The 227,010-nt window shown below is 66.1% G+C and carries 194 protein-coding genes, 1 tRNA gene, 1 other RNA gene, 1 pseudogene and 1 riboswitch (1 of these 198 only partly in view); of the genes and pseudogenes, 61 read left to right on the top strand and 136 right to left on the bottom strand.

Annotated features, from left to right (window positions below; translation table 11 throughout):
- From ACQ7JA_RS00985 to ACQ7JA_RS00965, 5 genes are all read left to right on the top strand, one after another.
- Nucleotides 1-250: the 3' portion of a DUF2141 domain-containing protein gene (locus tag ACQ7JA_RS00985; RefSeq protein ID WP_430894045.1), read on the top strand. The gene continues 167 nt to the left of window position 1, outside the view; only the last 250 of its 417 coding nucleotides appear in the window; the start codon falls outside the window, past its left edge; the stop codon is at nt 248-250.
- Between the two features lie 204 nt (nt 251-454).
- Entirely contained in the window at nt 455-1,945 is a 1,491-nt protein-coding gene (locus tag ACQ7JA_RS00980) for an alanine/glycine:cation symporter family protein (protein ID WP_430894044.1), read from the top strand.
- Nucleotides 1,946-2,132: 187 nt separating this feature from the next.
- Nucleotides 2,133-3,353, top strand: a complete 1,221-nt coding sequence (gene nhaA / locus ACQ7JA_RS00975; RefSeq protein WP_430894042.1) for a Na+/H+ antiporter NhaA — start codon at nt 2,133-2,135, stop codon at nt 3,351-3,353.
- Nucleotides 3,354-3,368: 15 nt separating this feature from the next.
- Nucleotides 3,369-4,697: a TrkH family potassium uptake protein gene (locus ACQ7JA_RS00970; protein ID WP_430894040.1), complete on the top strand. Its 1,329-nt coding sequence runs from the start codon at nt 3,369-3,371 to the stop codon at nt 4,695-4,697.
- Nucleotides 4,690-5,394, top strand: a complete 705-nt coding sequence (locus ACQ7JA_RS00965) for a potassium channel family protein (protein WP_430894038.1) — start codon at nt 4,690-4,692, stop codon at nt 5,392-5,394. The genes ACQ7JA_RS00970 and ACQ7JA_RS00965 overlap by 8 nt, the downstream gene beginning before the upstream one ends.
- A 55-nt stretch (nt 5,395-5,449) precedes the next feature.
- On the opposite strand, the gene ACQ7JA_RS00960 is transcribed toward ACQ7JA_RS00965, so the two are convergent.
- Both ACQ7JA_RS00960 and ACQ7JA_RS00955 read right to left on the bottom strand, forming a co-directional pair.
- Nucleotides 5,450-6,580 (bottom strand): hypothetical protein, encoded by a 1,131-nt coding sequence (locus tag ACQ7JA_RS00960; protein ID WP_430894036.1) that lies wholly within the window; start codon nt 6,578-6,580, stop codon nt 5,450-5,452.
- Nucleotides 6,581-6,771: 191 nt separating this feature from the next.
- The gene (locus tag ACQ7JA_RS00955; protein WP_430894034.1) at nt 6,772-7,110 is read right to left on the bottom strand and encodes a bluetail domain-containing putative surface protein; all 339 of its coding nucleotides are present in this window, start codon (nt 7,108-7,110) and stop codon (nt 6,772-6,774) included.
- A 145-nt stretch (nt 7,111-7,255) separates the two neighbouring features.
- Between ACQ7JA_RS00955 and ACQ7JA_RS00950 the strand changes: the two genes are divergently transcribed.
- Nucleotides 7,256-7,837, top strand: coding sequence for a hypothetical protein (locus ACQ7JA_RS00950; RefSeq protein WP_430894032.1), 582 nt, complete (start codon nt 7,256-7,258; stop codon nt 7,835-7,837).
- A 268-nt stretch (nt 7,838-8,105) separates the two neighbouring features.
- Here the strand turns inward: ACQ7JA_RS00950 and ACQ7JA_RS00945 are convergent, their stop codons facing one another.
- A complete protein-coding gene (locus ACQ7JA_RS00945) occupies nt 8,106-8,777 on the bottom strand; it encodes a class I SAM-dependent methyltransferase (protein ID WP_430894030.1) in 672 nt (223 codons plus the stop codon).
- A gap of 12 nt (nt 8,778-8,789) precedes the next feature.
- Nucleotides 8,790-9,728, bottom strand: a complete 939-nt coding sequence (locus ACQ7JA_RS00940) for a CysB family HTH-type transcriptional regulator (RefSeq protein ID WP_430894028.1) — start codon at nt 9,726-9,728, stop codon at nt 8,790-8,792.
- A 181-nt stretch (nt 9,729-9,909) separates the two neighbouring features.
- Between ACQ7JA_RS00940 and ACQ7JA_RS00935 the strand changes: the two genes are divergently transcribed.
- From ACQ7JA_RS00935 to ACQ7JA_RS00905, 7 genes are all read left to right on the top strand, one after another.
- A complete protein-coding gene (locus tag ACQ7JA_RS00935) occupies nt 9,910-11,598 on the top strand; it encodes a nitrite/sulfite reductase (RefSeq protein ID WP_430894501.1) in 1,689 nt (562 codons plus the stop codon).
- Nucleotides 11,591-12,154, top strand: a complete 564-nt coding sequence (locus ACQ7JA_RS00930; protein WP_430894026.1) for a DUF934 domain-containing protein — start codon at nt 11,591-11,593, stop codon at nt 12,152-12,154. Before ACQ7JA_RS00935 ends, ACQ7JA_RS00930 begins: the two co-directional genes overlap by 8 nt.
- 10 nt (nt 12,155-12,164) lie before the next feature.
- Nucleotides 12,165-12,881, top strand: coding sequence for a phosphoadenylyl-sulfate reductase (locus ACQ7JA_RS00925; protein ID WP_430894024.1), 717 nt, complete (start codon nt 12,165-12,167; stop codon nt 12,879-12,881).
- 23 nt (nt 12,882-12,904) lie between these two features.
- Entirely contained in the window at nt 12,905-13,843 is a 939-nt protein-coding gene (cysD, locus tag ACQ7JA_RS00920; protein ID WP_430894022.1) for a sulfate adenylyltransferase subunit CysD, read from the top strand.
- Nucleotides 13,843-15,150 carry a sulfate adenylyltransferase subunit 1 gene (locus ACQ7JA_RS00915; RefSeq protein WP_430894020.1) on the top strand — a complete coding sequence of 436 codons (1,308 nt, stop codon included), beginning with the start codon at nt 13,843-13,845 and terminating at the stop codon, nt 15,148-15,150. Before cysD ends, ACQ7JA_RS00915 begins: the two co-directional genes overlap by 1 nt.
- 13 nt (nt 15,151-15,163) lie before the next feature.
- On the top strand, nt 15,164-15,895 hold the full coding sequence (gene cobA / locus ACQ7JA_RS00910; RefSeq protein WP_430894018.1) for a uroporphyrinogen-III C-methyltransferase: 732 nt from the start codon (nt 15,164-15,166) through the stop codon (nt 15,893-15,895).
- Between the two features lie 88 nt (nt 15,896-15,983).
- On the top strand, nt 15,984-16,388 hold the full coding sequence (locus ACQ7JA_RS00905) for a DUF4214 domain-containing protein (RefSeq protein WP_430894016.1): 405 nt from the start codon (nt 15,984-15,986) through the stop codon (nt 16,386-16,388).
- Nucleotides 16,389-16,403: 15 nt separating this feature from the next.
- On the opposite strand, the gene ACQ7JA_RS00900 is transcribed toward ACQ7JA_RS00905, so the two are convergent.
- From ACQ7JA_RS00900 to lptF, 6 genes are all read right to left on the bottom strand, one after another.
- The gene (locus ACQ7JA_RS00900) at nt 16,404-16,886 is read right to left on the bottom strand and encodes an RES family NAD+ phosphorylase (RefSeq protein WP_430894014.1); all 483 of its coding nucleotides are present in this window, start codon (nt 16,884-16,886) and stop codon (nt 16,404-16,406) included.
- Nucleotides 16,883-17,449, bottom strand: coding sequence for a type II RES/Xre toxin-antitoxin system antitoxin (gene parS, locus ACQ7JA_RS00895; RefSeq protein ID WP_430894012.1), 567 nt, complete (start codon nt 17,447-17,449; stop codon nt 16,883-16,885). Before parS ends, ACQ7JA_RS00900 begins: the two co-directional genes overlap by 4 nt.
- Nucleotides 17,450-17,540: 91 nt before the next feature.
- A complete protein-coding gene (locus ACQ7JA_RS00890; protein ID WP_430894010.1) occupies nt 17,541-19,613 on the bottom strand; it encodes a DUF4214 domain-containing protein in 2,073 nt (690 codons plus the stop codon).
- A 211-nt stretch (nt 19,614-19,824) separates the two neighbouring features.
- Nucleotides 19,825-20,199, bottom strand: coding sequence for a sirohydrochlorin chelatase (locus ACQ7JA_RS00885; protein WP_430894008.1), 375 nt, complete (start codon nt 20,197-20,199; stop codon nt 19,825-19,827).
- Nucleotides 20,199-21,383 carry an LPS export ABC transporter permease LptG gene (gene lptG / locus ACQ7JA_RS00880; RefSeq protein WP_430894006.1) on the bottom strand — a complete coding sequence of 395 codons (1,185 nt, stop codon included), beginning with the start codon at nt 21,381-21,383 and terminating at the stop codon, nt 20,199-20,201. The genes ACQ7JA_RS00885 and lptG overlap by 1 nt, the downstream gene beginning before the upstream one ends.
- On the bottom strand, nt 21,380-22,534 hold the full coding sequence (gene lptF / locus ACQ7JA_RS00875) for an LPS export ABC transporter permease LptF (protein ID WP_430894004.1): 1,155 nt from the start codon (nt 22,532-22,534) through the stop codon (nt 21,380-21,382). The genes lptG and lptF overlap by 4 nt, the downstream gene beginning before the upstream one ends.
- A gap of 84 nt (nt 22,535-22,618) precedes the next feature.
- Here lptF and ACQ7JA_RS00870 point away from each other — a divergent pair, with 84 nt between their 5' ends.
- Entirely contained in the window at nt 22,619-24,121 is a 1,503-nt protein-coding gene (locus tag ACQ7JA_RS00870) for a leucyl aminopeptidase (protein ID WP_430894002.1), read from the top strand.
- A gap of 91 nt (nt 24,122-24,212) precedes the next feature.
- Here ACQ7JA_RS00870 and ACQ7JA_RS00865 read toward each other — a convergent pair whose 3' ends face one another.
- From ACQ7JA_RS00865 to ACQ7JA_RS00855, 3 genes are all read right to left on the bottom strand, one after another.
- The gene (locus ACQ7JA_RS00865; protein WP_430894000.1) at nt 24,213-24,659 is read right to left on the bottom strand and encodes a hypothetical protein; all 447 of its coding nucleotides are present in this window, start codon (nt 24,657-24,659) and stop codon (nt 24,213-24,215) included.
- A 61-nt stretch (nt 24,660-24,720) separates the two neighbouring features.
- Nucleotides 24,721-24,927, bottom strand: a complete 207-nt coding sequence (locus ACQ7JA_RS00860; protein ID WP_430893998.1) for a DUF1653 domain-containing protein — start codon at nt 24,925-24,927, stop codon at nt 24,721-24,723.
- A 1-nt stretch (nt 24,928) separates the two neighbouring features.
- Nucleotides 24,929-25,276, bottom strand: coding sequence for a hypothetical protein (locus ACQ7JA_RS00855; protein ID WP_430893996.1), 348 nt, complete (start codon nt 25,274-25,276; stop codon nt 24,929-24,931).
- A 504-nt stretch (nt 25,277-25,780) separates the two neighbouring features.
- Here ACQ7JA_RS00855 and xth point away from each other — a divergent pair.
- Nucleotides 25,781-26,548 (top strand): exodeoxyribonuclease III, encoded by a 768-nt coding sequence (xth, locus tag ACQ7JA_RS00850; protein WP_430893994.1) that lies wholly within the window; start codon nt 25,781-25,783, stop codon nt 26,546-26,548.
- A gap of 43 nt (nt 26,549-26,591) precedes the next feature.
- On the opposite strand, the gene ACQ7JA_RS00845 is transcribed toward xth, so the two are convergent.
- The 7 genes from ACQ7JA_RS00845 to ACQ7JA_RS00815 all read right to left on the bottom strand — a co-directional run bounded on the left by ACQ7JA_RS00845 (nt 26,592) and on the right by ACQ7JA_RS00815 (nt 37,595).
- Nucleotides 26,592-29,225, bottom strand: a complete 2,634-nt coding sequence (locus ACQ7JA_RS00845) for a sensor domain-containing protein (protein ID WP_430893992.1) — start codon at nt 29,223-29,225, stop codon at nt 26,592-26,594.
- 125 nt (nt 29,226-29,350) lie between these two features.
- Nucleotides 29,351-30,553, bottom strand: coding sequence for a 2-methylaconitate cis-trans isomerase PrpF (prpF, locus tag ACQ7JA_RS00840; protein ID WP_430893990.1), 1,203 nt, complete (start codon nt 30,551-30,553; stop codon nt 29,351-29,353).
- 111 nt (nt 30,554-30,664) lie between these two features.
- On the bottom strand, nt 30,665-33,283 hold the full coding sequence (gene acnD / locus ACQ7JA_RS00835; protein WP_430893988.1) for a Fe/S-dependent 2-methylisocitrate dehydratase AcnD: 2,619 nt from the start codon (nt 33,281-33,283) through the stop codon (nt 30,665-30,667).
- 63 nt (nt 33,284-33,346) lie between these two features.
- Complete coding sequence (gene prpC / locus ACQ7JA_RS00830; protein WP_430893986.1) at nt 33,347-34,507, bottom strand: bifunctional 2-methylcitrate synthase/citrate synthase; 1,161 nt, start codon at nt 34,505-34,507, stop codon at nt 33,347-33,349.
- Between the two features lie 13 nt (nt 34,508-34,520).
- Nucleotides 34,521-35,411 (bottom strand): methylisocitrate lyase, encoded by an 891-nt coding sequence (prpB, locus tag ACQ7JA_RS00825; protein WP_430893984.1) that lies wholly within the window; start codon nt 35,409-35,411, stop codon nt 34,521-34,523.
- Nucleotides 35,412-35,616: 205 nt separating this feature from the next.
- Nucleotides 35,617-37,272, bottom strand: a complete 1,656-nt coding sequence (locus ACQ7JA_RS00820) for a cation acetate symporter (RefSeq protein WP_430893982.1) — start codon at nt 37,270-37,272, stop codon at nt 35,617-35,619.
- Nucleotides 37,269-37,595 carry a DUF485 domain-containing protein gene (locus tag ACQ7JA_RS00815; protein WP_430893980.1) on the bottom strand — a complete coding sequence of 109 codons (327 nt, stop codon included), beginning with the start codon at nt 37,593-37,595 and terminating at the stop codon, nt 37,269-37,271. Before ACQ7JA_RS00815 ends, ACQ7JA_RS00820 begins: the two co-directional genes overlap by 4 nt.
- 155 nt (nt 37,596-37,750) lie before the next feature.
- On the opposite strand from ACQ7JA_RS00815, the gene prpR reads away from it, so the two are divergent.
- The 7 genes and pseudogenes from prpR (at nt 37,751) to ACQ7JA_RS00780 (ending at nt 44,355) form a co-directional block, all read left to right on the top strand.
- Entirely contained in the window at nt 37,751-39,358 is a 1,608-nt protein-coding gene (gene prpR / locus ACQ7JA_RS00810) for a propionate catabolism operon regulatory protein PrpR (RefSeq protein WP_430893978.1), read from the top strand.
- A gap of 141 nt (nt 39,359-39,499) precedes the next feature.
- Entirely contained in the window at nt 39,500-40,891 is a 1,392-nt protein-coding gene (locus tag ACQ7JA_RS00805) for a pyridoxal-phosphate dependent enzyme (RefSeq protein ID WP_430893976.1), read from the top strand.
- Nucleotides 40,888-42,060: a trans-sulfuration enzyme family protein gene (locus ACQ7JA_RS00800; RefSeq protein WP_430893974.1), complete on the top strand. Its 1,173-nt coding sequence runs from the start codon at nt 40,888-40,890 to the stop codon at nt 42,058-42,060. The genes ACQ7JA_RS00805 and ACQ7JA_RS00800 overlap by 4 nt, the downstream gene beginning before the upstream one ends.
- 6 nt (nt 42,061-42,066) lie before the next feature.
- Nucleotides 42,067-42,189: pseudogene (locus ACQ7JA_RS00795) on the top strand (DUF4184 family protein); the annotation flags it as partial.
- Between the two features lie 28 nt (nt 42,190-42,217).
- Entirely contained in the window at nt 42,218-42,664 is a 447-nt protein-coding gene (locus tag ACQ7JA_RS00790) for a GFA family protein (protein WP_430893972.1), read from the top strand.
- 38 nt (nt 42,665-42,702) lie between these two features.
- Nucleotides 42,703-43,527 carry an alpha/beta hydrolase gene (locus ACQ7JA_RS00785; protein WP_430894499.1) on the top strand — a complete coding sequence of 275 codons (825 nt, stop codon included), beginning with the start codon at nt 42,703-42,705 and terminating at the stop codon, nt 43,525-43,527.
- A gap of 474 nt (nt 43,528-44,001) precedes the next feature.
- The gene (locus tag ACQ7JA_RS00780; protein ID WP_430893970.1) at nt 44,002-44,355 is read left to right on the top strand and encodes a nuclear transport factor 2 family protein; all 354 of its coding nucleotides are present in this window, start codon (nt 44,002-44,004) and stop codon (nt 44,353-44,355) included.
- Here ACQ7JA_RS00780 and ACQ7JA_RS00775 read toward each other — a convergent pair.
- From ACQ7JA_RS00775 to clpS, 9 genes are all read right to left on the bottom strand, one after another.
- Entirely contained in the window at nt 44,348-45,922 is a 1,575-nt protein-coding gene (locus tag ACQ7JA_RS00775; protein WP_430893968.1) for a methyl-accepting chemotaxis protein, read from the bottom strand. The two genes, ACQ7JA_RS00780 and ACQ7JA_RS00775, sit on opposite strands and share 8 nt — an antisense overlap.
- A 117-nt stretch (nt 45,923-46,039) precedes the next feature.
- Nucleotides 46,040-49,414, bottom strand: a complete 3,375-nt coding sequence (locus tag ACQ7JA_RS00770) for a S41 family peptidase (RefSeq protein ID WP_430893966.1) — start codon at nt 49,412-49,414, stop codon at nt 46,040-46,042.
- Between the two features lie 255 nt (nt 49,415-49,669).
- Nucleotides 49,670-49,933, bottom strand: a complete 264-nt coding sequence (locus ACQ7JA_RS00765) for a PAAR domain-containing protein (RefSeq protein ID WP_430893964.1) — start codon at nt 49,931-49,933, stop codon at nt 49,670-49,672.
- Nucleotides 49,934-50,024: 91 nt separating this feature from the next.
- Nucleotides 50,025-50,726: a hypothetical protein gene (locus ACQ7JA_RS00760; RefSeq protein WP_430893962.1), complete on the bottom strand. Its 702-nt coding sequence runs from the start codon at nt 50,724-50,726 to the stop codon at nt 50,025-50,027.
- A 460-nt stretch (nt 50,727-51,186) separates the two neighbouring features.
- Nucleotides 51,187-52,158, bottom strand: coding sequence for a hypothetical protein (locus ACQ7JA_RS00755; protein ID WP_430893960.1), 972 nt, complete (start codon nt 52,156-52,158; stop codon nt 51,187-51,189).
- A gap of 21 nt (nt 52,159-52,179) precedes the next feature.
- Nucleotides 52,180-53,727, bottom strand: a complete 1,548-nt coding sequence (locus ACQ7JA_RS00750) for a hypothetical protein (RefSeq protein WP_430893958.1) — start codon at nt 53,725-53,727, stop codon at nt 52,180-52,182.
- Complete coding sequence (locus ACQ7JA_RS00745; protein ID WP_430893956.1) at nt 53,724-56,579, bottom strand: type VI secretion system Vgr family protein; 2,856 nt, start codon at nt 56,577-56,579, stop codon at nt 53,724-53,726. Before ACQ7JA_RS00745 ends, ACQ7JA_RS00750 begins: the two co-directional genes overlap by 4 nt.
- Nucleotides 56,580-56,734: 155 nt before the next feature.
- The gene (clpA, locus tag ACQ7JA_RS00740) at nt 56,735-59,035 is read right to left on the bottom strand and encodes an ATP-dependent Clp protease ATP-binding subunit ClpA (RefSeq protein WP_430893954.1); all 2,301 of its coding nucleotides are present in this window, start codon (nt 59,033-59,035) and stop codon (nt 56,735-56,737) included.
- Nucleotides 59,032-59,334 carry an ATP-dependent Clp protease adapter ClpS gene (gene clpS, locus ACQ7JA_RS00735; protein ID WP_027864722.1) on the bottom strand — a complete coding sequence of 101 codons (303 nt, stop codon included), beginning with the start codon at nt 59,332-59,334 and terminating at the stop codon, nt 59,032-59,034. Before clpS ends, clpA begins: the two co-directional genes overlap by 4 nt.
- A 321-nt stretch (nt 59,335-59,655) precedes the next feature.
- On the opposite strand from clpS, the gene cspE reads away from it, so the two are divergent.
- Complete coding sequence (cspE, locus tag ACQ7JA_RS00730) at nt 59,656-59,859, top strand: transcription antiterminator/RNA stability regulator CspE (RefSeq protein WP_020653506.1); 204 nt, start codon at nt 59,656-59,658, stop codon at nt 59,857-59,859.
- A gap of 152 nt (nt 59,860-60,011) precedes the next feature.
- Here cspE and icd read toward each other — a convergent pair whose 3' ends face one another.
- Nucleotides 60,012-61,265 carry an NADP-dependent isocitrate dehydrogenase gene (gene icd / locus ACQ7JA_RS00725; RefSeq protein WP_430893952.1) on the bottom strand — a complete coding sequence of 418 codons (1,254 nt, stop codon included), beginning with the start codon at nt 61,263-61,265 and terminating at the stop codon, nt 60,012-60,014.
- A 194-nt stretch (nt 61,266-61,459) separates the two neighbouring features.
- Here icd and ACQ7JA_RS00720 point away from each other — a divergent pair, with 194 nt between their 5' ends.
- On the top strand, nt 61,460-62,017 hold the full coding sequence (locus tag ACQ7JA_RS00720; RefSeq protein WP_430893950.1) for a pseudouridine synthase: 558 nt from the start codon (nt 61,460-61,462) through the stop codon (nt 62,015-62,017).
- Nucleotides 62,018-62,124: 107 nt separating this feature from the next.
- Here ACQ7JA_RS00720 and ACQ7JA_RS00715 read toward each other — a convergent pair whose 3' ends face one another.
- The 3 genes from ACQ7JA_RS00715 to rpsT all read right to left on the bottom strand — a co-directional run bounded on the left by ACQ7JA_RS00715 (nt 62,125) and on the right by rpsT (nt 65,842).
- Nucleotides 62,125-62,892, bottom strand: coding sequence for a hypothetical protein (locus ACQ7JA_RS00715; protein ID WP_430893948.1), 768 nt, complete (start codon nt 62,890-62,892; stop codon nt 62,125-62,127).
- 161 nt (nt 62,893-63,053) lie between these two features.
- A complete protein-coding gene (locus ACQ7JA_RS00710; protein WP_430893946.1) occupies nt 63,054-65,288 on the bottom strand; it encodes an NADP-dependent isocitrate dehydrogenase in 2,235 nt (744 codons plus the stop codon).
- A gap of 287 nt (nt 65,289-65,575) precedes the next feature.
- Nucleotides 65,576-65,842, bottom strand: coding sequence for a 30S ribosomal protein S20 (gene rpsT / locus ACQ7JA_RS00705; RefSeq protein WP_036216299.1), 267 nt, complete (start codon nt 65,840-65,842; stop codon nt 65,576-65,578).
- Between the two features lie 210 nt (nt 65,843-66,052).
- On the opposite strand from rpsT, the gene murJ reads away from it, so the two are divergent.
- Nucleotides 66,053-67,603: a murein biosynthesis integral membrane protein MurJ gene (murJ, locus tag ACQ7JA_RS00700; RefSeq protein ID WP_430893943.1), complete on the top strand. Its 1,551-nt coding sequence runs from the start codon at nt 66,053-66,055 to the stop codon at nt 67,601-67,603.
- Between the two features lie 39 nt (nt 67,604-67,642).
- Here murJ and ACQ7JA_RS00695 read toward each other — a convergent pair whose 3' ends face one another.
- The 12 genes from ACQ7JA_RS00695 to ACQ7JA_RS00640 form a co-directional block, all read right to left on the bottom strand.
- Nucleotides 67,643-68,314, bottom strand: a complete 672-nt coding sequence (locus ACQ7JA_RS00695; RefSeq protein WP_430893941.1) for a type II secretion system protein — start codon at nt 68,312-68,314, stop codon at nt 67,643-67,645.
- A complete protein-coding gene (locus ACQ7JA_RS00690; protein ID WP_430894498.1) occupies nt 68,301-68,678 on the bottom strand; it encodes a type II secretion system protein in 378 nt (125 codons plus the stop codon). Before ACQ7JA_RS00690 ends, ACQ7JA_RS00695 begins: the two co-directional genes overlap by 14 nt.
- A gap of 8 nt (nt 68,679-68,686) precedes the next feature.
- Complete coding sequence (locus tag ACQ7JA_RS00685) at nt 68,687-69,157, bottom strand: type II secretion system protein (protein WP_430893939.1); 471 nt, start codon at nt 69,155-69,157, stop codon at nt 68,687-68,689.
- A gap of 2 nt (nt 69,158-69,159) precedes the next feature.
- Entirely contained in the window at nt 69,160-71,154 is a 1,995-nt protein-coding gene (locus ACQ7JA_RS00680; protein ID WP_430893937.1) for a secretin N-terminal domain-containing protein, read from the bottom strand.
- Nucleotides 71,154-71,687 carry a hypothetical protein gene (locus ACQ7JA_RS00675; protein WP_430893935.1) on the bottom strand — a complete coding sequence of 178 codons (534 nt, stop codon included), beginning with the start codon at nt 71,685-71,687 and terminating at the stop codon, nt 71,154-71,156. The genes ACQ7JA_RS00680 and ACQ7JA_RS00675 overlap by 1 nt, the downstream gene beginning before the upstream one ends.
- Nucleotides 71,684-72,259 carry a hypothetical protein gene (locus ACQ7JA_RS00670; protein WP_430893933.1) on the bottom strand — a complete coding sequence of 192 codons (576 nt, stop codon included), beginning with the start codon at nt 72,257-72,259 and terminating at the stop codon, nt 71,684-71,686. The genes ACQ7JA_RS00675 and ACQ7JA_RS00670 overlap by 4 nt, the downstream gene beginning before the upstream one ends.
- The gene (locus tag ACQ7JA_RS00665) at nt 72,256-72,804 is read right to left on the bottom strand and encodes a PilN domain-containing protein (RefSeq protein ID WP_430893931.1); all 549 of its coding nucleotides are present in this window, start codon (nt 72,802-72,804) and stop codon (nt 72,256-72,258) included. Before ACQ7JA_RS00665 ends, ACQ7JA_RS00670 begins: the two co-directional genes overlap by 4 nt.
- A gap of 2 nt (nt 72,805-72,806) precedes the next feature.
- Nucleotides 72,807-73,631 carry a hypothetical protein gene (locus ACQ7JA_RS00660; RefSeq protein WP_430893929.1) on the bottom strand — a complete coding sequence of 275 codons (825 nt, stop codon included), beginning with the start codon at nt 73,629-73,631 and terminating at the stop codon, nt 72,807-72,809.
- Nucleotides 73,624-75,321, bottom strand: a complete 1,698-nt coding sequence (locus ACQ7JA_RS00655) for a GspE/PulE family protein (RefSeq protein ID WP_430893927.1) — start codon at nt 75,319-75,321, stop codon at nt 73,624-73,626. The genes ACQ7JA_RS00660 and ACQ7JA_RS00655 overlap by 8 nt, the downstream gene beginning before the upstream one ends.
- Nucleotides 75,318-76,511 (bottom strand): type II secretion system F family protein, encoded by a 1,194-nt coding sequence (locus ACQ7JA_RS00650; protein ID WP_430893925.1) that lies wholly within the window; start codon nt 76,509-76,511, stop codon nt 75,318-75,320. The genes ACQ7JA_RS00655 and ACQ7JA_RS00650 overlap by 4 nt, the downstream gene beginning before the upstream one ends.
- Before the next feature lie 63 nt (nt 76,512-76,574).
- Nucleotides 76,575-77,006, bottom strand: coding sequence for a type II secretion system major pseudopilin GspG (gene gspG / locus ACQ7JA_RS00645; protein ID WP_430893923.1), 432 nt, complete (start codon nt 77,004-77,006; stop codon nt 76,575-76,577).
- 157 nt (nt 77,007-77,163) lie between these two features.
- Nucleotides 77,164-77,580 carry a hypothetical protein gene (locus ACQ7JA_RS00640; protein WP_430893921.1) on the bottom strand — a complete coding sequence of 139 codons (417 nt, stop codon included), beginning with the start codon at nt 77,578-77,580 and terminating at the stop codon, nt 77,164-77,166.
- Between the two features lie 317 nt (nt 77,581-77,897).
- On the opposite strand from ACQ7JA_RS00640, the gene ACQ7JA_RS00635 reads away from it, so the two are divergent.
- A complete protein-coding gene (locus ACQ7JA_RS00635; RefSeq protein WP_430893919.1) occupies nt 77,898-78,215 on the top strand; it encodes a hypothetical protein in 318 nt (105 codons plus the stop codon).
- Between the two features lie 34 nt (nt 78,216-78,249).
- Here ACQ7JA_RS00635 and ACQ7JA_RS00630 read toward each other — a convergent pair whose 3' ends face one another.
- The 14 genes from ACQ7JA_RS00630 to ACQ7JA_RS00565 all read right to left on the bottom strand — a co-directional run bounded on the left by ACQ7JA_RS00630 (nt 78,250) and on the right by ACQ7JA_RS00565 (nt 95,808).
- A complete protein-coding gene (locus tag ACQ7JA_RS00630; RefSeq protein WP_430893917.1) occupies nt 78,250-78,981 on the bottom strand; it encodes a LuxR C-terminal-related transcriptional regulator in 732 nt (243 codons plus the stop codon).
- 8 nt (nt 78,982-78,989) lie between these two features.
- Entirely contained in the window at nt 78,990-79,709 is a 720-nt protein-coding gene (locus tag ACQ7JA_RS00625) for a winged helix-turn-helix domain-containing protein (protein ID WP_430893915.1), read from the bottom strand.
- Between the two features lie 158 nt (nt 79,710-79,867).
- Nucleotides 79,868-80,446, bottom strand: a complete 579-nt coding sequence (locus ACQ7JA_RS00620) for an NF038129 family PEP-CTERM protein (protein ID WP_430893913.1) — start codon at nt 80,444-80,446, stop codon at nt 79,868-79,870.
- Nucleotides 80,447-80,467: 21 nt separating this feature from the next.
- The gene (locus ACQ7JA_RS00615) at nt 80,468-83,446 is read right to left on the bottom strand and encodes an ExeM/NucH family extracellular endonuclease (protein ID WP_430893911.1); all 2,979 of its coding nucleotides are present in this window, start codon (nt 83,444-83,446) and stop codon (nt 80,468-80,470) included.
- A 119-nt stretch (nt 83,447-83,565) separates the two neighbouring features.
- Nucleotides 83,566-84,609, bottom strand: a complete 1,044-nt coding sequence (locus ACQ7JA_RS00610; protein ID WP_430894497.1) for a TIGR03790 family protein — start codon at nt 84,607-84,609, stop codon at nt 83,566-83,568.
- Nucleotides 84,610-84,759: 150 nt separating this feature from the next.
- Nucleotides 84,760-85,506, bottom strand: a complete 747-nt coding sequence (locus ACQ7JA_RS00605) for a PEP_CTERM-anchored TLD domain-containing protein (RefSeq protein ID WP_430893909.1) — start codon at nt 85,504-85,506, stop codon at nt 84,760-84,762.
- A 123-nt stretch (nt 85,507-85,629) separates the two neighbouring features.
- Nucleotides 85,630-87,048 (bottom strand): mannose-1-phosphate guanylyltransferase/mannose-6-phosphate isomerase, encoded by a 1,419-nt coding sequence (locus tag ACQ7JA_RS00600; RefSeq protein WP_430893907.1) that lies wholly within the window; start codon nt 87,046-87,048, stop codon nt 85,630-85,632.
- Nucleotides 87,045-88,223, bottom strand: a complete 1,179-nt coding sequence (locus tag ACQ7JA_RS00595; protein WP_430893905.1) for a sugar phosphate nucleotidyltransferase — start codon at nt 88,221-88,223, stop codon at nt 87,045-87,047. The genes ACQ7JA_RS00600 and ACQ7JA_RS00595 overlap by 4 nt, the downstream gene beginning before the upstream one ends.
- Nucleotides 88,224-88,252: 29 nt before the next feature.
- On the bottom strand, nt 88,253-89,251 hold the full coding sequence (galE, locus tag ACQ7JA_RS00590; RefSeq protein WP_430893903.1) for a UDP-glucose 4-epimerase GalE: 999 nt from the start codon (nt 89,249-89,251) through the stop codon (nt 88,253-88,255).
- A 182-nt stretch (nt 89,252-89,433) separates the two neighbouring features.
- Nucleotides 89,434-90,192, bottom strand: coding sequence for a WecB/TagA/CpsF family glycosyltransferase (locus ACQ7JA_RS00585; protein WP_430893901.1), 759 nt, complete (start codon nt 90,190-90,192; stop codon nt 89,434-89,436).
- A gap of 11 nt (nt 90,193-90,203) precedes the next feature.
- Nucleotides 90,204-91,313, bottom strand: a complete 1,110-nt coding sequence (gene wecB / locus ACQ7JA_RS00580; RefSeq protein ID WP_430893899.1) for a non-hydrolyzing UDP-N-acetylglucosamine 2-epimerase — start codon at nt 91,311-91,313, stop codon at nt 90,204-90,206.
- Between the two features lie 76 nt (nt 91,314-91,389).
- Nucleotides 91,390-93,342: an alginate lyase family protein gene (locus ACQ7JA_RS00575; protein ID WP_430893897.1), complete on the bottom strand. Its 1,953-nt coding sequence runs from the start codon at nt 93,340-93,342 to the stop codon at nt 91,390-91,392.
- 25 nt (nt 93,343-93,367) lie between these two features.
- On the bottom strand, nt 93,368-94,471 hold the full coding sequence (locus tag ACQ7JA_RS00570; protein ID WP_430893895.1) for a glycosyltransferase family 4 protein: 1,104 nt from the start codon (nt 94,469-94,471) through the stop codon (nt 93,368-93,370).
- Between the two features lie 122 nt (nt 94,472-94,593).
- Complete coding sequence (locus ACQ7JA_RS00565) at nt 94,594-95,808, bottom strand: glycosyltransferase (protein ID WP_430893893.1); 1,215 nt, start codon at nt 95,806-95,808, stop codon at nt 94,594-94,596.
- A 174-nt stretch (nt 95,809-95,982) separates the two neighbouring features.
- Here ACQ7JA_RS00565 and ACQ7JA_RS00560 point away from each other — a divergent pair, with 174 nt between their 5' ends.
- From ACQ7JA_RS00560 to ACQ7JA_RS00550, 3 genes are all read left to right on the top strand, one after another.
- Complete coding sequence (locus tag ACQ7JA_RS00560; RefSeq protein WP_430893891.1) at nt 95,983-96,363, top strand: DUF2946 domain-containing protein; 381 nt, start codon at nt 95,983-95,985, stop codon at nt 96,361-96,363.
- A 91-nt stretch (nt 96,364-96,454) separates the two neighbouring features.
- Nucleotides 96,455-98,581: a TonB-dependent receptor gene (locus tag ACQ7JA_RS00555; RefSeq protein WP_430893889.1), complete on the top strand. Its 2,127-nt coding sequence runs from the start codon at nt 96,455-96,457 to the stop codon at nt 98,579-98,581.
- Nucleotides 98,582-98,595: 14 nt separating this feature from the next.
- The gene (locus ACQ7JA_RS00550) at nt 98,596-100,149 is read left to right on the top strand and encodes a PepSY domain-containing protein (RefSeq protein ID WP_430893887.1); all 1,554 of its coding nucleotides are present in this window, start codon (nt 98,596-98,598) and stop codon (nt 100,147-100,149) included.
- On the opposite strand, the gene ACQ7JA_RS00545 is transcribed toward ACQ7JA_RS00550, so the two are convergent.
- From ACQ7JA_RS00545 to ACQ7JA_RS00425, 25 genes are all read right to left on the bottom strand, one after another.
- Complete coding sequence (locus ACQ7JA_RS00545) at nt 100,105-100,962, bottom strand: beta-1,6-N-acetylglucosaminyltransferase (protein ID WP_430893885.1); 858 nt, start codon at nt 100,960-100,962, stop codon at nt 100,105-100,107. The genes ACQ7JA_RS00550 and ACQ7JA_RS00545 overlap by 45 nt on opposite strands.
- Nucleotides 100,963-101,070: 108 nt before the next feature.
- Nucleotides 101,071-103,305 (bottom strand): heparinase II/III domain-containing protein, encoded by a 2,235-nt coding sequence (locus ACQ7JA_RS00540; protein WP_430893883.1) that lies wholly within the window; start codon nt 103,303-103,305, stop codon nt 101,071-101,073.
- 335 nt (nt 103,306-103,640) lie between these two features.
- Nucleotides 103,641-104,432, bottom strand: coding sequence for a glycosyltransferase family 2 protein (locus tag ACQ7JA_RS00535; protein WP_430893881.1), 792 nt, complete (start codon nt 104,430-104,432; stop codon nt 103,641-103,643).
- Complete coding sequence (locus tag ACQ7JA_RS00530) at nt 104,368-105,642, bottom strand: glycosyltransferase family 4 protein (protein ID WP_430893879.1); 1,275 nt, start codon at nt 105,640-105,642, stop codon at nt 104,368-104,370. The genes ACQ7JA_RS00535 and ACQ7JA_RS00530 overlap by 65 nt, the downstream gene beginning before the upstream one ends.
- A gap of 59 nt (nt 105,643-105,701) precedes the next feature.
- Complete coding sequence (locus tag ACQ7JA_RS00525) at nt 105,702-107,213, bottom strand: oligosaccharide flippase family protein (protein ID WP_430893877.1); 1,512 nt, start codon at nt 107,211-107,213, stop codon at nt 105,702-105,704.
- On the bottom strand, nt 107,213-108,673 hold the full coding sequence (locus ACQ7JA_RS00520) for an O-antigen ligase family protein (RefSeq protein ID WP_430893875.1): 1,461 nt from the start codon (nt 108,671-108,673) through the stop codon (nt 107,213-107,215). Before ACQ7JA_RS00520 ends, ACQ7JA_RS00525 begins: the two co-directional genes overlap by 1 nt.
- Nucleotides 108,674-108,689: 16 nt before the next feature.
- Nucleotides 108,690-109,430, bottom strand: coding sequence for an exosortase-associated protein EpsI, B-type (gene epsI / locus ACQ7JA_RS00515; protein ID WP_430893873.1), 741 nt, complete (start codon nt 109,428-109,430; stop codon nt 108,690-108,692).
- Nucleotides 109,427-110,419, bottom strand: coding sequence for an exosortase B (gene xrtB / locus ACQ7JA_RS00510; RefSeq protein WP_430893871.1), 993 nt, complete (start codon nt 110,417-110,419; stop codon nt 109,427-109,429). The genes epsI and xrtB overlap by 4 nt, the downstream gene beginning before the upstream one ends.
- 1 nt (nt 110,420) lies before the next feature.
- Complete coding sequence (gene epsG, locus ACQ7JA_RS00505) at nt 110,421-111,290, bottom strand: chain length determinant protein tyrosine kinase EpsG (protein ID WP_430893869.1); 870 nt, start codon at nt 111,288-111,290, stop codon at nt 110,421-110,423.
- A 67-nt stretch (nt 111,291-111,357) separates the two neighbouring features.
- Nucleotides 111,358-112,764 (bottom strand): chain length determinant protein EpsF, encoded by a 1,407-nt coding sequence (gene epsF, locus ACQ7JA_RS00500; RefSeq protein ID WP_430893867.1) that lies wholly within the window; start codon nt 112,762-112,764, stop codon nt 111,358-111,360.
- 169 nt (nt 112,765-112,933) lie between these two features.
- A complete protein-coding gene (gene epsE / locus ACQ7JA_RS00495) occupies nt 112,934-113,722 on the bottom strand; it encodes a polysaccharide export protein EpsE (RefSeq protein ID WP_430893865.1) in 789 nt (262 codons plus the stop codon).
- A 57-nt stretch (nt 113,723-113,779) separates the two neighbouring features.
- On the bottom strand, nt 113,780-114,844 hold the full coding sequence (locus ACQ7JA_RS00490) for an EpsD family peptidyl-prolyl cis-trans isomerase (protein WP_430893863.1): 1,065 nt from the start codon (nt 114,842-114,844) through the stop codon (nt 113,780-113,782).
- A gap of 183 nt (nt 114,845-115,027) precedes the next feature.
- Entirely contained in the window at nt 115,028-116,047 is a 1,020-nt protein-coding gene (gene fcl, locus ACQ7JA_RS00485; RefSeq protein ID WP_430893861.1) for a GDP-L-fucose synthase, read from the bottom strand.
- A 2-nt stretch (nt 116,048-116,049) separates the two neighbouring features.
- The gene (gene gmd / locus ACQ7JA_RS00480; protein ID WP_430893859.1) at nt 116,050-117,165 is read right to left on the bottom strand and encodes a GDP-mannose 4,6-dehydratase; all 1,116 of its coding nucleotides are present in this window, start codon (nt 117,163-117,165) and stop codon (nt 116,050-116,052) included.
- Nucleotides 117,166-117,519: 354 nt separating this feature from the next.
- Nucleotides 117,520-118,902: an undecaprenyl-phosphate glucose phosphotransferase gene (locus tag ACQ7JA_RS00475; protein WP_430893857.1), complete on the bottom strand. Its 1,383-nt coding sequence runs from the start codon at nt 118,900-118,902 to the stop codon at nt 117,520-117,522.
- Between the two features lie 26 nt (nt 118,903-118,928).
- Nucleotides 118,929-120,152, bottom strand: coding sequence for an XrtB/PEP-CTERM-associated polysaccharide biosynthesis outer membrane protein EpsL (gene epsL / locus ACQ7JA_RS00470; RefSeq protein ID WP_430893855.1), 1,224 nt, complete (start codon nt 120,150-120,152; stop codon nt 118,929-118,931).
- A 37-nt stretch (nt 120,153-120,189) separates the two neighbouring features.
- On the bottom strand, nt 120,190-120,915 hold the full coding sequence (locus ACQ7JA_RS00465) for a CAAX prenyl protease-related protein (RefSeq protein ID WP_430893853.1): 726 nt from the start codon (nt 120,913-120,915) through the stop codon (nt 120,190-120,192).
- Between the two features lie 48 nt (nt 120,916-120,963).
- Nucleotides 120,964-122,883, bottom strand: coding sequence for an ATP-binding cassette domain-containing protein (locus tag ACQ7JA_RS00460; RefSeq protein ID WP_430893851.1), 1,920 nt, complete (start codon nt 122,881-122,883; stop codon nt 120,964-120,966).
- A gap of 202 nt (nt 122,884-123,085) precedes the next feature.
- Nucleotides 123,086-125,299 (bottom strand): PAS domain-containing hybrid sensor histidine kinase/response regulator, encoded by a 2,214-nt coding sequence (locus tag ACQ7JA_RS00455; protein ID WP_430893849.1) that lies wholly within the window; start codon nt 125,297-125,299, stop codon nt 123,086-123,088.
- 128 nt (nt 125,300-125,427) lie between these two features.
- Nucleotides 125,428-125,502: transfer RNA gene (locus tag ACQ7JA_RS00450), tRNA-Arg, on the bottom strand.
- Nucleotides 125,503-125,630: 128 nt separating this feature from the next.
- Nucleotides 125,631-126,155, bottom strand: a complete 525-nt coding sequence (locus ACQ7JA_RS00445; RefSeq protein ID WP_430893847.1) for a MarR family winged helix-turn-helix transcriptional regulator — start codon at nt 126,153-126,155, stop codon at nt 125,631-125,633.
- Between the two features lie 7 nt (nt 126,156-126,162).
- On the bottom strand, nt 126,163-127,803 hold the full coding sequence (locus tag ACQ7JA_RS00440; RefSeq protein WP_430893845.1) for an AMP-binding protein: 1,641 nt from the start codon (nt 127,801-127,803) through the stop codon (nt 126,163-126,165).
- A gap of 62 nt (nt 127,804-127,865) precedes the next feature.
- Nucleotides 127,866-128,513: a response regulator gene (locus tag ACQ7JA_RS00435; RefSeq protein WP_430893843.1), complete on the bottom strand. Its 648-nt coding sequence runs from the start codon at nt 128,511-128,513 to the stop codon at nt 127,866-127,868.
- 59 nt (nt 128,514-128,572) lie between these two features.
- On the bottom strand, nt 128,573-132,796 hold the full coding sequence (locus ACQ7JA_RS00430) for a two-component regulator propeller domain-containing protein (protein WP_430893841.1): 4,224 nt from the start codon (nt 132,794-132,796) through the stop codon (nt 128,573-128,575).
- Nucleotides 132,793-133,962, bottom strand: a complete 1,170-nt coding sequence (locus tag ACQ7JA_RS00425) for a patatin-like phospholipase family protein (protein WP_430893839.1) — start codon at nt 133,960-133,962, stop codon at nt 132,793-132,795. The genes ACQ7JA_RS00430 and ACQ7JA_RS00425 overlap by 4 nt, the downstream gene beginning before the upstream one ends.
- A 398-nt stretch (nt 133,963-134,360) precedes the next feature.
- Here ACQ7JA_RS00425 and ACQ7JA_RS00420 point away from each other — a divergent pair, with 398 nt between their 5' ends.
- A complete protein-coding gene (locus ACQ7JA_RS00420; protein ID WP_430893837.1) occupies nt 134,361-136,250 on the top strand; it encodes a CocE/NonD family hydrolase in 1,890 nt (629 codons plus the stop codon).
- Nucleotides 136,251-136,274: 24 nt separating this feature from the next.
- Here ACQ7JA_RS00420 and ACQ7JA_RS00415 read toward each other — a convergent pair whose 3' ends face one another.
- On the bottom strand, nt 136,275-136,967 hold the full coding sequence (locus tag ACQ7JA_RS00415) for a sigma-70 family RNA polymerase sigma factor (RefSeq protein ID WP_430893835.1): 693 nt from the start codon (nt 136,965-136,967) through the stop codon (nt 136,275-136,277).
- A 161-nt stretch (nt 136,968-137,128) separates the two neighbouring features.
- Between ACQ7JA_RS00415 and clpP the strand changes: the two genes are divergently transcribed.
- Nucleotides 137,129-137,737, top strand: coding sequence for an ATP-dependent Clp endopeptidase proteolytic subunit ClpP (gene clpP / locus ACQ7JA_RS00410; protein ID WP_430893833.1), 609 nt, complete (start codon nt 137,129-137,131; stop codon nt 137,735-137,737).
- Between the two features lie 12 nt (nt 137,738-137,749).
- Here the strand turns inward: clpP and ACQ7JA_RS00405 are convergent, their stop codons facing one another.
- The gene (locus ACQ7JA_RS00405; protein WP_430893831.1) at nt 137,750-138,664 is read right to left on the bottom strand and encodes a LysR family transcriptional regulator; all 915 of its coding nucleotides are present in this window, start codon (nt 138,662-138,664) and stop codon (nt 137,750-137,752) included.
- Between the two features lie 106 nt (nt 138,665-138,770).
- Between ACQ7JA_RS00405 and ACQ7JA_RS00400 the strand changes: the two genes are divergently transcribed.
- The 5 genes from ACQ7JA_RS00400 (at nt 138,771) to udk (ending at nt 142,689) form a co-directional block, all read left to right on the top strand.
- Nucleotides 138,771-139,217 carry an ester cyclase gene (locus ACQ7JA_RS00400; RefSeq protein WP_430893829.1) on the top strand — a complete coding sequence of 149 codons (447 nt, stop codon included), beginning with the start codon at nt 138,771-138,773 and terminating at the stop codon, nt 139,215-139,217.
- 18 nt (nt 139,218-139,235) lie between these two features.
- The gene (locus ACQ7JA_RS00395; RefSeq protein WP_430893827.1) at nt 139,236-140,156 is read left to right on the top strand and encodes an NADP-dependent oxidoreductase; all 921 of its coding nucleotides are present in this window, start codon (nt 139,236-139,238) and stop codon (nt 140,154-140,156) included.
- Nucleotides 140,157-140,167: 11 nt separating this feature from the next.
- Nucleotides 140,168-141,112 (top strand): SDR family NAD(P)-dependent oxidoreductase, encoded by a 945-nt coding sequence (locus ACQ7JA_RS00390; RefSeq protein ID WP_430893825.1) that lies wholly within the window; start codon nt 140,168-140,170, stop codon nt 141,110-141,112.
- Nucleotides 141,113-141,114: 2 nt separating this feature from the next.
- Nucleotides 141,115-141,855: an SDR family oxidoreductase gene (locus tag ACQ7JA_RS00385; protein WP_430894496.1), complete on the top strand. Its 741-nt coding sequence runs from the start codon at nt 141,115-141,117 to the stop codon at nt 141,853-141,855.
- A gap of 192 nt (nt 141,856-142,047) precedes the next feature.
- The gene (gene udk, locus ACQ7JA_RS00380) at nt 142,048-142,689 is read left to right on the top strand and encodes a uridine kinase (RefSeq protein WP_430893823.1); all 642 of its coding nucleotides are present in this window, start codon (nt 142,048-142,050) and stop codon (nt 142,687-142,689) included.
- Between the two features lie 24 nt (nt 142,690-142,713).
- On the opposite strand, the gene ggt is transcribed toward udk, so the two are convergent.
- From ggt to ACQ7JA_RS00365, 3 genes are all read right to left on the bottom strand, one after another.
- Complete coding sequence (gene ggt / locus ACQ7JA_RS00375) at nt 142,714-144,486, bottom strand: gamma-glutamyltransferase (protein ID WP_430893821.1); 1,773 nt, start codon at nt 144,484-144,486, stop codon at nt 142,714-142,716.
- Nucleotides 144,487-144,600: 114 nt separating this feature from the next.
- Entirely contained in the window at nt 144,601-145,359 is a 759-nt protein-coding gene (locus ACQ7JA_RS00370; protein WP_430893819.1) for a 3-hydroxyacyl-CoA dehydrogenase, read from the bottom strand.
- A 111-nt stretch (nt 145,360-145,470) separates the two neighbouring features.
- Nucleotides 145,471-146,070, bottom strand: coding sequence for a hypothetical protein (locus ACQ7JA_RS00365; protein ID WP_430893817.1), 600 nt, complete (start codon nt 146,068-146,070; stop codon nt 145,471-145,473).
- Nucleotides 146,071-146,234: 164 nt separating this feature from the next.
- Between ACQ7JA_RS00365 and ACQ7JA_RS00360 the strand changes: the two genes are divergently transcribed.
- Nucleotides 146,235-146,747, top strand: a complete 513-nt coding sequence (locus ACQ7JA_RS00360) for a DsbA family protein (protein WP_430893815.1) — start codon at nt 146,235-146,237, stop codon at nt 146,745-146,747.
- Between the two features lie 188 nt (nt 146,748-146,935).
- On the opposite strand, the gene adk is transcribed toward ACQ7JA_RS00360, so the two are convergent.
- The 6 genes from adk to ACQ7JA_RS00330 all read right to left on the bottom strand — a co-directional run bounded on the left by adk (nt 146,936) and on the right by ACQ7JA_RS00330 (nt 150,815).
- Complete coding sequence (gene adk, locus ACQ7JA_RS00355) at nt 146,936-147,592, bottom strand: adenylate kinase (protein WP_430893813.1); 657 nt, start codon at nt 147,590-147,592, stop codon at nt 146,936-146,938.
- A 194-nt stretch (nt 147,593-147,786) separates the two neighbouring features.
- The gene (gene kdsB, locus ACQ7JA_RS00350) at nt 147,787-148,554 is read right to left on the bottom strand and encodes a 3-deoxy-manno-octulosonate cytidylyltransferase (RefSeq protein ID WP_430893811.1); all 768 of its coding nucleotides are present in this window, start codon (nt 148,552-148,554) and stop codon (nt 147,787-147,789) included.
- A complete protein-coding gene (locus ACQ7JA_RS00345; protein WP_081926130.1) occupies nt 148,551-148,721 on the bottom strand; it encodes a Trm112 family protein in 171 nt (56 codons plus the stop codon). The genes kdsB and ACQ7JA_RS00345 overlap by 4 nt, the downstream gene beginning before the upstream one ends.
- Entirely contained in the window at nt 148,702-149,730 is a 1,029-nt protein-coding gene (lpxK, locus tag ACQ7JA_RS00340) for a tetraacyldisaccharide 4'-kinase (protein ID WP_430893810.1), read from the bottom strand. Before lpxK ends, ACQ7JA_RS00345 begins: the two co-directional genes overlap by 20 nt.
- Before the next feature lie 36 nt (nt 149,731-149,766).
- Nucleotides 149,767-150,207, bottom strand: coding sequence for an ExbD/TolR family protein (locus ACQ7JA_RS00335; protein ID WP_430894495.1), 441 nt, complete (start codon nt 150,205-150,207; stop codon nt 149,767-149,769).
- Nucleotides 150,207-150,815 (bottom strand): MotA/TolQ/ExbB proton channel family protein, encoded by a 609-nt coding sequence (locus ACQ7JA_RS00330; protein WP_258828606.1) that lies wholly within the window; start codon nt 150,813-150,815, stop codon nt 150,207-150,209. The genes ACQ7JA_RS00335 and ACQ7JA_RS00330 overlap by 1 nt, the downstream gene beginning before the upstream one ends.
- A gap of 1,284 nt (nt 150,816-152,099) precedes the next feature.
- Between ACQ7JA_RS00330 and xseA the strand changes: the two genes are divergently transcribed.
- From xseA to ACQ7JA_RS00315, 3 genes are all read left to right on the top strand, one after another.
- On the top strand, nt 152,100-153,473 hold the full coding sequence (gene xseA, locus ACQ7JA_RS00325) for an exodeoxyribonuclease VII large subunit (protein ID WP_430893807.1): 1,374 nt from the start codon (nt 152,100-152,102) through the stop codon (nt 153,471-153,473).
- Nucleotides 153,474-153,556: 83 nt separating this feature from the next.
- Nucleotides 153,557-154,135, top strand: coding sequence for a superoxide dismutase (locus ACQ7JA_RS00320; protein WP_430893805.1), 579 nt, complete (start codon nt 153,557-153,559; stop codon nt 154,133-154,135).
- Between the two features lie 362 nt (nt 154,136-154,497).
- Nucleotides 154,498-155,832 carry an alpha-amylase family glycosyl hydrolase gene (locus ACQ7JA_RS00315; protein WP_430893803.1) on the top strand — a complete coding sequence of 445 codons (1,335 nt, stop codon included), beginning with the start codon at nt 154,498-154,500 and terminating at the stop codon, nt 155,830-155,832.
- A gap of 127 nt (nt 155,833-155,959) precedes the next feature.
- Here ACQ7JA_RS00315 and ACQ7JA_RS00310 read toward each other — a convergent pair whose 3' ends face one another.
- From ACQ7JA_RS00310 to ACQ7JA_RS00300, 3 genes are read right to left on the bottom strand one after another with little or no spacing between them, the layout of a single operon-like run.
- A complete protein-coding gene (locus ACQ7JA_RS00310) occupies nt 155,960-156,316 on the bottom strand; it encodes a translation initiation factor Sui1 (protein ID WP_430893801.1) in 357 nt (118 codons plus the stop codon).
- 4 nt (nt 156,317-156,320) lie between these two features.
- Nucleotides 156,321-156,848, bottom strand: coding sequence for a dihydrofolate reductase family protein (locus tag ACQ7JA_RS00305; protein ID WP_430893799.1), 528 nt, complete (start codon nt 156,846-156,848; stop codon nt 156,321-156,323).
- Nucleotides 156,849-156,883: 35 nt separating this feature from the next.
- The gene (locus tag ACQ7JA_RS00300; protein ID WP_430893797.1) at nt 156,884-157,777 is read right to left on the bottom strand and encodes a LysR substrate-binding domain-containing protein; all 894 of its coding nucleotides are present in this window, start codon (nt 157,775-157,777) and stop codon (nt 156,884-156,886) included.
- 90 nt (nt 157,778-157,867) lie between these two features.
- Here ACQ7JA_RS00300 and ACQ7JA_RS00295 point away from each other — a divergent pair, with 90 nt between their 5' ends.
- Complete coding sequence (locus ACQ7JA_RS00295) at nt 157,868-158,935, top strand: tartrate dehydrogenase (RefSeq protein WP_430893795.1); 1,068 nt, start codon at nt 157,868-157,870, stop codon at nt 158,933-158,935.
- Between the two features lie 116 nt (nt 158,936-159,051).
- Here the strand turns inward: ACQ7JA_RS00295 and ACQ7JA_RS00290 are convergent, their stop codons facing one another.
- Nucleotides 159,052-161,031 carry a S9 family peptidase gene (locus ACQ7JA_RS00290; RefSeq protein WP_430893793.1) on the bottom strand — a complete coding sequence of 660 codons (1,980 nt, stop codon included), beginning with the start codon at nt 161,029-161,031 and terminating at the stop codon, nt 159,052-159,054.
- Nucleotides 161,032-161,344: 313 nt separating this feature from the next.
- Between ACQ7JA_RS00290 and ACQ7JA_RS00285 the strand changes: the two genes are divergently transcribed.
- Complete coding sequence (locus ACQ7JA_RS00285) at nt 161,345-162,031, top strand: response regulator (protein ID WP_430893791.1); 687 nt, start codon at nt 161,345-161,347, stop codon at nt 162,029-162,031.
- An 84-nt stretch (nt 162,032-162,115) separates the two neighbouring features.
- On the opposite strand, the gene ACQ7JA_RS00280 is transcribed toward ACQ7JA_RS00285, so the two are convergent.
- From ACQ7JA_RS00280 to ACQ7JA_RS00270, 3 genes are all read right to left on the bottom strand, one after another.
- A complete protein-coding gene (locus ACQ7JA_RS00280; protein ID WP_430893789.1) occupies nt 162,116-162,808 on the bottom strand; it encodes a hypothetical protein in 693 nt (230 codons plus the stop codon).
- Nucleotides 162,808-163,653, bottom strand: a complete 846-nt coding sequence (locus tag ACQ7JA_RS00275) for a MipA/OmpV family protein (RefSeq protein ID WP_430893787.1) — start codon at nt 163,651-163,653, stop codon at nt 162,808-162,810. The genes ACQ7JA_RS00280 and ACQ7JA_RS00275 overlap by 1 nt, the downstream gene beginning before the upstream one ends.
- A gap of 65 nt (nt 163,654-163,718) precedes the next feature.
- The gene (locus ACQ7JA_RS00270) at nt 163,719-164,942 is read right to left on the bottom strand and encodes a hypothetical protein (protein ID WP_430893785.1); all 1,224 of its coding nucleotides are present in this window, start codon (nt 164,940-164,942) and stop codon (nt 163,719-163,721) included.
- Nucleotides 164,943-165,250: 308 nt separating this feature from the next.
- Between ACQ7JA_RS00270 and ACQ7JA_RS00265 the strand changes: the two genes are divergently transcribed.
- Genes ACQ7JA_RS00265 through ACQ7JA_RS00255 form a run of 3 tightly spaced genes read left to right on the top strand, consistent with a single transcriptional unit; the run spans nt 165,251 to nt 167,497 of the window.
- A complete protein-coding gene (locus tag ACQ7JA_RS00265; RefSeq protein WP_430893783.1) occupies nt 165,251-166,552 on the top strand; it encodes an ATP-binding protein in 1,302 nt (433 codons plus the stop codon).
- Nucleotides 166,553-166,589: 37 nt separating this feature from the next.
- Nucleotides 166,590-166,898: an antibiotic biosynthesis monooxygenase family protein gene (locus ACQ7JA_RS00260; protein ID WP_430893781.1), complete on the top strand. Its 309-nt coding sequence runs from the start codon at nt 166,590-166,592 to the stop codon at nt 166,896-166,898.
- A complete protein-coding gene (locus ACQ7JA_RS00255) occupies nt 166,895-167,497 on the top strand; it encodes a DUF6151 family protein (RefSeq protein ID WP_430893779.1) in 603 nt (200 codons plus the stop codon). Before ACQ7JA_RS00260 ends, ACQ7JA_RS00255 begins: the two co-directional genes overlap by 4 nt.
- Nucleotides 167,498-167,514: 17 nt before the next feature.
- Here ACQ7JA_RS00255 and ACQ7JA_RS00250 read toward each other — a convergent pair whose 3' ends face one another.
- The 4 genes from ACQ7JA_RS00250 to ACQ7JA_RS00235 form a co-directional block, all read right to left on the bottom strand.
- Complete coding sequence (locus ACQ7JA_RS00250; RefSeq protein WP_430893777.1) at nt 167,515-167,844, bottom strand: hypothetical protein; 330 nt, start codon at nt 167,842-167,844, stop codon at nt 167,515-167,517.
- Complete coding sequence (locus ACQ7JA_RS00245) at nt 167,841-168,503, bottom strand: thiol:disulfide interchange protein DsbA/DsbL (RefSeq protein ID WP_430893775.1); 663 nt, start codon at nt 168,501-168,503, stop codon at nt 167,841-167,843. The genes ACQ7JA_RS00250 and ACQ7JA_RS00245 overlap by 4 nt, the downstream gene beginning before the upstream one ends.
- Nucleotides 168,504-168,647: 144 nt before the next feature.
- On the bottom strand, nt 168,648-169,541 hold the full coding sequence (locus ACQ7JA_RS00240; RefSeq protein WP_430893773.1) for a cobalamin-binding protein: 894 nt from the start codon (nt 169,539-169,541) through the stop codon (nt 168,648-168,650).
- Nucleotides 169,541-171,502 (bottom strand): TonB-dependent receptor family protein, encoded by a 1,962-nt coding sequence (locus ACQ7JA_RS00235; protein WP_430893771.1) that lies wholly within the window; start codon nt 171,500-171,502, stop codon nt 169,541-169,543. Before ACQ7JA_RS00235 ends, ACQ7JA_RS00240 begins: the two co-directional genes overlap by 1 nt.
- 84 nt (nt 171,503-171,586) lie before the next feature.
- Nucleotides 171,587-171,835, bottom strand: a riboswitch (cobalamin riboswitch).
- Nucleotides 171,836-171,967: 132 nt separating this feature from the next.
- On the opposite strand from ACQ7JA_RS00235, the gene ACQ7JA_RS00230 reads away from it, so the two are divergent.
- Genes ACQ7JA_RS00230 through ACQ7JA_RS00220 form a run of 3 tightly spaced genes read left to right on the top strand, consistent with a single transcriptional unit; the run spans nt 171,968 to nt 175,936 of the window.
- Nucleotides 171,968-174,172, top strand: coding sequence for a M1 family metallopeptidase (locus ACQ7JA_RS00230; RefSeq protein ID WP_430893769.1), 2,205 nt, complete (start codon nt 171,968-171,970; stop codon nt 174,170-174,172).
- 5 nt (nt 174,173-174,177) lie between these two features.
- Complete coding sequence (locus tag ACQ7JA_RS00225; protein ID WP_430893767.1) at nt 174,178-175,089, top strand: hypothetical protein; 912 nt, start codon at nt 174,178-174,180, stop codon at nt 175,087-175,089.
- A 52-nt stretch (nt 175,090-175,141) separates the two neighbouring features.
- Nucleotides 175,142-175,936: a DODA-type extradiol aromatic ring-opening family dioxygenase gene (locus ACQ7JA_RS00220; protein ID WP_430893765.1), complete on the top strand. Its 795-nt coding sequence runs from the start codon at nt 175,142-175,144 to the stop codon at nt 175,934-175,936.
- A gap of 110 nt (nt 175,937-176,046) precedes the next feature.
- Here the strand turns inward: ACQ7JA_RS00220 and ylqF are convergent, their stop codons facing one another.
- The 5 genes from ylqF to ACQ7JA_RS00195 form a co-directional block, all read right to left on the bottom strand.
- The gene (ylqF, locus tag ACQ7JA_RS00215; RefSeq protein WP_430893763.1) at nt 176,047-176,994 is read right to left on the bottom strand and encodes a ribosome biogenesis GTPase YlqF; all 948 of its coding nucleotides are present in this window, start codon (nt 176,992-176,994) and stop codon (nt 176,047-176,049) included.
- Nucleotides 176,995-177,306: 312 nt separating this feature from the next.
- On the bottom strand, nt 177,307-178,530 hold the full coding sequence (locus ACQ7JA_RS00210; protein WP_430893761.1) for a hypothetical protein: 1,224 nt from the start codon (nt 178,528-178,530) through the stop codon (nt 177,307-177,309).
- Nucleotides 178,520-179,395 carry a hypothetical protein gene (locus ACQ7JA_RS00205; protein ID WP_430893759.1) on the bottom strand — a complete coding sequence of 292 codons (876 nt, stop codon included), beginning with the start codon at nt 179,393-179,395 and terminating at the stop codon, nt 178,520-178,522. The genes ACQ7JA_RS00210 and ACQ7JA_RS00205 overlap by 11 nt, the downstream gene beginning before the upstream one ends.
- A 122-nt stretch (nt 179,396-179,517) precedes the next feature.
- On the bottom strand, nt 179,518-180,402 hold the full coding sequence (locus ACQ7JA_RS00200) for a hypothetical protein (protein ID WP_430893757.1): 885 nt from the start codon (nt 180,400-180,402) through the stop codon (nt 179,518-179,520).
- A 107-nt stretch (nt 180,403-180,509) separates the two neighbouring features.
- Nucleotides 180,510-181,439: a histone deacetylase family protein gene (locus ACQ7JA_RS00195; protein WP_430893755.1), complete on the bottom strand. Its 930-nt coding sequence runs from the start codon at nt 181,437-181,439 to the stop codon at nt 180,510-180,512.
- Nucleotides 181,440-181,617: 178 nt separating this feature from the next.
- Here ACQ7JA_RS00195 and ACQ7JA_RS00190 point away from each other — a divergent pair, with 178 nt between their 5' ends.
- From ACQ7JA_RS00190 to ACQ7JA_RS00170, 5 genes are all read left to right on the top strand, one after another.
- Nucleotides 181,618-182,538, top strand: a complete 921-nt coding sequence (locus tag ACQ7JA_RS00190) for an AAA family ATPase (RefSeq protein ID WP_430893753.1) — start codon at nt 181,618-181,620, stop codon at nt 182,536-182,538.
- A 6-nt stretch (nt 182,539-182,544) separates the two neighbouring features.
- Nucleotides 182,545-183,549 carry a DUF58 domain-containing protein gene (locus ACQ7JA_RS00185; RefSeq protein WP_430893751.1) on the top strand — a complete coding sequence of 335 codons (1,005 nt, stop codon included), beginning with the start codon at nt 182,545-182,547 and terminating at the stop codon, nt 183,547-183,549.
- Nucleotides 183,546-185,567 (top strand): transglutaminase TgpA family protein, encoded by a 2,022-nt coding sequence (locus ACQ7JA_RS00180; RefSeq protein WP_430893749.1) that lies wholly within the window; start codon nt 183,546-183,548, stop codon nt 185,565-185,567. Before ACQ7JA_RS00185 ends, ACQ7JA_RS00180 begins: the two co-directional genes overlap by 4 nt.
- On the top strand, nt 185,564-186,748 hold the full coding sequence (gene mltB, locus ACQ7JA_RS00175) for a lytic murein transglycosylase B (RefSeq protein WP_430893747.1): 1,185 nt from the start codon (nt 185,564-185,566) through the stop codon (nt 186,746-186,748). Before ACQ7JA_RS00180 ends, mltB begins: the two co-directional genes overlap by 4 nt.
- A gap of 449 nt (nt 186,749-187,197) precedes the next feature.
- Nucleotides 187,198-187,533, top strand: a complete 336-nt coding sequence (locus ACQ7JA_RS00170) for a hypothetical protein (protein WP_036216124.1) — start codon at nt 187,198-187,200, stop codon at nt 187,531-187,533.
- A 92-nt stretch (nt 187,534-187,625) separates the two neighbouring features.
- Here the strand turns inward: ACQ7JA_RS00170 and ACQ7JA_RS00165 are convergent, their stop codons facing one another.
- The 19 genes from ACQ7JA_RS00165 to gyrA all read right to left on the bottom strand — a co-directional run bounded on the left by ACQ7JA_RS00165 (nt 187,626) and on the right by gyrA (nt 212,243).
- Complete coding sequence (locus ACQ7JA_RS00165; RefSeq protein WP_430893744.1) at nt 187,626-191,651, bottom strand: response regulator; 4,026 nt, start codon at nt 191,649-191,651, stop codon at nt 187,626-187,628.
- Nucleotides 191,648-192,580, bottom strand: a complete 933-nt coding sequence (locus tag ACQ7JA_RS00160; RefSeq protein WP_430893742.1) for a diguanylate cyclase — start codon at nt 192,578-192,580, stop codon at nt 191,648-191,650. The genes ACQ7JA_RS00165 and ACQ7JA_RS00160 overlap by 4 nt, the downstream gene beginning before the upstream one ends.
- A 153-nt stretch (nt 192,581-192,733) precedes the next feature.
- A complete protein-coding gene (gene cysM / locus ACQ7JA_RS00155) occupies nt 192,734-193,636 on the bottom strand; it encodes a cysteine synthase CysM (RefSeq protein WP_430893740.1) in 903 nt (300 codons plus the stop codon).
- Nucleotides 193,637-193,740: 104 nt separating this feature from the next.
- Nucleotides 193,741-195,120, bottom strand: coding sequence for a M28 family peptidase (locus tag ACQ7JA_RS00150; RefSeq protein WP_430893738.1), 1,380 nt, complete (start codon nt 195,118-195,120; stop codon nt 193,741-193,743).
- 156 nt (nt 195,121-195,276) lie between these two features.
- Nucleotides 195,277-196,893, bottom strand: coding sequence for a methyl-accepting chemotaxis protein (locus ACQ7JA_RS00145; protein WP_430893736.1), 1,617 nt, complete (start codon nt 196,891-196,893; stop codon nt 195,277-195,279).
- Between the two features lie 199 nt (nt 196,894-197,092).
- Nucleotides 197,093-197,443 carry a ComEA family DNA-binding protein gene (locus ACQ7JA_RS00140; protein WP_430893734.1) on the bottom strand — a complete coding sequence of 117 codons (351 nt, stop codon included), beginning with the start codon at nt 197,441-197,443 and terminating at the stop codon, nt 197,093-197,095.
- A gap of 100 nt (nt 197,444-197,543) precedes the next feature.
- Complete coding sequence (gene rfaE1 / locus ACQ7JA_RS00135) at nt 197,544-198,521, bottom strand: D-glycero-beta-D-manno-heptose-7-phosphate kinase (RefSeq protein WP_430893731.1); 978 nt, start codon at nt 198,519-198,521, stop codon at nt 197,544-197,546.
- 5 nt (nt 198,522-198,526) lie between these two features.
- Nucleotides 198,527-199,702 carry a lipopolysaccharide assembly protein LapB gene (gene lapB / locus ACQ7JA_RS00130; RefSeq protein WP_430893729.1) on the bottom strand — a complete coding sequence of 392 codons (1,176 nt, stop codon included), beginning with the start codon at nt 199,700-199,702 and terminating at the stop codon, nt 198,527-198,529.
- A gap of 30 nt (nt 199,703-199,732) precedes the next feature.
- Nucleotides 199,733-200,044: a LapA family protein gene (locus ACQ7JA_RS00125; RefSeq protein WP_430893727.1), complete on the bottom strand. Its 312-nt coding sequence runs from the start codon at nt 200,042-200,044 to the stop codon at nt 199,733-199,735.
- A 179-nt stretch (nt 200,045-200,223) separates the two neighbouring features.
- Nucleotides 200,224-200,529 carry an integration host factor subunit beta gene (locus tag ACQ7JA_RS00120; protein ID WP_027864826.1) on the bottom strand — a complete coding sequence of 102 codons (306 nt, stop codon included), beginning with the start codon at nt 200,527-200,529 and terminating at the stop codon, nt 200,224-200,226.
- A gap of 21 nt (nt 200,530-200,550) precedes the next feature.
- Complete coding sequence (gene rpsA / locus ACQ7JA_RS00115; RefSeq protein WP_430893724.1) at nt 200,551-202,257, bottom strand: 30S ribosomal protein S1; 1,707 nt, start codon at nt 202,255-202,257, stop codon at nt 200,551-200,553.
- A gap of 383 nt (nt 202,258-202,640) precedes the next feature.
- Nucleotides 202,641-203,303, bottom strand: a complete 663-nt coding sequence (cmk, locus tag ACQ7JA_RS00110; RefSeq protein WP_430893722.1) for a (d)CMP kinase — start codon at nt 203,301-203,303, stop codon at nt 202,641-202,643.
- A gap of 3 nt (nt 203,304-203,306) precedes the next feature.
- Nucleotides 203,307-204,638: a 3-phosphoshikimate 1-carboxyvinyltransferase gene (aroA, locus tag ACQ7JA_RS00105; protein WP_430893720.1), complete on the bottom strand. Its 1,332-nt coding sequence runs from the start codon at nt 204,636-204,638 to the stop codon at nt 203,307-203,309.
- Nucleotides 204,635-205,537, bottom strand: coding sequence for a prephenate dehydrogenase (locus ACQ7JA_RS00100; protein ID WP_430894494.1), 903 nt, complete (start codon nt 205,535-205,537; stop codon nt 204,635-204,637). Before ACQ7JA_RS00100 ends, aroA begins: the two co-directional genes overlap by 4 nt.
- 2 nt (nt 205,538-205,539) lie before the next feature.
- Nucleotides 205,540-206,643 (bottom strand): histidinol-phosphate transaminase, encoded by a 1,104-nt coding sequence (hisC, locus tag ACQ7JA_RS00095; RefSeq protein ID WP_430893718.1) that lies wholly within the window; start codon nt 206,641-206,643, stop codon nt 205,540-205,542.
- Between the two features lie 26 nt (nt 206,644-206,669).
- Nucleotides 206,670-207,740 carry a prephenate dehydratase gene (pheA, locus tag ACQ7JA_RS00090; protein WP_258830346.1) on the bottom strand — a complete coding sequence of 357 codons (1,071 nt, stop codon included), beginning with the start codon at nt 207,738-207,740 and terminating at the stop codon, nt 206,670-206,672.
- A 167-nt stretch (nt 207,741-207,907) separates the two neighbouring features.
- A complete protein-coding gene (serC, locus tag ACQ7JA_RS00085) occupies nt 207,908-209,014 on the bottom strand; it encodes a 3-phosphoserine/phosphohydroxythreonine transaminase (RefSeq protein ID WP_430893715.1) in 1,107 nt (368 codons plus the stop codon).
- Between the two features lie 15 nt (nt 209,015-209,029).
- Entirely contained in the window at nt 209,030-209,569 is a 540-nt protein-coding gene (locus ACQ7JA_RS00080; protein ID WP_430893713.1) for a DUF2059 domain-containing protein, read from the bottom strand.
- A 58-nt stretch (nt 209,570-209,627) separates the two neighbouring features.
- Nucleotides 209,628-212,243 (bottom strand): DNA gyrase subunit A, encoded by a 2,616-nt coding sequence (gene gyrA / locus ACQ7JA_RS00075; protein ID WP_430893711.1) that lies wholly within the window; start codon nt 212,241-212,243, stop codon nt 209,628-209,630.
- A gap of 359 nt (nt 212,244-212,602) precedes the next feature.
- Here gyrA and ompA point away from each other — a divergent pair, with 359 nt between their 5' ends.
- The 4 genes from ompA (at nt 212,603) to ACQ7JA_RS00055 (ending at nt 215,684) form a co-directional block, all read left to right on the top strand.
- Complete coding sequence (gene ompA / locus ACQ7JA_RS00070; protein WP_430893709.1) at nt 212,603-213,319, top strand: outer membrane protein OmpA; 717 nt, start codon at nt 212,603-212,605, stop codon at nt 213,317-213,319.
- Between the two features lie 144 nt (nt 213,320-213,463).
- A complete protein-coding gene (ubiG, locus tag ACQ7JA_RS00065; RefSeq protein WP_430893707.1) occupies nt 213,464-214,171 on the top strand; it encodes a bifunctional 2-polyprenyl-6-hydroxyphenol methylase/3-demethylubiquinol 3-O-methyltransferase UbiG in 708 nt (235 codons plus the stop codon).
- 21 nt (nt 214,172-214,192) lie between these two features.
- Nucleotides 214,193-214,900: an HAD family hydrolase gene (locus ACQ7JA_RS00060; RefSeq protein WP_258830340.1), complete on the top strand. Its 708-nt coding sequence runs from the start codon at nt 214,193-214,195 to the stop codon at nt 214,898-214,900.
- 142 nt (nt 214,901-215,042) lie between these two features.
- A complete protein-coding gene (locus tag ACQ7JA_RS00055; RefSeq protein WP_430893705.1) occupies nt 215,043-215,684 on the top strand; it encodes a glycine zipper 2TM domain-containing protein in 642 nt (213 codons plus the stop codon).
- 35 nt (nt 215,685-215,719) lie between these two features.
- Here the strand turns inward: ACQ7JA_RS00055 and ACQ7JA_RS00050 are convergent, their stop codons facing one another.
- A complete protein-coding gene (locus tag ACQ7JA_RS00050) occupies nt 215,720-216,547 on the bottom strand; it encodes a class I SAM-dependent methyltransferase (RefSeq protein ID WP_430893703.1) in 828 nt (275 codons plus the stop codon).
- Nucleotides 216,548-216,743: 196 nt separating this feature from the next.
- On the opposite strand from ACQ7JA_RS00050, the gene ssrA reads away from it, so the two are divergent.
- Nucleotides 216,744-217,102: a transfer-messenger RNA gene (gene ssrA / locus ACQ7JA_RS00045) on the top strand.
- Between the two features lie 93 nt (nt 217,103-217,195).
- Here the strand turns inward: ssrA and ACQ7JA_RS00040 are convergent.
- The 5 genes from ACQ7JA_RS00040 to tssF all read right to left on the bottom strand — a co-directional run bounded on the left by ACQ7JA_RS00040 (nt 217,196) and on the right by tssF (nt 222,092).
- Complete coding sequence (locus ACQ7JA_RS00040) at nt 217,196-217,507, bottom strand: MerR family transcriptional regulator (RefSeq protein ID WP_430893701.1); 312 nt, start codon at nt 217,505-217,507, stop codon at nt 217,196-217,198.
- Between the two features lie 3 nt (nt 217,508-217,510).
- On the bottom strand, nt 217,511-218,449 hold the full coding sequence (locus ACQ7JA_RS00035) for a DnaJ C-terminal domain-containing protein (protein WP_430894493.1): 939 nt from the start codon (nt 218,447-218,449) through the stop codon (nt 217,511-217,513).
- A 129-nt stretch (nt 218,450-218,578) separates the two neighbouring features.
- Entirely contained in the window at nt 218,579-219,184 is a 606-nt protein-coding gene (locus tag ACQ7JA_RS00030; protein WP_430893699.1) for a type 1 glutamine amidotransferase domain-containing protein, read from the bottom strand.
- Between the two features lie 92 nt (nt 219,185-219,276).
- Entirely contained in the window at nt 219,277-220,245 is a 969-nt protein-coding gene (tssG, locus tag ACQ7JA_RS00025; protein WP_430893697.1) for a type VI secretion system baseplate subunit TssG, read from the bottom strand.
- Nucleotides 220,242-222,092, bottom strand: a complete 1,851-nt coding sequence (gene tssF, locus ACQ7JA_RS00020) for a type VI secretion system baseplate subunit TssF (RefSeq protein ID WP_430893695.1) — start codon at nt 222,090-222,092, stop codon at nt 220,242-220,244. Before tssF ends, tssG begins: the two co-directional genes overlap by 4 nt.
- An 80-nt stretch (nt 222,093-222,172) precedes the next feature.
- On the opposite strand from tssF, the gene ACQ7JA_RS00015 reads away from it, so the two are divergent.
- The 3 genes from ACQ7JA_RS00015 (at nt 222,173) to ACQ7JA_RS00005 (ending at nt 226,885) form a co-directional block, all read left to right on the top strand.
- Nucleotides 222,173-222,859 (top strand): hypothetical protein, encoded by a 687-nt coding sequence (locus ACQ7JA_RS00015; protein ID WP_430893693.1) that lies wholly within the window; start codon nt 222,173-222,175, stop codon nt 222,857-222,859.
- A gap of 300 nt (nt 222,860-223,159) precedes the next feature.
- Entirely contained in the window at nt 223,160-224,581 is a 1,422-nt protein-coding gene (locus ACQ7JA_RS00010; protein ID WP_430893691.1) for an MATE family efflux transporter, read from the top strand.
- Between the two features lie 72 nt (nt 224,582-224,653).
- The gene (locus ACQ7JA_RS00005; protein ID WP_430893689.1) at nt 224,654-226,885 is read left to right on the top strand and encodes a S9 family peptidase; all 2,232 of its coding nucleotides are present in this window, start codon (nt 224,654-224,656) and stop codon (nt 226,883-226,885) included.
- The last annotated feature ends 125 nt before the right edge of the window (nt 226,886-227,010 follow it).

The raw sequence follows: 227,010 nt of genomic DNA, 5'->3' as shown, positions 1-227,010 counted from the left end.
CGCCTCGGCGCCGGCCCAGGCGGGCGAGACCGTGGTCACCCTGAAGGACATCCCCGCCGGCACCTGGGCCGTACTGGCCTACCAGGACGAGAACGAAAACAGGGAACTGGACCGCAACTTCATCGGCATCCCGAAGGAAAACTACGGCTTCAGCCGCAACCCGGTCAGCCGCTTCGGCCCGCCCTCCTTCGAGGATGCCGCGATCGAGCTGCGCGAGGGCGCCAACCCGGTCGCAATCAAGCTCCATTGATGTAATCGCGCACCGAAACCGTGCCGTCATGCGCTACCGGATGGCGCATGCAAGGGCCGCCTGTATCGCCTTGGCGCACGCGGCAGTGCAGCAAAAAATAACAATAGGAATTAGATAATTCTTCGGGTATCGTTGCTCTCCATAACAGGCCGGGCAACGTTTCCGGCCGTCTATCGATGACATTTGTTGCTATGGGGAAGATGTATGAATGAGTTGGTGAACCTCATTAACGGCTGGGTCTGGAGCCCCGCCCTGATCGCGCTCTGCCTGGGCGCGGGATTGTATTTCTCGATCCGTTCGCGCTTCCTGCAGCTGCGCCACGTACGCGAAATGACCCGTCTCATGATGGACGGCAAAAGCTCCGACCAGGGCGTGTCTTCCTTCCAGGCGCTGACCATGACCCTGGCCGGCCGCGTCGGCACCGGCAACATCGCCGGCGTCGCCACGGCCATCACCTTCGGCGGCCCGGGCGCCGTGTTCTGGATGTGGGCCGTCGCCTTCCTCGGCGCCAGTTCGGCCTTCGTTGAATCGACCCTCGGCCAGGTATACAAGGAGTCGATCGACAAGCAGTTCCGCGGCGGCCCGGCCTTCTATATCGAGAAGGGCCTGGGCATCAAGTGGTACGCGGTGCTGTTCGCCCTGGTCACCATCCTCGCCACCGGCGTGCTGCTGCCGGGCGTGCAGGCCAACTCGATCGCCGAAAGCCTCAAGACCGCGGCCGGCGTCGACACCACGGTCACCGGCGTCGTGCTGGCCATCGCGCTGGCTTTCATCATCTTCGGCGGCGTCAAGCGCATCGCCACTTTCGCGGAATACGTCGTGCCCTTCATGGCGCTGGGCTACATCGTGGTGGCCTGCATCATCGTTGCCATGCACATCGACCAGCTGCCGCATGGGCTCTCGCTGATCTTCACCTCGGCATTCGGCTTCGACGCGGCGTTCGGCGCCATCATCGGCATGGCGATCCAGTGGGGCGTGAAGCGCGGCGTGTACTCGAACGAAGCCGGCCAGGGCACTGGCCCGCACGCCTCCTCGGCGGCCGAAGTGAGCCATCCGGCCAAGCAGGGCCTGGTGCAGGGTTTCTCGGTCTACGTCGACACCCTGTTCGTGTGCTCGGCCACCGCCTTCATGCTGCTCATCACCGGCCAGTACAACGTGCAGGCGCCGGACGGCACGGCGATGTTTACCGGCGTGCAGGGCGTGGCCGCCGGCCCGGGCTATGTGCAGACGGCGCTGGAGAACATCATGCCGGGCTTCGGTTCGCTGTTCGTGGCGATCGCCCTGCTGTTCTTCGCCTTCACGACGATCGTGGCCTACTACTACATCGCCGAGACCAATATCGCCTATCTGAACCGCGTTACCAAGCGTCCCTGGATGGCGTTCCTGCTGAAGGTAGCCATCATCGGCGCCACCTTCTACGGCACCATCAAGACCGCCGACGCCGCCTGGGCGCTGGGCGACCTCGGCGTGGGCCTGATGGCATGGCTGAACATTGCCGCCATCCTCCTGCTGCGCAATGTCGCCTTCAAGTGCCTGCGCGACTATGAGGCGCAGAAGGCCCAAGGCAAGGATCCGGTCTTCGATCCGGTGGCGCTCGGCATCGAGAACGCCGACTACTGGGTCAAGCGCGGCGCCTCCGCCCAGCCTGACCCGCTGGCCGGCAGCACGGCGCCGGCCCCGACCACCGGACGCTGAATCCCACCTGTTTCCGGCCCGAAAGGGCCGGAAATCATTTATACTGTCCACGGGTGTTCGTACCGGCGGTACGGCAGGATGCGCGATGGTCGGGCCGCCACGCGGGACTATCCTCGACCATCATGTACACCTTCCACTTCGCTCGCCCTTCCCTCTCCCCGCTTCGTCATGCCGCCCGGGAGGCCGCATGATCCGCATCGAACGCCCCCTTTCGCACACCTTCAGGGAATTCATCGAATCGAGCAAGTCCGGCGGCATCGTGCTGATCCTGTGCACGATCGTCTCCCTGTCGATCGCCAATTCCGCCCTCGGGCCCGCCTATCTGGGCTTCTGGCACCAGTACTTTGGCGGCCTGAGCATCGAGCACTGGGTCAACGATGCCCTGATGGCGATCTTCTTCCTGCTGATCGGGCTCGAGCTGGAGCGCGAGCTCCAGAACGGCGAACTGTCGGACCTGCGCAATGCGATGCTGCCCATGGTGGCGGCCGCGGGCGGCATCGCGGTGCCGGCCTTGATCCACTTCGGCCTGAATGCGGGCACCGCCACCCAGGCCGGTGTCGGCATCCCGATGGCGACCGACATCGCGTTCGCCCTCGGCGTGCTGGCCCTGCTCGGCAGCCGCGTGCCGGCCTCGCTGAAGATCTTCCTGACGGCCCTGGCCGTCATGGACGACCTCGGCGCCATCGTCGTCATCGCCCTGTTCTACACCAGCGACCTGTCCTTCCTCTATTTGCTCGGGGCCCTGGCGGTGTTCGCGGGACTGCTGGCCATGAACCGCCTGCTGCGCGTGATGGCCCTGCTGCCCTACCTGCTCGGCGGTGCGCTGATGTGGTTCCTGATGCTCAAGTCCGGCGTGCACGCGACCATCGCCGGCGTCCTGCTGGCCTTCGCTATTCCCTATTCGTCCAGGGAGGACGACGCGCAATCGCCGTCGCACTGCCTGGAACACGTCCTGCACAAGCCCGTCACCTTCCTGATCCTGCCGGTTTTCGCACTGGCCAATACCGGCATCGTGATCGGCGCGGGCTGGGCCGCCGACCTCCTGAGCGCGAACAGCATGGGCATCATGCTTGGCCTCATCGCCGGCAAGCCGGTCGGCATCTTCCTGTTCAGTTTCGCCGCGGTGGCGCTCGGACTGTGCCGGCTGCCGCTGGACCTGGCATGGCGACACATCCTGGGGGCCGGCCTGCTGGGCGGGATCGGCTTCACGATGTCGATCTTCATCACCAACCTCGCCTTCGCCGGGGCGGCGGAGGCGATCAACGCGTCCAAGATGGCGATCCTGGCCGCCTCACTGGTGGCGGGCATCGCCGGTTTCACCTGGCTGAAATTCCTGGGCGCCCCGCTGGCGACCGACCGCGATACCGGTACCATGGACTTCGAAGTCTCCGACGGGCATCCGCGCTGAGGGCGGCGCATGCGCATGAAAACGGTCCTGCACCCGGCGCGCGCGGTGACGCTCGCCTTCCTTGCCGCGATCCTGGGCGGGACCTTGCTCCTGATGCTGCCAGCGGCCCACGCGGACGGCGTGGCTGCACACTGGGGCGTGGCCGCATTCACGGCGGTGTCGGCGGTCTGCGTGACCGGCCTGGCCGTCGTCGACACCGGCACCTACTGGTCGGGTTTCGGGCAATCCGTCATCATGCTGCTGTTCCAGCTGGGCGGCTTCGGCATGATGACGGCGGCGACGCTCCTCGGCCTGATGGTGAACCGCTCGCCCCGGCTGCGCACCAGGCTCATGACCCAGGCCGAATCGCGCACGCTCGCGCTGGGCGACGTGTCGAGCGTGGCGAAGGTCGTGCTGGTCGTGACCTTGCTGGTCCAGCTCCTCATCGCAGGCGCGCTCATCCTGCGCCTGCACCTGGGTTATGGGCTCGACTGGGCCGCGGCGGGATGGTCGGGACTGTTCCATGCCGTGTCGGCGTTCAACAATGCCGGCTTTTCCATCCATGCGGACGGACTGGCGCGCTATGCCGGCGACGCCCTGATCCTGGCCCCGGTCATGATCGCCATCGTCATCGGGGGCATCGGCTTCCCGGTGCTGCACGACCTGCGCCACCGCTGGCGCGATCCGCGCCACTGGTCGCTGCACAGCAAGCTGACGCTGATCGGCACCCTGGTGCTGCTGGCCGGAGGTTTCCTCGCCTCGCTCCTGTTCGAGTGGGACAATCCACGCACGCTGGGGCCCTTCGATGTCGCGGACAAGCTCCTCAACAGCCTGTTCTTGTCGGTCTCGGCGCGTACGGCGGGATTCAATGCGCTCGACATCGGCGCCCTGACGCATGAAAGCTGGGCCCTGCATTACTTGCTGATGTTCATCGGCGGCGGCAGCGCGGGCACCGCGGGCGGGGTCAAGGTCGGCACGGTCGCGGTCCTGTTCCTGCTCGTGCTCGCCGAAGCCAGGGGCCACACCGACACCGAAGCCTTCGGCCGGCGGGTGGGCGCATCCGCGCAGCGCCAGGCCATCACGGTGCTGGTCCTCGGCAGCGTGGTGGTTGCCCTCGGCACCCTGGCGCTGCTGCGGGTTTCCGACTTCCCTACCGACCAGATCATCTTCGAGGTCATATCCGCGTTCGGCACCGTCGGCCTCTCCACCGGCATCACGGCCCAGCTGCCGCCGGCGGGACAGTTCGTGCTGGCGCTGCTCATGTTCACCGGCCGGGTCGGAACGATCACCCTGGCGGCCTCGCTCGTTCTCGCCGAGCGCCGCATGCCTTACCGTTATCCAGAGGAGCATCCAATTGTTGGGTAGAATTTTTACGGAACAGTTCGCCTTTTCCGCAGGCGACAGCGTGGTCGTCATCGGTCTTGGACGTTTCGGCGGCGCCGTCGCGCAGTCGCTGGTCCGGCTCGGACACGACGTCATGGGCATCGACCTCAAGGAAGAGCTGGTACAGCTCTGGGCCGAGCGCCTTACCCATACGGTACAGGCAGACTCGACCAACGAAAACGTCATGCTCCAGCTGGGCGTGGCAGATTTTTCCCATGCAATCGTCGGCATCGGCTCGGACCTTGCCGCCAGCCTGATGACGCTGATGGTCCTGACCGAACTCGGCATCAAGGACATCTGGGTCAAGGCGATGACGCCCGAACATGGCCAGATCGCCCAGCGCATCGGCGCCCACCACGTGATCTATCCCGAAGCCGACATGGGCGCGCGCGTGGCCCACCTGATCACCGGCCGCCTCATCGATTTCATCGAGTTCGAGGACGGCTTCGGCATCGCCAAGATCCAGGCTCCCGTCGAAACCCATCACCTGACACTGGCCGAGTCTCATGTCCGGTCGCGCTTCGGGGTGACGGTCGTCGGGGTCAAGCGCGCCAACGAGGATTTCGAGCACGCCCTGCCGGAAACCCGCATCCTGCCGGCAGACCTGCTGATCGTATCGGGGCCGACGCGCAAGATCGAAGTATTCGCCGCAGGGGAAAGGAAAGGCAGGAAGAGCTAGCTGTACCGGGGAGCCTGTACAGTCCTTCGGCGCTCGCCGGCTTTCGACGTCACGTCTATTGTTCGACGCCTCCATCCAGCATCGCAAGCAGGCTGGCCTTGTTGCCTCCTGCCGGCCAGCCGCTAAGCTGCTTCACGACCTTGCCGTCCTTCAGCAGGAAAAAGCGCGGCACGTTGGGGACGTCGACTGCCTGCCATCCGCCGACGCCGTAGGGAACGCGCATCGGGATCGTGGGGTTGTTGGTGTTCCACTGTCCGACGAAATCGGCGGAGAATCCGGCGCGCGGCGGCGTCACCAGCACCAGGCCGGCCTGCACCATGCGTGCACGCAGTGCGGCGTCCTCGCGCAGCGCCGCCAGGGCGTCGTGGGAGAAATGGCAGCCCGCATCGACGACCATCACCAGCTCGGCGCCACGCGGATGCGGCAGCGCTTCGCGCACCAGTGTGTTGTTTACTGCCTCATAGCGGTAGGCGCTGCGGCCCTTGAAGCGTGGCCCGAGGGAATCGCGCACCGTGGGAATCGTGTTCGCCGCCAGGTGCGGCTTTCCGGCCACGAAGGCCCTTGCCTGTCCGAACTCGCGCGCCTCGAGCATGCTGCGCAACACGGTTTCGTCGACGGTGCGGCTGGTGTCGACGCCGCGTGCCCGCAATTCCTCGTACACCGCCATCAGAAACCGTGTAGCGACGGAATCCTTCCTACCTTGCGCCGCAAGCGCGGCGGCGTCGAAGTACGGCAACAGGTCGCCAAGCGGGAGCTCACGCAGCGTGTGCCAGGAAGGGCGCTCACCGAAGACGGCGACGAAGCGGCGCTCCAGGCGGGCGTCGTCCGACGCCGTCACGGCCCCTGCCGTATCCTCGCGGCGCCTGTTCCCTTCCTCCACGAGGCGCACGATCTGCGCGAGGCGCGCTTCGGCATCCGCCGTCGGGGCTGGCAGCCGCAGCGGCGCGCCGATGGCGTCCCTGGTCACCATGGGAAGATAGGCGTCGGCATCGATGAAGGCGAGTACCGCCGCGATCTGCGGGACTTCCAGTTCGCGCACCAGCGGCTGTCCGCTGAAGGTGGTGAGTCCACGCTCGTTCCACCGCAGCGACTGCAGGAAGCGCCGCTTGCCGTAGGGCGTGAGCGCGTCGAGTGGGCTCGGCTGGCTGGAGGCGAGGACGGACTCCAGCTGGGCCGCGCTGCGCACGACGGGCGCCGCGGGTTCCGCAGCCTCTGCGGCCAGGGTCCAGCAAGCAAGCGATACCAGAATGGTTCTGCGAACGAAGCGGCCAGGCATGGTTCCTCCCAGGTGATGTGCTCGTTCGAGTATATCGGCGACGCCCCTGGAAAAGCGGGCCCGCCCACACTTTATGACGGGCGGGTAGCCGCGGGCGCCGCCTACACCAGGGCGATGGTGCCGTACTGGGCGTTGAACGAGACCTTCGTCAGGTCGACACCGGTCAGCTGGACGATCAGGTCCTGGCCGGCCGCGAAGGCAGCCGCGGACTCGGCGCCGCTGTCGACGACCACATAGGCGTTGCCCTGGTAGCTGAACCAGACGGCCTCGCCGGCACGGGCCTGGGTGATGGCGGCGTCGACGTAGTTCGAGAACACGGCGGTCGCATCGTCCAGGCTGGCGAAGCCGCTCACGGATGCGGCGGCGCCATTGAGCCACTTGAGTTGCAGCAGATCCCCGGCAGTGAAGTCTTTCACCATCGAGTAAGTGGACGCGAACACAAATCGAGGGCTTAGGCGGGAAGGATAGCATCAGGCCATAAAGCAGAAAGGAGACAAGGCACCAGCAACATTTCCTTACAGCTGAGTAACCGCGCTTTACGCCTTAGCAACAGACAATGGGCTCCCCTCATTTCGACGCCTGTCCATGAAACGTCTGCCGCTTGCCCTCGCCACCGCCCTGCTCTTCTGCCTGCCCGCCGCCCGGGCCATTCCCATTTCGGACTGGCGCGCCGACGAGCTCCTGATGCAGGCGCCGGAAATCAGGAAGGAACTGGCCCTGAACGAGAACCAGCGCCTCCTGTGGGAACAGAGCGAACGCAAGACCCGCACCATCCTGCGCACGCGCAAGGAGCGCCGCGAGGCGCTCGACGCGGCAGCCAGGGCATTGGCAGGCGACCCGGCGGGCGACCTGCGCACGCTTGCCGCCCCGCTCGACGCCGACGCGGCGGCCACCCAGGCCGAGGACCTGGCCTTGCGGGAAACCTGGTTATTGATGAACGACGCACTCGACGACGCGCAGCGCACCAGGCTGCTGGCGCATGTGCGCAGCACGCTGGAGCGCCAGCCGGGAGGCCCCGGCGGCGAAGGAAAGCCTGAGCGCGGCAACCGACCGGAAGGCGGCGGCCGCGGCCGTGGCGGACCGGGCGGCGCCGGCGGCATGCCGGGCGGCGGCAGCCCGTCCGGCAGCGGCGGCATCAATATCGGCGGCAGCCGCGGCGGATTCTAAACCTACACCGGTGTCAGGTCAACTACACCGGTGTCAGGTCTGACATTCGGACACGAGCTCGAGCGTTATTGACGCTGACTGTTGAGCCCGTGTCCATTTGTCAGACCTGACACCGAGGTGTTGATTCTCGGCCTTATTTCAGGCGGCAGGTCAGCAACTACACCGGTGTCAGGTCTGACATTCGGACACGAGCTCGAGCGTTATTGACGCTGACTGTTGAGCCCGTGTCCATTTGTCAGACCTGACACCGAAGTGTTGATTCTCGGCCTTATTTCAGGCGGCAGGTCAGCGCCCAGCAGGAATCCCAGCGGCCGATCTTGATCTCGCGGACGGCCGTGCCGAGGCGCTTGCGCAGGGCGCTGTCGGTGGGGTAGTTCTTCGGCAGCTCGTGGCGATTGCCGTCGGCGTCGACGAACTGGGCCCAGGTATTGCCCTGGGCATCGGTGCGTGCGACCGTCGGGCTGGCGCCCTCGACGTATTCGTCGTCGATCAGCACCAGCAGCGTATCCTTGCCGATGCGTGAACGCAGGCCGGCCAGGAAGGCGTCCTGCTGTTCCTTCTTCAGGTGCGACCACAGGAAGCCGGCGAACACGGCAGTGATCTTGCCGCCCTCGGCAATGTCCGCCGGGATGTCCAGCGCGTCGACCACGCGATAGCGCACATTTTCCAGCCCCTCGCCATGCTCGCGGGCCACGTTCAGCATGGCTTCGCTGGCGTCGGTGGCGATGACCTGGGTGGCCGTCTCGGCGATCACATCGGTCCAGTAGCCGGTGCCGCAGCCCAGTTCCAGCACGGTGTGGCCGCGCATCAGTTCCGCGACCTGCTCGGCGACGTCGTCGAGGTCGTCCTGGCGGTCTTCGTCGCTCTCGTCGTGGAACTGGGCGTCATAGTGGTCGGCGATTTTCGTGAAGAAATCAACGACCGAATTGCTAGTGCTCATAAATTTTCCTTGTTAAAGCTCGTAGTTCTCGCCGCCGCGCATCGCCGACTCGACCATCTTGCGGTTCAGGGTCGGGGCCAGCAGTTCGATGAAGGTGTAGATGTAGCTGCGCAGGTAGGCGCCCTGCTTCACGGCTACCCGCGAAATGTTCATGCCGAACAGCTGGCCGACGGGAATGGCGCGCAGGTTGCGGTCGCGTTCCGGGTCGAAGGCCATGCCGGCGATGATGCCCACGCCCATGCCCAGCTCGACATAGGTCTTGATGACGTCCGCGTCGATGGCCTCGAGCAGCACGTCCGGCTTGAGGTTGCGCAGGCCGAAGGCGTGGTCGATCTTGCTGCGGCCGGCAAAGGCGGCATCGTAGGTGATCACCGGGTAGGAGGCGATCTCTTCCAGCGAGACGGCCTTCGAACGGGTCAGCGGGTGGTCCGGCGGCACCACCAGCACGTGTTCCCACTGGTAGCACGGCAGGGTGATCAGGCCCTCGATGGCGGCGATCGACTCGGTGGCGATGGCCAGGTCGGCCTGGTCGTTCTTGACCATGTCGGCGATCTGCTTCGGATTGCCCTGCAATAAAGACAAGCGCACCTTGGGGAACTTCAGCATGAAGGCCTGCACCACCTTGGGCAGCATGTAGCGCGCCTGGGTGTGGGTGGTGGCGATGGTGAAGCTGCCGCTGTCGTGGGCCGCGTATTCCTTGCCGATGCGTTTCAGGCTGTCGATTTCCTGCATGATCAGCTCGACCGACTGCAGCACCAGGCGGCCGGGCTCGGTCAGCCCGCGGATGCGCTTGCCGTGGCGGGTGAAGATGTCGACCCCGAGCTCTTCCTCGAGCTCGATGATGGCTTTCGAGACCCCGGGCTGGGAGGTGAACAGCGCCTTGGCGGCGTCGGTCAGGTTGTAGTTCTGGCGGACGGCTTCGCGCACGAAGCGCAGCTGGTGAAGGTTCATGAAGAGTGGTCGATGGTTGGTATGGTTCTTGTCAATGCGGCAGCAGGTGACATTTTAAGATGCTTATTCGAGTTACGCATATAAGCAAATGAAATCTCCGTAGTTTGGAATATATAGCGTGGTGCTTACACTTGACCCAACATTTAACGGGTGGACAATGTTTGCCCCATTGGACGAGACCATGTACCGCTACGACCACTACGACCATCTCATCGTGCGCGAACGCATCGCACAGTACCGCAGCCAGGTGGAACGCCGCCTGTCCGGTGAGCTGCTTGAGGAAGAATTCCTGCCCCTGCGACTGCAAAACGGCCTGTACATGCAGCGCCACGCCTACATGCTGCGTGTCGCCGTGCCCTACGGCCTGCTGGCGTCGCGTCAGATGCGCATGTTCGCCCATATCGCGCGCAAATATGACCGTGGCTACGGCCACTTCACCACCCGCCAGAACATCCAGTACAACTGGATCGAGCTGGAGCAGACGCCGCAGATCCTGGAAGACCTGGCCTCGGTCGAGATGCACGCCATCCAGACCTCGGGCAACTGCATCCGCAACATCACCACCGACGAGTTCGCCGGCGTGGCGGCCGACGAGATCATCGATCCGCGCCCCTTCGCCGAGATCCTGCGCCAGTGGAGCACCTTCCACCCCGAGTTCATCGCCCTGCCGCGCAAATTCAAGGTGGCGATCAACGGCGCCGTCGAAGACCGCGCCGCGATCGCCATCCACGACATCGGCCTGACCCTGGTGAAGAACGATGCGGGCGAAGTCGGCTTCAAGTTCATGGCCGGCGGCGGCATGGGCCGTACCCCGATCCTGGGCTCGGTCATCCGCGACTTCCTGCCCTGGCAGCACCTGCTGACCTATACCGAAGCCGTGATGCGCGTGTACAACCAGCACGGCCGCCGCGACAACAAGTACAAGGCCCGCATCAAGATCCTGTTGAAGGCCGTGGGCGTCGAGGAATTCACCCGCCAGGTCGAAGAAGAGTGGCAGGACCTGAAGGACGGCCCGGAAACGCTCACCCAGGAAGAATTCGACCGCGTGGCCCAGTGGTTCCAGCCGCACGGCTATGCCCAGCTGGAAGACATCGATCCGGCCGCCCAGCACGCCGACAACCGCGCGTTTGCCAACTGGATCAACCGCAACGTCAAGCCGCACAAGGTGCCGGGCTACGCCGCCGTGGTGCTGTCGCTCAAGAAGACCGGCGTGCCGCCGGGCGACGCGACCGCCGAGCAGATGGACTTCGTGGCCGATCTCGCCGACAAGTACAGCTTCGGCGAACTGCGCGTGACCCACGAGCAGAACCTGGTGCTGGCCGACGTCGAACAGAGCAAGCTGTTCGAACTGTGGCAGCTGGCGAAGGCCAAGGGCCTGGCAACGCCGAACATCGGCCTGCTGACCGACATCATCGCCTGCCCGGGCGGCGATTTCTGCTCGCTGGCGAATGCCAAGTCGATCCCGATCGCAGCCGCCATTGCGGAACGCTTCGACAACCTCGACTTCCAGCACGACATCGGCGACATCGAACTGAACATCTCGGGCTGCATCAACGCCTGCGGCCACCACCATGTGGGCGCCATCGGCATCCTCGGCGTCGACAAGGACGGCAGCGAATGGTACCAGGTGTCGATCGGCGGTTCGCAAGGCAACACCTCCGCCATCGGCAAGATCATCGGCCCGTCCTTCTCGGCCGTGCAGATGCCGGAAGTCGTCGGCCGCCTGCTCGAAGTCTATGTGCGCGAACGCTTCGAAGGCGAGCGCTTCGTCGACACCGTGCATCGCCTCGGCATCACGCCATTCAAGGAACACGTCTATGCCACGCCGATCGCGGCGGGCGAACTGGTTGGGGAAGACCACTATGCCTAATTTTGTCGTTCATAAGCAGATCATCAAGCATCGCGAAGTGGTCGACGACGACTGGAGCGTGTTGCGCCTGGCCGAGGGTGAGACGCCCGACGCCGTCGAAGTCCCTGAAGGCAAGTTCATCGTGCCGCTGACCGTGTGGCTGGCCCAGCGCGAGACGCTGGGCCAGCGTGCCGCCATCGCGGTCTGGCTGGCGCCGGACGAACAGGCGGCAAGTATCAAGGACGACCTCGGTCGCCTGGCCCTGGTCGCCGTCGACTTCCCGAAGTTCTCGGACGGCCGCGGCTACTCGACCGCCTTCAATTTGCGCAAGCGCCTGGCGTACACGGGCGAGCTGCGCGCCATCGGCGACGTCCTGCGTGACCAGCTGTGGCCGCTGTCGCGCGTCGGTTTCGACGCCTTCGCGACCCGCCAGGACCGCAGCATCCACGACGCCCTGAAGGGCCTGACCGTGTTCTCGGAGACCTATCAGGCATCGGTCGACCAGCCGCTGCCGCTGTTCCGCCGTGCGCCGCGCGGCGCGCCGCCGGAACTGACCGACATCGGCGCGGGCATCTGAAGGACGCACCATGAGCGACCTGCACCGCCGCGTCGAAGAGACGCAAGCCATCCTGGCGCGCATCGCCCGCGATCATTCGCCCGCCGTGTTCGCCTCCAGCCTGGCGGCCGAGGACATGGTCCTGACCGACCTGATCCTGAAAGCGAAGCTGCCGATCGGCATCTTCTCCTTGGAGACCGGCCGCCTGCACGCCGAGACGCTCGATATGCTGAACCGCGTGCGGGACACGTACGGCATTGACATCGCCCTGTTCCGGCCCCAGCCCGACGCGGTCGAGGCCTATGTGGCGCAGAACGGCCTGAACGCCTTCTACGACAGCGTCGAGATGCGCAAGGAATGCTGCCGCATCCGCAAGGTCGAGCCCCTGGGCCGCGCGCTTGCGGGCAAGCAGGCCTGGATCACCGGCCAGCGCCGCGCCCAGTCGACGACCCGCGCCGAGCTGGCCGTACAGGAAGACGATGCGGCCCACGGCATGCAGAAGTTCAATCCCCTGGCTGACTGGTCGGAGGAAGATGTCTGGGAGTATCTGCGCACGAACAATGTGCCATACAACGCCCTGCATGACCGTGGCTACCCTTCGATCGGCTGCGAACCCTGCACCCGCGCCATCCAGCCGGGCGAGGATGTGCGCGCCGGACGCTGGTGGTGGGAAAACCCTGAATCCAAGGAATGCGGCCTGCACCTGGTCGACGGCAAACTTATTCGCATTACATCCGTAGCGGCCTGAGCCGCTGCAAACAGGCAAACAACATGACGACCCTACTCGACAATCCGGCCGTGCTCACGGACGTGAATGCGCGCCACCTCGACGCACTGGAATCCGAGGCCATCCACATCCTGCGCGAAGTGGCGGCCGAATGCAGCAATCCCGCCCTGCTGTTCTCGGGCGGCAAGGACTCGGTCGTGCTGCTGCGCCTGGCCGAGAAGGCCTTCCGTCCGGGTAAATTCCCCTTCCCCCTGGTGCACATCGATACCGGCCACAATTTCGACGAGGTGATCGCCTTCCGCGACGCTCGTGTGGCGGAGCTCGGTGAGCGCCTGATCGTCGGCTCGGTCGAGGATTCGATCAAGCGCGGCACCGTGCGCCTGCGCAATCCGCAAACCGACTCGCGCAATGCGGCCCAGGCCGTGACCCTGCTGGAAACCATTGCCGAGCACGGCTTCGACGCCTGCATCGGCGGCGCCCGCCGCGACGAAGAAAAGGCCCGTGCGAAAGAGCGCATCTTCTCCTTCCGCGACGAATTCGGCCAGTGGGACCCGAAGGCCCAGCGTCCGGAACTGTGGGACCTGTATAACACCCGTGTCCACCCGGGCGAGAACATGCGCGTCTTCCCGATCTCGAACTGGACCGAACTCGACGTGTGGCAGTACATCGCCCGCGAGAAGCTGGCCCTGCCCTCGATCTACTTTGCCCACGAGCGCCAGGTGATCCCGCGCAACGGCCTGCTGGTGCCGCTCACCCCGCTGACCCCGGCGCGCGAAGGCGAAGCGATCGAGACCCGCACCGTGCGCTTCCGTACCGTCGGCGACATCTCCTGCACCTGCCCGGTGGCGTCCACCGCCGCCACGGTCGAGAACATCATTGCCGAAACCGCCGTCACCGAAGTGACCGAGCGCGGCGCGACCCGCATGGACGACCAGACCTCGGAAGCGTCGATGGAAAAACGCAAGAAGCAAGGATATTTCTGATGAACGCCATGACCGACAATCTCAAGCAACGGGGCCTGCTGCGCTTCATCACCGCGGGTTCCGTCGACGACGGCAAGAGTACCCTGATCGGCCGCCTGCTGTTCGACAGCAAGGGCATCTTCGCCGACCAGCTGGCCGCCGTCTCGCGCTCCAAGCACAAGCGCACCGTGGGCGACACCATCGACCTGTCCCTCTTGACCGACGGCCTGGAAGCCGAGCGCGAACAGGGCATCACCATCGACGTGGCCTACCGCTACTTCGCCACGCCGAAGCGCAAGTTCATCATCGCCGACACCCCGGGCCACGAGCAGTACACCCGCAATATGGTGACCGGCGCCTCGACCGCGGACGCCGTGATCATCCTGGTGGACGTGTCGAAAGTGAAGCTCGGCGACGACGGTTCGGTGACCCTGCTGACCCAGACCAAGCGCCACTCGACCATCGCCAAGCTGCTGCAGATCGAGCACGTGATCGTGGCCGTCAACAAGATGGACCTGGTGAACTACGACCGCACCGTCTACGAGCGCATCGTGGCGGCCTACCGCGAATTCGCCGATTCGCTGGGCCTGAAGGACGTCACCGCGATCCCGCTGTCGGCACTCAGCGGCGACAACGTGGTGGACCGCTCCGAGAAGATGGCCTGGTACGAAGGCCCGACCCTGATCGAGCTACTGGAAGGCCTGTCGGTCTACGACGAATCGCACGCCGCCCCCTTCCGCTTCCCGGTGCAGCTGGTGGCGCGCCACAACGGCCACGAAGCCAACGACTTCCGCGGCTATATGGGCCGCATCGAATCGGGCAAGGTCTCGGTGGGCGATACGCTGGTGGTCCAGCCCTCGGGCCAGACGGCCACCGTGAAGGATATCGTGACCTTCGACGGTTCCCTGCAATCGGCGACCGCCGGCCAGTCGGTGACCCTGCTGCTGAACGAATACCTGGACATCTCGCGCGGCGACCTGCTGGCAGGCAGCGAACAGCCGGCGACCCTGCTCAAGCAGGTGGTGGCGGACATGTGCTGGATGTCGGACGAGCCGCTCGATGCGCGCCGCAAGTACTGGATCAAGCACGGCACCCGCCAGACCGCCGCCAAGATCAAGCAGGTCGACAGCATCCTGGACGTCAACACCCAGCAGCGGCATGCGGCGGAAGGCCTGAAGCTCAACGACATCGCCACCGTGCAGCTCACCGTGCAGCAGCCGCTGGCCGCCGACGCCTATTGCGACAACCGCGCGACGGGCGCCTTCATCCTGATCGATGAAGTCACCCACCAGACCGTCGCTGCGGGTATGATCCGACTGGATCAATAAGCGAAGGGGTGCCATGGCGGGGCTGGGCAAAGTCTATCTGGTAGGAGCCGGACCCGGCGCCGCCGACCTCATCACCGTGCGCGGCGCGCGCCTGCTGGCGCAAGCCGACGTCGTGCTCTACGACGCCCTCGTCACCCCCGAGATGCTGGGGTTGTGCCGCCAGGCGGAGCTGATCTCCGTCGGCAAGCGCTCGGGCCAGCGCTCCACCGCGCAAACCCTGATCAACGAGCAGCTGGTCGACTGCGCCGGCAGATACCAGTGCATCGTGCGCCTGAAAGGCGGCGACCCGATGCTCTTCGGCCGCGCCGACGAGGAATTGCGCGCGCTGGAAGCGGCCGGCGTCGAGGTCGAGATCGTCCCCGGCATCACCACGGCGGTTGCCGCCGCGGCGGCCTCCAAGCAGCCCCTCACCAAGCGCGGCGTGGCGCGCAGCGTCGCCTTCTTCACCTCGAGCACGGCGCCGGGCCAGCCCGACCAGCGGGACGCCGCACCGCCCGCCCTTCCCAAAACCGACACCCTGGTGCAGTACATGGGCGGCCGCGAAGCCTCCGCCACCGCCGAGCGCCTGCTGGCCGAGGGCCGGCGCGCCGGACTGCCCGTCGTAATCGTCGAGAACTGCAGCCGGCCCGACGAGCGCATCGTACGCATGACCTTGCAGGATCTGGCGCGCGGCCTGGAGCCCGGCCACGGCCCGGTGCTGGTGATGCTGGGCGAAGCCCTGGCCAAACGCGAGCACCAGCCCTGAAGCATTGTTAAAAATTATCTACCGACAGTCAAAAATTCTCGATTGGCTGATAGTATGAAGCATCCAGGACACTATTTTGAGGGATGCCATGGGCAATGTCGAACGCCTCCAGTTCGGCAAGAGCATGGTCGCCTTCGACGTCGACGGCACCGCGGGCCAGGCCTACCGCATCTACCAGGCGGCGTTCGACCGCAAGCCGGACGCGGGCGGCCTGGGCGCCTGGATCCACGTGCTCGACCACGGGACGTCGCTGGACACGGTGGCGGGCGGCTTCCTGGCCAGCGGAGATTTCGCCGAGCGCTACGGCAACAATCTCACGAACGACCAGTTCGCGACGCGCCTGTACCAGAACGTGCTGCACCGTGAGCCCGAAAAGGGCGGCGATGACCACTGGACGCTGGTGCTGGCGGCATTCGGCGAGTCGAACGAGAACAAGGCGCAGGTGATCGGGGCCATCCAGGACGGCATGGAGTACACCCTGTTCGGCGCCTGAGCGACACGCGGGACTTCATAGCCCGCCGTGCGGCCCCAGAAGGCGTGGATCGTACCCCCACTTCCTGACCTTGTTCGCTTTGATGTGCCGGGTATCGGGATGTCCTGGATTGATCAGCACATTGCATTCTTCGGGCACGATGACCGAAGGAACCAGCATCACCGCGCTTTTGTTGCTCTTCAGCCAGGCATCCCCTTCGTCAAGGCTGATTCTGCCGGTCGGGATGGCGTCCCAGCCGATCTGAGGCACGATCAGGCGGGCTGCCTTTTTCCAGACTGCGGTCGGTATATCGAGTTCGACCAGGTAGCGGTTCAGGGGCAGTCCGCCGGCCTTGAGATGGACGAACGTCTCCAGCACGGCGAGGGAAATATTCGATGCACAATAGACCATGGCATTGCCCTTCCTGTTCCAGCGTCCGCCGGAAACCTTGGCACCGGCTCCGGACAGATCTTCCGCGGTGTAGTCGGGTGTGTCGGTGGCAATTCGCCATGCCTTCATGCGTAGGCCCCGGTCTGCATCGTCTTGAGCAGACTGGAGATCAGCTCCTGCCCCTCGAAGGTGTCCATGTACTCGGCGGGGGTATGTCCCCCGAGGGCCGGGATCGGTTCATCCATCCAGCGGGCTACCCATTTCCTCGCATCGAAGTCCTTCATCGCTTCGGGGTCGCCGGAGTCCGCAAGCATGGCCTCTACCTGGCCAATCAACTTGGCCATGCCGATCACTTTTTCGCTCTCTTCCCGTGACAAGGGCTGGTGCAAGGCCGCCTTGCGATTCACCGTCGCCGGTGCGATATCGAGCATGCGGCATACCTTTTCCTGCGTGATGCCGAGCTGGACAATGAACACCTTGAAGTCTTCAGCAGGAACGCCCTGGCGAATGCGGTCGATGCGAGATTGGGGACTGCTCAAAAAAACATCGTGATAACGAAGCACCCAGTGCTGAAAACTGTCCCTCTCGTTCCCTTCTTCCGGAGTTTTCGCTTTCCTTCTACTGCGCATTACCGGAGCGGCGCTTGTCGTCCTGGACAATGCCGCCGGGGATCGGCTGACGGGGCTCTTCATAATTCCTCCCATTTGAGCAATCAGTATAACTCAAATGAGCGGCATGATCTTATCCTGCCACGGCCTGGGCGATGCCTGGTGCTGGTGGTGCTCAGCCGTAAGGCGTGAACTCGATGCCGTTCTGGATCAGGCCAATGACCTGGGCCTGGTTTTCCGGGCTTTCGCTGAAGAAGGCCAGCAGCTCGCCGCGCGAGAAGCCGAGGTCCAGTGCGTTCATCCAGAAGTTGTAGCCGCCCGCTTCCGGTGCGCGGTGCAGGGTGTTCTCGTACAGCAGGGTGACGAATTCCGCATTGCTGGTCTGCGCGCCGTAGGTACGGGCGAACTCCGCGCTGGCGGTGAAGCCGGCCGCGGCCTGCGCCAGGGTCACGCCGTTGTCGATCATCTTGATCCAGAAACCCAGACCGCCGGCGTCCGGCTCGCGGTCGAAGGCGGCCTTGTACAGCCGGTAGGCCTTGCCGGCATTGCCGTCGATGTCCAGCGCCACCGACACGTCCTTGAAGGCCAGGCGCTCGACGTTGACCAGGCTGTCGGTGCCGCCGACGCCGGAGCGGTCGACCACGGTCGCCGCGTTGCCGGCGCGCGAGATCGCGTACATGTTCTTGCTCATGCCGTAGGACACGGTGTCGATGCCGCCCAGGCCGTCGAACTTCTGGCTGCCGGTGCTGGAGCTGAACAGGTTGGCGCTGTCGTTGGCCAGGCTGCCGCCCTGGCCGGACAGCACGCGCGCCTCGATGTAGGAGGCGCCGTCGGCCTGGGTGTCGACCCAGGCGCTGGCGAAACCGCCGCTTGCCAGGGCGGTCACGGCCACGTGCGACTGGTCGCCCTGGCGCATCTCGTTGATCGCGAATTCGCAGGCGTCGCGGGCCGCGCCGTCGGAGCCGAAGCGGCGGCCGAACACGCCGTTGCCGTCGAAGTCGCCGGACTGCGATTCCCAGGTGACGACGAAGCCGCCGTCGGACAGCGCGGTGACGTAGGCGTCGAAACGGCCACCGCCGCCGTCGACGTTCGCCTGGGTCATGCCGCCGACGCGGTTGCCGGCAGCGTCGAACATCTGGAAGAAGATGTCGCTGGCGGCATAGCCCCAGGGCGAGTTGGCATAGCTGTCCCAGGCCACCACGAAGCCGCCGCCGGCCAGCGTCGTGATCGACGGCAGCGGGGCCGCGGTCGCCAGGGTGGCGGCCAGGCCGTCGCCGCTGGCGAGGAAAGGTGCGCCGCCGTTCAGGGCCGCGTAGACGTTGCCGTCGCCGAGTTCGCCCCAGCTCACCACATAGCTGCCGCCGACTGCCGCCAGGCTCGGGCTGAAGGCGGTGCCGAGGTTGCCGTAGACCTGCTCGCCGGCGAGCAGGTTCCCGGCCGCATCAGCCGTGCGCACGTGGATCTGGCCGCCGACGCGCCAGGCAAAGGCAAAGCCGCCGTTCTGCAGGGCGACGACGTCGGGCATGCCGGTGTCGCCGCCGGCACCGACCATGACTTCCTGGCCGAGATTGCCCCAGGAATCCGTGATGCGGTAGCTCACGCGCGGCGTGCCCCAGGCCATGCTGGTGTAGGCGACCACGGCGCGGCCGTCCGAGAGCGCCGCGACGCTTGGGGAGCTTTCCGTCACGCCGTCGCTCGCGGCGGTGATCGCGAACACGCCGGTCGCCGCGCCGCCCGAGGCGTCGCGCACCTGGGCGTTGATGGCGCCGTCACGCGACTCCCACACGGCCAGGAACTGGCCGGTCGACAGGGTGGCCAGTTCCGGGCTGGCGCCGCTGCTGGCCAGGCCCAGGCCGAGGTCGCTGCCGAAGCCGTCGAGCTCGCGCGTGCTGCCCGCTTCCACGTTGTAGATCAGGGTTTGGGTAAAACCGGTGCCGGCGCGCGGGTTGCCCCAGGCGTCGAGCTGGTTCTTGTCGTAGTAGTGCACGGTCACCGTGGTCGCGGCGCCGACCTCGGGCAGGAGGGCCGCATTGTTCAGCACCAGGCGCGCCGTCTCGTCGATGGCCGGATTGTAGGCGATCGAGAACAGGCCCGGGTTCGACTGGGCGTCGATGACCCAGCGTCCGCCGGTCAGTGGGCCGGTGTCGACGGCGGTGAGCGTGGCGGCAACGGCGCCGCTTTGCAGGGAAGTCAGCAGGGTGTCACGATCGTCGACGATGCCGACGGGCGCGTAGTCGATAATGCTCATTGGGGATTTTCCTGGAAAGCTGGCAGCGCAGAACGCGCTGGCCTGAACAGGTCCCAATAATGCCGCACGGCAAGCCGACTTGAAATGGAGAAATTACATTCCGCATGGAAATATCGCGCGGATACAACGGAACATTGTCGCGCTTGCCAAGGGTGTTACCCCCTTGTCAGCAGCCGACTGGGCAGGGTGCCTGTCAGGGCGTCATTACAGCTCAGGAAACGCCAAGGCTGCGCACGCAGTAGTCGCGCATCGCGGCCTGCACGCCGGGGTCTTCGCCGATCGCACCGGCGAGCTGCAGGCGCAGGCCCGGATGGGCCGCACGGATCTGCTCGGCCAATGCCGGCAGGTCGCGCAGCAGGTGGCCGCCCTTCCCCAGGAAGACCGGCACCACGGTGACGTCATCGACGCCGTCCGCCACCTGCGCCGCCACCGCCTCCGGCAGGCGCGGCTCCATCAGTTCCAGGAAGGCCAGCGTGACCGGCGTGCCGGGCAATTGCTCGCGCAAGCCATCACGCAGGCGCTCGAAGGGGGCGGCCCAGCTGGCGGCGCGGGCGCCGTGGGCGAACAGGACCAGGGCGCGTTTCATCAGTGTCTCTCCACCCACCACAGGGCCCCGATGGCCAGCAGCGAGAACAGGATGCTGGGCGCCGCCGCCGTGAAGAAGGCCGGCAGGGCCGTGAGCACGCCCAGGTGCGAGAACAGGGCATTGAGCAGCAGGAAGCTCACGCCGATCATGATGCCGACAAAGATCTTCAGGCTCACGCCGCCGCTGCGGGTGTGCAGGTAGGCGAAAGGCAGGGCCAGCGCCATCAGCACCAGGATCGACAGCGGGTCGATGATTTTCTTCCAGAAGGCCACCTTGAAGCGGTCGGTCTCCTGGCGGTTCTCGGCCAGGTGGCGCGTGTACACGGCGAGCTCGTTGGCCGACATGCGTTCGGGGTCGGAACGCGAGACCGACAGGATCTTCGGCGTGATTTCCGACGCCAGTTCCAGCGACTCGAGCTTGCGCGTGCTGACGGCCAGGGTCTCCTGGCCGAAGGCGGCCTGCAGGCTCTGGCCCTCGGGACGCGGCGTGCCCGGCGCGGGCAGCGCGCGGCTGTTGCTGAACAGGGTTTCGCTGACCCCGGTCAGGCGCCAGGTGTTGTTGCCCTGGTAGCGCCCGCCCGTGGCGGTGATCAGGGCGCGCATGCGCATGTTCGGGTCGAATTCGTAGAGGCGCACGTCGACCAGCTGGCCGTCCGGACGGATCTGGCGCACGTTGAAGAAGCGCGTGCCGATCACCGGTCCCTTCACGCCCTCGGTGTGGATGCTGTCCTTGGTCCACATGCCCGAGCGGAATTCGGCGGACAGGGTGGATCCCTTGGCGGCCAGGCGCACGCGTTCGGCCAGCGGCGCGGTACGCGGCGTGATCAGCTCGCCGAACACGAAGGCGACCAGCACGAACAGGATGCCGACCTTGAACACCATGGACGCCGCCGTGCGCGTCGACATCGAGGAGGCGCGCATGATGGTGAATTCCGAGCTCGAGGCGAACTGCGCCATCGTGTAGATGGTACCGATCAGGGCGGCCACCGGCATCACCTGGTAGACATTGCCCGGCATCTGGAGCAGCACGTACATCAGCGCGTTCTGGAAATCGTAGCCGCCCTTGCCCACCGAGGGCAGCTCGCCGCTCAGGTCCATGAAGGAGATCAGGCCGAGGAAGGCGACCGCCACGAAGGACACGGCCTGGATGATGCTGACCGCGAAATAGCGTTGCAGGATGGTCATTGCGCCTCCACCTTGGCCGGCGCCGACACAGGCGGATGCACGATGCGCCTGCGCTTCCAGGCGTTGATCAGGACCAGCGGATGCCAGCGGTGGTTGACGTTCAGGCGCCAGGCGAACAGGGCCAGCACGGCCAGCGCGGCTGCCAGGTGCAGCGGCCACCAGGCCATGGCGAAGTCCAGCTTGCCGCGCTGGACGCTTTTTTCCAGCAGCTTGGTCAGGTTGTTATAGGTGAAGAAAATCAATAGTGCCAGGATCATGTTGGCCGAGCTGCCCGCACGCGGATTGACGAAGCCGAGCGGGATCGCCAGCAGCATCAGCACCAGGCAGACGATCGGGGCCGAGATGCGCGAGAGCAGTTCGGCGCGGGTGTACTGGTTCTCGACCTGCAGCAGGCTGGATGTGGGCAGCGCATTGATCGGCGTGTCGGCGCCCAGCACCGGCATCTTGGTCGCGACCCGCATGCTGTAGCGCTCGAATTCCATCGACTGGAAATCGGCCTGGCCCGGCGTGCCCTGGTAGCGGCGGCCATTGGTCAGCACCAGGTACTGTCCGCCCTTGGCGTCGGTCTCGATCACGCCCTCTTTCGCGACCACGACGGAGTTGCGGTTGCCGTCGTTGGAGTTGACGAAGACGTTCTGCACCACGGTGGCGCCGGCGGTGGAGCGTTCCACGAAGAAGACGCGGTCGGAGGACGAGGATTCGCGGAACTGGCCCGGGGCCACGCGTTTGAGGTCTTCGCGCTTCTGGAAGCGCTCGACGAATTCGGTGCGCTTCATGGCCGCCCAGGGCGTCACGACCAGGGCCAGCACGGCCACCAGGGCCATGATCGGCAGGCCGAAGGTCAAGACCGGCCCGATCCAGCGGCGCAGCGACATGCCGGAGGCGAACCAGACGACCATCTCGGAATCGCGGTAGCTGCGCGTGACCGCGGCCAGCACCGCGATGAAGGTGGTCAGCGTCAGGATGACCGGGAGGTAGCTGAGGATGGCGAAACCGATCAGGGCCAGCACGTCGCCTGATGCGACCTTGCCGCCGGCGGCGCTGCCAAGCACGCGGATCAGGGTCCAGGTGACCAGGACGGTGAACAGCACCGTAAAGGTGGCGCCGGCCGAACTGGCCAATTCACGTTGCAGGGCGCGTCGAAATATCATTCAATAAATAGCTATAATTGCTGGTTAAGAGCGCGTGCCCAAAAGGCATTCGTGCTCAAAAATTACCGAACCGGAGAACCAAAAATGGACTTTAGCATAAAAGCATTCGACACCAAGAACACCCTCGCCGCAGCGAAAGCGGGCGTCGTGGCGGTCGCGGTGTTCGAGAACAAGAAGCTGTCGCAAGCCGCCCAGGCCCTCGACGCCGGCGGCGAGATCACCGCGGCGCTCAAGTCCGGCGACATCAGCGGCAAGGCCGGTTCGACCCTGCTGCTGCGCGGCCTGAAGGGTGTCGGCGCGGCGCGCGTGCTGCTGGTCGGCATGGGCGCTGACACCCAGATCGCCGAAAAGACCTTCACCACCGCGGTCGGCGCGGCGCTGAAAGTGTTCGGCACCCTGGGCAGCCAGGATGCCATTATCGCATTCCCGCTCGTGGATGTGAAAGACCGTGACGTCAACTGGGCGGTGCGTCTACTGGTGATCGCGGCCAATGAGACCGAACACCGCACTGATACCCAAAAGAGCAAGAAGGATCCGGCCGTCGCCGGCGTGCGCAAGATCGTCATCGCGGCCGACGCCGCGAATGCCGCCACCGCGCTCAAAGGCACGCTGGCCCAGGCCATCGCCATCTCGAACGGCATGCAGCTGACCAAGGAACTGGGCAACCTGTCGCCGAACGTCTGCACCCCGACCTACCTCGCCAACACCGCGCGCCAGCTGGCCGACGAGTACGGCTTCGACATCGAAGTGCTCGAGCGCAAGCAGCTGGAAGCGCTGAAGATGGGCAGCTTCCTGTCGGTGGCCAAGGGCAGCGACGAGGCGCCGAAGTTCATCGTGCTCAAGCACATGGGGGGCAACAAGAAGGATGCGCCGGTGGTCCTGGTCGGCAAGGGCATCACCTTCGACACCGGCGGCATCTCGATCAAGCCGGGTCCCGGCATGGACGAGATGAAGTACGACATGTGCGGCGCCGGCTCGGTGCTGGGCACCTTCCGCGCCATCGGCGAGATGGGCCTGAAGCTGAACGTGATCGGCATCGTCGCCGCCTGCGAGAACATGCCCTCGGGCCGCGCCTCGAAGCCGGGCGACATCGTGACCTCGATGAACGGCCTCACCATCGAGATCCTGAACACCGACGCCGAAGGCCGCCTGATCCTGTGCGACGCCCTCACCTACGCCGAGCGCTTCAAGCCGGCCGCCGTGGTCGACATCGCCACCCTGACCGGCGCCTGCATCGTCGCCCTGGGCCACCACACCAGCGGCCTGTTCACCCGTCACGACGAGGCGCACGACGCGCTGGCCCAGGAACTGCTGGACGCCGGCAAGCAGGCCGGCGACGTGGCATGGCGCTTCCCGCTGGGCGAGAACTACAACGAGCAGCTGAAGTCGAACTTCGCCGACCTGGCCAATATCGGTACCCCGGGCGCGGCCTCGATCACCGCGGCCTGCTTCCTGGAGAACTTCACCCGCAAGTACACCTGGGCCCACCTGGACATCGCCGGCACCGCCTGGAAATCGGGCGCGGCCAAGGGCGCGACCGGCCGTCCGGTGCCGCTCCTGACCACCTTCCTGCTGAACCGCGTGTGAAATAAAATTTCACCTGCACGGCCTTGGTGAAATATTCTTTCACCAAGAAAAACAGCCCCGCTTGCGGGGCTGTTTGTTTGTGCGGGCACGTTCAGAACACCGGGCCGTTCACCCGCTGCTCATAGGCCACCGCATCCTGCGATTTCACCGGCTGCAGCAGCACCGTGTAATTCGCCGGATAGGAATAGCCCGCCCCCGAATGACGGTCGACCAGGGCGCCCAGGCCGGCGCTGATGACGACATTGCCCATCAGGCTCGTCGTGTCCGCCCGCGATCCCAGGCTCTCGCGCGCCACCGCCAGGCCGTCCTTCTTGCAGGTGACGGTGAGCGGTCTGGTGCTGCGGGTGACCGTGACCCGGTTCGGCAGGACCACGAACCAGCGGCCCATGTCATTGCTCAGCACGCAACCCACGCCGCCGACTTCCTGGAAGTCGAGCACGGCATGCAGTTCGAGCTGCTGCTGGGGAGAATCGGACAGCGTGGCGCAGCCGCTGAGAAACAGCGGCGCGGCCAGCAAGAGGGAGAGATAACGCGACATGGAACCCGCCAAAAAACACTTCATGCCCCATTTACGGCAGGCAAGAGGAAAGTCTGAAGGGTCAGTCGCGATCGAGCGGCGCGAAGCGTGGGGTGGCCACGCCGTCATGGATGACGGTTTCGAAGAAGGCCGCCTTCGGGCGCACCCACACGGCGCCGTCCTGGCCGCGGTAAACCATCACGGGCGTGTGGTCCGCTTCCAACACGGCTTCGCAGACCAGCTCGTAGAGCCCGCCCTTGTAGTGGCGGTAGCGAGTGGGCGCGGCCAACTCAGGCCTTGGCTTCGGCCACGTCCTTCTGCTTTTTCTTCAGGCTCTGGATCACCTTGAGCACGCCTTCCATGCCGGCGGCTTCGTCCAGTTCGCTGAAAGCGTCCAGCACTTCGTTGAGCACGCGGTTGCGGACCGCGGCTTCGTCCTGGGTGACGGCGCCCGCTTGCGGCTCCCTGGCGAACTTCGACGGGGCTTCGGCGGCTGCCTTGGCGCCGTGCGTCAGGGCTGCCTGCCAGATCACCCAGCGGCGCTGGGTTTCATAGACGAGATACTCCTCCGGCTTGTCTTCGCGGCGGCGGGTGATGTGGCCTTCGCGCTGGGCCCACGCTTCAAATGCAGTGCGCATTTCAGTCCTTTGTAAATCGGCGTCCGGTTTCATCATCTGCTATCGAAAAAACAATATTTCGCAATATAGCATTTCAGGCTTCCCTACCCGTCCGCACGATTGCGCGGACATTCAAGAAATTCCGAACTGAGGTCAGTCTGCAAATAGTACAACGTTAGTTGCATCAACGCAATTACTCTATTCCCGTAAAGAAACAGTGTTACATGCTCCGGCGCTAGTTTAATGCTTTTACGAATGGTTTTACAGCCCCGTTTGCATAAAACTGCCACATTCTTTTAGTATTCTATTAAGTGATTCTAACATAGCAAATTGCTTCGCACGCAATATTGTGGGCATCTCAACAACAATTGCCTTATTACAGGCATCAATACAACTGTCACATTGGCGTATTTTATTCAGCACACATAGTCGGTTTGCCATCGATACGGAAAACCTGCGGTCCCGGCCCGGCTTGCAAACGGTTATGATGCCGCTTTGTTTATTTGCCATATTGCTGCGCCGACCATGAAGATCGCCACCTGGAACGTCAATTCGCTGAAAGTCCGCCTCGCCCACCTGCTGAACTGGCTGGAAGCCAATCCCGTGGACGTGCTCTGCATCCAGGAAACCAAGCTCACCGACGACAAATTCCCGGTCGCCGAACTGGAAGCAGCCGGCTACCGGGTCGCTTTCACCGGCCAGAAGACTTATAACGGCGTCGCCATCCTCTCGAAGCACCCGATCGAGGACGTACAGAAGAACAATCCGCTTTTCGAGGACGAGCAACAGCGCATCCTGGCCGCCACCATCGGAGGGACGCGCATCGTCTGCGCCTACATGCCGAACGGCCAGGAGATCGGCAGCGACAAGTTCGCCTACAAGATGGCCTGGCTGGCCGCACTGAAGGAATGGATCGCGCAAGAGATGGCGGCGCATCCGCGCCTGGCCCTGCTCGGCGACTACAATATCGCGCCGGAGGCGCGCGATGTGCACGATCCGGCGGAATGGGAAAACCACATACACTTCACGCCGCCCGAGCGCGAAGCCATGCAGGGCCTGATGGACATGGGCCTGCAGGATGCCTTCCGCCTCTTCGAGCAGCCGGAGAAGCAGTACAGCTGGTGGGACTACCGCCAGATGGCCTTCCGCCGCAACCGCGGCCTGCGCATCGACCACATCCTGCTGACCAAAGAACTGGCCGAACGCTGCAGCGCCTGCCACATCGACCGCGAGACGCGCAAGTGGGAGCAGCCCTCGGATCACGCGCCGGTGGTCGCGACGCTGGCGGACTAGCAGCGCCAGCGCCCGGCGCGCACCATGCGCTTCCTCGAGCTGCTCAGGCAGTCGCTGGAAGCGCGTCCCTGGCGCAATCCCGCGTGAGCAGCAGGCGCGCCGCCTGGCTGGCTGGCAGCGGCCGCGCGAACAGGTAGCCCTGGGCATACTGGCAGCCGTGGCCGTGCAGCAGGCCGGCCTGCGCTTCCGTCTCGACGCCCTCGGCCACCACCGACAAACCGAGGCTGTTCGCCAGCGCCATCACGGCCGCGACGATGGCGCGGTCTTCCGCACTCGCCTCGAGTTCGCGCACGAAGGCGCGGTCGATCTTGATCTTCCTGACCGGGAAGCGCTTCAGGTAGGCCAGGCTCGAGTAGCCCGTGCCGAAATCGTCGATCGACAGGCGCATGCCCATGCCGTTCATCTGGCGCAGGATCTCGAGCGTCTGCCCGCCGTGCTGCATCAGCGCGGTCTCGGTGATCTCGAATTCCACCAGCGCGGGGTCGATCCCGGTCTCGCCGACGATGCAGCGGATCGAGTCGACCAGGCCGTCGTGCATGAACTGGCGCGCCGACAGGTTGATCGCCAGCGGCACGGCGGCCAGGCCCTGGGCCTGCCAGGCCATGCTCTGCTCGCAGGCGTTCCTGATGACCCATTCGCCGACCGCCACGATCATGCCGTTCTCCTCCAGGATCGGGATGAATTCGTCCGGTCCGACCAGCGTCTCGCCGCCGTCCTTGCCGCCCCTGCGCCAGCGCAGCAGCACCTCGAGCGCGTGCAGGCGGCGCGATGCCGTGTCGACGATGGGCTGGAAGTGCAGTTCGAACTCGCCGCGCTGGAGGGCGCCGCGCAGGCTCGATTCCAGCTCGAAGCGGCGCGCGGCCGCCTGGTTCATGCGCTGGTTGAAGAACTGGTAGTTGTTCCGGCCCGCCGCCTTGGCGTGGTACATGGCGGCGTCGGCGTGGCGCATCAGGGTGTCGACGTCGGCGCCGTCGTCCGGGCACAGGCAGATGCCGATCGAGGGCGAGATGTGCAGGCTGTGGCCTTCGAAGGGAACGGGGGTGGCCAGGGCCTCGATGATCTTGCCGGCGACCTGGCCGCATTCCTCGGCGCCGCCGACGTCGGGCAGCAGCACCACGAATTCGTCGCCGCCCAGGCGCGCCACGGTGTCGCTGTGGCGTACGGCCGTGCACAGGCGCTTGGCAACCTCGCACAGCAGGTAGTCGCCGGTCGCGTGGCCCAGCGTGTCGTTGATGTTCTTGAAGCGGTCCAGGTCGATGAACATGACGGCAAGCGTGCGTCCGTTGCGCTGCGCCGAGCGCACGGCGCAATCAAGCCGGTCCGACAGCAGCGCGCGGTTGGCCAGGCGCGTCAGACTGTCGTAGTACGCCAGATGGTGTACGCGGGCCTCGGCCTGGCGCCGCTCCGCAATTTCCTCGCGCAGCAGCTTGTTGGCGCCGGCCAGCTCCGCGGTGCGCGCGGCCACCCGCAATTCCAGCTCGTCGCGCGCGCGCCGCACCGCCTCGGCGGCTTCGCGCCGCGCCGTGATGTCGTCCAGCAGCCAGACGCTGCGTCCGCGCTGGTCGGCGACGTCGAACAGGCGCCCCGACAGGCGCGCCCAGAAGCGCCGGCCGTCGCGCCGCCGCAGTTCGACTTCGGTCGTGTGCACCTGCCCCGCCGCGAAGCTCGTGGCCGTCTCGGCGCGCGCGGCCAGGAAACCGGCCTCGTTCGGGTAGAGGGCGGCGACCGGCGCGCCGTCCATGCCGCCGGCCTCGGCGCCGAACAGCTCTTCCATCTTGCTGTTGCAGTGCAGGGTCACGCCGTCCTCGACCACCGCGATGCCCAGCACTGCGTTGTCGAGGATGGCGCGGTTCTCCATCAGCGCATTGCGCAGCTGGATCTCGTCGGCGCGCTCGCGGGTCCGGTCCTCGATCATCCAGATCGAACCCTGTTCCGGATCCTCGGCATTGAACAGGTAGCCGTTCATCTGCACCCAGATGCGCCCGCCGTCGCTGCGCACCATTTCGGTCTCGGCGCGGTAGGCGTGTCCGCGCGCAAGTTGCGGGTACGCGGCGTCGCCCATGGCGGCAAAACTCTCCTGGTCCCGATACAGGATGCGGGTCGAGCGGCCCAGCGCCTCGCCGTCGCGGTAGCCGAACATGGCGCCGAAGGCCGGGTTGTAGCGCTGGATGACCCGACTGCGCGCGAACATGATGCCGATCGGGGCATTGGTCATGATCGCCTGCACCTCGATCATGGCCTGGCGCGTCTCGGTGACGTCCTCGACGATCCAGATGGTGCCGGCCTCGCGCGCGTTCGGATCGACAGCGCGGGCGCGCAGGCGCGCCCACATCATCGTGCCGTCGCGGCGCCGGAAGGGATACTCGCCCTTTTCAAACAGGCCGCCGGTGGCGAGCACGGGATAGGCTTCGTCGGTCAGCGCCTGGTAGGCCGCGTGCGAGCCGAAGATCTCGGCCGGATGCATGCGCGCGAGCTGCGCGTAGGAATAGTCGAGCATCTCGCAGATGCGCGGATTGCAGGACTTGAACTGCCCGGGGAGCGTAAAAACGATGCCGACCGGCGCGTTTTCGAGGATGGCGTGCTGCTCGCGCAAGGCGACGCGCAGCATCGCATGCTCGATGTCGCGGGCGGAATCGCTGTCGTCCGCAAAGGGCAGCTCGCTGGCGTATCGGTCCATGGTGTCGTGATTGTCGTCCGGCTAACTTGCCTTTTAGCAATCATAAACCACAAACCGCTTTGTCTCCAAAACTAACAAACACAAAATATGGGCCGCGTTGTTGCGGCCCATCAAAGTGACTTCAATCAGAAGCAATCGCCGGGCACGCGCACCCAGCCTTCCATCAGCACGCGGGCGCTGCGGCTCATGATCGCCTTCGCGACCTGCCACTCGCCGTCCACCTGCACCGCCTCGGCGCCCACCCGCAGGGTGCCGGAGGGGTGGCCGAAACGCACCGCGCTACGCTCGGTGGCCCCTCCTTCGCCACCGGCCGCCAGGTTGACCAGGGTGCCGGGAATGGCGGCGGCGGTGCCGATCGCCACCGCCGCCGTGCCCATCATCGCGTGGTGCAGCTTGCCCATCGAGAGCGCGCGCACCAGCAGGTCGACGTCGCTTGCCGCGACCTGCTTGCCGCTGGAAGCGACGTAGTTGGCCGGTTTCGCCACGAAGGCCACCTTCGGCGTGTGCTGGCGCTTGGCCGCCTCCTCGATGCTCTTGATGAGGCCCATGCGCACCGCGCCATGGGCGCGGATCGTCTCGAACATGGCCAGCGCGCGCGGGTCGCCGTTGATGGCCTCCTGCAGCTCGGTGCCCTTGTAGCCGATCGCTTCGGCATTGACGAAGATGGTCGGGATGCCGGCGTTGATCATGGTCGCCTGCAGGGTGCCGACGCCGGGCACCTCGAGCTCGTCGACCAGGTTCCCGGTCGGGAACATCGATCCGCCGGCGCCCTCCTCTTCGGCCGCCGGGTCGAGGAATTCGAGCTGTACTTCGGCCGCCGGGAAGGTCACGCCGTCGAGTTCGAAGTCGCCGGTTTCCTGGACTTCGCCCTTCGCCATCGGGACGTGGGCGATGATGGTCTTGCCGATGTTCGCCTGCCAGATGCGCACGGTGGCCATGCCGTCCTGCGGCAGGCGCTCGGGGTCGACCAGGCCGCTCGCGATGGCGAAGGAGCCGACCGCCGAGGACAGGTTGCCGCAGTTGCCGCTCCAGTCCACGAAAGGCTTGTCGATCGAGACCTGGCCGAACAGGTAGTCGACGTCGTGGCCTTCGCGCTCGCTCCTGGCGACAATGACGGTCTTGCTGGTGCTCGAGGTGGCGCCGCCCATGCCGTCGATCTGCTTGGCATAGGGGTCGGGGCTGCCGATCACGCGCAGCAGGAGCGCGTCGCGCGCCGCACCCGGCACGCGCGCGGCTTCGGGGAGGTCTTGCAGGCGGAAGAAGACGCCCTTGCTGGTGCCGCCGCGCATATAGGTGGCGGGGATCTTGATTTGGGGGGTATGGGCCATGTAAGTCCTTTTGGGGCGTTTCAGACGCCGGTTGAACGCGTGGGCGGAGGACCGCCCACCCTACGCGTACCGGTTTTGCAGGGTGGGCGATCCCTCGCCCACGCGTTCACATCACGTGTGCGATGACGCGGCAGCTTTGGGAGCCGACGATTCCAGGAAGTCCTGCGCGAAACGCTGCAGCACGCCGCCCGCGTCGTAGATCGCCACTTCCTCGGCGGTGTCGAGACGGCAGGTCACCGCCACCTCGACGCGCTCACCGTTGCGGCGATGGATGACCAGCGTCAGGTCGGCGCGCGGGGTCCGCTCGCCGATCACGTCGAAGGTCTCGGTGCCGTCGATGCCCAGGCTCAGGCGGTTCACGCCCGGCTTGAACTCGAGCGGCAGCACGCCCATGCCGACCAGGTTGGTGCGGTGGATGCGTTCGAAGCCTTCGGCCACGATGGCTTCCACCCCCGCCAGGCGCACGCCCTTGGCCGCCCAGTCGCGCGAGGAGCCCTGGCCGTAGTCGGCGCCGGCGATCACGATCAAGGGCTGCTTGCGCTCCATATAGGTCTCGATCGCTTCCCACATGCGCGTGACCGTGCCCTCGGGCTCGACACGCGCCAGCGAGCCGGCCTTCACATTGCCCATGGCGTCGCGCACCATCTCGTTCTTCAGCGTCGGGTTAGCGAAGGTCGCGCGCTGCGCCGTCAGGTGGTCGCCCCGGTGGGTCGCGTAGGAGTTGAAGTCCTCTTCCGGCAGGCCCATCTTCGCCAGGTATTCGCCGGCGGCCGAATCGAGCAGGATGGCGTTCGACGGCGACAGGTGGTCGGTGGTGATGTTGTCGCCCAGGACCGCCAGCGGACGCATGCCCGCCAGCGTACGCTCGCCCGCGAGCGCACCTTCCCAGTACGGGGGACGGCGGATGTAGGTGCTCATCGGACGCCAGTCGTACAGCGGGCTCACGCTGGCGCCGTCGTCGACCACGCGCGCGAACATCGGCGTGTAGACCTTGCGGAACTGCTCCGGCTTGACGCTGCTCGCCACCACCGCATCGATCTCGTCGTCCGACGGCCACAGGTCCGCCAGGCGGATGTCGCGGCCAGCGGCGTCGACGCCCAGCACGTCCTTCTCGATGTCGAAGCGGATGGTGCCGGCGATCGCATAGGCCACCACCAGCGCCGGCGAAGCCAGGAAGGCCTGCTTGGCATAGGGATGGATGCGGCCGTCGAAGTTGCGGTTGCCCGACAGGACGGCGGTCGCGTACAGGTCGCGCTCGATGATTTCCTGCTGGATCGCCGGGTCCAGCGCGCCGCTCATGCCGTTGCAGGTGGTGCAGGCAAAGGCAACGACGCCGAAGCCCAGCTTTTCCAGTTCCGGCATCAGGCCGGCTTCTTCCAGGTACAGGGCGACCGCCTTCGATCCCGGCGCGAGCGAGCTCTTGACCCAGGGCTTGCGCAGCAGGCCCGCACGGTTGGCGTTACGCGCGATCAGGCCGGCCGCGATCATGTTGCGCGGGTTGTTGGTGTTGGTGCAACTGGTAATCGCCGCGATGATGACGGCGCCGTCGGGCATCAGGCCCGGCTCGTTCTCGACCACGCCCGAGATGCCGCGTTCGGCCAGTTCCGAGGTCGGCACGCGCTTGTGCGGGTTCGACGGACCGGCGATATTGCGCACGACCGTCGACAAGTCGAACGAGAGCACGCGCTCGTACTGGGCGGTGGTGAGGCTGTCCGCCCACAGGCCGGCTTCCTTGGCATAGGCTTCGACCAGCTGCACCGTCTCTTCCTCGCGGCCGGTCAGGCGCAGGTACTTGATGGTCTGCTCGTCGATGTAGAACATCGCGGCGGTGGCGCCGAATTCCGGGGCCATGTTCGAGATCGTGGCGCGGTCGCCCAGGGTCAGGCTCGACGCGCCTTCGCCGTAGAACTCCAGATAGGCGGAGACGACCTTCGACTTGCGCAGGAACTCGGTCAGCGCCAGCACGATGTCGGTGGCGGTGATGCCGGGCTGCGCTTTACCCGTCAGCTCGACGCCGACGATGTCCGGCAGGCGCATGTACGAGGCGCGGCCCAGCATGACGCTCTCCGCTTCCAGGCCGCCCACGCCGATCGCGATCACGCCCAGGGCGTCGACCATCGGGGTGTGGGAGTCGGTGCCGACCAGGGTGTCCGGATAGGCCACGCCCTGCTCGCTCTGGATCACCGGCGACATGCGCTCGAGGTTGATCTGGTGCAGGATGCCGTTACCGGGCGGGATCACGTCGACGTTCTGGAACGCTTTTTTCGTCCACTCGATGAAGTGGAAGCGGTCTTCGTTGCGGCGGTCCTCGATGGCGCGGTTCTTCTCGAAGGCATCCGGATCGAAGCCGCCGCACTCGACGGCCAGCGAGTGGTCGACCACCAGCTGGGTCGGGACCACCGGATTGACCAGGGCCGGGTCGCCGCCCTGAAGCGCGATGGCGTCGCGCAGGCCGGCCAGGTCCACCAGGGCGGTCTGGCCCAGGATGTCGTGGCAGACCACGCGCGCCGGGAACCAGGGGAAGTCCAGTTCGCGCTTGCGTTCGATGATCTGTTTCAGGGCGTCGCTCATGCTGGCCGGGTCGCAGCGGCGGACCAGGTTCTCGGCCAGCACGCGCGAGGTATAGGGCAGCATGTCATAGGCGCCGGGCTGGATGGCGTCGACCGCGGCGCGCGTGTCGAAGTAGTCCAGCGAAGTGCCTGGGAGGGGTTTGCGGTGATTGGTGTTCATGGCGGTACTCACGTGATTGGCCGGCGCGGGATCTCGTCCCGGCCGGCCCTATCTTGTCGAAGCTTACTTGCGATCCGCGATCGGCACGAACTGCAGGTCTTCCGGACCCACGTAGTTCGCGCTTGGGCGGATGATCTTGTTGTCGATGCGCTGTTCGATGATGTGCGCCGACCAGCCGGAGGTGCGCGAGATCACGAACAGCGGCGTGAACATGGCGGTCGGCACGCCCATCATGTGGTACGACACGGCCGAGAACCAGTCCAGGTTCGGGAACATCTTCTTGACTTCCCACATCACCGATTCCAGGCGCTCGGCGATGTCGAACATCTTCATCGAACCGGCTTCCTGCGACAGCGAACGCGCGACTTCCTTGATCACCACGTTGCGCGGATCGCTGATGGTGTAGACCGGGTGGCCGAAGCCGATCACGACCTCCTTGTTGGCCACGCGGTTGCGGATGTCGGCTTCGGCTTCGTCGGCGTTTTCATAACGCTTCTGGATGTCGAGGGCCACTTCGTTGGCGCCGCCGTGCTTCGGACCGCGCAGGGCGCCGATCGCGCCGGTGACGGCCGAGTGGATGTCCGAACCGGTGCCGGCGATCACGCGCGAGGTGAAGGTAGAAGCGTTGAACTCGTGCTCCGCATACAGGATCAGCGAAGTGTGCATCGCGCGCACCCAGGAGTCGCGCGGCTTCTCGCCATGCAGCAGGTGCAGGAAGTGGCCGCCGATCGAATCGTCGTCGGTTTCGACCTCGATGCGCTTGCCATTGTGGCTGAAGTGGTACCAGTACAGCAGCATCGAACCGAAGGACGCCATCAGGCGGTCGGCGATGTCGCGCGCGCCGGCCAGGTTGTGGTCGTCCTTCTCCGGCAGCACGCAGCCGAGCACCGACACGCCGGTGCGCATCACGTCCATCGGGTGGGCGCCGGCCGGCAGCGCTTCCAGCGCGCTTTTGACGGCCTGCGGCAGGCCGCGCAGCGATTTCAGCTTGGCTTTATAGCCCTTCAGTTCGGCCACGGTGGGCAGCTTGCCGTGCACCAGCAGGTAGGCGATCTCTTCGAATTCGCAGGTGGTCGCCACGTCCAGGATGTCGTAGCCGCGATAATGCAGGTCGTTGCCCGACTTGCCGACCGAGCACAGCGCGGTATTGCCGGCGGCGACGCCGGACAGGGCCACCGATTTCTTCGGCTTGAAGGTGGGGGTCTCGTTGTTCTGGGTGCTCATCGTCTCGGTCTCCTTATTGGGCTTTTTTCTGGGCGAACAGGGCGTCGAGTTTCTGCTCGTAGCTATGGTAGTCGATGCGGTCGTACAGTTCGGCGCGGGTCTGCATCGTGTCCAGCACGTTCTTCTGGGTGCCGTCGCGTCGGATCGCGTTGTACACGTTCTCGGCGGCCTTGTTCATGGCGCGGAAGGCCGACAGCGGATACAGGGCGATGCTCACGTTCGCGCTACGCAGTTCGTCCAGCGTGAACAGCGGGGTCGCGCCGAACTCGGTGATGTTGGCCAGCACCGGCACCTTGACGGCATCGGCGAACTGCTTATACATCTCCAGGCTCGTCATCGCTTCGGGGAAGATCATGTCGGCGCCGGCTTCCACGCAGGCGACCGCGCGCTCGATGGCGGCGTCCAGGCCTTCCACGGCCAGCGCGTCGGTGCGCGCCATGATCACGAAGTCCTCGTCATGGCGGGCGTCGGCGGCGGCCTTGACGCGGTCGACCATCTCGTTCTTGCTGACGATTTCCTTGCCCGGCCGGTGGCCGCAGCGCTTGGCGCCGACCTGGTCCTCGATGTGGCAGGCGGCGGCGCCGGCCTTTTCAAGGCTGCGCACGGTGCGCGCCACGTTGAAGGCGGAGGCGCCGAAGCCGGTGTCGATATCGACCAGCAGCGGCAGGTCGCACACGTCGGTAATGCGGCGCACGTCGATCAGGACGTCTTCCAGGCTCGAAATGCCCAGGTCCGGCAGGCCCAGCGAACCGGCGGCGACGCCGCCGCCCGACAGGTAGATGGCGCGGTAGCCGGCGCGCTTGGCCAGCAGCGCGTGGTTGGCGTTGATGGCGCCGATGACCTGCAGCGGGGATTCTTCCTGGACGGCCTTGCGGAATGCGGCGCCGGCGGAGTGATGAGTCATGCTGAACCTTTCAATGATGCGTTGCTCGAATACGTGTAGACAATGCAAACGCCGTGCCAGTGCCGCTTCAGTCACAAAATCAGTGACTTAGCGCAGAAGTTCCAAGCTCCGATGTTTCAGCGAAACACGTCCTGAAACGCAGAATGAAACATTGTAACAATAAAAAAACCCCGCCGCAGCGGGGTTTCGCGTCGAACAGGAAGGCTCAGTGGGCCGATGCGGCGGCGGCGCCGATACCGGTTTCCGAACGCACTTCCTGCGCTTCGAAGCCGGCTTTGTCGATCGCGGCGCGCGGGCTCTTGTCGGTCACCGAGAAGAACCAGATGCCGATGAAGCCCACCGCCATCGAGAAGATCGCCGGCGAGGTGTAGGGGAAGATCGGCGCGGCGTTGCCGAGCACGTCGACCCACACCGACTTCGACACCAGGGTCAGGATGACGGCGGTGGCCAGGCCCAGGAAGCCGCCCACGGTGGCGCCGCGAGTGGTGCACTTGCTCCACAGGACAGACATGAACAGCACCGGGAAGTTGGCCGAGGCCGCGATCGCGAAGGCCAGCGAGACCATGAAGGCGACGTTCTGCTTTTCGAAAGCGATCCCGAGCAGCACGGCGATGACGCCCAGCGCCAGCGTGGTGATCTTCGAGACCTTCAGTTCGTCGGCGCTGTTGGCCTTGCCCTTCTTGAAGACGGTCGCGTACAGGTCGTGCGAGACGGCCGAGGCGCCCGACAGGGTCAGGCCGGCCACCACCGCCAGGATGGTCGCGAAGGCCACCGCCGAGATGAAGCCCAGGAAGATGTCGCCGCCCACGGCCTTGGCCAGGTGCACCGCCGCCATATTGTTACCGCCCAGGAGCTTCCCGGCCGCATCCTTGAAGTCCGGATTGGTCCCGACCAGCACGATGGCGCCGAAACCGATGATGAAGATCAGGAGGTAGAAGTAGCCGATCCAGGTGGTGGCCCACAGCACCGACTTGCGTGCTTCTTTCGCGCTCGGGACGGTGAAGAAGCGCATCAGGATGTGCGGCAGCCCGGCGGTGCCGAACATCAGCGCCATGCCGAAGGAGATCGCCGAGATCGGGTCTTTCAGGAAGGTGCCCGGGCCCATGATCGAGTCGCCCTTGGCGTGCACCTCGGTCGCGGTGGCGAACAGCTTTTCGGGGCTGAAGTTGTACTGCGCCAGCACCGAGAAGGCCATGAAGGAAGCGCCTGCCAGCAGCATGACGGCCTTGATGATCTGCACCCAGGTGGTCGCGGTCATGCCGCCGAACAGCACGTAGACCATCATCAGGATGCCGACGATGACGACGGCGATCCAGTATTCGAGGCCGAACAGCAGCTTGATCAGCTGGCCGGCGCCGACCATCTGCGCGATCAGGTAGAAGGCCACCACCACCAGGGTGCCCGAGGCCGCGAACACGCGGATGGGCTTCTGGTGGAAGCGGTAGGCGGCGACGTCGGCGAAGGTGTAGCGGCCCAGGTTGCGCAGGCGCTCGGCCATCAGGAAGGTGATGACGGGCCAGCCGACCAGGAAGCCGATCGCGTAGATCAGACCATCGAAACCATCCAGGAACACGGCGGCCGAAATGCCCAGGAAGGATGCGGCGGACATGAAGTCGCCCGCGATGGCCAGGCCGTTCTGGAAGCCGGTGATGCCGCCGCCGGCGGTGTAGAAGTCGGAGGCCGAACGGGTCTTGGCCGCGGCCCACTTGGTGATGAACAGGGTCAGCACCACGAAGATCGCGAACATGCTGATCGCGGTCCAGTTGGTGGCCTGCTGGGTGGCCTGGCCGAGGTCCGGCGCGGCGAGTGCGGCGCCGCTCGGCAGCAGTGCGCCTGCTGCGAGGAGGTGGCGGGCGTTCATGCGGCCACCTTCGTCTTCGCGAGCGCGCGGGCCTTGATGGCCTCGGTCAGCTCGTCGTATTCGCCGTTGGCGCGGCGCACGTAGATGGCGGTGACCACGATCGTGAACAGGATCACGAAGATGCCCGCGGGGATGGCCCAGGTCATGACGCCCGAACCGATGCGGGCGCCCATGAGTTCCTTGTCGAAGGCGCAGAGGAGCGTGAAGCCGTAGTACACGACCATCATGCTCCAGGTGAGAATCCAGCCGAAGCGCGAACGCTTGGCGACCAGCTTGCGGTAATCGGGGTCGGACTTGACCCGCTGTACGACGTCTTGTTCCACTTGTGTCTCCTGATATTTATGATGCCTTTTGCTGCAGGCTGAGACCCATGCTACGGGCCTGCCCTTACCTCAGTCTTACGGCCTACTTACGCGAAACTGACAGGCCATCGTTTCAACATGGAAGGGCCGCTCGCGAATCGGCTACACTTGCCGCCATGCCCTACTCCACCAGCCCGCAGGACAGCGGCGACAAGCCGGTCATCTGGACCGTGTCGGTATCGCGCCTGTCCGACCTGTTCCGCGACATCACGCTCGAATACGACCACCTGGCGACGATCGAGCCGCTGCAGCTCGGCTTCGAGGAAGCGGCGCGCACCTTGCGCGAGCGCCTCGCCCTTGAGCCCTGCGACGTGGTGATCGCGGCCGGTTCCAACGCGGCCTACCTGCGGGGCCGGATCCCGGTGCCGGTGGTGGTGGCCAAGGCCAGCGGCTTCGACGTCATGCAGGCCCTGGCGCGGGCGCGCCGCGTGTCGCCGCGCATCGGCGTGATCACCTACCAGGAGCCCTTGCGCGAACTGGCCGATTTCGCGGCCACCTTCGGCATCGACATCGCCCAGCGCAGCTACGTCACCAAGGAAGACGCACGCGCCGGCATCAATGAAATGAAAGCGGCGGGCATCGAGGTCATCGTCGGGGCGGGATTGATCACCGACCTGGCCGAGGAGGCCGGCCTCACCGGCGTCTTCCTGTATTCGGCAGCCTCGATCCGCCAGGCCTTCGACGATGCGCTCGAGATGGCGCGCCTGACGCGGCTGGAAGCGAAGCGCGGCCGCCAGGTGCGCAACGACGACACCCGCCGCGCGCGCCGCGGCCTGCACGACCTGCGCGGCGATTCCGCCGCCATGGAGCGGCTGCGCCAGACGGTGCTGCTGTACGCGCGCTCGCCGGCCACCGTCCTGATCCAGGGCGAGACCGGCAGCGGCAAGGAACTGGTGGCCCAGGCCATCCACCGCGAAGGCTTGCGGCGCGCCGCCAACCGGCCTTTCGTGGCGGTGAACTGCGGCGCGATCGCGGAATCGCTGCTGGAATCGGAACTGTTCGGCCACGAGGAAGGCGCCTTCACCGGCGCGCGCCGCGGCGGCCACGCGGGCCTGTTCGAGGCGGCCGACGGCGGCACCCTGTTCCTGGACGAGATCGGCGAGATGCCGCTCGGCCTGCAGACGCGCCTGCTGCGGGTGCTGGAGGAGCGCGAGGTGATGCGCGTCGGCGGCACGCGGCCGGTGCCGATCTCGGTGCGCGTGATCAGCGCCACCCACTGCGACCTGGAAGCGCGGGTGCGCGAGGGACGCTTCCGCGCCGACCTGTTCTATCGTCTCGCGGTGCTGCGCCTGGCCCTGCCGCCGCTGCGCGCGCGCAGGGAAGACATCGTGCCGCTTGCCGAATGGTCGCTCAAGCATGCGCTGGCGGCCGTCGATGCGAAGCCGCATCCGAACCTGCATGCGGAGATCCGGGCCTGCGCGCCGCTCTTGGAAGCGTACGACTGGCCGGGCAATGTGCGCGAGCTGCGCAACCTGATGGAACGCCTGGCCCTGTTCCTGGCCGGCGAACCGCTGCAGGCGCTGACGCCAAGTTTCCTACTGTCGATTGCCCCAGAGCTAGGTGCCGGCAAGGACAGCCCTGCCATCCCGCTGGCGGATCCCGCCCGGGAAAGCCTGGCCGAGGTGATGGCGCGCTTCGGCGGCCAGCGCGACGCCGCCGCCCGCCACCTGGGCATCAGCCGCACGACACTGTGGCGTCGCTTGAAATCGGAAAACCTATCCTGATCAACACTACGGCCGCAAAGCGCCGTATCATGACATTTTTGTATTGTGTACGGCACGGCGCCGACCGGCGCCCTCTCTTCGTCCAGCGCCGCCCATGAAGCGGCGCGCAGCCCGGGCAACGCCCGGCCTTCCGGAGGCACTATGCAACATGCGTCGCAAGCTGCACTGTTTTCCCTGATCGGCGACACTCCGCTGATCGAAGTGACCCGCATCGATACCGGCCCCTGCCAGCTGTTCCTGAAACTCGAATCGCAGAATCCCGGCGGCTCGATCAAGGACCGCATCGGCCGCGCCATGATCGAACAGGCCGAGCACGACGGCCATTTGCAGCCCGGCGGCACCGTGGTCGAGGCCACCGCCGGCAATACCGGCCTGGGGCTGGCCCTGGTGGCGCGCATCAAGGGCTACCGCGTGGTGCTGGTGGTGCCCGACAAAATGGCGGCCGAGAAGATCCTGCACCTCAAGGCGCTCGGCGCCGAGATCCACCTGACCCGCTCCGACGTCGGCAAGGGCCACCCCGCGTATTACCAGGACTACGCCGCGCGCCTGGCGAAAGAGATTCCCGGCGCCTGGTTCGCCGACCAGTTCAACAACCCGGCCAACCCGCGCGCCCACGAAACTACCACGGGGCCCGAGATCTGGGACCAGTGCAACCACAAGCTCGACGCCATCGTGGTCGGCGTCGGTTCTTCCGGCACCCTCACCGGCCTGTCGCGCTACTTCAGGAAGACCCAGCCCAACCTCGAATTCGTGCTGGCCGACCCGCAGGGCTCGATCCTGGCCGACTACGTCAACACCGGCGTGCTGCGTACCGATGCGGGTTCCTGGGCGGTCGAGGGCATCGGCGAGGACTTCATTCCCGGCATCGCCGACCTGTCGCGCGTGAAGAAGGCCTACACCATCCCCGACGAGGAAAGCTTCGCCACCGCGCGCCTGCTGCTGCGGCAGGAAGGCATCCTGGCCGGCTCCTCGACCGGCACCCTGCTGGCGGCAGCCCTGCGCTACTGCCGCGAACAGACCCGTCCCAGGCGCGTCGTCACCTTCGTGTGCGACACCGGCACCCGCTACCTCACCAAGGTCTACAGCGACGGCTGGATGGTCGACCAGGGCCTGATCGAGCGTCCCAAGCTGGGCGACCTGCGCGACCTGATCGGACGCCGCTACGATGCCGGCGAAGTGGTCACCGTCTCGCCCACCGACACCCTGCTCACCGCCTTCAACCGCATGCGCACCAGCGACCTGCAGCAGCTGCCCGTGATCGACAGCGGCGGGCGCCTGGCCGGCCTGATCGACGAATCGGACCTGCTGATGCACGTAAGCGCAGAATCGGAGAAAAGCGCGAACCACTTCAGCGCGCCGGTCTCCACCACCATGACCTCCTCGCTGCAGACTCTCCAGCCCACGGCCAGCATGGGCCACCTGCGCGAGATCCTCGACCGTGGCCTGACCGCCGTGATCCACGACGGCGAACGCTTCTACGGCCTGATCACCCGCTACGACCTGCTGAACCACCTGAGAAGGACGCTTTCATGACAGAGCAAAAGAAACACCTCTCCACCCGCGTGATCCACGGCGGCCAGGCGCCCGAGCCGGCGACCGGCGCCGTGATGCCGCCGATCTTCGCCACCTCGACCTTTCGCCAGGAGAGCCCGGGCGTGCACAAGGGCCTGGACTACGGCCGCTCGCACAACCCGACCCGCTGGGCGCTGGAGCGCTGCGTGGCCGACATCGAGAGCGGCAGTGCCGCCTTCGCTTTTGCCTCGGGCCTGGCCGCCATCGCGGCGGTGCTCGAACTGCTGCCGGCCGGCTCGCACATCGTGGCCGGCGACGACATGTACGGCGGCACCTTCCGCCTCTTCGAGCGCGTGCGCAAGGCAAGCGCCGGCCATAGCTTCAGCTACGTCGACCTGACCGATCCCGACGCCCTGGGCGCGGCTCTGCGGCCGGAGACGAAGCTGGTCTGGGTGGAGACGCCCACCAACCCGATGCTGAAACTCGCCGACCTCGCGAGCATCGCGGCGCAATGCCGCGCGCGCGGCGTGATCACCGTCTGCGACAACACCTTCGCCAGCCCCATCGTGCAGCGGCCCCTTGAGTGCGGCTTCGACATCGTGGTGCATTCGACCACCAAGTACATGAACGGGCACTCCGACGTGATCGGCGGCGTGGCCGTGGTCGGCCAGGAAGAACGCCACAAGGAGCTCGGCGAGCGCCTCGGCTTCATCCAGAACGCCGTCGGCGCGATCCAGGGCCCTTTCGACAGCTTCCTGGTACTGCGCGGAATCAAGACCCTGGCCCTGCGCGTCGAGCGCAGCAGCGCCAACGCGCTGGCCCTGGCCCAGTGGCTGGAACGCGAGCCCAAGGTACGCAAGGTCTTCTATCCCGGCCTGGAATCGCACCCCCAGCACGCGCTGGCGCGGCGCCAGATGAACGGCTTCGGCGGCATCGTCTCGATCGACCTGGCCACCGACCTGGCCGGAAGCAGGCGCTTTCTCGAAGCCTGCGAGGTGTTCACGCTGGCCGAGAGCCTGGGTGGCGTCGAGAGCCTGATCGAGCACCCGGCCCTGATGACCCATGCCAGCATCCCGGCCGAGCAGCGCGCCCAGCTCGGCATCGGCGACGGCCTGATCCGCCTGTCGGTCGGCATCGAGCACCTGGAAGACCAGCGCGACGACCTGCGCCGGGCGCTGGCGGCGATCTGACCATGGATGCCGTCCGCTGAGACATCCGGACAAGCGCTCCGCCTGCCCTTCACCCTGTGCCATCCCGCCGTCGTGCTGCCTCTTCATGAGGCGGCGCGCCGGCGCACGTCGCTGTCGGCGCTGACGATCGGCAGCATGGCGCTCCGAGACGACGCGCTTGACCCGCACCGTGCCGACCCGCACACTGAAGGCCCCCTACGAGGAGCTCACGATGACCCGCCACGCCTCCTGCAGCTGCGGCCAGCTCACGGCAAGCGTCGACGCCGAGCCGGTCCGCGTCTCGATCTGCCACTGCCTGGCCTGCCAGCGCCGCAGCGGCAGCGTCTTCGCCGCGCAGGCGCGTTTCTCGCGCGAGGCGGTGACAGTCGCCGGGCACTCCACTACCTTCGTGCGCGTGGGCGGCTCGGGGGCGCGCGCCACCTTCCATTTCTGCCCGCGCTGCGGGACCACGGTCTGGTACGAGGCCGAGGGATTGGAGGCCTTCCTGATGATTCCGGTCGGGGTCTTCGCGGATCCGGATTTTCCGGCGCCGGGCGTCTCGGTCCACGAGGAGCGCATGCACGCCTGGGTCATCCCCCCGCCGGACGCCGAGCACCACTTCTGAATCCATCTGTCCAGCCTAACCAAGGAAAACACACACCCATGACCATCCTGCGTCTCTTCGTCTTCGTCGCCGCAGTCTTCTGCCTGTCCCCCGATCCGGCCCGCGCCGGCGCTTCCGAGGCCGTCCCGCTTGCGATCGGGGAAACCTGGACCATCGATTCAACCATCCTCGGCGAGAAGCGCCGCATCAACGTCTACCTGCCGGCCGGCGCTGCGCCCGGCGCGGCGCTGCCCGTCATGTATATGCCGGACGGCGGCATGCACGAGGACTTCCTGCACGTCGCCGGCCTGCTGCAGGTCGGGGCCGGCAATGGGACGGTGCGGCCCTTCCTGCTGGTCGGCATCGAGAATACCGAACGCCGGCGCGACCTCACCGGCCCCACCGAGGTGGCGAAGGACCGCAGCATCGCGCCGCGGGTCGGCGGGTCCGCGGCCTTCCGCGCCTTCCTGCGCAAGGAGCTGCTGCCCGAAGTGGCGAAGCGCTACCAGGTGACGAGCGAGCGGGCGATCGTGGGAGAGTCCCTGGCCGGCCTCTTCGTGGTCGAGACGCTGGCGCTCGAGCCGGACCTGTTCGACAGCTATATCGCCATCGACCCGAGCCTGTGGTGGAACAATGGCGCGCTTGCGAAGCAGCTGGAGGCGCATGGCGCTGCCACCGCCGGCGAAAAAGCGCTGGTCGTCGCGGCCAGCGCAGACGGACAAGGCTTCATCGACCGCTCCGCCCTCGCCGCCGGATTGGCCAGGATGGGCAAGGTGCGCTTCAGCTACGACAGCTGGCCGGACGAAAGCCACGCGACGGTCTACCACCCCGCCGCACTGAAGGCCTTCCGCAGCCTGTTCAAGCCGGCGGTGACGGCGCCCTGAGTTCCGCGCCGTCCCCCATTCCATACCGCGCACGCCATTGCGCCCGTTGCGCTTGACCACATAGAGCTGGGCGTCGGCCGCGCCGACCAGCCCGCCCCCCAGGCGCAGCACCAGCAGCATGCCGGCCACGCCGGTGTCCCCCAGGGTGGCGAAGTCGGTGATGCCGAAGGCGACGTAAAATGCCACGGCGAACAGCAGGCTGGCTTTCAGCTGGGCATTGCGTTCAGGCAGGACGTGGCGGATGAAGCCTGCCTCGGATGCCGGGTCGGCAAACTCGGCGCGCCGGCGGTCGATGGTGAAGCGCAGGGTCAGCGGATCGGGTAGCGGCACGGCTTGGTTGCGGCGGGTACTGGGTTGAATCGACAGGATACCCGTCTCCCGAAAAACCGGCGAATCCGCTTCCCTGTAGAGTGGGCCGGCACGCTTCGGCTATGCTTGTCGCATGGCTGACCGATGCATGCAAAGGAGAGTCCCATGTCAGAATCGAACAAGGCAACGCTGGAACAGGCGAACAAGGCAGTGCGCAGCGGCGACAACGAAGGCTTCCTGGCCTGCTGCGCCGACGACGTCGTGTGGTCCACGGTGGGCGGCGAGACCCTGCGCGGCAAGGAGGCGGTGCGGGCCTGGATGGCGGAGGAATACGTCCAGCCGCCCGAGTTCACCGTGAACACCCTGATCGCGGAGGGCGACATGGTGGCCGCCCTGGGCGAGATCGTCAGCTACGACGACGGCGGCCGCCCGATCCGCAATGCCTATTGCGACGTGTGGCGCCTGCGCGAAGGCAAGCTGGCCGAGCTGAAGGCCTACGTCGTCCCGCTGGTCAAGTAAGCGCCAGCGGCGACTGCGCCTGCCCGCGCAGCTTGAAGGTCGCGACCAGCCCCGACAGTTCGGCGGCCTGGCGCCGCATCGACTCGGCGGCCGCCGCCGCTTCCTCGACCATGGCGGCGTTCTGCTGGGTCGACTCGTCCATCTCGGCGATCGCCCGGCCCACCCGCGCGACCCCGCTGGCCTGCTCGCCGCTGGCGGCGTGGATTGTGTCCAGAATGCCTGCCACCTCGTGCACGTGCCGCAGCACCGCGCGCATGGTCTCGCCCGCCGTGCCGGCGATGTCGGAACCGGCGGCGATCTGGTCGCTCGACTCGTGGATCAGCTTCTTGATTTCCTTCGCCGCCGTGGCCGAGTGCTGGGCCAGGTTGCGCACCTCGGCCGCCACCACCGCGAAGCCGCGCCCTTCGCTGCCGGCGCGGGCCGCCTCGACCGCCGCGTTCAGCGCCAGGATATTGGTCTGGAAGGCGATGCTGTCGATCATGCCGGTGATGTCCGTGATCTTGTCGGCGGCGGCCTTGATCGCCCCCATGCGCGCGGCCACCTGCTCGACCGCCTGGGCGCCCGCCGTGGCGACCGTCGATGCCGACTGGGCCAGGGCGTTGGCGGAGCGGGCGCTGGCATTGTTGCGGGCGATCGCTTCGCCCAGCTCGTCCATGGCGCCGACGGTCTGGCTGAGGGCCGCGGCCTGGCGCTCGGTGCGGCGCGACAGGTCCTGGTTGCCGTCGGCGATCTCGTTGGAGGCCGAGTCGATCGCCTGGGCGCCGACCAGCACCTGGGCCACCGTGGCCGCCACGCCGCCGGTCATGCCGTTCAGGGCGTCGAACAGGCGGCCGATCTCGTCCCGGCGCTGGTGGCGGATCCTCGGGCGCAGGTCGCCGTGCGCCACCTGCTCGGCCAGCAGCGCAGCCTGCCGGAGCGGGCCGACGATGCTGCGGGTGAGGAGCCAGGCCAGCATCGCGCCGACGCCGAGCGCCGCCAGCCCAAGGGCCAGCACCAGCGACTTGCCGAACACCGACGCCGCCGCCGACTCCTCGGCCAGGCGGTGTGCTTCCTGTCCCTCGTGCGCCAGGAGCGCCGCCAGCGCGCCGGTATATGCCTGGTAATGCCGTTCCCAGTCGCCGCCGACCAGCCCCTCGACGACCTGGGTCTGGCCGAACTCCTTGGCCTGGAACAGCGCGGCCTGGACCTTCGCCAGCGCCGCCTTGTGCCTGCCCGCCTCGGCGATGAGCTGCGCTTCGCGCGCCGAACGCGGCAGCTTGCCCAGCTTCGCCTCGAGCGCGGCCACATCCTTGCCGCCCTGCGCCAGCTGGGCGTTGAAGTAGTCGGCCAGCTCCAGGCTGTCGCTGCGGGCGATCGCGACCGTGCGCGAACCGTTCAGGCGCTCGGCGCCGAGCAGGTCGGAGCTGAGCTGCTGCTTGGCCAGCTTGTCGTAGACGAGGTCGGTGGTGAGGGCGTCGTTGGCCTGCATGCGCCACAGCGCCACGCTTGACAGAAGCAGGAGCAGGAAGAAGACGATACCGAAGGCGCCGAGGATCCGGGTGCCGGTCTGGAACGTGGCGAGTCGCATTGCAAGTACCTCGAAAGGATGATACTTGCACTATAGAAACTGATTATGACAGCGTGATGAATCGCGTCACAGGCGGCGGACAGGACGCTCACGCCCTGTCCGCGCGGCCTCATGGGATCAGCGCTGGCCGCCCTCGCGCTGGCCGCCGTCGCGCCGCAGCGCCGGGATCGCCGCCGGCTTCCAGGGCTTGACCGGCTGCTCCTGCATCTTCTTCTGCAGCAGTTCGATCGCCACTTCCAGCTGGCGGTCGCGGCCCGCGAAGGTTTCGTGCGGCAGGTTGTCGACCTCGACGTCCGGCGACACGCCCACGCCTTCGATCAGCCACTCGCCGTCGGCCGCGAACTGGCCGAACTCCGCCACCCGCGCCCGGCCGTTGTCGGCCAGGTTGTTGCCGTCGCTGAGCCAGACACCGGCGCCGGCGCTGCGCTTGCCGACCAGGGGCCCCAGCTTCAGGGCCTTGATGCCGGCCGCGAAGGTCTCGCCGTCCGAATAGGTCAGCTCGTCCATCAGCACCACCAGGTGGCCGCGGAAGGTATTCTGCATGTTCGATTGCGGCTGGTTGCCGTTCGCGCTCCAGAAGGCCCAGGAACGGCGCAGCAGCTTCTCGATGATCCAGCTGTCGATGTTGCCGCCGTTATTGCGGCGCACGTCGATGATCAGGCCTTCCTTGTTGATGTTGGCGTAGAAGTCGCGTGCAAAGGCGTTGATGTCGGAGGTGCTCATGGCGCGCAGGTGCAGGTAGCCGATCTTGCCCCTGGAGGCGGCGTCCGCCTGCTGCGCCCTGCCCTGCTCCCAGTCCGCATAGCGCAGGCTGGCGTGGCGGGCCATCGAGACCGGCGTGACGATCACGGCGCGCGGCCTGGCGCCCGGGCTCTTCACGTGCAGCAGCACCTGCTTGTCGGCCTGGTCGAGCAGCAGGTCGGCGATGTCGCGCGCTTCGCTGAGCAGCTTGCCGTTGACGGCGGTGATGATGTCGCCTTCCTTCACGCCGACGTCGGGCCGCGCCAGCGGGCCGCGTTCCTGCGGCAGTTCCGGTTCGCTGCGATAGACGCGGTCGACGCGGAAGCCGTCGGCCACGCGCGAGAGCACCGCGCCCAGGCTCGAAGGCACGCCTTCGCCGGTGGCGCGGCGGATGTCGCCCGGGACGATCTGCGAGTGCAGCGCGCCGAGTTCGCCCACCATCATGCCCAGCACGTCGTTCAGTTCCGCGCGGTCGGTCACGCGCTCGACCAGCGGCGCGTACTTGCCGCGCACGGCGGTCCAGTCGATGCCGCGCATGTTCGCGTCGTAGAGGAAGTCGCGGTGCATGCGCCAGGCGTCGTTGAACATCTGCGTCCACTCCAGGCGCGGATTGGTGCTGATCGCCCAGTCGTCGACCTTCACCCGCGCCTTGCTGACGTCGGCCGGCGCCTTGGCGCCCGCCGCCACGATCAGCATCTCGCCCGGACCGCTGGCGTTGAAGGTGCGGTAGAAGACGTGCTTGCGGTCGCTGCTCAGGCCGAATTCGCGCACATTCGCGGCAAAGGTTTCCGGCTGCGGGCTGCGGCGCGAGATCTCCAGGGTCTTGAGTGTGCCGCTGCGGCCGTTGTCGGAGTCGAGGATGTAGAGGCGCTTGTCGTCGATCGCCAGGGCGCGGTAGTTGCCCGGCGCGACCGGCACCTCGTAGAGGCGCTCGCGCAGGCCGGCGTAGTCGACGGCCGGCACCGGCGCGGCGGCCTTGGTCTTGTCGCCGGCCGCGCTGACCGCTGCCGCGGCGGCGGCCACGGCGGCCGTCTTGTCCGCCTCTTCCTTGCCCGGCGTCGTCACCGCGGTACGCGCCGCGCTTTCGGGCGACTGCTCTTCCGGCTTGGTCAGCTCGTCCTCGGGCTTGAAGGGGAAGCGCACGCCCGGCTGCAGCGCCAGCGCGTAGACGCCCACGCGACGGTCGAACACCGGCCCCATATTGCGGTCGCCCCAGGGGCCGCCATTGCTGACGTTGAAGTTGCGCGCCGAGAGGAAGTACAGCCACTTGCCGTCCGGCGAGAACACGGGCGAATCGGCCGTGTAGCGGTCGGTGGTCACGAAGGCCATGGTCTTCGACGGCAGGTTGTACATGCCGATCTGGTTGCGCTGCTCGCTGCTGCCGACCCGCACGAAGGCGAGATTGCGGCTGTCCGGCGACCACACCACCTGGTCCGGGCCGTCGGCGCCGACCTGGCGCGCGTCGTCGATGATCACATTGGTCTTCGCCTGCAGGTCGAGCAGCCAGGTGCGGCCCTTCTTGTCGGTGTGGGCCAGCCACTTCCCGTCGGGCGACGGATAGATGCCGGAGCGGTGGCTGGCGCCGTCGATCGTCAGGCGCTCGCCCTTGCCCGAACCGTCGGCCGCGTAGCGCCAGATCTCGTTCTCGCCAGTGCTGTCGACAAAGGCGTAGACCCATTTGTCGTCGTGGCTGAACACGGCGCTGCGGGCGCGCGCGCCTTCCGGCACGGCGATCTCGACGCGGCGGTAGCTGCCGGTGCCGGCGATGGTGACGCGCCCGCGCGCCGTCAGCACGATGCGCTCGGCCTTGTTGGCCACGTCGATATTCGTCAGCGCCTCCAGGGGCGAGCGCACGCGGCGGGTGCGCTGCTGGTCGAAGTCGGACACCAGGCTGGCCTTGACGATGCTGTCGCTGCCGCTCGCGATGTCGAACACGCGCAGGTCGGCGCCCAGCTGGTAGGCGATGCGGCCGTCGCCCAGCGAGGCGGTGCGCACGTCCCAGTCGCTATGGTTGGTGTGGACCTTGCGGTCGCTGCCGTCGGGCAGCGCGGACCAGATATTGTCGGAGCCGCCGGCATCGCTGATGAAATAGATGCGGCCCTGCCACCACATGGCGCGGCGGTTGTTGGCGTTGTCGCCCTTGAACAGCGGGGTCGCTTCGCCAGATTTACCCAGCTCGTAGCGCCACAGCTGCGCATGGGCGCCGCCGCGGTAGGCCTTGACGTTATCGTTGGTCATGGACAGGCCCATGCGCGTGAAGAACACGGTGCGGCCGTCGTCGCTCAGGACGGCGTCGTTGGCGTCGGCCAGGGGCAGCACACGGCGCGTCAGCTTCACTGGATCGAGCGCCGCGACCACGCGGTGTTTCGAGGGACCGGTCGAATTCTCGGTGCTCACCAGCACCTCGCCCTGCGCGGTCCAGCCCAGCACCGTCACGCCGCCGTTCTCGAAGGTGATGCGCTTGGGCAGGCCGCCCTCGATCGGCATCACATAGGCTTCTTGCGCCCCCTCGTAGGAGGCCGCAAAGGCGATCGACTTGCCATCCGGAGAGATCGCCGCCTGGGTCTCGGCGGAGGGGTGCGTGGTCAGGCGCGTGGCCTTGCCGCCGGCCAGCGTGGTGCGCCACAGGTCACCTTCGGCGGTGAAGACGACGGTGTCGCCGCGCACGGCGGGGAAGCGGAAGTACGGGTCTGCGGCGGCAGCCTGGCTGCCGATGAGCGCCAGCGACAGGGCAAGGATGGTGCGGGGCACGTTCATGTTCGATGTGGCAAGGGTTGTTGAAGCGGAAGAGTGTGCCACACGTGCACGCGAGCGCGGCGTGCATACATGCAAAAAAAGGATGTGTGCGAGATAAGTACGTTATCCGGCGAACTGATGAGATCTGACATCATCAGCCGGATTTGACTAGCAAGCGAAACCGACCGAGGTTTTCAGGCGATCGTTTTCCTCACCCCCAATCCGGCGGCACAGCGAGAGTTATACGACGCGTCCTGTCGAGCTCACTGTTTATATTTTCGCCGACGCTGGAGCGGAAGAGATGAGTGTCGCGCCGCACGAAGTCTTGTGTCCTTCGAATGCCACGGGGACTCCGGCGATCAACACAGCTGGATCGCCTTCCGCGATGACGCATGGTGAATGTCCGCTGATCGGACACACGCACGCGTCCCCTTTTCGAGCGACTGCAAGGCCGTGGGCGAAGGATGACCCTGAGGCTATCAGTACTTTACCGCCGTGACTGGTGGCGTCGCCGATTCGAATGATGCCTTTCATGTTCCACCTTTGCTAAAGACTGCGATTCGTTCGCTTGTAGACCAGCTTGGAATGTCGGGTCTGCGTTGATGCCGATTGGCTTAGTAGAGCCTCAGCTCTCTTTGTGCCATCGCCAGACAGTCAATCCATAGGCAGAGCCAAGGTTTGCCATGGGTTCGCCGAGTCCATAGGAGTGTTCCGTTGCATTTACATCCTGGGTTTGCCAAACGCCTGCTCTCGGGCAAGGCTGACCAGCTTTCGCAAGCAAATCAGGACTTGATTCCTGCTGACGAACGGACGGTAAAAAGGGATGGCTTGCCGTGGCGACGGCTACTGTCTTGGCACTAGGTAAGTAAGCGCCTTCTGCTTTAAGCTCATCCTTGGTTTTTAGGATCCGGAATGCCGGTTGCATCCTCCTCCCCTTGATTGCAAACGTCAAACTGTGCCTTTCCAGTCCCGTGTCGGGATACCATATCCCGGTCCAAGGTACTTCTTCTCCTGTTGTACACGTGACTGCTCTGTCGACGATATATTCAGGTAGCGGGTCAGGTAGCGCCCAGGCGGTGAGCAATTTATATCGGTTGGTACTTGAATTGTAGGTCTTGACAATCTCTTCGCCAGGAAATCCATCATCATCGTTCGCTCGTTCGGGACAGTCAGGGTCCGGATCAAAAAAGCAGTCGGCTGCCGTCATTGCGTTGTTAAGCACGTTTGTTAAATGCCTAGCGTAAGTCATCAGTCGACCGATCTTTATCTCGCTAAACTCCAGGTATTCGCTGTGCGTCATCCAACCACTAAGCGGTTGTTCCATCATGCCGCGCACATCACCTCCAACGCAACGGGCAGTGTCCCAAATAAGCCTATAGTCGCCATGTTCCGCAAGTTCAGCACCTTTACAAAAATCATGCGCTAGCGTCTTGAATGTATCGAAAATCTGGTGGTTTTTGCCAAAGCAGCAACTTTCCTAGAAACGGCCAACGTGCCAAACCATTTAATCGTATTTTCACACTCCAGAGCCGCGGCCCGAAAGAAATTAATCGATGCGAATAAATTCCAGATGGCTGCTTCCAGATTTATACTTCTCACGCAATTCTCCAAAAAAGAACAGGTTGTAAGGTCGGTACAGTCAAACAGAATTCCCTATGTTTTTTGAAGAGAATAGTCCGTCGCCCCACCAACTCTACTAGACCTATGATAAGTGGATCTGTAATCCGGGAATGCAGTTTGTTGATCGTTTTAAAGTCGAACCTAAACATGTTTGCTGACTGATTGACTTAGTGAAATTTTAGCCAACGCCAGACTGTCAATCCGTATGCCGAACCAAGATTGCCCATCGTATCGCCCGCACAATAAGTTCGCTCTGTTGCCGTAATATCGCCAGCTTGCCAGACCCCCGCTCTTGGGCATGACTCACCTGCTTTCGCCCATAACTCATGATTTATGTTTTTCTTTTCTGTGGACGCTACGATCGGGTGCCACGTGGTGGGCACAGCGACTGTTTGCGCGTTACCCCAAATGCCTTCAGCGTGCATTTCGTCTGCAGTCTTCGTGACTCGATATGCTGGTGGCATACGCAGCCCTTTAACAGCAAAGGTAAGACTGTGCATATCTATACCAGTGTTTGGATACCAAACTCCTGTTCGCGGCACTTCGTCTCCAGTTCTACATACGATCGATGGGTCGATTTTGTAATCTGGTAGCGGAGTAGGAAGCCGCCAAAAATTGGCTTCAAACCAGTTTGCATAGCCTTCAAATACTTCGACAATCTCACCTCCGGGAAATCCGTCATCGTCATCCGATCGTTCAGGGCACTCGGGATCCGGATCGAAGTAGCTATCTGCCGCTGTCATTGCATTGTTGAGCCCTCGGGTAATTTGACTAGAGTAAGCCAGGATTCGAGACATCCTGACATTAGTGAACTCATGCTCTTCGGCCTCTGTCATCCAGCTATGCAGTGCTTGTTCCAGAAAACCCCGAGCGTCCCCCCGAACGGCATCGGACATCCTCCAGATGAACTCGTAGTCGCCCAATTTCGCCAGCTCTGCACCTTTACGAAACTCACTAGCTCGCCGCTTGAACGTATCGTAGATCTGATTGTTTCTTCCAAAGTTTGCGACACGGCGCGCAACAGCAAGTGTCCCAAACCACTCCATTGTCTTTTCGCATTCGCGAGCGGCATCTTCAAAAAATTCTGGCGACGTGAATAAGTTCCAGATTGCGGCCTCGAGGTTTAGATCGCGCATCATTAGACTCTCCAATAAACGGGCTTACAGTGCTGATGGGACGGTGAGCAATATTCGCTTGGCTTCCTGTGGAGTGAAGTCGCTGGCTCCCCAACCAGTTTCAGTGGGTCCGGTAATATGCGGGTCCGCGATTTTCGATCGTAACTTCGTCGGAACCGCGGCCCCTGTCACATCAGTAAATTCCACTCGCCGATCAACTCCCTCGCGTGTCTGTATCGGCAAACCAGTCTCGCGGTCGATTCTGGGCAATGCTTGAACCATCTCATCTCTCTTTCCCGGATAGAAAACGATTTGCTCCCCCCCTCCCTCGAGGTAATAGTCAGTTCCATCAAGCTCCTGACTGGCTGCCGGGCCGCGCCAGACAGGCAACTCTTCTCCAGCTTTGATTTCATATTCGACTACCCAACCGTTCTGGTTCCATTCAGGCTTCACTGCAAACCGACTCCGCCACTCGTCCCGATTCTTCACTGCTTTAAACTCCGCTTCCGTCATCCAGAACATACCTCCGCCTTCATTCGATGGATCGACAATACGGTACAGCTTGGCTGGTCCCTTGATCGCGTCAGCTCGTAAACCTTTTGCCTCCTGGGAAAACGTTTTGATAGCGCCAGCGTCTATCTTCGGATGACCAGGGTGCACTCGCATCAGCTCATTGACCTGTTCTAAGGGCATCTCTATTGGCGGGTACTTCATCCTCTTCCGCCGCTTTGTTGCCCATCTTGGCGGATTCGCATTAATTAGCTTGGCCGATCCAGACTGCGAAATCGGAGCAATCCATCCCCGATTGGTGCGGTAAGTTTCGACCTTCCAGGCTTGATCATCCAGCTTTTTCACAATTATCTTCAGCACGGTTTTTACAGGTTTCGCAAAAGTCGTGACGGCAGCGGTGAAAACACTTCGTTTAGCATCGGTAAAGCGCATCAACTCATCAAGACGTTCGCGAATATTGCTGGGCAAGATCGGTCTGATCTTCCCCAACAAAGCTCTGAGATCTTCGAACTTCTCATCCAACATAGCTTTGAGCTTCGCTGGATCAACTTTGTCTCCAGCTTCACGGATGGTCTCTGCCATGAACTTATAGATATCGGGCAGCTTGCCATCCGTCGCCCATTTCGCCACGCGGTTGTGCTGCAAATATTCGCTAATCTTCGGCAGCGCGGCATCGCATGCGCGGCCAGCAGCCGCTATCAGCTTGCTTGTATTGGTGATGTCGTCAGCGTGCTTGGCCAGCGGCTTCAGGTACACCCAGACCAAGCGCAGCGCGCTTTTTACCACGGTACCGAACTCTGGAATGAAGCCGACCACCGTCGTCGCGATGAAAAATAACGTCACAGTGTTTTTCGGATCAGCGCGGTACTGCCGAATGTTGGCACACAGATCACGCAAGTCGCACAACGTATCGACGACAGGAATCAAGGACACCACCATGTCGAATCCGATCTGCCCGGTCGTTCGCTCGGCATTGAAATCGCCCTGAAGCGCACCCCAAATCCATTCGCCGAGCCCGATATCGTCCGGTTTTGCCTGACCGTGGACTTCATTGAGCGCATCGAGTGTCTGGTCAGCCATCATTTCCTCCTCGGGTCACGCGAGGTATCGATCGGATCCGGCTCTTGGGCCAGGAGTGGCTCGAGTCCCGACATCAAGTCTCCGACCGTCGGCCGCGGTTCGTCCTTGGCACCGGGCGAGTTGTGGTAAACGACCTTCGAGACCGTATCGGGCAAGTTACGCTCTTCGGCCATTCCTGCACCGTCGAGCGTGCCGTCTTTTGTCTGTCCGCTTCCGAAATGAAGGGTATAGGGCACGCCCGCCATTGGCGCACCCTGGTGACCGTCGAGATCCAACTTGAGCCAGTTCGTATGCTCGGCGGACGGGAAGAAAGGCAGTTGTGCCTCCTGCTGCGCAGGGCCATCCCATTTGTGCATGCCCGCCTTTACCGTGAAATCGCCGGCGCAACCGTGTTCGATCTTGCCGTCGGCAATCTTGATATACGCTCCGCCGCATAGAAGCGTGATGCTCTTCTTCGCTGCGATCACGATCTCACCCTGGCTGGCGGTGATCTTCACATCGCGATCTGCTGCGATGGCGATGCTGTCCTGCTGCGCCTGAATGTCCAGCTTGCCCATACGGGCAATGTGCTTTATGCCGTCCTGGTGTGCAAATAGCGAGATGCCCTTGCCGGCCTGAATGTTCATGCCTTGTCCAGCAAAGGCCTGGAAATGCTGCTGCGCCACGATAGTCTGCTGTCGCCCGCTGTAGTTGACAGACGAGCCGGGCGTTCCACAGACAAAGCCACCAGCGGCATATTGCGCAATCAACGGCGCACCCGCTTGCCCTGCGTCGCTTGCGCCAGCATTCTTGGCTTGGTCGGCGTGTTGCAAATCCTTGGTCAGCTGCCGATGTGGCGCGAGGTCAACAGGCATGGCTTGATGCTGCTCGGCGAATTCGCCCAACTCCTTGAGCAGGCCCTCCGAGCCTTCCAGCAACGCCAGCAAGGGCTCGCGCTCGAGCTGCTTGCCCGAAGCGCCGAGCATCGCTTGGGTTGTGAACAGCATGAGACGTGCTGCGCGCAGAACGACAGCATGGTCACTGCGCAGTTCCGCCCCTTCACCACGCGCTTCACCCTCCCCTTCTCTTCTTGGATGCGTCAGCCATCCAAGATTGAGCTGACTGTGGCCGTGTTCACTTGCCAGCTGTGCACTGATCTGCCCCGGAGTATCGTCCAGCCTCAGCTGGTTGCACCGCATTCCCTGCACTTCCTTGCTCTTAATTCCCGCCAAGAAGCGGTTTCCGGGCAAGTCGCCCGCATGACTGAACGTCGGCGGAGGGGTAACGCCTCCGTGTACGCGACCAATAACAATTGGTTTGTCAGGATCTCCGCCCAGGAAGTCCACCACCACCTCGTCGCCGACCCGAGGCAGGCTGATGGCGCCCCAACGGTCGCTTGCCCAATGGCTGGCAACGCGCACCCAAGCAGAATCCCGGTCGGTATTGCTGGCGCCCGCGCGGTCAAGGTGATCCTCTTCACGGGTTCCAGGAAACCTCAGCTTGATTCGTCCCAGCGAATCGCAGTGCACTTCTTCGCCAGGCGGTCCGACCACGACAGCCGACTGCAGGCGTACGCGCGGCAGGTCGATGTGAGGATCGTAGCTTGGCACGATCGGGACGCCGCGTCGGACGCAAACGAAGCGGTTGGTGTATCGGACGTCGCGCTCACCGCTTGCGTCACCAAGTTCCTGAACCGCGGGCAGTTGTTCCCAGGCGTTTGCCGAGAAAAGGCGTTGCGCCCGTTCATCGACGTCCTTTGGCAGATTGTTCTCGGCGACCACCGACAGGTCGGTCAGTACGAACTCGCGTTCGTTCTCCGGGTGTGTGTCGATGTCCGGCTGATCGTCTAACCTGAACCACTGTCCGACACACAAATCGCGTACACCGCTCTCACCATGAAAGCACTTGGCCTCGTACTCCTGGCGTTTCATGCGCAATTCGCCAAGCCTCTGGAAGTCCAAGCTGTCGTCGCCTACATGCGGCGCTTCGATCTGATAGTCATCCAGGCTGAACGCAAATTGGTCGCCAGCCTCCCCCTGTTGCATGGTGGTGGGCGACAAGGTCGACATCATTTGACCTTGAATGTAATCCCAACTTCTCCGGCTGCTGCGACCCGCCCTCAACGAGCGCACGCCGCACCAGTTGAAGACGCCATCGCGCATCTCGGTAGCAGCATCGCGGTGAAAGCGCACCGTGCCGGCACGATTCTGTTCGAGCGACTGCGGCGCGTCGAACAGCACAAGCGTATGAGAAGCTGTCGCCGCGCTCCGGGATTCCGGGGCCTGACCAGGCCGGATGAACCAGGCGATCCCGCGGCGTTTCCAGAGGCGGCGCAAAAACGCAGCGTCGGACTCGTTGTGCTGCATCGTGAATTCGCGCGCAGGATACGTACCCGTGATGCCGGAAGTATCGAGGTCAAAAACCTTTGCCAGAATTGGATTGAATCCACGCCATTCGCGGATCAAAGCCGTCGATATATCGACTTCATTCTGGCTACGGAAGATGCGGGTATTGATGCGGCGGTCCATCAAGGCTAGGCCGTCGCGCACAAGCAATTGATAGCTCGCGAGTCCACCATCGCTCTGTCCGGCAGATGCCTCGGAGACAATGCCGCATACCGAACGAAGCTCTCCTCGGTCGGTGACGAATTGTACTTCCGCAGGAAGTGCAATGAAGTCCTTGAGCGGCAGTCCGGCTTGTGTCGAAACGCATAGAAGTGTGTAGTCGATGCCGCCGCAAAGCGCTTCACGGCCGCAGACCCGCTTAACGATCAACACGTCATCCAGGGTCGATTGCGGATGCGACAAACGTAGGCGGATCGGACGATGCGATTGAGTCAGTCCGAACGAGAGGCTGGCGACGTTTAAAAAGTCCATGGAGATTCTTCCTATGAACACTAAACGTCAAAAATGCCAGACACAGTGTTGGCCGATCTTGATGACAGTCAACCTGTGTTTTCATGACCCCACGTGGCTTATGTTGAGACGAAAAAAAAACCGCGCCGAAGCGCGGTTTATTGTGAGACCGACTCTTATTCGATCTCGACCGTCTCGGCCGGAGCCGGCGGTGGAGCTGCGTCCCCTTCCGGGAACTCCAGCACGACATCGTCCTTCTCGTTCAGGTCCACGGTGATACGGCCGCCGTTGACCAGGCGTCCGAACAGCAGCTCGTCGGCCAGGGCCTTGCGGATCATGTCCTGGATCAGGCGCGACATCGGACGGGCGCCCATCAGCGGGTCGAAGCCCTTCTTGCCGAGGAACTTGCGCAGCTTCTCGGTGAAGACCGCTTCTACCTTCTTCTCGTGCAGCTGCTCTTCCAGCTGCATCAGGAACTTGTCCACGACGCGCAGGATGATGTCCTCGTCCAGCGCGCGGAAGCTGATGATCGCGTCCAGGCGGTTGCGGAACTCCGGCGTGAACATGCGCTTGATGTCGGCCATCTCGTCGCCTGCCGCCTTCGAATCCACGAAGCCCACCGAGCGCTTGGTCAGGCTCTCGGCGCCCGCATTGGTGGTCATGATGATGATCACGTTGCGGAAGTCGGCCTTGCGTCCGTTGTTGTCGGTCAGCGTGCCATGGTCCATCACCTGCAGCAGGATGTTGAAAATGTCCGGGTGGGCTTTTTCGATCTCGTCCAGCAGCAGCACCGCGTGCGGCTTCTTGGTGATGGCTTCCGTCAGCAGGCCGCCCTGGTCGAAGCCGACGTAGCCCGGCGGCGCACCGATCAGGCGCGACACGGCATGGCGCTCCATGTACTCGGACATGTCGAAGCGCACCAGCTCGATGCCCAGGATGAAGGCCAGCTGCTTGGCGACCTCGGTCTTGCCGACGCCGGTCGGACCCGAGAACAGGAAGGAGCCGATCGGCTTGTCGGTCTTGCCCAGGCCGGCACGGGCCATCTTGATCGCGGCCGACAGCGCCTCGATCGCAGGATCCTGGCCGAACACCACGTTGCGCAGGTCGCGGTCGATGGTCTGCAGCTTGCTGCGGTCGTCCTGGTTGACGGTCTGCGGAGGGATCCGCGCGATCTTCGCGATGATGTCCTCGATCTCGGTCTTGCCGATGGTCTTCTTCTGCTTCGACTTCGGCAGGATGCGCTGGGCTGCACCGGCTTCGTCGATCACGTCAATGGCCTTGTCCGGCAGGTGGCGGTCGTTGATGAAGCGGGCCGCCAGCTCGGCCGCGGTCGACAGCGCCGACGCCGAATACTTGACGCCATGGTGCTCTTCGAAGCGCGACTTCAGGCCGCGCAGGATCGCCACGGTCTGCTCGACCGACGGTTCGTTCACGTCCACCTTCTGGAAGCGGCGGCTCAGGGCGTGGTCTTTCTCGAACACGCCGCGGAATTCCGTGAACGTGGTCGCGCCGATGCACTTGAGCTGGCCGTTCGCCAGGGCAGGCTTGAGCAGGTTCGATGCGTCGAGCGTGCCGCCCGAAGCGGAACCCGCGCCGATGATGGTGTGGATCTCGTCGATGAACAGGATGCCGTTCGGGGTGTCCTTCAGTTGCTTGAGGACGGCCTTCAGGCGCTGCTCGAAATCGCCGCGGTACTTGGTGCCGGCCAGCAGCGCGCCCATGTCGAGCGAGTACACGACAGCGTTCTGCAGGATCTCGGGCACGTCTTCCTGGACGATGCGCCATGCCAGGCCTTCCGCGATGGCGGTCTTGCCGACACCGGCCTCGCCCACCAGCAGCGGATTGTTCTTGCGGCGGCGGCACAGGATCTGGATCACGCGGTCGACTTCTTCCTCGCGGCCGATCAGCGGATCGATCTTGCCGTCGGCAGCCGACTTGTTCAGGTTCTGGGTGAACTGGTCGAGCGGGCTTTCCTTGGCCTGGCCTTCGACCTGCGCTTCTTCCACGCCTTCGGACGCCTTGGTGGTGTCCATCTGCTGGTCCTTGCGCACGCCGTGCGAGATGAAGTTGACCACGTCGAGGCGGGTCACGCCCTGCTGGTGCAGGTAGTAGACGGCATGCGAGTCCTTCTCGCCGAAGATCGCGACCAGCACGTTGGCGCCGGTGACTTCCTTCTTGCCGTTCGAGGCCGACTGCACGTGCATGATCGCGCGCTGGATCACGCGCTGGAATCCGAGCGTCGGCTGGGTGTCGACCTCGCCCGTGCCCGGCACGGTCGGGGTGTTATCACCGATAAAATTAGTCAAGGTCTTGCGCAGGTCTTCGATATTGACCGCGCACGCACGCAGGACTTCGGCGGCTGATGGATTGTCGAGGAGGGCCAGGAGCAGGTGTTCCACGGTGATGAACTCGTGGCGCGCCTGACGGGCTTCGACAAAGGCCATGTGTAGGGATACTTCAAGTTCCTGCGCAATCATACTTCCTCCATCACGCACTGCAGGGGATGCCCTGCCTTACGCGCATGCGTTAAGACAAACTCCACTTTGGTACACGCTATATCTTTGGAAAACACCCCACACACACCCTTGCCGTGACGATGCACGGAAAGCATGATCTGGGTCGCTGTTTCGCGATCCTTGTTGAAGTACTCCTGGATGATCGCAACCACAAATTCCATCGGCGTGTAGTCGTCGTTCAGCAACGCCACCTGGTATAGAGGGGGCGGTTTTACCGTCTGCCGTTCCAGCAGCTGTTCAGTGTCATGCTTGGTAGCCATGGGACGTATTCTAATGCTTTCAAATTCAGTGCCAAGCGTAAACATCAGCTCGTTTTCATGTGCTTTCCATCTTACGCGTTTTCCGTTGAATGCGCAGATGGCGATCCAATTGACGAAATCAAGAGTCGCGTTACCTCTGCCGTGAAAAATTTGGCAATAACCACGCAAAAGCTCTTGACTTGCGTGGTTATTCAACCAACAATGCAGCTATCGACCTGTACTTATGTACTCGTTGATAAGAAGTGAGCAGGCTGAGGAGGGGGCAAGAAGCTTCTTGCTTTTATGGCTCGTGTGATTTGTTTTTACTAGAAAGTTTTCTTTATGGCAACTGGTACTGTTAAGTGGTTCAATGATTCCAAAGGTTTTGGCTTCATCACTCCTGATGACGGCGGCGAGGATCTGTTCGCGCACTTCTCCGCAATCAATATGAACGGTTTTAAGACCCTCAAAGAAGGTCAAAAAGTCCAATTCGAAGTCACGCAGGGCCCGAAAGGCAAGCAAGCTTCCAACATCCAGGGCATGTAATCATCCCCCTCCCGGAAGCAAGAAACCCCGCCACGGCGGGGTTTTTTTTCGCCCGCGGCGCCCACCCTCTCTCTTAATATAGAGAGACTACTCCGAAATGAAGAACAGCCCCGGCACGGCACGCGCCGGAGCCCCGCATCCTTCGATCCGGATTACATCTGCTCGATCATCACCTCGCCGAAGCCCGAGCACGAAACCTGGGTCGCGCCCTCCATCAGGCGGGCGAAGTCGTAGGTGACCTTCTTCGAGGTGATCGCCTTTTCCATGGCGCTGATGATCAGGTCGGCCGCCTCGATCCAGCCCATGTGGCGCAGCATCATCTCTGCCGACAGGATGAGCGAACCCGGATTCACGTAATCCTTGCCCGCATACTTCGGCGCGGTGCCGTGGGTGGCTTCGAACATGGCCACCGAATCCGACATATTGGCGCCCGGCGCGATGCCGATGCCGCCGACCTGCGCGGCCAGCGCGTCCGAGATGTAGTCGCCGTTCAGGTTCAGGGTGGCGATCACGCTGTACTCGGCCGGGCGCAGCAGGATCTGCTGCAGGAAGGCGTCGGCGATCGAATCCTTGATGGTGATCTCACGGCCGGTCTTCGGATTCTTGAACTTGCACCATGGGCCGCCGTCGATCAGCTCGGCGCCGAATTCCTTCTGGGCCAGGGCATAGCCCCAGTCGCGGAAGCCGCCTTCGGTGTACTTCATGATATTGCCCTTGTGGACCAGGGTCACCGAAGGCTTGTCGTTGTCGATCGCGTACTGGATCGCCTTGCGCACCAGGCGCTCGGTGCCTTCGCGCGAGACCGGCTTGATGCCCAGGCCCGAGGTCTCCGGGAAGCGGATTTTCTTGACGCCCATCTCTTTCGTGAGGAACTCGATGACCTTCTTCACGCCCTCGGAGCCTTCGGCCCATTCGATGCCGGCATAGATGTCTTCCGAGTTCTCGCGGAAGATCACCATATCGGTCTTCTCGGGCTGCTTCAGCGGCGAGGGCACGCCGGCGAAGTAGCGCACCGGGCGCAGGCAGACATACAGATCGAGTTCCTGGCGCAGCGCGACGTTCAGGGAACGGATGCCGCCGCCCACCGGCGTGGTCAGCGGCCCCTTGATGGAGACCACATAATCCCTGACCGCGTCCAGGGTCTCGCTCGGGAGCCACACATCCGGGCCGTACACATTGGTCGACTTCTCGCCCGCGTAGATCTCCATCCAGCTGATCTTGCGCTGGCCGCCATAGGCCTTGGCCACGGCCGCGTCGACCACCTTGAGCATCACGGGGGTGATGTCGATGCCGGTGCCATCGCCCTCGATATAGGGGATGATCGGATTGTCGGGCACGGTCAGCGAGGAATCGGCATTGACGGTGATTTTCTGGCCGTCGGCCGGGACCTTGATGTGTTGGTACATGTGTTCTCCCAAGTGGTCGCATTCGCAGATGCCGTTCGCAGGGAGGCATCTGAATTACAATGTGGACTACGGCTGCAAGTCTTGTATAAGACTTCGGTGTGGTGGTTTGCATTATGCACCAGTATTTCCCACGGCGCCATTGAACACCTTATAGCCCAGCCTGCCCTCCCACTACTTAAGCTGTTTTACCTTTCATGCCCCTGATTCTGTTCAATAAACCCTTCCAGGTCCTGTGCCAGTTCTCGCCACAGGAGGGCCGCGAATCGCTCGCGGACTACCTCGACATCCCGGGCATCTATCCGGCCGGGCGCCTGGACGCGGACAGCGAAGGGCTGATGCTGCTGACCGACGACGGCAAGCTGCAGCACAAGATCGCGCATCCGGACCACAAGGAAGCCAAGACGTATCTGGTGCAGGTGGATGGCGTGGTTGACGCCGCCGCCCTCGCCCGCCTGCAGGCGCCGCTCGACCTGGGCGACTTCGTGACGAAGCCGTGCAAGGCGGTGCGCATCGCCGAGCCGGACTGGCTGTGGCCGCGCAATCCGCCGATTCGCGCGCGCCAGGACAAGCCGACCAGCTGGATCGCGATCACGCTCGAGGAAGGCAAGAACCGGCAGGTGCGGCGCATGACGGCGGCGGTGGGCTTGCCGACCCTGCGCCTGGTGCGCAGCAGTATCGGGCCGTTCTCGCTCGCTACCCATCCACTGATGCCTGGGGAGCATATCGACGTGCCGGCGTCGGCGCTCCGGTAGGGTGGTCGGCTTCGCCGACCGATCGTTCAAGCAGCGTAAAAATGGACGATACGCCGCATTTCAGCGTGTATTTGGACGCGCGGTCGGCTTCGCCGACCACCCTACGGTCAATCGATTAAGGTTTTGACCATCACCCTGCCATCCGGCAACGGACTCTCCTGACGCACCATCAGCTGCGTGGCCTTCGCAAACCAGAAGGTCGACTCGCTCCCCGGCCGGTTATAGTCGGTCTTGACCACCCAGCAGTCCACCGGCCCGCCCGGGCCCGCGATCGTGCTTGAGCCCGTCACGCGGAAGGAATAGCGCTGCGGCGCCAGGCTCCCGCCCGGATGGTAGAAATTGATGCGCGCATCCAGCCCCTCGGCCAGCGGCAGCGCCTGCAGGAACTCGATATCGGTCTCGAAGTTGTAGGTCGGCTCGCTCGAGGCCACCGACAGGTCCTTGTGGGCATTCTCCGCAAGCTCCTTCATGCCGGTGATCTTGTCCGGCGCGAATACGAAGCCCTCCACCACGCGCTTGCCATCCATTTCGCTGACGCGCTGGTGGCTCAGGGGCCGGAAGGTGCCCGCCTCGAACCAGGAATCGAAGGTGCGCACCGACGGTTTCGGCAGCACACCGTCCCAGCGCTGCACGATGCGCATCTGGCGCTTGCCTTCGCGTTCCTCGAAGCGAATCTCGCGGGTCCAGATGTCGATCGGCTGGTTCGCGCCGGTGCCTGGCGTGCGCATGAAGCGCAGGTAGTGGTGGGTGCCGGGTTTGACGAGGTCGAAGCGCGGCAGCTGGCTGCCGACGTCGACATTCAGCACGGCCGCCTGGCTGGACAGGGACAGGCCGAGGACCAGTGCGGCAAGGAGGGAACGATACGGGACAGGCATGAGAGCTCCGGGGCGAAGGAATGCGATCGAGTATCGGGCCTGTGTATTCGCGGCCGCAAGAAAAAACGGATATGCATGCAGACGGCAGGCATGAAAAAACCCGCCATCCATAGGAGTGGCGGGTTTCGCACATCCGGCGCGGCGAACCGCGCGGGAGGAGATTACGCTGCGAAGGATTCCAGCGCGGCGTTGAAGGTCGCGCTCGGACGCATCACGGCCTTCACCTTGGCGTCGTCGGCCTTGTAGTAGCCGCCGATGTCGACCGGCTTGCCCTGCACCGCCAAGAGTTCCTGGACGATCTTCTGCTCGTCGGCTGCCAGCTGCTTGGCCAGCGGCGCGAACTTGGCCGCCAGTTCGGCGTCGTCGGTTTGCGCTGCCAGTTCCTGGGCCCAGTACATCGACAGGTAGAACTGGCTGCCGCGGTTGTCGAGCTCACCGGTCTTCGGCGACGGCGACTTGCGGTTGTCCAGCAGGCGGCCGGTAGCGGCGTCGAGGGTCTTGGCCAGGATCTTGGCCTTGCCGTTGCCGGTCTTCAGGCCCAGGTCTTCCAGCGACACGGCCAGCGCCAGGAACTCGCCCAGCGAATCCCAGCGCAGGTGGTTTTCTTCCACCAGCTGCTGCACGTGCTTCGGCGCCGAACCGCCCGCGCCGGTTTCGTACATGCCGCCGCCGGCCATCAGCGGGACGATCGACAGCATCTTGGCCGAGGTGCCCAGTTCCAGGATCGGGAACAGGTCGGTCAGGTAGTCGCGCAGGATGTTGCCGGTCACCGAGATGGTGTCCAGGCCGCGCGAGACGCGCTCCAGGGTGAAGCGCATCGCACGGACCTGCGACATGATCTGGATGTCCAGGCCGCTGGTGTCGTGGTCCTTCAGGTAAGTCTTGACCTTCTTGATCAGCTCATTCTCGTGCGGACGGTACGGGTCCAGCCAGAACACGGCCGGCATGCCCGAGTTGCGTGCGCGGGTGACCGCCAGCTTGACCCAGTCGCGGATCGGCGCGTCCTTCACCTGGCACATGCGCCAGATGTCGCCCTTCTCCACGTTCTGGCTCATCAGGACTTCGCCGGTGGCGAGGTCGACGATGTTGGCCACGCCGTCTTCCTGGATCTCGAAGGTCTTGTCGTGCGAGCCGTATTCCTCGGCCTGCTGCGCCATCAGGCCCACGTTCGGGACGGTGCCCATGGTCTTCGGATCGAAGGCGCCATGCCATTTGCAGAAGTTGATCACTTCCTGGTAGATACGGGCAAAGGTCGACTCCGGGATGACTGCCTTGACTTCCTTCAGGCGGCCGTCGGCGCCGTACATCTTGCCGCCGGCGCGGATCATCGCAGGCATCGATGCGTCGACGATCACGTCGTTCGGCGAATGGAAGTTGGTGATGCCCTTGGCCGAGTCGACCATGGCCAGCGCCGGACGGTGTTCCTGGCAGGCGTGCAGGTCGCGTTCGATTTCTTCGCGCTGCGAGGCCGGCAGGTCGGCGATCTTGTTGTACAGATCGGCCATGCCGTTGTTGACGTTGATGCCCAGGCTGTCGAACAGGGCGCCGTGCTTCTCGAACGCCTCCTTGTAGAACATGCGCACGCAGTGGCCGAACACGATCGGGTGCGAGACCTTCATCATGGTGGCTTTCACGTGCAGCGAGAACAGGATGCCGGTGTTCTTCGCGTCTTCGATCTGCTTCTCGTAGAAGGCCAGCAGGGCCTTGCGGCTCATGAACATCGAATCGATGATCTCGCCGGCCTGCAGGGCGACCTTCGGCTTCAGGACGATGGTCTGGCCCGACTTGGTGACCAGTTTCATCTTGACGTCGCGGGCGGCGTCCAGGGTCATCGACTTTTCGCCATGGTAGAAGTCGCCGTGGGTCATGTGCGACACGTGGGTGCGCGATGCCTGCGACCATTCGCCCATCGAGTGCGGGTTCTTGCGTGCGTATTCCTTGACGGCCTTCGGCGCGCGGCGGTCCGAGTTACCTTCGCGCAGGACCGGGTTCACGGACGAGCCGATGCACTTGGCGTACTTGGCCTTGATGGCCTTCTCTTCGTCGGTCTTCGGGTCGGCGGGATAGTCGGGCAGCTTGTAGCCCTTGGCCTGCAGTTCCTTGATGGCGGCGGTCAGCTGGCCCACCGAGGCCGAGATGTTCGGCAGCTTGATGATGTTCGCGTCCGGCTCGAGCGTCTTCTTGCCCAGTTCGGTCAGGGCGTCGGGGACGCGCTGCTCCGGCGTCAGGTTCTCCGGGAACTGCGCCAGGATACGGGCAGCGACCGAGATGTCGCTCTGCTCGACCTTGATGCCGGCAGGCTTGGTGAAGGTGCTGACGACGGGCAGGAAGGCGTGCGTCGCCAGCAGCGGCGCTTCGTCGGTCAGGGTGTAGATGATGGTCGGATCACTGCTCATACGCTTTTTCCTCGATGATCGCGCGGGTGGCGCGATGGCTGAAAACGGTGGTAACGCTCCCTGTCTTGATGAGGTCTTCTATAAGACATAAGACGGGCGTTTCACATTATGCACCAGTATTTTACTGTGCGCCACGGTTTTAAGATATCCATGCCCCCTGAAATCCGCCCGCCGTCCGAGGCGTTAGCGGAAAAACAAACGCAAAAACCCGCCGGGACCGAAGTCGGGCGGGTCTTGCTCTGCACAGAACTGCCTGCGCGGCCCGGGGGCCGCACGCACCTCGCTAATTAAGCGGACAGTGCCTTCAGGGCAGCAGCCAGACGGCTCTTGTGGCGGGCTGCTTTGTTCTTGTGGATGATCTTCTTGTCAGCGATGCTGTCGATGGTCGACACGGACTGCTGGAAGATGGTGGTTGCAGCAGCCTTGTCGCCAGCCTGGATGGCCTTGCGAACTGCCTTGATTGCGGTGCGCAGGGTCGAACGCTGTGCCGAGTTGTGCGCGTTTTGCTTAACTGCTTGACGAGCGCGTTTGCGCGCTTGTGCGGTATTTGCCATGAAATTTCCTAAATCGGGGTCAAGTTGCGTTTGCAAACATTCGCGAGTGAAACTGGCATCTTGCGTGCCCGCCCAACGATTCGTGTCTGCTAACAGAATTCAGTACAGCCCACGATTATAGCGAAGGAAACGGTTCAGGGCAATTCATAAATGCATAAATGTCTCCACCGGGGCACGTGCCAGGGTATTGCCCAAGTATAATCGCCCGCCATGAACCTGCTCCGTACCCTCGCCGCCATTTCCAGTATGACCATGGTGTCCCGCATCACCGGTCTGCTGCGCGACAGCCTGTTTGCCGCCACCTTCGGCGCCTCGAATTTCACTGACGCCTTCAACATCGCCTTCCGCCTGCCCAACCTGCTGCGGCGCCTGTTCGCCGAAGGGGCCTTCTCCCAGGCCTTCGTGCCCATCCTCACCGAGTACAAGAGCAAGCACGGCCAGGAAGCCACCAAATCCCTCGTCGACCATGTGGCGACCGTGCTGATCTGGGCCACGGTGCTGACCAGCATCGTCGGCATCCTGGCGGCGCCGGTGCTGATCTACCTGATCGGCGGCGGCCTGCAGCGCGAACCGGCGGCCTTCGACGCCGCGGTCCTGATGACGCGCATGATGTTCCCCTACATCGCCTGCATGGCCTTCGTGGCCCTGGCCAGCGGCGTGCTCAATACCTGGCGCCACTTCAAGATCCCGGCCTTCACGCCGGTGCTGCTGAACATCTCCTTCATCGTCTCGGCCCTGGTGCTGGCGGACTACTTCGAGCAGCCGATCTACGCGATGGCGGTGGGCGTCTGCGTCGGCGGCCTGGCCCAGGTGGCGATCCAGATCCCCTCGCTGGTCAAGCTCGGCATGATGCCGCGCCTGTCCCTGAATCCCTTTGTCGGCCTGCGCGACAGCGGCGTGCGCCGCATGCTCGGCAAGATGGGGCCGGCCGTCTTCGCGGTGTCGGCGGCCCAGATCAGCCTCCTGATCAACACCACCATTGCGGCCAGCCTCGCGGCCGGCGCGGTGACGGCCCTGCAGTACGCCGACCGCCTGATGGAGTTCCCCACCGCCCTGCTGGGCGTGGCGCTGGGCACCATCCTGCTGCCGAGCCTCGCCAAGGCGAATACCGAAGGCGACACCCAGGAATACTCCTCGCTGCTGGACTGGGGCCTGCGCCTGACTTTCCTGCTGGCCCTGCCCTCCTCGGTCGGCATGGCGACCCTCGCCGTACCGATGATCGCCACCCTCTTCCACTACGGCGTGTTCGATGCCGGCGACGTGGCGGCGTCCTCGATGCCCCTGATGGCCTACAGCGCCGGCCTGCTCGGCTTCATCCTGGTGAAGACCCTGGCGCCGGCCTTCTATGCGCGCCAGGAAGTGCGCACGCCGGTGAAGATCGCGGTGGGCGTGCTGGTGGTAACACAGCTGCTGAACCTGGTCTTCGTGCCGCTGCTGGGCACGGCCGGCCTGGCCCTGTCGATCGGCCTGGGCGCCTGCATCAACGCCTCCTTCCTGTATGCCGGCCTGCGCCGCCGCCAGATCTACGTGCCGCAGCCGGGCTGGGGCAAGTTCTTCGTGAAGCTGCTGGTCGCCGTCGTCGTGATGGGCGCGGTGTGCTGGTTCGGCCAGCTGCAGTTCGACTGGATCGCGCTGCGCGCCACGCCGCTGCTGCGTGCCGCTGCGCTGGCGGCCATCATCGCGGCCGCTGCCGTCGCCTACTTCGCGGTCCTGATGCTGCTGGGCTTCCGCCCGCGCGACTTCAAGCGCCGCGCGAAATAAGCGCGCCGGTTCCGCAGCACCGGCACGTCGCGGCGCGACTCAGCGGCCGGAATCCTGCGACTGGCCGGGCGGCTCCTGGGGTTCCTCAGGCGGCTCTTCCGGCGGCGCGGGCGGCTCTTCCGGTGGCGGTTCGTCCTGCGGCGGTTCCGGGTCCGGCGTCGTGGGCGGCTGCGGCGGCGGTGGCGTGGCCGGTGGCGTTCCCGGCCGGCCGGGCGCATTCGGCTGGACCCGCACGGGCGCCCCCGTTTCCTGCGCCATGAACTTCCATTCCGACAGATATTCCCGGTTCTCGAAGCCCGAGAACCGCGCGTCGAAATTCGCCTGCTTCAGCGGCGTGGCCTGCGACAGGCTGTGCACGCCGAGAATGGGACCACTCTCCCCTGCCCGCACCAGGCCCCACTCGGCCTTGCCGGTGACCGGGTCGATGAAGATCTTGCGCAGGTGGCGGCGCGGGTTCGGGAAGCGCTTGTCGCGCAAGAGCTCCTCCAGGGTCAGCGGCGCGCGCGGCTGGCCGCGCGGGGTGGCTTTCGCATAGCTGTCGAGGGCCGCGCTGAACTGTGCGCCCGTCTCCAGCAGCTCCTTTTCCAACTGGGCGCGGCGCAGCAGGGCGTCGACCTTCAAGGTGGCCGCGCCCACCAGGCCGATGATGAAGACGAAGACGATCAGCCCGAGGTAGGTGAAGCCCCGTTGACGCGCCTTACCACTCCGCATAGGGCTGCCCCTTGCGGTCGTTGCCGGGCGCGCCGCTGCGCACATTGCCGACCATGCCCTGCTCGCCCTCCGGCGGCGGCTCGACGATCCAGCCGTCGCGCGATTCGAGGATCGGGTCCATCGGCAGCTCGCGCAGGTACTTCTTTTCCACCAGCTGCTCGAGCGATTCCGGGTAGCGTCCGGTGTCGGAATGGAACTGGGCGATGATGGCGCGGGTGTTCCTCAGGTTCTCCTGCAGGATGGTCTCGCGGCTGCTGTCGATGCTGGGGAAGAAGCGCGGCACGGCGAGCGTGAGCAGCAAGGCCACGATGCCCAGCACCACCAGCAGTTCGATCAGGGTGAAGGCGCGCAGGCGCCGCGGCATCGTCATCGTCACCACCGCCGGTAGGGAATGCCGTTCAGGCCGGGCTTCTCCGACATCGAGTACACGTCGTAGACATCCTCGCCCTCCTTCGGCTCGTCCGGTTCGCTGGCGTAGCTGCGCTTGCCCCAGGTGTCGGCATCCGGGGTTTCCGGGTCCGTGTAGAACGGGTCGCGCGGCAGGCGCCGCATGAAGTAGATCTTCGCTTCCTTCGGACTGCGCATGTCGCGCACGCCCTCGACCAGCATCTCCAGGCGCGGCGGATAACCGGTCGCCCCCGCCGCCTTCGCCACGCGGCCCTCGTCGCTCGCCTTTTTGTAGGCGTCGATGCCGGCGCGGATCTCGCGCAGCGAGCGGCGCAGCTCGGCCTCGTCGCGGCGCTGGGACGTGATCTGCGCCACCGGCACCACCATGGTTCCCAGCAGGGCCAGGATTGCGAGGGTGACCAGCAGCTCGATGAGGGTGAAGCCGCGCCTTGCCATGCTTACTGGACCTGTGTATTCGTGGCCGGCGGCGGCGCCGGCACCGGCGTCACCTGGATGGCCGGCTGCCCGGCGGGCGGCGAGCTACCGGATGGCAAGGACGGCAGCTGCGACGGCGGCACCGAGAACGGACGCTCGCTTGCCGGAGGCGGCGCCGGCGCCGGCGTTGGCGTGCCTGCGGGAGCCGCGCGCGGCGCCGTGCTCACGGTGACCGGCAGCTGCACCGGCGCCCTCACCGTGCTGTCCGGGCGGCGGCGGAAGCTGGCCTCGGTGCCGGCGCCGAATTCGGAGGCGCCGGCGGCCGGACGCTGCACGGTGCGCACCAGGTGCGGCGTAATCGACAGCACGATCTCGGTGCGGTCCGTCTGGTCGCGGGTGCTGCCGAACAGGCGGCCCACCACCGGCAGGTCGCCGAAGCCCGGCACCTTGCTGCCGCTGGAGCGGTCTTCGTTGCTGATCAGGCCCGCCAGCACCTGGTTCTCGCCATCCTTCAGCTGCAGCAAGGTGGTCGCCGAGCGGGTGCCGATGCGGTAGGCGACGCTGCCCGAGCGGGTCGTCACCGCTTCGCCCAGGGTGCTCACCTCCAGGGAGATGCGGATGCCGACTTCGTTGTTCAGGTAGATGGTCGGCTCGACGTTCAGGGTCAGGCCCACGTCGACGTAGTTCGGCGTCTCGGAGGCGAAGCCGCCCACGCCCGAGGACACCGTGGCCGAGATGTTCGGGATCTTCTCGCCGATCACGACCTTGGCCTTTTCCTTGTTGCGCACGCGGATGCGGGGATTGGCCAGGGTGTTGGAATCGCCGTCGGCCTTGTTGGCGTTGACGGTGGCGACCGCGCCGTCGACCATGACGTTGGCCTGGTTCAGGTTGCGCAGCTGGCTGATGGTGACCGGTTCGCCGTCCAGGCCCGCCAGCGGCGCGAAGGACAGCGCACGCGGCCAGGCGATGCCGAGGTCCATGATGCTGCTGCGCTTAATCTCCAGCACCTCGACCTCGAGCATGACTTCCGGCTCCGGCACGTCCTGCAGGGCCACCAGCTGGGTCGCCACTTTCACCGCTTCCGGGCTGTCGCGCAGGATTACGAGGTTGAGCTTCTCGTCGACCACCACGTCGCGCGACTTCAGGATGGTTTTAAACGTGTTGGCGATGTTCTTGGCTTCGGCGTTGGCCAGGAAGAAGGTCTTGACCGTCATCTCCTGGTATTCCTTGAGCTTGGCCGGCACGTTCGGGTAGATCAGGATGGTATTGCCGTCCATGACCTGGCGCTCGAGCTGGTTGGTCATCAGGAGGTAGTAGACCGCCGCCTCGACCGTGCTGTTCTTCAGGAAGATGGAGCTGCGCGCGTCGGCCTTGACGTCCTTGTCGAAGATGAAGTTCAGGCCCGAGTGGCGCGAGATGATCTCGAAGATCTGCTTGAGCGGCGCGTCGCGGAATTCCAGGCTGATCGGCTTGCGGAAGGACGCCGCCAGCGCCGCCTCGCCGGTGGGCGCGCTGCTCGCGGCCGCATCGACCTCGATCTGCAGCAGGCGCGCCGCCTCGTGGCTGGGGCGCTCGGTCAGGATGGCGCTCAGCTTGTGGCGCGCGATGTCGTATTCCTTGCGCTCGAAGGCCGCGCGGGCCGCGTCCAGCATGCCGGCGTGGCGGCGGTCCGCCTCGACCTGGCGCAGGCCGGCGCGGGCGCGCTCGTTGGCCGGGTCGAATGCCAGCACACGGCGGTACGCCCCCAGCGCCTCCTCGACCTGGCCGGCCGCCATCGCGTTCTCGGCCTGCAGGACCAGGCGCGTGGCCGCCTTGTCGCGCGCGGCCAGGAAGGCGGTGCGGTATTGCGCATTGCCCGGGTCGGCGGCGACCGCCTCCTGGTACTTGGCCAGGCCGGCCGCGACCTGGTCCTGGGCCAGCAGCGCATTGCCCTCCTGGTAGGCGCGCTGCCCTGCGCAGCTGGCCAGCAGCAGGACCCCGAAGGCCGCGCCGAGGGCGCGAACAGGTATGCGAAGCATCAGTCGAATACTCCAATATTGAGCTGCTGAACCTGGTTCAGCGGCAGGTAGGTCAGGGTCAGCACCGGCGGCTTGATCGCGTCGACCCGGTAGGTGCCGTCGATCACGGCGGCCTCGCGCACGAGGTAGGTGCGGTCGCCGCGCGCCAGGAAGATCTCCCACCTGCCTTCCTGCAGCGACTTGCCGATATAGGTGAAGGGCAGCGGCGGCGCACTCGGCGGCGGTGGCGGCGGCGCGGCCTGCGCGGGCGGCGGGGGCGGCGGCGGCGGGGTCCAGTCCTGGCGCCCGAACACGGCCGGACCCTCCTGGCCGAAGCGCTCGCCGCCGCCGATCAGGGTCTCGCGCGGCTGCAGCCGCAGGATCGCGGGCGCCGCGTCTTTTCCCGACGCGCTTCTCACGCCCGGCGCCGCCGGCTTGATTGCCGCGCGTTCGACCGGCTCGGCCACGGCATCCTCGGGCGTCTTGTCTCCAAAGACCACCAGGCCGGCGGCCAGCACCAGGGCCACGGCCATCGCGATGTGGCGCGGCTTCATTGGGTACCTCCCGGGCCGGCCGCCGCCGACAGGTAGAGGGTGAGACGCAGGCGCGCCTCGACGTTCTCTTCGCGGATCGCGTCGCGGCGGAAGTTCACGTCGTCCAGCGAGGCGTGCGGCAGCGCGCGCAGGACGTCGAAGGCGAAGGCCCAGATCGCGTCGTAGCGGCCCTTGACCGGCAGGTTGATCTGGTAAGTGGTGAAGCCGCCGGCGCGATCCTCGCTGCTGCGGTATTCGCCCTGGCGCAGCGCCAGCCCATGCCGGTCGGCCAGCGCGAACACCTCCTTCAACTGGCGCTCCACGCCGCGGCGCTGGCCCAGCGCGCCATGGAAATGCGCGAGGTTCTGGTCGGCGCCCGGGGCCGGGGGCGGCGGCGGCGGCGGGGCCGGGCGGGCAGCCGCGGCGCGCGCGGCCGCGTACTCGTCCGCCACCCGCATGCGCGCCGCGCCCAGCCAACTCAAGGCGACGATACAGCCCAGCAGCAGGAGCACGGCGGCGGCCAGCACCGGGTTCATGCGCGCCACCGCGACCCGCAGGCGCAGCCACAGCGAGGCCAGCGAGACCTGCCTCATTGGCCACCCCACTGGGCGATGAGCTGGAAGCGCAGCGGCCGGTTCGGATCCTGCTCGACGATCTCGTGGCGGCTCAAGGTCACGGCGCCGAACCAGTCCTGCTCTTGCATGCGCGCGACGTAGGCCAGCATGTCGTCGGCGTTGCGGCTTTCCGCCGTGATGCGCAGGGTGCGGCGCTTCGCATCGGGTTCGAGCGCCAGCAGGGCCACGTTGTCCGGGGTCGCGGCGCGCACGGCTTCGTGCAGATCGCGCCAGGGCAGGTTCAGCTGCATGATGGCGTCGTTGACCGCCCGGGCCTGGGCCTCGGACACCATCACCTTCGGCGTGGCCACGACCGGCAGCGGCCGCGCCGCGGTCGACCTTGCCGCGAGCGCGGCCTGCAGGGCGTCGAGCTCGGCCTGGTCTTCCTGGTAACGCGAGAAGGTCATCACGGTAGTGAAGCACAGGGCGGCCACCGCGAACAGGAAACCGGCGCTGCGCGGCGGCGTGCGCAGCAGCGTGCGGCGCAGCGAGCGCGGTGCGAAATCGATCTGGACGCGTTTCATTCTCAGGCTCCCGTGCCGGTGCGGGCCAGCAGCGCGTGCAGCGGCCAGCCGGGGACGGGGTCTTCGTCCTCCAGCAGGGTGCAGGCGAACTTCAGGCGGCCGCTGGAACTCGCCCAGCCGCGCGGCGCGGGGCCGCTCAGCTGCAGCCGCTCCGGCCGGCCCACGCCCACCCGCAGCGCCTCGCGCGCGACGTGGGCTTCCAGCCATTCGCGGTCGGCGCCATCCGGAATCACGGCGGTGCGCACGGCGGCGAGCAGCACGCCATCGTAGGCGGCCAGCGACAGCACGCCGCCGTGGACCAGGCCGAACCACGCGCCCGGACGGCGCCGGCGCCTGGTGGCGTTCAGGGCCGCGACGAATTGCGGCGCCACTTCGACGAGGTAGAAGCCGTGCTCGCGCGCGAGCGATTCCAGCAGCGCGAGCAGCGCTTCCGGCACGGCCGCGGCCAGGAAGGGCTGGCTGGCGCTCCAGTCCGCGCTGATGCGCCAAGGCGCGGGCATCGCGCCGAACAGGGCTTGGAAACGCAGGGCAGCCGCGGCCTGCAGGTCGCCAGGACGGGTGGCGCCCGCCGGCGGCGGCACCTGCCACAAGCGCACCAGTTCGTCGGCCAGCACCACGCTCAGGGGCCAGCGGCGCAAGCCATTGTCCGCGGCCGCTTCCTGCAGCAATGCGCGCAGGCCGTTTTCCAGCGCGTCCGGGGCGCCCGCCTCCACCGGCTGCACGGCCAGCACCACGGCGGACGGCGTCGGCCATCCGCCCGTGCGCAGCAGGGCGAGGCCATCCGGCGCGATGCCGAGACGCAGCGACTGTCCGAATCTCCTACGCATGCAAGGTCACCCGCTTGATCTCGTCGATGGTGGTGGCGCCGCGCCGCACCAGGTCCAGCGCCGCCAGGCGCAGGCTGCGGGTGCCGTTGGCCTGGGCCGCGGCCTTGATGCGGCGGATCGGCTGCTTGTCGACGATCAGCTCGCGGATCTCGTCGTTGAGCGTGAGGATCTCGGCGATCGAACGCCGTCCCCGGTAGCCGGTGCCGCGGCAGTCGCCGCAGCCCTTGCCGCGCATGAAGACATAGCCGGCGACGTCCTCGCGCGCCAGGTGGACCGAGGACAGTTCAAGCGTATCCGGCTCGTAGCGCGTGGCGCAGTGCGGGCAGTTCATGCGGATCAGGCGCTGGGCCCAGATGCCGTTCAGGGCCGACACGAAAGCGTAGGGGTCGATGCCCATGTGGGTGAAGCGGCCGAACACGTCGAACACGTTGTTGGCGTGGACCGTGGTCAGGACCAGGTGGCCGGTCAGCGCGGACTGCACCGCGATCTCGGCGGTCTCGCGGTCGCGGATCTCGCCGACCATGATTTTATCGGGGTCGTGGCGCAGGATCGAACGCAGGCCTTTCGCGAAGGTCAGCCCCTTTTTCTCGTTGACCGGAATCTGCAGGATGCCGGGCAACTGGTACTCGACCGGATCCTCGATGGTGATGATCTTTTCGCGGCCGTTGTGGATCTCGGTGAGCGCCGCGTACAGGGTCGTGGTCTTGCCCGAGCCGGTCGGCCCCGTCACCAGCAGCATGCCGTAGGCCTCCTGGGCCAGGGTGCGCAGGGTGGCGAGCGACGGCGCGTCGAATCCCAGCGCTTCGAGGGTGAGGGCGCCATAGGATTCGATCATGGCGCGCTTGTCGAGGATACGGATCACGGCGTCCTCGCCGTGGATGCTGGGCATGATCGAGACGCGCAGGTCGATGTCGCGCCCGCCGGACTCGACCCGGAAGCTGCCGTCCTGGGGGATGCGGCGCTCGGCGATGTCGAGTTCGGCCAGCACCTTCAGGCGCGAGATGATGTGCTCGGCCAGCTCGACGCCGCCCACCGTGGCCGCATGGTCGAGCACCCCGTCGACCCGGTATTTCACCGCCAGGCCGCTGGCGGTACTCTCCAGGTGGATGTCCGAGGCGCCGGCCTTGAGCGCATCGTAGAGCGTGGAATTGACCAGTTTGACGGCCGGGCTGCCCGCTTCCGAGACGGAAGCGAAGGACAGCACCTGGGCCGACTTGCCGTCGCGCCGCGCATCGCCTGCTCCGCCCACCAGGCTGTCGACCGCGCGCGCCGACTCCTCCTGCTTGGAGAGATAGGCCTGGATGTCGGACTGCAGGGCCAGCGACAGGGGCAGCGGATTGCGCGGGGTGGCGCGGGCCTGGGCGCCGAGCCAGGTCTGCAGGTCGAGGTCGAAGGGGTCGGCCAGCACGCCGGAAAGGCGCCCCGCCCCGTCGCGCAGCAGCACGCAGTGGCGCGACATCGCCTGCGCCAGCGGCAGCAGGTCGAAGGCCGGCACCGAGGCCAGCATGGCGGCCGTCTCCATCACCGGCAGGCCGAAGGGCGCCGCCAGCTCGCGCACGATCTGGCGCGGCTCGCGGCCGGTCAGTCCTTCGAGCTCGGCCACCAGGCCGCGGCGCGAGGCCTGGGCCAGCGCGCGGGCGCGGGCCAGCAGGCCGGGGTCGAGCAGATTGTCGGCGGGCTGGACGCTCACGACATATCCCCGGCGAGGTCGAAGATCGGCATATACAGCAGCACCACGATGGCGCCCACCACCAGGCCGATGGCCGCCATCAGCAGCGGCTCGAAGGTGCGGGTGAAGCGGTCGATCCAGCGCGTGATCTCGCCGTCGTAGAAGGCGGCCGACTGGGTCAGCATCGGCCCCATGTCGCCGGTGCGCTCGCCCACGCGCAGCATGCGCAGCGAGATCGGCGTGGTCAGGCCGTTGGCCTCGAAGGCGGTCGACAGCGGCTGGCCCGATTCGACCGCGGCGCGCGCGCTCATCAAACTCTTGCGCAGGTTGTTCGACACCATGGGCTGCACGGTATCGATGGCGCTGACGATGGTGATGCCGCCCTCTGTGAGCATGCCGAGCGTGAGGTAGAGGCGCGAAAGTTCATAGATCCGGGCGCGCTCGCCGATGCCGGGCAGGCGCGCCAGCATGCGCGCCACGCCGCCGGTGCGCAGCAGATGGCGCACCCCGGCAACCGCGCCGGCCAGGAGCAGCAAGGCGGTCATCAGAATGCCCGTGCCGTGGCTGGACGCGAACTGGCCCCAGTCCAGCAGCAGCTGCGACATCCAGGGCAGCGAACGTCCGGCGCCATGGTAGACCTCGGCGAATTTCGGCACCACGTACCCGATCAGGAAGGCGCTGACGCCGCCGCCGACCATGAGCAGGATGACGGGGTAGATCGAGGCGCTGACGATTTTCGAGCGCACCGTGTCGATGCGCTGCTGGTAGTCGATGTAGCGGCTCAACGCGCGCGGCAGGTCGCTGGTGCCTTCGGCGGCGCGCACGATGCCGACATACAGCGGCGGGAACAGGTCGGGCTGGGCGGCCAGCACGCTTGAAAAGCGCTTGCCTTCGCGCAGGCCGCCCAGCAGGCGTTCGAGCACGCCGCGCGCGCCCGGGCTGGCTTCCTTTTCCAGCAGCGCCTCGAGCCCCTCGACGATGCCCAGGCCCGCATTGAGCAGGGCCAGCAGCTCCTGGCTGAACAGGACGATGGCCAGGCCCCCGCCCTTCTTGCCGAAGCCGGCGAAGGGGCTGGCGCGCGCCGGCTCGATGCTGCTGACGAAGAGGCCGCGCGCCTCGACCTGGCGGCGGGCGTCGACCGCGTCGGCGGCATCGACCACGATGCTGGAGATCGACATGTCGGGCGCGAGGGTGCGAACGGCGAACTGCATGAAGACGGGCCCGGGGAAAATCAGGAAATCGGTTCGATCAGGGAAGCGCAGTATACCGCCGGATTATTGCGAGGAGATGTCGGCATTGTCGCCGCTGCCGCCCGGCTGGCCGTCCTTGCCCAGCGAGACGATCTCGTACTCGCCCTTGCTGCCCGGCGCGCGGTACTGGTAGGGGTGGCCCCAGGGATCCGGCGGGACGCCCTTCTTCAGGTAGGGGCCGTTCCACTTGGCGCCGGCGCTGGGCGGCGCCGTCATGAGGGCGCCCAGGCCTTCCTCGGCCGTCGGGTAGCGGCCGACGTCGAGGCGGTAGGTGTCGAGCGACTTGTCGAAGGCTTCGATCTGGGCCTTGGCCACCGTCACCTCGGACTTGCCCAGCTGCGAGAAATACTTGGGGCCGACATAGGCGGCCAGCAGGCCGATGATGACGATCACCACCAGCAGTTCGAGCAGGGTGAAACCCGCCTGGCGGGCGCGCTGTTGTGAAAGGGCTTGCATCCGACCTGCTCCTCGTGACTCTTCCATGCTTCGTTAGTAAGCGTGCAAGAAGGCTAACACGCCCTCCTGAACGCCGACAAGATTTCTTTACATTGTGCCATCAAACGCGGCAGCCGCCCTGCCGCCGCGGCCGGCCAGGGACTTGCCTTGACGCCGCTCAGCGCGGGGACGGCGAGGAGGCGCCGAGCTGGCAGGCGCCGGCCGTGCAGACGGCGCCCGGGTCGGGGATATGGCGGCAGGTCGACACCATGCCGCTGGCCTGGTTCTGCGCCTGGCGTTCGGCCTTGTGGCGGGCGGCCAGTTCGAGCAGGGCTTTTTCGTCGGTACGCGTCAATGAATACGGCAGGTACTCCTGCGGGCCGCCGCAGGGGTTGGCGCCGATCGCGACGGTGCGGCACTGGCCGTGCTCGGTACAGGTGGCGTCCCTGGTCATGGCGCGGATCCGGGCCAGGGTGTCGCCGGCCGGCGCGGCCGCCGCATTTGCCGGGGCCTGGACCGGCGCGCGTGCCGGGTCCTGGGCATTGCTTGTGCAGGCGGCGCAGCCGAGGAGGAGGACAAGGATGAGTGTTCGCATGGCTTCATCTTCCCTTCTCTGCCAAATGTGGTCAAGCGAATCACGATATGCACGGCCGTTCGTGACAGAAAGAAAATCTGGCGTTTTTTACGTCGCGGCAGAGCAACGCTGGTTGTTGCTATACGTCATCATTTGCCTTGGAGAATTTTTTATTTCGTTTGGGCACGAAAAGCCATCTTCACCCAACTGCGCGCAACTTCGTTCAATTCTATTTCTAAATCTTAATCTTTGCTGTTCGATAACGAAATAAATTGAGCACCGGAAAAATTTACTCACTACAATAGCTTCATTACCGACGAGCTTGCTCTACACGCACCATGAACTTCTCCAGCCCCCGTACCGTTACCGCCATCGCCCTGACCGCCCTCCTGACCGCTTGCGGCGCAGGCCAGCAGGAAGCCGGGATGCCAACGCAGCTGGCATCGACCGTGATCAGCGCCCCGGCGACCACCCCTGTCAGCGCCGTTCCGGCCGCCGGCGCCCCTGCCGTCGCCGCCACCGGTCCGAACATGCCGGCGCCGGACTGCGCCGCCGAAGGTTGCGCCAGCCTGCGCATCATCGACGGCAATGCCGAAGCCTTCCGCGTCGACGCCATGCGCCGCGCCGCCAACGCCGGCGAAGCCACCCAGTCCTGATTCCTCCCGGCGGCGCCGTCCGGCGCCGCTTCTCTCACAGCAGCCGCAGCTCAAGGCACCGGGCCACCGCATGGGCCCGGTTCGCCACGCCGAGCGCGCGGTAGATGCGCTGCAGGTGGTTCTTCACCGTCAGCCCGCTGATTCCCAGGGCCTGCCCGGCCTCCTCGTTGCTCCGTCCCGCCCGCACGCAGGCCAGGATGGCCAGCTCGCGCGCGCTCAATGGCCGCAGCGGCTGCTCCACCCTGCCCCGAGCCAGGGCGCGCCCCGGCGCGCGCAGCAGTCCCATGTGCAGGTAAGGCAGCAGGAGCTGCAGGAAGTGTCCATGGCGCGGCCCCGGCCGGAACGGCAGGCCGAACAGCGCGAACAGGGTCGCGCCGTGTTCCAGCGGCGCGCTGCCATGCACCAGCACATTGTCGAAGCCGCTCTCGCGCAGCAGCGCCAGGCAGCCGGCCAGCTGTCCGGACGGCGCGTCCGGGTCGAGCACGGCCGGCAGGCCAGGACCGGCGCGCCAGGCCTCCGCCAGTTGAACCCCGAACCTGGCGAGCAGGTCCAGCGCACTGCCGTCGAGTACGGCGCGGTGCAGGCATTCGCTGCGCACGACATGTCCGCCGCCGTCGAGCTGCAGGCACAGCAGGGCTTCGTGCGGCAGCAGCGCCTGCAGCGGCCCCTGCGCCCACAGGAACAGGGAGCGCAGGTCCGCCAGGTCGACGCCGGACTCGATGGTCCGCAGCAGGTATTCCTGCTCCAGCTTGCTGAGGATGACCATGCGACGCTTCAGGCGGCCGATGGCCAGCGCAGGCGCGGCCGCGCCGGCCAGGCGGCGAAGCGGTAGCCGGTGCCGCGCACCGTCTCGATGTGGCCCTGGTGGCTCGCGCCCAGCGCGGCGCGCAGGCGCCCGACGTGGGTGTCGACCGTGCGCTCGTCGACCACCGCATGGCTGCCCCAGACGCCGTCGAGCAGCTGGGAGCGGGTGAAGACGCGTTCGGGGTGGCGCATCAGGAAGGCCAGCAGGCGGTACTCCAGCGGACCGAGGGCGATGCGGCGCGCGCCGATGCTGGCGCGCTGGGTGCCGGGTTCGAGGCGCAGGCCGGCCAGCTGGACCGCATCCAGGCAGGGCTGGGGCGCGCGCCGGCGCAGCAGCGCGTGCATGCGCGCCAGCAGTTCGCGCGGGCCGAAGGGTTTGCAGAGATAGTCGTCGGCGCCGGATTCCAGCGCCAGCACCTTGTCCGCCTCCAGGCTGCGCCGGCTCAGCATGATGGCCGGCAGCTCGCGGGTGCGCTGCCGGGCGCGCAGGCGGCGCAGCAGGGCCTCGCCGCTCTGCCCCGGCAATTCCCACTCGAGCAGGAGCATGTCCGGCAGGCGCTCCTCGAACAGCAGCCAGGCCGCTTCGGCGCTGGCGCAAGACGAGGTCTCGTAACCGGCGGCGCCGAGATTCTGCAGCAGCAGGCGCTGGATCGCGGGATCGGGGTCGAGCACGAGGACGTGGGCGGACATGGGCGACGGCGATGTCTGGATGCGTTGATGAATCGACTATGCCGCAAGCGCCGCAAGCTGATAAATACAATTTCTCTTAAGAATTTATTCCTTTTTGCTATAAATGCAAACACCTGCCGAAGCAGGTGTTCACATTGCCTTGCTTAAGAGAGAGTCGCTCAGCGGCGTGCGTAACGGCGCGTGAGGCCGAGCAGCAGCAGGCCGGTGGCCAGCAGCGCCCAGTCCGACGGCTCCGGCACGGCGGTCACATCGACCGCGCCGCTCGGCACGTCGACCACATCGTCCAGGCCCGGCATCAGCTCGATGCGCACCAGGGCGCCCAGCAGGTTCTCGTAGGTCTCATCCAGCAGCCCGATGCTGAAGGTGGTGCCGTCGCCCAGGTCGGCACGGTCGAAGCTGACTTCGAACTGGAACAGGCCGCCCGGTTGCAGGTCCAGCAGCACGGCATTGAAACCGCCGCCATTGCCGATGGTGAAACCGCCGGGCAGGTCGCCCGTGGCCTCGCCGTCGAGGGTGAAGCCGGCGAAGTCGCCGCTCAGGCCGTTCACATACGCCGTGGCGGGACCGGCGCTGCCCAGCCCCAGGAACTGGAGATCCAGGAAGCGGGCCGTCGAGAAGGATGGCGCGGAGGTGTCGATCGCGACCTTGTACAGCGGACCGGCGAAGGCGGGCATCGCGCCCAAGGCAAAGGTAAGGGCCAGCAGTGCGCGGGCGAAGAGTGCTTTGGTGTTGAACATGGTGTGTTTCCTGTATCTGTATTAGTAGGTGCCCGAGATCAGCTTTGCGGTGTAGTTGATCGCGGCCTTGGCCGGGTTGCCGAACACGGTCGTGACGGTCACCGTGGCGCCCGGCGCCAGGCCGCCGCCCGGCAGCGTGAAGTAAGGCGCACCGCCCTGCTCGCCCGACTTGTTGTCGAGGGTGACGCCGGCCGTCAAGCCGTCCAGGCGCAGGTGCAGCGGGCCGGTAAGCAGCGCGCCGCTGGTGTTGGTGAAGCTCACGGTGCCGCTGTACTTGCCGGTGGCGCGGTTCAGGCTCACGCCGCTGCGCACGATCTTCACCGAGGCGGTCACGTCCACGGTCGGCGCGGTGAGGTTCAGGCTCAGCACCACCGGGTCGTGGTCCGAGGCCCGGTAGGCGCCCTCACGGTAGGGGTCTGACGGCGTGTCTCCCAGGTTGTAGTCGAGGGTCTCCGGCTCGTCGGCATTGTTGTGCCACTCGGCGGCGCCCGCCACCTGCGCGCTCAGGCTGTTCGTCGCCAGGGCGTGGTCGAGGTAGCCTGCGGTGCCGTCGAACACATACGAGTAGGGCATGCCGGCCGGGCGCACGAAGCGCTCGATCTGGTTGACCATGCCGCTGGCGGTCAGGTGATTGATCGGGTTCTCGAAGGCGTAGGCGTTCAGGTCGCCGATCACCAGCACGTCCGGGTCGCCGGAGGCCTGCACCACCTGCGGCAGGAAGTAGCCCGTCAGGCGCTTGGCCTGGTTCAGGCGCGCGGTGTCCCAGCAGCCCTGGCCGTTGCCCGGGTCCGCATCGCCGCCGCTGGCGCCGCCGCAGCCGCCCTTGGACTTGAAGTGGTTGACCACCACCGAGAAGACGCCGCCGTTGCCGGCCTTGAAGGTCTGGGCCATCGGCGGACGGTTGTTGACACGGTCGCCGTCCGACAGCGCCCCGCCCTGCAGCGTGAGCACGGCCGGCTTGTAGATCATGGCGACGCGGATGGCGTCGGTGCCGGTCGTGGCCGGGGCCGGCACCACGGCATAGGTGGGCTGGCCGATGGCGGCATTGAGCTGCTCGACCAGGTAGCCGACGGCCACGTCGCGGTTGTTCTGGATTTCCATCAGGCCGACCACGTCGGCATCCAGGGCCTTGAGCGAGGCGACGATCTGCTTGCGCTGGCGCTCGAACTCGGCCAGGTTGTCGGCGCCGCGGCACTCGCCGGCCGAGGTGGTGCTGCCGACGGTGCAGCCCTGGCCGGTCTTGCCCCAGGCGTCGCGGCCGTTGGTGAAGGTGGTGAAGAAGTTCAGCACGTTGGCGCTGGCGACCTTCACACCGGCCGGCAATTGCGGCGGCGCGCTGCGCGGGTTGTCGCGCGCGAAGCGCGGCTCTTCCGTCGGCTGGACCTTGAAGGCCGCGCCGCCGCCGCCGATCGCGCCGTAGTCGAGCACGCCCGTCAGGCCGCTCACGGTATCGCCCGCGCGCACGGTGCCGTCCTCGAACAGGTAGGGGATCACGGCCGGGGTGCTGAAGATGCCGTCGTCGAGCACGATTTCGTTGGCGGCGTTTTCCTTCGCCAGCGCCGCCGCTTCCGGCGAACCGGCCGGGTGACGGTTGGTCGGGTTCTCGCGGCGGCCATGGGACAGGGTCAGCTCGCCGCGCTCGCCCAGGTATTTGTTCTGGTTGACGGTAAGCGGCGTCACGAAGCGCACCAGCATGCCCTCGTAGCGCGCCAGGTCGGCGTTCGGCAGTTCGACATTGGTCGGGTTGATGCTGCCGCTGCCGACCTTGTTCACGGCGGTGAGCTCGGTGAATTCGGTATAGGTGCGCGGCGCGCTGCCCGGACGGTATTCGACCACCTTGCCGGTAATGCGCACGCGGTCGCCCACGGCGATGCCGGTGACGAGGGCGGCGTTGCTGTTGAAGACGTAGATGCCGTCCGAGGTGGTCGGGTCGCCGTCGCCGTTCGGGTCCTGCAGGAAGAAACTGTTGCCCAGCCTTGCCGTGACCACGCCCTCGGTCGACTGCACGGTGTTCGCGTAGGGGCTGGCGGCGCCGCTGCCCTGGATCTGCGGGATGCGCAGCTGGCCGGCCACGCCGACGTTGACGATGCAGCTCGCCTCCTGGCCGGCATCGTTGGTGAAGCTCACCTTGACCGGGTAGTTGCCGGTGGCGAGGCTGGCGTCCGCCACCAGGGTCACGCTGGCGCTGCCGCCGGCGCCGCTTGCCGGGGTGAAGCCGGACAGGCTGATGCCGGCGACGGCGCTGGAGACGATGGCCGCATTGCTGACGATGCTGTCCTTGTCGCTGGCCTGCAATATTGCGGAGGCTGCACTGCCCTGCTGGGCCGGCAGGCTGGCCGGGCAGTTCAGGACGATCGGCGCGGCGACCGGACCGTTGTCGCAGGCAGCGAACGGGGTGGACTTGCGGCGCGGCGCGATGGCGCCGGCCGTGAAGTCGGCGGCGTTATTGTCGGTATCGATGCAACCCGCGCCCTTGCGCGAGATGCTGGTGGTAGCCGAAGGGGACGGCGCGGCCGCGGTCTCGGAGACGTTGGCATTGCCGAAGCCGACGATCTCGACCATCGACGCGTCCGCGCTGCCTGCGGGAATGGAAGTCGAACGGGTCGAGATCGAGACGCGGCCGGCGCTCGCGCCCATGCTGAAGGCCTTGCTGTCCAGGTCGCCATTGTCGAGGGTGCTGCCGTTGTTACCGGTCGCGAACGTGATCAGGTAGTACTGGCCGGGCTCGAGCGTGTCGGCCGGGAGCGCCAGCACGCTGCTGCCGCCAGTGCCGGTAGCCGAATGGTAGTGCAGGTAGAGGCCGGACAGGCTGAGCGGCTCGGCGCTGCGGTTGAACAGCTCGATGAAGTCGCGGTTATAGGTGGCGCCGTTATTGCCGCCGGCGCCGTAGATCTGGCTGACGACGAGGTTGTTGTCGGCGTAGGCCGTGGCGGCCAGGCCGGCCAGCAGCGTCGCCAGCAGGGTGCGGCGCGGCAGGATCGATGCAACGAGGTTTTTCATGAAGGTCCCGGGTCATGGTGAGGTGTTAACAAATGCATATTAAATGCACAAATTGACAACATGATGACCACGGATTGATCCGAACGGACCAATCCTCTTTCCGGGTGATGCAGTGGGGCTCAGCGTCCTCGCGGACCGGCCCGATACGGCGCGGCCAGCGGCTCGCCGATGAACAGCCCCTGCGCCGGCCAGGCCACGCTCTTCCAGTAGGCTTCGATGGCGCTGTCGCCGCCCAGGTAGCGGCGCAGCAGGACGGTGGGATTCGGGAATTTCTGCCAGTGGTTGCAGGGCTCGCTGACGGTGCCGTAGCTGGCCGTCGCCCCCGCTTCCAGCCAGCGAAGGCTGCTCATCTGGCTCGTGCCCAGCAGGTCGCCGCCCAGCGAGGTGAGGTGGTCGGCCAGGGCTCCGGGCACGAACTGCAGGGTGTCGAGCTTGGCGACCTGGGCCATGCCGGTCTGGTAGATCAGCACGTCGCGCGCGCCCTCGAGCACGTCGCCCTGGATCACCTTCGTGGTGAGGCGGCGCGCCGGCACCCTGCCCGGCGGCGGGAAGAAGCCGGCGCGGCTGTTGCGCGCCTTTTCCGAGGTCGCCAGGTAGTAGGCGGTGGCCGGCACGGTGCGGAAGCCTGCCGCCACGCCGCGGTCGATCAGGGCCTTGGCTTCCTTCACCGAGCTGATCGGCAGCAGCATCGAGGGCCGCATCGCGTGGTCCTTGAACGGTTGCGCCGACTTGCTGTTGAAATAGGCGCTGGGCTGGCCGGCGGCGCAGGTCTTGGCGCACTGGGCGCCGTCGAAGCCCAGGGTATAGGCGCCGGTCAGGGAATTGCAGTCCACCGCATAGGGCGCGGTCCAGATCATCAGGACGGCCTGGATGGTGGGGCCGAGCTTGCTGTCGATTTCTTCCTTCAGCAGGCGGAACTGGGCGGGCGTGAGGCGCTGCGGCTTGCCGGGAATGCGCACCTTGATGACGTTGGCGGCCGGGATGTCGCGGCGCTGGCGGTAGTAGGCGCCGACGGCGACGCTGTCCGGATCGTCCTCGTTGATGACGATGGCGAGCTCGTTCGGCTTGAGCCCGGCCAGGGCGCCTGGCGCATGCAGGGCCGCGGCGCAGCCCAGGACGAGGGAGAGCAGGAAGCGGAGCAAGGCGCGCAGGCGCAGGGGCATCGGTCGCAAGGTCGTCGCTAAAAGAATGATGTCAGGAATCGAGCGCAGGCAGGCCTCAGCTGCACCTGCGCGCGCAGCCGCACATCATGCCATAGCTTGCCATTCTGTCAGCTCACGCATGGCCGGCGTTTTCCGCCGCCCTGCCCTGCCTCAATGCCTGGCTGGCGAGGCGGCGCGCGCCGGCACGGCCTTGCGCTGCCGGCGCCGCCAGGCGGTGAAGCCGAGCAGGCCCAGGCCCGCCGCCAGCATGGCGTTCTGGCCGGGTTCGGGCACCAGGGAGATCGAGTAGACCTCGAGCGCATCGACCCGGAACAGCTGGCCGCCCGTGCTGCCGTCGATGATGCTGATGCCCTCTTCGCCCCCGCCATAGCTCACCTGCCAGGAGAGGGCCGCGTTGAGGCGGTCGTTGACGAACAGATCGGGGCCGGCGCCGAAGGTCGGTCCGTGGTTGGGGTCGTTGTAGGTCTGGCGGATGCCGCGGCTGGGCAGGATGTTGTCGCTCATGACCTGGCGCCACAGCTGCGCATCGGTGTAGTTGAAGATGAAGGCGGTGCGCTGCCAGTCATTCGGCGTTTCGTGCCAGCCGTCGCTGGAAGACCAGCTCTGCGGATTGTAGCCGCCGATGATCCAGCTGTTGCCGAGGTCGTTGCTGACCTGGAGCAGCGTGAAGGTCATGCCGGCGCCGTCGGCCGCGCTGTGGAAGTCGCGCGAGTTGTGGCCGAATTCGCGGGTGTAGATGTTGCGCAGGTCCAGCGGACCGGCGCCGAGCCAGCGTTCGAGCTGGCCATACAGGGTCAGGTCCAGCAGGGTGCCGCCGTTCTGCGCCTGCGCCGCCGGCGCCGCCAGGCCCAGGGTCACGGTCATGGCCAGGGTACCGGCCGCAACGAATGATTTCATGGATTTCCCCTCATCGGTTCACGTCGGGGAATTCTACGCCCGGGTTGACGCGAGGGTTCGCACGGTTCCGCCGTGCAAGCGCGGATGACCCCGCCACCTGGCGGCGGCGGGGCCGGACCCCGATCAGGCGCGCTTGTAGATGTCCTCGAAGCGGACGATGTCGTCCTCGCCGAGGTAGCTGCCCGACTGCACTTCGATGATGTGCAGCGGCAGCTTGCCCGGGTTTTCCAGGCGGTGGTTCATGCCGATCGGGATGTAGGTCGACTCGTTCTCGGACAGCAGGCTGACGGTGTCGCCGCAGGTCACGCGCGCGGTGCCCGAGACCACGACCCAGTGCTCCGCGCGGTGGTGGTGCATCTGCAGCGAGAGCTTCTCGCCCGGCTTGACGGTGATGCGCTTGACCTGGAAGCGGTCGCCCGCATCGATGCCCTCGTAGTGGCCCCAGGGGCGGTAGACGCGGGTGTGGTGCAGGTGCTCGGTACGCGCCTTCGATTTCAGGTGGTCGACCACCTGCTTGACCCGCTGCACCTGGTCCTTGTGGGTCACCAGCACCGCATCCTGGGTTTCGACCACGACGATGTCTTCGACGCCGACCACGGCCACGATGCGCGATTCGGCGCGCACCAGCGAATTCTTCACGCCGTCCAGGTAGACGTCGCCGCGCTGGGCATTGCCGTCGGCGTCCTTGGGCTGGACTTCCCACAGCGCCGACCAGGAACCGACGTCGTTCCAGCCGATATCGGCCGGCACCACGGCGGCGTCGCGGGTCTTTTCCATCACCGCATAGTCGATCGAATCGGACGGGCTGTCGGTGAAGGCCTGCTCTTCCAGGCGGCAGAAGTCGAGGTCACGGTAGCCGGTGCTGACGGCCTTCTCGGCCGCGAGCGCGATCTGCGGCGCATGCTGCTGCAGCTCGTCGAGGAAGCGCGAAGCGCCGAACATGAACATGCCGCTGTTCCAGTAGTAGCCGCCTTCGTCCAGGAAGCTCTGCGCGGTGGCGGCATCCGGCTTCTCGACGAAGCGCGCGACGGAGTAGCAGTCGCCGCAGTTGGCGACCGCTTCGCCGCGGCGGATGTAGCCATAGCCGGTTTCCGGCGACTTCGGCACGATGCCGAAGGTGGCGAGCTTGCCCTGGCCCACCAGGGTCACGGCGCGCTCGACGGCGTCGCGGAAGGCGGCGCCGTTTTCGATCACGTGGTCGGCCGGCAGCACCAGCATCAGCGCTTCCGGGTCGATGCTCTTGAGGTAGTTGGCGGCGGCCGCCACCGCCGGCGCGGTGTTGCGGCCGACAGGCTCGAGCAGGATGCCCAGCGGCGTGATGCCGATCTCACGCAACTGCTCAGCCACCATGAAACGGTGGTCATTACCGCAGACCACCAGGGGCGCCATCACTCCCGGCCAGCCGGCCACGCGTTGCGCGGTTTCCTGCAGCATGGTCTTGTCGGCGACCAGGGGCAGGAGCTGCTTGGGCAGTACCGCACGCGACAGCGGCCACAAGCGGGTGCCGGCGCCGCCGGAGAGGATGACTGGGTAAATTTTCATGCGCTAACTTTCTCTGAAATTTTTTCTACTTCGGTACTGGCCTGACTGGCTTCTTCCTTGCGGCGTGAGCGACGGCGGTCGCGCGCGTTGACCCATTCCTCGGACGAATATTCCGAGGCATGTTTCATTTCGCCCTTGCGGTCGACACTGTAATCCTTGAAAACTATCATTTCATGCAATGTTACATCATGCAACACCCGTGTGTATTCGAACAAGACGCTGCGTACCACCTCCGCGCCTTCGCAGATGTGGCTGCCGTGGCCGATCCAGGTCGGGCCGACGATGCGGGCGCCCGCTTCGATGCGCACGTTGGAACCGATGTAGACCGGACCCTCGATGGTGGTGCCGTTCCAGTCGATGCTGGTGTTCAGTCCAGTCCAGACGCCGGGCTCGATCTGGATGCCCGGCACGTCCATGTGGTTGACTTCGCCGGTCAGCACCGTCTGCAGCACTTCCCAGTAGTCGCTCATGGTGCCGATGTCGAGCCAGTTGAAAGGACGGCCCTGGGCGTAGAACGGCAGGCCGCGCTCTGCCAAAAGGGGGAAGAGTTCGGAGCCGATATCGAAGGGCACGCCCGACGGGATCAGGTCGATGACCTCGGGCTCGAAGATGTAGATGCCGGTCGAGATGAAGTTGGACTTGGCTTCGGCCTCGGACGGCTTTTCCTGGAACTCGGTGATGCGGCCGTTGGCGTCGGTGACCACCACGCCGTATGAGGAAACCTTGTCCCACGGCACCTCTTTCGTGATGACGGAGGCCATGGCGCCCTTGCGGCGGTGCTCGAGCAGGGCGGCCTTCAGGTCGAGGTCGATCAGGGCGTCGCCGCACAGGACGATGGTGGTATCGTCGAAGAAGCCGCCGAATTCCTGGATCTTCTTCATGCCGCCGGCCGAGCCGATCGGTTCCGGCACCACCGCGCCATCGTCCTTGATATAGCCTTCGAAGGAATAGCCGATCTGCACCCCGAACTGCTCGCCTTCACCGAAGTACTCTTCGATTTTTTCGTGCAGCCAGCTGACGTTGACCATGATTTCGGTCACGCCATGCTTCTTAAGGTGTTCGACCAGGTAGGCCATCACGGGTTTTCCCAGCAGCGGGATCATGGGTTTAGGCAGGTCATAGGTCAGCGGGCGTACACGCGTGCCCTTGCCTGCAGCGAGAATCATGGCTTTCATCAGACCGTCCTTAATGTAAATGAGTTTGTTTACTTGGCTGTGGTTTGGTAGCGCCAGACGTCGGCGCACATTTGAGCGACATCACGCTCGGCAGTCCAGCCCAGCTCTTCGCGCGCCTTGGCCGGATCGGCGTAGCACTTGGCCACGTCGCCGGGGCGGCGGTCGACGATCTGGTAGGCGATCTTGCGTCCACAGGCTTGCTCGAAAGCGCGCACCATTTCCAGTACGCTGTTACCGCGGCCAGTGCCGAGGTTGTAGGTAACGATGCCCGGCCCCTTGGCCAGGCGATCGAGGGTCTTCACGTGGCCGATCGCGAGATCGACCACGTGGATGTAGTCGCGCAGGCCGGTGCCGTCCGGCGTCGGGTAGTCGCCGCCGAAGACGGACAGCTTCTCGCGCTGGCCGTTGGCGACCTGGGCGATGTAGGGAACCAGGTTGTTGGGGATGCCGCTCGGCTCTTCGCCGATCAGGCCGCTCTCGTGGGCGCCGACCGGGTTGAAGTAGCGCAGCAGGGCGATGCGCCAGTCGGGCTCGGCCTTGGCGAGGTCGCGCAGGATGTCTTCGATCATCAGCTTGCTGCGGCCGTAGGGATTGGTGGCCGAGAGCGGGAAGTCTTCGCGGATCGGCACCGAGGCCGGGTCGCCGTAGACGGTGGCCGAGGACGAGAACACCAGCGACTTGACGCCGAACTTGGCCATGGTCTCGAACAGGATCACGCTGCCGTTGACGTTGTTGTCGTAGTAGCGCAGCGGCTGGGCCACCGATTCGCCGACGGCTTTCAGGCCGGCGAAGTGGATGACGGCCTCGACCTTGTGCGCTGCAAAAATGCGCTCCATGGCCGCGCGGTCGCGGATGTCGGCTTCTTCGAAGACGAAGGGCGTACCGGTGATCTTCTGCACCCGTTCCTGCACCGAGACCACGGCATTCGAGAGGTTGTCGACCACGACGACGTCATGGCCGGCCTGCTGGAGTTCGACGACGGTATGCGAACCGATATAACCCATACCGCCAGTAACCAGGATCTTCATGTCTTTTTGCTCTCAGTGATATGTGAAATGTATTAGTAAGATGACAATCAATGGCTAAGCATATCACGGCGACGGCGGAAATCCACGCACGCTAGCGCAGCTGCTGTTGCAGCGCGGCATGGCGGTCTCCACGTCTCTTGTTCTTGTGAGGGGCAAACTACGGACGGCTTCTGTGGCGTCCTTTATCCCTGCTTGACCTGCTTGCCTTTGAAGGCTTCCTTGATGAACAGGCCTATGAAAGCCATGTCCTCGATGAAGTAGCGCCGGAACATGCGGCGCGGCTCCTGCAAGAAGCGGTAGAACCACTCCAGTCCGGATTTCTGCATCCAGACCGGCGCCCGCTTGACCTTGCCGATGGCGACATCGAAGGTGCCGCCGACGCCCATTGCGAAAGGAATCCGCATATGGGCCTGGTATTTGCCGAGGAATTGTTCCTTCTTTGGCGAGCTGATCGCCACGAACAGCAGGTCGGCGCGGCTGGCGCGGATCTGCTCGGCGACCAGCGCCTCTTCCTCTTCCCCCTTCCAGTAGCCGTTGCGGTAGCCGGCCAGCACCAGGCGCGGATACTTGCGCTGGTAAGTCTCGGCCACCTTGCTCACGACTTCCTCGCGCGCGCCCAGCAGGAACACGCGCCATCCTTTTTCGCCCGCGCGCCGCATCAGCGCCTCGAACAGGTCGACCCCCGCCACCCTTTCCTTGAGCGGCTTGCCGAGCAGGCGCGAAGCCCACACCACCGGCATGCCGTCCACGTTCACCAGCGCGCAGTCGTTGATGATCTGCCGCAGTTCCGGATCGCGGCTGGCCTTGACCAGCTTGTCCACATTCACGACCACATGCTGATGGGGCAAACCGGTGGCAATGAATCCCTCCACCTTGCCCAGCGTCTCTTCCATTGTCAGGTTGTCGACCTGGCAGCCCATCAGCGTGATGCGGTCATTCATATGCTTCCTCTCTATTCGGTCTTTTGCAGCTCCGCTGCAAGCACGGCCACGATGCGTTCGGCCGCCTTGCCGTCCCACAGTTGTGGACGGCGGCCCTGCTTGCCATCGCCGCGCAAGACCTTCCTGGCTTCGCGCACGATGACTTCCGGATCGGTGCCGGCCAGGACATTGCTGCCCTCCTCGACCGTCACCGGGCGTTCGGTGTTTTCGCGGATCGTCACGCAGGGCACGCCCAGCGCGGTGGTTTCTTCCTGCAGGCCGCCACTGTCGGTGAGGACCACGGCCGCGTCCTTCCACAGGTTGAGGAAGGCCATATAGGCTTGCGGGCCCGCCAGGGTGACGTTCGGGCCCAGGTCGATGCCGAATTTCTCGATGTTCGCGCGGGTGCGCGGGTGCACCGGGAAGATCAGCGGCAGTTCCTCGCCGATCTGCTTCAGGGCGCCGGCGATGCGGGCAAAGGTGACCGGGTCGTCGACATTGCTCGGGCGGTGCAGGGTCACGACGCCGTAGCGCCCTGCCCCATGCTGGGCCTTGAAGCCGGCGGTCTCGAAAGCGGAGGTATCGGCGCTGGCCAGTTTCTCGGCCTGGTAGAGCACGTTATCGACCATCACGTGGCCGACGTAGTGCACGGCGGAGTCCGCCTTGCCTTCGCGGCGCAGGTGTTCCACGGCGGCCGGCTCGGTGGCGAAGAACCAGTCCGAGATGCTGTCGGTGACGAGGCGGTTGATTTCTTCCGGCATGCTGATGTCGCCGCTGCGCAGGCCGGCTTCGACGTGGGCGACCGGAATCACGAGCTTCTTGGCGACGATCGAGCAGGCCAGGGTCGAGTTCACGTCGCCCACCACCAGCACCGCGGCCGGGCGCTCGGCCATGCACAGCTCCTCGAAGGCCACCATGATCTTGGCAGTCTGCTGGGCGTGGCTGCCGCCGCCGGCGGCCATGAAGACGTCCGGCTGGGGAATGCCCAGTTCCTCGAAGAACACGTCGTTCATTTCGCGGTCGTAGTGCTGGCCGGTGTGGATGATCTTGAACGACAGGGTGCGTTGTGCCTGCAGGGCGCGCACGATCGGCGCGATCTTCATGAAGTTCGGACGGGCACCAGCGACGAGGTAAATCAGCATTTGGACACTTCCCTTAATAATTATATATTTATTAACTGAGTAGTTACTTTTAAGAAATCTTAAAGAATTACTTACATTAATGCAAAAACGTTATTGTAAACCTGCATTCGACCGGAACGGCGGACGATACGCTCGTGATCCGCAGCACCTCGCAGGGCCGCTTGGACTCGTAGGTGCGCGAGCACCAGCCCAGCGGCGGGTTCTCGGCCCCGCGCACCAGTTCCAGCTGCAGGTCGGCGCCACTCGCCTGCATCTGCAGCACGAAGCGCTTGCCGCGTACCGACAGGCCCTGGCTGGTCAGGCGCACGTCGAGTTCAGGCGCGAAGTGCCAGAACTGCTCGACCTTGTGCGGCTTGCGTCCCGACACCTCGTCGCGCACCGTCAGGGTATTGCTGGCGCCGTCGAAGCGCACGCTGCGCGCGTGGCGCACCGGATCCGCCAGGCGGGTGTAGCCGCCGTGCGAGCCGCGGAAATCGAAGTCCTGGGGCGAGCTCGGCATGCGCTCGATATGCGCATGGGCCTTGCGCAGCCACATGAAGCGGCCGCCGCTCACCGACTGGTCGAGCCCGTCGATGCGCACCGTGTTGTGGCTCGAGGTGCCGCGGAAATAGTCGCGCCACTTCTGCTCCTGCCAGTAGGAATACGTCCCCGGGTCGATCAGGCATTCCTCGCCCGCGATCGACAGGGTCAGCGCCAGCGCGTCGGCGTGGCCGTGGGCCGCGATGCCGAGGTAGCCGAGCGGCCCGCAGTCCAGCATGCCCTTGATCTCGCTCGCTTCGCCGAAGTGGTTCCCGAAGAGGAAATAGCCGCCTTCCGGGAAGGCCCAGCCGGTGTCGACCTCGTACGGGTCGCAATCGGGGCGCTTGCCCGGCAGCGCATGCAGCAGCCACTGCACGCCGGGATGCCTGTCCGCCGCGCCGCCGAAGACCGTATCGCCCAGCGCCAGCAGTTGCGCGGCGCGGTCCATGCCGGAAGCGTCCAGGCGGAACACGCAGCCGTCGTCGGCGTCGCCCACGTTCGGCACGTTGCCGCCGACGTCGCGCACCGAACGCAGGAAGCGCATGGCGCGCTGCAAGGAGGCCCAGTAGGGGCGCGGGAAGGGATTGCCCGTCGCCTGGCCCATGAGGCCGGCGACGAACAGGAATTCGCTCGAGAAGATGTGGTAGGCAAACGCCTGCTCGCGGTTGACGCCGTCGCGCGTGAACTGGATCTGGGCCTCGCGTTCGAGCTCGCGGCGCGCCTGCGCCAGCCAGTCGCTTGATTCCTTCCAGCAGGGCCAGGTGCTGGCGCCCACGTACAGGCCCGCCAGTTCGCCGATCAGGTGGTTGTTGGCCGAGGAATGGCGCGACAGGTGGCGCGCGATGGTGCGGCAGTGGGCGTGGATGCTGTCGAGCCAGTCGGCGCGCAGCTTCTGGCCCGATTCTCCCGCGAACAGCTGGCTGGCTTCGCCGCCCGCCAGCTGCCACACCAGGCTCCAGTTGATGAGGCGGATGCCCAGTTCCAGCGAGCTGGTCCAGTTGGGGCCGGTCAGCGGCGGGCATTGGTCGAGCCAGCTGCGCAGCTGCTGTTCCAGCGCATGCAGCCAGCGCACGTCGCGCGAGAGAGTCCAGGCCTGGGCCAGGCGCACCAGGTGCAGGTGGCGGTTCAGCTCCCAGACATGCTTGATGTCGCCGACCAGCTGGCGGTTCGTGATGGCGATGTCGCCGCCATACACCGCGGGGCCGGTGACGCCGGTTTCCGGGTCGCGGTTCCAGGCCGTGGGCACGCCCACGTCGAAGCGGCGCTCGGCGAACAGCACCACGTGGCCGGCGCAGATGCGGTCCGCGTCCGCCAGCAGGGCGTCGATTTCCCGAGGATCGAGGGCGGGGACGCCGGTAACGCCCAGGGTCAGGGCGCGCGGCAGCGGCGCGGGCGCCGTGCGGCCGGCCATGCGCCGCCCCATCCTGGTCGCGGCCGCCTGGCGCACGCGGTAGCCCACTTCGGCCACCGACATGCAGCGCAGCCGGTTGACCAGCCATCCGATCCTCATCGTTCCATTCATTGCGTCCCCCTCGCTATGCGACCTCGTCGCGAAGCTGTTTATAGACCGCCGATATCTGCTTGACCACGGCACCGGACTCGAATCTCTCTTCGATTGTCTTGCGTGCCCGCGCTCCCAGGCGCTGCCGCTCTTGTTCGTCGCCGAGGATGCGCGCCAGGGCAGTTGCCAGCCCCTGCGCGTCGCCCGGCTGCACCATCAGGCCGTTGTCCTGATCCTTCACCGCGTCGGGAATGCCGCCGACGCCGCTTACCACGATGGCCTTGCCGGCCGCCATCGCTTCCAGCATCGCCATCGGCAGGCCCTCCGCATGCGAGGGCAGGCAGAACACGCTGGCGCGCGCCAGCTCCTCCTGCTTGCGCCCGCTTGTCACCCAGCCCAGCATCGTCACGCGCTCGCCCACGCCCAGCTCCTCGGCGCGCCGCTTCACCTGTTCCAGCTCGCCCTGCCCGCCGATCGCCAGCTCCGCCTGCGGGAAGCGCTCGCGCAGCAGGCCCAGGGCTTCCACCAGTTCATAGATGCCCTTGCGCGGCTCGACCTGGCCGAGGAAGAGGATGCGGCCGGCTTGCACCTCGACTTCGGGCGCGGGTGGCAGCGGCACCGAATTCGGGACCACCACCACCCGCGCCGCCGGCGCGAAACCGCGCAGGAAATCCGCCCAGCGGCTCGACAGCGCGATCACGGTCGAACTGTGTTCCAGCGTGTGGCGGATCCAGCGCCGCATCAGGCCATTCGAGCCCGCCACGAAATCGTCGAAGCAGGCGCCATGCAGGTGGAACACCGTCTTGCAGCCGCGCGCCCGCGCCAGCGCCAGGAGGATGGACTTGCGGACAAAACTCCCCTGCGAGGCCGCATGCGCATGCACCACGTCGGGCCGGCGCGCAAGAGCAAGCAGGGTGCCCCACACGCCCTTGAGGAATGCGCCGACCTTGTGCGCTTTCGTGCCCTCGGCATGGGTCGGCACGTAGCACACGCCTTCGCGCTCGAACAGGCCATCCTGGCGCAGCAGCGACACCACGGTCGCCACGCCGCCGCGTCCCTCGGGGTCGGTGCCCAGCATCAGCACGCGCGGCGCCGTCAGCCTTGCCGCCGGTGCTGCTGGAGCCGATGCCCGGTTCATGCCGCCCTCGCCTTCAGGGGTTTGCAAAATAGAAATTGTTTTGGATAGTACAACAGTGTTTTCTCCGGGAAGCGCACGATTCGAACCGGCTGGTACGAACGGCGCAACTTGTGGTAAGGCCGCTATCGTTCGGGCGTAGCGCCAGGAAGGATTTTTGTGTACGTTTCAGCAACAATCCGGCCGAGAATAGCATAGGTCCGGTGGCTCCTAACGTACGCTGGCCCACGTTTCGCGTACTCGGCAGCCAGGGCTTTGTCCTCCAGCAAGCGCCGGATCGCCGCGACGAAGGGGCCGGTTTCCATCGGCACGCACAGGCCCGCCGCGCTTTCCTCGACGACGAGGCGCTGGTCGGGGATGTCGTTGGCGACGCTGGGAATGCCCAGCGCCAGATACTCGACCAGCTTGGTCGGCGAGGACACGTCGAAGAGCACGCCACGCGGGATCGGCGACAGGCCGACCTCGGCCCGCACCGCGTAGCCCAGGGCTTCCCGCTGGGGCAGCCAGCCGGTGAGCAGCACGTGGTCCTCGATGCCGCGGCGGGCGATCTCGGCGCGCATCCAGTCCATTTCGTCGTTCGAGGCGGCGTCGCCGGCGATGACGACCAGGGCATCGGGGTCGGTCGCTTTCAAGGCTTGCGCCACGTCGAGCAGGAAGTCGGAACGGCGGGCGCGGGCGATGCGGCCCAGGTAGAGCACCACGCGGCGCCCGTCGAGGCGCGGGTCCCGACTCGGGATCACGGCAGCCCGGTCGAACACGCCGTCGTCCACGCCCATGGGCACGGCCGTCATGCGGCTGCGCCTGAAGCCCTTGGCCGCCAGCCAGTCGGCCATGGCTTCGCTCTGGACGAAGATGTGGCGGGCCCTGGGCAGCACCAGGCGGTAGATGACGAAACGCGAGGCGGCGGCGCGCAGCGCATGCGCGCACCATGTCAGGCCCCGGAACTCGTCGCGGCGCACTTCGAAGCCTTCGACGATGGGGAAGGACATCCAGTAGACAAAGGGGACGCGCAGGATGCCGGCGGCGATGCGTCCGAGCAGGCCCGAGGCGATCTTGTCGCGCACCTGGATGCAGTCGGGCCGGATGTGCGTCAAGGCGCGCAGCAGGCCGCGCAAGTCCCACAACGGCGAGAGCACGGCCGCGAAGCGCGAGCGCAGGCTGCCGACCAGGTGCATGCCGCCCGCCGGCCAGTCGCCCGTTTCATTGCCGCCCGCCTGCCCCACCAGTTCCGTGTTGACGCCATAGCGCGGCATCTCGCTGCCGAACAGCGTGCGTACGTCGGCGCGGGCCGGCGGCAAGGGATCTCGGACGATGAAGGCGATGGACAGGGGCTTGCGCATACGGTTGACCTGGTGTTCGAGCCAGCCGATTCTAGCGCAGCCATTCGACGGCACGATTCGGCAGCATCGGCCTTGTGTGCGCTGCAGCACATCCCGGCGAAAAAAGCCGGCCTGGCCTTGCCGCGCTCATGGCCAGCGGTTCGTGGAGTCCGCTGCTACAATCGCAATATGGGAATGCGCCGCAACACAGTCGTTCTTGCCGCATGGGCCGCCTTGCTTGCCATCCTGATGGCGGTGCTGGCGCCGACGCTCTCCCATGCCTACGCCAAGCCGGACGGGACCCGCTATATCACCGTCGAAGTCTGCAGCGCCACCGGCATCGCCACGACGCACCAGATGGCGGTCGACGACACCGGCGACGTCCCCGCAGCGGACCATGGCTTCGAACACTGCCCCTTCTGCCAGACCGGCGCCAGCCCCGTCGTATTGCCATCGGCGAGCTTCCAGCTCCCTGTGCTGGCGGGCGCCGATCGCCACCCTCCTCTCTTTTATAGCGCCTCCACGCCCCTGTTCGCATGGACGGCGGCGCAGCCACGCGGCCCGCCCGCGCCCTGATCCGACCTTCGCGCCCGCGCCTGCCGCGGGCTTCGTCGCACCGTGACCGGTGCCGGATCATCACGCCTGATGGCGTACGAGAGAGCTGCACATGACTTCATTCCATCTACGGGCGCTGGCCATCGGCTGCGCCTTTTCCCTGCCTGCCCTGGCGCAGGACGGCCTTCCCACCGTCGAGATCACCGGCAGCGCCCCGCGCGCCGGCCTGCTCGACCTCGACACGCCGGTCGACACCGGCAGCCGCCTCGGTCTGAGCGCGCGCGAAACGCCGGCCAGCGTCAATGTGGTCGACCGCGCCGCCATCGAGCTGCGCGGCGCCCGGGACACCCAGGAAATCCTGCGCGCCCTGCCCGGCGTCACCGCCCACAATGCGCCGGGCAATGTCGGCGTCTTCTACCGCGGCTTCGGCAGCGGCTCGATCAGCCAGCTGTTCAACGGCATCAACGTCCAGTACGCGATCGCCGCGCGGCCGGTCGACAGCTGGATCTACGAGCGGGTCGAATCCATCGGCGGCCCGTCGAGTTTCATGTCGGGCTCCGGCGCCGTGGGCGGCACCATCAATTACATCACCAAGACCGCCGAGCGCCGCGAATTCGGCGAAGCCCAGCTGCGTGTGGGCGTCGACGGCCTGCGCGAGGCATCCTTCGGCCTGAACCGCCGCGTGGACGACACCCACTTCGCCCGCATCGACCTGAACCGCCGCGGCAGCGACAGCTGGATCGAAGGCAGCGCTTCGCGCTCGACCCAGCTCGCCACCTCGCTGCGGTCGGACTTCAGCCGGGTCTTCACCCACCTGCTCGCCTACGAGTACCAGGAAGAAGACGTCGACCGTCCCTACTGGGGCACGCCGCTCCTCAACCCCGTGGCCGGCCGCGCGCGCATCGACGAAGGCACGCGCTTCAAGAACTACAACAGCCTCGATGGGGTCTATGACCAGCGCGTGCACTGGCTGCGCTCCGTATCGCAGGTGAAGCCGGACGAGCGTACGCAGTGGACCAACACCGTCTACGCCTACGACGCCCTGCGCGACTACCGCAACGTCGAGACCTACCGCTTCAACCCCGACAATACGGCCGTGATCCGCTCCGGCATCCTGCTGCAGCGCCACGACCAGCGCGTGGTCGGCAACCGCCTCGACGGCAGCCGCCGCGGCACGCTGCTGGGGCGCCGCAGCGACTGGGCCTACGGCGTGGACATCAGCTACAACCGCCAGACGCGCTTTCCCAACAGCCTGTCCACTACCGTGGGCGCGGTCGATCCGTACCGATTCACGCTTGAACACTTCTTCGACCTTCCCGGCATGGCGCCCGGCTTCCGCCCGGACCGCGACAACCGCGTGCGCACCCTCGCCGCCTACCTCGAAAACCGCACCGCCCTGGCTCCAAGCGTGCACCTGGTCACCGCCCTGCGCCACGAGCGCATCGGGCTCGAACTCACGAACCGGCGCGACGTCACGGCCGCCAACCCCGCCAGCTTCGAGCGCCGCTACCGCCCCACCACGGGGCGCGCGGGCCTGGTCTGGGACGTGACGCCCGGCGCCATGCTCTACGCCCAGTACGCGACGGCGGCCGATCCGCCTTCCGGCGTGCTGTCCACCGCCTCGTTCGCCGACGTGCGCAACAACAGCGAACTCACGCGCGGGCGCCAGGGCGAGATCGGCGCCAAGCTGGACTTCTGGCACGGCAAAGGATCGGCGACGCTGGCCGCCTACGACATCAGCCGCAGGAACATCGCCACGCAGGACCCGAACAACAGCACCTTGACCATCCTCGTCGGCGAACAGACGGCGCGCGGCGTCGAGCTGGCGGCCGGCCTGCAGCCCACGCGCCAGTGGTCGATCCAGGGCAACCTCACCAGGGTCGAGGCGCGCTACGCGAACTTCCGCCAGGGCGGCGTTTCCCTGGCCGGCAAGACCCCGACCAACACGCCGGAAACGGTGGCCAACCTGTGGCTCGGATGGGAACCCGTCGCCGGCGTGAAAGCGAGCGTGGGCCTGCGCCACGTGGGCCACATCTACGCGGACGCCGCCAACACGGTCGACTGGCCCTCGTATACCCTGGTCGATCTGGCCTTGAGCGTGAAGCTGCGGCCCGACCTGCTGCTCACCGGCCGGGTGCGCAATGTGGGGGACCGCCTCTACGCGGCGAACATGGCGGCCACCATGGCCTACCTCGGCGCACCGCGCAGCGCCGAAGTGGCGCTGCGCTACAGTTTCTGAGGCGCGCCATGTCAATGCCAACACTGAAACGCCTGCTGTTCCTGACCCACCGCTGGCTGGGCATCGTGCTGTGCGCCTTCTTCGCCATGTGGTTCGTCTCGGGCGTCGTCATGATGTACGTCGGCTATCCGAAGCTGACGGAATCGGAACGCCTGCAGCACCTGCCCCGCCTCGGGGAAGGCCAGGGTCTGCTCGGCCCTGCCCAGGCCCTGGCCACGGCCGGCGTGCATGCCCCTCTGGAGAGCCTGCGCCTGGCCGCCGCCGGCGGCGGTCGTCCCGTCTACCTGGCCGATCCTGCGAACGCGGGCGGCAAGAAGAAGGCCGGCAGCGCCACCATCGTGATCGACGCCCGCAGCGGCGCACGCCTCGACAGCTTCGGCCGCGAGGCCGCGCTGGCGGCGAGCAGCGCCTGGGCCGCCCCCGGCGTACGGCTCGATTACCTGGACGCGGTAATGGAAGACGCCTTTACCCACTCGCGCGGACTGGACGGCCACCGTCCCCTGCACCGCGTGCAGCTGGGCGACGAGGCGCAGACCCTGCTCTACGTGTCCAGCCGTACCGGCGAGGTGGTGCGCGACGCGCCGCGTCTCGAGCGCCTGTGGAACTACGCCGGCGCCTGGATCCACTGGCTCTATCCATTGCGCGACAATGTGTTCGACCGCTGGTGGACGGACATCGTCAACTGGCTGTCGATCGCCGGCATCGCGATGGCGCTCAGCGGCACCGTGGTCGGCGTGCTGCGCTGGCGCTTCACCCGCCCCTACCGCAATGGCGCACGCTCGCCCTATCCCGGCGCGATGATGCGCTGGCACCATATCGGCGGCCTGCTGTTCGCGCTCACGACCATCACCTGGATCTTCAGCGGCCTGATGTCGATGAACCCCTGGAAGGTGTTCACCAGCGAGGCCGCGCCGCTGCGCATGGACGCGCTGGCGGGCGGACCGCCCACCCTGTCCATCGACGTGCTGGCCGGCGCCACGCCCCAGGCACTGCTGGCCGCCGCACCCGGCGCGCGCGAACTGCATTGGCGCCGCATGCTGGGGCGCACCCAGGTACTCGCCTATCCGGCCGGCGGCAGCCCCCTCGTACTCGACGGGAATGCCAGAGCCGCGCCCGTGGACGTGGCGGCGCTGGCATCGGCCGCGAGCGGGCTCCTGCCTGCGCGGGTAGCCCGCATCGAACGGCTGGATGCCTACGACCTGCACTACTACGCGCGCGCCGACCACACGATGACGGGCGGCTTCGAGAAGCCGCTGCCGGCCCTGCGTGTCGTCTTCGACGATGCAGACAAGAGCTGGGTCCACATCGATCCGCGCACCGGCGCCGTGCTGGGCCGCAGCGACCGCCACAAGCGCGCCAGCCGCTGGCTGTTCGCCATGTTGCACAGCTGGGATTGGCTGCCCCTGCTGGAGCGCCGGCCGCTGTGGGATGCGGTGCTGGTCGTGCTGAGCCTCGGCGGCCTCCTGATGAGCGTGACGGGCATCGTCATCGGCTGGCGCAGGCTGGGCCGCAAGCTGGGCAGCTCAGGCCGCCCGCGTATCCTTCCATTCCACCAGGCGCCGCATTAGCTCGGCGCTGGCCTGGCTGTCGAGCTTGCGGCAGAAGTGGGCGCTGGAGGCGCGGATGCGTTCGAAGTCGGCCCCGTCGAGGACCTTGGGATTGCGCGCGCCCTGCTCCGGCCACTGGACGTAGCGGAAGTTGTCGCTCAGGACGCGGCTCGCGTAGGGCGAGTGCATGACCAGGGTCTGGAAGAACAGCTCGTCCGGGCACTGCACGGTACGGCACAGCCTGGACAAGCGCGGGTGCGCATCCGCCAGGCGCAGCACCTCGGCCACGCAGCCGCGCGACAGCGCCCACCAGGACGAGCCGCCGTGCGGCACGAGGCCATCCGGCATGCGGCGGCGCCGTCCGGTGAGGCGCAGCAGGGCATTGGCCGCCCTGCAGGCAAGGCGCTCCAGGCTGCCGCCTCCTTCGCGGTGGAAGAACTGGTAGCGGAAATCGACCTTCCAGCCATCCGGACCGATCGCGGTGGTCTCGATGAGTTCGCGCTCGCGCACCCGCGCCAGCTCGCGCTTGAGCAGGGCGTTCGGCAGCAGCGGGAAGTCCTGGGCCGACAGGAAGATCACCTTGTCGAAGCCGGGCTGTTCGCGCAGGATCTGGCGCAGCGACGCCAGCGTGGCCTCGACCTGCGAGAAGCCGCCCCAGCGCACGTCCACGCGGTCCTCGACCAGGTGGACGTTCGGATGCAGGTCGGCGGGATCGATCGCGCTCTTGCGGTCGAGGTGGACGTAGACGAGGAAGTCGGGGTCGCTCAGTTGCTGGACCAGCGCGTTGAGCTGCTCGACATCCTTGTGCGCGGCAATCAGGAATACCTGTTTCATCTGGAGACTCTCGGGACCAAAAAAAATCCCCCGCAGCGCGAGCCGCGGGGGATCTCGTGCGCGCCGAGTCTAGCACGCACCTGAGCGGGACAGCGCCCGCTACATGGCTTAGTTCAGCGTCACCGACTGGCCGCCGACGGTCACGGTACGCACCGAACCCGAGGTCGTGATGTTCACGGCCGGCTTCTTGCAGCCCGGATCCAGCAGCACCAGGTATTCGACCGCCTGGTTGGCATTGCCGCGCTGGTAGAAGGCGCCGTGGTCCTCGACCACATTGGCCTTGGCGCCCGGGCCGATCCACTTGTCGAAGGTGGCGGTCGGGGTCAGGGAGCGCATGCACAGCGACTGGCCGCCGGCGGACACTTCCACGTTCAGCGCGTCCTTCTTTTGCATGATGGCCGGGGTGTGCACGTTCCATTCGTAGGTGCGGGCCACGGTGCTCGACAGGCGGTCGCGCACCAGGATCGCGTTGCCGGCGTTACGCAGGTGCCAGACCTGGCGCTTGGCCATGGTCAGCTGGCCGCCATACGACGGGGTCGCATCGCCTTCCGCGTAGTCGTAAGTCGGCTGGGCGGTGAAGGCCGTGATCTTGCCGTTGCGCTGCAGCTGCTCGCGGTAGCCGTCCACCATCTGGCCCTTGCCGCCGTCGAAGGTGATCGCGTTCTGCGAGCGGGTCTGGTGGTACCAGTCGTTCCAGTACGGCGAGCCGTACCAGTCGTAGTAGCCGGCCTTGACCAGCAGCGGCTGGCCGGCAACCGACAGCAGCAGGCCGTTCTGGTCGCCGTGGCTGTGGTTGAAGGAGCCGTAGGGGCTGGACTTGAAGAAGGTCGAGGTGCGCGAGTTCGAGCCCAGGTCGCTGTGCATCGCCACCCAGCCGATGCTCGGGTAGTAGGCCGAGTTCGAAGGCGGTTCATAGACCTTGGTGTAGCTGACCGGCAGCGGGTACTCGGCCTGCAGCAGCGACATCGCGTCTTCCATGCCGGTGGTGTTCTTCACATACCAGGCGGCGCGCGGCGACCACATGCGCGAGGCAAAGGCGCGGAACACGCGCTGGTCCGGCTTGGTCTCGGAGGCGTCGCCGAAGGCGTGGGTGCGCGCGCCCGGCGGAATGAATTCCATCGCGAAGTCGAGGAAGCCGAGGGTCCAGGGCTTGCCGAAGAAGTTCACGCCGCTGGCCTGGGTGAGCGGGTCCCACAGGGCCAGCAGGTAGCCGGCCGCGTACTCGCCGTAAGCGGTGCCGTTGGCGTAGCCGCCTTCCGGGCCGCTCCAGGGGTTCGGGCTCAGCGCGTAGGCGCGGAACGAGAAGTCGAACCAGGCCTGGGCTTCCGGGATGTCGCCCAGGGTCAGGGTCGAGATCAGGACCAGGAACACCATGCTGGTGTTGCCGTGCGAGTCGAAGGGGTACTGGTCGAGGCGGCCGTTGTCGCCCGCCAGGTTGTTGTAGATCTCGGTGGTGCGGGTCTTGATCGAGGCGAGCCAGCGCTGCTTGCGGGTGCCGTCGAGCGAGCTGCCCAGCAGGTCCATGGTCTTGGACAGGCCCCAGGCGATCTGGCGGGTGGCCTGGTCCTGGTTGTAGTAGCTGGTCGGGCCGGCCGGGTTCAGGGCGGCCAGCTCGTCGCCGCGGCGCAGGGCCTCGGTCAGGTAGACCTGCTCGCCCTTCAGGCGCCACATCGTCGCTGCCGCTTCCATCTGGCGGCTCGCCTCGTTGATGCGCTGGCGCACGTCGGTCTGCTGGTTGGCCATGGCGGCGGTCAGCGGCGAAGAGATGACGATCGACCAGCGCGAGTCGCTCAGGCTGGGCACGGCCGTGATCTGGGCTTTCACTTCGTTGCCCAGGCGGCTCAGGTAGGACTCGAGCGCCGTCTTCTTGGCATAGTTCCAGGTCGAGAACGGCGTGAACGAGGCCGGCATCGAGCGCGGACGCGCTTTCGAGAGGATGCGGTTGCGCAGGGTGGCGTTGTCAGGCACTTCGAACACATTCGAGCGGCTGGTGATCGAGAAGGTGCGCGGGTTCGACCACTCGTTGCTGCCCGCCGGGCGCACGCGCCAGGTGTAGTTGCCCAGGGCCAGGGCCTTGGTCGGCAGGTACCAGTTGCGCGCGACGGTGACGCGGGTCGGCGTGCCGCCGACCGGGGTGATCTCGAGCTCGTAGCTGGACGGGCCGGTGGCATGGCGGGCCCAGGTGAAGCCCGGCGGGTTCTGCGCCTGCATCTGGTTCATTTCAGGCTTGGCCTGGACAACCAGAGGATCGTTCGACTGGACCCAATCGGCGCGTGCGGCAGCGCTCGCGAACAGCGAGACGAAAGCAGCGGCCAGGACGAGGCTCTTCCGAGATACTTGCATGTGGGTTACTCCGAGAAAAATCGTGATGTCGTTCACCGCACCGGGTCGGCCGGCGGGCTCGAGAATGTTTGCCTGTACTTACCGAATGAAGACGGCGACTTACTTTCTTGCTGTACCTTTTTTGCGGTACTTGACGGGGTTTATGCTACCCCAAAGTAAGTTGAGTGCAGGAAAATTCTCTAAAGAAATCGCACATTTTTCGCTTGCTTTGCGGAAATCCCACGCTAAAAAATCAACTCTTTCCGAACAATATTTGCAGGCTTTTAATGGGTGTAATTTTCCTGCAAAGACAAAAGCGCAAACCTGTCAGATTGCTACGACAGGCCTGGCGTTTGTCAGGCTGCCACCGATCTGGCCTCGGCCTGCAGGCCGCGCATGCGCTTCAGGTAGCGCAGGCAGTAGATACCGAAGGACAGCGGCGCTTTTTCCATGTAGCGGCGGCGCACGTTGAATTCTTCCTGGCGCGCCTTGATCCGGTTGGCCGAGGACACGCTGCCCTCGTGATCGCGGAACACGGTCAGCGGCTGGTCGATCATGACCGGCCTGGCGACCGCGCCCAGGCGCAGCCACAGGTCGATGTCCATCGCGTACTTCAGCTTTTCGTCGAACGTGCCGACCCGTTCGAAGGCGGACTTGCGCACGAACACCGCCGGATGCGGGATCGAGGCGCGGCCGGCCACGAAGGAGCGGTAGGAGAAAGGCGGCATGGCGTAGGGCGGGACCATCTTGCCGTCCTTGAGGATCTGGATGTTGCCGAACACCCAATCGACCGGCGCGCCGCCCTTCCCTTCTTCGAATGCGCGCTTGACCACGGCCAGCACGTCGGGGCCGTTGTAGTAGTCGTCCGAATGGAGGTGGGCGATGTACTCGCCGCGGGCGGCCTCGATGCCCTGGTTCATGGCGCGGCTGATGCCGCCGCCGACGTCGCGCAGCACCCGCTTGTTGCCGGGCTTGTCGCGCATGTAGGCCGCGATCATGTCGAGGGTGCCGTCGGTGGAGCCGCCGTCGACGAAGATGTGCTCGAAGTCCTGGCAGGTCTGCGACTGGACCGAGGCCAGGGTGTCAGCCAGCGTGGCGGCGCTGTTCCAGGTGCACGTAACGATCGAAAAGGTTGGTTTGCTCTGCATACAGCTCCAGTAACTGAGGTAAGAGACGCCCGGCATCCGCCCCGAAGGAGGCTGGCGGCACGCGCTGTCGCGGTGGTTCGGCAAGCTGGGCGCCGACGCGCTCGACCAGCTCGTCCATCGTGGAAGCCAGCTGCAGCTGGCCCTCGTATTGCTGGTAGGCGGCCAGCTCCGGGGTGCCGCCGCGCGCCAGGGCCACGCACTGGCGGCCCAGCGCCAGCGCTTCCAGCACCGTGGTGCTGCAGGCCTCCTCGCACACCGAGGGCACCACCGCCAGGTGGGCGCGCGCGGTGAGCGCCAGCGCCCCGTTGTAGTCCTGCCAGCCGAGGAAGCGGACATTCGGGCCGGCGTAGCGCGCTTCCAGCGCCGCGCGCTGGGGGCCGTCGCCTGCGATCGTCAGGCGCGCATGCGGCGGCAGCCGGCCTTCGGCCGCCGCCAGGAACTCGCCGAAGCCCTTGCCGGCATCGACCCGCCCGACCAGCACGATGTCGCCCGGCTCGGGCTCCGGGGCGGCCTGGGCGGCGCGCAGCAGGCGCGGATAGTCGACGAAGTTGTGGATCACGCGGCAGCGCGACAGGTCGGCGTCCGGCACCGCGCGCAGGAACTGGCGGCGCAGGAAGTCCGAGACGAAGACGGTCTTGTGGCGCGCAAAGGCGCGCGCGGTCTGGCTGCGGTAGCCGGTGACGGCGATCGCGGTGACCGACTTGCGCATGGTGCCCGCGCGTTTGTTCTGTCCTGTGATGCAGGCCGAGCAATCCCCCGGCACCAGGTTGTCGCACACCGTCTCGTCACGAAAGCGCAGGTGGGTCAGGCACTCGCTGCCCTGGTCGTGGCGGGTCTGCACGTAGTTGATGCCCTCCTCCACGTGCAGGCCCACCATGGGCACGTGGCCGTGGTAATGGACGACGTCGAAGCCGGGGGCGTGCTGGTTGATGGCGGCCGCGATCTTGCGCGCGAAAAAGGGGCGCTTGAGCGGATTGAACACGCCCATCTGCAATTCCTTCCAGCCCGGGCGCGCGTAATCGAAGCCGGGACGGAAATGCCCGCGAAAGCCGATCTGCTCGGCGCAGCGCTCGATGCCGCGGTCGTTGCGGCCGAGGATCTCGACGTCGTGCCCCTCGGCCAGCAGACGGTTGGCCAGCGTGACCACGTGCTTGCCGAGACCGCCCACCTGGTCGCCCGGCAGATCTTCCGACACCATCAGGATGCGCATTGTGCCCTCCGCTTCTGAACCAAACTCCACTCTCCTTTGACATGCATTCGATGCTGGGTTCACCCGGCAGGCTGCCAGCGCGCCTTCACGCGCGACCAGGCCATCAGCCGGTCGTCGCGCTCGACCACGAACAGCAGGCCGTGCACGCCCAGGAGCAGCACGGTCACGCCCAGGATGAACAGGAATTCCGCGACGCCGCGGTCGAACAGGGTCTCGGCCGTGCTGGCGGCGATCGCCACCAGCGCCACCCCTGCCACGCCCGGCGCATAACCCTGCGACAGCAGGCGGACCAAGCTGGTCGGCACCGTGCGGCCGTGCACGTAGACGATGAAGGCGGCGGTGAACAGGACCGAGCCCGCCAGATGCCCCCAGGCGGCGCCATCGATTCCCCAGCCGGCCACCCCAAACCAGACGATGGCCAGGCCCGCCAGGGCGCGCGTCACGGCGAACAGGCCGGATACGCGCGGGTGGCCCATGCCGTCGTTGACCAGGGATGGCAGGCTGGTGAGCGAGTCGACGAACTGCGACAGCGCCATCACGGCCAGCACCAGGGCGCCGTTGCGGGCGAAGTCTTCGTTCATCCAGTAGCGCAGGATCTGGTGCGCGAACACGGCCACCAGCACCAGGATGGCCGCATTCAGGAAGACGACGTAGCGGGTCGCCTTCAGGTAGGCGCGGTCCAGGCGCGCCAGCTCGCCTTGCGCGGCCATCGCGCTGGCGGCCGGGAAGAAGACGCCGGACAGCCGGAAGGTCAGGCTCAGCACCCGGTTGGCGAGCGTGGCCGCCACCGTGAAGTAGGCCAGGCCCGTGACCCCGACCAGGGCGCCGATGATGAGCTTGTCCGCGTGGGCATACGAGAGCGTTGCGAAGCGCGACAGGAAGGAGTAGGCCGAGAAGCCGAGCAGCGCCCCGCGCGCCCGCGCGCCCGGCCAGCGCAAATGAAAGCCCGGCAGCAGACGTTTCACGGCGCGCCACAGGATGGTGCAGTGGATGCTGCTTGCGATCACGCGCAGCAGCACCACCTCGAACAGGCCGTAGCCCAGCAGCAGCACACCGACCGTGGCGATCGGCACCAGGGTCCCGAACACCATTTCCACGCGCGCCGAGATGTCGTAGCGCATCAGGGACTGGGGCACGCTGTTCAGGTAGCTCTGGACCTGGCCCAGCAGGAAGCCCAGGGCGGCCAGGCGCAGGGTGGCGATCGCTTCCGGGACCAGCGCGGCGGGCACCGAGAATACGCTGGTCACGAACCACTGCGCCCCCAGCAGCAGGCCCAGCGCACCCAGCACGCCGATGATGGCGTAGGTGGCCAGGCCAAAGGACAGGGTCTCGTAGACGCCCTCCTCGTCCTTGCGCGCATTGTGCTCGGCGATGTATTTCACCGAGCCGGCGGTGACGTTGATGTCGATGACGGCGAAGTAGCCGACGATGGCCGTCACCAGCGAGTACACGCCGTAGCTCGCGTCGCCCAGTCCTTTCACGACCATGGGCACGGTGGCCAGCATCACCAGTGCGGGAATCGCGGCCCCCAGCAGGTTGGACCAGGCGTTGCGGGCAAGGCGCAGGTTCATCAGGCAGCCACCAGGCGCGGACGCGGCACGAACGGTTTCACCGCCGGTTTCGTGGCGGGCGCCACCTTGGCCACGGCCATGGCCAGGTAGGGCAAGGCCAGGCAGATGGCCAGCATCTGCGTGGTGCGCACCTGCGGGAAAGGCGTGCCGATCAGGAAGTCGGGAATCATGAAGGCGATGCCCGCCACGCCGGCCGTGGCCAGGCCGAGGAGCTCGGGCGGCAGCGTCTTCAGGGCCCGCCGCGCGAACAGCACGAAGGCGGCGATGGTGCCGATCAGGAGGAAGGTGCCCAGCAGGCCGCTCTTGAGCGCCACGTGCAGCACGCCGCTGTGCAGGAAGAGGCCGCCGTCCGGATTGTTCTGCCAGGAGATGTACTGGTAGCCCGTGTACCTGCCCCAGGAGCCGATGCCCGTGATCGGCTTCGAAAGGAAGTCGGCGAGCGCGAACTTCAGTTCCAGCACCCGTTCGCTCTCCGGACCGAAGCGGCGTGACTGCATGTCGTAGACCAGGCTCGAGAGCCCCCCGCCCGCCCCCTTGGTCTGGGTCAGGCGCTGCACCGCCACATAGGCCAGCGCGGCGCCGACCAGCGGCAGGCCGCCGGTCATGAGCTGGATGCGGCGCTTGATCGGGAAGCGCATCATGATCACCAGGAAGGCCAGCAGGAAGCCGATCCAGGCGCTGCGGCGGTAAGAGAGCACGATGCACAGGGCGGTCGTGATCAGGGTCGCCCATTCGATGCCGCGCCAGAATTTCGGCCGGTCGGTCTTGACGGTCTGGAACAGGTGCACGGCGGCGATGGCGAAGGCGATGGTGCAGACCAGGCTGTCGTTGATGTCGAAGAAGGTGAGCCGAATCTTGATCGCGTTCATGTTCGCGTACACATTGTTCGGGTCACCGCCGAAGGCCGCCCAGCGCACCAGGCCGAACAGGGCGCGGCCCAGGCCCAGCAGCAGGATGAAGTGGGTCAGCTCGAGCACGTGCTCGCGGGTGCGGAAGGACAGCAGGATCAGGGAGATCAGCGGCGCCATCCAGACGATGTTCGAGAAGCCCTGGGGCGAGAGCGAATCCTTGAGGGGCACGTCGAGCATCATGGACACGCCGACGTGGCCGACCAGCAGCACGAACCAGCCGAGGAACCAGGGCCGGAGATTGCATTCCGGCGCCGGATAGCGCTGGAAACTGGCGGCGACCCGCGCGCAGGCCCAGGCGCCCAGCACGTACCACAGCAGCAGGCCGAAGAACAGCATGCCGGAGCCGCGGCTGTAGATGCTGCGGGTGGCGAAGATCGCCATATTCCCGTAGCTGGTCGAGTTCATGCAGAAATAGATGGCCAGGTAGGGATAGACCAGGAAGCGCGGCCATACCAGGCCGATGCCGATGCCTGCCACCGCGGCGATCGAGAGCCCGATGATGAAGGCCCAGGGCAGCGAGTAATAAACGTAAGGCAGGATCTGGTTCATCTAGGGGAGTTCCAGTTTATCCACGCGCAGGCGCTTGCGCCGCATGGCCCGAGCGTGCCTGAACCGCTGCACCTTCGAGGCCCGCGCCGAGCAGGCGGGTACGGTCGCGCGGCGCCATATTGCCCAGCATGTCGGTCACGAAGCGGTCCTGGATGCGCCAGGCCTGGGCATCGTTGGCCTGAATGGTCGAGACCCGCACCAGCATGCCGTCCGGGATCTCGCCCGACAGGCCGTAGGCCAGGCGGCGCAGCTTCTGCTGGATGCCGGTCTTGGTGGCGTGTTCGCCGATCGTGATCCAGTAGGTGATCGGTTCGTTGCGCTCGTGCAGGCGCGCGACCAGGCGCTTGACCGGCAGCTCGCCGAAACCGGTCGGCAGCTCGCCCTCCTGGTCCTTGACCATCTGGAAGCCCTGGGCCACGTAGCAGACTTCGGGCAGGTGCAGCTGCAGGGCCTTGCTCTGGTCGCCGCCATAGGCGATCGACAGCATCACGCGCTGGCCTTCGCGGTTCACATACGTGCGCGACAGGGTCTGGTCGTAGATCTTTTCCAGCACGCTCTGCTGCTCGGGGTCGGGCTGCAGCGGCACCACGTTCGGGTCGATGCGCCAGTCGCCGAAGCGCTGCGGGATCATCTGTTCCAGCGAGAACTGCTCGTGGGCCTGGGGCACGCGCGCCTTCGGGGTCAGGGCGCCGGTCAGGGCCGAGGTGCCGGCCATGGCCAGGCCCAGCACCAGGCTGATCGCAAAGCGGCGGTTCATGTCGCCTCCTTCAGGGTCGGGGTCAGCTTGCGCCCTCCTCCGCTTCCGGGTCCGCCGGAACCGCCTTCCCTGCGCTTGATCCACCACTGCAGGCCGTTGTCGACCGCCAGGATCAGCAAGAGCGCCGTGACGAACAGCACCATGCCGGCGAAGCCGTGCAGGAAGCCCTGGCCGGCGGCGTCGCCGAAGTAATAGGTGATGAGGGTCAGCGCGATCACGCGGATCACGTTGGCGGTGAAGGAAATCGGGATGATCAGGATCGCCAGCGTGATGTTGCGGAAGGCCGAGGGGTGGCGCATCAGGTTCAGGTAGAACAGGCCCAGCGCTTCCAGCGTGAGCAGGGTCTGCAGGCCGGCGCAGGCGTCGGCCACCAGCAGCTGGTACTGGCCCATCTGCAGTACCACGCCCGAGCGCGAGATCGGGTAGCCGAGGGCGAAGAGGATGTGCTCGGTCACCCAGGACACCGCCATCTTCATCGGCATGGTCACGGCGGCCACCAGCTCGCTCGGCAGCGGCACCATGAAGAGCATGAAGAAGAAGGGGAACCACAGCGCGCGCAGGGCGCGCGAACCGAATTTCAGCAGCACGATGGCCGCCATGACGAGGATGATCGAGGCGACCTCGAACATCAGGATCTTCTGCGAACGGCCCAGCAGGTGCGACATCAGGCCGATGGCCAGCACCGGCCAGCCGAGCCAGGTGTTGACGGGCGCGACGGCGGGATGGCCAATGGCGGCCAGCATCTCGGGCCATTTCCGCCAGATCAGCCAGATTGCCAGGAAGAAGATGATCGGGCCATGTCCCTGCTCCTCGCCGATCCAGGCGCCGGTGAACAGGTCGTAGAAGGTCGGCCCCAGCAGGATTGCCAGGCCGGCGAAGATGGGCCACCATTCGGGCAGCGAGCGGCGGATGCCGTCGATGCTGCCGGACAGGGTTTGCGGCAGCGCTGCGCCACGATCGTCGATGTCGGTGCGTGCAGTGCCGGCCATATCAGAACTCCACCACCACGGAGCCGACCACTTCGGCTCCCGATTCGGCCATCTGCTCGGCCATGCGGCTGACGTTGGCGATGCGGGTACGGTGCTTGCAGGCCACCAGCAGCACACCGCCGGCGCGCCCCGCCACGGCCAGGGCGTCGGCGCCGGAAGCGAAAGGCGGCAGGTCGTAGAGCACCACGTCGTAGCGCGACTCGAGCTGGGTATTCAGGTTGCGGAAGCCTTCGCGCGCCAGCAGTTCCTGCGGGTTGGGCGGCAGGGTCCCGGCCGGCATCAGGGACAGGTCCACGAAAGCCGGCACCCGGGTGATGACGTCGAGGTCGGCGCGGCCGGCCAGCAGGTCGGAGAGGCCCTGGCGCGGCTTGACGCCGAACATCTCCTGCTGGCGCGGGCTGCGCAGGTTGGCGTCCACCAGCAGGGTCTGCTCGCCCAGCTGGGAGAACACCACCGCCAGGTTGGCCGCGAACAGGCTGGAGCCGTCGTCGGGCGTCACGCCGGCAATGGCGAGGGCCCGGCGGCCGCGGGCGAACCAGCGCAGCATCAGCTGGCTGCGGATCGCGCGCAGCGCTTCGACCTGGGGCGAGAAGGGATCGTAGGCCGCCACCAGCTTGGGCGAGAGGTTGGTCTGCCCCTTCTGCAGATAGGGATAGGAGAACTGGCGCGCCAGCACCTGCTGGATGTCGTCCTCGCTCACCAGCCCCAGGCGCACGGCGGCTTCGCCGAAGCGGATCCCGAGGTCCTTCTGCATGCGCAGCACGCGTTCGGCATCGTCGAGAGTCAGCTTGCCCTGGTCCAGGAGCAGCGCTCCCATGCTCGACTCGGCAGCCGGGTCGTGGGGCAAGGCGGATAGCACGGATGAATTCATGGTCTGTCCTTGGTTGTCCTTCTTGTTCTGCGCTTGTTCAGTTCAGCTCAGTTCAGCTCAGTTGAGATCAGTTGAGCCGGAGCAGGCGGCGCGGCGTGATCAGGGCGCGGATGCCGCCGCCCTTCGGACGCTTGACGCGCCACTCGATGGTGCCCAGCACCGGGATGCCCAGCATGTCCTTGATGTCCCCCGTCGAGCGCACCGGACGGTTCACCAGTTCCAGCAGCAGGGCCAGGCCAACGCCGAGGATGGTGCCCAGCACGATCGACACCAGGGTATTGAGCAGCACGCGCGGGCCCGACGGCGCGGTCGGCGGCACGGCCGGGTTCAGGACCGAGATGTCCGACTGCTCGGACTGCGACTCGATGCGGGTCTGCGAGAAGCGCTGGCTGGCGGCATCGAAGGCGCGCTGGGCGCTGTCGAGGTCTTTCAGCAGCACGCCGAGTTCGTCGCGGGTGCGGTTCAGCTCGAGCACGCGGGTCTTCTGGGCGGCCAGCTCGGCGCGCAGTTCGGATTCACGCTGGCGGTAGACCTGGGCGTTGGCGCCCACGCTCTTCGACACGCTGCCCAGGGCGGCGTTCAGCTCGGCGCGCATCTTGCTCACTTCGGCCTGGGCCGACTGGTAGGCCGGGTGGTTGCGGCCGTAGCGCGAGGCGGCTTCGGCCAGCTTGGCTTCGCCGCTGGCCAGGCTCACGCGCAGGCTCTGCACCAGGGCATTGTTGGCGACGTCGGGCGAGCCCACGCCGGTGGCCATGCCGGCGCGCGAGCTCGCTTCCATGGCCTGGGTCTGTGCCGCGACCAGCTGGGCCGAGAGGTCGTTCAGGCGCGACAGTTCGACGTCGACGCGGTTGTTGTCGAGGCTGACGATGCCCTTCTCCTGCTGGTACTTGGACAGGCGGGCCTGGGCCGCTTCGAGGTTGTCGCGCAGCTGCTTGGTCTGTTCGTTGAAGTAGGCCGATGCCTTCTTGGCCGGCTCGGTCTTGAGCTGGACGCTGATCTTCTGGTATTCGTCGGCGAAAGCGTTGGCGACGGCGGCAGCAAACGTGGGGTCGGCGCCGCTGAAGCTGATGCCCACCACGCTCGACTCGCGCGACGGCATGATGTCGAGTTTCTTGAGCAGCAGGTCGGCCAGCCAGTCGCGCACCGAGCCCTTGCCTTCGCTCGCTTCGCGCCACTGGGCCTGCACGGCCGGGCTCGATGCGAGGCGCAGCGAGTCGACCACGCGCAGGGCCACGGTCTTGCTCATGATGATGTCCATCTGGGTGGCCATATAGCCCGGCATCAGGTTGCCCGGCATGGTGAGGCCGCTGACCGGGTCCACGCCCTTGTAGTTCAGCAGCACGGACGCGGTGGCCTTGTAGGTCTTCTGCTGCATCAGGCTCCAGCCCAGTGCGAGCAGGACCGTCACCAGCAAGGTCCCGAGGATGATCTTCTTCCTCGCGAGAAGGATGAGCAGGAATTGATGGACGTTCATGGCCTTACCTTTGCATCATTGCTTTGACAAGCGGGGTGGACAAAAACACTGCTGTTACTTCGTAGGGTGGCCTGGGCGGCGCCGTCGCTTCGCCGACCGCGCGTTCAAATCACGCCCGCATGGTCGCACCGGCATTTGGAACGCGTGGGCGGAGGACCGCCCACCCTACTTAGAACCAGGACTCGCGGACAACGATGACATCGTCAACCTGGACCAGATCATTTGCTTTGACATCAATCGTCACCGGGTTGCCGCCGGCATCCTTGCGGGTGATCTTCATGCCGTTGTTGCTGCCGCGAACGTTCAGCCCGCCGCCGGCCGCGACGGCCTGCTGCACGGTCATGCCGCGCTCCAGGCGGAACGGACCAGGGCGGGTGACTTCGCCGCTGACGTAGGCGCGCGGGGCGCGTTCGACGTAGATGATGTCGCCGCCGGCCACCTCGTAGTCCTTGTTGAGTTCACCCTTGCGCACCATCTCGACCACGTCGATGGTTTCGCGGGTGGTGTTGCCGTTGCGGGTGCGCACCAGGTTGATCATGTCGCCGCCCTCGCCGTGGATGCCGCCGGCCATGGCCAGCAGGTCGAGCACCTTGCGGCGCCCTTCCACCGCGTAGCGGCCCGGACGGTTGACATAGCCCAGCACCGAGACCTGCTGGCTGGCCAGGGTGGTCACCAGCATATTGACCTGGGCTTTCTTGAGGTAGCCGCCCTTCTCCAGCATGTCGCCGATCTTCTTCTCGGCGGCCGCCACCGACAGGCCGCCCACGGCGACCTGGCCCAGCAGCGGGAAGGTGATGTTGCCGCTCTCGCTGACGCGGGTCTCGAGCGAGAGATCGGGGCTGCCGTACACGGACAGTTTCACCACGTCGCCCGGTCCGAGCAGCACTTCGGCGGCGCCGGCGATCCCTACCGTCAGCACGAGCGCGGCAGCCATCATCCACTTCACGAATCGTTTCATGATTGTTCCTTCCCTTCGGTTCCGATATTGGTCGTTACTGAGTCGCGTGCCTGCTGCTTACTTCAGGCCCATCACACCGCGGTCGAGCGCGGCCTTGTCGGCCGAGGCCGCTTCCGGGACGGTGGCGGGCGCCGTGCCCGGCGCGGCGCCCGCCACCGTCCCGACATCGCCCGCAGGCGCCACCGAAGCCTGGCCCGGTCCGCCCGCGCCCGCCATCTGGGTCGCGCTGGCCGGTGCGGTGGCGCTCGGCGCATAGTCCTTGTTCAGGTAGCTGACCTTGGCGGTGCCGCGCAGGCGCTGGATCTCGGCGGCCGCCAGCTCCTTGTTCTTCTTGTTCATCAGGTACTGGCTGATCTGCGGTCCGGCGATGGCCAGGGTCACGGGCGCGTCGCGCACTTCGGCGATCGAGATCAGCATGGCGCGCTCGCCTTCCTTGACGACGAAGAGCTGGCCCTTGGGCATGCCCAGCAGCTTGGCCGAGAGTTGCGGATTCAGGTCGGCGGTGCTGCGGGTGACCTGGGCGCGGCCGTACTTGATGTTGCGGGCGTCGAGGAAGACGGCGACCTCTTCCAGGGACTTGGCCTTGTCGGCGGCGGCGCGCACTTCCGGGGTCAGGTCGCTCGCGGCGACGATCAGCTCGTTCATCGCGAACTGCTTGCGGTTGGCGAAGAACTGGGGATTCTTGTTGAAGTAGTCTTCCACTTCGGCGGCCGAGGGACGCTGCGGCTCGCCAATGCGTTTCTGCATATAGGCCTGGGCGATGATCAGGGAGCGGGCGCGCTCGATCGCCTGCATCACTTTCGGGTCGCGGTCGAGCTTTTCCTTGGCCGCTTCGGACTCCAGCAGCTCGCGGTCGATCAGCGCCTGCAGGATCTGCTTGCCGGCCTCGCCCTGGCGGGCGGCCGGCACGCCGGCGCGCTGCATTTCCTCGTTCAGCTGCAAGACCGTGATTTCCTCGCCATTCACGCTGGCCAGCGCCTGGCCAGGTTTCGATTCCGCGGGTTTGTCCTTGTCGCCGCAGCCCGCGAGGCCGGCCGCGGCCAGCACCAGCGCCGCCGTGCCCAGCAGGCGCCTGGAGGTGGAGAGGGAGGTATGCTTGGCTGCAAAATGGAAGGTTTTCAAGATAGTGTCCTCGACGTTGTCCTCGGGCCTGCGCCCTGCTTGTTATTCGTACCGCTCTTTCGTGCAATGTCTCCGGAAAGGGCGCTCATCCATTCTGGGTTCCGCACGATTCGTTCTCTGTTCGTCAACTAACGCTCTGCTGTTCTACGGCGCCGCCCCGTGCCCCACGGAGCGGCGCGCACCTCATGCCGCTACCGCCGCCGGCTCCCGCTCGGCCTCGCTGCTTTCCACCGCCTGCTGTTCCAGGAAGGCCTCGTAGGCGCGGCGCAGGCCGTCGGCCAGCGGCGTGCTGGCGCGCCAGCCGAGGGCGGCCAGCTTGGAGACGTCCAGCAGCTTCCTCGGCGTGCCGTCCGGCTTGCTTGCATCGAAGACGATGCGGCCGCGATAGCCGACGGTCTCGCCCACCAGGCGGGCCAGTTCGGCGATGGTGACGTCCTCGCCGGTGCCGACGTTGATGTGCGAATGCATGGGGTCGGTGTTCGCGGCGTACACCTCCATCGGCAGGTTCATCACGTAGACGCTGGCCGCGGCCATGTCGTCGACGTAGAGGAATTCGCGCATGGGCTTGCCGCTGCCCCAGATCACCACTTCCGCCGCCCCGCCCGCTTTCGCCTCATGGAAGCGGCGCAGCAGGGCCGGAATCACGTGGCTGTTCTCGGGGTGGTAGTTGTCGCCCGGGCCGTAGAGATTGGTCGGCATGACGCTGCGGTAGTCGGTGCCGTACTGGCGGTTGTAGCTCTCGCACAGCTTGATGCCGGCGATCTTGGCCATGGCATAGGGTTCGTTGGTCGGCTCGAGGATGCCGTTCATCAGGTATTCCTCGCGGATCGGCTGGGCCGCCAGGCGCGGGTAGATGCAGGAGGAACCGAGGAAGAGCAGCTTGTTCACGCCGGCGCGCCAGGCTTCATGGACGACGTTGGCCTGCACCATCATGTTGTCGTAGATGAACTCGGCCGGGTAGGTATTGTTGGCGTGGATGCCGCCCACCTTGGCCGCGGCGAGATACACCTGGTCGATGTTCTCGGTACGGAAGAATTCGCGCACCTGGGCCTGGTCGGTGAGTTCCAGTTCCTGGTGGGTGCGGGTGACGATGTTGGTGTGACCCTGGGCGCGCAGCACGCGCACGATGGCGGAACCGACCAGGCCGCGGTGGCCGGCGACGTAGATGCGCGGCTCGTTCTGCTTCTGCTGAATGTTCAACACGATTACTCCAGTGAAAGTGCAACGTTGTAGCCATGCGATGCCAGCAGCTTGTGGCGGCGCGCCGTGTCGAGGTCGTGCGCCACCATTTCCTGCACCATCGCTTCGAAAGAGGTTGTGGGCTCCCAACCGAGGCGTTCGCGCGCACGGCTCGGGTCGCCCAGCAGGGTCTCGACCTCGGTCGGACGGAAATACTGCGGATCGACGGCGACGATGGTCTGGCCGACGACCACGCCCGGCGCCCTGTCGCCGTGGATGCTTGCCACCAGGCCGCGCTCGTCGACGCCCTGCCCTTGCCAGGCGATCTCGATGCCGAGCTCGTTCGCCGCGATCTCCACGAAGCGCCGCACCGAATACTGGCGGCCGGTGGCGATCACGAAGTCCTCGGGCTTGTCCTGCTGCAGCATCAGCCATTGCATGTGCACGTAGTCGCGCGCATGGCCCCAGTCGCGCAGCGCGTCCAGGTTGCCCAGAAACAGCTGGTGCTCCAGGCCTTGCGAGATATTCGCCAGCGCGCGGGTGATCTTGCGGGTGACGAAGGTTTCGCCGCGGCGCGGGGATTCGTGGTTGAACAGGATGCCGTTGCAGGCATACATGCCGTAGGCCTCGCGGTAGTTCACCGTGATCCAGTAGGCGTAGAGCTTGGCCACCGCATACGGACTGCGCGGATAGAAAGGCGTGCTCTCGCGCTGCGGCGTTTCCTGCACCAGGCCATAGAGTTCCGAGGTCGAGGCCTGGTAGAAGCGGGTCTTCTTTTCCAGACCCAGGAAGCGGATCGCCTCCAGCAGGCGCAGGGTGCCGATCGCATCGACGTCGGCCGTGTATTCGGGCGATTCGAAGGACACCGCCACATGGCTCATGGCACCCAGGTTGTAGACTTCGTCCGGCTGCACCTGCTGCAGGATGCGGGTCAGGTTCGAGGTATCGGTGAGGTCGCCGTAGTGCAGGATGAAGCGCGGATTGTCGGCGTGCGGGTCCTGGTAGATGTGGTCGATGCGGCCGGTGTTGAACAACGAGGCGCGGCGCTTGATGCCGTGCACTTCATAGCCTTTCTCGAGCAGCAGCTCCGCCAGGTAGGAGCCGTCCTGGCCCGTCACACCGGTGATCAACGCTTTTTTCATATTCTTCTTCCCGTGCAGAACCAGACCAAGCCGGCCCCGGCAAGTTGCAAACTCATCAACGATTCTACGCAGCTGGCATGGTCATGCAAGCAAGTATGCAATCGTGCGTGTGGCGTTTAAGTCAAGCCTAAGCGATTTATTTCCAAAACGAATTTAAAGTGTTTTCACCAGTAAATGTCGACAGTTTGTCGACAAATGATGAATTTTCTCAAAACCCGACCATACCCGGATTCTGTATTCGATGTCGCTAATGTCAACTGGTTCGGTAGGGTGGGCGGTCCTCCGCCCACGCGTTCAAATCAAGGTGGATTCGCCTGCGCAGCTACCCACAATCCAACGCCCACGCTACGAAAATCAGTGCGCGTTCTCGCGCGTCAGCACCACTTTCACCGTCTTGATGATGATCCACAGGTCCAGCCACAGCGACCAGTTGCGCAGGTAATCGAGGTCGTGCTGGATGCGCGCTTCCATCTTGTCCAGCGTGGCGGTCTCGCCGCGCAGGCCGTTGACCTGGGCCCAGCCGGTGATCCCGGGGCGCACCTTGTGGCGCAGCATGTAGCCCTTGATCAGCTTGCGGTACTGCTCGTTGTGCGCGACGGCATGCGGGCGCGGGCCGACCAGGCTCATGCGTCCCTGCAGCACGTTGATGAACTGGGGCAGCTCGTCGAGCGAGGTGCGGCGCAGGAAACCGCCGATTTTCGTGATCCGCTGGTCGTTCTTCCGGGCCTGCACGACCTTGGCGCCATCCTCGGTCACCGTCATCGAGCGGAATTTGTAGACGTAGATCTCTTCGCCATACAGGCCATAGCGGCGCTGGCGGAAGATGATGGGGCCGGGCGAACTGAGCTTGACGGCGATGGCGATCACCAGCATCAGCGGCGAGATCAGGAGCAGGATGATGCTGCCGATCAGGATGTCGCTGCCGCGCTTGATCACGCTGTTGAAGCCCATGAACGGCGTCTCGCTGATCGCGATCACCGGCATGCCGCCCACGGTGTCGAAGCGCGCCTGCATCAGGTCGAAGACGTAGACGTCGGGCAGGAAATAGACCGAGGCCGTGGTGTCCTTCAGCTCGTCGATCAGCTTGCGGATGCGCGGCTGGGCCGAGATCGGCTGGCTGATGAAGATCATCTTGATATTGTGCTGGCGCACGTACTGGCAGACGTCGGCCATGCCGCCCAGCACCGGATGCTTCATGTTCGCAGGGCGGCGCTCGTCGTTCCTGTCTTCGAAAAAGCCTTCCACTTCCATGAAGAGGTTGGGGTGACGCTCGCACACGCCGGCGAACTTGATGCCGACGTCGTTGCAGCCGACCACCACGATGGAGCGCACCTCGCGCGAGCGGTCGCGGCTGCCGGTGGCCTTGCGCACCGCCAGGTGGCTGGCCAGGATGGTGAGCGGGGTCGCGATGAACCAGGCCAGCAGCACCCGCTCGTCATAGAAATACTTCAGGCCGCTGGCCGAGCCCAGGAAGTAAAGCACGGCCATGGTCAGGCACCAGCCGAACACCGTGTCGCGCGCATAGGCCAGCATGCGGCCGCTGCGCCAGGTGCGGTAGGGATCGACGTGCTGGTAGACCGCCGACGAGATGAAGAAGGCCAGGATCATCAGCACCAGCGAATAGCCCGAGAAGGGCTCGCCGTAGTACAGCGTCGCCAGGTACAGGGTCCCCATGATGATCAGGGGGTCGAGCACGCGCTGGAAGAAGGAGATGATCGGGATATCGTTGACCGTCATGTGGACCTTCGTGATTGCTGCGGTGCTCAGAACAGCACGTTCGCGTTCACCATCACGGTGTTGGCGTCGAATTTACCCAGGCCCAGGTTCTGCGAACCGCTCCGGGACTGGTGCTGCCAGCCGGCCGAGACGGCGACCTTGCGCTTGGCCTGCCAGGTGGCGCGCAGGCTGGCGGTGCGCAGGGAGTCGCTCAGCTCTCCCCGTCCGCTGAAGGCCTCGCGCGGGTTGTAGGCGCGCTGCTCGTAGGCGGCATTGCCCTCGACCTTGACCTTGCCGGTGGCCTGCCAGGTGGCGCCCGCACTGACGCCGCGGTTCAGCGTATAGCTGACGATGGTGCTCTCGATCGGGGCGAACTCGCGCCAGAGCGAGGCGTTGTAGCTGATCTTGCCTTTCGGCGTGTAGGTGGCGTTCAGGCGGCCGTTGAAGCCGCTGGTCTTGCCTTCGCCGAAGGATAGCTGCTCGCGCCGCACATAGCCGGCCAGGGCCTGCAGCGTCGTCGAGCCGGTCGCATACCAGTTCACGCGCACCTTGAGTTCGTCCTGGGTGAAGTCGTCGACCAGCACGCCGGTGGCGGCGGGACGGCGGAAGGGATAGACGCCCTTGACCCGGCGCGCCACCAGGCCGACGGAACTGCCGCTCCTCGGCGTGTAGAGCAGCTCGGCCTCGCTCGCCCTCTCGGTACGGTTGTTCCAGCGCTGGCGCAGCAGCTCGTACTCGTAGCGGTCGCGCGTGAAGCCGGTGCGGATCTTCCAGCTCGGATGCATCTTGTAGCCGGCGTCGACCCACTGGCGGCGCTGCTCGCGCACATTGCGCTCGTCGCTGAAGAAGTCGGTGTAGGGCGCCAGGGTGCGGTTGTAGAGCGCCCCGACCTGCCCTTCGAACTTGTTGCCCACTTCCCAGAACCAGGTGCCCTGCAGGTCGCGGCCGTCGTAGTCGAGCTGCTGGAAGTGGTCGAAATTCACCTTGGAGGCCTTGGCGACCACGGCCACGCGCTGGCGGCTGATGCGCTTGTTGTAGACCACGCCCGCCTCAGCCTGGCGCCAGCGGTCGCTCTTCCTGCCGCCGAAAGCGGGGCGGTTGTCGGGCACGCGCAGCAGGTTGTCGTCGTAGCCCCAGCCGATGCCGCCGTACAGGCGCAGGCCTTCTTCGGGTTCGGCGGCACTGGCCGCGCCTGGCAGGAGGAACAATGCGCCGACCAGGGCCGGCAGCAGGGCCAGCGGGACGCGGGTAGGTGGGCGTGAATGCTTCATCTTGTTTGTCTTCTTGGAGGTCATTTCGCTGAGGGAATCACCAGAACTGCCAGCTGCCGGTCGCGACGACCCAGGCGCCGAGCATGCCGTTGGTGACAGCGTGGGCGAGCACGGCCGACCACAAGTTGCGGTGACGCATATAAAGGAGTGCATAGGCGACGCCGGCCACGATGCCGGCCAGCCACAGGTCGTGCTCGAAGCCGAACAGGACACTGGAAATCAGGAAACCCTTGATGCCGACCCGGGCCGGTTCCAGGGCCTCGAAGTCGGCCGCATCGGCCCAGCGCATCACGAAGGAGCGCCAGAACAGTTCTTCCATGACGGGCACGACCAGTGCGGCCCCGAGGATGCGGATGACGACCAGGGGCCAGTTCATGCCGCCTTCACCCGTCGGGTTATAGCCGGGGGTGGAGCCCACCGTCATCCAGGGCGCGTCGAGGTTGATCCAGAGCACCAGCACGAGGATGCCGACGGCAATCGCCATCAACAGTTGCGCCGGCTTGGGAAGGGGGACGTGCAGTTCGTGGTAGCGCCGCCAGAATACGGCCAGCAGCACGGCGACGACGCCCACCTGCACCGGATAGAGCCAGCGCAGCTCGGCGCGGGCAAAGCCGGCCCGCTCGAGCAGGTCGCCGAGGACGATGAAGAAGATGTAGGCGGCGAAAGGCAGGATCCGCGCCCAGGCGGCGCGGCTGAACAAGGGTGCGTCGACCGATAACGCAGGGCTTGCTGGAGCGGTACGGGATTCGTTGTGCTCGGTCATGTCCTCTGGTCGCAGGCGCCTGGCCTGCCGCTTATGATTTACATTTTGCTACTCGCCCCTGGCGCGGGCTTCGATGCGCTCCCAGCGATCCAGGGCGTCGAGCAGCAGTTCGTCGATCTCGGCGTGGCGCTCGCTCAGGCGCCGCGCATCGCCGGGATTCTGCTTGTAGAAGTCCGCCGAGTTCAGCTGGGCTGTGATGGCGGACTGCTCATCCTCGAGAGTGGCGATCAGCTGGGGAAGTTCCTCCAGCTCTCGCTGCTCCTTGTAGCTCAACTTTACCTTTTTGCCAGACGTACTCTGTGCGGTAGATGACATTTCGCTGTTTTTGGCCGGAGCGGCCGGCGCCGGCGCCTTCGGCGCAGGGGCCGGCGCGCTGGCTTTCACCCGCTCCCAGTCGGTGTAGCCGCCGACGTATTCGCGCCACAGGCCGTCGCCCTCGGACACGATCACCTGGGTCACGACGTTGTCGAGGAAGGTGCGGTCGTGGCTGACGAGGAAGACGGTGCCCGTGTATTCCTCGAGCAATTCTTCCAGCAGTTCCAGGGTTTCGATGTCGAGGTCGTTGGTCGGTTCGTCCAGCACCAGGCAGTTGGCCGGCTTGGCGAACAGGCGCGCCAGCAGCAGGCGGTTGCGCTCGCCACCGGAAAGCGATTTCACCGGCGAACGCGCGCGTTCCGGCGCGAACAGGAAGTCGTTGAGATAGGTCATCACGTGCTTCTTCTGGCCACTGATCTCGACCCAGTCGCTGCCCGGAGAAATCGTGTCGGCCAGGCTCGCCTCTTCATTGAGCTGGGCGCGCATCTGGTCGAAGTAGGCCACGTTCAGCTTGGTGCCGAGCTTGACGCTGCCGCTGTCGGCGGTCTCGTCGCCCAGGATGATCTTGAGCAAGGTGGTCTTGCCGGCGCCGTTCGGACCGATCAGGCCGACCTTGTCGCCGCGCAGGATCGTGCCCGTGAAGTTGCGCACGATGATTTTCTCGCCGTAGGCCTTGGAAATGTTTTCCATATCGGCCACGATCTTGCCCGAGCGCTCGCCCGAAGCGACCTCGAGCCTGACGGTGCCCTGCTGCTCGCGGCGGGCGGCGCGCTGCAGGCGCAGCGCTTCCAGGCGCCGCACGCGGCCTTCGTCGCGGGTCCGGCGTGCCTGCACGCCCTTGCGGATCCACACTTCTTCCTGGGCCAGGAATTTGTCGAACTTGGCGTTCTCGACTTCCTCGTTGGCCAGCAGCTCGCGCTTGCGTTCCTGGTAGGTGGTGAAATTGCCTGGGAAGGAAAGCAGGCGGCCGCGATCGAGTTCGATGATGCGGGTGGCGACGTTGTCGAGGAAGCTGCGGTCGTGGGTAATGAAGAGCACCGAGCCGCGGAATTCGCGCAGCAGCCCTTCCAGCCACTTGATCGAGGTGAAGTCCAGGTGGTTGGTCGGTTCGTCCAGCAGCAGCACGTCGGGGCCGGACACCAGGGCCACGGCCAGCGCCACGCGCTTCTGCATCCCGCCCGACAGGGTGCCCATCTTCGCTTCCCGGTTCAGGCCGAGGCGGTCGAGGGTGGTATCGACCTTGTGCGCCAGGTTCCAGCCATCGAGCGCGTCGAGCTTGAGCTGCAGCTCGTGCATGCGCTCCATCAGGGCCTCGTCGTTGTCGCCGCCGAACTGGCCGGTGATGGCTTCGTACTCGGCCAGCATGGCCTGCTGGTCGCCCATGCCGGCGGCCACCGCGTCGAACACGGTGGCTTCCGGATCGAAGACCGGTTCCTGCTCGACGTAGGCGATCTTGATGCCCTGCTGCATCACCAAGAGGCCGTCGTCGAGTTTCGAACGGCCCGAGATGATCTTCAGCAGCGAGGACTTGCCGGTGCCGTTGCGGCCGATCAAGCCGACACGTTCGCCGGCCTCGAGGGAAAAGTCAGCGTGGTCGAGCAGCGCGACGTGGCCGAAAGCCAGCTGCGCGGAAGTAAGGGAGATGACAGCCATGATCCGTGAACCTTGCGGCGCCAGGGCGCCGGTGAGAAATTAAGAGAAGCGTGCATTGTACCGGCTGGCCGTTGTCGGGTGGACGGGGGAATGTAGTCCAGTGGACTACATTCCCCCGTCCGCGCGTTCAACTGCCTGATGAACTGACGCGCCGCGACCAATCACCGTGTGGCTGAACGCGCGGACGGCGGAGCCGTCCACCCTACGAGGCCAACCAATTTGCGAGAGCACCCGCATCGACCGGCTTGACGAAATGCGCATCGAAGCCCGCCTCCGCACTCGCGCGCAGGTCATGCGGCTGCCCATAGCCCGTCATCGCCGCCAGCCGCACCCCTTCCAGCCCCGGAATCCGGCGCAGGCGCTGGGCCAGCTCCTTGCCGTCCATGCCGGGCAGGCCGATGTCGAGCAGGCAGACCTGGGGCTGCTCGAGGCGGGCCCGTTCCAGCGCCGCCTGCGCGCCGAACTCGACGCTGACCTGGTAGCCGAGCAGTTCCAGCAGCATGGCCGCCAGCTCGGCCGCGTCGACGTTGTCGTCCACCACCAGCACCCGTTGCACCTCGCCGGCGACGGGCAAGGCCGCGGCGCCATCCGGCGCGTCCTGGCCGGGCAAGGACAGCAGGGGCAAGCTCACCGTGAAGGTGCTGCCCCGCCCTTCCCCTTCGCTGGCCGCCGTCACCGATCCGCCGTGCAGCTGCACCAGGCTGCGCACCAGCGCCAGGCCGACGCCCAGGCCGCCCTGGGAGCGGTCCGGACTGCGCTTGCCCTGGTGGAAGAGCTCGAAGGCGCTGCCGACCAGTTCCGGCGCCATGCCGATGCCGTTGTCGCGCACCGACACGACGGCGCGGCCGTCCTGGACGGCGGCCTCCAGCACGATGTGGCCGTGCGCCGGCGTGTACTTCGCCGCATTGCCGAGGATATTGGCGAGCACCTGGACCAGGCGCTTGCGGTCGCCCGCCACGAAGGCGTCGCCGAGCAGGACGCGCAGCTCGAGCCGGTGGCCGCGGCCCTCGACCAGGGAGCGCACCTGCTCGACGGCGTCGTCGATCACGCTCGATAACTGCACCCTGTCCTTTTCCAGCGTCACCATGCCGCGTGTGACGCGCGAGACGTCCATCAGGTCGTCGATCAGGCCGGTCATGTGGGTGGCCTGGCGCGAGATCACCTTGCCGACCTGCTGCACCCGCTCGGACACGCCCGAGCCCAGCGTCAGCAGCGAGGCCGCGGTGACGATCGGCGCCAGCGGATTGCGCAGCTCGTGGGCCAGCATGGCCAGGAATTCGTCCTTGCGGCGGTCGGCCTGCTGCAACGCCTGCTGGGTCAGCTTCTGTTCGTGGATGTCGGTGCAGGTGCCCATCCAGCGCACGATGGCCCCGCTGTCGTCGCGCACCGGCAGCGCGCGGCCCAGCACCCAGCGGTAGTGGCCGGAGTGGTGGCGCAGGCGGTACTCGATCTCGTAGGTCTTGCCGGTGCGCAACGACTCGCGCCACTTTTCCCAGGCCAGTTCCCGGTCGTCGGGGTGGAACAGCTCGTTCCAGCCCTCGCCGTCGGTGGAGCCGTAGGGCACGCCCGTGAAGCTGTACCACTGGTCGTTGTAGTAGTCGTGGAAGCCGTCCGGCCGGGTCGACCAGACCGCCTGCGGCATGGCGTTGGCGATCTCGCGAAAGCGCAGTTCGGCTTCCTTGCGCGCGCTCACGTCGAGCGCCACGCCGGACAGCCAGGCCGCCTGGCCATCGGCGCCCAAGGCCACCTTGCCGCGCGCTTCCACGTGGCGGCAGATGCCGTCGCGGCCGCGGACACGGTAGGCGTCGCTGAAGGGCTCGCCGCTGGCCAATGCACGCGCGATGCGTGCCTGCACCTGCGGCAGGTCGTCCGGATGGATGGCCGCGAGATAAGTCTCCACCGGCGCCTCGACGCCATCCTCGTCGGACACGCCATACAGCGCGCGCAGGTTGGCGTCGGAAAGGAGACGGTTCGCACGCACGTCCCAGTCCCAGGTCGCCACGCCGGCCGCATCCAGGGCGGTCGCCAGGCGCAGGTGGGCCGGGCTGGAGTCGACCGTGAAGGACAGGCCGCGCACCCGGCCGTCCAGGTCGCGCAAGAGCGTGCCGGCGATCGCCGGAGTGAACGGCAGCTCGCGCAGGCGCGCGGGCCGCCCGGCCAGCGCCTCGTGCAGGACCGGCGCCACGACCGCCGCGGCTTCCGGCCAGGCTGCCGCGACCGGCCGTCCAAGGGATGCCGGGTGGTGCGCGCCCAGCAGCGGCAGGCAGGCGTCGTTGTAGAACAGCAGCCCCGCTTCGCCCCAGACGATGAAGACGGGATTGTCCGTGTCGAGCATGCGGCGCAACGCATACCGCAGCGCCGGTTCCCAGGTGGCGGGGTCGCCACAGGGCATGTCGGCCCAGTCAAGGGCGGCCATCACGGATTCGACGGCGCCAGGCCGCCCAGCTATGGGGAAGAACATGAAAGCGGACGCAGACGCGCAGGAGAGCGAAGCCGGCAGTATAGCCGAGGCTCAGGGGAAACACCGGGACGGGAAGGCAGAAATGGTGTCGCCAGCAGGAATCGAACCTGCATCTAAGTCTTAGGAGGACCTTGTACTATCCATTGTACTATGGCGACACATGCGCGGCAGACGCCGGCAGCCCCATATTGTACCAGCCGTCTTGCCAAATCAGAACAGTGGCGCGTGCTTTCCGCATTCCGCCCGTTAACGCCCATTAACGCCCGTTAACGCCCATTTACGCACGTTAACGCCCGTCGTCGATGCGCAGGCGCCCCTTCATGGAGGTCAGCATGCCGATCAGCGCCGACTTGTCCTCGGCCGGGATATCGGCCAGCATCTCGTCGATCCAGCGCTCGTGCACGGCCGCCATCTCGGCGAAGGCCGTGCGGCCGGCCGGGGTCAGGCGCACCGCCCAGGCGCGCCGGTCGCTGGGGTCGGGCACCCGCTGCACCAGCTTCTCGCGTTCCAGCTGGTCGGTGATGCCGGTGACGTTGCCGCCGGTGACCATCATGCGTTTCGACAGCTCGCCCATGCGCATGCCCTCCGGGTGGCGCTCGAGCTGGGCCATCAGGTCGAAGCGCGGCAGGGTGATGCCGAAGGCGGCGCGCAGGCGGGTGCGGATCTCGTTCTCGATGCGCACGGTGCACGAGAGCATGCGCAGCCACAGCTTGAGCGACTGGTGGTGGTCGGGCGTCAGGCGGCTGGCCAGGTCCAGCCCGGGTGCTTCATGCGGCTGTTTCGCTTCGTCCTGCCCTTGAGCATCCTTCATATGGTCCTCAGCCCTCATTGGTGCGCAATTTAAAGCGTTGCAGTTTACCGGTTTCGGTGCGCGGGAGCTGTTCGCGAAAGCGCACCACGCGCGGATATTTATAGGGCGCGATGCGGGCCTTGACGAATTCCTGCAGCGCCAGCGCGGTGTCGCCGGACGGCGCATGCCCGGGCTTGAGCACCACATGGGCCTCGACCACCTGGCCGCGTTCCGGATCCACCCGCCCCACCACCCCGCATTCGGCCACGGCCGGATGGTGCAGCAGGGCTTCCTCGACCTCGGCCCCGGCGATGTTGTAGCCGGCCGAGATGATCATGTCGTCCAGCCGCGAACGGTAGTGGAAGTACCCGTCCTCGTCCATCTCGTAGGCGTCGCCGGTGATGTTCCAGCCGTTGACGACGTAGTCGCGCTGGCGCGGGTCGTCCAGGTAGCGGCAGCCGGTCGGGCCCTTGACCGCGAGCCGCCCGATCACGCCCGGCCCGGCCGGCAGCCCGTCTTCGCCCAGGATGCAGGCGACGTAGCCGGGCACCGGCTTGCCGGTGGCGCCGGGCCGCACATCCGCGCCGGCGGCGGAGATGAAGATGTGCAGCATCTCGGTGGCGCCGATCCCGTCGATCATCTCGAGGCCGCTCGCCTCCTTCCAGGCCGCGCGCGTGGCCACCGGCAGCGCCTCGCCGGCCGACACCGTGCGCGTGAGGCTGGACAGGTCGAAGCGGCCGGCCAGCTGGGCCATCTGGCGGTAGAAGGTGGGCGCCGTGAAGCAGACCGTGGCGCGCTGTTCCTCGATCGCTTTGAGCAGGGTTTCGGGCGTCAGCTTTTCGATGAGGACCGCGCTCGCACCCACGCGCAGCGGGAACAGCAGCAGCCCGCCCAGGCCGAAGGTGAAGGCCAGCGGCGGCGTGCCGATGAAGACGTCGTCGATGCGCGCGCGCAGCGTATGGCGCGGGAAGCAGTCGCAGATCGCCAGCAGGTCGCGGTGGAAGTGCATGGTGCCCTTCGGGACGCCGGTGGTGCCGGAGGTGAAGCTGATCAGGCAGACGTCGTCGGCCGCGGTGTCGGGCGCGGCGAAGGGCGCATTGTGGGACGCCATGCGCGCTTCCAGTCCATCCGGCGAATCGGGGTCGTCGAAGAGCAGCAGCGGCAGCTCGGGACGCGCCATCGCGTCGACTTCGGCGCGCAGCGAGGCCGCCGACAGGACGGCGTCCACCTTCGCGCGTTCGGCGATGGTGCCCAGTTCGCGCGCGCGCAGCAGCGGCATGGTCGGCACCGCGATGCAGCCGGCCTTGATGACGGCCAGGATGCAGGCCGCCATCATCGGGCAGTTGGCGCCGCGCAGCAGCACCCGGTTGCCGGTGGCGAGCCTGAGGTCGCGGCGCAGCACGTGGGCGATGCGGTCGACCCGGGCGGAGAGTTCGGCATAGCTGAGGCGCTCGCGCGCCCCGATCAGGGCGGTGCGGCCGTTCCAGCCGCGCACGGCAGCCACCTGGAACAGCTCGGCCACGGCGTTCAGGCGCGGCGGGTACTGCAGCTCGGGCAGGTCGAAGCGCAGTTCCGGCCATTCCCCAATGGGCGGCAGCTTCGCGCGTGCGAAGCCGTCGGCGTAGCCGGAAGGCGCGAGCGGGAGGTCGTTGACGGCGGCGTCGGTCATGGCGGGGTCCCTGTTGAGGTTAAGACAACGGCCGCAGATACTTTAAATCTAAAGCAACTCAGTCAGCAAGCAGAATCGGCGCCGGCCTTGCGCGCGAGCGCGTCCTGGCGGTCCACTGCGGCCAGGGCCTGGGCGATGGCCTCCGGGCCGGCGGTACGCAGGCGCGCCGCGGCCTGGGTCAGGCCCAGGGTGGCGCAGCCTTCCGCCAGGCGCGCCGGTCCCGGCCCGCCGCCCTGTTGCGCTTCTTCGAGCTGGCGCCGCAGACCGGCCAGGTAGACCAGCAGGCGTTCGAGCGTGATGCCGAGACGCCCCGCCACCGCCTGCGGGTCCTCGCCGGACTCGCCGGCCGGCTGCAACCTGGCAAGCTGGGCGCGCACCTCGTCGATGCGGAAGGGTTTGGCGATATAGCCGTCGGCGCCGAGGCGCCCGGCCTGTCCCAGGGTCTCGGCGTCCGAGGCGGCCGAGACCAGCACGAAGGGAATGGACGCCGTGGCGGCGTCGGCGCGCAGGCGCGCCAGCAGGCCCAGGCCGTCGAGATGGGGCATGCGCAGGTCGCAGAACACGATGCCGGGCCGCAGCCCGCCCGCCAGCAGGCGCCAGGCATGCTCGCCGTCTTCCGCCTCCAGGATCTCCGCGCGCACACAGGCGTCGACCTGATGCATCAGCATCATGCGCGAGACCACGTCGTCGTCCACCACCAGGACCTTCATGCCGCCACCGTCGTATCGATCATGGCGGCATTATAGTGGGCCGGCAGCCGGCCCGGCGCTCAGGCGTCCTGGAACTCGGCCAGGCGCAGCCCGAGGCGCACGCCGCCCGCCACCAGGGCCCCGATATCGCCCGCGTCGGCGGCCGCTTCCAGCTCGGCGCACAGCGCTTCCAGCGCCTTTTCGCCCAGGTGGGCGGCGCTGCCGCGCAGGCCGTGCAGCACCCTGCCCGCCTCGCTCATGTCGCCGGCCGCGATCGCCGCATCGAGTTCGGCCCGGCGCCGCGGCAGGTCGGCGGCGAAGGCCGCGCGCAGGCGGCTGCGCAGGTCGTCGGCGCGGCGGCCCGCATTCGATTCCAGCGCCTCGCGCTCCGGCGCGACGCCAAACATGGCGTCGAGCGCCGCCATCGCCGACGCTTGCGCCGGCGGCATCGGCGGCAGGTCCACGCCGCGCGCCAGCTGGCGCTCGATGGCGCGCGAGACCTGGGCGTGCAGCGCGCACTCGTCGATCGGCTTGGTGAGGAAGGCGTCCATGCCGCTGGCCAGGTAGCGTGCCCGGTCTTCCTCGCTGGCGTTGGCCGTCAGGGCCACGATCATCACGTGGGCATCCGTGACCTGCGCATCCGGCGTGCCGCCCGCGCGGATGATGCGGGTCGCGGTGGCGCCGTCCATCTCGGGCATGCGTCCGTCCATCAGCACCAGGTCGTAGCGGGTGCGGACGCAGGCGGCAACCGCCTGGGCGCCATTGTCGGCGATGTCGACCTGGTGCCCCATCTCCTCGATCATGGTGCGGGCGATGATCTGGTTGGTCGGGAAGTCCTCGGCGCACAGGATGCGCAGGCGGTGGGTATGCGGTACACGCGGCGCGGTCTCCATCTGCGGCGGCTCGGCGCCGTCGGCCAGCGGTAGCAGCACGCTGAAGGTGCTGCCCTGGCCCACCACGCTGTTCACGCCGATCGAACCGCCCATCAGCGTCACCAGCTGGCGGCAGATGGCCAGCCCCAGGCCGGTGCCGCCGTAGCGGCGCGTGGTGCCGGCGTCGGCCTGCTCGAACTTCTGGAACAGGCGCGGCAGCGCTTCCGGCGCAATCCCGATGCCGGTGTCGCGCACCGAGAAGCGCACCATGTTCCAGCCCTCCCCGCGCACCTGGTCGTCGTCGCGGCGCTCGACCTGCACGCCGATGCTGCCCGAGGTCGTGAACTTGAAGGCATTGCCGACCAGGTTCACCAGCACCTGGCGCAGGCGGGTCGGGTCGCCCTGCACGAAACGCGGCACGCCGGCGTCCAGCGTGATCTCGAAGCCGACGCTCTTGCCGGCCGCCTGCTCCTCGAACAGGCCGGCCACCCCGCGCAGCGCCGCGTGCAGGTCGAAGTCGATGTTCTCGACACTGAGCTTGCCCGCCTCGATCTTGGAAAAGTCGAGCAGGTCGTTGATGATCGCCAGCAGGGCCTGGGCATTGGCCTGGCCGAGTCCGATCTGTTCGCGGGTGCCGTCGCGCAGGGCCGGATCGCGCAGCGCGAAGCCCAGCATGCCGATCACGCCGGCCAGCGGGGTGCGCATCTCGTGGCTCATATTCGCCAGGAACTCGGACTTCTGGCGGGTGGCATCCTCGGCGCGCTGCTTGGCCTGGCGCAGGAATTCCTCGTTCTCCTGCAGCGCGCGGTAGGCACGCGCCAGTTCGTTGGACTGCTGGCGCACCCGCCCTTCCTGGTCGCGCAGCTCCTCGGTCTGGCGCTCCAGCACGCGGTTCTGGCGCTCGACCTGCTCGGTGCGCGCGCTGACCTGCAGCGCCAGCTGCTCCTTCTGTTTCCGCAGGCCGGACAGGCGCAGGCGCACCCCGCCATAGGCCAGCGCCAGCACCAGGGCCAGCACGGCCGCGCGGAACCAGGGCGTGCCCCAGGGCGGCGGCTCGATGGTGATCGCCAGCGCCGCCACCTGCTCGCTCCAGACCCCGTCCTTGTTGGCGGCGCGCACCCGGAACACATAGGTGCCGGGGTCGAGGTTGGTGTAGGTGGCGAAGCGCTTTCCCGCGTCGGCCTGCACCCAGTGCTCGTCGAAGCCGTCCAGGCGATAGGCAAAGCGGTTGCGCTCCGGCGCGGCGAAGTGCAGCGCCGAGAATTCGAGCGAGAACACCGAGGCGCTGGGCGGCAGCGTGATCGATTCGGCATGCTCGATCGGCCCCTCGAGCAGGCCCGGGAGCGCCTGCTCGACCGGCTGGTTGAAGATCGCCATGCCCGTGATCACCGGACGCGGCGCGACACGGTTGTCGCGGATGGCGCGCGGATCGAAGGCGGTGATGCCGTTGAAGCCGCCGAAGTACAGGGTGCCGTCCCTGGTCCGCAAGGCCGCCCCGTCGAAGAAGGCGCCTTCGGTGATGCCGTCGGCCGCCGTATAGCTGCGCCAGCGCCCGCTCTCCGGATCGAAGCTGGACAGGCCGCTGGTGGTGCTGACCCACAGGCGGCCGTCGGCGTCTTCCAGGATCGCGGCCACCGCGTCGTCGACCAGGCCGTGCTGGGTCGTGTAGCGCACGAAGGAGACCGAGCCGTCCTTCGCCGTCACCATGCGGTTCAGGCCCACTGCCGTGCCGACCCAGACGTCGCCGCGGCTGTCCTCGAACAGATGGTGCACCTCGTCGTGGCTCAGGCTGGCCGCATCGTAGGGATCGTGGCGGAAGTGGCGGAATCGGCCGCCGGCGCGGTCCATCAGGTCGAGGCCGTCGAAGGTGCCGATCCACATGCGGCCGCGCCGGTCCTGCAGGATCGGGCGCACGATGTCGTCGGCCAGGCTGGCCGACCTGGCCGGGTCGTGGCGGTAGCTCTCGACCCGGCGGGTTTCGGGATCGAGCCGGTGCAGGCCGCCGCGGGTGGCGATCCAGAGGTAGCCGTCGTTCCCCGCCAGCATGCCGCGCACATTGTTGGCGTCGGCGTCGCCAGGCAGGCGCAGGCGCGAGAAGCTGCGCGTGGACGCGTCGAAGGCCGTGACGCCGGTGCGGCTGCCGATCCAGAGCCGTCCCGCGCGGTCGCGCGCGAGTGCGGCTGCGGGAACGTCGATGATGCTGTTCGGGTTGTCCGGCTCATGGCGGTAGATCGTGGTCTTGCCGGTGGCGGGGTCGACGTGGTTCAGCGCCGTGCCGGTGCCGACCCAGATCTTGCCGGCGCCCTCATCGGCGAGCAGCGCGCGCGCCTTGTTGTCGGCCAGGGTGTCGGGCGCCTCGTCGCGCCGCACGATGCGCGCGAAGCCGCCGCTGCCCAGATCCACGCGCGACACGCCCGCATACCAGGTGCCGACCCAGAAGGTGCCGAGGCGGTCGCGGTACAAGGCCGAAACCTGGTTGTCGCCCAGGCTGTGGCGGTCGGTCACCGCGTGGCGGTGGCTGTCGAAGCTGTCCTCGCGGCCGCGCCAGCGCAGCAGGCCGTCGTCGTGGGTGCCGATCCAGATCTCGCCGGCGGCGTCGCGGTACAGGGCCGTGATCCACCACGGGCCGATGCCGTCCGCGGGTCCGAAGCGGCGCACGGCGCCCGCCCTGGGCCCGCGCAGCTCGTGACGTTCCAGGCCGCCCAGGCGGCCCACCCACAGGCGCTGTTCGCCGTCGATCATCAGCGCATGCACGGGATTCTGGCGCGGGCCCAGGTTCGAAACGTGGTGCTCGATGCGCTCGCGCTTCGGCCCCAGGCTGTCCAGACCTCCGCCGGTGCCGATCCACAGGCGCCCCGCCGCATCCATCGCCAGCGCATTGACGTTGTCGTCGCTGAGCGAGCGCTCGTCGCCGCGCGCATGGTGCCAGGTGGTGAAGCGGCGCAGCACCGTGTCGAAATGCTGCAGGCCGTCGTTGGTGCCGATCCACAGCCCGTCCGCGCCGTCGCCGACGATGGCGTTGATGTGGCGGTTGCCGTTGCCGCGCCGGGAAGTCTCCTCGGGCGTGAACTGGGTAAAGGACTGGGTGATCGGATCGAAGAGGTTCAGTCCCCCGTCGGTGCCCAGCCACAGGCGGCCATGGCGGTCCAGGTGCAGCACCCGCACCCAGCTGTTCGACAGCGCGCGCGGCTTGCCGGGCACCGCGCGGTAGTTGATGAAGCGGTAGCCGTCGAAGCGCGACAGGCCGTTCTGGGTGCCGAACCACATGAAGCCGTCGCGGTCCTGGACCACGGCCAGCACCGATTCCTGGGCCATGCCGTCGCCGACCGACAGGTGCTCGAAGCGCAGGGTCGGGCGCGGCGTCGAAGCCAGCGCCGTGGCGCTCAGGACCAGCAGGAGCAGGCTGGCGAGAAGGCGGATCAGGGTCTTCATTCCGGGAAAAAGGCGAGCACGTCGTCGCGCCGGGCCAGGGTATCGCGTTCGCCGAGGCGGATCAGCTCGCGCGTGTAGCTGCCTTCGAACAGCAGGTAGGAGGCCAGCGCCGAGCCACGCGACTCCAGCGCCCCGATCCCGCCCAGCAGGGTGCGCACCGGCGCCGGCAGGCTGTGGACGTGGCGCGCGGCGATGTCGTCCAGGCGTTCCGAGGGCGCGATCACCAGCAGTTCCACACGCTTGAGCGGCAGCGAGTCACGTACCGCCGGCGCGACGCGCTCGAGGGTCTGGTTGATGCGCTGCAGGCGCTCGATGTCGGCCGCCAGGCTGTCCAGGAAAATCGAGGACAGCGCATGCCCGCCGATCTGCGCCAGGCTCGGGTAGCCGCTGTTCGGCAGCGGGTCGAGCGCGGGCTCGGACATGCGCCCCGCCCCCACCACCAGCACCCGGCTCGCGCCCAGGTGGATGGCCGGCGCGATCGGCGCCAGCTGGCGCATCGAGCCGTCGCCGCAGTATTCGCGCCGGCCGGCGAGGTACAGCGGCACGGCCGGGAAGATGAAGGGGATGGCGCTCGAGGCCAGCAGGTGCTCGACGCTGATCTGGGTCGCCAGCGCCAGGCGCTGGTGACGGTTCCAGGGCGCGATCTCGCGCGCGGCCTGGTAGAAGGTGATGTGCTGGCCGCTGCTGTACGAGGACGCCGTGATCGCCAGCGCATCGAGCACGCCGTCGGCCAGGGCCGCATCCAGGCGCGGCAGGTCGAGCGCATGGTGCAAGAGGCCGGCCAGCGGGGTGTTATCCAGCAGCGACTGCGGCGGCGACGCGTGCCATTTGCGCAGCAGCCAGCCGAACGAGAGGATCGAGAGCCAGCGCGCGCCCGAACGCAGCACCGCCAGCGAATCGGCGCGGTAGACCTGGTGGGCGGCCACGCCCTCCCACACACTGAGCAAGCCGCGCACGGCGCTAGAAAAGTCGTCGGAGCGGCAGGCCAGCGCGGTGGCGTTCAAGGCCCCGGCCGAGGTGCCGCAGATGATGTGGAAGGGGGAACGCAGGGCCGGACGGCCGGCATCCGCGAGGATGCGGGCGATGGCATGCATCACGCCGGCCTGATAGGCGGCGCGCGCTCCACCGCCTGTGAGGACCAGGCCTGTTTTCTCGATGCTGTCCACCTGCCAAGGGTAGCAAAAAACGGGTATCCCTTGGGAAATTAATGCTGAACGCCGAGCGAAGAGTTGGATTTCGCCGACGTTCGGCGGCACGGACGGTCTGACAGCCAACCGATTGACAAAAAGGCAAGATGCGCTACCCTTGGCCTTTCGCTCGCAGCCAGGCGGGCGCTCTTCAACACACCTCGGTGTCAGGTCTGACATTCAGACACGAGCTGAGCTTTAGACCGAGCCTAGCGCAGAGGCCGTGTCCGAATGTCAGACCTGACACCCTGCCTGTACCGTTGTTCTTGACGAAAAACGCTTTGCGCTGAGCGCGGCAATCGCATATATTTCTCATTCAGCATATTTTTCCGATTTTGAAAAATATGACGGAAGCGATTGTCCAACCGGAGATGCCAATGACCGCCCCTACCCGCTTCGCGCCGCTTGCCTGCCTCGCTATCGTCGTCGCCGCAACGCTGGGTGGGCTCACGCCTGCCGCCACGGCACAGGAGCCGTCCCTCGACGCGGCAAGGACCCGGCCCGCCCGGTGGACGGTCAGCGACGTCATGATCCCCATGCGCGACGGCGTGAAGCTGCATACGAAAATCTTTGTGCCGGCGAAACCGAAAGCGGCGCTGCCCATTTTGTTCCTGCGCACGCCCTACGGCATCGACGATTCGGCCCAGGCGATCGAGAGCCGCTACAAGGAACTGGCCGACGATGGCTACATCTTCGCCTTCCAGGACATCCGCGGAAAATTCGGCTCGGAGGGCGATTTCGTGATGCTGCGCCCGGCGCGCAAGGCGGGCGACACCACGCGCCTCGACGAAGGCACCGATGCCTGGGACAGCATCGACTGGATGCTGAAGAACGTCCCATCGAACAACGGCCGGGTCGGCATGCTGGGCAACTCCTACCTGGGCTGGACGTCCGTGATGGCCTCGCTCGAACCCCACCCGGCCTTGAAGGCGATTGCGCCGATGGCCTCGCCCGCCGACATGTGGCTGGGCGACGACTTCTACCACAACGGCGCCTTCCGCCTGAGCTATGGCTTCGAGTACGCCTACATGATGGAGGCCGGCAAAGGCAACGCCCAGTTCCCCTTCGATCGCTACGACACCTACACCTGGTACCTCGGACTGGGCTCGCTCGCCAACGTGAACCGCGACATCTTCGGGAACAGGATCGCGACCTGGAACGATTTCACGGCCCACCCGGACTACGACGCCTTCTGGAAGCGGCGCGCCTTCGCCACCGATGCGCAGGAGTTGAAGGTGCCCACCCTGAACGTGGCGGGATGGTGGGACCAGGAGGATTTCTACGGCCCGATGAAGATCTACGAAACGCTGGAAAAGCGCGATACACGCGGTCTGAACTTCCTCGTGGTGGGCCCCTGGAAACACGGCGGCGCGCGGGTCGGGCCGGGCGATTCGCTGGGAGCGATCGGCTTCGACAGCGCGACGGCGAAGTACTACCGCGAGCGGATCGAGATCCCCTGGTTCGCCTACCACCTGAAGGACCAGGGCAAACTCGAGCTGCCGGAGGCGCTGACCTTCGAAGCCGGCAGCAACCAGTGGCGGCGCTGGGAAACCTGGCCGCCGAAGACCGGCGTCGAACAGCGCAAGCTGTATTTCGGCGCGGGCCGCTCGCTGTCGTTCTCGGCGCCGCAGGGCGATGCAGCAGGGTTCGACAGCTATGTGTCCGACCCGGCCCACCCGGTGCCCTACCGCCACCGCCCGATCCAGGCCACCTACTTCCCCGGCGGCTCGGCCTGGTCGACCTGGCTGGTCGAGGACCAGCGCTTCGTCGACGGCCGTCCGGACGTGCTCAGTTGGGAAAGCGCACCGCTGGAGGCCGACCTCACCATCGCCGGCGCGGTCACGGCGAACCTGTTCGCCTCGACCACCGGCAGCGACGCCGACTGGGTCGTCAAGCTGATCGACGTCTATCCCGAACACGTTGCGAGCAACTGGCCGATGTCGGGCTACCAGCTGATGGTCTCCAGCGAAGTCTTCCGCGGCCGCTACCGCCAGGGCTTCGAGCAGCCGGCGGCGATTCCACCCGGCGCCGTGCTGCCCTACCCCATCGGCCTGCACACGCAGAACTACACCTTCCGCAAGGGCCACCGGGTGATGGTGCAGGTGCAGAGCAGCTGGTTCCCGCTCATCGACCGCAATCCGCAGACCTTCGTTCCCAATATCTTCGCGGCGAAGGACAGCGACTTCCGGCCGGCGACGCACCGCATCTACCGGTCGGCGGCCTACCCCTCGCATGTCGCGATGCCGGTGGTGACGCCCGCACGGTGAGCGGCGCACGGCCCGGACCAAGGGCTAGGCGCACAGCGCGACATGGTAGCTCGCATCGTTCGCGCAGGGACCGCGATGGGCGCGCGTCGCCGGTGACTCACGCACCATCGTCGGCTGCTCGTCGAGCAGCAGCGTCACCAGCGCCGCAACGTCGAGGCCATCGATCGCCGCCTGGAAGCGGCGCACCAGTTCACGGCACAGCCTTTCCTCACGCGCGGCCTCCTTTCTTTCCTCGCGCAGCCGCCGGCGCGCCCGTGCAAGATGCTGGCGCGCGTTCGCCGCCCTGGTCCCGAGCACGGCGGCGATGTCCGCATGGCTGCAGTCGAAGACCTCGTGCAGCACCAGCGCCAGGCGTTCGGACGGCGACAGGCGGGACCGCAGGCGGGCAAACGCGTCCCCGGCGTCGGCCTCCCGCAGCAGGCCCGCTTCCGGCAGCGCCGGCGCGGGGTCAGGCTGGAGTTCGCGGGCTAGCTGGGCCGCCGCTGCTTCGCGCGCGCGGCTGCGCAGCAGGTCGATCGAGCGCCGCTGCACGACCGTGGTCAGCCATGCCGCCGGCGTCAGCAATGCCTTGCGCTCGGCGCGCTGCCAGGTCAGGAAGCAGTCCTGCACGATGTCCTCGGCCTCGGCCGCGCTGCCGACGATGCGGCGGCTGATGGCGGTCAGGCGCGGGCGCAGCTGCTCGAACAGCAGGCCGTCCGGGTCGGCGGTCGATGGCATCACGGGTCTCCTCATGCGGTGGTGGTGCCTCTTGACGCTCGGCGGCGGTCGAATGTGACAGGTCCGGACTAAATTTTTTCAGGCGTCACATCCGGCGGGCGGCATGCGTCAAGCGGACAGGAATCGCTTCCGTGGTTCCACTCTAGCGCGAAAGGACGGACATGACAGCACATTCTTCCCTGGGCCTGGTGCCCACCGTGATCGAACAGACGGGCCGCGGCGAGCGCGCCTTCGACATCTACTCGCGCCTGCTGAAGGAGCGGGTGGTCTTCCTGGTCGGCGAAGTGACGGAACAGTCAGCCAACCTGATCGTCGCCCAGCTGCTCTTCCTCGAGTCGGAAAATCCCGAGAAGGACATCGCCCTCTACATCAATTCGCCCGGCGGCTCGGTCTACGCCGGCATGGCGGTCTACGACACCATGCAGTTCGTCAAGCCGGACGTCTCCACCCTGTGCACGGGTTTCGCGGCCAGCATGGGCTCCTTCCTGCTGGCCGCCGGCGCGATCGGCAAGCGCTATGCCCTGCCGAATGCCCGCATCATGATTCACCAGCCGCACGGCGGCTCGCAGGGCGTGGCCAGCGATATCGAGATCCAGGCGCGCGAGGTCTTGTACCAAAGGCATCGCCTGAACACGATCCTGGCCGAGCGCACCGGCCAGGCGCTGGCGCGGATCGAGAAGGATTCGGATCGCGACAACTACATGTCGGCGGCCCAGGCGGCGGACTATGGCTTGATCGACCGGGTGCTGGCCGGGCGCGAGGCTGGCTGAGGCGGCGGCGCCCTAGCGGAACCCGGCGGCAACCCGATCGACGGCCTCGCGCAGCCAGCGCTGCGACGGCTTTTCGTCGTTGCGCCGATGCCAGATCTGATGGAAGGCGACTTCCGGCAAGGGCACCGGCGGCGGGAACATGATCAGCTCGGCCGCCTGCGCCGAGTACAGGGCGACTCGCCGCAGCAGCGTCGCCGCCATGTCCGCTTCGCGCAGCAGCGCGGGCACCGCGAACATGTGCGGCATCGTCACCTGGACCCGCCGCTGCAGGCCGTGGTCGGCAAGCGCCTGGTCGACGACGCCGTAGCGGCTTCCCTCCGGCGAGACAAGGACGTGGCGCATTGCCAGGTAGGCATCCAGGTCGAGTTTGCGGCGCGCCTGCATGGCATCTCTGCGCACCAGCGTCACGAACTCGTCACGCAGGATCGGGCGGCTCAGGATGCGGCTCTCCTGCACGGTCGGCGCAACCCCGATCGCGAGGTCGATCTTGCCAGCGTCGAGCAATTCCACGGCTTCATCGCGTCCGGAGAAGGCGCGCACATCCACGCCCACGCCCGGCGCCTCGCGCGCCAGCACGCCCAGCAGCGAAGGCAGGAGGATGAATGCCGGATAGTCGGACAGGCCGAGCCCGAAACGCAGCACCGCCGTGCCGGGCTCGAAGCGCTCCGGCGGCGCGAGCACGGACTCGAACTCGCGCAGCGCACGCGCGACCGGTTCCGCCATCTCATAGGCGCGTGGCGTCGGCAGCAGGCCGGCGGCGCTGCGCTGGAACAGCCGGTCTCCGAACAGCGTGCGCAGGCGTGCCAGGGCCGCACTCATGGCCGGCTGGCTGACGTTCATGCGGACAGCGGCGCGCGTCACGTTGCGCTCCTGCATGAGCGCATCGAATGCCGCCAGCAGGTTCAGGTCCATGCCATAAAAATCCATGAATCGTATATTACTGTATCAGCTCTATTTGTTGGATAGATTTTACCTCGTCTCCATAATCCTCTCCAGGCGCCGACTACCGGCGCTATTCAAGAAAAGATATGCGATGACTTCGAATGCAGTGAACCAGGACGACAGCCGCCTAGCCAGGGAGCGCCGTGCCGTGCAGCGCCTGTATGACGCCTTCAGCCTGCACGACCCCGACCTGATCGACCAGGCCGTCACACCGGACTGGGACGACATTCCACTGGCGCCCGGCCAGGGGCCCGGTCCGGCCGGGATGAAGCCGGTCATCCGCAGCGTCATCGCCGCGTTTCCCGACGTCCGGATCGTGGTCCATGACATGGTCCAGGCGCCCGGCAGGATCGCGGTGCGCGGCGAAATCACCGGCACCCACGAGGGCGCGCTGTTCGGCATCGCACCGACCGGCAAGGCGGTGCGCTTTCGCATCCATGAATTCCACGCGCTCGACGGCGAGCGCATCACCACGACCTGGCACATGGAGGACTGGTACGGCCTGTTCCTCCAGCTCGGCCAGTTCCCCGCAATCTGAATTCACCAGGAGTCCACCATGCAAGCAGCAATGATTCGACAATTCGGCGCCGATGCCGCCGTGCAGATCGCCTCCCTTCCTCCACTCGTTCCTGCCGCGGGCGAGGTCCTCGTGCGCATCGAGGCGGCCGGGGTCAATCCGCTGGACCTCAAGATGATCGGCGGCCACATGCAGGCGGTGTTCCCGGCCCGGCTCCCCTACATCCCCGGCACCGACTTCGCCGGCAGGGTGGAAGCGGCGGGACCTGGCGCGCATGGCGTCCAGGTGGGCCGGCGCGTCGTGGGGCGCCGCGCTCCGGGCGACGGCGGGGCATTCGCCGGCTACGTGCTGGCGCCGGCCGACACGCTGGTGGCGATTCCCGACGCGATGAGCTACGAACAGGCCGCGGCCCTGCCGACCGGATTCGGCACCGCGCGCCAGGCGCTGTTCGATACCGGCCGCCTGCAGCGCGGCCAGCGCGTGCTGGTGCACGCCGGCGCCGGCGGCGTGGGCAGCTTCGCGGTCCAGCTGGCCAAGGACGCCGGCGCGCACGTGACGGCGACCGCCTCGGCCCGCAACCTCGAACTGCTGCGCGACCTCGGCGCCGACGAGGCCATCGATTACGTCAACGACGATTTCACGCGCCTGCCGCCCTTCGACCTCGTGCTCGACACCATCGGTGGCGACACGGCCATGCGTTCCTGGCGTGTGCTGCGCGAAGGCGGGATGCTGGCGACCCTGGTCGACTTCGCCATCGCCGCCCCCGCCGGCCGCCACGGCGCCTTCGTGTTCTTCGCCGAAGCGACGGCCGCGCTGCGCGAGGCGGTCGCGCTGTTCGGCAAGGGCGAGCTCGCCATCCTCATCGATTCGGTCCACCCGCTCGAGCAGGCCGGCAAGGCGCTCGACAGGGTCGCCTCCGGCCATGCGCGCGGCAAGGTCGTCATCCGGACCGCACGCTGAGGGAGGCCAGAGTGAAAGACATCAGGCAATCGGTTAGGGTCGCACTGGTCACCGGCGCCGGTTCCGGCATCGGCCGCGCGGTCGCCACCGCGCTGGCGCGCGCGGGGGACATCGTCTACGCCGGCATGCGCGACATCCACGGGCGCAACCGGCAGCGCGGCGCGGACTTGCTGGCGCTGGCGCGCGACGAAGGTCTTCAGCTCCGGCTGCTGGAACTGGACGTCCTGTCGGAGAGGTCCTGCCGCTCCGCGCTCGACCAGCTGCTTCTCGAACAGGGGCGCATCGACGTGGTCGTGAACAACGCCGGCATGCTGATGAGCGGCGTGACGGAAGCCTTCACCCCGGAGCAGGTCGCGCAGGTGATCGACACCAACGCACTGTCGTGGCTGCGGGTCAACCGCGCGGCCCTGCCGGCCATGCGGCGCCAGGGCGCCGGCACGCTGGTCTACATCGGCAGCACGACCAGCCGCATCCACGAGCCCTTCCTCGGCCCCTACGTGGCCAGCAAGGCGGCGGGCGACGCGCTGGCCGAGGTGATGGGCTTCGAGGTGCGGCCCTTTGGCATCGACAGCATCATCGTCGCGCTGGGCGCCTTCACGCGCGGCACCGACCACTTCAATCACGCGCATGGCCCCGCCGACGGCGCCGTGCTGGAGCAGTACGGCTCCCTTCCCGGGCGCGCCGCCGGGCTACCCGCGATGCTCGACGCCATCGACGCCGCATGCGGCGGTCCGCTCGACGTCGCGGCGGTCGGCGCGGCGGTGCGCGATGTCCTCGCCGTCGCGCACGGGCAACGGCCGGCGCGGATCACGGTCGATGCGCAGCACAAGGGCGTCGAGGAACTCGACGCCCTGCACCAGGCCCGGCAGGCGGATTTCCTCACCCGCATGGGACTGGACGACCTGCTGCCGGCGTCGGCCCGGCGATCGAGCCACCATCACGAGGCCGCGCAATGAACATGCACACCCACACCGGCAGGACGGCCATCGTCACGGGCGGTTCGCGCGGCATCGGCCGTGATATCGCGCTGCGCCTGGCCGCCCATGGCTGCGATGTCGCGATCAACTATCACGGACGCACGGACCTGGCCGAGGCTGTCGTGCGCGCGGTCGAGGCGCGTGGACGCAGGGCCATTGCCGTGCGCGGCGACGTGGCCGTAGAGGCCGAGGCGGAAGCCCTGTTCCATGCGGCGCTGGATGCCTTCGGCAGGATCGATGTCGTCGTCAGCAACGCCGGCATCATGAAGAACGTCCCGATCGAGGACGACGCCCTGGCCGACTTCGACGCCATCATGCGCACCAATGCCCGCGGCGCCTTCATCGTCCTGTCCAAGGCCGGCAAGCACCTCGGGGAGGGCGGGCGCATCATCGCCCTGTCGTCCAGCGTGATCGCCAGATCCACGCCGGGCTACGGCCCCTACATCGCGTCCAAGGCGGCGATCGAGGGACTGGTTCGCGTCATGGCGAACGAGCTGCGCGGCCGCGGCATCTGCGTGAATGCGGTCGCGCCGGGGCCGGTCGGAACGGAGCTGTTTCTGGAAGGGAAAAGCGCGGAACAGATCGCCGCGCTGGCGAAGATGGCCCCGCTCGAGCGCCTCGGAACGCCGGCCGACATCGCCTCCGTCGTCGCCTTCCTGGCCGGCCCCGCAAGCGCCTGGGTGAATGCGCAGGTGATCCGCGTGAACGGGGGATTCGCCTGATTTCCGTCCTGATACCAGGCTCGGCAGGCCGCGGCCCCGGCAGCGGGACGACACCGGAAGCGGCCGCATTGTGCTTGCGGTCGGCGCCTGCAGGGCTGATCGTCGGGCAACACCCGCAAACTCCTTGCATTTTTGAAAAGTGCGGTAGAGCCGGCCCTGTCGGTTCGGCCGCCGCTCCGGTATCATACGGGGATGAATGAAATTTCCACCTCCCCGTTTGTCATCGGTGTCGCTGGCGGCAGCGGCAGCGGCAAGTCAACGGTGACCCAGCAGGTGCTGGCTTCCTTCGGCGCCGAGATGGTCTCGGTCGTGATGCAGGATGATTACTACCGCGACCAGTCCGACCTCACCCCGGAAGTGCGCCGCAAGCAGAATTACGACCACCCGCAGGCCTTCGACTGGCCCCTGCTGGTCGAGCACGTCCGCGCCCTGCGCAATGGCGAAACGATCGCCATGCCGGTCTACGATTTCACGATCGACAACCGTTCCGACAAGACGATTGCCGTCAAGCCGGCGCCGGTCATCGTGATCGAAGGCCTGTTCGCCCTGTACGACGCGGACCTGCGCAAGATGATGTCGCTGAAGATTTTCGTCGACACCGCCCCCGACGTGCGCTTCATCCGCCGCATGCAGCGCGATATCGCCGAACGCGGGCGCACGACGGAGAGCATCGTCAACCAGTATCTGGAGACGGTGCGTCCGATGCACAAGCAGTTCATCGAGCCGACCAAGCGCCACGCCGACGTCATCCTGCCGCACGGCGCGAATGGCCCGGCGGTCGATGTCATCACCACCAAGGTCGCGAGCGTCATCGGGCAGCGCAAGCGCCCCTGAGCCGGCCAGTTCCCGACGGGGGCGTCAATCCCCCTTTGCAATCCCTTCCCGCCGAGGATCCGCCCCGCCATACCACAGCGGCACGCCATGCACCTCGATGCGCTGGATGCCGTGCAGCCCGGAGGTCTGCTCGCCCAGCCTCACCTTGTGCCCGCGCGAGCTCAACGCTTCGATGGTGGTGGACGGGAAGCGCCCCACTTCCAGTTCGGTCGGGCCGTTGCGGCTGCCGAAGTTCGGCAGCGAGATCGCTTCCTGCACGTTCAGGCCCCAGTCGAGGGTCCCGACCAGCACCTTGGCCACGTAGTTGATGATCGCCGGACCGCCCGGCGAGCCGACGGCCAGCACCAGCCTGCCGGTCTTGCGGTCGAACACGATGGTCGGCGACATCGCGCTGCGCGGCCGCTTGTTCGCCTGGACGCGGTTGGCGACCGGCCCGTCGGCGTCGCGCGAGGAGAAGGAGAAATCGGTGAGCTGGTTGTTCAGGATGAAGCCGTTCACGAACTGGCGCGAGCCGAAGGCATCTTCGATGGTCGTGGTCATCGCCAGGCCCATGCCGTAGCCGTCGACCACCGACACATGCGAAGTCGACGGGGTTTCGATGGCATTGTCCGTCCCCCAGGCGACGTCCATGCCGGGCGGTTTGCCGGCCGGCGCTTCGCCCATCGAACGCGCGCCCACCAGCCTGGCGCGCTGGGCCAGGTAACCCTTGTCGATCAGGCTCGGCAGGCCGCGGCCCGGCAGCGGGACGAAGTCGGTGTCGGCCGCGTAGCGGTTGCGGTCGGCGTAGGCCAGGCGCCCCACTTCGCTGAACACGTGCAGCGCCTCCGGGCCCGGCACGCCGGCCTTCGGCGCCAGCGCGCGCATGTCGAAGGTCTCGAACATGCCCAGCATCTGCGCCACCGCGATGCCGCCCGAGGACGGCGGCGGCATGCCGCACACCGTATAAGCGCGGTAGTCGCTGCACACGGGCGTGCGCACCTTGGGACGGTAATTCGCGATGTCGGATGCGCTGAGCAGGCCCGGATTGGTCGGGTGGCCCTGCACCTTGGCCGCGATATCGCGCGCGATGCGGCCTTGATAGAAGGCGTCGGCGCCGCCCTCGGCGATCTCGCGCAGCGTCTTCGCCAGGGCCGGGTTCCTGAGGATGTGGCCGACCGGCCAGGGCTTGCCGCCATTGCCGTAGAAGTAGGCGGCGGCTTCCTTGTCCTTGCGCAGGTGGACGTCGCCGGTGAGCAGCGCGTTCAGGCGCGGGCTGACCGCGAAGCCCTCTTCCGACAGCCTGATCGCGGGCGCGAACAGCGCCTTCCACGGCAGCTTGCCGTGCTCCTTGTGCGCCAGCTCGAGCATGCGCAGCACGCCCGGCGCGCCGGTCGAACGGCCGCCGACGATGCCCTCGGTACGCGACAGCGGCGTGCCGTCGGGACGTTCGAACAGGTGCTCGTCCGCCTTCGAAGGCGCGGTCTCGCGCCCGTCGAACGCTTGCGTGCGCTTGCCGTCGTAGTGCACGAGGAAGGCGCCCCCGCCGATGCCGGAGGATTGCGGTTCGACCAGGGTCAGGACCATCTGGGTGGCAATGGCCGCGTCGATCGCACTGCCGCCCTGCTTCAGGATCTGGTAGCCGGCTTCCACGGCCAGCGGATTGGCCGCGGCCACCATGTAGTTCTTCGCGGGCCAGCCGACTTTTTCTGCATAGCCGGTGGCGGCTTCGGGAGCGGCCTGGCGGGTGTCCTGGGCCAGCAGTTGCGGGCTTGCGGCGAATGCCAGCGCCAGGGCCAGCGCGGCCTGACGCAGAGTCATGTTCTTCAACATCGTTTCCTTAAAAAGCAAAGGGCGCGCGGTGTGCGCCGCGCGCCCGACATCTGTCAATCGTACAACAATTGAGAGATGGCTTCAGGATCGTTCCATGCAACCTTATTTCGGCTGCATGCGGATCGCGCCGTCGAGGCGGATGGTTTCGCCGTTCAGCATGACGTTCTCGATGATGGCCTTGGCCAGGTGCGCGTATTCCTTCGGCATGCCGAGGCGCGGCGGGAACGGGACCATCTTGCCGAGCGAGTCACGCACTTCCTGCGGCATGCCCATCAGCATCGGGGTCTCGAAGATGCCCGGGGCGATGGTCATCACGCGGATGCCGCTGCGCGCCAGGTCGCGCGCCATCGGCAGGGTCATGCCGGCCACGGCCGCTTTCGAGGAACCGTAGGCCGCCTGGCCGATCTGGCCGTCGAAGGCCGCGACCGAGGCGGTGTTGATGATGATGCCGCGCTCGCCGTATTCGCCGGCTTCGAGCTTGCCCATGGCGTCAGCCGCCAGGCGGCACATATTGAAGGTACCGACCAGGTTGATGTTCACGGCGCGCTGGAAAGCGTCCAGCGGGTGCGGGCCGTCCTTGCCGACGGTCTTGACGGCCGGCGCCACGCCGGCGCAGTTGACCAGGCCGCGCAGCGTGCCCAGTTTCAGGGCCGCGTCGACGACCGCCAGGCCATCGGCCTCTTGCGTGACGTCGCACTTGACGAACTGGCCGCCCAGCTCGGCTGCCAGCGCGGCGCCCGCCTCCGCCTGCACGTCGGCGATGACGACCTTGCCGCCCGCCTCGGTGATCATGCGCGCCGTGGCTGCTCCAAGGCCCGACGCGCCACCGGTCACGATGAACACATTGTTCTGAATTTGCATTGGTTTTCCCTTATAAAAGTTCTTTGCCCCGCTTCACGTTTACGTAAACGTCAAACAGCGGCATTGTAGCGAACTTTTGGCAAGAAAAACCATGCCGGGCCTTCACCCGGCTCAAAGACACTGGATCGTGGTGCCGTTGCTCGTGCAGGGACGACCGCTGCTGCTGGTGCCGGGGCCGCCTCCCGGCGGGATGTTATAGGTCGCGCCATTGGCGCCGGTGCAGGCGCCGCCCACGCAGCCGACCACCTGGGTGCTTTGCGGACCCACCGGCGCCGGGGCCACGCCGGACTCCACCTCGGCCCTGGGCCTGGGCTGGGGCGCGGCGATGCGCGGCGTGCTCTCGATGCGCTGCTCCACAGCGCGGCGCTTGGCCTGCGGCGGCCGCTTGGCCGGCTGCTGGCGTTCGTCGCGGGCCTTGCCCTGCTGCGGCTGGGTGCTTTGCGGCGCCGGGCGCGCCGATGGGTCTGAATCGATCGGCTTGCCGGTCGGCGGCTGGCCGGCGCGTTCTTCCTGGGCCTGCGGGCTCGCTTCGCCTCCCGCCTGGGTGCCGGACGTCGCCGGAGGGGTCTGCGGGTTCAGCACCGGACCGTAGCTGGCGCTGTCGTCGACCGGCTTGCTGGCGGGCGGCTTCGGCGAGGTCTGGGTCTGGGCCAGCGCGCTCGCCGTGCCGAGGGCGAACAGCACGGCAATCATGGAATGGATGGGACGCATGGTGCACCTCGATCGATTCGACTAGTGGACAGGTCATTATCTGCCCGCATGCGCCGCTTCGGCGCACAGGAAACAAATGCTCACATGATTGTTCGACGGTAACGGGCGGCGCTGCCTGGACCGTGCATGCGAAGATCGGATCACCCACATTCACAGGAGTTCAGATGAGCGAGTTGCAGATCGTGGATGGCGACCACGTGCGCGGGAATCCCGGCGCCGACATCACCATCATCGAGTACGGCGACTTCCAGTGCCCCTATTGCGCGCGGGCCTACCCTACCCTGGCCGAGCTGCAGCGGCGCTACGGCGAGCGGATCGCGCTGGTGTTCCGTCACCTGCCGCTGGGGATGCATCCATTTGCGCAAGGCGCGGCGGAAGCGGCGGAGGCGGCCGGGTCGCAGGGCAAGTTCTGGGAGATGCACGATAAATTGTTTGACTACCAGGCGCAGATGTCGCCGGGGCAGTTACCGCTGGCGGCCCAGGAACTGGGGCTGGACCGCGCGCGCTTCGACGAGGAGCTGGCGACGCGCAAGCACCGCGAGAAAATCAAGGCGCAGGCCGAGGACGGCAAGGCGGCGGGGGCGAGCGGGACGCCGAGCTTTTTCATCAATGGCGAGCGGTATCACGGGGATTCGGATCGGGAATCGCTGACGGCGGCCGTGGAGAAGTACCTGTAGGGGTGATCCGGTCCAGTGTTGTAGGGTGGGCGGTCCCCCGCCCACGCGTTCAGCTAGTGCCAAGAAGGACGATACGTCTGCTCAAGCGGGATTTGAACGCGTGGGCGGAGGACCGCCCACCCTACGTTCCATGCATGCGTTAACGAAAAACGGCCCCGCAGGGCCGTTTCATTTGATGCATGAACCGCTTATTCCGACAGCGCCGCGAAGGCGTTGTCACGCACCTGCTCGACCGGGCCGACGCCCGAGATCTTGCGGTACTTCGGTGCGCCCGGCAGGCCCGATTGCGCCCACTTGTTGTAGTAGCCGAGCAGCACTTCGGTCTGGTTGTGGTAGACGGCCAGGCGCTTCAGGACGGTTTCTTCCTTGTCGTCGTCGCGCTGCACCAGCGGTTCGCCGGTCACGTCGTCGAGGTTGTCGACCTTCGGCGGGTTGAACTTGGTGTGGTACACGCGGCCCGAGGCCGGGTGCGTGCGGCGACCCGACATGCGCTCGACGATCAGGTCGTCCGGCACGTCGATTTCCAGCACGTAGTCGATGCTCACGCCGCTGTCCTTCATGGCGTCGGCCTGCGCGATGGTGCGCGGGAAGCCGTCGAACAGGTAGCCGTTGGCGCAATCGGTTTCCTTCAGGCGCTCTTTCACCAGGCCGATGATGATGTCGTCCGACACCAGCTGACCCGCATCCATCACCTTCTTGGCAGCCAGGCCCAGCTCGGTACCCGCCTTGATCGCTGCGCGCAGCATGTCGCCGGTCGAGATCTGGGGGATGTTGAACTTTTCCTTGATGTAGTTTGCCTGGGTGCCTTTGCCGGCGCCGGGTGCTCCTAACAGAATGAGACGCATGAGTTTCCTAGATTCTTAGAGGATGTTGATAATTCTTATATTGGTAAACGATCGCGCTTGATGCCGCATTTGATGTATGTCTGGCTACCTTGACACGAAAGTTACCACAAAAGTCAGCTTTAACGCCAATTTCGGGGCCTTCCACCGGCAACTTTTGATGGTCCGCAGACAGGCCGAATTGGCGTCTTGAATGATCAGGCCGCGTAGTGTTTGCGCACGCGCTCCAGGTCGTCGGGGGTGTCGACGCCGCCCGGAGGCGCGCTGTCGGTCACGTGCACGGCGATCGGGTAGCCGTGCCATAGCACGCGCAATTGTTCCAGCGCTTCGATGGTCTCGAGCGGGGACGCTTCCAGGGCCGGATAGGCCTGGAGGAAGGCGTTGCTGTAGGCATACAGGCCGATGTGGCGCAGGGGCGCGTAGCCGGCCGGCAGAGAGTCTTGTGTCGCCGGATCGCCGGACCGGGCGAAGGCGTCGCGGTGCCAGGGGATGGTGGCGCGCGAGAAGTACAACGCCCGGCCCGCCTTGTCGAGCACGACCTTGACGATGTTCGGGTTGAACACCTCGGCCACCTCGTAAATCGGATGCGCGCAGGTCGCCATCGGCACGCCGTCGCGAATGCGGGCGGCGCAGGCGGCCAGCAGGCCCGGCTCGATCAGCGGCTCGTCGCCCTGCAGGTTGACCACCACCTCTTCAGGCGGCAGGCCCAGGGTCTGCGCTACTTCGGCGATGCGGTCGGTGCCCGAAGGATGGTCGGCGCGCGTCATGCAGGCTTCGATGCCGTGGGCGGCGCAGGTGGCCAGGATATCAGGATGGTCCGTGGCCACGATGATGCGGCTGGCGCCGGACTCGCGGGCGCGCTCGGCCACGCGCACGACCATGGGCTTGCCGCCCAGGTCAGCCAGCGGCTTGTTCGGCAGGCGGGTCGAAGCCAGCCGCGCCGGAATAATGACCGTGAAGCTCATACCGGCTCGATCTTGCGCGCCTGGTCAGCCCACATGATCGGAATCCCGTCGCGGATCGGGTATGCCAGGCGGTCCGGGCGGCAGGTCAGTTCCTGCGCTTTTTTATCGTATTCGAGCGGGCCCTTGCACAGCGGGCAGACTAGGATATCAAGCAGTCGAGCGTCCACGACATTTCTCCACGATTTGTTCGGCCAGCGCGGCATCGATCCGCGCCGTCACGGGCACGACCCACAGCCGCGGGTCGTCCTTCAGGTTATCAAGTTGCCGACATTTTACTGCATCCTTCTCCGTGATCAGGATGACATCGGCGTCGACGTGGTCGAAAGGCCGGTCGCGAAAGTCGTGGTGGTCCGGCAGCGGCAGCTCGTCGATCGCCAGACCGGCGGCGCGCAGCATGGCGAAGAAGCGTCCCGGGTTGCCGATGCCGGCCGCCGCGACGATGCGCTTGCCCTGCAATTGCGCCAGGGGGACGCCCGCGCCCGGACGGTTCAAGGGTTCGGCCAGGTCGCCCGCTAGCGCCATGCGGAAAGGCCGGCCGCCCACTGCGAGTGCGAGCGCGGGCGTGATCTCGGGGGCGTTGACGACCGTGAAATCGCGGCGGCGCGAAGGCGCTTCGCGCAGCGGGCCGGCCGGCAGCAGCCAGCCATTGCCGACGCCGCGGCCGTCGAACAGGACGATCTCGACGTCGCGCGCCAGCGCATAGTGCTGCAGGCCGTCGTCGGTGATCAGGACGTCGACCTCGGGGTGGGCGGCCAGCAGCGCCCTGCCCGCCTCCGCGCGCTTGCGCCCGACCACGACCGGGCAGCGGGCGCGTGCGGCGATCAGGAGGGGCTCGTCGCCGACGTCGGCCGGGTCGGAGTGCGGCGTCACTTCGCGCGGGCAGGATTGCGCACCACCGTGGCCGCGCGAGATCACGCCGGGACGCAGGCCGGCCGCGCGCAGTCTTTCCGCCAGCCAGATGGTCAAAGGCGTCTTGCCGGTGCCGCCAATAAAAATATTGCCGACCACGATGACCGGCACCGGCAGGCGCTCGCGCTTCTTGATGCCGCTGCGGTAGAGGAGCGTGCGCACGCCGGCCAGCAGTCGGAACAGCAGGGACAGCGGCAGCAGCGCGAGCGCCAGCGGGCCGCGGCGCAGCCAGGCGCGCGTGAGAAGCGATTCGAGATTGGAAGCCATGCGGATTGCGCGCAGCGCCGAAGCACCGCGCGCCGTTTATTTCTGGCCGCCGGTCTGGGCGGCGAAGGTCAGCTTGTCGAAGCCGGCCACGCGCGACGCTTCCAGCACGTTGATGACCATCTGGTGCATCGCGAACTGGTCGGCGTTGACGATGACGACCGGATCCCTGGCCGGCTGGCCGTTCGGGCCGTTGCGGGCGGCATTCCTGAGGTCCTCGGCCAGGCCGGCGACGCTGTGGAAGGCCACTGGCACATTGTTCACCGTGTAGTTGCCCTTGGCGTCAATGGTGACGTTGATCTCGAAGGGGCGCTCCTGCACTTTCTCGGCGTCGGCCGTCGGCAGGGTGATCTGCAGCTCGGTGAACTTGCTGTAGGTGGTCGACACCATCAGGAAGATGAGGACCACCAGCAGCACGTCGATGAAGGGAATCAGGTTGATCTCCGGCTCCTCGCGCTGGCGGCCGCGGCGGAAGTTCATCATTTGCGGGTCCCGTGGACGACGTCGACGAATTTCACGGCCTGCAGTTCCATCTCGACGATGAAGCTGTCGACCAGGGCGCGGAAGTGGCGGTAGAAGACCAGCGCCGGCATGGCGATGGCCAGGCCGAAACCGGTGTTGTACAGGGCCACCGAGATGCCGTGCGCGAGCTGGGCCGGGTTGCTGCCGCCGGTCGGGCTTTGCGCGCCGAAGATCTCGATCATGCCGACCACGGTGCCGAACAGGCCCATCAGCGGGGCGAGCGAGGCGATGGTGCCGAGCGTGGTGAGAAAACGCTCCAGGCCGTGGGCGACGCCGCGGCCGGCTTCCTCGATGGATTCCTTCATCACGTCGCGCGGCGCGTCGACGTTGCGCAGGGCAGCGGCCAGCACGGTGCCGAGCGGCGAATTCTGTTCGAGCTTGTCGACCACGTCCGGCGTGACTTTGCCGGCGCGGTAGACGCGGATCACTTCATCCAGCAATTGCTTCGGGAGGATCTTCTCGCGGCGCAGGTAGATCAGGCGTTCCACGATCAGGGCGACAGCGACGATCGAGGCGATCAGCAAGAGCCAGATAGGCCAGCCTGCAGCTTGGAAAATGGCGAGCAAGAGAAACTCCTGATGGGTAAGAAATCAATTCGCCAATGTAACAAGTTGCCAGCAGTGCGGCAAGTGCAGCCCGAAAGGGTTCTGCACAACTTCTGTGGATAAAAATGTGCGCAAGGCCCGCTCCTGGATCAAAGTGCCTTGATTTCAAAGGGAATTCTCCAGGTGCGCAAGAAAATGGCACTTGTCAGATGAGCTGGCTTCCAGCTCATCTGCGTTTTCCGGGACTGTTTTGATCCATCTCAACAATCCACACTTACGAACAAATTCTGTGGACAAAATTGTGCGCAATGGCCTTAAGCGAAACTTAAGTATTTGATTTAAATGGATAAATTTCTTCGGCGCAAAAATTAGGCAGTGGAGAATCCACATCAGGACCGCTAGCCTCTGTACGGTTCCTCACATTTTTTGTGGACAAAAATGTGAGCAAGGGCATGCTGGGAGAATTAAGTAATTGATCTATAACAGAAAACACGCAATGCACAACATTTAATCACTCGTCAGTATTGCAGGTGTTTATATGCAAAACCAGCACGGTTTGCATGAGTTCTTCTGCCTCAGCGACAGGTAGGCAAAGAAAATTCACATCTTCACAGTTTTTGTGGATAAGATTGTGATGAAGCATGTACCGCCAGTGCTAAGCCATTGATTTTATTGAATTCACTCCCCCCTGCTGCGGAAACAGGCAGAGGCGGAAACAGTGGGCCTCGACTGCGATTTATCCACGTATTCCCCCTTGAAAGAAGCGCCGCCCTCGGAAAGGAGCGGGTCCCGGCGTTCCGGTACTGACACCTTGTGCACACATTTTGTGGACAAAATTGTGTGCAAGGCCTACCCGAGCCGACTAAGTCCTTGATCTTATACAATAAAATTTCCTAGCGTCATTTTTAAGCAGTCAAGCGTCGAGAGTTCACCGAGGCGAGACTGCTGGCATCCGCCCAAAGCAAGTGACGAGCTATGCACACTTTTTGTGGACAACAATGTGCCCAAGGCAGGCATATGCACGCTAAGTCCTTGATGGATAAGGGAAGCGCATCTTGCGCACATTTCCTGCGCAGTCATGTGTCTTATGGATGAGTTGCCCACAGATTTTGTGGATAAAACCATGCCAAATGGCAAAGTGTTCTTCGCAAGTCCTTGATTTCAAAAGGTTTCAATAGAATGCATTGAAAAACAGCAAGAGCCCTTGGACACGCGCATCTGGCCGCGCACGCCTGCCTCCGGCGCTTGTCGTTTTGGCCAAGATATGACATAAGCATCACCTTTGCCCGCAATCCCGAACACCCCATGGAACGCCCGACCGACGCCGATCCCGCCTACACCGCTCCCGCCATCCTCACCGTGACGGCCCTCAACCAGCAGGTCGCGCGCATGCTGGAGCGAAGTTTTCCACTGGTGTGGATTGGCGGGGAAATCTCCAACTTCACGCGGGCCAGTTCCGGCCACTGGTATTTCACGCTGAAGGACGATGCCGCCCAGGTGCGCGCCGTGATGTTCCGCAGCCGCGCGCAATACGCGGGCTTCAACCCGCGCGAAGGCGACAAGGTCGAAGTGCGCGCCCTGGTGACCCTGTACGGCGCGCGCGGCGACTACCAGATCAATGTCGAGACCATCCGCCGCGCCGGTGTCGGCCAGCTCTATGAAGCTTTCCTGCGCCTGAAAGAGAAGCTCTCCGCGCAGGGCCTGTTCGACCCGGAGCGCAAGCGTCCCCTGCCCCTGTTCCCACGCACCATCGGCATCGTCACCAGCCCCCAGGCCGCCGCCCTGCGCGACGTGCTCACCGCCCTGCGCCGCCGGGCCCCGCATGTGCGGGTGATCCTCTACCCTGCCCCGGTCCAGGGCCAGTTCGCGGCGGACAAGATCGCCGAAGCCATCATGACGGCGTCCCGCCGCGCCGAGGCGGACGTCTTGCTGGTCTGCCGCGGCGGCGGCTCGATCGAGGACCTGTGGAGCTTCAACGAGGAATGCGTGGCGCGCGCCATCGACGCCTGCGCGATTCCCGTGGTCTCGGGCGTCGGCCACGAAACCGACGTCACCATCGCCGATTTCGCCGCCGACGTGCGCGCCGCCACGCCGACCGCCGCCGCCGAACTGGCGGCCACGCCGCGCGCCGACTGGATGGCGTCCCTGTCCAGCGACGCGATGGACCTGCGCCGCGCCATGCGCCGCACCCTGTCGGAGGCCAGCCAGGGCCTGGACAACTTCAGCCGGCGCCTGCTGAGCCCTTCCGCCCAGATCCGCCACCAGCGTGTGAAACTGCTGTCGATGGCGGCGGCATTGACCCATGCCGTCCGCACGCCCGCCAACCGCCACAACCTGGCGCTGGCGCAATTGCAGCAACGCCTGGCCCGCCACCGCCCCGATATGCGCGCCCTGCGCGCCCGCCTGGCGGCCGACGGGCGCCACCTGAACGCCATCCTGTGCAGCCAGGTCAAACAGCGGCGCGACGCCTTGAACGCCCTGGCGGCCCAGCTGGAATTGCTGAACCCCCAGCGCACGCTGGAACGCGGCTACGCCATCGTCAGCAACGCCAAGGGCGAGGTGTTGCGCGACCCGGCCCAGATCAAGGCGCGCAACAAGCTGACCGTGCGCCTGGCCGGCGGCAGCGCCCAGATCGGGGTTTCCAGCGTGCAGAGCCCGCCGGAGGCCGTCCCGGAGTAGCCAACCCTGCAACATCGCGCTATCCGGTTTAGAATAGCGCCGTCTTGGAACAAAACCTGTCCAACCCAATCAAGGAAGAAAACATGGAACATACCCTGCCGCCACTGCCTTACGCCAAGGACGCTCTCCAGCCGCACATCTCGGCCGAGACCCTGGAATACCACTACGGCAAGCACCACCAGACCTATGTCACCAACCTGAACAACATGATCAAGGGCACGGAATACGAAAACCTGTCCCTGGAAGAGATCATCAAGAAGTCCTCGGGCGGCGTGTTCAACAACTCGGCGCAGGTGTGGAACCACACCTTCTTCTGGAACTGCATGACCCCGAACGGCGGCGGCGCACCGACCGGCAAGGCGCTTGATGCCATCAATGCCAAGTGGGGCTCGTTCGACAAGTTCAAGGAAGAGTTCAACAAGTCGGCACTGGGCAACTTCGGCTCGGGCTGGACCTGGCTGGTGCAGAAGGCCGACGGCAGCGTCGACATCGTCAACACCTCGAACGCCGGCACCCCGCTGACCACCGCGGACAAGCCGCTGCTGACCGCCGACGTCTGGGAACACGCCTACTACATCGACTACCGCAACGCCCGCGCCAAGTTCCTGGACGCGTTCTGGAATGTCGTGAACTGGGACTTCGTGAACCAGAACATGGCGTAAGCCACGTCCTGTGTTCGTCCTGATTGAGTTCGCAGCAACGTGAAAGAAATGGGAACCACCATCTTTCGTTCCTGAAACCCGACATCACCAGGCTCAGAACCCTGTAGCACTCGGCCCGCTCCAAGCGGGCCGTTTCTTTTTGTGGTGGACGCATCGCCGACGCGTAATTGCGCTACTTTGCACGGGGCAGAACGCTTATAAATCTGTCCAATCCCGATAATTCAATGTAATTTCACTACAAAGTGTTGTTGTTGGCGCGGCAAAAAGTTTGTAAGCTAGGTCATCGAAGAATTTTTTGTGCGATGACCTTCTTGCGGCCCCTCCTTCCCCCCCGACCATCGAAATCAACAACGAGGATATTCATGAGACACGCTGCCCGCTCCCTTTCCCTTCTTGGCTTTGCTTTGTGCGCGGCACTTGCACCGCTGCACGCTAGTGCTCAGCAAACGCAGTCGGCGGCAGCCGAGCACGTTGCCTGGTCGCGCAGCGCGAATATCTACGAGGTCAATATCCGCCAATACACGAAGGAAGGTACGCTGAATGCCTTCGCCGCCCACCTGCCGCGTCTGCGCAAGATGGGCGTCGACATCCTCTGGCTGATGCCGGTCCAGCCGATCGGGGAAAAGAACCGCAAGGGCCCGCTCGGGAGCTATTACGCAGTGCGCGACTACACCGCCGTCAATCCCGAATTCGGCACGATGGACGACTTCAAGCGCCTGGTGAAGCAGGCCCACGACCTGGGCATGTACGTGATCCTCGATTGGGTCGCCAACCACACCGCGTTCGACAACCCATGGACGGTCGAGCACAAGGACTGGTACCTGAAGAACGACAAAGGCGAGATCTATCCGGTCACCTATACGGAGGGCGCCGAGCCGGAGTACTGGACCGATGTCACCGGACTCGACTGGAAGCAGCCTGGCCTGTGGAAAGGCATGAGCGAAGCGATGGCATTCTGGGTGCGCGAGACCGATATCGACGGCTTCCGCGCCGACGTGGCGGCCAAAGTGCCGACCGCGTTCTGGGAGCAGACCCGCGCGGAACTGGAAAAGATCAAGCCAATGTTCATGCTGGCCGAAGCCTGGCAGCCGGAACTGCACAGCGCCTTCGACATGACCTATGGCTGGGATACACTGGGCATCTTCAAGGACATCGCCAAGGGCAAGGCCGACGCACGCGCACTGCGCTCCTTCTTCGAGAAACCGCCCGTTCCCTATGCCGCGAGCGCCTACCGCATGCGCTTCACCAGCAACCACGACGAGAACTCATGGCACGGCAGCGACGCCGAGCACTATGGGCCGGCATTCAAGGCAATGGCGGTGCTGGCAGCTACGCTTCCGGGCATGCCCCTGATCTACGGCGGACAGGAAGGCGGCTTCGACAAGCGGCTGAAGTTCTTCGAGAAGGATCCGATCGAGTGGAAGAACTATCCGTATGCGTCCTTCTATGCCGGACTGCTCAAGCTCAAGCATGACAATCGCGCACTATGGAACGGCCAGTACGGCGGACCGATCAAGGTGCTGGAAACCGGCAACGACAAGGTGTTCGCTTTCCGGCGCGAGAAAGAAGGCAATGCGGTATCGGTCGCGGTCAACCTGAGCGCGGCGCAGCAGCAGTACCGCCTGCCGGGTAGCTCAGCGCAGCGCACGCTGGCGGCGTGGGATTACCGAATCGATGCGCCGACAAGCAAGAAGTAATGAAGCGCTGGATTTCTCGATTGGGAATTCAGCACAGGGTGCCCCCACGCATTCACCGGGTTCGGCCACGGCCTGGTCGGGCCGATCGGAGGACAAGCGGAAGCCGGCTTCGTGCTGCCGGGGTTCTTCAGCCGCGCTTCGCCTTGTAACCCTGTTTCCCGAGCTCGTCCACGATGCGTTCGACATGGTCGCCCTGCACTTCCAGCACCCCATCCTTGACCGTTCCGCCCGAGCCGCAGGCCGTGCGTAGCTGCTTGCCCAGTGCGGCCAGCGCCACCGGGTCGAGCGCCAGCCCTTTTACCAGGGTGACGGTCTTGCCGCCCCTCCCCTTGCTCTGGCGCGAGACGCGCGCAATGCCATCGCCCACGGGCGCGGCCGCGGCCGCGGCCTTGCATGCGCAGGCGGCAACCGGCTGCCGGCAGCCGGGACACATGCGGCCACCCTCCGTGGAATAGACCAGGCCGCCGTTCGAACTGTGTTTCATTGGTTTATGCAGGAATGTAGGTAAGTTTGATGACGTCGTCGATCCGCTCGTGCTCCATCAAGCGCAGCGGCGGACGCGGTCCGGCAAAGTATGGATTGCCCTGGCCGAGCACGACCGGGTGCAGGTAGATGCGGTATTCGTCGATCAGGCCGAGTTCCGTGAGGCTGTAGGCCAGCCCAGGACCGGCCACTTCGATCTCGCCCTCGTGTTCAAGCTTCAGCTGACGGATCGCGTTCTCGAGATCGTCCTTGATCAGCGTGGCATTGGGCCCCACCGATTCCAGGGTGCGTGAGACGACCCACTTCGGCTGCCTGCGCCAGGCCGCGGCAAAGGCCTTTTCGTCTTCGCCCCACTCGGGATGCTCGTCGTCCCAGTAGCGCATGATCTCGTACATCACGCGGCCATACACGCTGCCAGCCTGCCACTGCGCTTCCTCGATGAAGCGGCGGAACAGAGTGGCGTTCGGCGCAAAGGCCATGTGGTCGACGTAGCCGTCGAGGGACACGTTCATGCCGCATACAAGCTTTGCCATGCTGACTCCTTTCAGCTACTCTGCATGTGTCTATTTTACGCTGGCGCCAGATGCCGGCGCAGGAAGTCCACGCACACCTTCACCCGGCTTGAACCGGCCAGGCGCCGCGGATACACCGCCCACACGCCGGCCGGCTGCGTGTACTCGGGCAGCACCTGCACCAGCGCGCCCGAGTCCAGGTAGGCCCGCGCATCCCACTGCGATCGCAGCACGATGCCCGCCCCCTCCTCCGCCCAGCGCAGCGCGATCTCGCCATGGTTGGTCGACAGCGCGCCCGACACCCGCACCGTCTCTTCGCCATGGCGGCCATGCAGGCGCCAGGTGCCGAGGGGATGGTCGCGCTCCTTGATCGCCAGGCACTGGTGGCCGGCGAGATCCGCCAGCACCTTCGGGACGCCGTGGCGCGCCAGGTAGGCGGGCGCAGCGCACAGGATGCGGTGGTTGTCCATCAGCTTCCTCGCGACCATTTGCGGATGGATGTCGTCGCCGATGCGGACGTCCAGGTCGAAGCCTTCCGCCACCGTGTCGACCAGGCGGTCGAAGACCTCGAAGCGGATCTGCAGCTTCGGATGGCTGGCCGCCAGCTGCGCGATCACCGGCGCCACCACCTTGCGGCCGAATCCGAAGCTGCTGCAGATGCGCAGGCGCCCGGCCGGCTCGCTGTGGCGCTGCTGCAGCTCGTCCACCATGTCGTCGAGCTGCTCGAGGATGCGCTGGGCGCGGCCATAGACCTGCTCGCCGTCGTCCGTGATCACCACGCGCCGCGTGCTGCGCTCGAACAGCTGCACGTCCAGATTCCGCTCCAGGATGCCGACGCGCTTGCTGACAAAGGCCGGCGACATGGCCAGCTCGGTGGCCGCCGCGCTGAAGCTGCCCTTGCGGACGACCGTGACGAAGACCCGCAGATCGCTGTTCTCGACATTATTCACGATTCGTGTTCCATGAAGCCACAATACAAGGGATTATAAACGCGGCGTTTTCTTGCTACCCTGATGCGCATTCAACATCGGGAGACCACCATGAAGACCCACAAAATCGCCGTCATCGCCGGAGACGGCATCGGCAAGGAAGTCATGCCGGAAGGCCTGCGCGCCGTGCAGGCGGCGGCCGACAAGTTCGGCATCGCCCTCGAATTCGCCCACTTCGAATGGGCCAGCTGCGACTACTACCTCCAGCACGGCAAGATGATGCCGGACGACTGGAAGGGGCAGCTCGACGGCTGCGAAGCCATCTTCTTCGGCGCGGTCGGCTGGCCCGACACGGTGCCCGACCACATCTCGCTGTGGGGCTCCCTGCTCAAATTCCGCCGCGAGTTCGACCAGTACGTGAACCTGCGCCCGGTGCGCCTGATGCCGGGCGTGCCCTGCCCGCTGGCCAACAAGAAGCCCGGCGACATCGATTTCTATGTGGTGCGCGAGAACACCGAGGGCGAGTATTCCGCGGTGGGCGGCCGCATGTTCGAGGGCACCGAGCGCGAGCTGGTGCTGCAGGAAGCCATCTTCACCCGCCACGGCACCGACCGCATCCTGAAGTATGCTTTTGAACTGGCGCAGCGCCGGCCGAAGAAGCACCTGACCGCCGCCACCAAGTCGAACGGCATTGCGATCTCGATGCCCTACTGGGACGAGCGCGTCGCCGCCATGGGCGAATCCTATCCCGAGGTCCGCTGGGACAAATACCACGTCGATATTTTGGCCGCCCGCTTCGTGCTGTCGCCGGAGCGCTTCGACGTGGTGGTGGCCTCGAACCTGTTCGGCGACATCCTGTCGGACCTGGGTCCCGCCTGCACCGGCACGATCGGCATCGCACCGTCGGCCAACCTGAATCCGGAGCGTACCTTCCCTTCGCTGTTCGAACCGGTGCACGGCTCGGCGCCGGACATCTACGGGAAGAACATCGCCAACCCGGTGGCCATGATCTGGTCCGGGGCGATGATGCTGGAGTTCCTGGGATACAAGGAAGCGCACGATGCGCTGGTGCGGGCGATGGAACACGTGCTCGTGAACGGGCCGCGTACGCCGGACATGGGCAGCGATGCCAGCACCACGGATGTGGGCGAGGCCATCGCTGCGTATCTGGTTTCGTAGGGTGGGCGGATTCCGCCCACGCGTTCAAACCAGGTGTGAGCAGACGCGACGACTATTCATATTCCGGTTGAACGCGTGGGCGGGAGACCCGCCCACCCTACGGAAACCGGTCTGCTCTATTTGAGCAGGTAGGTATTGAAGAAGTCGATCCCCGAATAGAACAGGTAATCGGCATTCGCCTTCTTGCCGAAGCCGTGGCCCTCGTCATTGGCCGTCATGTACCACACCGGCGTGCCGTTCTTCTTCACGGTCGCGACGATCTGGTCGGCTTCCTGCCACGGCACGCGCGGGTCGTTCTTGCCCTGCACGACGAACAGCGGCTTCTTGATCTTCGCAGCATTGTTGGCCGGCGCGGTCGCTTCCATCCACTTGCGCATCTCCGGATCACGCTCGTCGCCGTACTCCACGCGGCGCAGGTCGCGGCGGTAGCTCTCGGTGCGCTCGAGGAAGGTGACGAAGTTGGAGATGCCGACGATGTCGATGGCGGCCGCGATGCGGTCCGCGTACATGGTCGACACGGCCAGGGTCATGTAGCCGCCGTAGGAGCCGCCCACCACCGCCACGCGCGAGGCGTCCATGTCGGGCTGGGTCGCGATCCAGTCGAGCAGCGCGCCGATGTCCTTCACCGAGTCTTCGCGCAGCTTGCCGTTGTCCAGCTTCAGGAAGGTCTTGCCATACCCGGTCGAGCCGCGCACGTTCGGGTAGATGACGATCAAGCCCATCTCGTCCGTGTAGTAGTTGTTCCGGCCCATGAAGCCCGGCGTCGACTGGCCTTCCGGACCACCGTGGATGTTGATCACGACAGGCCGCTTGCCCGGGAACTTGCTCGCCAGCGGACGGTAGACGAAGCCCGAGATGCTGCGGTTGTCGAAGGAATTCCAGCGCACCAGCGTTGGTTCGACGAATTTGTCCATGTCGACGTCCATCTTCTCGTGCCTGGTCCAGCGCGTCACCGCGTTGGTCTTCGCATCCACGCTGTACACGTCCGACGGGCTGCGCGCCGAGGACAGCGACAGGGCCAGGTGGCGGCTGTCGCGGTGCCATTCGATGCGGCCGATCACGCCGACCGGCAGCTTCGGGCTGGCGACCAGCTTGCGGTCGCTGGTCCGCATGATGCGCAGCACGCTGGTGCCGTCCTCGTTGGCGACGAAGGCCAGCAGCTTGCCATCGTGCGAGAGGTCCATCGCATCGATGTCCCAGTTGATGTCCGGCGTGAGCGCCGTATGCGTGCCGGTCGCCAGGTCGATATAGGTCAGGCGCGCGAATTCGGAACCCCGGTCGGTGGTCGTGTACAGGCCCTTGCCGTCGTGCGAGAACACGGCGCTGCCATAGGAGACGGTCTCGTTGCCGTTGTTCTCGGTGATGCGCCGGCTCTTGCCGCTCGCGACATCCATCAGCCACAGATAGCTTTCGTTGGCCGAGACGTATTCGCTGTAGACCAGCTGCTTGTCGTCGTGCGAGAAGGCGAAACCGCCCCAGCCGCCGCCCGGCAGCTCGGCCAGCACGCGCGCGCCCTCGGGCTGTGCGGGGTCGGCGATGCTGATGGTCGAGTTGATCTTGTCGTTCGAGCCCTGGCGGCCCACCGGCACGGTCACGTAGAGCAGCTTGTTGCTGGTATAGGCCCAGGCGGTGTCCTGCACGCGGCGGTTGTCCGGCGTGACCGGCAGCGCGTCGGCGCCCTTGGCGCCCACCTCGCGGCGGTAGGCGCGGAACACCTCGTTGCCGCCGCTGTCGCGGCTGAACACGTAGTAGCGGCCGTTCTTCGGTTCGTACTGGGCGCCGCGCACCGGTTCCGGATAGTCGGTCAGCAGTTCCAGCGGCGCGCCTGGCCTGGCCACGCGGAACAGCTGCGGCGTGTTCTGGTGCCGCCGCGAGACGATCATTTCGACCTTGGTCGGGTGCCAGGCCGCATAGGACGTCGGCTTGAACTCGTTGTACTTGGCCACCTTGGCGGCCAGCGCGGCGCTCACGGGCGGCACGTTTTCCAGCACCATGGCCGCGGGCGGCGCGACGGTGTCCTGGGCCAGCGCCATGGGCGCGGCGGCAAACAGGGTGGCGATCAGGGACAGCCCGAGCGGGCGGCGTGCAAGACTCATCCGGTTCTCCTCTAGTTTGGCATTGAGCAACTACTACTCTACACCGGAACGGGCGGATTGCGACATCGGCAAGAAGAAGATTTGACAACAGGTTGCGCTTCGAGGATGCCGCACGTACACTCCCCTTACCGCCCTGCTGTCCGACACAGGCCTTCGCCCCGCGATCACCCTCGTCGCGCGAAGAAGTTCTTGCGCCATCGCGACCCTCCCCCGGACTGGAGTTGTCTCGAAATGTAATGGAATGTCACCCCACTGTGGAGGTTATCTTTTTCCGTAGTTGGTCTTATACAATGCCGACCAAGGAGAAAAAAGCATGTACCGAGTGATGTTGGTGGAAGACGATGCGCGTTTGGCGGAACTCGTCACCGAATACCTGTCCGGCTACGAGTTCGCGGTCGACCTGGTCACCCGCGGCGACGCCGCACTGGAGCGCTTCAAGGCCCTGTCCCCCGACGTCGTGGTGCTCGACCTGATGCTGCCGGGGCTGGACGGCATGGTGGTATGCCGCCAGATCCGCGAAGTGTCCGAAGTGCCGATCCTGATCCTGACGGCGCGCGAGGATTCCTATGACGAAGTCTCGGGCCTGGAACAGGGCGCCGACGATTTCGTCAACAAGCCGGTGCAGCCGCGCGTGCTGCTGGCGCGCCTGCGCGCCCTGATGCGCCGCACCCAGGCCAAGGGCGGCACCGATTCGCGCGTGCTGCAATTCGGCTCGCTGCGCATCGTGACCAGCGACCGCAGCGTGAGCTGGCGCGGCGAACCCTGCGTGCTGTCGAATACCGAATACAAGCTGCTGCTGGTGCTGGCCGAGGCGGCCGGCCGCGTGCTATCGCGCGACGCCCTGCTCAAGAAGATGCGCGGGATCGAGTTCGATGGCCTGGACCGCAGCATCGACAACTGCATTTCGAAGCTGCGCCGCAAGTTCGACGATGCGGAGTCGGAGAAGATCAAGACGGTGTGGGGCGAAGGCTATCTGTTCTCGCCCTCGGCCTGGAACTAGGTAGGGTGGGTGGGTACTTCAGGCCAGTGGCGTGAAGTACGAACGCCCACGCGTTCAAACGGTGCGAGATCAGCCAGTGCGCCGTTATTCGAACAGCGGCACGATCGCCAGCGGCGCGCTATAGGTAATCACGCGCGCCTGCTGCGGCCCGAAGCGATAGCTCACGCTCGGGAACTCCGCATCGACCTCCCCCGCATACGGCGTCACGGGCAAGGCCTGCTCCGCCCCGTTCGCCGCGCGCAATCGCACCGACACGTCCACGCCCTTCTTCGGGAACACCATGCGCACCCCCACGCACTGGCGCGAACGGGCCGTGGCGTCGACGTGGCGGGCGAAGCCCAGCGCCTGCTCGCAGGCGGTGCGCAGGTCGGACACGTCGTAGCTGTTGTCGGCCTGCGGCGCGATCGAAACACGCGAGCGCAGCGCGAAGGCGCCGATGCGGCGGCTCGGCGACAGGACCGCGTTCTCGTCGTAGGCCGCCTTCAGCAGCGGCAGCGTGGCGCGGCCGAGCGGGTCGAGCGCCAGGCTGGTCTGCACGGTCTTGCCGGCGATGGCCAACTGCAGGCCCTCGCCCTGCACGCCCTTCTCGCGCGGCAGCAGCTGCAGGTGGTGCTGCAGCAGGTTCTTGGCGCCGCCGTACTTCTCGAACACCACCATCGCGCGGTAGGCGTCGCGGTAGCTCGCCCACTCGCCGGCAGGCGCGAGCGCCTGCGCCACGGCGAGATTCGCCGTGGACAGGAGGCAGACGCATGCGGTGATGTGGGCGGCGCGCATCATCAGAACCGGTAGGCGAAGGCGGTCGAAACCGTCACGTTGTTGGGCCGCTCGACGAGCGGGCTGCGGCGGGCGTCGTTGACCAGGCGCGAGGCCTGCACCGAGGAAGTCAGGATCCACGAGGGCGACAGCGCCCAGTTCCAGCGGGCGCCGATGTGCATGTCCTTCAGGCCGCCGTCCGGGCGGTAGGTGCGGTGGCCGCTCGAGGCCGACTCAACGGGGCTGACGCCGAAATAGGCGCGGTTGTAGGCGCTGTTGACGAAGGTGAAGCCGCCCGAGAACGAGACGGTATGGTGCTGCGCGATCTCGAGCGCCAGGCGCTGGATGCCGAGCTCGGCGCGCACGCCGTTGCGGTCGTTGCCGGCCCCGCCCAGCACGCTGCTGGTCAGGCGCCATTCGGGCGCCAGGTAGACGTTGAAGAAGCCGCCCACTTCAGGACGCAGCCTGATCTCTTCCATGCCGGACAGGCGGTTGCTGCTCATGCGCTGCATCACGGGACCCGGCGTGAAGGTGGCGCCGCTCGTGACTTCGCCGACATGGCCGCCGGTGCCCGACTCGTTGCGGCGCGGGTGCAGGTTCAGCAGCGGACCGAACTCCACGGTCGGCTGCTGCGACAGATGCATGCCGGCGCTCATGCCGGAGACGAAGACGCCATTGCTCCACTGGACCTGCAGCACCGGCAAGGCGCGCGTCCGGCTGCTGTCCGCCCCCTCGTAGCGAGGCGCCGACACGACGCCCAGCCCCGCATACATGTCGCGGCTGCCGTCGGGCATCGGGTTGGTGGTCGGCGTCTGTGCGCTTGCGGCGCTGCCCGAGACAGCCAGGACCAGGGCGAAAAGCTTGTTCATCTTGTCACAATCGGAGTTCGGCGAGCCGATATTCTACGTCGAGCTTGCCGGCAACTGAGCAATTGTTACTTTCGGGTACGAGTTTGCTTGGTGAACTCCACGGGCAGGTCGCTGCGCTCGACGGCGACCAGCTGTCCAGGGAAGACGATCATGGTGGTGCAGACCATGCCCTCCTTCGGCAGGGTATCCACGCGCACCACGTTCAGCTTGCCGTCGGCATGGCGGATGCTCTCGATGCCGCTCGAATGGCAGCCGCTCGGCAGGCCGCCGGCGAACACGCCGATCACCATCTCCTTGCTGAAATCGATGTCCGGGATCACCTTGCCGGCGCCCGCATGCTCGGTCCACAGCGCGGCCCAGGCGGCGCCGTCGCGGATCACCACATTGCGCTCGGCGTGCACGCCCGACTGGCTGTCCTGGTCGATGGTGCGGTAGGCCGTCTCGTCGGCCGGCACCTTCAGGAATTCGACTTTGGCGTCGATGCGCGGCACGCTCACCGCCTGCATCGGCTGGCTGACCACCGGCAGGCAGACCGCCACCGTGGTGATGTCGCGCTCCTGGTACTCGACGACCATCTTGCCCTCGCGCGAGACGACCCTCACGATCGAGGTGGTCTTGCAGCCGCTCGAGACGTCGCCCGAAAACACGGCCACGACCATATTGCGCGAGAAATCGACGCTCGGTGCGGCGATGCGGGTCTTGCTGTGCTCGGCCCACAGGGCGGTCCAGGCGGCGGCATCCTTGACCACGACCTGGCGTGGCGCGGTGATGTTCGAGAAGCCGTCGTTCACGACCGGCGCGAAGGGAATCGCGGCGCCCGACTTCGGCAGGAAGGCAATCGCCTCGACCTTGTGGCCGGCGCCCAGGCCGAGGTCGGCCTTGTCGAGATTCTTCAGCATGGTGTCGAACAGGCCGCGCGCCGCTTCGTCGGTGCACACCGTGCGCGGACCGGCGATGGTGTCGCCCGACTGGCACAGCACGGCCTGCGGGTTGGCGCCCATCAGCGTCTGGGCATAAGAGGCGTCGGCGCACTGGCCGGCGCGGTCCCAGAACACGTACTTGCCGTCGACCAGGTAGAGATTGTTGCGAGAGTCGGCGCAGGAAGCGTCCTGGGCCAGCTTGATGTACTCGGAAACGACCGGCACGCCGCCATTGGGTTCACCGACGGTGATGCCCTGCCCGGCCTGCTGGTTCTTCAGGACGGTAGCGCCATCGCTGCCGCCACCGCCACAGGCTGCCAGGGAAGCGCCCACGAGGGCCGCCAACAGAACGCGTCCAACCATGCTCATATTGTTCTTCTCCACTCGGCGGTCTCCACGCCGGTCGTTTCCTTGGGAATAAAAAAACCCGCCGACACTCGCATATCAGGCGGGCAAACGGAAAACCAGATAAACCTGATGTAGATGCATGTTAGAACTTACCCCGCTTGCATTCCCCCTCGACTTGTCGAGGAATTGTCATCAATTTGTAAGGCCTCCCTCCTGGTTGAGGGCAGCCATCTGGAAATGCGCATTGCCATCCTTGCTCCTATACAATGCCGCCAAGGAGAAACCATGGGTTGGGTTGTACGACACCGCGCGTTGTGCAGGATGGGCATGTGAACCGGATCTTCTTCCGCTTCTTCGTGCTGGTCATGCTGTCGATCACAGGGGCAACCTTCGTGATCTACTTCGCGTTCAGCCGCCTGTTCGGCGACCCGCTCGACGACATCGCGCGGCGCCAGGCGGCAGCCCAGATCTTTTTACTGGAACAGTACGTCGACCAGGCGCCGAGCGACGAATGGCTCACCCGCCTGAACAATGTGCGCGTGGTGTCGAACGTCCGCTACGACCTGGTGCCGCTGGCCGAAGTGCGCGCGGCGCTGGCGAGCGGGCGCCGCGCCGCCCTCGACCGCGGCGAGATCGTGCTCGACCCCGCCAACCGCAGCTTCTGGCGCCGCGTCGACCTGGAGGGTGAGCGCTACATCGGCAGCCACGAAGAAGTGCTGCATGCGCAGAACCTGCCGATCGACATCGGCCAGGCCCTCAAGATGGAGGCGCTGCGCTACGTGATCGTGGCGGTGGCGCTCTTGGTGCCGATCGCGCTGTGGTCGCGCTCGCACTGGCAGGGCCTGCAGGCGCTGTCGCGGGTGGCCGACGAATTCGGCAGCGGCAAGCTCACCGCACGCGCCCAGATGAAGCCCTCCGACACCGCCTACCCGCTGGCCGAGCGCATCAACCACATGGCCGACCGCATCGAAGACCTGCTGGAAGCCCAGAAAAGCCTGCTGCATTCGGTCTCGCACGAACTGCGCACCCCGATCGCGCGCCTGGAATTCGCGCTCGAGCTGCTCGACGCCCGCGCCAAGGACCCGGACCTGAGCAAGCGCATCGGCGCCATGGAAGGCGACCTGCGCGAGCTGAACGCCCTGGTCAACGAGCTGCTCGATATGAGCAAACTCGACAGCGCCCGCAACCTGCAGGCCGCGCCGACGCCACTGGCTCCGCTGCTGCGCGAGTGCACGCAGATGCTGCCGCCCTCCCCGCACGCGCTCGACTGCACCGTCGCCGACGATCTGGGCGAGCTGGAGCTCGATGCGCGCCTGCTGGCGCGCGCCGTCTGCAACCTGCTGCGCAACGCCCAGAAATACGCCACCGGCCGCATCCTGCTGTCGGCCAGCCGCAGCGCCGATGCGGTCGAGATCGTCGTGGACGACGACGGTCCCGGCATTCCCGTCGACGAGCGCGACAAGGTCTTCGAACCCTTCTACCGGCTTGACCGCAGCCGCGACCGCGCCACCGGCGGTTTCGGCCTCGGCCTGTCGATCACCCGCAAGGCCGTCGCCCTGCATGGCGGCGCGGTGCGCGTGGACGACTCGCCGCTGGGCGGCGCGCGCTTCGTCATCACACTGCCGGCCTGATGCCTGCGAAAAAACAAGCACGAGTAAAGGAGATGCAATGATCCTCGAAGTCGCCACCCTCGACGTGCGCCCCGGCCAGGAAGGAGCGTTCGAAGCGGCTTTCCGCCAGGCATCAAGCATCATCGCCGGCATGCCCGGCTACCGCTCGCACCAGCTGCAGCGCTGCCTGGAGCGCAGCAACCGCTACGTGCTGCTGGTGAACTGGGACACGCTGGAAGACCACACCGTCGGCTTTCGCGGATCAAGCGGCTACCAGGAATGGAAGGCCCTGCTCCACCATTTCTACGATCCTTTCCCGACCGTCGAGCATTACACTCTCGTCATGGACACGGGAGGCCAATCATGACACTCAACTTACGCTGCCGCTGCGGCAAGCTGCGCGGCCAGGTGGACAGCAAGCGCGTGACTGCGCGCGCCGTCTGCTACTGCAAGGACTGCCAGGCCTACGGCCACTTCCTGGGAACGGATGTGCTGGACTCCGCGGGCGGCACCGAGGTCGCTGCCACCCTGCCGGCCGCCCTGCGCTTCGAGGCGGGGCTCGAACACCTGGCCTGCATGTCGCTCAGCCCGAAAGGGATCTACCGCTGGTATGCCAGCTGCTGCCGCACCCCGATCGGCAATACGCCGCGCGAGCAGACCACCGCCTACGTCGGCCTGGTGCGCGCCTGCCTGGATGCGTCGGACGAGGCGCTCAACCGGGAGCTGGGCGCCGTGCGCTGCCGCGTGAACACGAAGTCCGCCGCGGCGCCGGTATCGTCCAGCGGCTTGGCCACGGCCTGGGTCGTCGGCAAGGTCGGCAGCATGATCATGAAGGCGCGCCTGACGGGCGCCTACCGCGACAATCCATTTTTCAGGGCGCACACGGGCGAACCGGTGAAACCGGTGCAGGTGCTGTCGCTGGAAGAAAGAAAGGCGCTGACCCCTAAGGGCCAGCGCCTCTCCTGAAGCGGGGCGGCGAACGCTCAGCGCCCGCTGTGCTCGGGGGTGACCCGTACGTGCGTGAAGCCGTACCACAGGTGTTCCCACCAGTGGTCGCGCGAGCGCACGGTCACGAGGCATGCCTTGTCGATGCCGCCTTTGAAGAGCGGATCGGGGCACTTATTGGTCATCAGGGCGTAGCGCTGGTTCTCGGCATTCACCAGGGCGATGGCGAGCCAGATCGCGAGGCCGGCGAAGAAGACCGCCAGCCCCCACGCAATGTGGTTCACATTGCTGGTTTCAAACAGGTCGTCCTCGTTGGGCCGGGACCCATCGTACATCTTGAGGACTTCGCGTTCGACGTCATTGCTCATTTCGTGGCTGCAGCCTTCTTCACGAGCGCATCCATGACCTGCATGGTCGCCTGCATGGTCGGCTCGATGCCGTTGATCTTGTTGGACTCACCCACCTGGCTCGGCGACACGACGTACTTGCCGTCGATGATGATGGTCGGGGTGCCGGTGACCTTGTAGTTCGACGAGAGGGTCTGCAGGCGGCGCAGCTTGCTCGTCACGCCGAAGGAATTCCAGGCTTCCATGAACTTGGCGCGGTCCAGGCCATTCTTGGCCGCCCACTCGATGATGGCGTCGTCCTTCATCAAGCGCTGGCGCTGCACGTGCACCGCCTGGAACACGCGCGGGTGGTATTCCTCCAGCTTGCCCATGGCTTCCAGGGTCAGGAACAGGTGCGCTTCCGGATCGGCGGGCCCCTGGAACGGCAGGTGGATGCGGCGCATGACGATGTTGTCGCCCTGCTTCTTGATCCACTGGTTCAGCGAGGGCTCGAGCATATTGCACGCCGGGCAGTGGTAGGCGAAGAACTCGATGACCTCGACCTTCTTGCCCGTCGCCTGTACCGGCTGCGGCTGTGCCAGCGTGATGTAGTCGGCGCCGTTGACCGGGGCGGTCGGCGACGCGAAAGCGGTGCTGGCGGCCAGGGTGGCGGCGATGAGGGCAAAACGCAGAGAACGCATGGGTTTCCTTCCACAGTTGATTGAGCAAACGCGGGCAGATTACCACTTTTTCGCCTCTCCTTCCGGCCAGAAGAGCGTTTTTTGCATTTGCTTACGGAATTAACCTGGGCTTACGGGCAAGGGGTGCCGGTTTTGCAAGCGAACTCACTTCGGGCGGCGCTGGCGCCCACCTTCCAGGGCCTGGCACAGGGCTGCGGCGCCGTCGATGGCCCGCGGGCCCGGCCGGGTCAGCAGTTCGCCATCGACGGTCAACAGGTTGCCCCGTTTCACCGCCGTCATGCTGCGGTAGGGTTCCCACAGCTTCAGGCCCGGATTGGCGGGGTCGTAGCGCTTCCCCGCCATGATCGCCTCTGGATCGGCCGCGATCACCGCCTCCAGGCTGACTTCCGGCGCCACGACCTTCAGGCCGCCAAACACGTTGCGCCCGCCGCAGACGCGGATCGCATCGCTGGCGATCTGGGCGTCGTTGAGCGTATACAGGGGCTGGTCCCAGATCTGGTAGAACACCGTGACGGGCGCACGCTTGCCGTAGCGCGCCTCCAGGCCCGCGAGTTTCGCCCGGTAGGCCCCGGCCGCTGCCTGTGCCGCCGGCACGGTGCCCAGCAGCCGGCCCAGGCGCTCGATATTCTCGGCGACCTGCGCCAGGCGGCGCGGCTCGCTGTGGAAGACCGGCACGCCCAGGCTCTCGATCTGGGCGATCTGGCGCGCCGTGTTCCCGGTATGCCAGACCACGATCAGGTCCGGCCTCAACGCCAGCACCCGCTCCATGTCGATCTGGCTGTTACTGCCCACCAGTGGGATGGATTTCGCCGCTTCCGGGTAGTCGCTGTAGTTCATCGCCCCGACGACGCGCGCGCCGCCGCCGGCTGCGAACAGCAGCTCGGTGGCGTGCGGCGCCATCGAAATGACGCGCTGCGCCGGCGCCTTGAGCGTGACCTTGCGGCCGGCGTCGTCGACCACGGTCACCGGGGCGGCCTGCACCGTGGCTGCGGCGCAGGCCAGCAGCACGGCGGCGGCGAAGCGCGTCAGTCTGCGCATCAGAAGTCGTAGCGCAGCGCCAGCTTCAGCTGGCGGCCGTCGCTCGGGTAGATGCCCGAACGGCAGCCGAAGGCATTGCTGAAGTACTGGCGGTCGGCCAGGTTCAGGCCGCTGACCGCGACTTCCCAGGGACCGGTGCGGTAGGCGTAGCGGGCGTCGATCGTCGTGAAGGACGGCATGCGCGTGCTGCAGCTGTTGCTGAAGTCGCTGCCGTAACGCTGGCGGTCGACCCATTGGGCGCCGATGTCGGCGCTGTGCGGGCCGGCGGCCACCCAGGCCAGGCGCGCGGTCACGACGTTCTTCGGCACCAGCACCATCTCGCGGCCCGCGTTCGGGCCCTCGGTGAACTCGGCGTCCACGCGCTGCCACTGGCCGGTCAGGCGCAGCGCCTGGCCGATCGCCATCTGGCCTTCGACTTCCAGGCCCTGGCGGCGGGTCGGGTCGAGGTTGGTGTTGGCGCCCCAGCCGCCGCCCAGGGTCGGATCGTAGAAGATCTCGTTCTTCAGGCGGTGGCGGAACACGCGTGCGGCGATGCGGCGGGCGTCGGTGCCGGCAGTCACGCCCAGCTCGAGGTCGCGCGAGGTCTGGACGTCGAGCAGGCCGACGCTGGAACGGTAGCCGTTCTCGTCGGCATTCGGCAGGCGGTAGCTGCGGCCGGCCTTGGCATGCACGGTGACGTTCGCTGCCACGTCGACGCTGCCTTCCGCGCTCCAGGCGTTCACCGTCTGGGTGCCGGTCGGCACCGCCAGCGCGGCGTTGGTCTCTTTCTTCTCGAAGCGCTCGTGGCGCGCGCCCAGCGCCAGGCGGGCATTGGCGGCGCCGCCGAAGCGCATCTCGTCGCGCAGGTAGTAGGCTTCCGAAGTCTGGCGCGCATCCGAGCCGAGGCTGGTGGCACGCTCCCAGCGGCTCAGGTCGACGCCGGCGACGAATTCGTTCAGGCCGGCGCCCAGGTTGGCGCTGTGGCGCATGCGCGGCGAGAACTGGGTGTGGCGGGTGTCGTAGGTCGCGGCGGAGAGGAAGCCGCCGAAGTCGTAGGTCGATTCGACCTTGCGCTCGCGGTGGGCCAGCTCGGCCGCGAATTCCACGTTGTCGACGCGCTTCTCGGCGAAGGCCGTCACGCGGTCGCTGGACAGGGCGCCGAAGTCCTTCGGGGTCAGGGTCTGGCGCGGATTGGCTTCGAACTGTTCATAGCTCAGCGACCCCGGGAAGCGCATGTCCTGGCGTGCGCTCTCCACGCGCAGGCCCATGCGGGCGTCGTTCGCGGCCCACTGGAAGCCGCCGCTGAAGGTCTTCTGGCGGAATTCGTTGTTGTCGCGGTAGTTGTCGGTACCCTGGCGCGCGGCGGCCAGGTCGAAGGACAGCGGGCCCTCGCCATGGCGGACGGACGCGCGCGCATCGTACTGGTCGAAGCGGCCGGCTTCCAGCACCACGGAGCCGTGGTAGCCGGCTTGCGTACCGCGTCTGGTGATGATGTTGATCACGCCGCCGGTCGCGCCTTCGCCGTACAGCACGCTGCTGCCGCCGCGCTGGATCTCGATGCGCTCGACGGTGTCCACGGGAATCGAGGACAGCACCGGGCCGGCCAGTTCGTTCTCGTTCATGCGCACGCCGTCGACCAGCACCACCATGTTCTGGCTGCCGTTGGAGCCGAAGCCGCGCAGGTCGAGGGCGAAGTCGGGCGAGCCGTCCAGGCTCTGGCGGCCGAACACGCCGCCGATCTTGCGGATCGCGGCATTCACGTCCGTAGCGCCGGCGCGGCGGATGTCCTCCGCCGTGATGACGGTGGCGCCGATCGGCGCGAGCGAGACCTGGGCGGGGAAGCGCGCGCCGGTGACGACGATCTCGGGAACGGCCGTGTCCTGGGCGAAGGCGTTCGCGGCGAGGATGGAAAGGGAAAAGGCGCAGGCCAGCGCGAGCGGCTTGATGGCCGGCGCGCTGCTTGGGAAGGCAGCAAAATTCATTGTGGATGTTCTCGGTAAAAGCACCGGCCTGCGTCCCCGCACACCGGAGTCAACGGAAGACGCAGCACCGGCCCTGCCGCATGCGCGCTTCCCCCTGTCCTGGCCGGTATCCGGGCTTGCAAGACGGACTGTCCCACCTTCCTATGCAATGCACAGTGGTTATTGAGACAGCCTGTCACCGCGCCAAACAGGGTTTCTATCAGGCGGTGACGCTTGTTGACCGTTGCGGGGGCAGCACACCTCGGCGCGGGCGCGCAGCGCCTTTGCCTCGTGTTTCCCGTTTAACTGTGCAGGCGGATCGCCTGCGCGGGCACCAGAACGGCCGCGATTATAACCTGACAAGCCTTGTCGCGTTTTTTGCGCGTCCATCCTCAAATCCTGCGTTCTATCGCATGCCCATGGTGTTTTTTTGCTCTTCTGGCTATATTCGCGTTCAAACAATATTGTCATTACAGGGAGTCCTGCATGCATATCCAAGCACGGAGCAAGTTGCGCGCGGTGCTCGCCGCCGCCTTGCTCGCGGCCGGCGGCGCTGTTGCCTGGCTGGCCCAGGCCGACGCGCCGGCGCCAAGCCCCACACCCTCGCTGGACGGCATCGCGCTGGCCGCGCCCGACGCGGCCGCCGTCACCACGCCGAGCGCGCCCTCCGCCTGGGGCGGCGTGCGCACCGGCGACCATGCCACCTTGTCGGACCGCGTGGTCAGCTACCGCATCGAGGCCACGCTCGACCCGGACAAGCACCTGATCAAGGGCCGGCAGGCCCTCACCTGGCGCAACCGCAGCGCGGTGCCGGTGCGCAGCGTCTACGTCCACCTCTACATGAATGCCTTCGAGGGCGCCGGCAGCACCTTCTTCACCGAGCAGCGCCACCGCGGCGAAGGCTTCCGCAGCGGCGTCGACATCAGGGACGGCGAATGGGGCCACATCGCCTTGGCCAGCGTGCGCCAGGGCGCGGCAAGCGTGCCGTGGCGCTTCGTCCAGCCCGACGGCGGCCCGGCCACCGACCATACCGTGGCCCGCTTCGACCTGCCGGAAGCGGTGGCGCCGGGCGCCAGCACGACGCTCGACATCGATTTCCAGACCCAGCTGCCGCGCGTGATAGCGCGCACCGGTTACTTCGGCAGCTTCCACCTGGTGGCGCAGTGGTTCCCCAAGATCGCCGTGCTGGAACTGCCGGGCGAACGCGGCGCCACCGCGCCACGCTGGAACGCCCACGAATTCCACATGGAGTCCGAGTTCTACGCCGACTTCGGCAGCTACGACGTCAGCCTGACGGTGCCCAAGGCCTACACCGTCGGCGCCACCGGCGAACTGCAGGGCGCGCCGAGCGAGAAGAACGGCATGGTCACGCGCCGCTACGTCCAGCATGACGTGCACGATTTCGCCTGGACCGCCGACAAGCGCTCTGCCCCTCCCCTGGTCGAGACCTGGACCGGCCCCGGCAGCCCGACCGTGACGGTGCAGGTGCTGTTCCCGCCCGAGTACGAGGCCAGCGCCAAGCCGGCCATGAAGGCGGCCAAGGATTCGCTGACCTACTTCTCGCGCACCCTCGGCCCCTACCCCTACCGCACGCTGACGGTGGTGATCCCGCCCTACAACGCGGAGGAAGCGGGCGGGATGGAGTACCCGACCTTCATCACGGCATCCGGCCATGCCGAGGTGGCGAAGAACTCGCTCGACGAGTACATGCTCGAGGGCGTGACCATCCACGAGTTCGGCCACGGCTACTTCTACGGCATCCTGGCCAGCAACGAGTTCGAAGAGCCGATGCTGGACGAGGGCCTGAACGAGTACTGGGACGGCCGCATGCTGCGCGAGCGCGGCCAGCAGGCCCACCCGATGCCGGCCTTCTTCAAGCGCATCGGCATCGACCCGGTCTTCGATCCCTTCGACATCACGCGCGCCACCAGCCCGCGTGACCGGCCCGCCGACGCCCCCGGCCAGAATGCCTGGCAGCGCCTGCAGGGCATCGGCCCGGTCTATACCCGTACCGCACTCGTGATGCGCGACCTCGAGGAACGCATCGGACGCGAGGCGATGGAACGCGGCTTCAAGGAATACTACCGCCGCTGGAAGTTCCGCCACCCGAGCGTGGCCGACCTGCGCGAGGCCCTGGCCGACGGCAGCGGCGAACGCGCCGCGGTCGAGGAAGTCTTCGCGAAGCAGATCTACGCCGTCTCCCGCGTGGACGACCGCGTGGCCTCGATCGCCAGCGAGGAAGTGCTGCCGCTGGCGGGCACCCGCCTTGAGAAGGGCAAGCGGATCGAGGAAACCGAGGCAGCGCTCGATGCGCGCATCGCCAAGGCGCGCAAGGACTGGGAGAAAGCCAATCCGAACGCCAAGGATGGCAGCGGCCCCTACCCCTTCCGCACCCAGGTGACGGTGCGGCGCGAAGGCGCGAGCGTCCCCCAGACCCTGGTGGTGCGCTTCGCCGACGGCAGCAGCGAGACCGTGACCTGGCAGGGCGAGGAAAAATGGCGCACCTTTAGCTGGGTGAAACCGGCGAAAGCCGTGTCGGCCGAACTCGACCCGCGCCGCAGCCACTACCTCGACGTCAACAAGCTCGACGACAGCCGCGCCCTGGCCGCCGACCGCAGCGCCTCGACGCGCTGGGCCAGCGACGCCATGGCCTTCGTCCAACTCCTCCTGTCCTTCATCGCCACCGTATGACGACCATGCATCCAACGATCTCGCCGTTCGAATCGGCCCAGGCCGGCCACGCCGCCGCGCCGGACGCAAAAAGCGGCCTCCTGCGCGCCCTGCGCCCCGCCCTCCAATGGCGCCTGATGCTGCTCTGGCTGCTCGGCCTGCTGCTGCCCGCCCTGGTGGCGAGCCTGCCGGTGTGGCGCATGTTCGGCGCCGCCTTCGACCACACCGTGGGCGCGGCCGCCTATGCCCATCGCCTCGACCTGGCCGCGATCACCGACCTGGTCAGCCTGCACCCGCAGTTCGCCGCGGCGCTCGGCAGCGGGGCCGTGGTCGCCCTGGCGATGACGCTGCTGCTGTCGCCGCTCCTCACCGGCGCCGCCATCACGGCCGCGCGCGCGCCGAAGCCGCTGGGCTTCGCCGCCCTGGCCGCCGGCGGCGTGCAGGAATACGGCCGCCTGCTGCGCACCCTGCTGTGGGCCATCGTGCCGCTCGGCCTGGCCGCCTTCCTGGCCGGGATCGCGGGCGACGCCGCCGCCGACCACGCGGCGTCGAGCGTGCTCGAATCGTCGGCCGACAATGCGCGCCTCGGCGCCACCATCGTTGCCGCCCTGCTGCTCCTGCTGGCCCACGCGACCCTGGACCTCGGACGCGCCAAGCTGGCGCTGGAGCGCCGCCGCACCTCGGCCGTACTGGCCTGGGTCGCCGGCCTGCGCCTGCTGATGCGCCGGCCGCTGGCCATCCTCGGCTTCTACTTCGGCGTGACGATCGTGGGCCTCTGCCTGGCCGGGCTGCTGGCGGTGGCGCGCATCAACGTGCCGGCGCTGGGCACGGGCAGCTTCCTGGCCGGACTCGCGTTGGCCCAGCTGGCCGTGCTGGTCCTGGCCTGGATGCGCTGCGCCCGCCTGTTCGGACTGATCGAGCTGGCCCGCCCACGCTGATTCCCGTCCTGGGCTACCATGGGGGCTTCGATGTCGTTTCGCCGGAGCCTCCATGACTCTTCCTACCTATTTCGTGTCCCACGGCGGCGGCCCCTGGCCGTGGATGAAGGACCAATACGGGCCCGCCTACGACAAACTGGAAGCCTCGCTGCAGGCGATGCGGCGTGACGCACCGGATGCGGTGCGCGCGGTGCTGGTGGTGACCAGCCACTGGGAGACACCGGGCTTCATGGTGTCGTCAGGCGCAGCGCCCGGCATGATCTACGACTATGGCGGCTTTCCGCCGCATACCTACCGCATCAGCTATCCGGCGCCGGGCGAGCCGGCGCTGGCAGCCCGCGTGGCGGCGCTCCTGAACGCCGCCGGGCATCCGGCCGGGCTGGATCCGGAGCGTGGTTTCGACCATGGGACGTTCTCGATGCTCTACCCCGTGTATCCGGAAGCGGCAATGCCCGTGGTACAGCTGTCGCTGCGGCGCGATCTCGACCCGCAGGCCCATATCGAGGCCGGGCGCGCGCTGGCGCCGCTGCGTGACGAAGGGGTGCTCATCATCGGGAGCGGGCTGTCGTATCACAACCTGCGGCAATTCGGTCCGGGTGGAGCGGCTGCTTCGCGGGCCTTCGATGGGTGGCTGCAGGAGACGATGGCCCTGCCGCCGGACGAGCGCAACGCGGCGATATTGAGATGGGACAAGGCGCCGATGGCGCGGGTGGCGCACCCGCGGGAGGAGCACTTGCTGCCGCTGATGGTGGCGTCGGGCGCGGCCGCCGACGAAGCGGCGGCCTGCGTGTACCACGAGGATGATTTCTTCGGCAGCCTGACGGTATCCAGCTTCCGGTTCGGGTAGGGTGGACGGGTCCCCCGTCCGCGCGTTCAAACAGTACGTGAACAGCTCGCGCCACATCCATTCATACGGGAGTTGAACGCGCGGTCGGCGAAGCCGACCACCCTACAAAATCACGTCCCGCGCTTGCCGCGCATCGCTTCCTCGGCCTTCAGGGCCGCCTTCTCTTCGGCGATGCGCGCCTTTTCCGCCATCTCGGCCGCGTGCTGCGCCAGGGCCGCGGCGCGGGTTTCCGGCGTCTCCAGGCTGATCCTGCCCAGCGCCCCGGTGCGGTAGTCGTGCAGCAGCACGTGGGCCGCCTTCTCGTAGTCGAAGTCGCCGCCGCGCATGCGGAAGCCCCGGCGCGCCGCCACCTGCTCGATCACGGCGATGCCGTCCAGGCCCTCGGTCTTGAAGCCGTAGCGGGCCGTCAGCAGGTGGGGATAACGCTCCAGCAGCAGGTTGCCCAGGAACTCGGCCACCTCCTCCTCGATCAGGGCATTCGAACCGACCGCGTGGCTGGCCGCCAGCATCAGGCCGTCGCCGGCCATGGCGATCTTCGGCCACAGCATGCCCGGGGTGTCGACCAGCACGATGTGCTTGCCGAGGTAGAGCTTCTGCTGGGTCTTGGTCACGGCCGGCTCGTCGCCGACTTTCGCCACCCGCTTTTTCAGCAGCGCGTTCATCAGGGTCGACTTGCCGACGTTCGGGATGCCCATGATCATGATGCGCAGCGGCTTGGTCGGCACGCCGCGGTGCGGGGCCAGCGACTGGCAGATCTCGGGGATGCGCGCGACGTCCGCCGGCTTCTTGGTCGTCATCGGGTAGGCGGTCACGCCTTCCTGGGCCTCGTAATAGGCTTTCCAGGCGGCGGTCGCGACCGGGTCGGCCAGGTCGATCTTGTTCAGGATTTTCAGGCTGGGACGCTGGCGGAACTTGCGCAGTTCATCGACCAGCGGGTTGCAGCTCGCCTCGGGCAGGCGGGCGTCGAGGACTTCGATCACCAGGTCGGTGTTCTCCATCTGCTCGGCGGCTTCCTTCTTGGCCGCGTTCATGTGCCCCGGGAACCATTGAATGGACATGCTGTGCTTTCGTAATCTTCAATTCAAGGCGCTATTTTACGCTGCCGTCCGCCGCTGCAAGAAACCGCGTGGCCGCCTGACGGCCCAAGCGGCCCATCCCGCACTGGTCTGTTGATACTCTGCAACGCATCGCGCACCCGATGGCCCGACAATGGACTTTTCGCCATCTCACGGAGAACTGCCATGCACCAGGCACCCAAGACTGCGTTGACGCGCTGGATCGTGTTCGGCACCCTGTGCGGACTGATCGCCGTCGCCTGCCTCTTCCAGCGCTTCCCTGTCCTGCCCCTCTGAGCGAAGCCTCGCCCGTCCTCAGGGCTTGCCGCCGCAGGCGCTGGGCGGCAGCGGCTGCGCCGGATCGAAGGCGGCCAGCGCGGCGCGCGCGGCGTTGCGGTCCTTCGCGTACTCGTTCAGGTAACGGCTGCGCTCCTCGCTCTGCCATTCGGCATCCGACACCCCGTCCATCGAACGCGTGCGGCCGGCAAACACGCGGCCCTGCAGGCGCGGCACCAGCAGGCGGTCGGGATCGACGTTCTCGCGCAGCAGGTAGCCGTCGACGTCGCGCAGGGTCAGCGGCATGGCCGGACTCTCGTCCTTCAGGAGCTTGCCGAACACGGTCAGCTTCACTTCGCGCGTGCCGGTCTGCAGCACGTCGTTGAAGGTGGCCACGGCGAAAGGCTTGCCGCGCGCGTCGTCGACGCGGCCGGTGACGATGTAACGCCCCGGCTGGCGCACTTCCAGGCCGAGGTAGTAGTGCAGCGAACCTTCCTCGACCGCCTCGCGCACCTTGCCCGTCCAGGTGGCCGGCAGCACCGGCGTATAGATCACGTCGAACAGGGCGAAGCCGCTGCGTCCTCCCGCCGTGTAGCGCACCTCGGTGCGGATGGTGCCGTGGAAGCCCGCCAGGCCGCCCTGGCCCGGGGCCAGCGTGCCGGCATAGGCATTGTCGCCCGCCACCGGGTCGGCGCCGCCGCCATCGTCGGCGAAGGGCACCGCCACCTGCGGCGTGGGGCGGCTGGCGCCGTAGGTCATGCCCTGGGCCACGGCGCGGGTGATCACGATCGGCAGGGTCTGGCCCTGCGAATCGACGGCGCGCAAGGAAAAGGCGGCCGCTTCGCCGGCGGCCAGGTAGACGTGGGACTGCGAGGTCTGCAGCAGCACGGAGCCATTGGTCGCGCCGCCTTCCATGCGCATGGGGTTGGCCTCGACGACGGGCTGGTTCGGGTGGACCTGGTCGGGATTCTGGGCTACCGGGCGCGATTCCATCGGGTACCTGCTGCCCTCGAGGTAGCTGCAATAGCTGTGGTCGGTGAGCCGGACCTGCTCGACCAGCAGGCGCCGGCGCTCCTGGCGGTCGCTGACGACAGGCAGGCCATCGCCGCCCGGCACGGCGTTCGAGAACTGCGGGCCGGAGGGCGGCGGCGCGGCGGCGGCCTGCGGGGCCGCCTCCGGCTCGCCGCGTCCCAGCCACAGCCCGAGCGCGACGGCGAGCGCCACGCCCAGGCCGATCAGCGGCTTGTTGAAGCTAGAGGGCACTGTTCACCACCGCGCTGCGCACCACGCCGACGATGCCGCCCCAGTTGCCGTTCGCGTAGTGGTTGTAGGCTTCGCTGTCGTCGCGGAAGACCACCGAGTGGTAGCTCCACTTGGCGCTGCCGCCCTCGTTGGCCGCGGTGCCGAGGGTCAGGTCGTTGCAGAACCAGTCGCTCGGGTTGCAATAGGAGCCGCCCGAGCTGCCGGCCGCGCCGCCGGTGCTGTGGTAGGCGACGGCCTCGTCGTCCTGGCCCGGCAGCACGCCCGAATAGGCGGTGCCCTTGGCGGCCGCATACATGTAAAACCAGATGTTGCGGGTGGTGTTGTGGTTGTACATGGCGCGCGCGGTACTGGTCTTGAGGTCCTGCACCAGCGGTTCCGAGGTGGTCCAGGAACCGACGTCCGAGAGCTCGGAGCCGCCGGCCGCGCCGGAAGCCGCCCTCACCCACTTGATGTTCCAGCCGGTCTGCGTCGACCCGTCGCTGTTGCCGCACACGCCGGCGCTGTTCGCGCTGGCGTTCTTCTTGAGGCGCGCCGAGCCGCCGTAGTTGGCGAGCGTATAGCCCATCATCAGGTCGCCCGCGCTATGGGTCACGACGTAGCACCAGTTGCTGCCGGTGCAGAAGCAGTCGAGGGCGTCGCGCACCTTGCCGCTTTGCGAGGCGATGCTGCTGCGGCCGTCCCAGTTGACGGACTTCTTGTTGACCCCGGCCGCAGTGGTGCCGGGGCCCCAGTAGCTGAAGTCGTTGTAGTTGCCGATCGCCCCGCCGCCGGTGCGGCCGTTGATCCAGAGGGTGTAGTTGGCGGCGGCTGCCCAGCCGGATACGAGGAACAGGCACAGCGCGCCGATCATGCGGATTGTCTTCAATGTCGTCTCCAATAGTCGTTGTCTGCCATATTTCTTATGGCTGAGTCCGACTCTATGCCTGACATGCATACGTGTCAATTTTCACAACAGGAAAGGAGTGAAGTGTTGCGATCCTGTCGCAGCTACTGTGCCGTATTCACCACGGCGTCCCGCACCACGCCGATGATGCCGGCCCAGTTGCCGTCCCCGTAGTGGTCGTAGTCCTCGCCGTCGTCACGGAAGGCCACCGAGTGGTAGCTCCACTTGGCGCTGCCGCCCTGGTTGTTCGCGGTGCCGAGCCGCAGGTCGTTGCAGAACCAGTCGCCCGGATTGCACAGCGACCTGCCGGAGTTGCCCGCGACGCCGCCCGAGCTGTGGTAGGCGATCACCTCGTCGTCCTGCCCCGGCAGCACGAAGGAATAGGCGGTGCCCCTGGCGCCCGCGTACATGTAGAACCAGACATTGCGCGTGACGTTGTGGTTGTACATGGCGCGTGCGGTACCGGTCTTGAGGTCCTGCACCAGCGGCTCCGAGGTGGTCCAGGCGCCGATGTCGGACAGCTCGGTGCCGCCCGCCGCGCCGCTTGCTGCGCGCACCCACTTGATGTTCCATCCGGCCTGGCTGCCGGCGCCGCTGTTGCCGCAGACGCCGCCCGCGTTCGGGCTCGCGTTCTTCTTCTGGCGGACCGTGCCGCCGTAGTTGGCCATGGTGTAGCCCATCAGGAGGTCGCCGGCGCTGTAGGTGACGACGTAGCACCAGTTATTGCCGGTGCAGAAGCAGTCGAGGGCGTCGCGCACCCTGCCGCTCTGGGAAGCGATGCTGCTGCGGCCATCCCAGTTGACGGCCTTCTTGTTGACCCCGGCGGGCGTCGAGGACGGCCCCCAGTAGCTGAAATCGTTGTAGTTGCCCGGCGTGCCCTCCGGGCCGCTGCCGGCGCGGCCATTGATCCAGAGGGTGTAGTTGGCGGCGCTTGCGAAGCCGGCGGCGAGGAAGAGGCATAGCGCAAGCCAGGCCCTGAGAGCTTTCATGGTCGTCTCCTTGTTGTTCATTGTCCGACCCGGAGCCCGGTGTCGTGCATGATTAGATGGGAGACGGCCGGCTGTGTTCCGTGCCGGGCGCGGCGCTGGCCACCTGCCTATTCGAGCTCGGCCAGCACCTTCAGGTGGGCCACGACGCTGCGCCCCAGCGCCGACAGGGCGTAACCGCCCTCGAGGCAGCTGACGATGCGCCCGCGCGCGTACTGCTTCGCCACCGCCATCACCTGGCGCGTGATCCAGGCGTAGTCGGCCTCCACCAGCCCGATGCCGCCCATATCGTCCTCGCGGTGGCCGTCGAAGCCGGCGGAGACGAAGATCATCTGCGGCCGGTGCGCATGCAGGGCCGGCAGCCAGAGGTCGGTCACCAGCTTGCGCACGGTGTCGCCGTCGGCGAGCGCCGGCACCGGCACGTTGACGCTGGTGGCCGTGATCGGCTCCGGATCCGAGTAGGGATAGAAGGGATGCTGGAACAGGCTCACCATCAGCACCCGGGCATCGTTGCGGAAGGCGTCGGCCGTGCCGTTGCCGTGGTGGACGTCGAAGTCGACGATGGCCACGCGCTCGAGGCCGTGCACCTCCATCGCATGGCGCGACGCGATCGCGACGTTATTGAAAAAGCAAAAGCCCATCGGTTCGGTGGGCGTGGCGTGGTGGCCGGGCGGGCGCACCGAGCAGAAGGCGTTGTCGACCTCGCCCGCGATCACGGCGTCGGTCGCCGCCACCGCCGCGCCGGCCGCGCGCAGGGCCGCGCGGTAGCTGTCGTGGCAGAGGATGGTGTCGCCGTCGAGCGGATAGTAGTCCCCTGGGGCCGGCACGTTGTCGCGCACCAGCGCCACCGCGCCCGGCGTGTGGTTGCGCAGGATGTCCTCGGGCTCGGCCAGCGGCGCGCTGCGCTGCTCAAGCAGGCCATCGAGGCGCGCCAGGATCAGCTGGTCGTCGATCGCGCGCAGGCGCTCGGGGCACTCGGGGTGCCAGTCGCCCATCTCGTGCCGCAGGCAGTCGGGGTGGCTGTAGATTGCTGTGCTCATGTTCTGGGGGTTCCGTGTGCCTGCTCATCCTTGGCGCACCCTCGCGGCCGATCTCGCATAGAATCGGTGCGAAGGCTTGTTGCCGACGGAGTACAAAGCTTGCCAATGGCGCTAATCTACCATGATGGCGCACCGGCCTGCTCGGCACTGCGCACCGAACGGATCACTGGAACCCTCTATGTTCAATCAACTACACGCGGCCGCGCGCCAGGTCGGCCAGGTCATCATCGGCAAGGACCAGCAGGTCCGGCTGGCCCTGACCTGCCTGCTGGCGGGCGGCCACCTGCTGCTCGAAGACCTGCCGGGCGTGGGCAAGACCACCCTCGCCCACGCGCTGGCGATCTCGCTCGGCCTGAAGTTCAACCGGGTCCAGTTCACCAGCGACCTGCTGCCCGCCGACGTGGCCGGCATCTCGGTCTACGAGCGCGAGACCAACGGCTTCGTGTTCCATCCCGGCCCGATCTTCACCCAGGTGCTGCTGGCCGACGAGATCAACCGCGCCACGCCCAAGACCCAGTCGGGCCTGCTGGAGGCGATGGAAGAGCGCCAGGTCAGCGCCGAGGGCGTCACCCATGCCCTGCCCGAACCCTTCTTCGTGATCGCGACCCAGAACCCGGCCAACCAGGTCGGCACCTTCCCGCTGCCCGAGTCGCAGCTGGACCGCTTCCTGATGTGCCTGTCGCTGGGCTATCCGGACGCCGCCGCCGAGCGCGCCCTGCTGATGGGAGAAGACCGCCGCGCCATGCTGCGGCACCTGCAGCCGGCGATGCAGCCGTCGGAACTGGCCCAGGCCCAGCGCGCGCTGAAGGAGATCCACGCCTCGCCTTACCTGGTCACCTATGTGCAGGCGCTGGCCCAGGCCTCGCGCCAGAACGGCCTGTTCGCCGAAGGCCTGTCGCCGCGCGCCGCGCTCGCGCTGCTGCAGGCGGGCCGCGCCTGGGCCGCGCTGGAAGGACGCGACCACGTCATCCCCGAGGACATCCAGGCCGTGCTGGTGCCGGTCTGCGCCCACCGCCTGCGCCCGCTGCGCTCGGCGCAGGGCATGGCCGTGGCGAGCCGCGACCTCGTCCTGCAGCTGCAGAAATCGGTGCCGGTGTAAATGGCGGTGGCTGGCCGTACCGGGCGAGCGGGTTTCAGGGGCTGGCTGCGGCGCAGCACCGGCAAGTGGCTGCCGCGCCGCGGCGCGCTGGACGCGGGCGAGGTGGTGCTGAGCCAGCGCCGGGTCTTCATCCTGCCCACCCGCGCCGGCATCGGCTTCGCCGTGCTGCTGCTGGTCCTGCTCATCGGCTCGATCAACTACCAGCTGGGCCTGGGCTTCGCCCTGACCTTCCTGGCGCTGTCCTGCGCCCTGGTCGACATGGTCTTCACCTACCGTAACCTGGCCCACCTGGCCCTGCAGCAGGGCCGCACGCCCCAGGTCTTCGCCGGCCAGGAAGCGCAGTTCGAACTCCACCTGAGCAACCGCACGACACTGGCGCGCTACGGCATCTGGATCGACTTCGACGACGTCGACGAGCCGCGCCACGTGGTCGACGTCAAGGCCGTGGGCAGCGCCAGCGTGCTGCTGGCCGTGCCGACCGCGCAACGGGGCTGGCTGCAGCCGGCGCGCGTGGTGCTGTCCACCCGCTTCCCGCTGGGCCTCTACCGCGCCTGGAGCTACTGGCGTCCGGCCGCGCGCGCCCTGGTCTATCCGCGCCCCGAAGAAGGCGCGCCGCCGCTGCCGATGTCGGGCAGCGCAAGCGGCAGCGGGCGCGCGGGCGGCAATGACGACTTCGCCGGCGTGCGCAGCTACCAGGCCGGCGACTCGCCGCGCCAGCTGGCCTGGCGCCAGATCGCGCGGCTCGATCCCGAACTCGGCGGCCAGCTCGTGACCAAGCACTTCGAAGGCGCGACGGGCGACGAGCTGGTGCTCGACTTCGCCGCCCTGCCCGTCTACCTCGACGTGGAACTGCGCCTGTCGCGCATGACGCGCTGGGTGCTGGACGCCGAGCAGCGCGCCCTGCCCTACGCCTTCCGCCTGGGCGCCCTGCACTACGACGCCGCCAACGGCGCGGCCCACCAGGCGGCCTGCCTGCGTGCACTCGCCCTGTACGGCCTGGAGGCGGCATGAAGGATCCGGTCAAGCCGCCGCTGTTCGCCCTGCCGCTCCCGCGCGACAAGGCCGACACACTGCTGCTGCTCGGGAGCGCGGTGCTGGTGCTGGCGCCGCACACCGCCCACCTGCCGCTGTGGGTCTCGCTGCTGTGCGCCGCGACGCTCGCCTGGCGCGGCTACATCACCCTGCGCGGCAAGCGCATGCCGTCAAGCCTGGTGCTGCTGCCGATCGCCGCCGGCGCCATGGCGGGGGTGCAGTTCAGCTACCAGACCCTGCTCGGGCGCGATGCGGGCGTGGCCATGCTGGTGCTGCTGGTCGCCTTCAAGATGCTGGAGATGCACGCGCGCCGCGACTTGTATGTCGTGATCTTCCTGTGCTTCTTCCTGGTGCTGACCAACTTCTTCTATGCCCAGGGCATCGGCACGGCAGTCCTGATGGTGGTGGCGGTGCTGGCCCTGCTCACCACCCAGATCTCCTTCCAGTTCACCGGCGCGGTGCCGCCCCTGCGCGCGCGCCTGGCGATGAGCGGCAGGATGCTGCTGTTCGCGGCCCCGGTGGCGATCGCCATGTTCTTCGTCTTCCCGCGCCTGGGCGGTCCGCTGTGGAGCATGCCGGGCTCCGGCGGCAGCGGCGGCGGCAAGTCGGGGCTGTCGGAACGCATGGCGCCGGGCCAGATGTCGAACCTGGCCATGTCGGACGACCCGGCCTTCCGGGTGCGCTTCGACGGCCCCGTGCCGGACAAGGCCAGGCTGTACTGGCGCGGCCTGGTGCTGGACGCTTTCGACGGCACCGCGTGGACGCGCGGCGGTTCACGGCCGGGACTCGACAACGTCTCCCTGCGCGTGCGCGGCGAAGCGGTGCGCTACGAACTGACCCTCGAACCCTCCGACACCCGCTGGCTGTTCACGCTCGACATGCCCGGCCACCTGCCCGAGATCGACGGCTACCGCAGCGTGGTCTCGCACCAGATCGAGCTGACCAGCGACCGCGCCCTGGAGGGGCGCGTGCGCTATGCGATGACCTCCTACCCGGACTACACGCTCGACGGCGGCGAGACGCTGGTCGAGGCGAACCAGTGGCTGCTGCTGCCCTACGGGTACAACCCGAAGGCGCTGGCGGCCGGCCTGGCCCTGCGCAAGATCGCCGACCCGGGAGAGCGCGTCAACACGGTGCTGCGCCAGTTCCGCGAACAGCCCTACAGCTACACGCTGGAGCCGCCGCTACTGGGCCGCCACTCGGTCGACGAATTCCTGTACGGGACCCGGGCCGGCTTTTGCGAGCACTACTCGGGCGCCTTCGTGTTCCTGATGCGCGCGGCCGGCATTCCGGCGCGCGTGGTCACCGGCTACCAGGGCGGCGAAGTCAATCCCATCGACGGTTTCATGACGGTGCGCCAGTCCGACGCCCACGCCTGGGCCGAGGTCTGGATGCAAGGCCGCGGCTGGGTGCGGGTCGACCCGACCGCCGCCGTGGCGCCGGAGCGGGTGCGCCGCAACCTCGCCTCCGCGGTGCAGCCGCCGGCGCCCTTCGGCATCGACGCGCTGCGCGGCCTGTCGCTGTTCCGGGCCGGCGAAGACTCGCTGCTGGTCAAGCTGCGCAACGCGATCGGCGCGGTCAACAATGGCTGGAACCAGTGGGTGCTGAACTACACGCCGGAACGCCAGGCCGGGGTGATGCAAAGCCTGCAATCCACCCTGTCGGACTGGCGCTTTGCCTTGGTTGCAAGCCTGCTCGTCCTGGTGTTGCTGCTGGCCAGAATTTTCTATCGCCGCAAGGCAATTGACCCTATCGAGGCGGTATACTCCGTCCTATGCAAGCGCCTCGCCCACCTGGGCCTGGCACGCGCAGCGGACGAAGGGCCCACCGCCTACGCGGCCCGGATCGCGGCCTCGCAACAACTGGCGCCGCCATCACGCGAAGCCGCCGTCGAGTTCTTGCGCCGCTATAGCGCCTGGCGCTATGCGCCGCCCCAGCCGGAGTCCAATCCGCGGCTGGCCGCCACCTTGAAGAGTCTATTGTCACAGCTTAGATGAAATCGTTTGTTCCCCTGCTTGCCGCACTGGCCATGGCGTTTTCCCCGATCGGCAGCACGCCGGCCGCAGCGAAGGATGCTTCCGCCCACAGCAAGACCAAGGCCTCGAAAGCCAAGGCCGGCAAGACCAAGGTCAAGGCTAAACAAGGCAAGCGCATTGCCATCAAGTCCACCCGCGTGATCAAGGCCGCACCCGCCGCCGCCGTGATCGACTACGACGGCGAGCACAGCAACTTCCTCGAATGGCAGGCGGTGCGCGAGTTCATCGAGGAGATGGTCGCCCAGCACGGCTTCGATCGCAGCGAGCTGGAATCGCTGTTCGGCCAGGCGCGCTTCATCGACTCCGCGGTCCAGCTCGTGAAACCAGCCCCACCGGGCAAACCCAAGAACTGGCAGGCCTACCGCGACCGCTTCATCGAGCCGATCCGCATCGGCGCCGGCGTGCGCTTCTGGAACGAGAACGCCCAGGCCCTGGCGCGCGCCGAGGCGGCCTATGGCGTGCCGGCCGAGATCATCGTCGGCATCATCGGCGTCGAAACCATCTATGGCCGCGATACCGGCAAGTTCCGCGTGCCGGATACCCTGACCACCCTCGCCTTCGCCTATCCGGAAACCCCGAACCGCGCCAGCCGCATGGCCTTCTTCCGCAGCGAACTGGCCAACACCCTGGTGTTCGCGCGCGAGCACAAGCTCGATCCGTTCTCGCTGCTGGGCTCCTTCGCCGGCGCGGTCGGCATGCCGCAGTTCATGCCGGGGAACATCCTGAAATTCGGCGTCGACTTCAACAAGGACGGCCAGATCGACCTGCGCAATTCATCCGAGGATGCGATCGGTAGCGTGGCCAACTTCCTGGTCCAGCACGGCTGGAACCCGGAACACCGCGGCAGCCCGGTGTTCGCCGCCGACGTGTCGCCGAATCACGCCTGGGAACCGCTGCTGGAGCGCGGCCTGGCCGCCACCCTGCGCCCGGAGGAATTGCGCGCGGCGGGTGTGACGACCGCGACCGCCGTGCCGGCCGAGCGCCTCTACGGCCTGGTCGATCTACAGAACGGCGCCGAAGCGACCGAGTACTGGGTCGCCAACGATAACTTCTTTGCCATTACCAAGTACAACCGGAGTTATTTCTATGCCATGTCGGTGATCGAACTCGGCCGTGCGGTGAGTGCGGCGCGGGCCGATTAAGCGTTGCTGAATGGGAAACTTTGTATCGATTTGTAACTGGATTTCCCGTCGCACCCTGTCGTAAAACCACCACTTCTTCCGCATACCCCCCAGGGGTATGCGCGCTTGACCCGTAGATTCTCCATAGAAACATCTACGCGGCCCTCATACCCCCTGTTTTCTTAGTATTCTGTCAGCGGTTTTCATACCGTGCGGCATCAAAGCCCCGTTCACACTACACTTTTGATTGACCAAAAAATAATAACCATTTCCGTGAGTTTGTGAGAGAATTGCATTGCGGCTATTGTTGCGATGAGACAACAATTCCGAAGGGAAGACCCTGATTCTTATTACCATTAAGTATCAGATAAGAAATTAGTTGTACAATTGAATAGAAAATTACGAAATTACCTGTCTGGAGCCGGGCGCCGCATGAGGCTCCGTCCAACCCAAAAATAGGATATTGAATCATGACAAACCAAGTCGGCATCGACATGAACAGCGATTCGGAGTCCGATGAACTCCTGCAGTACAACCCGAATCGCCTGCTCGACACCCTGATCGAGAACCTCCGCCTGAAGAACGACGCAGCACTGTCGCGCGCCCTGGAAGTGGCGCCGCCGGTGATCTCGAAGATCCGCCACCACCGCCTGCCGGTCGGCGCTTCGCTGCTGATCCGCATGCATGAAGTCAGCGACCTGTCGATCCGCGACCTGCGCTACCTCATGGGCGACCGCCGTGCCAAGTTCCGCATCAGCGACAAGCAGTTCAAGCCGAAGGAAGGCGCTGCGCCCAAAGAGGCGTGATGCCCGCCGGGCAAGTCTCGGGCATCGTCAGCGGCGATGTCCGGGTCCGCGAAAACAGCCAGGGAGCCATCCGCCAGGATGGCTCTTTGCATTCAGGGGTCCGGCGAGTTGGCGGCGCGCAGGCGCGCCAAGGTGGCGCGTGCGCCCTCGAAGTCGAACCCCGCGATCTGAGCAGCCAGTTCCGCTGCCGGCGAATCCGCCGCCGCATGGGCTGCGACGGCCTCGCCAAGGTCGAGCGCACGCATATTCCCATCCTCCAACAACCGCTCGAGCTCCTCGAGGTCGACCGTCTTCGCCAGCGGCACCCGCGCCGCGTCCATGCCCGCTCCAGCCGGAACGGCGGCGGCGACGGCAAGCCGTAGCGCGGCGCATGCCTGCGCGAGGCTGTCCGGCGTGATAGCCGCAAGCTCCGCCGCGACTTCCGTTTCTATCTTGCGCAGCGCCGGCGCATGCCGGTCTGCGGCGCTGGTCACCTGGCGCAGGCTGCGCTCGACCCCGGCCAGCCGCCCGACCAGCGCGGTCGCGCCAATGGTGGCGCCCGCCCCTTTCAGGCTGTGGATCGCCGCGGCGGCCGCCGCGTACTCACCGGACGCGAGCGCCACACGCGCCTGTCCGGCCAGCTTCACCGCATCGGGCAGGAAGGCGTCGAGGCTGCGCACATAAATGGCAGCGTCGTTGCCGAAACGCGCCAGCACTGCCCGCAAGGCGCCGCCGGCCGCGGGCGTTGCGGGCGGAGCGATCGGCCTCAGGGCATGTATCAGGGCCTCCAAGTCGATCGGCTTGCCGAGGTGCTCGTTCATTCCTGCATCCAGGCAGCGCGCGCGGTCGTCCTCGCCCGCATTGGCGGTCATCGCGATGATCGGCAAGGTGGCGCCGAGCGCGCGCCGGATTCGCCGAGTCGCCTCGAGGCCGTCCATTACCGGCATCTGCATGTCCATCAGCACCGCATCGGGGAGACGCTCAGCGCTCAGCAGGAACTCGACGCCGTCATGGCCATTCTCGGCCAGCGCCACTTGCGCACCTTCGCTTTCGAGCAATTCGCGCGCAACCTGGCGGTTCACCGCATTGTCCTCGACCAGCAGAATGCGCATGGCTTCCAGACGTCGCATGCGCCGCGCCGCCGGGCGCGCCGCGGCTCGCGGCGCCATGGCGCGCGCCACCGCTTCGTCTATCAGGCGGGGGGTGACCGGCTTGGTCAGCACGCCGGCGTACGGGGCCTCGGCCTCGCGGCCATGCTCGATCAGCAGCATTTCGCGTCCCGCCGCCGTCACCATCAGCACGATCGGCGCCTCCTCGCAGTTACGCCGGATCGCCTGCGCCGTTTGCAGCCCATCCAGGCCCGGCATGCGCCAGTCGAGCAGCACCACGTCGAACGGACAGGCCGCGCCTGTCACCAGCGCCAGCGCCTCGGCGCCGCCGCCGGCCAGGGTGGCGTGCCAGCCCATGCCGCCGACCATGCGGCGCAACGCGTCGCCGGCCTCCGGATGGTCGTCCACCACCAGCACCCTCAGCGGGGCGCGCGCGGCCGACGCCGGCGCTGGCGCCGTTTCGAGAGCGATGTCGAACCAGAAGCGGCTGCCGACGCCGGGCGTGCTGTCCAGCCTGAGCTCGGATCCCATTTGCGCCAGCAGGCGCCGGCAGATCACCAGTCCCAGTCCGCTGCCGCCAAAGCGGCGCGAGATGGATGCCTCGGCTTGGGTGAATCCTTCGAAGATGCGGTCGCGCACCGATGGGTCGATGCCGATGCCGGTATCCTGCACGGCCACACGCAGCCGGACCGCGTCGCCATCCTGCGCAAGCAGTTCGATCGATACTGAGACATTCCCGCGCTCGGTGAACTTGAGCGCGTTGCCCGACAGGTTCATGAGGATCTGCTGCAGGCGCAGGCGGTCGCCCACCAGGCAGGCCGGCAGGCGCGGATCCAGGTCGAACAGGACTTCGACGGGCTTGCCGCCCTGGTTGCCGGACAAGACGGTGGCGAGGTCGCGCATCAAGCCGTCGAGTTCGAACGGGTGGGGGTCGAGTTGCAGCTTGCCGGCCTCGATCTTTGAAAAGTCGAGTACATCGTTGAGCAATTGCAGCAGGGCGCACGCCGCCTGCTCCGCCTTGTTGGAATAGTCTTGCTGGCGAGTGTCGAGCTGGGTCATGCGCAGCAGCTGTAGCATGCCGATCACGGCATTGAGCGGGGTGCGGATCTCGTGGCTCATATTGGCAAGGAAGCTCGACTTGGCATCGCTGGCGGCATCGGCCTGCTCCTTGGCGTGGCGCAGCGACATCATCAGTTCCTTGCGCGCCGTGACGTCCACCGCCACCCCAAGGTAGCCGTCGATGCTGCCGTCCGCCGCGTGGATGGCGCTGACGATCAGCGACACGGCAAGGCGGCTGCCATCGCGCCGCACATAGGTCCATTCGCGCGTCTCGGCGCCGTCGCGCGCCGCCGGCGTGACGAAAGTGGCGAAGCCGTCGACCGGTCTGCCCTCGGCGGCGCTGAGCTCGCCCGCCCGTGCCGCCACTTCGTCCGAGTCGTGGAACAACAGCGGCGTTGTGCGTCCGACCATGTCGTGAGAATCGTAGCCCAGCATCAATTCTGCGCCACGGTTAAAGACGGTGATCAGGCCCTCGGCATCGGTCGCCACGATCGCGACGCCGGTGGCGGCGTCTAGCACGCCGCCCAGTAGCGCGTTGAGCTGGCTGAGCTGGGCGGTACGGCTGGCCACGGTTTCTTCCAGGCGCGCGTTGGCGGCGTGCACCATCTCTTCGTTCGCCTTGCGCTCGGTGATGTCACGCACCGTGACCGCCAGACCGTCGACCCTGCCGTCGGCGGCGCGCACCGGCGACACCGCCAGCCATACGTCGATCAGGTGCCCGTCCTTGTGGCGGCGGCGGGTTTCGAGGTCGGCCACGCTGTCGCCGTCGCTCAGCCAAGCCAGCATCCGGCTTTCCTCGTCCAGACGGTCGGACGGCACCAGCAGTTCGGCCGCGGTGCGGCCGAGAGCCTCGTGACGGGCATAACCGAACAGGAGTTCGGCGCCGCGGTTCCAGCTCGTGATGTGCCCGCGCAAGTCCTTGCCGATGATCGCGTCGATCGAGGAATCGACGATCGCAGCCAGGCGCGCGCGCTCTTCCCGCAATTCGCTCTTGCGCTCGCGCGCGGCCGAGACCAGCAGGGCCAGCAGGGCCAGCGCCGCGCTGGCCGCCAGGCCCACTGCCAGCACCGTCGTGGACTGGGTCAGTCCCTGCTGGGCAGCGAAGGCCTCGCCCGCGTTCAGGGTCAGGCGCCAGCGGCGCCCGAACACGGTGGTCTCGGTGCGCGCCTGCAGCACGCCGGGACCGGAGGCGGCGACCGGCAGCACCACTTCGCGCCCGCCGTCGGTGATGTCCTCGAGCCCCAGCGCCACCTGTTCGGCCGGGTCGATCAGATCGCGCAGCACGGTGGCCGCTTGCAGCGGCGTGTAGGTCCACCCCACCAGATGGGTCTTGCGTTCAGCGGCGGCCGGGATCACTCCGTAGTCATATACCGGCAGCAGGAGCAGGAACGCCTGGCCGCGCGCGCCGCCGGCCTGCACCAGCGTGATCGGCGCGGTCAACTGGGCGCTACCGCTGTCGCGCGCCGCCAGCGCGGCGCGCCGGCGGTTCGGTTCGGAAGCCAGGTCGAGTCCGAGCGCCATGCGGTTGCCGTCGATCGGCTCGATCAGCTGGATCACGAAGCGGTCGCCGGTGCTCGGTGTAAACTGGCGCAGCGCAAACTGGCCGTGAATGGCGCGCTGGCGCGCCAGGTAGGCGACCTCCTCGGCCTCGGGCACGCGGCGCACGAAACCGAAGCCTCTTGCGCCGGGAAATTCATGGACCACGTCGATATTCGCCAGATAGCCCGCCAGCTGCGGCTGGGTGGTGCGGTCGGGACCGGTCACCTGCAACAGGCCGCGCATCCCGCGCAGCACGTTGCGGTAGTTCTGCAGGCGTTCGCCGACGCCGTTCGCAGCGCTGTCCAGGATCCGTTGCAGGCGCCGTTCCAGCACCTGGCGGTTGTCGCGCTCCTGGTATTGGGCAGCCGCAACGCTGAGGATGGCGCCCAGCGCGAGCAGGACCGCGGGCAGATAGAGCAGGCGCCGTTTCACGATGCGGCAATGCAGGCGCGATCACGTCCCGCTTGCTTGGCAAGGTAAAGCTGCTGGTCGGCCTGGCGCAGCATGAGGTCGATCTCACACTCACTTCCCCGGTCGACGCACACAACCCCGATGCTGACGGTAACAATTTCTCCAGCATCCGAGCGCAGGTGCGGCAGGGCCAGGCGCGCCACCTCGCGCCGGACCGCCTCTGCCAATCTTACTGCCGCCGCGCAGTCGGCGCCGGGCGCCAGCAGGGCGAACTCCTCACCGCCATAGCGCGCCACGAAGTCGCTCGGCCGCTGCAAGGCGCGCCGGAAGGCGCCGGCCACCTGGCGCAGGCAATCGTCTCCGGCCTGGTGGCCGTAATGGTCGTTGTAGCGCTTGAAGAAATCGACGTCGGCCAGCATCAGCACCAGCGCGCCGCCATCGCGCTGCGCGCGCGCCGCTTCGCTGGCGATGCGCTCGTTGAAGTAGCGCCGGTTGGGGATCTCGGTCAAGCCGTCGATGTAGGCCATGCGCTGCAGCATCTCTGCCTGCAGCTTGAGTGCAAGATGTACCTGCACCCGGCGACGCAGTGTCATCGGATTGAAGGGCTTGCTGACGAAATCGACGGCCCCGGCCTCCCAACAGGCGGATTCTTCGTCAAAATCGGTACTGGCGGTAACGAAAATCAGGGGAATGCCGCTGGTATCGGGTTCGGCCTTGAGCCGCCGCGCGGTCTCGACGCCGTTCATTCCGGGCATGACCAGATCGAGCAGGACCAGGTCAGGGCGGTGCTTGAGACAGGCGGCAATGCCCGCCTCGCCCCCCGTTGCCATCAGGACCTCATGATCGGGAGCGAGGGCCTGGTACGCCGTGCGCAGATTGATCGGCTGATCGTCGATCACGAGGATGGTGCCTCGTCCGGAAGCGAGTTGCGCGGTTTCACTGCTGAACATCAACAAAGCCCCTATTCGTTGGACAAACCGTCCGCACGCCTGAACGCCGCGCCAAACGCCCGTTTAGGAATTGCCTCAAGGCGATTCAGAATGTCCCTAGTGTATCATCAATTTCCTCAAATCAACTCTCAGCGTTGCTGAAACGGAACACGGTTAGGCAGGAAAAACGCCGGTCGACAGGTAGCGGTCGCCCCGGTCGCACACGATGAACACGATGGTCGCGTTTTCCACGGCCTGCGAGACGCGCAGCGCCACTTCGCAGGCGCCGGCCGCCGAGATGCCGCAGAAGATGCCCTCTTCCGCCGCCAGGCGCCGCGCCATCTGCTCGGCCGCGGCCTGGCTGACCGGCTCGACCTGGTCCACGCGCGCCTTCTCGTAGATCTTCGGCAGGTAGGCTTCCGGCCACTTGCGGATGCCGGGGATCGACGAACCCTCTTCGGGCTGGGCGCCGATGATGCGGACCGCCTCGTTCTGTTCCTTCAGGTAGCGCGACACGCCCATGACCGTGCCGGTGGTGCCCATGGCGCTGACAAAATGCGTCACGCGGCCTTCGGTGTCGCGCCAGATCTCTGGACCGGTGGTCTCGTAGTGCGCGCGCGGATTGTCGCCGTTGGCAAACTGGTCGAGGATGATGCCCTGGCCGTCCTTCTGCATCTGGTCGGCCATGTCGCGCGCGTATTCCATGCCGCCCGACTTCGGGGTCAGGATGATCTGGGCTCCGTAGGCGGCCATGCTCTGGCGGCGCTCGATGGAGAGGTTGTCCGGCATCAGGAGGACCATCTTGTAGCCGCGGATCGCCGCCGCCATCGCCAGCGCGATGCCGGTGTTGCCGCTGGTCGCTTCGATCAGGGTGTCGCCCGGCTTGATCTGGCCGCGCTCCTCGGCGCCGCGCAGCATCCACATCGCGGCGCGGTCTTTCACCGAGCCCGCCGGGTTGTTGCCCTCGAGCTTGGCGAGGATGACGTTGTTGCGGGCTGCCGCATCCGCGCCGGGAAGGCGCACCAGCCGCACCAGCGGGGTGTTGCCGATTGTGTCTTCGATGGTCTTGTAAGCCATTCCTTGCTCTTTCGCGATTTCGTCAAACCGCTATTCTAATCCGGTCCGCAAGGTGGCGTACGAGACCGGCCTCTAGGGCGAGGCCGGTCCGCGATGCTGCCGGATCAGCGCTGCGGCATCGGATAGGTGGCGACGCTGACGTTGCCGTCCTTGTCCACCGCCTGCACGCCGAAGAACACATTGTCCTTCGACAGGTCGACGGTCGCCTCGGTCACGTTGCCGACCCACTTCGAACCCTGCCAGTTGGCGGCGGTGGTCTCGCGCCAGACGATGCGGTAACCCGCCACGTCCGGCTCGGGATTCGTCTGCCACATCAGGGTCGAATCGTTGGTCAGCTTGTCGGTGCGCAGCTTGACCCCCTGCGGCGCGGCCGGGGCCAGGGCCAGCGAGGCCAGCGTCGCGGCGTTCACCCGGGTCACCTTGGCGATGTAGTCGACATCATTGAACTCGGCCAGGTCGCCATAGACCTTGCCGTTTTCGGTACGCAGGTCCTGGTGCTGGTGCGCGAAGTCTTCCGCCGGCTCGGTGAAGCGCAGCGCGGCATAGCCCTGTTCCAGGAATGGCATGTGGTCGCCGCCGCGCAGGTAGCGGTCGGCGCGGTGGATGACGGACACCTTGAAGTCCTTCACATAGCGCTCGCCCTGCTCTTTGGTATGGCGGGCCAGCTGGCGCGAGAGCGAATCGCTGTCGCCGCCGGTGGCCACGAGCTGGCGCACGGCCTCGCTCATTTCCTTGGTCGCCGGAATGCTCTGCGAGAACAGGCGCACCTGCTTGTCGTCCACCTTGCCGTTGTCGGCGCGCGAGCTGCCGATGATGTCGTTGGTGAACATGCCGGCGATGTTCAGGTTCTTCTGGCGCGCCTGCGTCGCCCAGTGGCGTGCGCCCAGCAAGCCCTGCTCTTCCGCGGCGACCGCCATGAACACCAGGGTCGCGTCGAACTTGTACTTCGACATCACGCACGCCAGTTCCATGATGGCCGCGGTGCCCGAGGCGTCGTCGTTGGCGCCGGGCGCGTCGGCGGTGTAGTTCATCACGTCGGACACGCGCGAATCGTAGTGGCCGCTGGTCACGTAGATACGGTCCTTCGAGGCGTCCTGGCTGCCCGGCAGGGTGGCGACCACGTTGACGATCTCGGTCGGGCGCGAGATGCGCGCCGATACCGGGGCGATATGGCTGTCGAACGCCACCTGCAGCTTGGTGCCGGCGCCGCAGCGCTCCAGCTCGGCCTTGATCCAGCGGCGCGCGGCGCCGATGCCGCGGGTGTCGGATTCCGTTTCCGACATCGTGTGGCGGGTGCCGAAGCTCACCAGCTTGGCGACGTAGCCTTCGATGCGCTTGGGCGAGACATCGGCGAGGATTTTCTTGATTTGCGGCTGCTGGCGCGTCAGGTCCGGCGCGGCCGGCGCGGCCGGCGCGGCGTTTGCGGACGCGGCGGTGGCGAGCAAGGCGGCCAGCAGAGAAGAAGAGATGCGGGCGTGAGGCATGCGTACCTTTCTATTCATGGAGGTGCAATATGACACGCACATCTTCTCATGCGAATTGGGCCGTGTCAGTCAATACGTGCGCCACGCACTTTGCCGCGCCAGCATGACGTGCCGCAGCAGGATCCAGGACCCGCCCCCCGCAGCCGCCCTGGACGATCAGTGGCGGCCGATCGCCATCCGCGCCGGCGGCGCAGCGTCGTTGGCCGCGCCGAGCCGGAACACGCTCACCACGTCCGCCAGCCGTTGCGCCTCCTGTTCCAGCGACGCCGTCGCCGCGCCCGCTTCCTGCACCAGGGTGGCGTTCTGGCGGGTAGCCTCGTCCATCTGGCCGATGGCTTGGTTGACATGGCCGATGCCGGCGCTCTGTTCGGCGCTCGCGCGGCTGATCTCCGCCATGATGTCGGTGACGCGGCGCACCGACTCCACGATGTCGCTCATCGTCGAGCCCGCTTCATCCACCAGACGCGCCCCCGCGTCCACGCGCTCGACCGAGCTGCCGATCAAGCCCTTGATCTCGCTGGCCGCCGCCGCGGAACGCTGCGCCAGGTTGCGCACCTCGGTCGCCACGACGGCGAAACCGCGGCCCTGCTCGCCTGCGCGCGCGGCCTCGACCGCGGCATTCAGCGCCAGGATATTCGTCTGGAACGCGATGCTGTCGATGACGCCGATGATGTCGACAATCTTCTTCGACGATTCGTTAATCGTCGCCATCGTTTCGACCACCTGGGAGACAACGGCGCCGCCCCGCAGCGCGACTTCCGACGCCGACTCTGCCAGCGCATTGGCCTGGTGAGCGTGATCGGCGTTCTGACGCACGGTGGCGGTGAGCTGCTCGACCGAGGAACTGGTGGCTTCCAGCGTACCGGCCTGGCGCTCGGTACGGCTGGAAAGATCGCGGTTGCCGTTTGCAATCTCGGTCGACACGCTGGCGATGCTGAGGGTACCGTTGCGCACCTGCTCGACGATGGCGACCAGGCTGTCGCGCATTCCCTTCATGGCGAACAGAAGACTGCTGCGATCGCCCGGCGCGGTCTCGATCTTCACGCCGAGGTCACCTGCCGCGATGGCGCCGACGATCGCCGCCGCATCCCCCGGCTGGCCGCCGAGCTGGCGCAGCAGCCCGCGCGCGATATACCATGCGCCGGCTGCGCCGATCGCGATCGCGCCCACGCACAACAAGGTCATCCAGCCGAGAAATCCCGACGCCATGCGGCGTGCGCCGTTCGCCTGTTCATTGTTCAGCTTTTCCTGCAGGTCGATGAACGTGTTGATGCTCGCCAGCCAGTCGACGAAGGCCGGCGCAGCCTGTTGCGACAGCAGCCCCGCGGCGTCCTGCGTCTGCCCGGCCGCCTGCAGCGCGACCACGCGCTCGATCAGCGGCTTGGTACGGCGCTCCTGCTCCTTGATCGCAGCCAGCGCGTCGCGCTCGGCGGGCAGGATGCCTTCCAGTTGCTGGAACAGCTTGTCCAGGGGTACGGCCGACTGACCGTAGCTGTCGTCGAGCGTCCTGATCAATTTAGCCGGCGCCGCGGCGCCGGCGGGGTCCGCCGCCAGCACGACGTCGCGCAGGGCGATTGCACGGTCATGGACACTTCCACGGAAATTGATTGCGTAGCGCTGCTTGACGTTGTTGACGTCGTTGATATGGTTGAGGACGCGCTCGATCTCGCCCACACGGCTGACGGCCAGTGCCGTCAGGGCAATCATGAGAAGAAACACCGCGCCATAGCCTGCGGCCAGACGCGTACCGATGGAGAGGGACTTTTTGCTCATGGTCTTCGTTCTAAAAAAGGGGTCGTGCAAAAGAAACAAGTATATTTTCTTCGCGGCAATGACCAACTATAGCACAGCGTCTGCCTCTATAATCAAATTCGTCAATTATCTCGCTCGATCGTTACTTTTTACAACATTGTTCAGGCGCTCGGCCCGACCCAGCCGTTGAAACCCGCGTTTCCGCGGGCCTCTTTCACCGCTACATTGCCGCCTTCTTCTCGACCGCCTTGTCCTTAGCCTCTTTCTTGGCCGCCGTCTTGTCCGGCTTGGCCATGCCAGCCTCCATCGGCTTGCCGTTCACTACCAGCCCCGCCTCCGACAGCTTCATGGCCTTCTTGCCCTTCATGCCCTTGATGCGGTCCTGGAAATCGCCCCAGTCCCTGAACTCGCCCTTGGCGCGTTCTTCCAGGATCATTTTCGACATGCTCGGGCCCACGCCCTTGACGCCGTCCAGCGCGACTGCGTCGGCCTTGTTGACGTCCACCTGGGCGAAGGCAAAGCCGGTCGAGGCAAGCAGCGCGGCAACCGCAAGTACCAGTTTCTTGATCATGTTCTCTCCGTGATGTTGAGGACGATGACCGGCGGGCGCCGGCCATCCTTGCCCTAACGGAGAAGCCCGGCCGCCGTTGACGGCCCGGGTTTGAGCGAGCTCAAGCGGGGAACAGTTCCTCGCGGGTGACGGTCGCCGTGCCCAGCTTGCCGACCACGATGCCGCCGGCCCGGTTGGCGGTGGCCAGGGCCTCGTCGAGCGGCGCGCCCGCGCCCAGCATGGCCGCCAGGGTGGCGATCACGGTGTCGCCCGCGCCCGAGACGTCGAACACCTCGCGCGCGTCGGCGTGCACGTGCAGCACTTCCTTCTCGCTGTACAGGCTCATGCCCTCTTCCGAACGCGTCACGAGCAATGCCATCAGGCCCAGCTCGGCGCGCAGGCGCTGGGCCTTTTCCGTCAACTGCTCTTCCGTCTTCCAGCCGCCGACCACGCGCTGCAGCTCCGAGCGGTTCGGGGTCAGGATGCTCGCGCCGATGTAGGGCGTGAAATCGTCGCCCTTCGGATCGACCAGCACGATCTTGCCGGCGGCGCGCGCGGCCTTGACCATCTCGGCCACGTTCACCAGCGCGCCCTTGTTGTAGTCGGACAGGATCACGACGTCGTAGTCGGGCAGCAGGGCCTTGAACTGGTCGAGCTTGTCGCGCAGCACGGTCTCGCTGGGCGCGTCCTCGAAGTCGATGCGCACCATCTGCTGCTGGCGGCCGATGACGCGCAGCTTGATGATGGTCGAGTTCGCCTCGTCACGCTTCATATAGCTGTGGATCGAGGCCTCGCGCAGCAGCTTCTCGACTTCGTCGCCCGCCTCGTCCTGGCCGGTCACGCCCAGCAGGCCCGTGTGGGCGCCGAGGGCGGCGGCATTCCTCGCCACGTTGGCGGCGCCGCCCAGGCGCTCTTCGCGGCGCTCGATGCGCACCACCGGCACCGGGGCTTCCGGCGAGATGCGGGAAACGTCGCCGAACCAGTAGCGGTCGAGCATCACGTCGCCCACGACCAGCAGGCGCACGCCGGCGAGGTTGGGAGCCGCCTCGCGGCGGAAACTGTCTGCCGCCAGCAGGCGGCTCGGGGTCAGGTTGCTCATCTTGCTCAGTTCATCACGTTCAGTTCTTCGGTGCGGCGCGGCGGATAGGTTTCCCAGCGGCTGCAGCCCGGACATTGCCAGTAGAACTGGCGCGCCTTGAAGCCGCAGTGGCTGCACTGGTAGCGCGCCAGCTTCTGGGTGTAGCGCTGCACCAGGTTCTTCACCATCGACAGCTCTTCCCAGACATGGGCCGGGGCATCCATCAGCCGCGCTTCCAGCAGTTTATCCAGGCCCAGCAGGGTCGGGTTGCGGCGCAACTCCTCGATCACCAGCTGCTTGGCAGCTTCCACGCCGTCGAGTTCGATCACTGCCTTGAACACGACCTCGATCAGGTCGATCGAGGACGCTTCCGCCAGGTAGGCGCGCAGCAGGTTCACGCCTTCCTGCGGACGGCCGACCTTGCGGTAGCCGTCCATCAGGCGTCCGGCCACCAGGGCCACATGCGGCACGCTCTGCTGCTCGACGCGGCGCCAGGTGAGCAGGGCCGCCTCGGTGTCGCCCTCGGCCAGTTGCGCATCGCCGTAGAGGATGGTGGCGCGCACGCTGGAGCGGTCGGCCTGCAGGGCCTTGTCCAGCAGGGCCATGGCCTCAGCCGGCGGCAGGTGCACCAGGGCATCCTGGGCCAGCTCGCAGTAGAACTGGGCGATTTCCTTCTGGCGCGCGCCGGCGCCGGATTCCTGCAGGCCCACGGCCACGTCGATGGCGCGGCGCCATTCTTTCTCGCGCTGGTAGATTTCCAGCAGGGCCTTGCGGGCCTGCACGGCGTAGGTGGTGTCGACCAGCAGGTTGAAGGTTTCCTCGGCGCGGTCCAGCAGGCCCGCCTTCAGGTAGTCCATGCCGAGCTCGTAGCGGGCATGGGCTTTCTGCTCGGCCGGCAGGTCGGGACGGGCCAGCAGGTTCTGGTGGACGCGGATGGCGCGCTCGGTCTCGCCGCGGCGGCGGAACAGGTTGCCGAGGGCGAAGTGCATGTCGGCCGATTCCGGATCGAGCTTGAGGATCTCGATGAAGGCGTCGATGGCCTTGTCCGGCTGGTCGTTGAGCAGGTGGTTCAGGCCCTTGAAGTAGCCGCGCGGCAGCGAGCGCGATTCGGAGACCAGTTCATTGATGTCGACGCGGGCGGCGATCCAGCCCAGGCCGAAGAAAAAGGGGATGCCAAGCAGCATCCAGATTTCGAATTCCATGTGTTCTTGTTCTGTGTGTGGCGCCGCGGGTCAGCGGGCCGGGTTCACGGCGTCCGGCGTCGGCTGGGCATTGCCGGTGCCGGTGCCGGCAGCGCTCTGCAGGGCCTGGATGGTGTTCTTGTGCTGCGAGGTCTGGCGGCGCTGGCGGAACACGGTCGGGGTCAGGGCCAGGATGCCGAGGGCGGCGCCGGCGATGAAGAAGGCCAGCAGCATCAGCACCAGGGGACCGCGCAGTTCGTAGTTGAGGAAGAAGTGCAGGTCGACTTCCTGGGTGTTCTTCAGGGCGAAGCCGAAGAACAGGACAAAAAGGATGATACCGGCGATGGTCGAAACAAATTTCATCAGCAGTGCCCGCTGGTTGGATAGGCAAATGAGTACGCAAAGGCGAAGTGTCGCATATCCAACATGATATATGCAAAAGCCGAGGTGGCGCTGAAGCATGCATGGACGAAAAAAAACGGCGGCCCCGAGGGGACGCCGTTTGTGTCTGCCTGTGGCAGACTCCGCTTGCGCAGACGACTTCAGTCTTCGATGATCGGTTGCCCAACCATCGCATCCACCCGCTCGCGCAACTGCTTGCCCGGCTTGAAGTGGGGCACCCGTTTTTCGGGCACCATCACCTTGTCGCCGGACTTCGGGTTGCGGCCGATGCGCGGGGGCCGGCTGTTCAGCGCGAAGCTGCCGAAACCGCGGATCTCGATGCGCTGGCCCGTCGCCAGGGCGTTGGTCATTGCATCGAGAATGGTCTTGACGGCAAACTCGGCATCTTTCGCCACCAGCTGAGAATAACGCTCAGCCAGGCGGTTGATCAGCTCGGACTTGGTCATCTGGTCGCCTCGAAAAGGTGATTAACCCTTGTTGTCGAACTTGGCCTTCAGCAGTGCGCCCAGGCTGGTGGTGCCCGAAGCGGCGCTGTTGTCGGCTGCCAGCTTGCTCATCGCTTCCTGGGTGTCAGCGCTGTCTTTCGCCTTGATCGACAGCTGGATGCTGCGAGCCTTGCGATCGATGTTGATGACCAGGGCTTCGACCTTGTCGCCCACTTTCAGGTGGGTGCCGGCGTCTTCCACGCGGTCACGCGAGATTTCCGAAGCGCGCAGGTAGCCTTCGACTTCTTCGTTCAGCGCGATCACGGCGCCTTTCGGCTCAACCGATTTCACGGTGCCGGTGACCAGGGTGCCCTTGTCGTTCAGCGAAGCGAAGTTGTTGAACGGGTCGCCTTCCAGCTGCTTGACGCCCAGCGAGACACGCTCGCGCTCGACGTCGATTGCCAGAACGACGGCTTCCAGCTCGTCGCCCTTCTTGAAGCGACGCACGGCTTCTTCGCCGGCTTCGGTCCAGGACAGGTCCGACAGGTGCACCAGGCCGTCGATGTTGCCCGGCAGGCCGATGAACACGCCGAAGTCGGTGATCGACTTGATCGAACCCTTGACCTTGTCGCCCTTCTTGTGGGTCATGCCGAAGTCGTCCCACGGATTCGCCTTGCACTGCTTCATGCCCAGCGAGATACGACGACGCTCTTCGTCGATTTCCAGGACCATGACTTCGACTTCGTCGCCCAGCTGGACAACCTTGTTCGGGGCCACGTTCTTGTTGGTCCAGTCCATTTCCGACACGTGGACCAGGCCTTCGATGCCTTGTTCCACTTCGACGAACGCGCCGTAGTCGGTCAGGTTGGTGACTTTACCGAACAGGCGGGTGCCTTGCGGGTAACGACGCGACAGACCGGTCCACGGATCGTCGCCCAGTTGCTTGACGCCCAGCGAGACGCGGTTCTTTTCCTGATCGTACTTGAGGACCTTGGCGGTGATCTCTTGACCGACCGACAGGACTTCCGACGGGTGACGCACACGACGCCATGCCAGGTCGGTGATGTGCAGCAGGCCGTCGATGCCGCCCAGGTCGACGAACGCGCCGTAGTCGGTGATGTTCTTGACGACGCCGGTGACCACGGTGCCTTCTTTCAGGGTTTCCATCAGCTTGGCGCGCTCTTCGCCCATCGATGCTTCGATGACGGCGCGACGCGACAGGACGACGTTGTTACGCTTGCGGTCCAGCTTGATGACCTTGAATTCCAGGGTCTTGCCTTCGAACGGGGTGGTGTCCTTGACCGGACGGGTGTCGACCAGCGAACCCGGCAGGAATGCGCGGATGCCGTTGGTCAGGACGGTCAGGCCGCCCTTGACCTTGCCGTTCACGGTGCCGGTGACGATCTCGCCCGACTCCATTGCTTTTTCCAGAGCCAGCCACGATGCCAGGCGCTTGGCCTTGTCGCGCGACAGGATGGTATCGCCGAAACCGTTTTCCAGCGATTCGATGGCCACGGAAACGAAGTCGCCGATCTGGACTTCCAGTTCGCCCTGGTCATTCTTGAATTCTTCAACAGGAATGAAGGCTTCCGACTTCAGGCCGGCGTTGACGATCACGAAGTTGTGATCCAGGCGCACGACTTCAGCCGAAATGACTTCGCCCGAACGCATGTCCTGACGCGACAGCGATTCCTCGAAGAGGGCGGCAAAGCTTTCCATACCGGTATCTTTGGTGGTTGCAGTAGACATAAAAGAGATTACTCAGGTTAGCCCAGCAGGCCGGCGATGGTGCGGACTGAACTGGGGTTAGGTTGAAACACACCTGCTCGGCAAATTACCTCGCAGGCACCAACAAGGACGTCGTACAGTGAAAATGTCATTTGGACCACCTCCCCCTGCACGTCGTCCCGGTACAGGCCAGAAAGAATGCCACTGGCATTCTTTCTCCAAGTTACTCAACGCAGTCGCTGCGGCGATGACTCGAGCCAACGGCGACTCATCGGACTTGGAGCAAATCATGCCAGTGGCATGATTTGCGCCTGCGCCGGATGCTGCACCTGCCAGTGGCAGGTACAGCGGTCTTTGGGCTAGCAAGAAAAACAGCCCTGCCCGTCATTTGAAACTTTTAAACCTCACGGATGCGCATACCACGCCAGCACCTGTTCGACCGCTTCCGCAGCCGTCATGTTCGAGGTATCGAGCAGGTGCGCATCCTCTGCCGGGACCAGGGGAGCGATCGCGCGCTTGGTGTCGCGCTCGTCCCGCTCCTTCAAATCCTTCAGCAGATCGTCCATATTAGCAGAAAATCCTTTGTCAATCAATTGCTTATATCGCCGCTGAGCCCGCGCCTCGACGCTGGCCGTCAAGAACACCTTCAATTTCGCGCCAGGAAAGATCACGGTGCCCATATCACGCCCGTCGGCCACCAGGCCGGGAGTCTCGCGAAAGCCCAGCTGCAGGCCATACAGGGCCTGGCGCACGGTCGGCAAGGCGGCGATCTTCGATGCCATATTGCCAACCTCTTCCGCCCGGATCGCTCCGGTGACGTTCTCGTTGTTCAGGAAGATGTCATCGCCGACGAAGCGCGCCGGCAGGTGCTCGGCCAGCTTGGCGATGCCGTGCTCGTCGCGCAACTCAAGGCCGCGGCGCAGCGCCTGCAGCGCCGTCAGGCGATACAGGGCGCCCGAGTCAAGCAGGTGGAAGCCCAGGCGCTCGGCGACCCTGGAGGCGACGGTGCCCTTGCCGGAAGCGGTCGGGCCGTCGATGGCGATGACGGGAATCGGGTTATTCGGCATGTGTCAGAAAAGTTCGTTCTTGGCGATGCCCGCGAAGGCCTCGAAGTATTCCGGGAAGGTCTTGGCGACGCACTTCGGATCGTTGATCCGCATGGCATTGCCGCGCCGCGCCTTGCCGTCGAGCGAGGCCAGCGAGAAGCACATCGCCATCCGGTGGTCGTCGTAGGTGTCGATGGTAGCCGGTTTCAACTGTTCCGGCGGCGTAATACGGATGTAATCCGGCCCCTCCTCCACTTCGGCGCCGACCTTGCGCAGTTCCGTCGCCATGGCGGACAGGCGGTCGGTCTCCTTCACGCGCCAGCTGGCGATGTTACGCAGGGTGCTCGGGCCGTCCGCATACAGCGCGGCCACGGCAATGGTCATGGCCGCATCGGGAATGTGGTTGAAGTCGGCGTCGATGGCCCTCAAGACGCCATTCGAGCGCGCCTCGATCCAGTTCTCGCCGCGGGTCACGATGGCGCCCATGCGCTCGAGCGCATCGGCGAAACGCACATCGCCCTGGATGCTGTTCTCGCCCACGCCTTCCACGCGCACCGGGCCGCCGGCAATCGCGCCGGCCGCCAGGAAGTAGGACGCCGACGACGCATCGCCCTCGACGTGGATGCTGCCCGGGGATGCATAGCGCTGGCCCGGCTGCACGGTGAAGGAAGACCAGCCGTTCTGCTCGACCGTCACGCCGAAGCGGCGCATCAGGTTCAGGGTGATCTCGATATAGGGCTTGGAGATCAGCTCGCCGATCACGTCGATCGACACGGCGTGGGTGGTGGCCATCAGCGGCGCCGACATCAGGAGCGCCGTCAGGAACTGGCTCGACACGTTGCCGCGCACCGAAATACGGTTGGCATGGATGTGGCCGCGGCGGATGCGCAGCGGCGGGAAGCCGGCTTCGCCCGTGTACTCGATCTGGGCGCCGACTTCGTTCAGCGCATCGACCAGGTCGCCGATCGGGCGCTCGTGCATGCGCGAGACGCCGTGCAGCGTATAGTCGCCGCCGATCACGGCCAGCGCGGCCGTCAGCGGACGGATCGCGGTGCCGGCATTGCCCATGAAAAGGTCTGCCTCGTGGTTCGGCAGCACGCCGCCGTTGCCGTGCACGACGACGGTGCGTTCGTCGACTTCATCCCACTGGATGCCGAGCGAGCGCAGCGCGCCCAGCATCACCATGGTGTCGTCCGAGGCCAGCAGGTCGTGGATCGTGGTCGTCCCTTGGGACAGCGCGGCGAGCAGCAGCGTGCGGTTCGAGATGCTCTTGGAGCCAGGCAGGCGCACCGAGCCTTCCACGTGGATCACGGGTTCGAGGTCGATGTGCTGGGGGTAGTGTTTGGACTGCGTCATTCGATTTCCTGGTTGGGCGGCGGCGGCGGCGAACCGGCTTCGATCGCTTCTTGCCAGGCACGGCGCGCGCGCTGCGCGTTCGCGTACACGGTCTCGAGCGCGGGCCCGTCGGCGGCGGCGAGCCGCGCGCGCAATGTAGTCAATTGTGCCAGATATGCATCCAGCTCGGTAAGCAGGGCCGTCCGGTTGGCCAGGCTGATGTCGCGCCACATCTCGGGCGAGGAGCCGGCGATGCGGGTGAAGTCGCGGAAACCGCTGGCGGCGTACTGGAACAGCAAATTGGCGTGGGGCTTGGCGGCGATGTCGTCCACCAGCGCATAGGCCAGCAGGTGCGGCAGGTGGCTGACGGCGGCGAACACGCGGTCGTGGTCTTCCGGGCTCAGGGTGTGGATCAGCGAACCGCACTGGCGCCAGGCCGTGGCGACCCGTTCGACGGTGGCAGGATCGTTTTCCGGCAGCGGCGTGAGCACGGTCTTCTTGCCGCGGTAGAGGCCGGCCATGGCCGCGTCGGGGCCGTTCGATTCGCTGCCCGCGATCGGGTGGCCCGGCACGAACTGGTTCACACGTGCGCCCAAGGCCTCGCGGGCAGCAATCACCACGTCGCACTTGGTGCTGCCGGCGTCGGTGACGATGGTCTGCGGCTCCAGCCAGGGCAGCAGCGAAGCCAGGATGGGGCCGGTCTGGCCCACTGGCGCGGCCAGCAGCACCATGTCGGCGCCGCGCATCGCCTCTTCCACCGACGAGCAGACCTCGTCGACGATGCCCAGCTCCAGCGCGCGCGCCATCGCCTGCGGATCGCGCCCCAGGCCGGCCACATGGCGTACCGCGCCGGCCGCTTTCAGCGCCAGCGCGAAGGACCCGCCGATCAGGCCGACGCCAATGACGACGAGCCGGTCGATGTTCAAGCCAGAACCTTCCTGAGGGCCGCGATGAAGGTCGCGTTCTCTTGCGGCAGGCCGATCGAGATGCGCAGCCATTGCGGCAGGCCGTAGTTGCCGACCGGGCGCACGATCACGCCCTGCTTGAGCAGCGCCAGGTTCACGCGCGCGCCGGCCTGCTCGTCGTCGCCGACTTTCACCAGCACGAAGTTGCCGAAGGACGGCACGTACTGGAGCCCCAGCTCTTCAAAGGCTGCGGTCATCTGCTGGTAGCCTTCTGCATTGTTGCGGGCGCCCTTGTCCAGGAATTCCTTGTCGTTCAGCGCGGCGATCGCGGCGGCCTGGGCCAGCGAGTTCACGTTGAAAGGCTGGCGGATGCGGTTCATCAGGTCCGTCACCGCCGGCTGCGCGATGGCGAAACCGACGCGCAGGCCGGCCAGGCCGTAGGCCTTGGAGAAGGTGCGCGAGACGATCAGGTTCGGGTACTTGCGGACCCACTGGCTCGATTCGAACTGGTGCTCCGGCGCCAGGTATTCGTTATAGGCCTCGTCCAGCACCACGACGACGTTGGCCGGCACCTTCTGCACGAAGGCTTCGATTTGCGCGGCCGGGATGAAGGTGCCGGTCGGGTTGTTCGGGTTGGCGACGAACACCAGGCGGGTGTCCGCTTCGATGGCAGCGGCCATGGCGTCCAGGTCGTGGCCGTAATCCCGGGCCGGGACGACGATGGCGCGGCCGCCGACGCCCTGGGTCGCCAGCGCGTACACGGCGAAGGAATACTGCGAATACACCACCGACTCGCCCTTCTGCACGAAAGCGTGGGCGGCGATTTCCAGGATGTCGTTGCTGCCGTTGCCCAGCGTGATCCAGTCCGCCGGCACGTCGTAGCGGGCGGACAAGGCTGCCTTCAGTTCGAAACCGTTGGCGTCCGGATAGCGGCCCAGGTCGGCGGCGGCCTGCGCCATCGCGGCGCGGCTCGATTCCGGCACGCCGAAGGGGTTTTCGTTCGAGGCGAGCTTGACGATCTTGGCTTCGTCGAGACCGAACTCGCGGGCGACTTCAGCGATGGGTTTGCCGGCCTGGTAGGGGGCGATGGCGCGGACGTAATCTGGACCGAATTGCGACATGATGTACTCGAAAAAAGTGGAAAGAATTAGAGGCTCTGCGGGTAGGAACCCAGCACCTTGAAGAAGGCGGCGTTGTCCTTCAGCTCGGCGAGCGCGCGGGCGACGGCGGCGTCATGCACGTGGCCCTCGACGTCGACATAGAAGTAGTACTCCCAGGTGCCGATGCGCGCCGGGCGCGACTCGAAGCGGGTCATCGACACGCCGTGCCTGGCGAGCGGCGCCAGCAGGTTGTAGACGGCGCCGGCCTTGTTCGGCACGGCCAGCACGATGGCGGTGCGGTCGCGTCCCGAGGGGCCGGTTTCCAGGCTGCCGATCACGGCGAAGCGGGTGCGGTTGTGCGGGTCGTCCTGGATGTGGGCCTGGACCACGCCGAGCTGGTACTGCTCGCCCGCCATTTCGCTGGCGATGGCGGCGACCGTCGGGTCCTGGCTGGCCAGGATCGCCGCTTCCGCGTTGGAGGCCACGGCGCGGCGCTCGATGCCGGGATGGTGCTGGTTGAGCCAGACCTGGCACTGGGCCAGCGCCTGCGAGTGCGCGCACACGACGGTCACGCCATCCATGCTGCCGGTCTTGCTCATCAGGCTGTGGTGGACCGGGATCGAGATCTCGCCGCTGATCACGGTGGTGGTGGCGAGCAGCAAGTCGAGGGTGCGGTTGATCGCGCCCTCGGACGAGTTCTCGACCGGGACCACGCCGAAGTCGGCGGTACCCGCCTCGGTCGCGCGGAACACCTCGTCGATCGACACGCAGGGCAGCGTCTCGATGGCGCTGCCGAACTGCTGGTAGACGGCCTGCTCGCTGAAGGTGCCGGACGGGCCGAGGTAGGCGACCGTCACGCGCTTTTCCAGCGCGCGGCAGGAGGACATGATCTCGCGGAAGATGGTCTGCACGTCGCGGTCCTTCAGGGGTCCGGGGTTGCGCTCGGCCACGCCGCGCAGCACCTGGGCTTCGCGCTCGGGGCGGAACACGGGGGCGTTGGTCTCGGCCTTCACGTGGCCGACCTGCTGGGCGACCTTGCCGCGCCTGCTCAGCAGGTCGAGGATTTGCGCGTCGATCGCATCGATCTGTTCGCGCAGGGGGAGGAGTTTGTCGTTCATCGTTCGGGTCGTATTTTTGGTTCGCATGCTACTCGTGCGTGATTTGAACGCGCGGTCGGCAGAGCCGACCACCCTACGATACCGTGGTGTTTCGTAGGGTGGACGGCTTCGCCGTCCGCGCGTTCAACCAGCCCATGCGTCGCCGCACAAGCCGGTTGAACACGTGATTACCGGCCTGCGAATTCGTTCAAATAATCGACGAGGGCCTGTACGCCCTCGAGCGGCATCGCGTTGTAGATGGATGCCCGCATGCCGCCGACGGACTTGTGGCCCTTCAGTTGCAGCAGCCCGCGCGCCTTCGCGCCGGCCAGGAATTTCTCGTTCAGGGATTCGTCGCGCAGGTAGAACGGTACGTTCATGCGCGAGCGGAATTCGTGCGAGACGCGGTTCTGGTAGAAGTCGTCCGCATCCAGCGCCGAATACAAGAGGCGCGCTTTTTCGATATTGGTCTTTTCCATCGCCGCCACCCCGCCCTGCCTCTTGAGGTGGGCGAACACCAGGCCCGCGATATAGATCGCGTAGGTCGGCGGCGTGTTGAACATGGATTCGTGTTCGGCCACGGTCTTCCAGTGGAAGGCCGAGGGGCAGATCGGCAGCGCATCCTCCAGGAGGTCGTCGCGCACGATCACGAGGGTCAGGCCCGCCGGGCCGATGTTCTTCTGGGCGCCGGCGAAGATCACACCGTACTTCGACACATCGATCTGCCGCGACAGGATGTGCGAGGACATGTCGGCCACGATCGGCACCTTCGGATCGGTCTCGGGCACGAAGTTGTACTCGACGCCGTCGATGGTCTCGTTGGTGCAGATGTGCAGGTAGGCCGCGCCCGGATTCAGGTTCCACGATGCCTGCGGCGGCACGCCGGTGAAGCCGTTTGCCTCGCTGCTCGCCGCGACGTTGACGTGGGCGTAGCGCGCGGCTTCCTTGATCGACTTGCCCGACCACGAACCCGTGTGGATGAAGTCGATCGTCGCCGGCTGGGCGCAGCAGCCCACCAGGTTCATCGGAACGATGGCGTTCTGGCCGAGGCCCCCGCCCTGCATGAACAGGATCTTGTAATTGGCCGGGACCGCCAGCAGCTCGCGCAGGTCGGCTTCCGCCTGCCTGTAGATCGAGATGAATTCCGGACCGCGGTGGCTCATCTCCATGACCGACATGCCGCTGCCGTGCCAGTCCAGCATCTCGCTGGCCGCCTGCTGCAGCACTTCCTTCGGGAGGACGGCCGGGCCGGCCGAGAAGTTGTATACCTGGGGCGTAATGCGCTGGGTCGTCATGCGGTCCTTTCGTTCTTACTGTTTCTGCAATTCCTGCATCACGTCCTGCATCAGCTTGCCCAGGCGCGGGTTCATGATGCGCTGGCCGATGGCCATGCCCTCGGCTGCCAGCTTCGGCGTCAGCGTCATCATCTTGCGGCCCACCGGGCTTTTGTAGAACGCGGTCAGCTGCTTGATTTCCTCGACCGTGTAGTTGTTGGCGTACAGCGGCACCATCTCGTTGATCATCTCGTCGATCAGGGTCTGGTCGTTGAAGATCTTGCTCATTGCCTGGGCCACGCCCGGCAGCATCTGCTCGGCCTTGGCGATCGCCTGCTTCTTCTGCTCGGCGTCCAGCTTCGGATCGGCTTCGATCATCGCGACCGCCTGCTGGCGCAGCAGCATCGGCATCGACTTCTGCATCTCGGCATACATGGCGTTCATGTTCTTGCGCATTTCCATCGCGTCGAACATGGCGCGGGTGGCGGCCGCGGCCGGGGTGTCGGCGGCGCAAGCGAACGACGGGAATGCCGACAGGGCTGCGGCGGCGCTCAATGCAAGGACAAACTTCTTCATCGTGTTCCTGGACTGGTAAAAAAACGGGCCGCTGGAATGCGGCCCATCGGAAGCTTCTTTACTCCGGCGCCTGTTCGAGCTCGACCTCTTCGAGATCGGTTTCGACGATGCGCTGCAGGCCCGACAGCTTGGTGCCGTCTTCGACCGCGATCAGGGTCACGCCCTGGGTCGCGCGGCCCATCTCGCGGATCTCGGCCACGCGGGTGCGGATCAGCACGCCGCCGGTGGTGATCAGCATGATCTCGTCAGTCGCATCGACCAGGGTCGCGGCGACGACCTTGCCGTTGCGTTCCGACTGCTGGATCGCGATCATGCCCTTGGTGCCGCGGCCGTGGCGGGTGTACTCCGTGATCGGGGTACGCTTGCCGAAGCCGTTCTCGGTCGCCGTGAGCACCGACTGCTGCTCGTTCTCGGCCACCAGCAGGGCGATCACGTTCTGGCCCTCTTCCAGGTTCATGCCGCGCACGCCGCGCGCGGTGCGGCCCATCGGACGCACGTCGTTCTCGTCGAAACGCACCGCCTTGCCGCCGTCCGAGAACAGCATCACGTCGTGCTGGCCGTCGGTCAGCGCGGCGCCCACCAGCACGTCGCCCTCGTCGAGGTCGACCGCGATGATGCCGGCCTTGCGCGGGTTGCTGAAGTCCTTCAGCGGCGTCTTCTTGACGGTGCCCAGCGAGGTCGCCATGAACACGTAGTGGTCTTCCGGGAAGGTCCGGTTCTCGCCCGACAGCGGCAGGATCACGGTGATCTTCTCGCCGTCCTGCAGCGGGAACATGTTGACGATCGGCTTGCCGCGCGAGTTGCGCGAGCCCTGCGGCACTTCCCACACCTTCAGCCAGTACATCCGGCCGCGGTTCGAGAAGCACAGGATGTAGTCGTGGGTGTTGGCGATGAAGAGCTGGTCGATCCAGTCTTCGTCTTTCGTCGCCGCCGCCTGCTTGCCGCGTCCGCCGCGCTTCTGGGCGCGGTATTCGGAGATCGGCTGCGACTTCATGTAGCCCGAGTGCGACAGCGTGACCACCATGTCCTGCGGGGTGATCAGGTCTTCGGTTTCCAGGTCGCTGGCGTTGTGCTCGATGGCCGAGCGGCGCGCGTCCTTGCCGTTTTCCGTGTACTCCGACTTGATGTGCGCCATCTCGTCGCTGATGATGGTCGTCACGCGCTCCGGCTTGGCCAGGATGTCGAGCAGGTCGGCGATGTGGTCCATCACTTCCTTGTACTCGTTGACGATCTTGTCCTGCTCCAGGCCGGTCAGGCGCTGCAGGCGCATCTGCAGGATTTCCTGGGCCTGCTCGTCGGACAGCTTGTACAGGCCGTCCTGCTGCATGCCGTAGTGCTTCGGCAGGTGCTCCGGACGGAAGGCTTCGATGCCGCCGGCGCCGGCCAGCTCGGTACGGTTCAGCATTTCGCGCACCAGGGACGAATCCCAGGCGCGCTGCATCAGTTCCATCTTCGCGATCGGCGGCGTCGGCGCGGCCTTGATGATCGCGATGAAGTCGTCGATGTTCGCCAGCGCGACGGCCAGGCCTTCCAGCATGTGGCCGCGCTCGCGCGCCTTGCGCAGCTCGAACACGGTGCGGCGGGTGACCACTTCGCGGCGGTGCGACAGGAAGCACTCGAGCATCTGCTTGAGGTTCAGCAGCTTCGGCTGGCCGTTCACCAGCGCCACCATGTTCATGCCGAAGGTGTCTTGCAGCTGGGTCTGCTTGTACAGATTGTTCAGCACCACTTCCGGCACTTCGCCGCGCTTCAGTTCGATAACCACGCGCATGCCCGACTTGTCGGACTCGTCGCGGATGTCGCTGATGCCTTCCAGCTTCTTGTCGCGCACGTTCTCGGCGATACGCTCGAGCAGCGATTTTTTATTGACCTGATAGGGCAGCTCGTCGACGATGATCGCGATGCGGCCGCCGTCCTTGCCGTATTCCTCGAAGTGGGTCTTGGCGCGCATCACCACGCGGCCGCGGCCGGTGCGGTAACCGTCGCGCACGCCCGAGACGCCATAGATGATGCCGGCGGTCGGGAAGTCCGGCGCCGGGATCAGCTCGATCAGCTCGTCGATCGTGCAGTCCGGATTCTTCAGCAGGTGCTGGGCACCGTTGATCACTTCCGACAGGTTGTGCGGCGGGATGTTGGTGGCCATACCCACCGCGATGCCGGACGAGCCGTTGATCAGGAGGTTCGGGATCCGGGTCGGCAGGACGGTCGGTTCTTTTTCCTTGCCGTCATAGTTCGGCTGGAAGTCGACGGTGTCCTTGTCGATGTCGGCCAGCAGCTCGCTCGAGATCTTGTCCAGGCGGCACTCGGTGTAACGCATTGCCGCGGCGGAGTCGCCGTCGATCGAGCCGAAGTTGCCCTGCCCGTCGACCAGGGTGTAGCGCAGCGAGAAGTCCTGGGCCATGCGGACCAGGGTGTCGTAGATCGACGCGTCGCCGTGCGGGTGGTACTTACCCATGGTGTCGCCGACCACGCGTGCGCACTTGACGTACGGACGGCTATGCGTCGTGTTGCTCTCGTGCATGGAATACAGCACGCGGCGGTGCACCGGCTTCAGGCCGTCGCGCACGTCCGGCAGAGCACGGCCCACGATCACGCTCATCGCGTAATCGAGGTAGCTCTTGCGCATTTCTTCTTCTAGGGAAATGGGAACTGTTTCTTTTGCGAATTGATCCATTGGGCGGGTCGACTGCTTTCAGGCTAATGGTTATTGACTGCAACGGATGATTTTACCATGCGACTGTTAGTGGCAGCACAATTCCTGCCCGGAGCCCCATTTCGGTGCGGACGGTTCCAGCATTGTCGATGCCGGCCCAGTCCGCTTGAGAGAACGTTGCAACAAAACAACATTAAAAAAATATGCTTTGCGTTTGATTTAGGTGCAGTCGTGCGTTTTTGGTGCATGTGGCAAAATGGACAGGAAATTAATTGTTTGTTTCACAATGCGAAACTGGCCCCTTCCCGAGGCGTGTTATTCTCTTGACCACAACGCCCACCGCTGAGTTTCGAGGCATTTACCCGAAAGGAAAAAAGAACATGAATAAACTGGCAACCCTCATGCTCGCAGCTTCGGCCGCGTTCGCAGGCAATGCATTTGCCCAGAGCGATGCGCCGTATGCACCGCTGACCACCGACATCAAGGCCCGTACCCCGTACAGCGCCTACGTGCAGGACAGCCGCGGCGTGATCGCCCGCAATCCTTTCGGCCTGTGCTGGCGTACCGGCTACTGGACCCCGGCCGACGCGGTCCCAGGCTGCGACGCGCCGCTGTGCGTCGAGCCTGAGAAACTCGAAAACGGCAAGTGCGTCGCTCCGCCGCCGCCACCGGCCCCTGCTCCGGCCCCGGTCGCAGAGCCGACCCCGGCACCGGCTCCGGCTCCGGTCCCGACCTCGGAAAAAGTGTCCTACTCGGCTGACGCCTTCTTCGACTTCGACAAGGCCGTCCTGAAGCCGGCCGGCAAGGCAGCCCTCGACGACCTGACCTCGAAGCTGGGCGACATGAACCTGGAAGTCATCATCGCCGTCGGACACACCGACTCGATCGGCACCGATGCCTACAACCAGAAGCTGTCGATCCGCCGCGCTGAAGCCGTCAAGACCTACCTGAAGGGCAAGGGCGTCGAAGAAAACCGCATCTACACCGAAGGCAAGGGCGAAAAGCAGCCGGAAGCCGACAACAAGACCTCGGCAGGCCGTGCGAAGAACCGCCGCGTGGAAATCGAAGTCGTCGGTACCCGCACCGTCAATAAGTAATCCTTCGGGATTGCCCATCGAACCCCGCTGCGGCGGGGTTTTTTTTCGTGTGCCGCCAGCGCCTGCCCTGCTGCTGTGACAGCTGTGTACATATTTTCCGTGCGGCACTCCGTCAGCCCGCGCATTTCCAGTATTATCCAAGCTATGACTACGACTACCAACGCAGACCCATTAGAAATCCAGAAATTCAGCGAACTGGCCCACCGCTGGTGGGACCCGACGTCGGAATTTCGTCCGCTGCATGAAATCAACCCCCTGCGCCTGGAGTGGATCAACGCGCGCGCCCCGCTGCTGGGCAAGAACGTGATCGACATCGGCTGCGGCGGCGGCGTGCTGTCCGAAGCGATGGCGCGCAAGGGCGCCAAGGTGACCGGCATCGACCTGTCCAAGAAGGCCCTGAAGGTGGCCGACCTGCACAGCCTGGAATCGGGCGTCGAAGTGCGCTACAAGCACATCGCTGCCGAAGAGATGGCGGCGGCCGAGCCTGGCCAGTTCGACGTGGTCACCTGCATGGAAATGCTCGAGCACGTGCCGGACCCGGCCGCGATCGTGCAGGCAGCCGCCACGCTCGTGAAACCGGGCGGCCACGTATTCTTCTCGACCCTGAACCGCAATCCGAAGTCCTATCTGTTCGCCGTCATCGGCGCGGAATACGTGCTGCGCATGCTGCCGCGCGGGACCCACGATTATGCAAAATTCATCACCCCGGCCGAACTGTCGCAATTTGCGCGTCTCGCCGGCCTGCAGGTCGACGGCATGAAGGGCCTGACCTACAATCCGCTGACCAAGATCTATTCGCTCAACAACGACACCGATGTGAACTACATGGTGGCGTGCAGCAAACCGCTTTAACCCCTCCGCCCGACTTTCTCCATGACTCTCCCGACCGTCCTGCCGGCACCGCGTGCCATCCTGTTCGACCTCGATGGCACACTGGCGGACACCGCGCCCGACCTCGCGGCCGCCGTCAACTGGCTGCGCACCGAGCGCGGCCTGCCGCCGACCCCGTATTCGGTGCTGCGCCCCACCGCCTCCGCCGGTGCGCGCGGCATGATCGGGGCCGCCTTCGGCCTGGCGCCGGGCGACGACGGATATGAAGAGCTGCGCCTGCAGTGGTTCGACCGCTACCAGGAAACCATGGCCGTGCACAGCTCGCTGTTCGGCGGCGTGACCGAACTCCTGCTCGGCATCGAGCAGGCCGGCATGGCCTGGGGCATCGTCACCAACAAGCCGGCCCGCTTCACCGACCCGCTGATCCCGCAGATCGGCCTGTCGCATGCGGGCTGCGTGGTGTCGGGCGACACCACCGGCTTCTCCAAGCCGCACCCGGCCCCGCTGCTGGAAGGCGCGCGCCGCCTCGGCATCGATCCGACCCACTGCTGGTATGTTGGCGACGACAAGCGCGACGTCGAAGCCGGCGTTGCCGCGGGTATGGTCACCGTGGCCTGCAACTGGGGCTATTGCGGCGCCATCGAGCCCTCGACCTGGGGCGCCGACTACCTGCTCGACACCCCGACCGACCTGCTGCAGACCCTGCGCAGCGTGGTGGAAGCGGCGCGCGAAGCCGAACGCGCCGCCTGATTCTTCCTCCCTGCACAGCGCGCCCGGAGCAGCCGGGCCGCTTACATCTCTTTACGACTGATACAGCATTCCGTCTAGGCTTGGGACGGGCTCGCCGTTAATCTACTCCTGCACGACAACATAACGTCTTAGGGAGCAGAACATGGAAACCACCGCACGCACCACCACCCGCATCCACCCGCTGATGGCCGCAGCCGCCGCTTCGGTCGTCATCGTCAGCCTGACCGGCGCCGCCGCGATCTCCGGCCTGCTGCCGAGCTCGAAGAGCGCCCCCGACACCCAGGCAGCCCTCGCCGCTTCGCCGTATGCGGGCATGGTGCCGATGACGAATGCGCAAGGCCAGGTCGTGATGGTGCCGGCAGCCGCCGTACAGGGCGCCGCTCCGGTGGCGCCAGGCGCACTGGCCGCTACCCCGGCGACCCCGCAGCTGGCCAGCCAGCTGGCCGCAGGCACGGCACCGATCGCAGCCCAGCAGGTCGCCTATGCCCAGCCCGCACCACAGCCGGCGCCGGTGGTGATCAAGGAAGTCATCCGCGAAAAGCCGGTCGTGAAGGTGGTCGAGAAGACCCGCGTGGTGCACGCCAAGCCGGCCGAACCGCGCTACTATCCGCAGCCGGCGCCTGCTCCGGCCCAGCCGAACTATGTCGGCATCGGTACCGGCGCCGTGATCGGCGGCCTGATCGGCAACCAGATCGGCGGCGGCAACGGCAAGAAACTGGCGACCGTCGCCGGCATCATCGGCGGCGGCATGCTCGGTAACGAGATCGCCAACCGCAACCGCTGATCCATCCCCTCTTCACTAAAACCGCAAGCGCCTGTTTAGCTTGCGGTTTTTTTACGGAAGATGCAGACGATGATGTCGCTCGGGAAAATCTTGAGCACGGGGATCGCGCACATGATCGCGATGTATTGCACCCACAGCGACAGCAGCGGCACATTGCCGGCGCAGCTCAGGCGCTCGCGCAGGCCCTTGGCGCGCAGGGCCGGCAGTTCGGCGCTGTCGACCAGCTCGAAGCCGCGGCCGGCGACCAGCTTGGACAGGTTGTCCGGGCTGAAGTAGTGCACGTGCGGCGACGGCAGGTCTTTCTGCCACAGGCGCTCGAAGGGCGTGCGCCAGCCGAAGCGGGCGATGACCTTGGACAGGCGGTAGAAGAAGCCGCGGCTGCTGGGCAGGTTGAGGATCAGGATGCCGTCCGGATTCAGGCGCTGCCGGCAGTCGTCGAGGGCGCTGCGGATATCCGGAATGTGTTCGATGACGTCGTTGAAGACGATGACGTCGAAGCGCTCGTCCTCGCGCAGTACGCCGGGGAAGAAGCCGGCCCGTACCGGCAGGCCGCGCGCCGCGGCGCGCGAACCGACCACCGCATCCGGCTCGACGCCGAGCACGTCGAAATCGTCGCGTGCCGTTTCGAGGAACCAGCCGTGGGCGCTGCCGACGTCGAGCAGGCTGCGCCCGCCGGGCCGCACATGCCGCTTGGCGAACTGGACAATGGCGCGGAAGTTCTCGAGGCGCAGGGCCTTCAGCCCGGCTTCGCGCTCGGCCTCGTTGACCTCGGGCCCCGTGTGCTGGTTGATGGCGACGGACAGCTCCGCGCTCTCGTACTGACAGGCCGGACAGGTCGCATGCCACGACGCGAGCCCAGCCATCTTGGTGTTACCACAGACGATACAGACCATTCCCATTCCCTTGTCGAAAAACGTGAACCAGACCGTGCAGCCGGGCCATGATATTGCACTTTTCTTATGCTGTGCGACTATTCTTTGACCACTTGACATCGCAGGTGGTTTCAGCAGTCAGGCAGCACGCTGCGACAAATTGGAGTACAATGAAGGTTCTTTCGTTGGGGGCGACCTGGTTTCGACGTGGGTTGCAAAGCAGCGCAGGGCATACCGAGGACTGGTTACCTCGTAAATACATCCAGAAATCAATAACTGCAAACGATAACTCGTACGCACTCGCAGCTTAATTGCTGCTAGGTCCACAACACCTCGCCCCTGGGGTGTGCCGCAAGGTTCGTGGACTCATTTACAGGGGCTCGCAGTAGGCCGGGTCACTTGGTCGACTGCTAAATAATAGGTGACTCGCCTGTCCAAAGGGTGCACATCCCCGTTGTCCAGGTTAAATTAATTGATAGTGCTAAGTATGTAGAACTGTCTGTAGAGTGCTTGCGGACGCGGGTTCGATTCCCGCCGCCTCCACCAACCTCTTCCAAAAAGCCGCTGATTTCGTCAGCGGCTTTTTCTTTTGCGCCTTTCCGAGCTCGGCGGTTATGGCGACATCACTCGCACAGCCTCCTATTTGAGGCCCAGCACGCGCATCCTCGTGCGCAGCCGCCGCACCTCGTCGCTCAGGTCGATCACCAGCGCCGCGATCTGCTCGTTGGCTTCGAAGTCGCGCTCGATGCTGAGCAGGCGCCGCACGCGGTCCAGGTCGCTGCTGCCGAATCGCAGGCTCGTCACCTGCACCGCCGGCTCGCTGCCCAGCACGCCGGCCTGTACGTGGCGGACCACCCACTCCGGTTCCACGTTCGCCGCCCGCGCCAGTTCCTCCAGGCTCAGGGCCGCTTCTTCCAGCAGCACGCCGGTCAGGGTTTGTGGTTGTTGCATCGTTCAGGCTCCCATGTGTTCACGCGGATTGAAGGGCATCTCGCGCGCCATCTGTTCGTACAGCTCTTTTGCGCGTGCAGTTGTGGCCGAGGGAAGCACGACCTCGAGGATCAGATACAGGTCGCCCGGCGAGGCCGCCGGGATGCCGCGCCCCTTCAGGCGTAGCTTGCGCCCCGTCTGCGATCCCGCGGGGACCGAAACTTCGACCGTCCCGGACGGAGTCGGCACTGCGATCCTCGCCCCCAGCGCCGCTTCCCATGGCGCCACCGGCGCGGTCTCATACACGTTCGCACCCTCTATCCGGTAGCGCGGGTCTTCCCTGAACTGGATTGCCAGGTACAGGTCGCCCGCCGGGCCGCCGCCAATCCCGGGCTGGCCCTGCCCTGCCAGGCGCAACTGCTGGCCGGACGTGACGCCTTTCGGAATGTTCACGCTCAGGGTCTTGTCCTGCATCGTCACAAGGCCTTGCGCGTCCTGCACCGGCGTGCGCAGGCTGATGTTGCGCGTCGCACCAAGGTAGGCGTCGCGCAGGTCGATCGTGATCGCGACGTGGATGTCTTCGCCGCGCATCTGGAAGCCCGCGCCCGGGCCGGAGCCCGCGCGGCCACGGCGCCCCATATGCGCAAACAGGTCGGAAAGGAAGTCGTCGGCGCCGGCGCCGGCATCGGAAAAGTCGTACTGGGAGGCCCAGTCCGGCGGGGGGCGGAATCCCTCGCTGGTGCGCTGGCCCCGGCGGCCCAGGTCGTCGTAGGCCGCACGTTTTTCGGCGTCACCCAGCACGTCGTAGGCTTCGTTGATTTCCTTGGTCTTCTCGGTCGCGTCCTCGTGCTTGCTGACGTCCGGGTGGAACCGGCGCACGAGCTTGCGGTAGGCCTTCTTGATGTCCTCCGGGGACGCGTCCTTTTCCACTCCCAAGGTCTTGTAGTAGTCCTTGTATTCCACGCGCACCTCCGCAAAGGTTTTTCGTGTCATCGTATCCGGCTACGTTCCCGGGCAGCGCACTGTTACGCTGGCCGGGCCTGTGACAGCCGGGCTGGCGAATCCCGTACCCGGTCTACTTCCGGGCGACTCCTACGAAGTCGGCCCCGGATCCGCCCCCGCCTCCTGAATCACCATCAACTCCTTCATCAACGCATCGTTGAACGCCGGAATATCATCCGGCTTGCGGCTCGTGATCAGCTTGCCGTCCACCACCACCTCATCATCCGTCCACTCCGCCCCCGCCGCCTTCAGGTCATCCTGGATCGCCGGATAGCTGGTCAGGTGCTTCGACTCCGCAATCCCCGCCTCGATCAGCGGCCACGGACCATGGCAGATCGCGGCGATCGGCTTGTCGGCATCGTCGAAGGCCTTGATGAAGGCGATCGCTTCCGGAATCTGGCGCAGCTTCTTCGGATTCTCTTCCCCACCCGGCAGCAGCAGCGCGTCGTAGTCCGACACCTCCGCCTGCGACAGGCTCAATTCCACCCTGAACTTGTCCCCCGGCTGGTCGTGGTTCATGCCCTGCACTTCCTCTCCGGCCGTTTTCGGCGAGATCAGGGTCACGCGCACACCTTTTCCCTCCAGGAAAGTGCGCGGCCCGGTGTACTCGACCTGCTCGACGCCGTCCGTCATCAGGACCGCAACGCGTTTTCCCACCACATCGTCCTCGCTCACGAGATCGACTACATCGCCCATATATCCTCCCGATCGATTGGTTTCGTCGTCGGGACAATTGTAGGTCGGCCGTCATCCGGGCGTCGCGCGGATCGCGGCGCGCAGGCGTGAATTCAGGGCAGCAGGTAGCAGACGTCGTCGCGGTCGCGTCCGGACGGGCGCGTGCTCAGGAAACCGTCCAGTCCGAGGCGATTGGTACCGTCCAGCGTGGCGCCGGACACGTCTTCGCGGCGCAATACCAACCGCAGTTCGCGGTAGGGAATCTCGATCGCGAACTGCCGCAGCAGCGCGGCAATCGCATGCGAACCCGGCGCGCCCGGCAGGAAGCGCTCGAACACCCTGGCGGCCACCGGCCCCACCCTGATCCGGATGCCGAGCTCCGGCCGCGGCAGCCGTTCGCCGAGGGTGGCGACGACGCCGACCTGGCAGTTGTGTTCGCCCAGCCGGTTGCGCTCTCCGAGCGGCAGCACGTCCCAGCGCCCGGTGAATTGTTCGACCCGTACCGGCGCCTGCAGGTATTCGCCCAGCACCCCCGCGATCAGCCCCGCCGGCACCACGCGGCTGCGCAGCTGGGCCGCGAAATAGGCCAGGCTCTCGAAAGGCAGTCCCGCATCGAAGGGCGCCCGCCCCACCACGCCGCCGAGCGCCGCGAGCTGGGCGAGGAAGCGGTCACGGCCATGCTCGTCCGGTCCGCCGCGCACGCGGTACTTGCACCAGGCGCGGTAGAACAGCGCCACCTGGCGGTTCGAGATGGCGTCGTAGAAGGCCCGCGGTCCCTCGTCGCGGGTCGCGTGTTCCCAGGCCGCGATGCGCTCGGTGTAGTGCAGGGGCAGCGCGCCGTTCACGCCGAGCAGGCCCATGACGGCGGTGCGCACGCGCAGGCGCAGCGCGCCGTCCTTGTCGCGCTCCACGCGCAGGCTGTCGATCTCGGCGGCGGGAAAGGCGAGCGAGAGGACGTTCTCGAAACGCAGCGCGGCCTCGATATTGGCGCCGCCTTTCTGGCGGCGCAGCCAGCGCGCCAGCAGGCGGACTGCCTGGAACAGTTCGTAGCGCCAGGGTTCGTCGAGCAGGCGCTCGATCACAGCAAGGTCAGGCTGCCGTTGCGGGGCGCGCATCGCAGGAGTTCGCGGTCCGACTGGCTCGAACGCACCACCAGCCGGGTGAAGCTGTTGACGTGCACGTAGAGGCCGAAGAAACGGTTGACCACCTCGGCGAACACGACCAGGCTGGCGCCGGCGAAGGCTTCCTCGTCCACCGTCATGTGCACTTCCGTGCCGTGCACCAGCGTGGTCCCGATCGGGCTCTTCATCCAGGCCGTCGAGGACAGGGTTTCCAGCGCCATGACGCCGGCGATCTGGCGCTGGGTCGCATTCGAGCGCGACACGTCGTACAGGGTCAGCACTTCACGGAAAGCGTCCAGGTCGCCGAGCGAGCGGTGGTTGAGGGCGAGCTGCGCCACCAGGCGCCAGTGTGCGCCGCCCGAGGAAGGGAAGCGGTGCGGCGGCGTCGGTTTGCGCAGGAGGCGCAGCAGCAGGCCGCCGGTCGCGGTCTCGCTGACCAGGTCGCCGCCGGGCGCCCCGACGCTGGTACTGCTTGCGTGCGCGCCATTGGTGCAGGTCAGGTCGATCGACGCCACGGACTGCTCATCGGCGCAGGCCAGGATGCCCGCGTCACCATAACTGCCCTCGGTAAAACCGATCTTCATGCGGTGGCGCTGCACGGCGCGGTCGTCGCGGCGTGCGAACCAGTAACGCTCGCGCAACTCGCCGCCCTCGCCGTGGCGCAGTCCGTAATAGGGGCGGTAATCCATCGACTGCACCCTGCCCTCCACCGTGCGCAGCACGCGCACCGCGTCGATGCTGTAGACCTCGACATCCTCCTCGTGGCGCCCCGGCACCACGTCGTACATGGCGCTGCGGTGGGTGATGCGTACCGGTGTCGCCGCCTGGTGGAAGAGGTTGACGATGGGGGCGCAGCCGGGCGCGAGGTGCTGTGCGCCCAGGGTGCCCAGCAGGCGCGCGGCGCCGCTGTCGCCATGCAAGCCGTTCACCACCAGGTGCAGGGTGAAACGCTGGGCGCTGGCGGGCAGCATGGGGGCGAGCGGCGCCAGGTCGATGTCGAGGAAATGGAATTTGTCGGAGAAGGCGAAGTATTCGCTGAGCAGCCGGTAGGCCGCGTGCTCGCCCGGCCGCAGCGGCACCAGCGCGTCTTCCTCGCCGAAGCCGCCCAGCGCCACGGGCATGCGTTCGAGCAGGCGCCAGGCGCCGCCCTCGCCCGCTTCCATGAAGCTGGCGCCGACGTGCAGGAACAGGGTGTCGATCAGGGCGCTCGACAGCAGCGGGTCGGCATCGACGAACAGGCGCAGCCGCGGCATGCCGAGCTGGTGCAGCAGGCGCAGCGGCGCCGCGCTCTCGATCGTGATCGCGATCTGCCCTGTGGCTCGCGCCGGCAGCCGCACATTGCCGGGCGCATGCACGACCGGCTCGTAGCGCGCCCGCACCACGCTGCACGGGGCCAGCGTGAGCGGGCTGGCGGTGCGGAAGCGGCAGGGCGTGCCCTTGCCGTGCAGTGCGCTCATCTCGGTGCCGCGCGGCAGCGACTGGACGGATTCGACGCGGTTGCCCGCCCCAGGCGCGCCCGCTTCGCCGATGCGCACGATCGAGCAGGAGGGAATGCCCTGCAGGAAGGCCGGATACAGGCTACCCAGCAGGGCTTCGGTGAACTCGGGATAGTCATCGTCGAGCTTCTTGGCGGTACGCGCATTGAGCAGGGCGCAGGCCTGGATCAGGCGCCGGATATGCGGGTCTTCGCTGCCTTCGGCCCCCATGCCCAGCTCGTTCGCAAGGCGCGGATACTGGCTGGCCAGTTCGCGCCCGACCGTGTTCAGGTAGACCAGTTCGCGCTCGTAATACGGCAGCAGCTCTTCCATGGCGTTCTCCTGTCATGACTCTGTAAGGTCGTGCAGTTTTGCGAATATGACCTTGTGCATGCTCAACAACCGATAAGCAAGTGAGTCTGCTCACACGCTACGGCGCGGCCAGCCTGGCTGCTTGCAAGTCCAAACAAAACGAGGCACAGGATGCCGCCAGGGAGGCGCCGGCCAGCGCCGCGCCGGTGGCGAACGAACCGGCAACAAGCGCACCTGCCGCTCCGGCGGCGCCCGCCGCACCGGCCGCGGCCTCTACTGCAACATTCGATCCGCAAACGGTTCCCGTGTCGGACAAGGCCCTGCCCGCCTTCCCTTATCTGGCGACGCCTTCAAGCCTGGACCCGAAGAGCGTGTACACGGAAAAAGACCTCGAGTTCGATCGCGTCTTCGTCGTGGCCCGTGAAGAGCTGCGTCCCGTGGAAGGCAAGGTCTTCCAGCGCAAGTTTTTCCTGCACGAACTGAAATGGTCGCCCCTGGCAGCGCACCGCAACTACCAGAATGCGCTCAAGGCGCTCGGCGCCGTGCGTGTGGACCGGGTCCATCCACACGACGACATATTCGTGGAGCGCAATGGCGGCGACATCAATGCCATCTGGCGCAAGATGGGTACGCCGAGCCTGGACCGCGTCGACGATCCGGAAGCGCCAGGCTACGAGCAGTGGCTGCTGCGCACGCCGACCACCAATATCTGGATGTCCCTGTTTATCGATCAAGGCCAGGTGTATCTCCAGACCGTCGAAGAGAAGGCCATGCAGCAGCAGGTATAGTTGCCGGCGGGAGGCGGCACACTGCCCCCTCCCGAACGCTTCCCGCATCCGCATCCCCCGGCCCAAGCTGTCCATCCACCGCTGCGTCGAAGGACATGGCCATGCACGGCAAGCCGTTCTGGTAGAACGCCATCAGCTCGTCCATCGTGCCCTCCTGCGAAAACGCCAAGGTCGTGCAAATTCTCCCTGGCGATATTGCGTGTGATCAACGAGAGACCTCGGCACGCCGCGACTTTCGGGTCACGCGGCCTTGGCAATTAGTCAGTAGAATGGCAGGTTTTCCGTATCGTTTTCGCTGCCATGTCCGCCGTCACGCACGCCAACCGCACCGCTTCGCCGGTCCGTCTTGAAATCGCCACCTTGTGGCGCCTGTCCTGGCCAATGCTGGTCGGCCAGCTGGCGACTGTCGGCATGGGCGTGGCCGACGTGGCGATGACCGGGCACGTCAGTGCCGAGGAACTGGCCGCCGTCTCGCTCGGCACCTCGGTCTGGCACATCGTGCTGGTGACCGTGATGGGCACGATGATGGCGCTCAACACCGTGGTCGCGCACGAGATCGGCGCGGCGCGCCACGACAAGGTGCCGCATTCGGTGCGCCAGGCCTTGTGGAAAGGCCTGCTGGTGGGCCTGGTGGGGATGCTGTTCGCGAACCTGTGCACCCTGCTCTTCGACAATGTCGGCCTCGACAAGCACGTGGCCGACCGCGCCTCCCTGTTCCTGCACGTGATCAGCCTCGGCATGCCGGCCTTCTCCTGCTACCGCGCGCTGTATGGCTACACGACCAGCATCAACCAGACCAAGCCGATCATGTGGATCGCGATCTTCGGCCTGGTCTTCAACGTGTTCTCGAACTGGCTGCTGGTGTACGGCAACTGGGGCTTCCCGATGATGGGCGCGGTGGGCTGCGCGGTGTCGACGGCCCTGGGCATGTGGCTGATGCTGGGCGCCATGGTCGTGTGGGTGAAGTACGCGCCGGCCTACCGCCTCACCTATCCGTTCACCCATTGGGAAGGTCCGGACTGGAAATCGATCGGCGCCATGCTGCGCCTCGGCCTGCCGATCGGCGTCACCTATTTCGCCGAAGTCAGCGCCTTTGCCCTGATCAGCCTGCTGGTCGCGCGTTTCGGCGTGGTGGCGATCTCCTCGCACCAGATCGCCCTGAACTTCGCCTCGCTGGTGTTCATGGTGCCGCTGAGCTTTTCGATCGGCATGATGACCCGCGTCGGCCAGGCCATGGGCGAGCGCAACCCGGAGCGGGCGCGCTTCGTCGGCTGGGTCGGCGTTGGCGTGTCGGTGGCCTTCGGCGCACTGTCGGCGATCGGCATCGCCCTGTTCCGCTGGCAGATCGCGGCCGCCTACACCTCCGACCCGGGGGTACAGGAAGCCTGCGCCAACCTGCTCCTGCTGGCCGCCCTGTTCCAGCTGTCCGATGCGACCCAGGTCGCGACCGCTTCGGCCATCCGCGGCTACCAGGTGACGCGTTCGCCGATGGTGATCCAGCTGGTGGCCTTCTGGGGCGTTTCGCTGCCGCTGGGCTGCATCCTCGGCCTGGCGCCGGAGTGGTTCCCCTGGACACCAGCCGCGCCGATGTCGACCACCGGCTTCTGGATCGGGCTGGTCATCGCCCTGACGGTGGCGGCCGTGCTGTTGACCTGGAGTTTCGAGAAGCTGGCGCGCCGGCGCATCCGCGAAGGCGCGCAGGCAAAGGCGGCGGCAGCGTAGTTACAGCTTTTCGGGCGCGACTCTGGTATCGTTCGGCAGTTGTCATAAATTAACTTACACCAGAGACATCCAATGCGCCCTCTCCTGTATCTCCTGATGGCTGCCGCGACTACCTTCGCGGCCGCTCCCGCAACGGCCGAACGCCTGACGCTGGACCGCATCTACGGCGACACCTCCCTGTCCGGCCCCGGCGTGCGCAACCTGCGCGTGTCGCCGGATGGCGAACGCGTCACTTTCCTGCGCGGCCGTGCCGACAACCAGCACCAGCTGGACCTGTGGGAATACAATATGAAGAGCAAGACCACCCAGCGTCTTGTCGATTCCAAGCGCCTGGTGCCGAACGAGGAACTGTCGCTCGAAGAAAAGGCGCGCCGCGAACGCGCGCGTACCGCGGGCCTGTCGGGCATCATCAGCTATAACTGGTCGCCGGACGGCAAGCAGCTGCTGGTCCCGATCGCCGGCGATCTCTACCTGGTCGACGTGGCCAAGCCTGACGCGCCGCGCAAGGTTGCCTCGGGTAATGTGATCGATCCGAAGATCTCGCCGAAGGGCCGCTACGTCTCCTTCGTGCGCAACCAGAACCTGGTCGTGATCGACCTGCAGACCGGCGCGGAGCGCCAGCTGACCACCGACGGCAAGGGCACCATCCACAATGGCGAGGCGGAATTCGTCGCGCAGGAAGAGATGGACCAGCACACCGGCTACTACTGGGCGCCGGACGATTCCGCGATCGCCTACCGCCGCTACGACGAAGCCCCGGTGCCGGTCGTGCGCCGCTTCGAGATCTTCGCCGACCGCACCGAAGTGATCGACCAGCACTACCCCGCCGCCGGCGATCCGAACGTGCTGATCGAGCTGATGATGGTCAACCCGGCCACCGGCCAGCAGCGCAAGGTCGACCTGGGCGCCGAGAAGGACATCTACCTGGTGCGCGCCGACTTCAGCGCCGATGCGAAAACCCTGGTCTACCAGCGCCAGTCGCGCGACCAGAAGCGCCTCGACCTGGTCGCTGTCGACGTCGACACCCTGGCCCAGCGCCCGCTGCTCACCGAAACCTCGAAGACCTGGGTCAGCATCCACAACGACCTGCGCTTCCTGAAGAACAAGAAGGCCTTCATCTGGGCGTCCGAGCGCAGCGGCCGCAACCACCTCTACGTCTACGGCCTGGACGGCAAGCTGCAGTATCCGCTGTCGAAGGGCGAATGGGGCGTGGACAACATCCTGGCCGTCGACGAAGCCGCCAATAAGGTCTATATCTCGTCGAACAAGGACGCCGTGATCGACAAGCAGACCTATGCCCTGAACCTGGACGGCAAGAACGCCGACAAGCCGGTGCGCATCACCAGCGGTGACGGCTGGCACGACGCCGCTTTTGCCGGCAACGGCAAGATCTTCGTCGACACCTACTCGAACCCGCAGACCCCGCCGCAGGTGTCGATCCGCCGCGCCGACGGTTCCATGGTCGAGTGGCTCGAGAAGAACGAGCTGAACGCGAACCACCCCTACGCGAAGTACCTGCCCGACCACCTGCCGACCGAGTACGGCAGCCTGAAGGCCAAGGACGGCCAGACCCTGTACTACTCGATGATCAAGCCAGCCAACTTCGATCCGAACAAGCGCTATCCGGTGTTCCTGTTCACCTACGGCGGCCCGCACTCGCAGCGCGTGACCCGCGGCTGGGGCAGCTACTTCAACCAGTACATGGCGCAGCAGGGCTTCGTGGTGTTCACCCTGGACAACCGCGGCTCGAGCCGCCGCGAGCGCGTCTTCACCGACGCCCTTTATAACAACCTGGGCAAGGTCGAAGTCGAAGACCAGGTCACCGGCATCGACTGGCTGGCCAAGCAGAGCTTCGTCGATCCGAAGCGCGTCGGTGTGTTCGGCTGGAGCTATGGCGGCTTCATGACCCTGCGCCTGCTGTCGGCGGCGTCGGACAAGATCGCGATGGGCGTGTCGGTGGCCCCGGTGACCGACTGGGCGCTGTACGACACCCACTACACCGAGCAGTTCGTGGGCGGTACGCCGAAATCGGATCCGGAAGCCTACAAGCGCAGCGGCGTGTTTGCCCACCTGGACGGCATGAAGTCGCCGCTGCTGCTGGTCCATGGCATGGCCGACGACAACGTGCTGTTCACCAACACCACGCGCCTGATCGACGAGCTGGTGAAGCGCAACGTGCAGTTCGAACTGATGACCTACCCGGGCGCCAAACACGGCATCTCGGGCCGCGTCAGCCAGCGTCACGTGTATGGGCTGATCGAGTCGTTCTTCAAGAAGAACCTGGGTGGGACGGCGGCGAAGTAAGCCGGTGTTCCAGCTGGATAAGCAGCCGCCTGAGGGCGGCTGTTTTTTATGGCGCTGTCACCGTTCAGTGTGGGCTCGCCGTGCCGAACACGCCCAGCGCCGCACCTAACAGCCGCTCGGCCGTC

This window comes from Massilia sp. BKSP1R2A-1, from assembly GCF_050586525.1.
In the GTDB taxonomy this organism is placed as follows: Bacteria; Pseudomonadota; Gammaproteobacteria; order Burkholderiales; family Burkholderiaceae_D; genus Telluria.
The sequence above is the reverse complement of the archived record's forward strand: the minus strand, read 5'-3'. Positions and strand labels throughout refer to the sequence as shown.

What these genes read in the sequence shown, in the direction of transcription:
- ACQ7JA_RS00980 (WP_430894044.1), top strand. Translation starts at nt 455, where the DNA reads ATGAATGAGTTGGTGAACCTCATTAACGGCTGGGTCTGGAGCCCCGCC.
- nhaA (WP_430894042.1), top strand. Translation starts at nt 2,133, where the DNA reads ATGATCCGCATCGAACGCCCCCTTTCGCACACCTTCAGGGAATTCATC.
- ACQ7JA_RS00970 (WP_430894040.1), top strand. Translation starts at nt 3,369, where the DNA reads ATGAAAACGGTCCTGCACCCGGCGCGCGCGGTGACGCTCGCCTTCCTT.
- ACQ7JA_RS00950 (WP_430894032.1), top strand. Translation starts at nt 7,256, where the DNA reads ATGAAACGTCTGCCGCTTGCCCTCGCCACCGCCCTGCTCTTCTGCCTG.
- ACQ7JA_RS00945 (WP_430894030.1), bottom strand. Translation starts at nt 8,777, where the DNA reads ATGAGCACTAGCAATTCGGTCGTTGATTTCTTCACGAAAATCGCCGAC.
- ACQ7JA_RS00940 (WP_430894028.1), bottom strand. Translation starts at nt 9,728, where the DNA reads ATGAACCTTCACCAGCTGCGCTTCGTGCGCGAAGCCGTCCGCCAGAAC.
- ACQ7JA_RS00935 (WP_430894501.1), top strand. Translation starts at nt 9,910, where the DNA reads ATGTACCGCTACGACCACTACGACCATCTCATCGTGCGCGAACGCATC.
- ACQ7JA_RS00930 (WP_430894026.1), top strand. Translation starts at nt 11,591, where the DNA reads ATGCCTAATTTTGTCGTTCATAAGCAGATCATCAAGCATCGCGAAGTG.
- ACQ7JA_RS00925 (WP_430894024.1), top strand. Translation starts at nt 12,165, where the DNA reads ATGAGCGACCTGCACCGCCGCGTCGAAGAGACGCAAGCCATCCTGGCG.
- cysD (WP_430894022.1), top strand. Translation starts at nt 12,905, where the DNA reads ATGACGACCCTACTCGACAATCCGGCCGTGCTCACGGACGTGAATGCG.
- ACQ7JA_RS00915 (WP_430894020.1), top strand. Translation starts at nt 13,843, where the DNA reads ATGAACGCCATGACCGACAATCTCAAGCAACGGGGCCTGCTGCGCTTC.
- cobA (WP_430894018.1), top strand. Translation starts at nt 15,164, where the DNA reads ATGGCGGGGCTGGGCAAAGTCTATCTGGTAGGAGCCGGACCCGGCGCC.
- ACQ7JA_RS00905 (WP_430894016.1), top strand. Translation starts at nt 15,984, where the DNA reads ATGGGCAATGTCGAACGCCTCCAGTTCGGCAAGAGCATGGTCGCCTTC.
- ACQ7JA_RS00900 (WP_430894014.1), bottom strand. Translation starts at nt 16,886, where the DNA reads ATGAAGGCATGGCGAATTGCCACCGACACACCCGACTACACCGCGGAA.
- parS (WP_430894012.1), bottom strand. Translation starts at nt 17,449, where the DNA reads ATGAAGAGCCCCGTCAGCCGATCCCCGGCGGCATTGTCCAGGACGACA.
- ACQ7JA_RS00890 (WP_430894010.1), bottom strand. Translation starts at nt 19,613, where the DNA reads ATGAGCATTATCGACTACGCGCCCGTCGGCATCGTCGACGATCGTGAC.
- ACQ7JA_RS00885 (WP_430894008.1), bottom strand. Translation starts at nt 20,199, where the DNA reads ATGAAACGCGCCCTGGTCCTGTTCGCCCACGGCGCCCGCGCCGCCAGC.
- lptG (WP_430894006.1), bottom strand. Translation starts at nt 21,383, where the DNA reads ATGACCATCCTGCAACGCTATTTCGCGGTCAGCATCATCCAGGCCGTG.
- lptF (WP_430894004.1), bottom strand. Translation starts at nt 22,534, where the DNA reads ATGATATTTCGACGCGCCCTGCAACGTGAATTGGCCAGTTCGGCCGGC.
- ACQ7JA_RS00870 (WP_430894002.1), top strand. Translation starts at nt 22,619, where the DNA reads ATGGACTTTAGCATAAAAGCATTCGACACCAAGAACACCCTCGCCGCA.
- ACQ7JA_RS00865 (WP_430894000.1), bottom strand. Translation starts at nt 24,659, where the DNA reads ATGTCGCGTTATCTCTCCCTCTTGCTGGCCGCGCCGCTGTTTCTCAGC.
- ACQ7JA_RS00855 (WP_430893996.1), bottom strand. Translation starts at nt 25,276, where the DNA reads ATGCGCACTGCATTTGAAGCGTGGGCCCAGCGCGAAGGCCACATCACC.
- xth (WP_430893994.1), top strand. Translation starts at nt 25,781, where the DNA reads ATGAAGATCGCCACCTGGAACGTCAATTCGCTGAAAGTCCGCCTCGCC.
- ACQ7JA_RS00845 (WP_430893992.1), bottom strand. Translation starts at nt 29,225, where the DNA reads ATGGACCGATACGCCAGCGAGCTGCCCTTTGCGGACGACAGCGATTCC.
- prpF (WP_430893990.1), bottom strand. Translation starts at nt 30,553, where the DNA reads ATGGCCCATACCCCCCAAATCAAGATCCCCGCCACCTATATGCGCGGC.
- acnD (WP_430893988.1), bottom strand. Translation starts at nt 33,283, where the DNA reads ATGAACACCAATCACCGCAAACCCCTCCCAGGCACTTCGCTGGACTAC.
- prpC (WP_430893986.1), bottom strand. Translation starts at nt 34,507, where the DNA reads ATGAGCACCCAGAACAACGAGACCCCCACCTTCAAGCCGAAGAAATCG.
- prpB (WP_430893984.1), bottom strand. Translation starts at nt 35,411, where the DNA reads ATGACTCATCACTCCGCCGGCGCCGCATTCCGCAAGGCCGTCCAGGAA.
- ACQ7JA_RS00820 (WP_430893982.1), bottom strand. Translation starts at nt 37,272, where the DNA reads ATGAACGCCCGCCACCTCCTCGCAGCAGGCGCACTGCTGCCGAGCGGC.
- prpR (WP_430893978.1), top strand. Translation starts at nt 37,751, where the DNA reads ATGCCCTACTCCACCAGCCCGCAGGACAGCGGCGACAAGCCGGTCATC.
- ACQ7JA_RS00805 (WP_430893976.1), top strand. Translation starts at nt 39,500, where the DNA reads ATGCAACATGCGTCGCAAGCTGCACTGTTTTCCCTGATCGGCGACACT.
- ACQ7JA_RS00800 (WP_430893974.1), top strand. Translation starts at nt 40,888, where the DNA reads ATGACAGAGCAAAAGAAACACCTCTCCACCCGCGTGATCCACGGCGGC.
- ACQ7JA_RS00785 (WP_430894499.1), top strand. Translation starts at nt 42,703, where the DNA reads ATGACCATCCTGCGTCTCTTCGTCTTCGTCGCCGCAGTCTTCTGCCTG.
- ACQ7JA_RS00780 (WP_430893970.1), top strand. Translation starts at nt 44,002, where the DNA reads ATGTCAGAATCGAACAAGGCAACGCTGGAACAGGCGAACAAGGCAGTG.
- ACQ7JA_RS00775 (WP_430893968.1), bottom strand. Translation starts at nt 45,922, where the DNA reads ATGCGACTCGCCACGTTCCAGACCGGCACCCGGATCCTCGGCGCCTTC.
- ACQ7JA_RS00765 (WP_430893964.1), bottom strand. Translation starts at nt 49,933, where the DNA reads ATGAAAGGCATCATTCGAATCGGCGACGCCACCAGTCACGGCGGTAAA.
- ACQ7JA_RS00760 (WP_430893962.1), bottom strand. Translation starts at nt 50,726, where the DNA reads ATGATGGAACAACCGCTTAGTGGTTGGATGACGCACAGCGAATACCTG.
- ACQ7JA_RS00755 (WP_430893960.1), bottom strand. Translation starts at nt 52,158, where the DNA reads ATGATGCGCGATCTAAACCTCGAGGCCGCAATCTGGAACTTATTCACG.
- ACQ7JA_RS00750 (WP_430893958.1), bottom strand. Translation starts at nt 53,727, where the DNA reads ATGATGGCTGACCAGACACTCGATGCGCTCAATGAAGTCCACGGTCAG.
- ACQ7JA_RS00745 (WP_430893956.1), bottom strand. Translation starts at nt 56,579, where the DNA reads ATGGACTTTTTAAACGTCGCCAGCCTCTCGTTCGGACTGACTCAATCG.
- clpA (WP_430893954.1), bottom strand. Translation starts at nt 59,035, where the DNA reads ATGATTGCGCAGGAACTTGAAGTATCCCTACACATGGCCTTTGTCGAA.
- clpS (WP_027864722.1), bottom strand. Translation starts at nt 59,334, where the DNA reads ATGGCTACCAAGCATGACACTGAACAGCTGCTGGAACGGCAGACGGTA.
- cspE (WP_020653506.1), top strand. Translation starts at nt 59,656, where the DNA reads ATGGCAACTGGTACTGTTAAGTGGTTCAATGATTCCAAAGGTTTTGGC.
- icd (WP_430893952.1), bottom strand. Translation starts at nt 61,265, where the DNA reads ATGTACCAACACATCAAGGTCCCGGCCGACGGCCAGAAAATCACCGTC.
- ACQ7JA_RS00720 (WP_430893950.1), top strand. Translation starts at nt 61,460, where the DNA reads ATGCCCCTGATTCTGTTCAATAAACCCTTCCAGGTCCTGTGCCAGTTC.
- ACQ7JA_RS00715 (WP_430893948.1), bottom strand. Translation starts at nt 62,892, where the DNA reads ATGCCTGTCCCGTATCGTTCCCTCCTTGCCGCACTGGTCCTCGGCCTG.
- ACQ7JA_RS00710 (WP_430893946.1), bottom strand. Translation starts at nt 65,288, where the DNA reads ATGAGCAGTGATCCGACCATCATCTACACCCTGACCGACGAAGCGCCG.
- rpsT (WP_036216299.1), bottom strand. Translation starts at nt 65,842, where the DNA reads ATGGCAAATACCGCACAAGCGCGCAAACGCGCTCGTCAAGCAGTTAAG.
- murJ (WP_430893943.1), top strand. Translation starts at nt 66,053, where the DNA reads ATGAACCTGCTCCGTACCCTCGCCGCCATTTCCAGTATGACCATGGTG.
- ACQ7JA_RS00695 (WP_430893941.1), bottom strand. Translation starts at nt 68,314, where the DNA reads ATGCGGAGTGGTAAGGCGCGTCAACGGGGCTTCACCTACCTCGGGCTG.
- ACQ7JA_RS00690 (WP_430894498.1), bottom strand. Translation starts at nt 68,678, where the DNA reads ATGCCGCGGCGCCTGCGCGCCTTCACCCTGATCGAACTGCTGGTGGTG.
- ACQ7JA_RS00685 (WP_430893939.1), bottom strand. Translation starts at nt 69,157, where the DNA reads ATGGCAAGGCGCGGCTTCACCCTCATCGAGCTGCTGGTCACCCTCGCA.
- ACQ7JA_RS00680 (WP_430893937.1), bottom strand. Translation starts at nt 71,154, where the DNA reads ATGCTTCGCATACCTGTTCGCGCCCTCGGCGCGGCCTTCGGGGTCCTG.
- ACQ7JA_RS00675 (WP_430893935.1), bottom strand. Translation starts at nt 71,687, where the DNA reads ATGAAGCCGCGCCACATCGCGATGGCCGTGGCCCTGGTGCTGGCCGCC.
- ACQ7JA_RS00670 (WP_430893933.1), bottom strand. Translation starts at nt 72,259, where the DNA reads ATGAGGCAGGTCTCGCTGGCCTCGCTGTGGCTGCGCCTGCGGGTCGCG.
- ACQ7JA_RS00665 (WP_430893931.1), bottom strand. Translation starts at nt 72,804, where the DNA reads ATGAAACGCGTCCAGATCGATTTCGCACCGCGCTCGCTGCGCCGCACG.
- ACQ7JA_RS00660 (WP_430893929.1), bottom strand. Translation starts at nt 73,631, where the DNA reads ATGCGTAGGAGATTCGGACAGTCGCTGCGTCTCGGCATCGCGCCGGAT.
- ACQ7JA_RS00650 (WP_430893925.1), bottom strand. Translation starts at nt 76,511, where the DNA reads ATGCAGTTCGCCGTTCGCACCCTCGCGCCCGACATGTCGATCTCCAGC.
- gspG (WP_430893923.1), bottom strand. Translation starts at nt 77,006, where the DNA reads ATGCAAGCCCTTTCACAACAGCGCGCCCGCCAGGCGGGTTTCACCCTG.
- ACQ7JA_RS00640 (WP_430893921.1), bottom strand. Translation starts at nt 77,580, where the DNA reads ATGCGAACACTCATCCTTGTCCTCCTCCTCGGCTGCGCCGCCTGCACA.
- ACQ7JA_RS00635 (WP_430893919.1), top strand. Translation starts at nt 77,898, where the DNA reads ATGAACTTCTCCAGCCCCCGTACCGTTACCGCCATCGCCCTGACCGCC.
- ACQ7JA_RS00630 (WP_430893917.1), bottom strand. Translation starts at nt 78,981, where the DNA reads ATGGTCATCCTCAGCAAGCTGGAGCAGGAATACCTGCTGCGGACCATC.
- ACQ7JA_RS00625 (WP_430893915.1), bottom strand. Translation starts at nt 79,709, where the DNA reads ATGTCCGCCCACGTCCTCGTGCTCGACCCCGATCCCGCGATCCAGCGC.
- ACQ7JA_RS00620 (WP_430893913.1), bottom strand. Translation starts at nt 80,446, where the DNA reads ATGTTCAACACCAAAGCACTCTTCGCCCGCGCACTGCTGGCCCTTACC.
- ACQ7JA_RS00615 (WP_430893911.1), bottom strand. Translation starts at nt 83,446, where the DNA reads ATGAAAAACCTCGTTGCATCGATCCTGCCGCGCCGCACCCTGCTGGCG.
- ACQ7JA_RS00610 (WP_430894497.1), bottom strand. Translation starts at nt 84,609, where the DNA reads ATGCCCCTGCGCCTGCGCGCCTTGCTCCGCTTCCTGCTCTCCCTCGTC.
- ACQ7JA_RS00605 (WP_430893909.1), bottom strand. Translation starts at nt 85,506, where the DNA reads ATGAAATCATTCGTTGCGGCCGGTACCCTGGCCATGACCGTGACCCTG.
- ACQ7JA_RS00600 (WP_430893907.1), bottom strand. Translation starts at nt 87,048, where the DNA reads ATGAAAATTTACCCAGTCATCCTCTCCGGCGGCGCCGGCACCCGCTTG.
- ACQ7JA_RS00595 (WP_430893905.1), bottom strand. Translation starts at nt 88,223, where the DNA reads ATGAAAGCCATGATTCTCGCTGCAGGCAAGGGCACGCGTGTACGCCCG.
- galE (WP_430893903.1), bottom strand. Translation starts at nt 89,251, where the DNA reads ATGAAGATCCTGGTTACTGGCGGTATGGGTTATATCGGTTCGCATACC.
- ACQ7JA_RS00585 (WP_430893901.1), bottom strand. Translation starts at nt 90,192, where the DNA reads ATGAATGACCGCATCACGCTGATGGGCTGCCAGGTCGACAACCTGACA.
- wecB (WP_430893899.1), bottom strand. Translation starts at nt 91,313, where the DNA reads ATGCTGATTTACCTCGTCGCTGGTGCCCGTCCGAACTTCATGAAGATC.
- ACQ7JA_RS00575 (WP_430893897.1), bottom strand. Translation starts at nt 93,342, where the DNA reads ATGAGGATCGGATGGCTGGTCAACCGGCTGCGCTGCATGTCGGTGGCC.
- ACQ7JA_RS00570 (WP_430893895.1), bottom strand. Translation starts at nt 94,471, where the DNA reads ATGAACCGGGCATCGGCTCCAGCAGCACCGGCGGCAAGGCTGACGGCG.
- ACQ7JA_RS00565 (WP_430893893.1), bottom strand. Translation starts at nt 95,808, where the DNA reads ATGCGCAAGCCCCTGTCCATCGCCTTCATCGTCCGAGATCCCTTGCCG.
- ACQ7JA_RS00560 (WP_430893891.1), top strand. Translation starts at nt 95,983, where the DNA reads ATGCGCCGCAACACAGTCGTTCTTGCCGCATGGGCCGCCTTGCTTGCC.
- ACQ7JA_RS00555 (WP_430893889.1), top strand. Translation starts at nt 96,455, where the DNA reads ATGACTTCATTCCATCTACGGGCGCTGGCCATCGGCTGCGCCTTTTCC.
- ACQ7JA_RS00550 (WP_430893887.1), top strand. Translation starts at nt 98,596, where the DNA reads ATGCCAACACTGAAACGCCTGCTGTTCCTGACCCACCGCTGGCTGGGC.
- ACQ7JA_RS00545 (WP_430893885.1), bottom strand. Translation starts at nt 100,962, where the DNA reads ATGAAACAGGTATTCCTGATTGCCGCGCACAAGGATGTCGAGCAGCTC.
- ACQ7JA_RS00540 (WP_430893883.1), bottom strand. Translation starts at nt 103,305, where the DNA reads ATGCAAGTATCTCGGAAGAGCCTCGTCCTGGCCGCTGCTTTCGTCTCG.
- ACQ7JA_RS00535 (WP_430893881.1), bottom strand. Translation starts at nt 104,432, where the DNA reads ATGCAGAGCAAACCAACCTTTTCGATCGTTACGTGCACCTGGAACAGC.
- ACQ7JA_RS00530 (WP_430893879.1), bottom strand. Translation starts at nt 105,642, where the DNA reads ATGCGCATCCTGATGGTGTCGGAAGATCTGCCGGGCGACCAGGTGGGC.
- ACQ7JA_RS00525 (WP_430893877.1), bottom strand. Translation starts at nt 107,213, where the DNA reads ATGAACCTGCGCCTTGCCCGCAACGCCTGGTCCAACCTGCTGGGGGCC.
- ACQ7JA_RS00520 (WP_430893875.1), bottom strand. Translation starts at nt 108,673, where the DNA reads ATGAACCAGATCCTGCCTTACGTTTATTACTCGCTGCCCTGGGCCTTC.
- epsI (WP_430893873.1), bottom strand. Translation starts at nt 109,430, where the DNA reads ATGAACCGCCGCTTTGCGATCAGCCTGGTGCTGGGCCTGGCCATGGCC.
- xrtB (WP_430893871.1), bottom strand. Translation starts at nt 110,419, where the DNA reads ATGGCCGGCACTGCACGCACCGACATCGACGATCGTGGCGCAGCGCTG.
- epsG (WP_430893869.1), bottom strand. Translation starts at nt 111,290, where the DNA reads ATGAATTCATCCGTGCTATCCGCCTTGCCCCACGACCCGGCTGCCGAG.
- epsF (WP_430893867.1), bottom strand. Translation starts at nt 112,764, where the DNA reads ATGAACGTCCATCAATTCCTGCTCATCCTTCTCGCGAGGAAGAAGATC.
- epsE (WP_430893865.1), bottom strand. Translation starts at nt 113,722, where the DNA reads ATGAAACGATTCGTGAAGTGGATGATGGCTGCCGCGCTCGTGCTGACG.
- gmd (WP_430893859.1), bottom strand. Translation starts at nt 117,165, where the DNA reads ATGAAAAAAGCGTTGATCACCGGTGTGACGGGCCAGGACGGCTCCTAC.
- ACQ7JA_RS00475 (WP_430893857.1), bottom strand. Translation starts at nt 118,902, where the DNA reads ATGACGGTCAACGATATCCCGATCATCTCCTTCTTCCAGCGCGTGCTC.
- epsL (WP_430893855.1), bottom strand. Translation starts at nt 120,152, where the DNA reads ATGAAGCATTCACGCCCACCTACCCGCGTCCCGCTGGCCCTGCTGCCG.
- ACQ7JA_RS00465 (WP_430893853.1), bottom strand. Translation starts at nt 120,915, where the DNA reads ATGACCGAGCACAACGAATCCCGTACCGCTCCAGCAAGCCCTGCGTTA.
- ACQ7JA_RS00460 (WP_430893851.1), bottom strand. Translation starts at nt 122,883, where the DNA reads ATGGCTGTCATCTCCCTTACTTCCGCGCAGCTGGCTTTCGGCCACGTC.
- ACQ7JA_RS00455 (WP_430893849.1), bottom strand. Translation starts at nt 125,299, where the DNA reads ATGGCCGCCCTTGACTGGGCCGACATGCCCTGTGGCGACCCCGCCACC.
- ACQ7JA_RS00445 (WP_430893847.1), bottom strand. Translation starts at nt 126,155, where the DNA reads ATGAAGGATGCTCAAGGGCAGGACGAAGCGAAACAGCCGCATGAAGCA.
- ACQ7JA_RS00440 (WP_430893845.1), bottom strand. Translation starts at nt 127,803, where the DNA reads ATGACCGACGCCGCCGTCAACGACCTCCCGCTCGCGCCTTCCGGCTAC.
- ACQ7JA_RS00435 (WP_430893843.1), bottom strand. Translation starts at nt 128,513, where the DNA reads ATGAAGGTCCTGGTGGTGGACGACGACGTGGTCTCGCGCATGATGCTG.
- ACQ7JA_RS00430 (WP_430893841.1), bottom strand. Translation starts at nt 132,796, where the DNA reads ATGAAGACCCTGATCCGCCTTCTCGCCAGCCTGCTCCTGCTGGTCCTG.
- ACQ7JA_RS00420 (WP_430893837.1), top strand. Translation starts at nt 134,361, where the DNA reads ATGACCGCCCCTACCCGCTTCGCGCCGCTTGCCTGCCTCGCTATCGTC.
- ACQ7JA_RS00415 (WP_430893835.1), bottom strand. Translation starts at nt 136,967, where the DNA reads ATGCCATCGACCGCCGACCCGGACGGCCTGCTGTTCGAGCAGCTGCGC.
- clpP (WP_430893833.1), top strand. Translation starts at nt 137,129, where the DNA reads ATGACAGCACATTCTTCCCTGGGCCTGGTGCCCACCGTGATCGAACAG.
- ACQ7JA_RS00405 (WP_430893831.1), bottom strand. Translation starts at nt 138,664, where the DNA reads ATGGATTTTTATGGCATGGACCTGAACCTGCTGGCGGCATTCGATGCG.
- ACQ7JA_RS00400 (WP_430893829.1), top strand. Translation starts at nt 138,771, where the DNA reads ATGACTTCGAATGCAGTGAACCAGGACGACAGCCGCCTAGCCAGGGAG.
- ACQ7JA_RS00395 (WP_430893827.1), top strand. Translation starts at nt 139,236, where the DNA reads ATGCAAGCAGCAATGATTCGACAATTCGGCGCCGATGCCGCCGTGCAG.
- ACQ7JA_RS00385 (WP_430894496.1), top strand. Translation starts at nt 141,115, where the DNA reads ATGCACACCCACACCGGCAGGACGGCCATCGTCACGGGCGGTTCGCGC.
- udk (WP_430893823.1), top strand. Translation starts at nt 142,048, where the DNA reads ATGAATGAAATTTCCACCTCCCCGTTTGTCATCGGTGTCGCTGGCGGC.
- ggt (WP_430893821.1), bottom strand. Translation starts at nt 144,486, where the DNA reads ATGACTCTGCGTCAGGCCGCGCTGGCCCTGGCGCTGGCATTCGCCGCA.
- ACQ7JA_RS00370 (WP_430893819.1), bottom strand. Translation starts at nt 145,359, where the DNA reads ATGCAAATTCAGAACAATGTGTTCATCGTGACCGGTGGCGCGTCGGGC.
- ACQ7JA_RS00365 (WP_430893817.1), bottom strand. Translation starts at nt 146,070, where the DNA reads ATGCGTCCCATCCATTCCATGATTGCCGTGCTGTTCGCCCTCGGCACG.
- ACQ7JA_RS00360 (WP_430893815.1), top strand. Translation starts at nt 146,235, where the DNA reads ATGAGCGAGTTGCAGATCGTGGATGGCGACCACGTGCGCGGGAATCCC.
- adk (WP_430893813.1), bottom strand. Translation starts at nt 147,592, where the DNA reads ATGCGTCTCATTCTGTTAGGAGCACCCGGCGCCGGCAAAGGCACCCAG.
- kdsB (WP_430893811.1), bottom strand. Translation starts at nt 148,554, where the DNA reads ATGAGCTTCACGGTCATTATTCCGGCGCGGCTGGCTTCGACCCGCCTG.
- lpxK (WP_430893810.1), bottom strand. Translation starts at nt 149,730, where the DNA reads ATGGCTTCCAATCTCGAATCGCTTCTCACGCGCGCCTGGCTGCGCCGC.
- ACQ7JA_RS00335 (WP_430894495.1), bottom strand. Translation starts at nt 150,207, where the DNA reads ATGAACTTCCGCCGCGGCCGCCAGCGCGAGGAGCCGGAGATCAACCTG.
- xseA (WP_430893807.1), top strand. Translation starts at nt 152,100, where the DNA reads ATGGAACGCCCGACCGACGCCGATCCCGCCTACACCGCTCCCGCCATC.
- ACQ7JA_RS00320 (WP_430893805.1), top strand. Translation starts at nt 153,557, where the DNA reads ATGGAACATACCCTGCCGCCACTGCCTTACGCCAAGGACGCTCTCCAG.
- ACQ7JA_RS00315 (WP_430893803.1), top strand. Translation starts at nt 154,498, where the DNA reads ATGAGACACGCTGCCCGCTCCCTTTCCCTTCTTGGCTTTGCTTTGTGC.
- ACQ7JA_RS00310 (WP_430893801.1), bottom strand. Translation starts at nt 156,316, where the DNA reads ATGAAACACAGTTCGAACGGCGGCCTGGTCTATTCCACGGAGGGTGGC.
- ACQ7JA_RS00305 (WP_430893799.1), bottom strand. Translation starts at nt 156,848, where the DNA reads ATGGCAAAGCTTGTATGCGGCATGAACGTGTCCCTCGACGGCTACGTC.
- ACQ7JA_RS00295 (WP_430893795.1), top strand. Translation starts at nt 157,868, where the DNA reads ATGAAGACCCACAAAATCGCCGTCATCGCCGGAGACGGCATCGGCAAG.
- ACQ7JA_RS00290 (WP_430893793.1), bottom strand. Translation starts at nt 161,031, where the DNA reads ATGAGTCTTGCACGCCGCCCGCTCGGGCTGTCCCTGATCGCCACCCTG.
- ACQ7JA_RS00285 (WP_430893791.1), top strand. Translation starts at nt 161,345, where the DNA reads ATGTACCGAGTGATGTTGGTGGAAGACGATGCGCGTTTGGCGGAACTC.
- ACQ7JA_RS00280 (WP_430893789.1), bottom strand. Translation starts at nt 162,808, where the DNA reads ATGATGCGCGCCGCCCACATCACCGCATGCGTCTGCCTCCTGTCCACG.
- ACQ7JA_RS00275 (WP_430893787.1), bottom strand. Translation starts at nt 163,653, where the DNA reads ATGAACAAGCTTTTCGCCCTGGTCCTGGCTGTCTCGGGCAGCGCCGCA.
- ACQ7JA_RS00270 (WP_430893785.1), bottom strand. Translation starts at nt 164,942, where the DNA reads ATGAGCATGGTTGGACGCGTTCTGTTGGCGGCCCTCGTGGGCGCTTCC.
- ACQ7JA_RS00260 (WP_430893781.1), top strand. Translation starts at nt 166,590, where the DNA reads ATGATCCTCGAAGTCGCCACCCTCGACGTGCGCCCCGGCCAGGAAGGA.
- ACQ7JA_RS00255 (WP_430893779.1), top strand. Translation starts at nt 166,895, where the DNA reads ATGACACTCAACTTACGCTGCCGCTGCGGCAAGCTGCGCGGCCAGGTG.
- ACQ7JA_RS00250 (WP_430893777.1), bottom strand. Translation starts at nt 167,844, where the DNA reads ATGAGCAATGACGTCGAACGCGAAGTCCTCAAGATGTACGATGGGTCC.
- ACQ7JA_RS00245 (WP_430893775.1), bottom strand. Translation starts at nt 168,503, where the DNA reads ATGCGTTCTCTGCGTTTTGCCCTCATCGCCGCCACCCTGGCCGCCAGC.
- ACQ7JA_RS00240 (WP_430893773.1), bottom strand. Translation starts at nt 169,541, where the DNA reads ATGCGCAGACTGACGCGCTTCGCCGCCGCCGTGCTGCTGGCCTGCGCC.
- ACQ7JA_RS00235 (WP_430893771.1), bottom strand. Translation starts at nt 171,502, where the DNA reads ATGAATTTTGCTGCCTTCCCAAGCAGCGCGCCGGCCATCAAGCCGCTC.
- ACQ7JA_RS00230 (WP_430893769.1), top strand. Translation starts at nt 171,968, where the DNA reads ATGCATATCCAAGCACGGAGCAAGTTGCGCGCGGTGCTCGCCGCCGCC.
- ACQ7JA_RS00225 (WP_430893767.1), top strand. Translation starts at nt 174,178, where the DNA reads ATGCATCCAACGATCTCGCCGTTCGAATCGGCCCAGGCCGGCCACGCC.
- ACQ7JA_RS00220 (WP_430893765.1), top strand. Translation starts at nt 175,142, where the DNA reads ATGACTCTTCCTACCTATTTCGTGTCCCACGGCGGCGGCCCCTGGCCG.
- ylqF (WP_430893763.1), bottom strand. Translation starts at nt 176,994, where the DNA reads ATGTCCATTCAATGGTTCCCGGGGCACATGAACGCGGCCAAGAAGGAA.
- ACQ7JA_RS00200 (WP_430893757.1), bottom strand. Translation starts at nt 180,402, where the DNA reads ATGAAAGCTCTCAGGGCCTGGCTTGCGCTATGCCTCTTCCTCGCCGCC.
- ACQ7JA_RS00195 (WP_430893755.1), bottom strand. Translation starts at nt 181,439, where the DNA reads ATGAGCACAGCAATCTACAGCCACCCCGACTGCCTGCGGCACGAGATG.
- ACQ7JA_RS00190 (WP_430893753.1), top strand. Translation starts at nt 181,618, where the DNA reads ATGTTCAATCAACTACACGCGGCCGCGCGCCAGGTCGGCCAGGTCATC.
- ACQ7JA_RS00180 (WP_430893749.1), top strand. Translation starts at nt 183,546, where the DNA reads ATGAAGGATCCGGTCAAGCCGCCGCTGTTCGCCCTGCCGCTCCCGCGC.
- mltB (WP_430893747.1), top strand. Translation starts at nt 185,564, where the DNA reads ATGAAATCGTTTGTTCCCCTGCTTGCCGCACTGGCCATGGCGTTTTCC.
- ACQ7JA_RS00170 (WP_036216124.1), top strand. Translation starts at nt 187,198, where the DNA reads ATGACAAACCAAGTCGGCATCGACATGAACAGCGATTCGGAGTCCGAT.
- ACQ7JA_RS00160 (WP_430893742.1), bottom strand. Translation starts at nt 192,580, where the DNA reads ATGTTCAGCAGTGAAACCGCGCAACTCGCTTCCGGACGAGGCACCATC.
- cysM (WP_430893740.1), bottom strand. Translation starts at nt 193,636, where the DNA reads ATGGCTTACAAGACCATCGAAGACACAATCGGCAACACCCCGCTGGTG.
- ACQ7JA_RS00150 (WP_430893738.1), bottom strand. Translation starts at nt 195,120, where the DNA reads ATGCCTCACGCCCGCATCTCTTCTTCTCTGCTGGCCGCCTTGCTCGCC.
- ACQ7JA_RS00145 (WP_430893736.1), bottom strand. Translation starts at nt 196,893, where the DNA reads ATGAGCAAAAAGTCCCTCTCCATCGGTACGCGTCTGGCCGCAGGCTAT.
- ACQ7JA_RS00140 (WP_430893734.1), bottom strand. Translation starts at nt 197,443, where the DNA reads ATGATCAAGAAACTGGTACTTGCGGTTGCCGCGCTGCTTGCCTCGACC.
- rfaE1 (WP_430893731.1), bottom strand. Translation starts at nt 198,521, where the DNA reads ATGAGCAACCTGACCCCGAGCCGCCTGCTGGCGGCAGACAGTTTCCGC.
- lapB (WP_430893729.1), bottom strand. Translation starts at nt 199,702, where the DNA reads ATGGAATTCGAAATCTGGATGCTGCTTGGCATCCCCTTTTTCTTCGGC.
- ACQ7JA_RS00125 (WP_430893727.1), bottom strand. Translation starts at nt 200,044, where the DNA reads ATGAAATTTGTTTCGACCATCGCCGGTATCATCCTTTTTGTCCTGTTC.
- ACQ7JA_RS00120 (WP_027864826.1), bottom strand. Translation starts at nt 200,529, where the DNA reads ATGACCAAGTCCGAGCTGATCAACCGCCTGGCTGAGCGTTATTCTCAG.
- rpsA (WP_430893724.1), bottom strand. Translation starts at nt 202,257, where the DNA reads ATGTCTACTGCAACCACCAAAGATACCGGTATGGAAAGCTTTGCCGCC.
- cmk (WP_430893722.1), bottom strand. Translation starts at nt 203,303, where the DNA reads ATGCCGAATAACCCGATTCCCGTCATCGCCATCGACGGCCCGACCGCT.
- aroA (WP_430893720.1), bottom strand. Translation starts at nt 204,638, where the DNA reads ATGACGCAGTCCAAACACTACCCCCAGCACATCGACCTCGAACCCGTG.
- hisC (WP_430893718.1), bottom strand. Translation starts at nt 206,643, where the DNA reads ATGTCGCAATTCGGTCCAGATTACGTCCGCGCCATCGCCCCCTACCAG.
- pheA (WP_258830346.1), bottom strand. Translation starts at nt 207,740, where the DNA reads ATGAACGACAAACTCCTCCCCCTGCGCGAACAGATCGATGCGATCGAC.
- serC (WP_430893715.1), bottom strand. Translation starts at nt 209,014, where the DNA reads ATGACGACCCAGCGCATTACGCCCCAGGTATACAACTTCTCGGCCGGC.
- ACQ7JA_RS00080 (WP_430893713.1), bottom strand. Translation starts at nt 209,569, where the DNA reads ATGAAGAAGTTTGTCCTTGCATTGAGCGCCGCCGCAGCCCTGTCGGCA.
- gyrA (WP_430893711.1), bottom strand. Translation starts at nt 212,243, where the DNA reads ATGGATCAATTCGCAAAAGAAACAGTTCCCATTTCCCTAGAAGAAGAA.
- ompA (WP_430893709.1), top strand. Translation starts at nt 212,603, where the DNA reads ATGAATAAACTGGCAACCCTCATGCTCGCAGCTTCGGCCGCGTTCGCA.
- ubiG (WP_430893707.1), top strand. Translation starts at nt 213,464, where the DNA reads ATGACTACGACTACCAACGCAGACCCATTAGAAATCCAGAAATTCAGC.
- ACQ7JA_RS00060 (WP_258830340.1), top strand. Translation starts at nt 214,193, where the DNA reads ATGACTCTCCCGACCGTCCTGCCGGCACCGCGTGCCATCCTGTTCGAC.
- ACQ7JA_RS00055 (WP_430893705.1), top strand. Translation starts at nt 215,043, where the DNA reads ATGGAAACCACCGCACGCACCACCACCCGCATCCACCCGCTGATGGCC.
- ACQ7JA_RS00050 (WP_430893703.1), bottom strand. Translation starts at nt 216,547, where the DNA reads ATGGCTGGGCTCGCGTCGTGGCATGCGACCTGTCCGGCCTGTCAGTAC.
- ACQ7JA_RS00040 (WP_430893701.1), bottom strand. Translation starts at nt 217,507, where the DNA reads ATGCAACAACCACAAACCCTGACCGGCGTGCTGCTGGAAGAAGCGGCC.
- ACQ7JA_RS00030 (WP_430893699.1), bottom strand. Translation starts at nt 219,184, where the DNA reads ATGGGCGATGTAGTCGATCTCGTGAGCGAGGACGATGTGGTGGGAAAA.
- tssF (WP_430893695.1), bottom strand. Translation starts at nt 222,092, where the DNA reads ATGGAAGAGCTGCTGCCGTATTACGAGCGCGAACTGGTCTACCTGAAC.
- ACQ7JA_RS00010 (WP_430893691.1), top strand. Translation starts at nt 223,160, where the DNA reads ATGTCCGCCGTCACGCACGCCAACCGCACCGCTTCGCCGGTCCGTCTT.
- ACQ7JA_RS00005 (WP_430893689.1), top strand. Translation starts at nt 224,654, where the DNA reads ATGCGCCCTCTCCTGTATCTCCTGATGGCTGCCGCGACTACCTTCGCG.